223 protein-coding genes, 1 tRNA gene and 1 riboswitch (2 of these 225 cut by a window edge) are annotated in these 222,371 nt (G+C 64.5%); of the genes, 115 read left to right on the top strand and 109 right to left on the bottom strand.

What is annotated here, in order from left to right; genetic code table 11:
• Both GRI42_RS13215 and GRI42_RS13210 read right to left on the bottom strand, forming a co-directional pair.
• Positions 1-345, bottom strand: the 5' end (the start) of a protein-coding gene (locus tag GRI42_RS13215; RefSeq protein ID WP_160608931.1) for a S1/P1 nuclease. 549 nt of this gene lie to the left of the window's left edge; the window shows 345 of its 894 coding nt (coding positions 1-345); its start codon is at positions 343-345; its stop codon lies beyond the left edge, outside the window.
• Entirely contained in the window at positions 312-971 is a 660-nt protein-coding gene (locus tag GRI42_RS13210) for a glutathione S-transferase family protein (RefSeq protein ID WP_160608930.1), read from the bottom strand. The genes GRI42_RS13215 and GRI42_RS13210 overlap by 34 nt, the downstream gene beginning before the upstream one ends.
• A gap of 77 nt (positions 972-1,048) precedes the next feature.
• On the opposite strand from GRI42_RS13210, the gene GRI42_RS13205 reads away from it, so the two are divergent.
• The 3 genes from GRI42_RS13205 to GRI42_RS13195 all read left to right on the top strand — a co-directional run bounded on the left by GRI42_RS13205 (position 1,049) and on the right by GRI42_RS13195 (position 3,539).
• Positions 1,049-1,465: a VOC family protein gene (locus GRI42_RS13205; RefSeq protein WP_160608929.1), complete on the top strand. Its 417-nt coding sequence runs from the start codon at positions 1,049-1,051 to the stop codon at positions 1,463-1,465.
• Positions 1,466-1,762: 297 nt separating this feature from the next.
• Positions 1,763-2,587 carry a helix-turn-helix domain-containing protein gene (locus tag GRI42_RS13200; protein WP_160608928.1) on the top strand — a complete coding sequence of 275 codons (825 nt, stop codon included), beginning with the start codon at positions 1,763-1,765 and terminating at the stop codon, positions 2,585-2,587.
• Positions 2,588-2,618: 31 nt separating this feature from the next.
• Positions 2,619-3,539: a CPBP family intramembrane glutamic endopeptidase gene (locus GRI42_RS13195; RefSeq protein WP_160608927.1), complete on the top strand. Its 921-nt coding sequence runs from the start codon at positions 2,619-2,621 to the stop codon at positions 3,537-3,539.
• Positions 3,540-3,823: 284 nt separating this feature from the next.
• Here the strand turns inward: GRI42_RS13195 and GRI42_RS13190 are convergent, their stop codons facing one another.
• The 3 genes from GRI42_RS13190 to GRI42_RS13180 are packed head-to-tail and all read right to left on the bottom strand — an operon-like array spanning position 3,824 to position 6,969.
• Entirely contained in the window at positions 3,824-4,630 is an 807-nt protein-coding gene (locus tag GRI42_RS13190) for an SDR family oxidoreductase (protein WP_160608926.1), read from the bottom strand.
• Positions 4,631-4,644: 14 nt separating this feature from the next.
• Positions 4,645-5,784 carry an acyl-CoA dehydrogenase family protein gene (locus tag GRI42_RS13185; RefSeq protein ID WP_160608925.1) on the bottom strand — a complete coding sequence of 380 codons (1,140 nt, stop codon included), beginning with the start codon at positions 5,782-5,784 and terminating at the stop codon, positions 4,645-4,647.
• A 3-nt stretch (positions 5,785-5,787) separates the two neighbouring features.
• Positions 5,788-6,969, bottom strand: a complete 1,182-nt coding sequence (locus tag GRI42_RS13180) for an acyl-CoA dehydrogenase family protein (RefSeq protein ID WP_160608924.1) — start codon at positions 6,967-6,969, stop codon at positions 5,788-5,790.
• A gap of 180 nt (positions 6,970-7,149) precedes the next feature.
• Here GRI42_RS13180 and GRI42_RS13175 point away from each other — a divergent pair, with 180 nt between their 5' ends.
• From GRI42_RS13175 to GRI42_RS13140, 8 genes are all read left to right on the top strand, one after another.
• The gene (locus GRI42_RS13175; RefSeq protein WP_160608923.1) at positions 7,150-8,013 is read left to right on the top strand and encodes an SDR family NAD(P)-dependent oxidoreductase; all 864 of its coding nucleotides are present in this window, start codon (positions 7,150-7,152) and stop codon (positions 8,011-8,013) included.
• Positions 8,013-9,449 carry an MFS transporter gene (locus GRI42_RS13170; RefSeq protein WP_160608922.1) on the top strand — a complete coding sequence of 479 codons (1,437 nt, stop codon included), beginning with the start codon at positions 8,013-8,015 and terminating at the stop codon, positions 9,447-9,449. Before GRI42_RS13175 ends, GRI42_RS13170 begins: the two co-directional genes overlap by 1 nt.
• Positions 9,450-9,523: 74 nt before the next feature.
• Positions 9,524-10,858 (top strand): acyl-CoA dehydrogenase family protein, encoded by a 1,335-nt coding sequence (locus tag GRI42_RS13165; protein WP_160608921.1) that lies wholly within the window; start codon positions 9,524-9,526, stop codon positions 10,856-10,858.
• Positions 10,858-11,946, top strand: coding sequence for a Zn-dependent alcohol dehydrogenase (locus GRI42_RS13160; RefSeq protein ID WP_160608920.1), 1,089 nt, complete (start codon positions 10,858-10,860; stop codon positions 11,944-11,946). The genes GRI42_RS13165 and GRI42_RS13160 overlap by 1 nt, the downstream gene beginning before the upstream one ends.
• Complete coding sequence (locus GRI42_RS13155) at positions 11,946-13,025, top strand: phosphotransferase family protein (RefSeq protein WP_160608919.1); 1,080 nt, start codon at positions 11,946-11,948, stop codon at positions 13,023-13,025. Before GRI42_RS13160 ends, GRI42_RS13155 begins: the two co-directional genes overlap by 1 nt.
• A gap of 49 nt (positions 13,026-13,074) precedes the next feature.
• Positions 13,075-13,899, top strand: a complete 825-nt coding sequence (gene dapD, locus GRI42_RS13150) for a 2,3,4,5-tetrahydropyridine-2,6-dicarboxylate N-succinyltransferase (protein WP_160608918.1) — start codon at positions 13,075-13,077, stop codon at positions 13,897-13,899.
• Positions 13,900-13,978: 79 nt separating this feature from the next.
• On the top strand, positions 13,979-14,281 hold the full coding sequence (locus GRI42_RS13145) for a hypothetical protein (RefSeq protein ID WP_160608917.1): 303 nt from the start codon (positions 13,979-13,981) through the stop codon (positions 14,279-14,281).
• A 17-nt stretch (positions 14,282-14,298) separates the two neighbouring features.
• A complete protein-coding gene (locus GRI42_RS13140; protein WP_160608916.1) occupies positions 14,299-14,526 on the top strand; it encodes a hypervirulence associated TUDOR domain-containing protein in 228 nt (75 codons plus the stop codon).
• Between the two features lie 16 nt (positions 14,527-14,542).
• On the opposite strand, the gene GRI42_RS13135 is transcribed toward GRI42_RS13140, so the two are convergent.
• Positions 14,543-15,766 carry a dipeptidase gene (locus GRI42_RS13135; RefSeq protein ID WP_160609225.1) on the bottom strand — a complete coding sequence of 408 codons (1,224 nt, stop codon included), beginning with the start codon at positions 15,764-15,766 and terminating at the stop codon, positions 14,543-14,545.
• Positions 15,767-15,893: 127 nt separating this feature from the next.
• On the opposite strand from GRI42_RS13135, the gene GRI42_RS13130 reads away from it, so the two are divergent.
• Positions 15,894-16,184, top strand: a complete 291-nt coding sequence (locus GRI42_RS13130; protein WP_160608915.1) for a DUF427 domain-containing protein — start codon at positions 15,894-15,896, stop codon at positions 16,182-16,184.
• Positions 16,185-16,250: 66 nt separating this feature from the next.
• On the opposite strand, the gene GRI42_RS13125 is transcribed toward GRI42_RS13130, so the two are convergent.
• Positions 16,251-16,502 (bottom strand): SWIB/MDM2 domain-containing protein, encoded by a 252-nt coding sequence (locus tag GRI42_RS13125; RefSeq protein ID WP_160608914.1) that lies wholly within the window; start codon positions 16,500-16,502, stop codon positions 16,251-16,253.
• A gap of 35 nt (positions 16,503-16,537) precedes the next feature.
• Entirely contained in the window at positions 16,538-17,119 is a 582-nt protein-coding gene (locus GRI42_RS13120; protein ID WP_160608913.1) for a YbhB/YbcL family Raf kinase inhibitor-like protein, read from the bottom strand.
• Positions 17,120-17,356: 237 nt separating this feature from the next.
• Here GRI42_RS13120 and GRI42_RS13115 point away from each other — a divergent pair, with 237 nt between their 5' ends.
• Positions 17,357-18,772: a S41 family peptidase gene (locus GRI42_RS13115; RefSeq protein WP_160608912.1), complete on the top strand. Its 1,416-nt coding sequence runs from the start codon at positions 17,357-17,359 to the stop codon at positions 18,770-18,772.
• A gap of 10 nt (positions 18,773-18,782) precedes the next feature.
• Here GRI42_RS13115 and GRI42_RS13110 read toward each other — a convergent pair whose 3' ends face one another.
• The 4 genes from GRI42_RS13110 to GRI42_RS13095 all read right to left on the bottom strand — a co-directional run bounded on the left by GRI42_RS13110 (position 18,783) and on the right by GRI42_RS13095 (position 21,599).
• Positions 18,783-19,238 carry a DUF3429 domain-containing protein gene (locus tag GRI42_RS13110; RefSeq protein ID WP_234033954.1) on the bottom strand — a complete coding sequence of 152 codons (456 nt, stop codon included), beginning with the start codon at positions 19,236-19,238 and terminating at the stop codon, positions 18,783-18,785.
• Positions 19,239-19,278: 40 nt separating this feature from the next.
• Positions 19,279-19,701 (bottom strand): COG3650 family protein, encoded by a 423-nt coding sequence (locus tag GRI42_RS13105; RefSeq protein ID WP_325065337.1) that lies wholly within the window; start codon positions 19,699-19,701, stop codon positions 19,279-19,281.
• Complete coding sequence (locus GRI42_RS13100; RefSeq protein ID WP_160608910.1) at positions 19,698-20,621, bottom strand: alpha/beta hydrolase fold domain-containing protein; 924 nt, start codon at positions 20,619-20,621, stop codon at positions 19,698-19,700. Before GRI42_RS13100 ends, GRI42_RS13105 begins: the two co-directional genes overlap by 4 nt.
• A gap of 81 nt (positions 20,622-20,702) precedes the next feature.
• On the bottom strand, positions 20,703-21,599 hold the full coding sequence (locus GRI42_RS13095) for a hypothetical protein (protein WP_160608909.1): 897 nt from the start codon (positions 21,597-21,599) through the stop codon (positions 20,703-20,705).
• Positions 21,600-21,787: 188 nt separating this feature from the next.
• On the opposite strand from GRI42_RS13095, the gene GRI42_RS13090 reads away from it, so the two are divergent.
• Positions 21,788-22,333, top strand: a complete 546-nt coding sequence (locus GRI42_RS13090; protein WP_160608908.1) for a hypothetical protein — start codon at positions 21,788-21,790, stop codon at positions 22,331-22,333.
• Between the two features lie 3 nt (positions 22,334-22,336).
• Here the strand turns inward: GRI42_RS13090 and GRI42_RS13085 are convergent, their stop codons facing one another.
• From GRI42_RS13085 to GRI42_RS13040, 11 genes are all read right to left on the bottom strand, one after another.
• Positions 22,337-22,744: a hypothetical protein gene (locus tag GRI42_RS13085; protein ID WP_234033953.1), complete on the bottom strand. Its 408-nt coding sequence runs from the start codon at positions 22,742-22,744 to the stop codon at positions 22,337-22,339.
• A gap of 112 nt (positions 22,745-22,856) precedes the next feature.
• Entirely contained in the window at positions 22,857-23,435 is a 579-nt protein-coding gene (locus GRI42_RS13080; protein WP_160608906.1) for a fasciclin domain-containing protein, read from the bottom strand.
• A gap of 157 nt (positions 23,436-23,592) precedes the next feature.
• On the bottom strand, positions 23,593-23,937 hold the full coding sequence (locus GRI42_RS13075) for a hypothetical protein (RefSeq protein ID WP_160608905.1): 345 nt from the start codon (positions 23,935-23,937) through the stop codon (positions 23,593-23,595).
• Between the two features lie 34 nt (positions 23,938-23,971).
• Positions 23,972-24,316, bottom strand: coding sequence for an HPF/RaiA family ribosome-associated protein (locus tag GRI42_RS13070; protein WP_160608904.1), 345 nt, complete (start codon positions 24,314-24,316; stop codon positions 23,972-23,974).
• A 100-nt stretch (positions 24,317-24,416) separates the two neighbouring features.
• A complete protein-coding gene (locus tag GRI42_RS13065; RefSeq protein WP_160608903.1) occupies positions 24,417-24,821 on the bottom strand; it encodes a nuclear transport factor 2 family protein in 405 nt (134 codons plus the stop codon).
• Positions 24,811-25,428: a hypothetical protein gene (locus GRI42_RS13060; protein WP_160608902.1), complete on the bottom strand. Its 618-nt coding sequence runs from the start codon at positions 25,426-25,428 to the stop codon at positions 24,811-24,813. The genes GRI42_RS13065 and GRI42_RS13060 overlap by 11 nt, the downstream gene beginning before the upstream one ends.
• Before the next feature lie 12 nt (positions 25,429-25,440).
• Positions 25,441-25,896, bottom strand: a complete 456-nt coding sequence (locus GRI42_RS13055) for a RidA family protein (protein WP_160608901.1) — start codon at positions 25,894-25,896, stop codon at positions 25,441-25,443.
• Between the two features lie 3 nt (positions 25,897-25,899).
• Positions 25,900-26,373 (bottom strand): RidA family protein, encoded by a 474-nt coding sequence (locus tag GRI42_RS13050; protein WP_160608900.1) that lies wholly within the window; start codon positions 26,371-26,373, stop codon positions 25,900-25,902.
• Positions 26,374-26,670: 297 nt separating this feature from the next.
• Positions 26,671-26,904: a hypothetical protein gene (locus GRI42_RS13875; RefSeq protein ID WP_170289995.1), complete on the bottom strand. Its 234-nt coding sequence runs from the start codon at positions 26,902-26,904 to the stop codon at positions 26,671-26,673.
• A gap of 94 nt (positions 26,905-26,998) precedes the next feature.
• On the bottom strand, positions 26,999-27,211 hold the full coding sequence (locus GRI42_RS13045) for a cold-shock protein (RefSeq protein WP_160608899.1): 213 nt from the start codon (positions 27,209-27,211) through the stop codon (positions 26,999-27,001).
• Between the two features lie 207 nt (positions 27,212-27,418).
• The gene (locus GRI42_RS13040) at positions 27,419-27,703 is read right to left on the bottom strand and encodes a hypothetical protein (protein ID WP_160608898.1); all 285 of its coding nucleotides are present in this window, start codon (positions 27,701-27,703) and stop codon (positions 27,419-27,421) included.
• A gap of 75 nt (positions 27,704-27,778) precedes the next feature.
• On the opposite strand from GRI42_RS13040, the gene GRI42_RS13035 reads away from it, so the two are divergent.
• Both GRI42_RS13035 and GRI42_RS14105 read left to right on the top strand, forming a co-directional pair.
• Positions 27,779-28,237: a YaiI/YqxD family protein gene (locus GRI42_RS13035; RefSeq protein ID WP_160608897.1), complete on the top strand. Its 459-nt coding sequence runs from the start codon at positions 27,779-27,781 to the stop codon at positions 28,235-28,237.
• A 94-nt stretch (positions 28,238-28,331) separates the two neighbouring features.
• Entirely contained in the window at positions 28,332-28,463 is a 132-nt protein-coding gene (locus GRI42_RS14105; protein WP_267904394.1) for a hypothetical protein, read from the top strand.
• A 135-nt stretch (positions 28,464-28,598) separates the two neighbouring features.
• On the opposite strand, the gene GRI42_RS13030 is transcribed toward GRI42_RS14105, so the two are convergent.
• A complete protein-coding gene (locus GRI42_RS13030; protein WP_160608896.1) occupies positions 28,599-28,808 on the bottom strand; it encodes a cold-shock protein in 210 nt (69 codons plus the stop codon).
• An 882-nt stretch (positions 28,809-29,690) separates the two neighbouring features.
• Here GRI42_RS13030 and GRI42_RS13025 point away from each other — a divergent pair.
• Entirely contained in the window at positions 29,691-30,872 is a 1,182-nt protein-coding gene (locus GRI42_RS13025) for a DUF3644 domain-containing protein (RefSeq protein ID WP_160608895.1), read from the top strand.
• Between the two features lie 5 nt (positions 30,873-30,877).
• Here GRI42_RS13025 and thiC read toward each other — a convergent pair whose 3' ends face one another.
• Together thiC and GRI42_RS13015 are read right to left on the bottom strand one after the other, a co-directional pair.
• Positions 30,878-32,779, bottom strand: a complete 1,902-nt coding sequence (gene thiC, locus GRI42_RS13020) for a phosphomethylpyrimidine synthase ThiC (RefSeq protein WP_160608894.1) — start codon at positions 32,777-32,779, stop codon at positions 30,878-30,880.
• Between the two features lie 37 nt (positions 32,780-32,816).
• Positions 32,817-32,928, bottom strand: a riboswitch (TPP riboswitch).
• A 111-nt stretch (positions 32,929-33,039) separates the two neighbouring features.
• Positions 33,040-33,113 (bottom strand) — tRNA-Gln (locus GRI42_RS13015).
• Between the two features lie 179 nt (positions 33,114-33,292).
• Here GRI42_RS13015 and GRI42_RS13010 point away from each other — a divergent pair.
• The gene (locus tag GRI42_RS13010) at positions 33,293-34,528 is read left to right on the top strand and encodes a Ppx/GppA phosphatase family protein (protein ID WP_160608893.1); all 1,236 of its coding nucleotides are present in this window, start codon (positions 33,293-33,295) and stop codon (positions 34,526-34,528) included.
• A complete protein-coding gene (locus tag GRI42_RS13005) occupies positions 34,521-35,186 on the top strand; it encodes an RlmE family RNA methyltransferase (protein WP_160608892.1) in 666 nt (221 codons plus the stop codon). The genes GRI42_RS13010 and GRI42_RS13005 overlap by 8 nt, the downstream gene beginning before the upstream one ends.
• A 61-nt stretch (positions 35,187-35,247) precedes the next feature.
• Here GRI42_RS13005 and GRI42_RS13000 read toward each other — a convergent pair whose 3' ends face one another.
• Entirely contained in the window at positions 35,248-35,949 is a 702-nt protein-coding gene (locus GRI42_RS13000) for a c-type cytochrome (protein ID WP_160608891.1), read from the bottom strand.
• Between the two features lie 133 nt (positions 35,950-36,082).
• On the opposite strand from GRI42_RS13000, the gene GRI42_RS12995 reads away from it, so the two are divergent.
• Positions 36,083-36,976: a prephenate dehydratase gene (locus tag GRI42_RS12995; protein ID WP_160608890.1), complete on the top strand. Its 894-nt coding sequence runs from the start codon at positions 36,083-36,085 to the stop codon at positions 36,974-36,976.
• 58 nt (positions 36,977-37,034) lie between these two features.
• Here GRI42_RS12995 and GRI42_RS12990 read toward each other — a convergent pair whose 3' ends face one another.
• Both GRI42_RS12990 and GRI42_RS12985 read right to left on the bottom strand, forming a co-directional pair.
• The gene (locus tag GRI42_RS12990) at positions 37,035-37,484 is read right to left on the bottom strand and encodes a hypothetical protein (RefSeq protein ID WP_160608889.1); all 450 of its coding nucleotides are present in this window, start codon (positions 37,482-37,484) and stop codon (positions 37,035-37,037) included.
• Between the two features lie 205 nt (positions 37,485-37,689).
• Positions 37,690-38,697, bottom strand: coding sequence for an isoaspartyl peptidase/L-asparaginase family protein (locus GRI42_RS12985; RefSeq protein WP_160608888.1), 1,008 nt, complete (start codon positions 38,695-38,697; stop codon positions 37,690-37,692).
• A gap of 109 nt (positions 38,698-38,806) precedes the next feature.
• Between GRI42_RS12985 and GRI42_RS12980 the strand changes: the two genes are divergently transcribed.
• Both GRI42_RS12980 and GRI42_RS12975 read left to right on the top strand, forming a co-directional pair.
• Positions 38,807-40,048, top strand: a complete 1,242-nt coding sequence (locus tag GRI42_RS12980; protein ID WP_160608887.1) for a mechanosensitive ion channel — start codon at positions 38,807-38,809, stop codon at positions 40,046-40,048.
• Positions 40,049-40,146: 98 nt separating this feature from the next.
• Entirely contained in the window at positions 40,147-41,112 is a 966-nt protein-coding gene (locus GRI42_RS12975) for an SDR family NAD(P)-dependent oxidoreductase (protein WP_160608886.1), read from the top strand.
• Here the strand turns inward: GRI42_RS12975 and GRI42_RS12970 are convergent.
• The 3 genes from GRI42_RS12970 to bufA2 all read right to left on the bottom strand — a co-directional run bounded on the left by GRI42_RS12970 (position 41,106) and on the right by bufA2 (position 43,076).
• Complete coding sequence (locus GRI42_RS12970) at positions 41,106-41,858, bottom strand: HvfC/BufC family peptide modification chaperone (RefSeq protein WP_160608885.1); 753 nt, start codon at positions 41,856-41,858, stop codon at positions 41,106-41,108. The genes GRI42_RS12975 and GRI42_RS12970 overlap by 7 nt on opposite strands.
• Positions 41,855-42,682 carry an MNIO family bufferin maturase gene (gene bufB, locus GRI42_RS12965; protein ID WP_160608884.1) on the bottom strand — a complete coding sequence of 276 codons (828 nt, stop codon included), beginning with the start codon at positions 42,680-42,682 and terminating at the stop codon, positions 41,855-41,857. The genes GRI42_RS12970 and bufB overlap by 4 nt, the downstream gene beginning before the upstream one ends.
• 106 nt (positions 42,683-42,788) lie before the next feature.
• On the bottom strand, positions 42,789-43,076 hold the full coding sequence (gene bufA2 / locus GRI42_RS12960; protein WP_199800467.1) for a BufA2 family periplasmic bufferin-type metallophore: 288 nt from the start codon (positions 43,074-43,076) through the stop codon (positions 42,789-42,791).
• A 185-nt stretch (positions 43,077-43,261) separates the two neighbouring features.
• Here bufA2 and GRI42_RS12955 point away from each other — a divergent pair, with 185 nt between their 5' ends.
• From GRI42_RS12955 to GRI42_RS12940, 4 genes are read left to right on the top strand one after another with little or no spacing between them, the layout of a single operon-like run.
• On the top strand, positions 43,262-43,549 hold the full coding sequence (locus GRI42_RS12955; RefSeq protein ID WP_160608883.1) for a BufA1 family periplasmic bufferin-type metallophore: 288 nt from the start codon (positions 43,262-43,264) through the stop codon (positions 43,547-43,549).
• A 48-nt stretch (positions 43,550-43,597) separates the two neighbouring features.
• Positions 43,598-44,056 (top strand): DoxX family protein, encoded by a 459-nt coding sequence (locus tag GRI42_RS12950; RefSeq protein WP_160608882.1) that lies wholly within the window; start codon positions 43,598-43,600, stop codon positions 44,054-44,056.
• A gap of 25 nt (positions 44,057-44,081) precedes the next feature.
• Entirely contained in the window at positions 44,082-44,612 is a 531-nt protein-coding gene (locus tag GRI42_RS12945) for a sigma-70 family RNA polymerase sigma factor (protein ID WP_160608881.1), read from the top strand.
• Between the two features lie 2 nt (positions 44,613-44,614).
• Positions 44,615-45,256, top strand: a complete 642-nt coding sequence (locus GRI42_RS12940) for an NrsF family protein (protein ID WP_160608880.1) — start codon at positions 44,615-44,617, stop codon at positions 45,254-45,256.
• Positions 45,257-45,259: 3 nt separating this feature from the next.
• Here the strand turns inward: GRI42_RS12940 and GRI42_RS12935 are convergent, their stop codons facing one another.
• Positions 45,260-46,261: a zinc transporter ZntB gene (locus tag GRI42_RS12935; protein WP_160608879.1), complete on the bottom strand. Its 1,002-nt coding sequence runs from the start codon at positions 46,259-46,261 to the stop codon at positions 45,260-45,262.
• Positions 46,262-46,330: 69 nt separating this feature from the next.
• Between GRI42_RS12935 and ispG the strand changes: the two genes are divergently transcribed.
• The 7 genes from ispG to GRI42_RS12900 are packed head-to-tail and all read left to right on the top strand — an operon-like array spanning position 46,331 to position 52,434.
• A complete protein-coding gene (gene ispG / locus GRI42_RS12930; RefSeq protein WP_160608878.1) occupies positions 46,331-47,470 on the top strand; it encodes a flavodoxin-dependent (E)-4-hydroxy-3-methylbut-2-enyl-diphosphate synthase in 1,140 nt (379 codons plus the stop codon).
• Positions 47,467-48,222: a hypothetical protein gene (locus GRI42_RS12925; RefSeq protein WP_160608877.1), complete on the top strand. Its 756-nt coding sequence runs from the start codon at positions 47,467-47,469 to the stop codon at positions 48,220-48,222. Before ispG ends, GRI42_RS12925 begins: the two co-directional genes overlap by 4 nt.
• 24 nt (positions 48,223-48,246) lie before the next feature.
• Positions 48,247-48,792 (top strand): retropepsin-like aspartic protease family protein, encoded by a 546-nt coding sequence (locus tag GRI42_RS12920; protein WP_160608876.1) that lies wholly within the window; start codon positions 48,247-48,249, stop codon positions 48,790-48,792.
• A gap of 50 nt (positions 48,793-48,842) precedes the next feature.
• Positions 48,843-49,334 (top strand): thioredoxin family protein, encoded by a 492-nt coding sequence (locus tag GRI42_RS12915; RefSeq protein WP_160608875.1) that lies wholly within the window; start codon positions 48,843-48,845, stop codon positions 49,332-49,334.
• A 13-nt stretch (positions 49,335-49,347) separates the two neighbouring features.
• Positions 49,348-50,769, top strand: coding sequence for a hypothetical protein (locus tag GRI42_RS12910; protein ID WP_160608874.1), 1,422 nt, complete (start codon positions 49,348-49,350; stop codon positions 50,767-50,769).
• A gap of 40 nt (positions 50,770-50,809) precedes the next feature.
• Positions 50,810-51,730: a histone deacetylase family protein gene (locus GRI42_RS12905; RefSeq protein ID WP_199800466.1), complete on the top strand. Its 921-nt coding sequence runs from the start codon at positions 50,810-50,812 to the stop codon at positions 51,728-51,730.
• Entirely contained in the window at positions 51,727-52,434 is a 708-nt protein-coding gene (locus GRI42_RS12900; RefSeq protein WP_160608873.1) for a murein L,D-transpeptidase catalytic domain family protein, read from the top strand. The genes GRI42_RS12905 and GRI42_RS12900 overlap by 4 nt, the downstream gene beginning before the upstream one ends.
• An 18-nt stretch (positions 52,435-52,452) precedes the next feature.
• Here the strand turns inward: GRI42_RS12900 and GRI42_RS12895 are convergent, their stop codons facing one another.
• Positions 52,453-53,853 carry a L,D-transpeptidase family protein gene (locus GRI42_RS12895; protein WP_160608872.1) on the bottom strand — a complete coding sequence of 467 codons (1,401 nt, stop codon included), beginning with the start codon at positions 53,851-53,853 and terminating at the stop codon, positions 52,453-52,455.
• A 132-nt stretch (positions 53,854-53,985) separates the two neighbouring features.
• Here GRI42_RS12895 and GRI42_RS12890 point away from each other — a divergent pair, with 132 nt between their 5' ends.
• Positions 53,986-54,870 (top strand): DMT family transporter, encoded by an 885-nt coding sequence (locus GRI42_RS12890; RefSeq protein ID WP_160608871.1) that lies wholly within the window; start codon positions 53,986-53,988, stop codon positions 54,868-54,870.
• On the opposite strand, the gene GRI42_RS12885 is transcribed toward GRI42_RS12890, so the two are convergent.
• A complete protein-coding gene (locus tag GRI42_RS12885; RefSeq protein ID WP_160608870.1) occupies positions 54,867-55,034 on the bottom strand; it encodes a hypothetical protein in 168 nt (55 codons plus the stop codon). The genes GRI42_RS12890 and GRI42_RS12885 overlap by 4 nt on opposite strands.
• Before the next feature lie 229 nt (positions 55,035-55,263).
• Between GRI42_RS12885 and acnA the strand changes: the two genes are divergently transcribed.
• The 4 genes from acnA to GRI42_RS12865 all read left to right on the top strand — a co-directional run bounded on the left by acnA (position 55,264) and on the right by GRI42_RS12865 (position 59,497).
• On the top strand, positions 55,264-57,936 hold the full coding sequence (gene acnA / locus GRI42_RS12880; RefSeq protein ID WP_160608869.1) for an aconitate hydratase AcnA: 2,673 nt from the start codon (positions 55,264-55,266) through the stop codon (positions 57,934-57,936).
• Positions 57,933-58,355, top strand: a complete 423-nt coding sequence (locus tag GRI42_RS12875; protein WP_160608868.1) for a rhodanese-like domain-containing protein — start codon at positions 57,933-57,935, stop codon at positions 58,353-58,355. Before acnA ends, GRI42_RS12875 begins: the two co-directional genes overlap by 4 nt.
• Positions 58,356-58,361: 6 nt before the next feature.
• On the top strand, positions 58,362-59,078 hold the full coding sequence (locus GRI42_RS12870) for a prolyl hydroxylase family protein (protein ID WP_325065336.1): 717 nt from the start codon (positions 58,362-58,364) through the stop codon (positions 59,076-59,078).
• Between the two features lie 143 nt (positions 59,079-59,221).
• On the top strand, positions 59,222-59,497 hold the full coding sequence (locus GRI42_RS12865; protein WP_160608866.1) for a hypothetical protein: 276 nt from the start codon (positions 59,222-59,224) through the stop codon (positions 59,495-59,497).
• A 158-nt stretch (positions 59,498-59,655) separates the two neighbouring features.
• Here the strand turns inward: GRI42_RS12865 and GRI42_RS12860 are convergent, their stop codons facing one another.
• The 4 genes from GRI42_RS12860 to ruvA all read right to left on the bottom strand — a co-directional run bounded on the left by GRI42_RS12860 (position 59,656) and on the right by ruvA (position 63,321).
• A complete protein-coding gene (locus GRI42_RS12860; protein ID WP_160608865.1) occupies positions 59,656-60,774 on the bottom strand; it encodes an MYXO-CTERM sorting domain-containing protein in 1,119 nt (372 codons plus the stop codon).
• Positions 60,775-60,970: 196 nt separating this feature from the next.
• Positions 60,971-61,999 carry a Holliday junction branch migration DNA helicase RuvB gene (gene ruvB, locus GRI42_RS12855; RefSeq protein ID WP_160608864.1) on the bottom strand — a complete coding sequence of 343 codons (1,029 nt, stop codon included), beginning with the start codon at positions 61,997-61,999 and terminating at the stop codon, positions 60,971-60,973.
• Positions 62,000-62,191: 192 nt separating this feature from the next.
• Positions 62,192-62,707 carry a DsrE family protein gene (locus GRI42_RS12850; protein WP_170290019.1) on the bottom strand — a complete coding sequence of 172 codons (516 nt, stop codon included), beginning with the start codon at positions 62,705-62,707 and terminating at the stop codon, positions 62,192-62,194.
• Positions 62,708-62,718: 11 nt separating this feature from the next.
• Positions 62,719-63,321, bottom strand: coding sequence for a Holliday junction branch migration protein RuvA (gene ruvA, locus GRI42_RS12845; protein ID WP_160608863.1), 603 nt, complete (start codon positions 63,319-63,321; stop codon positions 62,719-62,721).
• Between the two features lie 116 nt (positions 63,322-63,437).
• On the opposite strand from ruvA, the gene aroC reads away from it, so the two are divergent.
• On the top strand, positions 63,438-64,508 hold the full coding sequence (aroC, locus tag GRI42_RS12840; RefSeq protein ID WP_160608862.1) for a chorismate synthase: 1,071 nt from the start codon (positions 63,438-63,440) through the stop codon (positions 64,506-64,508).
• A 1-nt stretch (position 64,509) separates the two neighbouring features.
• Here aroC and GRI42_RS12835 read toward each other — a convergent pair whose 3' ends face one another.
• The gene (locus tag GRI42_RS12835; RefSeq protein WP_160608861.1) at positions 64,510-65,292 is read right to left on the bottom strand and encodes an energy transducer TonB; all 783 of its coding nucleotides are present in this window, start codon (positions 65,290-65,292) and stop codon (positions 64,510-64,512) included.
• Between the two features lie 224 nt (positions 65,293-65,516).
• Here GRI42_RS12835 and ahpC point away from each other — a divergent pair, with 224 nt between their 5' ends.
• The 4 genes from ahpC to GRI42_RS12815 all read left to right on the top strand — a co-directional run bounded on the left by ahpC (position 65,517) and on the right by GRI42_RS12815 (position 70,943).
• Entirely contained in the window at positions 65,517-66,083 is a 567-nt protein-coding gene (ahpC, locus tag GRI42_RS12830; RefSeq protein WP_160608860.1) for an alkyl hydroperoxide reductase subunit C, read from the top strand.
• A gap of 147 nt (positions 66,084-66,230) precedes the next feature.
• Positions 66,231-67,820: an alkyl hydroperoxide reductase subunit F gene (gene ahpF / locus GRI42_RS12825; protein WP_160608859.1), complete on the top strand. Its 1,590-nt coding sequence runs from the start codon at positions 66,231-66,233 to the stop codon at positions 67,818-67,820.
• Between the two features lie 200 nt (positions 67,821-68,020).
• A complete protein-coding gene (gene katG, locus GRI42_RS12820) occupies positions 68,021-70,225 on the top strand; it encodes a catalase/peroxidase HPI (protein WP_160608858.1) in 2,205 nt (734 codons plus the stop codon).
• A gap of 103 nt (positions 70,226-70,328) precedes the next feature.
• Positions 70,329-70,943 carry a Pr6Pr family membrane protein gene (locus tag GRI42_RS12815; RefSeq protein ID WP_160608857.1) on the top strand — a complete coding sequence of 205 codons (615 nt, stop codon included), beginning with the start codon at positions 70,329-70,331 and terminating at the stop codon, positions 70,941-70,943.
• Here the strand turns inward: GRI42_RS12815 and GRI42_RS12810 are convergent.
• Genes GRI42_RS12810 through GRI42_RS12800 form a run of 3 tightly spaced genes read right to left on the bottom strand, consistent with a single transcriptional unit; the run spans position 70,927 to position 73,369 of the window.
• On the bottom strand, positions 70,927-71,487 hold the full coding sequence (locus tag GRI42_RS12810) for a Smr/MutS family protein (RefSeq protein ID WP_160608856.1): 561 nt from the start codon (positions 71,485-71,487) through the stop codon (positions 70,927-70,929). The two genes, GRI42_RS12815 and GRI42_RS12810, sit on opposite strands and share 17 nt — an antisense overlap.
• Positions 71,484-72,671 carry a murein transglycosylase A gene (gene mltA / locus GRI42_RS12805; protein ID WP_160608855.1) on the bottom strand — a complete coding sequence of 396 codons (1,188 nt, stop codon included), beginning with the start codon at positions 72,669-72,671 and terminating at the stop codon, positions 71,484-71,486. Before mltA ends, GRI42_RS12810 begins: the two co-directional genes overlap by 4 nt.
• 26 nt (positions 72,672-72,697) lie before the next feature.
• Positions 72,698-73,369: a Tim44/TimA family putative adaptor protein gene (locus GRI42_RS12800; protein WP_160608854.1), complete on the bottom strand. Its 672-nt coding sequence runs from the start codon at positions 73,367-73,369 to the stop codon at positions 72,698-72,700.
• Between the two features lie 266 nt (positions 73,370-73,635).
• Here GRI42_RS12800 and secB point away from each other — a divergent pair, with 266 nt between their 5' ends.
• From secB to trpS, 3 genes are read left to right on the top strand one after another with little or no spacing between them, the layout of a single operon-like run.
• The gene (secB, locus tag GRI42_RS12795) at positions 73,636-74,166 is read left to right on the top strand and encodes a protein-export chaperone SecB (RefSeq protein ID WP_160608853.1); all 531 of its coding nucleotides are present in this window, start codon (positions 73,636-73,638) and stop codon (positions 74,164-74,166) included.
• A gap of 28 nt (positions 74,167-74,194) precedes the next feature.
• Positions 74,195-75,763 (top strand): murein biosynthesis integral membrane protein MurJ, encoded by a 1,569-nt coding sequence (gene murJ, locus GRI42_RS12790; protein WP_160608852.1) that lies wholly within the window; start codon positions 74,195-74,197, stop codon positions 75,761-75,763.
• A 6-nt stretch (positions 75,764-75,769) separates the two neighbouring features.
• Complete coding sequence (trpS, locus tag GRI42_RS12785; RefSeq protein WP_160608851.1) at positions 75,770-76,786, top strand: tryptophan--tRNA ligase; 1,017 nt, start codon at positions 75,770-75,772, stop codon at positions 76,784-76,786.
• 1 nt (position 76,787) lies between these two features.
• Here the strand turns inward: trpS and GRI42_RS12780 are convergent, their stop codons facing one another.
• The 4 genes from GRI42_RS12780 to GRI42_RS12765 form a co-directional block, all read right to left on the bottom strand.
• On the bottom strand, positions 76,788-77,135 hold the full coding sequence (locus GRI42_RS12780) for a heavy metal-binding domain-containing protein (RefSeq protein WP_160608850.1): 348 nt from the start codon (positions 77,133-77,135) through the stop codon (positions 76,788-76,790).
• Between the two features lie 10 nt (positions 77,136-77,145).
• On the bottom strand, positions 77,146-77,397 hold the full coding sequence (locus GRI42_RS12775) for a hypothetical protein (RefSeq protein WP_160608849.1): 252 nt from the start codon (positions 77,395-77,397) through the stop codon (positions 77,146-77,148).
• Between the two features lie 60 nt (positions 77,398-77,457).
• The gene (locus tag GRI42_RS12770; protein WP_160608848.1) at positions 77,458-77,694 is read right to left on the bottom strand and encodes a DUF2312 domain-containing protein; all 237 of its coding nucleotides are present in this window, start codon (positions 77,692-77,694) and stop codon (positions 77,458-77,460) included.
• 83 nt (positions 77,695-77,777) lie between these two features.
• A complete protein-coding gene (locus GRI42_RS12765; protein ID WP_160609220.1) occupies positions 77,778-78,092 on the bottom strand; it encodes a DUF1244 domain-containing protein in 315 nt (104 codons plus the stop codon).
• A 46-nt stretch (positions 78,093-78,138) separates the two neighbouring features.
• Here GRI42_RS12765 and pyk point away from each other — a divergent pair, with 46 nt between their 5' ends.
• Entirely contained in the window at positions 78,139-79,626 is a 1,488-nt protein-coding gene (gene pyk, locus GRI42_RS12760) for a pyruvate kinase (protein ID WP_160608847.1), read from the top strand.
• Positions 79,627-79,641: 15 nt separating this feature from the next.
• Here pyk and GRI42_RS12755 read toward each other — a convergent pair whose 3' ends face one another.
• The 7 genes from GRI42_RS12755 to rpoB form a co-directional block, all read right to left on the bottom strand.
• The gene (locus GRI42_RS12755) at positions 79,642-80,277 is read right to left on the bottom strand and encodes a dioxygenase family protein (RefSeq protein ID WP_160608846.1); all 636 of its coding nucleotides are present in this window, start codon (positions 80,275-80,277) and stop codon (positions 79,642-79,644) included.
• 110 nt (positions 80,278-80,387) lie between these two features.
• Positions 80,388-81,734, bottom strand: coding sequence for a glutamate--tRNA ligase (gltX, locus tag GRI42_RS12750; protein ID WP_160608845.1), 1,347 nt, complete (start codon positions 81,732-81,734; stop codon positions 80,388-80,390).
• Positions 81,735-81,761: 27 nt separating this feature from the next.
• Positions 81,762-82,220, bottom strand: a complete 459-nt coding sequence (locus GRI42_RS12745) for a hypothetical protein (RefSeq protein ID WP_160608844.1) — start codon at positions 82,218-82,220, stop codon at positions 81,762-81,764.
• On the bottom strand, positions 82,217-84,559 hold the full coding sequence (locus GRI42_RS12740) for a putative bifunctional diguanylate cyclase/phosphodiesterase (RefSeq protein WP_160608843.1): 2,343 nt from the start codon (positions 84,557-84,559) through the stop codon (positions 82,217-82,219). The genes GRI42_RS12745 and GRI42_RS12740 overlap by 4 nt, the downstream gene beginning before the upstream one ends.
• Positions 84,560-84,667: 108 nt before the next feature.
• Entirely contained in the window at positions 84,668-85,429 is a 762-nt protein-coding gene (locus GRI42_RS12735) for a hypothetical protein (protein WP_160608842.1), read from the bottom strand.
• 95 nt (positions 85,430-85,524) lie between these two features.
• Positions 85,525-89,853: a DNA-directed RNA polymerase subunit beta' gene (rpoC, locus tag GRI42_RS12730; protein ID WP_160608841.1), complete on the bottom strand. Its 4,329-nt coding sequence runs from the start codon at positions 89,851-89,853 to the stop codon at positions 85,525-85,527.
• A 61-nt stretch (positions 89,854-89,914) separates the two neighbouring features.
• Complete coding sequence (gene rpoB / locus GRI42_RS12725; protein ID WP_160608840.1) at positions 89,915-94,096, bottom strand: DNA-directed RNA polymerase subunit beta; 4,182 nt, start codon at positions 94,094-94,096, stop codon at positions 89,915-89,917.
• 348 nt (positions 94,097-94,444) lie between these two features.
• Between rpoB and GRI42_RS12720 the strand changes: the two genes are divergently transcribed.
• Positions 94,445-95,509, top strand: a complete 1,065-nt coding sequence (locus GRI42_RS12720; RefSeq protein WP_160608839.1) for a metallophosphoesterase — start codon at positions 94,445-94,447, stop codon at positions 95,507-95,509.
• Positions 95,506-96,531, top strand: a complete 1,026-nt coding sequence (locus GRI42_RS12715) for a hypothetical protein (RefSeq protein ID WP_160608838.1) — start codon at positions 95,506-95,508, stop codon at positions 96,529-96,531. Before GRI42_RS12720 ends, GRI42_RS12715 begins: the two co-directional genes overlap by 4 nt.
• Before the next feature lie 10 nt (positions 96,532-96,541).
• Here the strand turns inward: GRI42_RS12715 and GRI42_RS12710 are convergent, their stop codons facing one another.
• Positions 96,542-97,225, bottom strand: coding sequence for a DUF4956 domain-containing protein (locus tag GRI42_RS12710; protein WP_160608837.1), 684 nt, complete (start codon positions 97,223-97,225; stop codon positions 96,542-96,544).
• A gap of 191 nt (positions 97,226-97,416) precedes the next feature.
• Between GRI42_RS12710 and GRI42_RS14100 the strand changes: the two genes are divergently transcribed.
• The 7 genes from GRI42_RS14100 (at position 97,417) to GRI42_RS12680 (ending at position 102,464) form a co-directional block, all read left to right on the top strand.
• Positions 97,417-97,545 carry a hypothetical protein gene (locus GRI42_RS14100; protein ID WP_267904393.1) on the top strand — a complete coding sequence of 43 codons (129 nt, stop codon included), beginning with the start codon at positions 97,417-97,419 and terminating at the stop codon, positions 97,543-97,545.
• 22 nt (positions 97,546-97,567) lie between these two features.
• Positions 97,568-98,107, top strand: coding sequence for a DUF2975 domain-containing protein (locus tag GRI42_RS12705; RefSeq protein ID WP_160608836.1), 540 nt, complete (start codon positions 97,568-97,570; stop codon positions 98,105-98,107).
• Positions 98,107-98,334, top strand: a complete 228-nt coding sequence (locus GRI42_RS12700; protein ID WP_160608835.1) for a helix-turn-helix domain-containing protein — start codon at positions 98,107-98,109, stop codon at positions 98,332-98,334. Before GRI42_RS12705 ends, GRI42_RS12700 begins: the two co-directional genes overlap by 1 nt.
• 91 nt (positions 98,335-98,425) lie before the next feature.
• A complete protein-coding gene (locus tag GRI42_RS12695) occupies positions 98,426-99,505 on the top strand; it encodes a type 1 glutamine amidotransferase domain-containing protein (RefSeq protein WP_160608834.1) in 1,080 nt (359 codons plus the stop codon).
• Positions 99,506-99,827: 322 nt separating this feature from the next.
• Positions 99,828-100,343, top strand: a complete 516-nt coding sequence (gene rplJ / locus GRI42_RS12690) for a 50S ribosomal protein L10 (RefSeq protein ID WP_160608833.1) — start codon at positions 99,828-99,830, stop codon at positions 100,341-100,343.
• An 81-nt stretch (positions 100,344-100,424) separates the two neighbouring features.
• Positions 100,425-100,802 (top strand): 50S ribosomal protein L7/L12, encoded by a 378-nt coding sequence (rplL, locus tag GRI42_RS12685; RefSeq protein ID WP_160608832.1) that lies wholly within the window; start codon positions 100,425-100,427, stop codon positions 100,800-100,802.
• Between the two features lie 186 nt (positions 100,803-100,988).
• Positions 100,989-102,464 carry a S41 family peptidase gene (locus tag GRI42_RS12680; RefSeq protein ID WP_160608831.1) on the top strand — a complete coding sequence of 492 codons (1,476 nt, stop codon included), beginning with the start codon at positions 100,989-100,991 and terminating at the stop codon, positions 102,462-102,464.
• A gap of 607 nt (positions 102,465-103,071) precedes the next feature.
• Here GRI42_RS12680 and GRI42_RS12675 read toward each other — a convergent pair.
• A complete protein-coding gene (locus tag GRI42_RS12675; RefSeq protein ID WP_160608830.1) occupies positions 103,072-103,614 on the bottom strand; it encodes an acyloxyacyl hydrolase in 543 nt (180 codons plus the stop codon).
• A gap of 140 nt (positions 103,615-103,754) precedes the next feature.
• Here GRI42_RS12675 and GRI42_RS12670 point away from each other — a divergent pair, with 140 nt between their 5' ends.
• The gene (locus tag GRI42_RS12670; protein WP_160608829.1) at positions 103,755-104,756 is read left to right on the top strand and encodes a transglutaminase-like cysteine peptidase; all 1,002 of its coding nucleotides are present in this window, start codon (positions 103,755-103,757) and stop codon (positions 104,754-104,756) included.
• 18 nt (positions 104,757-104,774) lie between these two features.
• Here GRI42_RS12670 and GRI42_RS12665 read toward each other — a convergent pair whose 3' ends face one another.
• The 7 genes from GRI42_RS12665 to GRI42_RS12635 all read right to left on the bottom strand — a co-directional run bounded on the left by GRI42_RS12665 (position 104,775) and on the right by GRI42_RS12635 (position 123,044).
• Entirely contained in the window at positions 104,775-106,040 is a 1,266-nt protein-coding gene (locus GRI42_RS12665; RefSeq protein WP_160608828.1) for an HlyD family type I secretion periplasmic adaptor subunit, read from the bottom strand.
• Positions 106,037-107,059: a cell wall hydrolase gene (locus GRI42_RS12660; protein WP_234033952.1), complete on the bottom strand. Its 1,023-nt coding sequence runs from the start codon at positions 107,057-107,059 to the stop codon at positions 106,037-106,039. The genes GRI42_RS12665 and GRI42_RS12660 overlap by 4 nt, the downstream gene beginning before the upstream one ends.
• Positions 107,056-109,200, bottom strand: a complete 2,145-nt coding sequence (locus GRI42_RS12655; RefSeq protein ID WP_160608827.1) for a type I secretion system permease/ATPase — start codon at positions 109,198-109,200, stop codon at positions 107,056-107,058. The genes GRI42_RS12660 and GRI42_RS12655 overlap by 4 nt, the downstream gene beginning before the upstream one ends.
• A 24-nt stretch (positions 109,201-109,224) precedes the next feature.
• The gene (locus tag GRI42_RS12650; RefSeq protein WP_234033951.1) at positions 109,225-110,625 is read right to left on the bottom strand and encodes a TolC family protein; all 1,401 of its coding nucleotides are present in this window, start codon (positions 110,623-110,625) and stop codon (positions 109,225-109,227) included.
• Between the two features lie 15 nt (positions 110,626-110,640).
• A complete protein-coding gene (locus GRI42_RS12645) occupies positions 110,641-111,342 on the bottom strand; it encodes an OmpA family protein (protein WP_234033950.1) in 702 nt (233 codons plus the stop codon).
• A gap of 34 nt (positions 111,343-111,376) precedes the next feature.
• Entirely contained in the window at positions 111,377-121,816 is a 10,440-nt protein-coding gene (locus tag GRI42_RS12640; protein WP_160608825.1) for a DUF5801 repeats-in-toxin domain-containing protein, read from the bottom strand.
• A gap of 376 nt (positions 121,817-122,192) precedes the next feature.
• Complete coding sequence (locus GRI42_RS12635; RefSeq protein ID WP_160608824.1) at positions 122,193-123,044, bottom strand: DUF2569 domain-containing protein; 852 nt, start codon at positions 123,042-123,044, stop codon at positions 122,193-122,195.
• Between the two features lie 360 nt (positions 123,045-123,404).
• On the opposite strand from GRI42_RS12635, the gene GRI42_RS12630 reads away from it, so the two are divergent.
• From GRI42_RS12630 to GRI42_RS12565, 14 genes are all read left to right on the top strand, one after another.
• Complete coding sequence (locus GRI42_RS12630) at positions 123,405-123,572, top strand: Flp family type IVb pilin (RefSeq protein ID WP_160608823.1); 168 nt, start codon at positions 123,405-123,407, stop codon at positions 123,570-123,572.
• Positions 123,573-123,659: 87 nt separating this feature from the next.
• Positions 123,660-124,583 carry a Flp pilus assembly protein CpaB gene (gene cpaB / locus GRI42_RS12625; protein WP_160608822.1) on the top strand — a complete coding sequence of 308 codons (924 nt, stop codon included), beginning with the start codon at positions 123,660-123,662 and terminating at the stop codon, positions 124,581-124,583.
• A complete protein-coding gene (locus GRI42_RS12620) occupies positions 124,573-126,066 on the top strand; it encodes a type II and III secretion system protein family protein (protein WP_325065335.1) in 1,494 nt (497 codons plus the stop codon). The genes cpaB and GRI42_RS12620 overlap by 11 nt, the downstream gene beginning before the upstream one ends.
• Positions 126,050-126,331, top strand: coding sequence for a hypothetical protein (locus GRI42_RS12615; RefSeq protein WP_160608821.1), 282 nt, complete (start codon positions 126,050-126,052; stop codon positions 126,329-126,331). The genes GRI42_RS12620 and GRI42_RS12615 overlap by 17 nt, the downstream gene beginning before the upstream one ends.
• Before the next feature lie 14 nt (positions 126,332-126,345).
• Entirely contained in the window at positions 126,346-128,013 is a 1,668-nt protein-coding gene (locus GRI42_RS12610) for a TadE/TadG family type IV pilus assembly protein (RefSeq protein WP_160608820.1), read from the top strand.
• Complete coding sequence (locus GRI42_RS12605) at positions 128,010-128,504, top strand: TadE/TadG family type IV pilus assembly protein (protein ID WP_160608819.1); 495 nt, start codon at positions 128,010-128,012, stop codon at positions 128,502-128,504. Before GRI42_RS12610 ends, GRI42_RS12605 begins: the two co-directional genes overlap by 4 nt.
• Complete coding sequence (locus GRI42_RS12600; RefSeq protein WP_234033949.1) at positions 128,501-129,091, top strand: TadE family protein; 591 nt, start codon at positions 128,501-128,503, stop codon at positions 129,089-129,091. Before GRI42_RS12605 ends, GRI42_RS12600 begins: the two co-directional genes overlap by 4 nt.
• A 7-nt stretch (positions 129,092-129,098) precedes the next feature.
• Positions 129,099-130,274: an AAA family ATPase gene (locus GRI42_RS12595; protein WP_160608818.1), complete on the top strand. Its 1,176-nt coding sequence runs from the start codon at positions 129,099-129,101 to the stop codon at positions 130,272-130,274.
• 1 nt (position 130,275) lies between these two features.
• Positions 130,276-131,667: a CpaF family protein gene (locus tag GRI42_RS12590; RefSeq protein ID WP_199800465.1), complete on the top strand. Its 1,392-nt coding sequence runs from the start codon at positions 130,276-130,278 to the stop codon at positions 131,665-131,667.
• The gene (locus tag GRI42_RS12585; protein ID WP_160608817.1) at positions 131,667-132,668 is read left to right on the top strand and encodes a type II secretion system F family protein; all 1,002 of its coding nucleotides are present in this window, start codon (positions 131,667-131,669) and stop codon (positions 132,666-132,668) included. The genes GRI42_RS12590 and GRI42_RS12585 overlap by 1 nt, the downstream gene beginning before the upstream one ends.
• Position 132,669: 1 nt before the next feature.
• A complete protein-coding gene (locus GRI42_RS12580) occupies positions 132,670-133,644 on the top strand; it encodes a type II secretion system F family protein (RefSeq protein ID WP_160608816.1) in 975 nt (324 codons plus the stop codon).
• 1 nt (position 133,645) lies between these two features.
• On the top strand, positions 133,646-134,479 hold the full coding sequence (locus GRI42_RS12575) for a hypothetical protein (protein WP_160608815.1): 834 nt from the start codon (positions 133,646-133,648) through the stop codon (positions 134,477-134,479).
• Positions 134,480-134,488: 9 nt separating this feature from the next.
• The gene (locus tag GRI42_RS12570; protein ID WP_160608814.1) at positions 134,489-134,953 is read left to right on the top strand and encodes an A24 family peptidase; all 465 of its coding nucleotides are present in this window, start codon (positions 134,489-134,491) and stop codon (positions 134,951-134,953) included.
• Positions 134,954-134,999: 46 nt separating this feature from the next.
• Positions 135,000-135,578, top strand: a complete 579-nt coding sequence (locus tag GRI42_RS12565; protein ID WP_160608813.1) for a hypothetical protein — start codon at positions 135,000-135,002, stop codon at positions 135,576-135,578.
• Positions 135,579-135,591: 13 nt separating this feature from the next.
• Here the strand turns inward: GRI42_RS12565 and GRI42_RS14180 are convergent, their stop codons facing one another.
• Positions 135,592-136,278, bottom strand: coding sequence for a helix-turn-helix domain-containing protein (locus GRI42_RS14180; protein WP_160608812.1), 687 nt, complete (start codon positions 136,276-136,278; stop codon positions 135,592-135,594).
• A gap of 137 nt (positions 136,279-136,415) precedes the next feature.
• Here GRI42_RS14180 and GRI42_RS12555 point away from each other — a divergent pair, with 137 nt between their 5' ends.
• From GRI42_RS12555 to groL, 3 genes are all read left to right on the top strand, one after another.
• Complete coding sequence (locus GRI42_RS12555; RefSeq protein ID WP_160608811.1) at positions 136,416-137,831, top strand: MATE family efflux transporter; 1,416 nt, start codon at positions 136,416-136,418, stop codon at positions 137,829-137,831.
• 150 nt (positions 137,832-137,981) lie between these two features.
• Positions 137,982-138,269 (top strand): co-chaperone GroES, encoded by a 288-nt coding sequence (groES, locus tag GRI42_RS12550; RefSeq protein ID WP_090477425.1) that lies wholly within the window; start codon positions 137,982-137,984, stop codon positions 138,267-138,269.
• A 53-nt stretch (positions 138,270-138,322) separates the two neighbouring features.
• Positions 138,323-139,969, top strand: coding sequence for a chaperonin GroEL (groL, locus tag GRI42_RS12545; protein ID WP_160608810.1), 1,647 nt, complete (start codon positions 138,323-138,325; stop codon positions 139,967-139,969).
• A 243-nt stretch (positions 139,970-140,212) separates the two neighbouring features.
• On the opposite strand, the gene GRI42_RS12540 is transcribed toward groL, so the two are convergent.
• Both GRI42_RS12540 and GRI42_RS12535 read right to left on the bottom strand, forming a co-directional pair.
• Positions 140,213-141,280 (bottom strand): helix-turn-helix transcriptional regulator, encoded by a 1,068-nt coding sequence (locus GRI42_RS12540; protein ID WP_160608809.1) that lies wholly within the window; start codon positions 141,278-141,280, stop codon positions 140,213-140,215.
• Between the two features lie 78 nt (positions 141,281-141,358).
• Positions 141,359-143,587 carry a DUF305 domain-containing protein gene (locus tag GRI42_RS12535; protein ID WP_160608808.1) on the bottom strand — a complete coding sequence of 743 codons (2,229 nt, stop codon included), beginning with the start codon at positions 143,585-143,587 and terminating at the stop codon, positions 141,359-141,361.
• Positions 143,588-143,812: 225 nt separating this feature from the next.
• Here GRI42_RS12535 and GRI42_RS12530 point away from each other — a divergent pair, with 225 nt between their 5' ends.
• On the top strand, positions 143,813-144,220 hold the full coding sequence (locus GRI42_RS12530; protein ID WP_160608807.1) for a baeRF12 domain-containing protein: 408 nt from the start codon (positions 143,813-143,815) through the stop codon (positions 144,218-144,220).
• A 125-nt stretch (positions 144,221-144,345) separates the two neighbouring features.
• Entirely contained in the window at positions 144,346-145,368 is a 1,023-nt protein-coding gene (locus GRI42_RS12525; protein WP_160608806.1) for a serine hydrolase, read from the top strand.
• Between the two features lie 103 nt (positions 145,369-145,471).
• Here GRI42_RS12525 and GRI42_RS12520 read toward each other — a convergent pair whose 3' ends face one another.
• Positions 145,472-145,723 (bottom strand): hypothetical protein, encoded by a 252-nt coding sequence (locus tag GRI42_RS12520; RefSeq protein ID WP_160608805.1) that lies wholly within the window; start codon positions 145,721-145,723, stop codon positions 145,472-145,474.
• Between the two features lie 253 nt (positions 145,724-145,976).
• Between GRI42_RS12520 and polA the strand changes: the two genes are divergently transcribed.
• From polA to GRI42_RS12505, 3 genes are read left to right on the top strand one after another with little or no spacing between them, the layout of a single operon-like run.
• Positions 145,977-148,811: a DNA polymerase I gene (gene polA / locus GRI42_RS12515; RefSeq protein WP_160608804.1), complete on the top strand. Its 2,835-nt coding sequence runs from the start codon at positions 145,977-145,979 to the stop codon at positions 148,809-148,811.
• Positions 148,812-148,816: 5 nt separating this feature from the next.
• The gene (locus tag GRI42_RS12510) at positions 148,817-150,118 is read left to right on the top strand and encodes a sensor histidine kinase (RefSeq protein ID WP_234034044.1); all 1,302 of its coding nucleotides are present in this window, start codon (positions 148,817-148,819) and stop codon (positions 150,116-150,118) included.
• Between the two features lie 12 nt (positions 150,119-150,130).
• Positions 150,131-151,210, top strand: coding sequence for a mechanosensitive ion channel family protein (locus GRI42_RS12505; RefSeq protein ID WP_160608802.1), 1,080 nt, complete (start codon positions 150,131-150,133; stop codon positions 151,208-151,210).
• Positions 151,211-151,229: 19 nt separating this feature from the next.
• Here the strand turns inward: GRI42_RS12505 and GRI42_RS12500 are convergent, their stop codons facing one another.
• Positions 151,230-153,539 (bottom strand): CDC48 family AAA ATPase, encoded by a 2,310-nt coding sequence (locus GRI42_RS12500; protein WP_160608801.1) that lies wholly within the window; start codon positions 153,537-153,539, stop codon positions 151,230-151,232.
• A 69-nt stretch (positions 153,540-153,608) separates the two neighbouring features.
• Here GRI42_RS12500 and GRI42_RS12495 point away from each other — a divergent pair, with 69 nt between their 5' ends.
• From GRI42_RS12495 to GRI42_RS12465, 7 genes are all read left to right on the top strand, one after another.
• Positions 153,609-153,812, top strand: a complete 204-nt coding sequence (locus tag GRI42_RS12495) for a hypothetical protein (RefSeq protein WP_160608800.1) — start codon at positions 153,609-153,611, stop codon at positions 153,810-153,812.
• A gap of 194 nt (positions 153,813-154,006) precedes the next feature.
• The gene (locus GRI42_RS12490; RefSeq protein ID WP_160608799.1) at positions 154,007-154,714 is read left to right on the top strand and encodes a CoA transferase subunit A; all 708 of its coding nucleotides are present in this window, start codon (positions 154,007-154,009) and stop codon (positions 154,712-154,714) included.
• Positions 154,711-155,235, top strand: coding sequence for a YybH family protein (locus tag GRI42_RS12485; protein ID WP_160608798.1), 525 nt, complete (start codon positions 154,711-154,713; stop codon positions 155,233-155,235). Before GRI42_RS12490 ends, GRI42_RS12485 begins: the two co-directional genes overlap by 4 nt.
• Positions 155,232-156,155: an HAD family acid phosphatase gene (locus GRI42_RS12480; RefSeq protein ID WP_160608797.1), complete on the top strand. Its 924-nt coding sequence runs from the start codon at positions 155,232-155,234 to the stop codon at positions 156,153-156,155. The genes GRI42_RS12485 and GRI42_RS12480 overlap by 4 nt, the downstream gene beginning before the upstream one ends.
• Position 156,156: 1 nt before the next feature.
• Positions 156,157-156,813, top strand: coding sequence for a CoA transferase subunit B (locus GRI42_RS12475; RefSeq protein ID WP_160608796.1), 657 nt, complete (start codon positions 156,157-156,159; stop codon positions 156,811-156,813).
• 71 nt (positions 156,814-156,884) lie between these two features.
• Positions 156,885-158,024 carry a nitronate monooxygenase gene (locus tag GRI42_RS12470; protein WP_160608795.1) on the top strand — a complete coding sequence of 380 codons (1,140 nt, stop codon included), beginning with the start codon at positions 156,885-156,887 and terminating at the stop codon, positions 158,022-158,024.
• Positions 158,025-158,061: 37 nt separating this feature from the next.
• On the top strand, positions 158,062-159,198 hold the full coding sequence (locus tag GRI42_RS12465; protein WP_160608794.1) for a CaiB/BaiF CoA transferase family protein: 1,137 nt from the start codon (positions 158,062-158,064) through the stop codon (positions 159,196-159,198).
• Between the two features lies 1 nt (position 159,199).
• Here GRI42_RS12465 and metK read toward each other — a convergent pair whose 3' ends face one another.
• From metK to hisS, 6 genes are all read right to left on the bottom strand, one after another.
• Positions 159,200-160,438 carry a methionine adenosyltransferase gene (metK, locus tag GRI42_RS12460; RefSeq protein WP_160608793.1) on the bottom strand — a complete coding sequence of 413 codons (1,239 nt, stop codon included), beginning with the start codon at positions 160,436-160,438 and terminating at the stop codon, positions 159,200-159,202.
• Between the two features lie 32 nt (positions 160,439-160,470).
• A complete protein-coding gene (lnt, locus tag GRI42_RS12455) occupies positions 160,471-162,066 on the bottom strand; it encodes an apolipoprotein N-acyltransferase (RefSeq protein WP_160608792.1) in 1,596 nt (531 codons plus the stop codon).
• 64 nt (positions 162,067-162,130) lie between these two features.
• Positions 162,131-162,754 carry a DUF4167 domain-containing protein gene (locus GRI42_RS12450; RefSeq protein ID WP_160608791.1) on the bottom strand — a complete coding sequence of 208 codons (624 nt, stop codon included), beginning with the start codon at positions 162,752-162,754 and terminating at the stop codon, positions 162,131-162,133.
• A 236-nt stretch (positions 162,755-162,990) separates the two neighbouring features.
• On the bottom strand, positions 162,991-163,815 hold the full coding sequence (gene prmC, locus GRI42_RS12445) for a peptide chain release factor N(5)-glutamine methyltransferase (RefSeq protein WP_160608790.1): 825 nt from the start codon (positions 163,813-163,815) through the stop codon (positions 162,991-162,993).
• Entirely contained in the window at positions 163,808-164,875 is a 1,068-nt protein-coding gene (gene prfA / locus GRI42_RS12440) for a peptide chain release factor 1 (RefSeq protein WP_160608789.1), read from the bottom strand. The genes prmC and prfA overlap by 8 nt, the downstream gene beginning before the upstream one ends.
• Before the next feature lie 2 nt (positions 164,876-164,877).
• Positions 164,878-166,113 (bottom strand): histidine--tRNA ligase, encoded by a 1,236-nt coding sequence (hisS, locus tag GRI42_RS12435; RefSeq protein WP_160608788.1) that lies wholly within the window; start codon positions 166,111-166,113, stop codon positions 164,878-164,880.
• A 117-nt stretch (positions 166,114-166,230) separates the two neighbouring features.
• Here hisS and ppa point away from each other — a divergent pair, with 117 nt between their 5' ends.
• Positions 166,231-166,764, top strand: coding sequence for an inorganic diphosphatase (ppa, locus tag GRI42_RS12430; RefSeq protein WP_160608787.1), 534 nt, complete (start codon positions 166,231-166,233; stop codon positions 166,762-166,764).
• Position 166,765: 1 nt separating this feature from the next.
• On the opposite strand, the gene GRI42_RS12425 is transcribed toward ppa, so the two are convergent.
• From GRI42_RS12425 to GRI42_RS12415, 3 genes are all read right to left on the bottom strand, one after another.
• Positions 166,766-168,154 (bottom strand): mechanosensitive ion channel family protein, encoded by a 1,389-nt coding sequence (locus GRI42_RS12425; protein ID WP_160608786.1) that lies wholly within the window; start codon positions 168,152-168,154, stop codon positions 166,766-166,768.
• The gene (locus GRI42_RS12420) at positions 168,151-169,497 is read right to left on the bottom strand and encodes a TldD/PmbA family protein (RefSeq protein WP_160608785.1); all 1,347 of its coding nucleotides are present in this window, start codon (positions 169,495-169,497) and stop codon (positions 168,151-168,153) included. The genes GRI42_RS12425 and GRI42_RS12420 overlap by 4 nt, the downstream gene beginning before the upstream one ends.
• Before the next feature lie 64 nt (positions 169,498-169,561).
• The gene (locus GRI42_RS12415; RefSeq protein ID WP_315899672.1) at positions 169,562-169,951 is read right to left on the bottom strand and encodes a hypothetical protein; all 390 of its coding nucleotides are present in this window, start codon (positions 169,949-169,951) and stop codon (positions 169,562-169,564) included.
• Between the two features lie 190 nt (positions 169,952-170,141).
• Between GRI42_RS12415 and lptB the strand changes: the two genes are divergently transcribed.
• The 7 genes from lptB to GRI42_RS12380 all read left to right on the top strand — a co-directional run bounded on the left by lptB (position 170,142) and on the right by GRI42_RS12380 (position 178,055).
• Positions 170,142-170,912 (top strand): LPS export ABC transporter ATP-binding protein, encoded by a 771-nt coding sequence (gene lptB, locus GRI42_RS12410; RefSeq protein ID WP_224832686.1) that lies wholly within the window; start codon positions 170,142-170,144, stop codon positions 170,910-170,912.
• Between the two features lie 26 nt (positions 170,913-170,938).
• Entirely contained in the window at positions 170,939-172,393 is a 1,455-nt protein-coding gene (rpoN, locus tag GRI42_RS12405; RefSeq protein ID WP_160608783.1) for an RNA polymerase factor sigma-54, read from the top strand.
• Between the two features lie 139 nt (positions 172,394-172,532).
• Positions 172,533-173,228 carry a response regulator transcription factor CtrA gene (gene ctrA, locus GRI42_RS12400; protein ID WP_160596098.1) on the top strand — a complete coding sequence of 232 codons (696 nt, stop codon included), beginning with the start codon at positions 172,533-172,535 and terminating at the stop codon, positions 173,226-173,228.
• A 189-nt stretch (positions 173,229-173,417) separates the two neighbouring features.
• Positions 173,418-175,214 carry an SLC13 family permease gene (locus tag GRI42_RS12395; protein ID WP_160608782.1) on the top strand — a complete coding sequence of 599 codons (1,797 nt, stop codon included), beginning with the start codon at positions 173,418-173,420 and terminating at the stop codon, positions 175,212-175,214.
• Between the two features lie 46 nt (positions 175,215-175,260).
• A complete protein-coding gene (trmB, locus tag GRI42_RS12390; protein WP_160608781.1) occupies positions 175,261-175,962 on the top strand; it encodes a tRNA (guanine(46)-N(7))-methyltransferase TrmB in 702 nt (233 codons plus the stop codon).
• Positions 175,963-176,022: 60 nt separating this feature from the next.
• The gene (locus GRI42_RS12385; RefSeq protein WP_160608780.1) at positions 176,023-177,396 is read left to right on the top strand and encodes an NAD-dependent succinate-semialdehyde dehydrogenase; all 1,374 of its coding nucleotides are present in this window, start codon (positions 176,023-176,025) and stop codon (positions 177,394-177,396) included.
• Positions 177,397-177,401: 5 nt separating this feature from the next.
• The gene (locus tag GRI42_RS12380; RefSeq protein WP_160608779.1) at positions 177,402-178,055 is read left to right on the top strand and encodes an SDR family NAD(P)-dependent oxidoreductase; all 654 of its coding nucleotides are present in this window, start codon (positions 177,402-177,404) and stop codon (positions 178,053-178,055) included.
• A 30-nt stretch (positions 178,056-178,085) separates the two neighbouring features.
• On the opposite strand, the gene GRI42_RS12375 is transcribed toward GRI42_RS12380, so the two are convergent.
• The 3 genes from GRI42_RS12375 to GRI42_RS12365 form a co-directional block, all read right to left on the bottom strand.
• On the bottom strand, positions 178,086-178,694 hold the full coding sequence (locus GRI42_RS12375; protein WP_160608778.1) for an outer membrane protein: 609 nt from the start codon (positions 178,692-178,694) through the stop codon (positions 178,086-178,088).
• 120 nt (positions 178,695-178,814) lie between these two features.
• Positions 178,815-179,975 carry an aminotransferase class V-fold PLP-dependent enzyme gene (locus tag GRI42_RS12370; RefSeq protein ID WP_325065334.1) on the bottom strand — a complete coding sequence of 387 codons (1,161 nt, stop codon included), beginning with the start codon at positions 179,973-179,975 and terminating at the stop codon, positions 178,815-178,817.
• Positions 179,956-182,220 (bottom strand): NADP-dependent malic enzyme, encoded by a 2,265-nt coding sequence (locus GRI42_RS12365; protein WP_160608776.1) that lies wholly within the window; start codon positions 182,218-182,220, stop codon positions 179,956-179,958. Before GRI42_RS12365 ends, GRI42_RS12370 begins: the two co-directional genes overlap by 20 nt.
• A gap of 113 nt (positions 182,221-182,333) precedes the next feature.
• On the opposite strand from GRI42_RS12365, the gene mutS reads away from it, so the two are divergent.
• The 3 genes from mutS to GRI42_RS12350 are packed head-to-tail and all read left to right on the top strand — an operon-like array spanning position 182,334 to position 185,776.
• A complete protein-coding gene (mutS, locus tag GRI42_RS12360; protein ID WP_160608775.1) occupies positions 182,334-184,958 on the top strand; it encodes a DNA mismatch repair protein MutS in 2,625 nt (874 codons plus the stop codon).
• Between the two features lie 26 nt (positions 184,959-184,984).
• A complete protein-coding gene (locus GRI42_RS12355; protein WP_160608774.1) occupies positions 184,985-185,329 on the top strand; it encodes a hypothetical protein in 345 nt (114 codons plus the stop codon).
• Positions 185,330-185,365: 36 nt separating this feature from the next.
• On the top strand, positions 185,366-185,776 hold the full coding sequence (locus tag GRI42_RS12350; protein ID WP_160608773.1) for a YidH family protein: 411 nt from the start codon (positions 185,366-185,368) through the stop codon (positions 185,774-185,776).
• Here the strand turns inward: GRI42_RS12350 and GRI42_RS12345 are convergent.
• From GRI42_RS12345 to gluQRS, 5 genes are all read right to left on the bottom strand, one after another.
• A complete protein-coding gene (locus GRI42_RS12345) occupies positions 185,773-186,114 on the bottom strand; it encodes a hypothetical protein (protein ID WP_160608772.1) in 342 nt (113 codons plus the stop codon). The genes GRI42_RS12350 and GRI42_RS12345 overlap by 4 nt on opposite strands.
• A 47-nt stretch (positions 186,115-186,161) precedes the next feature.
• Entirely contained in the window at positions 186,162-187,034 is an 873-nt protein-coding gene (locus GRI42_RS12340; protein WP_160608771.1) for a 3-hydroxyacyl-CoA dehydrogenase NAD-binding domain-containing protein, read from the bottom strand.
• A 71-nt stretch (positions 187,035-187,105) separates the two neighbouring features.
• A complete protein-coding gene (locus GRI42_RS12335; RefSeq protein WP_160608770.1) occupies positions 187,106-187,684 on the bottom strand; it encodes a cob(I)yrinic acid a,c-diamide adenosyltransferase in 579 nt (192 codons plus the stop codon).
• A gap of 13 nt (positions 187,685-187,697) precedes the next feature.
• Positions 187,698-187,928 carry an HIG1 domain-containing protein gene (locus GRI42_RS12330; RefSeq protein ID WP_160608769.1) on the bottom strand — a complete coding sequence of 77 codons (231 nt, stop codon included), beginning with the start codon at positions 187,926-187,928 and terminating at the stop codon, positions 187,698-187,700.
• A 9-nt stretch (positions 187,929-187,937) separates the two neighbouring features.
• The gene (gene gluQRS, locus GRI42_RS12325; RefSeq protein ID WP_160608768.1) at positions 187,938-188,768 is read right to left on the bottom strand and encodes a tRNA glutamyl-Q(34) synthetase GluQRS; all 831 of its coding nucleotides are present in this window, start codon (positions 188,766-188,768) and stop codon (positions 187,938-187,940) included.
• A 103-nt stretch (positions 188,769-188,871) separates the two neighbouring features.
• On the opposite strand from gluQRS, the gene GRI42_RS12320 reads away from it, so the two are divergent.
• From GRI42_RS12320 to GRI42_RS12310, 3 genes are all read left to right on the top strand, one after another.
• A complete protein-coding gene (locus tag GRI42_RS12320) occupies positions 188,872-189,480 on the top strand; it encodes an HNH endonuclease (RefSeq protein ID WP_160608767.1) in 609 nt (202 codons plus the stop codon).
• Positions 189,481-189,532: 52 nt separating this feature from the next.
• On the top strand, positions 189,533-190,051 hold the full coding sequence (locus tag GRI42_RS12315) for a GNAT family N-acetyltransferase (protein ID WP_160608766.1): 519 nt from the start codon (positions 189,533-189,535) through the stop codon (positions 190,049-190,051).
• Between the two features lie 131 nt (positions 190,052-190,182).
• Positions 190,183-190,458, top strand: coding sequence for a hypothetical protein (locus tag GRI42_RS12310; protein ID WP_160608765.1), 276 nt, complete (start codon positions 190,183-190,185; stop codon positions 190,456-190,458).
• 19 nt (positions 190,459-190,477) lie between these two features.
• Here the strand turns inward: GRI42_RS12310 and kynU are convergent, their stop codons facing one another.
• From kynU to dksA, 7 genes are all read right to left on the bottom strand, one after another.
• The gene (kynU, locus tag GRI42_RS12305; protein ID WP_160608764.1) at positions 190,478-191,695 is read right to left on the bottom strand and encodes a kynureninase; all 1,218 of its coding nucleotides are present in this window, start codon (positions 191,693-191,695) and stop codon (positions 190,478-190,480) included.
• Positions 191,688-192,335, bottom strand: a complete 648-nt coding sequence (gene kynB / locus GRI42_RS12300) for an arylformamidase (protein WP_160608763.1) — start codon at positions 192,333-192,335, stop codon at positions 191,688-191,690. Before kynB ends, kynU begins: the two co-directional genes overlap by 8 nt.
• Positions 192,332-193,123, bottom strand: coding sequence for a tryptophan 2,3-dioxygenase (locus GRI42_RS12295; protein ID WP_160608762.1), 792 nt, complete (start codon positions 193,121-193,123; stop codon positions 192,332-192,334). Before GRI42_RS12295 ends, kynB begins: the two co-directional genes overlap by 4 nt.
• A 62-nt stretch (positions 193,124-193,185) precedes the next feature.
• A complete protein-coding gene (locus GRI42_RS12290; RefSeq protein ID WP_234034042.1) occupies positions 193,186-193,557 on the bottom strand; it encodes a DUF4112 domain-containing protein in 372 nt (123 codons plus the stop codon).
• A 104-nt stretch (positions 193,558-193,661) separates the two neighbouring features.
• Positions 193,662-195,119 (bottom strand): ABC transporter substrate-binding protein, encoded by a 1,458-nt coding sequence (locus tag GRI42_RS12285; protein WP_160608760.1) that lies wholly within the window; start codon positions 195,117-195,119, stop codon positions 193,662-193,664.
• 39 nt (positions 195,120-195,158) lie between these two features.
• Positions 195,159-195,518 carry a PilZ domain-containing protein gene (locus tag GRI42_RS12280; RefSeq protein ID WP_160609213.1) on the bottom strand — a complete coding sequence of 120 codons (360 nt, stop codon included), beginning with the start codon at positions 195,516-195,518 and terminating at the stop codon, positions 195,159-195,161.
• A 123-nt stretch (positions 195,519-195,641) separates the two neighbouring features.
• Positions 195,642-196,100, bottom strand: a complete 459-nt coding sequence (gene dksA, locus GRI42_RS12275; protein WP_160608759.1) for an RNA polymerase-binding protein DksA — start codon at positions 196,098-196,100, stop codon at positions 195,642-195,644.
• A gap of 270 nt (positions 196,101-196,370) precedes the next feature.
• Here dksA and GRI42_RS12270 point away from each other — a divergent pair, with 270 nt between their 5' ends.
• A complete protein-coding gene (locus GRI42_RS12270; protein ID WP_160608758.1) occupies positions 196,371-196,703 on the top strand; it encodes a sel1 repeat family protein in 333 nt (110 codons plus the stop codon).
• A gap of 3 nt (positions 196,704-196,706) precedes the next feature.
• Here the strand turns inward: GRI42_RS12270 and GRI42_RS12265 are convergent, their stop codons facing one another.
• Genes GRI42_RS12265 through GRI42_RS12245 form a run of 5 tightly spaced genes read right to left on the bottom strand, consistent with a single transcriptional unit; the run spans position 196,707 to position 199,899 of the window.
• The gene (locus GRI42_RS12265) at positions 196,707-197,843 is read right to left on the bottom strand and encodes a GNAT family N-acetyltransferase (protein ID WP_160608757.1); all 1,137 of its coding nucleotides are present in this window, start codon (positions 197,841-197,843) and stop codon (positions 196,707-196,709) included.
• A complete protein-coding gene (locus tag GRI42_RS12260; RefSeq protein ID WP_160608756.1) occupies positions 197,840-198,613 on the bottom strand; it encodes a glycerophosphodiester phosphodiesterase family protein in 774 nt (257 codons plus the stop codon). The genes GRI42_RS12265 and GRI42_RS12260 overlap by 4 nt, the downstream gene beginning before the upstream one ends.
• Positions 198,585-199,043 (bottom strand): RidA family protein, encoded by a 459-nt coding sequence (locus GRI42_RS12255; protein WP_160608755.1) that lies wholly within the window; start codon positions 199,041-199,043, stop codon positions 198,585-198,587. Before GRI42_RS12255 ends, GRI42_RS12260 begins: the two co-directional genes overlap by 29 nt.
• Positions 199,040-199,669: an HAD family hydrolase gene (locus tag GRI42_RS12250; RefSeq protein ID WP_160608754.1), complete on the bottom strand. Its 630-nt coding sequence runs from the start codon at positions 199,667-199,669 to the stop codon at positions 199,040-199,042. Before GRI42_RS12250 ends, GRI42_RS12255 begins: the two co-directional genes overlap by 4 nt.
• Positions 199,666-199,899: a DUF3572 family protein gene (locus GRI42_RS12245; protein ID WP_160609212.1), complete on the bottom strand. Its 234-nt coding sequence runs from the start codon at positions 199,897-199,899 to the stop codon at positions 199,666-199,668. Before GRI42_RS12245 ends, GRI42_RS12250 begins: the two co-directional genes overlap by 4 nt.
• A gap of 114 nt (positions 199,900-200,013) precedes the next feature.
• Here GRI42_RS12245 and GRI42_RS12240 point away from each other — a divergent pair, with 114 nt between their 5' ends.
• The 4 genes from GRI42_RS12240 to GRI42_RS12225 all read left to right on the top strand — a co-directional run bounded on the left by GRI42_RS12240 (position 200,014) and on the right by GRI42_RS12225 (position 202,473).
• Positions 200,014-200,382, top strand: a complete 369-nt coding sequence (locus tag GRI42_RS12240) for a response regulator (protein ID WP_160608753.1) — start codon at positions 200,014-200,016, stop codon at positions 200,380-200,382.
• Between the two features lie 108 nt (positions 200,383-200,490).
• Entirely contained in the window at positions 200,491-200,733 is a 243-nt protein-coding gene (locus GRI42_RS12235) for an acyl carrier protein (protein ID WP_160608752.1), read from the top strand.
• Positions 200,733-201,983 (top strand): serine palmitoyltransferase, encoded by a 1,251-nt coding sequence (gene spt, locus GRI42_RS12230; protein ID WP_160608751.1) that lies wholly within the window; start codon positions 200,733-200,735, stop codon positions 201,981-201,983. Before GRI42_RS12235 ends, spt begins: the two co-directional genes overlap by 1 nt.
• 58 nt (positions 201,984-202,041) lie before the next feature.
• On the top strand, positions 202,042-202,473 hold the full coding sequence (locus tag GRI42_RS12225) for an OsmC family protein (RefSeq protein ID WP_160608750.1): 432 nt from the start codon (positions 202,042-202,044) through the stop codon (positions 202,471-202,473).
• Positions 202,474-202,525: 52 nt separating this feature from the next.
• Here GRI42_RS12225 and GRI42_RS12220 read toward each other — a convergent pair whose 3' ends face one another.
• A complete protein-coding gene (locus GRI42_RS12220; RefSeq protein WP_160608749.1) occupies positions 202,526-203,371 on the bottom strand; it encodes a sterol desaturase family protein in 846 nt (281 codons plus the stop codon).
• Positions 203,372-203,430: 59 nt separating this feature from the next.
• On the opposite strand from GRI42_RS12220, the gene GRI42_RS12215 reads away from it, so the two are divergent.
• Positions 203,431-204,108, top strand: coding sequence for a Crp/Fnr family transcriptional regulator (locus GRI42_RS12215; RefSeq protein WP_160608748.1), 678 nt, complete (start codon positions 203,431-203,433; stop codon positions 204,106-204,108).
• Here the strand turns inward: GRI42_RS12215 and GRI42_RS12210 are convergent.
• Entirely contained in the window at positions 204,105-204,746 is a 642-nt protein-coding gene (locus GRI42_RS12210) for a YqaA family protein (RefSeq protein ID WP_325065333.1), read from the bottom strand. The genes GRI42_RS12215 and GRI42_RS12210 overlap by 4 nt on opposite strands.
• A gap of 215 nt (positions 204,747-204,961) precedes the next feature.
• On the opposite strand from GRI42_RS12210, the gene GRI42_RS12205 reads away from it, so the two are divergent.
• The 3 genes from GRI42_RS12205 to GRI42_RS12195 all read left to right on the top strand — a co-directional run bounded on the left by GRI42_RS12205 (position 204,962) and on the right by GRI42_RS12195 (position 207,603).
• Complete coding sequence (locus GRI42_RS12205; protein WP_160608747.1) at positions 204,962-205,240, top strand: hypothetical protein; 279 nt, start codon at positions 204,962-204,964, stop codon at positions 205,238-205,240.
• 602 nt (positions 205,241-205,842) lie between these two features.
• On the top strand, positions 205,843-206,973 hold the full coding sequence (locus GRI42_RS12200; RefSeq protein ID WP_170290018.1) for an OmpA family protein: 1,131 nt from the start codon (positions 205,843-205,845) through the stop codon (positions 206,971-206,973).
• Positions 206,974-207,135: 162 nt separating this feature from the next.
• A complete protein-coding gene (locus tag GRI42_RS12195; RefSeq protein WP_234033947.1) occupies positions 207,136-207,603 on the top strand; it encodes a superoxide dismutase family protein in 468 nt (155 codons plus the stop codon).
• Between the two features lie 12 nt (positions 207,604-207,615).
• Here GRI42_RS12195 and GRI42_RS12190 read toward each other — a convergent pair whose 3' ends face one another.
• The 7 genes from GRI42_RS12190 to GRI42_RS14175 form a co-directional block, all read right to left on the bottom strand.
• Entirely contained in the window at positions 207,616-209,232 is a 1,617-nt protein-coding gene (locus GRI42_RS12190; protein ID WP_234033946.1) for an MFS transporter, read from the bottom strand.
• Between the two features lie 4 nt (positions 209,233-209,236).
• Positions 209,237-209,953, bottom strand: a complete 717-nt coding sequence (gene queC / locus GRI42_RS12185; protein WP_160608745.1) for a 7-cyano-7-deazaguanine synthase QueC — start codon at positions 209,951-209,953, stop codon at positions 209,237-209,239.
• Positions 209,954-209,993: 40 nt separating this feature from the next.
• Complete coding sequence (locus tag GRI42_RS12180) at positions 209,994-210,425, bottom strand: hypothetical protein (RefSeq protein ID WP_234033945.1); 432 nt, start codon at positions 210,423-210,425, stop codon at positions 209,994-209,996.
• A gap of 104 nt (positions 210,426-210,529) precedes the next feature.
• The gene (gene hslO / locus GRI42_RS12175; RefSeq protein WP_160608743.1) at positions 210,530-211,435 is read right to left on the bottom strand and encodes an Hsp33 family molecular chaperone HslO; all 906 of its coding nucleotides are present in this window, start codon (positions 211,433-211,435) and stop codon (positions 210,530-210,532) included.
• A 38-nt stretch (positions 211,436-211,473) separates the two neighbouring features.
• The gene (gene argF, locus GRI42_RS12170; protein ID WP_160608742.1) at positions 211,474-212,445 is read right to left on the bottom strand and encodes an ornithine carbamoyltransferase; all 972 of its coding nucleotides are present in this window, start codon (positions 212,443-212,445) and stop codon (positions 211,474-211,476) included.
• Entirely contained in the window at positions 212,445-213,635 is a 1,191-nt protein-coding gene (locus GRI42_RS12165) for an aspartate aminotransferase family protein (RefSeq protein ID WP_160608741.1), read from the bottom strand. Before GRI42_RS12165 ends, argF begins: the two co-directional genes overlap by 1 nt.
• A gap of 131 nt (positions 213,636-213,766) precedes the next feature.
• Complete coding sequence (locus tag GRI42_RS14175) at positions 213,767-214,543, bottom strand: cold-shock protein (protein WP_160608740.1); 777 nt, start codon at positions 214,541-214,543, stop codon at positions 213,767-213,769.
• Between the two features lie 258 nt (positions 214,544-214,801).
• Between GRI42_RS14175 and GRI42_RS12155 the strand changes: the two genes are divergently transcribed.
• Both GRI42_RS12155 and GRI42_RS12150 read left to right on the top strand, forming a co-directional pair.
• Positions 214,802-215,620, top strand: a complete 819-nt coding sequence (locus GRI42_RS12155; protein ID WP_160608739.1) for a TerC family protein — start codon at positions 214,802-214,804, stop codon at positions 215,618-215,620.
• Positions 215,617-216,057 carry a TIGR01244 family sulfur transferase gene (locus tag GRI42_RS12150; RefSeq protein ID WP_160608738.1) on the top strand — a complete coding sequence of 147 codons (441 nt, stop codon included), beginning with the start codon at positions 215,617-215,619 and terminating at the stop codon, positions 216,055-216,057. Before GRI42_RS12155 ends, GRI42_RS12150 begins: the two co-directional genes overlap by 4 nt.
• On the opposite strand, the gene GRI42_RS12145 is transcribed toward GRI42_RS12150, so the two are convergent.
• Positions 216,058-217,476, bottom strand: a complete 1,419-nt coding sequence (locus tag GRI42_RS12145) for an amidohydrolase (RefSeq protein ID WP_160608737.1) — start codon at positions 217,474-217,476, stop codon at positions 216,058-216,060. It abuts the gene before it with no gap.
• Positions 217,477-217,539: 63 nt separating this feature from the next.
• On the opposite strand from GRI42_RS12145, the gene GRI42_RS12140 reads away from it, so the two are divergent.
• The 4 genes from GRI42_RS12140 to GRI42_RS12125 are packed head-to-tail and all read left to right on the top strand — an operon-like array spanning position 217,540 to position 220,864.
• Complete coding sequence (locus GRI42_RS12140) at positions 217,540-217,944, top strand: hypothetical protein (protein ID WP_234033944.1); 405 nt, start codon at positions 217,540-217,542, stop codon at positions 217,942-217,944.
• Between the two features lie 6 nt (positions 217,945-217,950).
• Entirely contained in the window at positions 217,951-218,889 is a 939-nt protein-coding gene (locus GRI42_RS12135; RefSeq protein WP_160608736.1) for a sterol desaturase family protein, read from the top strand.
• 24 nt (positions 218,890-218,913) lie between these two features.
• Positions 218,914-220,500, top strand: a complete 1,587-nt coding sequence (locus GRI42_RS12130) for a GMC family oxidoreductase (RefSeq protein ID WP_160608735.1) — start codon at positions 218,914-218,916, stop codon at positions 220,498-220,500.
• Positions 220,493-220,864 (top strand): YkvA family protein, encoded by a 372-nt coding sequence (locus GRI42_RS12125; protein WP_160609207.1) that lies wholly within the window; start codon positions 220,493-220,495, stop codon positions 220,862-220,864. Before GRI42_RS12130 ends, GRI42_RS12125 begins: the two co-directional genes overlap by 8 nt.
• On the opposite strand, the gene GRI42_RS12120 is transcribed toward GRI42_RS12125, so the two are convergent.
• Together GRI42_RS12120 and GRI42_RS12115 are read right to left on the bottom strand one after the other, a co-directional pair.
• Positions 220,861-221,385 (bottom strand): GNAT family N-acetyltransferase, encoded by a 525-nt coding sequence (locus tag GRI42_RS12120; RefSeq protein WP_160608734.1) that lies wholly within the window; start codon positions 221,383-221,385, stop codon positions 220,861-220,863. The genes GRI42_RS12125 and GRI42_RS12120 overlap by 4 nt on opposite strands.
• A gap of 67 nt (positions 221,386-221,452) precedes the next feature.
• On the bottom strand, positions 221,453-222,371 hold the 3' portion of the coding sequence (locus GRI42_RS12115) for a TonB-dependent receptor plug domain-containing protein (RefSeq protein WP_160608733.1). 1,841 nt of this gene lie beyond the right edge of the window; the window shows 919 of its 2,760 coding nt (coding positions 1,842-2,760); the start codon falls outside the window, past its right edge; its stop codon occupies positions 221,453-221,455.

Genomic DNA, 222,371 nt, shown 5'->3' with positions numbered 1-222,371 from the left:
GCCGCCCGAGCAGTTGGAGCGCGGGTTGTAGGCCTCGCACACCGGGGCGGTGCGGTAATGCCAGGCGAAGGTATAGCCCCAGCGCCAGCCTTCGGACCGCAGGCAGTCGGGCCACACGCTCGCATCCTGCAAGTCTGCAAGGTCGCATTGCGGCACGCCCAGCTGCGGCGCGGCGCGCATCAGCCGCGCGATGCCGGCACGCGTTTCGGGGCGCACGTTTTCCAGCGCGATATCCGCCGTGGTACGGTGGGCATAGAAGCCCCACGCGCTCGCCTGGACTGGAAGCAGCGCCAGCAGCGCCGCCAGTGCGGTCAGGAAACGGTGTCGTATTGCTCGATGACCCATTCTTCGCTTTCCGAAGCTGCAATCCATGCCTGCATCCATTCGTGCTCCCACACCGCCTGCATATAGGCGGCGGCGAAACCCGGGACGGCGATCTGGTAGCTGATGAACCGTGACACCACGGGGGCGAAGAACACGTCCGCCGCACCGAAAGTGCCGAACAGGAACGGCCCGCCGCTGCCGAAGCGGCTGCGCGCTTCCGCCCACAGGCCGAGGATGCGCAGGATGTCCGCCGTGCATTCCTCGCTCGGCTCGAACCCGTCGAAGCGTTTGCGCACGTTCATCGGGCATTCGCTGCGCAGCGCCTGGAAGGATGAGTGCATTTCCGCGACCATCGAGCGCGCCATGCCGCGCGCGGTATCGTCCTTGGGCCAGAACCGGTCGCGCCCAACCTTGTCCGAGAGATATTCGAGGATCGCAAGGCTGTCCCACACCACCGTGTCGCCGTCCCACAGGATCGGCACCTTGCCGCTGGATGGCTGGATCTCGCCGCCCTTGCGCGTCGCTTCCCAGTTCTCGCCGAACAGCGGCACGACGATTTCCTCGAATGACAGGCCCGACTGCTTGGCAGCCAGCCAGCCGCGCAGCGACCAGCTCGAATAGTTCTTGTTGCCGATGATGACCTTCATGCGCCCACCTTTCGCAAGTGCCGGTAAAGGTTCATTTTGGCAGTGTCGAGCCTGAACGGACGTGCTAGATGCAAGGCATGAGCCTGCGCCCCTTCCATCTCGCCTTTCCCGTCCGCGATCTTGCCGAGGCACGCGCCTTCTACGGCGGCCTGATGGGCTGCCGCGAGGGCCGCAGCTCGGACGAATGGATCGATTTCGATTTCTACGGCCACCAGATCGTCGCCCATACCGGCGGCGAAAGCGGGGACCGGGCCAGCAATCCGGTCGACGGGCACGACGTGCCGGTGCCGCATTTCGGCGTGGTCCTGACGATGGAGGACTGGCAGGCACTGGCCGACCGGCTGACCGCCGCGGGCGTGAACTTCGCCATCGAGCCGACCATCCGCTTCAAGGGCCAGCCGGGGGAACAGGCGACGATGTTCTTCCGCGACCCCAGCGGCAATGCGCTGGAGATGAAGGCCTTCGCCAGCGACGACATGATCTTCGCGACCTGAGGCAGGATTGCGCGCGGTTTCGGGCAAGCAGACTGTCCGCTAACGACCCAATTTCGTTCGTTCGTGCCCCACCCCAGGGTTGTTGAAAGCTGCCATCTATTCAAGTGAAGCGCCAACGGAAGGTTTGTCGTGGCTTGCAGGCCTGGAAGAGATCAGTCCGACAGACCTCCAAGGTTCAAGTGAGGCCGCATTTGCAGGAAAAGAAACTATAGGCCCGAAAGTTATGCAAGCGACCCGAGAACCCTGTTCGAATTCGCAAGGTTTGCCTTCTTGCTGCTTACGCCCAATATACAACCGATGACATCTGCAGCGTGCTCCTCGAACCCGTCGCATTCGGCCGGCTCGTTCGGGCCGATCGAGCGAGCTGCAAACCGGCTGGTCGGGGCAGCGTTTTCGCCGCATCGGCACGATACGTACACCATCGCTGTGACTATGGCTGGGGTACAGGCGTTCAATTATCGCGGGGAGATACGGTATTCGTTGCCGGGCCAGGTGCTGGTTCTCCATCCCGACGAATTGCATGATGGGCACTGCCATGATGAGGCCGGATTTAGCTATCGAGCGGCCTATGTTCCCCCCACTCATGTCCAGGCAGTGCTTGGAGGTGCGGAACTGCCATTTGTCGTTGATGGCGTCTCGCCGAATCCTGCCTTGGTCGCGGCAGCCTACAACATGGTCATCGACTGCGCAGGCGTCGAGGATCCCGGAGCTTATGAAGACGCGCTCTACGATCTGTCGGAAGCCATGAACCAAGAGACTGGCAAGGTTACAGCCGCCAGGATCGCCAACCGAACCGCCGTGATGCGCGCGCGCGAATTTCTCGACACAGCCGTCGTTGACGGTGTGCAACTGGAGGAACTTGAACAGGTTTCGGGCTGCGACCGGTGGCAGCTTTCGCGTGATTTCCGGGCATTGCTTGGCACCAGCCCCTATCGCTATCTGCAGTACCGGCGGATCGATCTCGCCAAGCGCCTCTTGCGTGAAGGCGCGACGCTGGCCGATGCTGCGCATGGCGCTGGCTTTGCGGATCAGAGCCATTTTGGCCGCACATTCCGCAAGGCAGTTGGCCTCACGCCAAAAGAGTGGCTTCGTTCAGACTTGTTCCGCACGATCGTTCTATAGTGATCCTCCGCGGGCAGGTAGCTCAGGCGGCATGACCCAGATGATCTTTTCCGACGAGCCGGCCAAGGGCTGGATACCGCCGATTATCGCTGCTCCCTTTATCTGCATTTTCCTGGTGGCCATCAGCCTCCTGCCGACCGATTTCCTGCTCGAAGGCCTCGGCTTCACCGACGCGAAAGGTTCACCGAAGGGGACCATGGGGCTGTTCCTAATCCTGGCTTCGTTCATCTTCATGGGGCTGGCGATCTTCGCCTGGGTGCGCTGGGTCGAAAAGAGAAGCCTCGCAAGTATCGGCCTTCGCGGAGAGCAACCGTTCAGGAAGTTCCTGGTCGGGCTCGCACTGGGCATTGCCTTCATGGGCGGGATCGTGGCTGCGATAGCATTCGCTGGCGGATACCGTGTAGCTGACCTGTTTCCGGCCTTCGCCAGCCCGGCGGCGCTCGGCTGGATCGTCCTCTTGCTCGCCGGCTTTACCCTGCAAGCGAGCATCGAGGAGATCGCCTTTCGCGGCTGGTTGTTTTCGACCATCATGCGGCGCTGGAATGCGCCTGCCGCCTACATATTGACGGCCGCGGCCTTCACCTTCCTTCACTTCTCGCCCGGGAAGCCCCTGTTGCCGCTGGCCATGACCTTCGTCTTTTCGATTTTCGCCTGCGCTTGGGTGCAGCGCTCGAATTCGGTCTGGGGTGTGATGGGCTGGCACGTCGGCTGGAACTGGTTCGGAGGCACCGCTTTTGATGTGCCGATCACGGGTCTGGAGACCGGTCTGCCCGCACTGGTGGTGGAATTGGTGCCTGTCGGGCCGTCCTGGCTCAATGGTGGGGGGGAAGGACCGGAAGGGAGTGTGTTTACGGTTGCCCTGCTGATTGTGGCGAGCCTCTGCATGCTTCTGGTCACAAAACAGCGCGAACGAAGTGCAATCGACCCACCACGTTCGGCAGACCAACCGTAGCCGCCAGGCTCCGCGAGACCCGGGGAGCGAAAGGCCGGTAAAACTACCGTGAAGCGACAGCGTAACATGCCAAAGGACGTCAGTGTTCTGACTGAATTGGCCCGCTGAAGTTTTGCGGAATCCTGCTGTCGGCAGCTTTAGTCGCTTCCTCGCCAGAACCTGACAGTCCGCACCCCACCCCATACCGGACGCTCGTTTCACCGGAGCCGAAACGAAAAAAGCCCCGCTTTTCGGCGGGGCTTTCTCGTAGCCGGGCCTTGGCCCGAGACTACCTTTGATGGCGCTTACCGGCCGCCTGCCGGGTCGGCGAAGTGCGTCGGCAGGTGGGCGTTCACGATGCCGCCGTCGACCGCGATGGTCTCGCCGACCGTGTAGTCGCCTGCGCGGCTGGCGAGGTAGACCGCGCTGCCGCCCATGTCGAACTTGTCGCCCACGCGCTTGTTCGGGATGCCCTTGGCGCTTTCATCCGCCATGTCGCGCGCGACCTTGTTCATGTTCGAGGGGAAGGCGCCCGGCGCGATGCCGGTGACGTAGACATGGTCCTTGACCAGCCGCGCCGCCATGCGCCGCGTCAGGTGGATCAGCGCCGCCTTCGAGGCCTGGTAGGAATAGGTTTCCCACGGATTGATGCGCAGGCCGTCGACGCTGGCGATGTTGATCACCTTGCCCGGCTTTGCCTGGCTGGCATTGGCGGTCAGCAGCCCGTGCAGCCTCTGCGTGAGGAAGAAGGGCGTCTTGACGTTGAGGTCCATGACCTTGTCCCAGCCTTCCTCGGGGAAGTCGAGGTAGTCCGCGCCCCATGCCGCGCCCGCATTGTTGACGAGGATGTCGAGATGGTCCTCGCGCGACGATATCTCGGCCACCAGTTCGTCGATGCCCTCGAGCGTCGAGATGTCGCCCTGGATCGGCACGACCTTGTCGCCCAGTTCCGCGGCCGTCTCGTGCAGTTCGCCGCCCTTGCGCGCGGTGATGTAGACCCGCTCGCACCCGGCGGCGAGGAAGCCTTCCACGATCATCCGCCCGATGCCGCGGCTGCCGCCGGTGACAAGGGCGTTACGGCCCTTGAGGCTGAACATATCTTCGAGTGTCATGTCGTCTCTCCAGCTCAGTAGCCGCTCATGTCCGCCACGCGGCTCGCGTGGTAGTACATGTCGCCGAGGAATTCCTGCAGCGCACGGTCGCGCTTCATGTAGAGGCCGATGTCGTATTCGTCGGTCATGCCGATGCCGCCGTGCATCTGCACGCCTTCACGCACCGCGAGGCCTGCGGCCTTGGCGACCTTGGCCTTGGCGACCGAGGCCATGAGGTCGGCCTTCTCGCTGCCGCCGTCGAGCAGCTGGGCTGCCTTCATGGTGACCGCACGGGCAATCTCGACTTCGGAATAGAGATGCGCGGCACGGTGCTGCAGCGCCTGGAATTCGCCGATCAGCTTGCCGAACTGCTTGCGCTGCTTGAGGTAGTCGACGGTCATGTCCATCGCGCCGCGGGCCACGCCCACACCTTCTGCGGCAGCGCCGATCCGGCCTGCGGTCAGCATGGCATTGAGCACTTCGCGCCCACCGTCGACTTCGCCGATCACGGCATCGCCGTCGAGCTCCACGCCTTCGAACTTCGTGTGCGAGGCCATCGAGCTGTCGACGAGGCGGACCGCGTCGTGGCTCATGTTCGCTGCATCCTTTGGCACGGCGAACAGGGTGATGCCGTCCGCATCGTCATCGGCGCCCGAAGTGCGCGCGGCGACCACCAGCATGTCCGCGCTGGCGCCGTGGAGGACGAAGTCCTTCTGGCCGGTCAGGCGGAAGCCGTTGCCCGATTTCTCGGCGCGGGTCTTGATGCGTTCGGGACGGTGCTTGGCACCTTCGTCAATCGCAACCGAATAGACGAGGTCGCCCGACACGAGGCCGGGAAGCCAGCGCTGGCGCGCGGCATCGTCGGCGTGCTTCAGCGCGGTCGCTGCCAGCACCGAGCTGGCGAGGAAGGGCGAAGGGGTCAGGTTGCGCCCGATTTCCTCGAGCACGATGCCCGCTTCGTAGCTGCCCATGCCGAGGCCGCCGTCATCCTCGCTGACGAGCATGCCGGTGAAGCCCATTTCGGCGAACTGCTTCCACAGGCCGTGGCCGAAGCCGTCCTTGCAATTGCGGTCGCGCCAGTGGCGCAGCTGCTTGGCGATGGCGCCTTCCTCGGCCATGAACTGGCTGGCGGTTTCGGCCAGCATCGCCTGGTCGTCGTCATGATAAAGAGGCATGGATCAGGCTCCCGGCAGGTCGAGGATACGCTTCGAGATGACGTTGAGCATGACTTCGCTCGTGCCGCCCTCGATCGAATTGGCCTTCGTGCGAAGCCAGTTGCGCGACGGCTTGCCGCCGCCGGTGTCCTCGCTCTCCCATTCGAGAGCGCGGCTGCCGCCGACCGACATCATGAGCTCGTGGCGCTGCTTGTTCAGCTCGGTGCCGACGTATTTCATCATGTTCGGCTGGGCGGGATGGCCCTTGCCCGACTTCATTTCGTCGAGGAACTTCTCGCCCATCGCGCTGTAGGCCAGCGCATCGACGTCGAACATGGCGATCTGCGCGCGCAGCACGGGGTCGAGTTCGCCCGCCATGCGCTTCATCGCCGCGCCGATGGCGCTGGTGCGATCGCCGCCGCCGGCGCCCGAGATCATCTCGCGTTCGTGGCCGAGCAGGTACTTTGCTACGTCCCAGCCGCGGTTGATCTGGCCGACATAGCCGGGGATGTCCTCGCCATAGGACTTGGGCACCTTCACATCGTCCATGAAGGTTTCGCAGAACGGGCTGTTGCCCGAGATCAGCTTGATCGGCTTGGTCGAGACGCCTTCGCTCGCCATGTCGAACAGCATGAAGGTGATGCCCTGGTACTTGTTCTCCTTGTCCGTGCGGACGAGGCAGAAGATCCAGTCGGCTTCATCGGCATAGGAGGTCCAGATCTTCTGGCCGTTGACCACCCAGTGGTCGCCCTTGTCCTCGCCGAAGGTCTGCATCGACACGAGGTCGGAGCCGCTGCCCGGTTCCGAATAGCCCTGGCACCAGCGGATCTTGCCGGCGGCGATTTCATTGAGGAAGCGCTGCTTCTGGCCTTCGGTGCCGAAATGGAGCAGCGCCGGGCCGAGCATCCAGATGCCGAAGCTCGAAAGCGGGGGGCGCGCGCCGATGCGCGACATTTCCTGGCGCAGGATCTTGCCCTCGGCCGGCGTCAGGCCGGCACCGCCATAGGCCTTGGGCCATTCGGGAACGGTGTAGCCCTTGTCGCGGCAGGCCTCGAACCAGGCCTTCTGCGCATCGTTCTTGAAGGTGGCATTGCGGCCGCCCCAGTAGACGTCGGCCTCGTCCCGGACGGGCTCGCGCATTTCGGGGGGGCAATTGGCTTCCAGCCATGCGCGCACGTCGGCGCGGAATGCATCCGGATCGGACATCGGGGGGCTCCTCTCTTCAATCTCTCGGGTCTTGCGACTTGACGTTTACGTTAGGGTGATTCGGCCTCGCGCCGCAAGGCCCATCGCGGCGGAGCGCCATGCCGTAGCGTCAGGCGGATTACGTTGACGGCAGGTGCCGTGCGCCTAAGCTGAAAGCCTCGGATTCGAGGGAGAGAAAGCATGGCCGACACCAACCGATTCTCGGGCCGGACCGTCATCATTACCGGTGCCGCATCGGGCATAGGCGCCGAAGCGACGCGCCTTTTCGCGAGCGAGGGCGCAACCGTTTTCGCCAGCGATATCGACGATGAAGGCGGACGCGCCCTGGAGGCCGCGACCGACGGCGATGTACGCTACCGGCACTGTGACGTGTGCGACCCTGCATCGATCAAGGCGCTGATGGACGGCGCCGCGGCAGAGACTGGCGGCATTGATGTCGTGTTCAACAATGCCGGCGCGGGCGGCGCGCGTGCAGCGATCGACGAGATCGAGCCCGACGAGTGGGACTTGACCTTCCACCTCCTCCTGCGCTCGGTCGCCTTCGGCATCCGCTATGCCGTCCCGCACATGAAGGGCCGCAAGGGCGCCAGCATCGTCAACGTGTCCAGCGTGGCGGCCGTAGGCCCGGGCTATTCGCCGACTGCCTATGCCGTCGCCAAGGCAGGCGTGCTGCACCTCACCAAGTGCGCGGCCACAGATCTTGCGCAGCACGGCATCCGCGTGAACGCGGTGCAGCCCGGCTTCATCAACACCAACATCTTCACGGCAACGCTGGGGATCGAGGGCGATTTGCGCCGACAGGCCAATGCGGCGATCGCGCAGATGTCGTCCAACGCCCAGCCGGTCGCGCGCGGCGGCCAGCCCCGCGATATCGCCGAGGCGGTCGCCTTCATGGCGAGCGATGCGGCCGGCTTCATGACCGGCGCATCGATGATCGTCGATGGGGGCATCACGCTGGGCCCGCGGCATAGCTGGGATCCCGAAGAGCCCGGCCTCTTCGCTGCACTCGAGGCGATGGCGGAACAGGCGCAAGCAAACGCCTGATGCCATTCGTTACCGGCCCCCTGCCCCAGCGGCTCAAGCTGATCCACGGCTTCGGATCGGTCGCCTTCGGGGTGAAGGATTCGGGCTTCAGCTTCTTCCTGCTGCTCTATTACAACCAGGTCCTGGGCATGGATGCCGGCATGGTCAGCCTTGCGCTGGTGCTGGCGCTGCTGGTCGATGCTGTGGTCGACCCGGTGCTCGGCGCGCTGTCGGACCGGACCTACACCCGCTGGGGCCGCCGCCTGCCGTGGCTCTATGCCGCGCCGATCCCGCTGGCGATCGTCTGGGTCATGCTGTGGTCCCCGCCGACGGGCGAGGCGCCGAGCTGGTGGGGCCTATTCGGCATCGCCGTGGTGGTGCGCATCCTCCTGTCGGCATGCGAGGTGCCGTCGGTCAGCCTCGTCCCCGAAATAACCTCCGACTACGACGACCGCACGACGCTGTTCCGCTACCGCTTCCTATCGGGCTGGACCGGCGGCCTGCTGATGATGGTCATGGCCTATTACGTCTTCATGCCGACACCCGAAGCGCTGCTGCAGCGTGACGGCTACATGATCTACGGCATATTCGGCGCGGCACTGATCGTCATTTCCGTCGTCGGATCGGCCTGGGGACAGCACCAACTCGTCGCCCACCTGCCCGAGGTCAAACCCACTCCGCTCACCTTCCGCGGCATTTTCGGCGAGATCATCGAGGCGTTTTCCGAACGCGCCTTCCTCATCTGGGGTCTCGGCGCGCTGGCGGCCTATGTCAGCCAGGGGATGACCTTCTCGATCTCAAACTACGTCAACCTGTTCGTGTGGCAGTTCAACGGGCTGGCGCTGAAGCTCTACCCGATCGTGCTGTTCTTCTCGGTCATCGTCATGTTCTTCGTCGTCGGGCCGCTGCACCGCCGTTACGGCAAGCCGAAGAGCGCCGCGTGGAGCGCGATTGCCGCCATGGTCGTGGGCCTTACGCCCTACGCCCTGTTCCTTGCCGGTGCCTGGCCGCAGCCGGGCGGCACTGCATCGACCGCCCTGTTCTATCTCTTCCTCTTCTTCGCCAACATGCTGGGCGTTGTCACCATGATCTCGGCCACCTCGATGATCGCCGAGATCGTCGAAGCGTTCGAGGAACGGCAGGGCCGCCGGGCCGAAGGCGCATTCTATGCGGGTAACTGGTTCGTCCAGAAATGCGCCACCGGCGTCGGCATTTTCCTGACCGGCCAGATCGTCGCTGCAGCGGGCCTCGCATCGGATGCGAAGCAGGGCAGCGTGCCGGCCCCGGTGCTGGAGCACATCATCCTGTATTACGGCGGGGCGGCCGTCGTGCTCGCCCTGTTCTCGGCCTACTGGCTCGGCCGCTTCCCGATCGGGCGCGAGGAACACGAGGCGCGCGTGCGCGCGCTCGACCTTGCCGCACGCGGCGATATCGACGGCGGCACCATGGTACCCTGATTTCCCCCTTGGCGAGGCTGAAAAGCTCTGCCAGTTTCATCACGCAACGGATTTTTCGAAGAGAGGATTACACGATGGATTTCGAACCCACCGAGAGGCAAACCTACTGGCGCGACCGGGTTAGGAACTTCATCGAGGCCAATGTCCGCCCCGCCGTCGCGACCTACAAGGCGCAGGATGCCGAGGGCGAGCGCTGGAAGGTCATCCAGGTGGTCGAGGACCTCAAGGCCAAGGCCAAGGCCGAAGGCATCTGGAACCTGTTCATGCCGCCGCGCAACGACAGCCACCACCACGTGGACGACACGTTCGAATTCGAAGGCCCGGGCCTCACCAACCTCGAATATGCGCTCTGCGCCGAGGAAATGGGACGCATCGGTTTCGCCTCCGAAGTGTTCAACTGCTCCGCCCCCGACACGGGCAACATGGAAGTGTTCCACCGCTACGGCACGCGCGAGCAGAAGGAGCAGTGGCTCACCCCGCTGATGAACGGCGAAATCCGTTCGGCCTTCCTCATGACCGAACCCTTCACCGCTTCGTCCGATGCGACCAACATCGAATGCCGGATCGAGCGTGACGGCGACGAATATGTCATCAACGGCCGCAAGTGGTGGTCTTCGGGCGTGGGCGATCCGCGCTGCAAGGTCGCCATCGTCATGGGCAAGACCGATTTCTCGGCCGGCCGCCATGCCGCCCAGTCGATGATCCTCATGCCGATGGACGCGCCGGGCGTGACCATTCTGCGCCACCTGCCCGTGTTCGGCTATGACGATGCGCCGCACGGCCACATGGAAGTGGAACTCAAGGACGTGCGCGTCCCTGTCACCAACATGCTGCTGGGCGAAGGCCGCGGCTTCGAGATCGCGCAGGGCCGCCTCGGGCCGGGCCGTATCCACCACTGCATGCGAACCATCGGCGTCGCCGAGGAAGCGCTCCACAAGATGTGCCAGCGCCTCCAGGAGCGCGAGGCCTTCGGCAAGCCGATCTACAAGCACTCGGTCTGGGAAGAGCGCGTCGCGCGTGCCCGCATCGACATCGACATGACCCGCCTGCTCTGCCTCAAGGCGGCCGACATGATGGACAAGGTCGGCAACAAGGCGGCCAAGCAGGAAATCGCCATGATCAAGGTGCAGGCGCCCAACATGGCCCTGAAGATCATCGACGATGCCATCCAGGCCCATGGCGGCGGCGGCGTGTCGGACGATTACGGCCTTGCCAATGCCTATGCCCACCAGCGCACGCTGCGCCTGGCCGACGGTCCGGACGAAGTCCACGCCCGCTCGATCGCGCGCATGGAATTCGCCAAGCACCTGCCCAAGGCGGGCCCCACCGCCAACGCCCTGCGCGACGGCAAGGCTCCGTCGATGGGCAATGACAACCTCAGCTCGGGCGACATGGGAGTGGCGCGCTGATGGCGAAGGCTGCAATCCTCGAAGCCGTGGGCGGTCTGACGATCGGCGAGGTGGAACTCGCCGATCCCGGCCCGCACGAGGTGCTGATCGACACCAAGGCCTGCGGCCTGTGCCATTCGGACCTGCACTTCATCGAAGGCTCCTACCCGCACCCGCTCCCGGCCATTCCCGGGCACGAGGCGGCAGGCGTGGTCCGGGCGGTCGGCAGCGAGGTGAAGACCGTGAAGCCGGGCGACCACGTGGTCTCCTGCCTCTCGGCCTTCTGCGGCCACTGCGAATTCTGCGTCACGGGCCGCATGGCACTGTGCATGGGTGCCGACACGCGCCGTGCACAGGACCAGGCCCCGCGCATCATGCGCGCTGACGGCAGCGGCCCGGTTGCGCAGATGCTCAACCTGTCCGCCTTCTGCGAGCAGATGCTGATCCACGAGCACGCCTGCGTCGCGATCGACAAGGACATGCCGCTGGACCGTGCCGCCGTGATCGGCTGCGCGGTGACGACAGGGGCGGGGACAATCTTCAACGCCTGCTCGGTCGTACCGGGTGAAACCGTGGCCGTCGTCGGCTGCGGCGGCGTGGGTCTTGCGGCCATCAATGCGGCCAAGATTGCGGGCGCCGGCAAGGTCATCGCGCTCGACCCGATCGCCGAAAAGCGCGAACTGGCCATGGTTCTCGGCGCAACCCATGCCTTCGACGCCATGTCGGCCGATGCAGTCGATCAGGTGATGAAGCTGACCGGCGGCGGCGTGCATCACGCGATCGAGGCGGTCGGGCGGCAGGCATCCGCCGACCTCGCAGTCAAGCTGCTGCGCCGCGGCGGTACGGCCACGATCCTCGGCATGATGCCGCTGGACTGCAAGGTCGGCCTCGGCGCGATGGATCTCCTGTCGGGCAAGAAGCTGCAGGGCGCGATCATGGGCATGAACCACTTCCCGGTGGACCTGCCGCGCCTTGTCGATTTCTACATGCGCGGCCTGCTCGATCTCGACACGATCATCGCCGAGCGTATCCCGCTCGAGAAAATCAACGAGGGTTTCGAGAAGATGAAGGCCGGGCATTCGGCCCGCAGCGTGGTGGTGTTCGACTGATGGCGACGGGTTCGGAAATCGATTTCGACAAGGAAATGGTCGGCACCATCGAGGTGCCCGAACGCGACCGGCTCGACCTCGACGCGCTGACCGCGTGGTTCGAGGCGAACGTGTCCGACTTCGAAGGGCCGATCAGCTATTCCAAGTTCAAGGGTGGCCAGTCGAACCCGACCTACCGGATCGATACCCCGGGACGCTCCTACGTCCTCAGGCGCCAGCCGTTCGGCAAGCTGCTGCCGAGCGCGCACGCAGTGGACCGCGAATACAAGGCCATGCACGCGCTCGGGCCGACCGGCTTCCCCGTGCCGAAGACCTACGGCCTGTGCGAGGATCCCGAAGTGCTGGGCTCCAAGTTCTTCGTCATGGGCCTCGCCGACGGGCGATCCCTGTGGAACGGTTCGCTTCCCGGCGTCGACCCGTCGGCCAGGCGCGAAATCTACAATGCCATGATCGACACCATGGCCGACCTGCACCTCCAGAAGCCGGAGGAAATCGGCCTCGGCGACTATGGCAAGCCGACCGACTATTGCGCGCGCCAGATCGCCCGCTGGTCCAAGCAGTACAAGCTGTCGGAAACCGAACACATGGCGAAGATGGAGCGGCTGATCGAATGGCTGCCGCAGACCATCCCGCCGCAGCACGAGAGCAGCGTGGTCCACGGCGACTACCGCCTCGACAACATGATCTTCGAGAAGGACGCGAACCGCGTCCTCGCCGTGCTCGACTGGGAGCTTTCGACGCTGGGCGATCCGATCGCCGATTTCAGCTATCTCATGCTCAACTGGCACAATCCGGCTGACGGGCGTGCGGGCCTGCTGGGCCTCGACCTTGGCGAACTCGGCATTCCCACGCAGGAAGAGGCGGTGGACCGCTATGTCGCGCGCACCGGCTATCCGGTGCCGCCGATGGACTGGTACTTCGCCTACAACCTCTTCCGGCTCGCCGGCATCATGCAGGGCATCAAGAAGCGCGTCATCGACGGCACGGCATCTTCTGCCCATGCCAAGGCGATGAGCGAACGCGTCGGCCCGCTGGTCGACCGCGCCTACGAATTCGCCCAAGCGGCAGGGATGGACTAGCGCGGCAAGGCTGCTAACGACCGCTCCGCATATTCTTACGGAGACCAGCATGAGCGCCGAGCTAGAAACCGCCATCGAAGCCGCGTGGGAAGACCGCGCCAACGTCACGCCGCAGAGCGCGGACGTGCGCGCTGCGGTCGAGGCTGCCCTCAAGCTGCTCGACAGCGGCGAAGGCCGCGTGGCCCAGCCCGACGGCAAGGGCGGCTGGCAGGTCAACCAGTGGCTCAAGAAGGCGGTGCTGCTGTCCTTCCGCCTTAACGACAACCGCGTGATGGAAGGCGGCAGCGCCGGCCATCCCGCCTTCGACAAGGTGCCGAGCAAGTTCGCCGGCTGGGACGATGCGCGTTTCCGCGCGGCAGGCTTCCGCGTGGTGCCGGGCGCTATCGCCCGCGAAGGCGCCTATATCGCGCCCGGCTGCGTGCTGATGCCGAGCTTCGTTAACATCGGCGCCTATGTCGGCAAGGGCACGATGGTCGACACCTGGGCCAGCATCGGCAGCTGCGCGCAGATCGGCGAGAACTGCCATATCTCCGCAGGCGCAGGGATCGGCGGCGTGCTCGAACCGATGCAGGCGAACCCGACCATCATCGGCGACAATTGCTTCATCGGCGCGCGCAGTGAAATCGTGGAAGGCGTGATCGTGGGCGAAGGCTGCGTGGTCGCCATGGGCGTCTTCATCACCCAGTCGACCAAGATCGTCTACCGCGACACCGGCGAAGTCATCCGCGGCCACATCCCGCCCTATTCGGTGGTCGTGCCCGGTTCCATGCCCGGCAAGGACGGCGGCCCCGGCCTCGCCTGCGCGGTGATCGTGAAGACCGTCGATGCCCAGACCCGCGAGAAAACCGGCATCAACGAGCTGCTGCGCGACTGAGCGGGCGCGGAACATTCGTCACATCCGACCGTAGAAACCCCTGAATCCCGCGCGGTCGCGGAGAACAGGGAGTATTCACGTGCACAAGGAAGGTGACGAAGTCCATATCGACGATGTGGAAGCCAGCGGCGGCTCCAAGGAAGGTGTCGTGCGCTACGTGCTCGCAGGCGGGCTGATCCTGGCCATCATCCTGATGTCGGTCGTCTGGATCGTTCCGGCGATGACGCAGGGCGATGTCGAGGAAGAAGCCACCGTCAGCGGCGAGATTTCCTCGATGGAAGAGGAAGGCGACAGCACCGACAGCATCCTCGGCACCGACGAGGAACAGGTTGGCGACGACAATGTTACGCAAGAGGACGGGATCGAAGTTATTGAAAACTAAGATGCCGAGGTGACCTCATGAGCAATTCGAACAGTTTCCGCACCGACCAGTACGTTCAGTGGAACTGGGGTAGCGGGACGGCCAAGGGCCAGATCAAGGAACGGTTCGAACGCGAGGTCACCCGCACCCTCAAGGGCTCCGAAGTCACGCGCGACGGGAGCGAGGACAACCCCGCCTACCTCATCAGGCAGGAAGACGGCGACGAAGTGCTGAAGCTGGGCTCGGAACTGCAGGCGCAGAACTGACCAGGCCAGCCCCGCTTCACTCCGCGTCGCGCGGCTTGCCCACCGGATATTCGATCGGCGCCATGTCGCGGCGGCTGGCGGCGAAAGCCTCTGCCTCGCGCATGGCGCGCATCATGTTGCGGCTCGAAATCTTTTCGAGGTCGGCCTGCGAATACCCGCGCTTCGCCAGTTCGACGAACAGCGCCGGATAGCCGGCGACGTCCTCCATCCCCACCGGGCCGGTCGGCATGCCGTCATAGTCACCGCCAATGCCGATGTGATCGATGCCTGCAACCTTTCGGATGTGGTCGATGTGGTCGGCCATGTCGGCCACGGTCGAAACCGGCGGGCGGTTGGTGGCGTCCCATTTCGCCAGCCCCGCTTCGACATTGTCGGGCAGGCCCGGGAACAGGGCCTTCAGCCGCGCTTCTTCGGCAGAACGGTTGGCCGAGTGGTTGCGCAGTTCCTCGTTGATGAACCAAGGCAGCGCGACCACCATCAGGACGCCGCCGTTTTCCGGCAGGCGCGCAAGCACGCTGTCGGGCACGTTGCGCAAATGGCCATTGATGGCGCGGGCGCCCGAATGGCTGAAGATGACCGGCGCGCCCGACACGTCCAGCGCATCGTGCATCGCGGCTTCGCTCACGTGGCTGAGGTCGACCAGCATCCCCATGCGCTGCATCTCGCGCACCACGTCCTTGCCGAAGGTGTTGAGCCCGTCATGGCGCGGCGCATCGGTCGCGCTGTCCGCCCAGTCGAGCGTCGTCGAGTGCGTGAGTGTCATGTACCGCGCGCCGAGGTCGTACATCTGGCGTAGCACGGCGAGGCTGTTGCCGATCGAATGGCCGCCTTCCATGCCCATGAGCGAGGCGATCTTGCCCTCTGCCATGGCCTTTTCGACATCGTCGGCGGTCAGCGCGAGCGCGAGCTTGTCCGGGTTGCGGGCAATCAGGCGCTTCGTCACGTCGATCTGCTCGATGGTCGCCTGCACGGCCTCGGGCTCGGGCAGTGCGGCACTGACATAGACCGACCAGAACTGCGCACCGACATCGCCCTTTTCCAGCCGGACGAGGTCGGTGTGCATGGCCGCCCGGTCGCCGTCCTGCGTGTCGAGCGTGTCGACGAAATCGAAATCGTTGATGAGATTGTCGAACCGCCCGCGCAGCTGGATCGGCACGTCATTGTGCCCGTCCCACACCGGCGCCGCCTCGAGCGCGGCGGCTGCCACCTGTTCCGGGGTCTCTTTCGCCGCTGCCGGCATGGCGAGGACGGCGGTAGTGGCAAGCAGTGCGGCGGCGATGCGGTTCACGCTAATTCTCCCTTTCGGAACGCAACGGGTTCTCGATGGCTCTATTACCCATGGAACAGGGTTTGGAAAGGACTGGGCGATGACTGTGGTGGCAAGCTGGAACGGCGAGGAAATCGCGCGCAGCGACGATACGGTGGTGGTCGAGGGGAACCACTATTTCCCGGCTTCCGACGTGGCGCGCAGTGCCCTGGTGCCGAGCGAGCGGACCAGCGTGTGCCCGTGGAAGGGCACGGCGCAGTACCATTCGGTCAATGCGGGCGGCGCGATCAACCCGGACGCAGCGTGGTATTACCCCGACCCCAAGGAAGCGGCGGCCGAAATCAAGGACCGCATCGCCTTCTGGAAGGGCGTCGAGGTGCACGAGGAATAGCGCGCAAAGAAAAGCGGCGCCGCGAACTGGTCGCGACGCCGCCGGTATTCTCAGACCTTCGAGCGATCAGCTCATGTGCTTGGAAACGGCACCGGTCATCTTGAACATCGAGATCTGGTCCTTGCCGATCACCGCGCCGAGCTTGGCGTCGGGATTGATCATGCGCTTGTCCTTCGAGTCCTGCAGGTTGTTCGCCTTGATGTGGTCCCACACCTTCGACGTCACCTGGGCGCGGGTCATCGGACCCTTGCCGACGACGGCTTCGAGTTCCGGCGTCAGGTTCACCGGCTTTTGCAGTGCGTTGTTCTTGCCAGCCATTTCAGGTTCCTTTCACTTGGCTATGCTTGGTATTATCAGATGTCGAATTCATCCTCGGCATCCCATTCCTCGACCTCGTGACCTTCGAACCGGGCACTGAGGATCGCGAGTGCGGTGACATGGTTTTCCATGTTCCTGACCAGATCTGCATGCGTGGCGCCGGGCATCAGCGTCAGCGGCAGGTCCAGTGCGAAAAGCTGGAAGGCGTAACGATGCTCCACCCCCACAGGCGGGTCGGGCAGCAGCCATTCCGAATTGCCGCGAGCATTCTTGCCGGTGCGCGGCGGCACCTCGCCTTCGAAGAGCGCGCCCTTCTGCCCGGGCAGGCCCCAGACGAGCCAGTGCACGTCGCCGCGTTCCACGTCCTCGACCACCAGCACGAGTTCCTGCGTGCCGGGAGGCGGTGCGGTCCATTCGAGCGGCGGTGCGACGGCATCGTCCTCGCAAGCCGTGAAGCTGGGGTCGAGTTCGCCGCCATGGCGGAAAGCCGGGCTGGACAGGGTGAAGCCGCCGCGGCCGAGAGCTTTCTCCTCGGCCACCAAAGCAGCGGTCAGTCCGGCCTTTACTTCGCCGTTGCCGATCGCCTGCTGGATCCATGCGGGCACGCCCGTACTCACAACCTCAACTCCGTCTTCTACTGCCAAATTCGCATATCGAGGACAAAGACTAGGCACACCGACGGAGCAAAGGCCACTACACAGGCGCTAATTTGCACTGTTTTCAGGCGAAAACGCCCCTGTTTTCCCCCGAAAGACGATAACTCGCGCGGCGGTCTTGCTCAGCAGGGGTTAATTGCGCAGTTTGCAGTTGCAAATACGGACCGAATTCGGGTCGTTCTGGGAGGAATTTTTCGCATGTCCATGGGTCGCGCCATCATCTCTTCGGTACTTGCCGTCTCGCTTGCCGCATGCGGCGGCGGGGACAGCCCCAGCGGTGGCGGCGGTACGCCGACCCCGCCGCCTTCCGGAGGCGGTACGGACACCTGCTCGCTATCGGCCCGGCAGGACTGGGTCCGCGGCGTACTCAACGAATGGTACCTGTTCCCAGACCTGCTCGACACCAGCGTCAACAAGGCGAACTATTCGGACGTCCAGAGCTATATCGACGCGCTGGTTGCGCCGGCCCGTGCGCAGAACAAGGACCGCTTCTTCACCTACCTGACCTCGATCAAGGAAGAGAACGACCTGATCAACAACGGTTCGAACGCCGGCTTCGGTATCCGCCTGATCTACGACACCGGCGCGAACCGGGTCTACGTCGCGGAATCCTTCGAAACCGGTCCGGCCTTCCCCGCAGGCTTCGATCGCGGGACGGAGATCATCTCGATCAACGGCCAGTCGGTCGCATCCCTGATGGCATCCGGCGGACCGTCGGCAGTCAGTCAGGCGCTGGGGCCGTCCGACCCGGGCGTGACGCGGACCTTCGTCATCCGCAATGGCTCCGTCGAACAGACCGTATCGGTTACCAAGACCGAATATGCGCTCGACCCGATCTCGGACCGCTACGGCGTCCAGATCCTCAACGACGGCACGGGCGAGGTCGGCTACGTCAACCTGCGCACCTTTATCGTGTCCGATGCCGGCCCGCAGCTGCGCGCCGCATTCCAGCAGTTCCGCGATCGAGGCATCACCAAGGTCATCCTCGACCTTCGCTACAATGGCGGCGGCCTCGTCTCGGTGGCCGAGCTCCTCGGCGACCTCATGGCCGACGGGCGCGAGGGCCAGGTGTTCTCGCGCACGGTGCTGCGCGATTCCAAGTCGTCGGAGAATTCGACCGCCCTGTTCCAGAACCAGGCCGAACAGATTGCCGCGACCAAGATCGCCGTCATCGGCCGCGCGGGCACTGCTTCGGCGAGCGAACTGGTCACCAACTCGTTCATTCCCTACCTCGGCGGAAATCTCGCGCTGATCGGCACCAACACCTACGGCAAGCCGGTCGGACAGTATGCGTTCGACCGTTCGGCCTGCGATGACCGCCTGCGCGCTGTGACGTTCAAGACCGTCAACTCGGCCGGCAATGGCGAATACTTCAGCGGCCTTGCCGGGGTGATGGACGCCACCTGCCGCGCGGACGACGGTATCTTCAAATCCTTCAGCGACCCGAGCGAGGCTTCGATCAGCGTGGCGCTCGACTTCCTTGCAGGCCGCAGCTGTACGGCGATCGCCGGTAGCGGTTCGGATCCGTCGGTCCAGTCGGTCGGCACGCGAAAGGAACTGCTGCAGCCGGCCTGGCCGACTGCCGCACAGCGCGACGTGCCGGGTATCTTCTGATCGCGCCTGACTAGGTCAGGGCGATGGCTATGGTCATCGCCCCCAGCCCCACCGACAGCGGGACACGCAGCGCCATCCACCAGCGCGGTGCAAGCGAACCGAGGCGCGCATCGACGCCGAGGCTGATCAGCAGGGCTGCGCCGAGCATGACCAGCGAGGGTTCCGGCCAGCGCCCGCCGAATGCCCATGGCAGGAAGCAGGCGAGCGCCACCAGGCTCGGCGTGACAGCGGCGATCCACAGCCAGCCCAGCGCCCTGCGCCGTTCGGCGGCCGGCGCGCCTGCGGCAATGCCCCACCACAAACCTCCGAGGAAGCTGAGGATGAGGGCCGCGTAGATTGCCGCGATACGCAGCGCCGGTTCGCGCCATTCGGGCGGGCCGAACAGCAGCGCGAACAGGCAGGCCGCCTGAGGCAAGAGGCCCGACAGGCCGAGCACCCGTGCAAGACCGGGAATCTCTCTCATCATTACCCTCCGCTGCGAACGAACCTTCGCGCCTTAAACCGCGTCAGGGTGTTTCAGGTCCCGAATAGGGCTGGAGGTCCGTCCACGCGCAGCCCGTGCGCTGCTCTTCGCCAAGCAGGAGCGTGACGGTGAAGGGATAGGTCCGGTCGCTCATCCCGTCAGAACATTCGCCCGGCGTCACGGTCGCATCGAACCGCTGCCCGTCCGCCATGCCGGAAAAGGCCACCCCGTTGAGGCCCGCAAACCGGCTGGTCGGGAACCGCAGCCCGTCGATGTTCTCCGGCGTCTTGTAGACGGCTTCGCCATTGGCGAGCTCCGCGCTCCAGAACGGTTCGGTGCCGGTCAGGTATACCGTCTCGCTCGCGGCAATGCCGTCGAATGCCTCGGTCTGCACCGGATTGCCCTGCTCCGCCCCGTTGCAGGCGCCGAGCAGGAGGAACGGCATCAGGGTCGCTGCGAGTTTCACAGGGCATCCTTCACATGGACATGGCGCAGGAAGGCCGCCGTCTCGTCCAGCGCGGCACGCCCTTCGGGGATCGGCAACAGCATCCAGACGTGCTGCATCCGCTCCGCCTCGCGGTAGACTGCCGGCGGCTCGCCCAGCGAGCCCAGCTTTTCGCGCAAGCGCCGCGCATCGGAGACGAGGATATCGGAGGTCCCGGCAAATACGGCCACAGGCGGCAGGCCGGAGAGATCGCCGAACAGCGGGCTCAGCCGTGGATCGTCGAGCGGCAGGCCGCCCGCATAGCGCACCCCGCAGGCTTCCAGCCCCGAGGGTGCCAGCATCTTGTCGCGCGGCTCGATGGCATCCATCCCCTCGCCCGACGCGGTAGCGTCCAGCCAAGGGGAGAATAGGACAAGGCTGCCGGGCAATGGCCGGCCGTCCCGCTTGAGGTCCTGCACCAGCGCCAGCGCCATGCCCCCGCCGGCACTGTCGCCTCCGACAGCAATGTTTTCGGCGCCCAATTCCCCCGCCAGCTCGTCATAGAGGGCGCGCATGGCGGGCAGCGTGGTGGTCACCGTCACTTCGGGGGCCAGCGGGTAGATCGGCACGCTGGCCGAAGCGCCGAGCCGGTCGCAGAGCGAGGCAATGGCCTCCCAGTGCAGCGCGGCGATATCCATGACGTAACCGCCCCCGTGAAAATAGAGCAGGTGCGGCGCATGCGGCTTCGCTCCGCCCAGGGGCGTCAGCGTCACCAGCGGGTAGCTGCGCGAAGTGTCCTCCTCGATGCGGAACCGCTTTTGCCACTTGGCAGCGGGGCGCGGCGATTTCGCCTGGCGCATCTTGGCAAGGCGCTCGTCCATGCGGTCGAGCTGGGAAAAGAACCGCTTGATGCCGAGCAGCGGCAAGGCAAGTTCGGCAAGGCGTGCACGCAGGCTGATCATCTCTCATCCTCTCCCCGCAATCGAGAAGCGGACGCTAGCGCAGCGTGGTCATGCTTTCCAAGTGTGTTTGCAGGTTCCGCCTCAGCGGCCGAAGAGGCGCGCTACGAAGCCGCGCTTCACCGGCTCGTCCTCTTGCCCGGTTTCGGCGACCTTGCGGCGCAGGTCAGCGCCGGTGAATTCCTTTACGTCCTCGACAGTGCGGCGGGCGATGAAATTGGCTGGGATGATCTCCGCCAGCCCGGTGGCTTCCTCGCTCTCGCGGTCCGCTGCCGGGTTGCGGGCACCGATACCGTGCACGCAGACGACATCGGGCCGCAGGTCGACCATCCCTGCAATCACCGGGATCCCGCCGGGAAGCCCGTGGATGGCGCATTCGCTGGCAACCGCCTGCTGGAACAGCAGAGCCCGCCACCAGCAGGCGACCACGTATTCGACATAGCGCCGCGGCGCGCTGCCGGGCGCATCGTCGCGGAAGAAATGGCGCTGCTTGTGAAACAGGAGGCGCGTGTTGAGGAGGTCCAGTCCCTCGCAATCGAGGTAGACTTCGATATCCTCGTCATGGCCGGCCCATGCGGGGCCATCCTCGCGCCGTGTTTCAGCGATGAGGCCCGGCACATCGGCGGCCGAGAACGCATAGCCCTCGTCCGAATAGAGGCCGAGCATCATGTAGGGCCGGTGCATCTGGCCCTTCTCGAAGGTGCTGTCCGCATCGTTCGCGATGGCAAGGGTCACGCCGGTAATCGGCTCGCCTTCGTGCAGCGCGATGGCCTCGACCAGTTCGGACCAGCCGGACAGCGACACGTGTTCCGGCGTGATCGCGAGGCATTCGCGCGCAAGGTCCGTATCGAGACCAGCAAGGGCCTGCGCGAGCAAATCGTGCGCCTTGTCGAGATCGCCCGCCTCGAACAGGTCGCGCAGACCGTCTTCCCAGCGTGCCTCACCGTCCGCGGCCGCGAACAGGCGCTCCAGTTCATGCATATCCTACCCCATCGTCCTCGCGAATGCCGCGGCTCTCCTAGCTGCGGAACATCACCATGGCGTTAACTCTAGGCAGGAACCTTTGCGCGCCGCTTACCGTGCGTCCTAAACAAGCGATGAAGCCGCGATCCGGTTAACCACGCAGAACGCGGAGGGAACCTCGCCACGGGCTTTTTCGTTCAACCGGCATGAAGTTCGCACCGCACATCATCGGAGCCTTCCTTCTGGTCGCCGTGGCAGGGGCCGTCAGCGGCGCAGCGATCGGCGACGCACCGATCCTGAAGCGCGAGACGCAGGACAGCCTGCCCGAAGCGCAGCCGTTTTCGGCGATCGACCAGGCCGCGCATTCGACCAAGCGCCCGCCCGACCAATACGCTCTCGAGACGCCCGAAGGCACGGTAGAGGTCGCCGAACTCTCGCTGCGCGGTCGCCTGCGCAACACGGCGCATGCCCATTGGTGGCGCGAAAGCGGCGAGGCCAGCGGGCCGGCTGCGGACTACGCTATCGAATATGGCGAGGAGGATCTTGTACGCCTCGCCCGCGAGGAAGCGCTGATCGCGTTTACCAGCCAACCGGAACCCCAGCCGCGGCCATCGTCCACGCGGGCCGAAGCGCCCATGACGCTCGCGGAGCGCCCGGCTCCCCCGCCCGCGCCCCGTCCGGCAGAGCAGGAAACGATCGGCAATGCCAAGACCATCGACGTCGCCGCCGCGCTCGCCGCGCAGGGGCGATAGGCGCTACTCGACCGGTCGCCCTTTCCAGGCGAACAGCAGGTAGGCGACCCCCAGCACGAGCAAGGCCGGCGCCATGTGCTGCGCGATCCACACGACCCGGAACCACACATCGTCCTGCGTGGAGAGAAACAGCGCGATGAAATGGCTGTGGTCCACGTTGGGCACGTTCCTTAGCGAACTGAGCGCGTGGTCACGGATATGCGCCTGTTGCACCAGCATGGCGGTGAGGAGGCCCATCCCGACGAGGTAGAAGGCGAAGGCCGCCACTCTCATCGCGAGCGCGGCGCGGTGGAGGAAGGTCCACACCGCCACGATCATGGCGAAATTGATGGTAATCACCATGCCGAGAAGCGCCGCGTAAATGGTGTGGACGCCCTCGATCACGTCGAAGAGTTCGCTCTCGTTCATCATGCCCCCCGTGGACTGCCCCGCTATCATGCCACAGGCTTTCCGCCGGACAAGGCCGGACGCAAAAAAGGGCGGCCCGCGAGGGACCGCCCTTCGTCATTGGAAAGCCCGATACTTACTGCGGCATCAGCACGGTATCGATCACGTGGATTACGCCGTTCGATGCTGCGACATCGGTCGCGGTTACGGTCGAGGTGCCGCCGGCCGCGTCGGTCAGGACGACGTTGCCGTCGACCACCTTGGCAGTCAGCGTGCCGCCATTGACGGTGGTGATCGTGTAGCCGGCCTCGCCCGCATCCTCGATCGCCTTGGTCAGCGTGGCGGCGTCAACATTGCCCTGCACCACGTGGTAGGTGAGGATGCTGCCGAGCGTTTCGGTGTCGTTCGTGGTCAGCTCGGTCAGCGTGGCTTCGGGGATCTTGCCGAAGGCGTCGTTGGTCGGAGCGAAGACGGTGTAGGGGCCGTCGCCCGACAGCGTTTCGCCGAGATTGGCCGCGGTAACGGCGCTCACCAGCGTCGAGAAATCGGGGTTGCCCTGCGCCACTTCGACGATCGTGCCGGCGGCGGCGGTCTCGTTGGCCATCTGGTCGGCCATCGCAGTGTCTTCGGCCGGTGAGGTTTCCTCGACGGGATCGCTGCAGGCGGCAATCGCGAGCGATGCGGCAGAGGCGAGCGCAATGGTCAGCTTTTTCATGTTCGTACCCTTTTATGCGTGTGAAATCAGCACATTCGCAGCCGGCCCACCCGGCTGGTGCTTCAAGATACGAACGCCCCGCCTGTTTGGATGTTTCGCGATTTCACAAAATCGTGACGAAGCGGGATTCGCTCGCGGCAGGGCGTGGTCCAGTGGCTCAAGCCGTCGAATAGCGGCCTTTTCCGAGCAGGATCGCAAGGAAGGCGAGCATGAACAGCGCGTCTCCTGCAAGGATCCAGCCGACGGCGGGCGGCTGCACGCCAGATGCGACCTCCGGCCCCATCAGCGCCACGACGCCAAGCTTGCCGAGCACGCCTGCCCACAGGACCGGCCTGAACCGCTCCACATCGCGCGATACGACGGCGTAAACGATGCCGAAGCACAGCACGAGCAGGCCGACCACCCGCGTTTCAACGGGCGCTCCGGGGCCGAACAGCGATCCGGCCCCGATCACGATATTGTAGAGTGCTGCCACGACCAGCAGCGGCTTTGCCCAGTTCATCCCTCGATCTCCCCCCTCGATCGATTGCTCTCGCCTACATCACCTTTTCAGGTCGCGGATCATGGCCATGGCGGTTGCTCTTGCCGAAATGCCGGTCGAGCCGCTGGGCCAGCGTCGTTGCTGCCTTGCGCGCCGCATCGTCCACCGTGGATGCACCCTCGGTCACGCCGATCGGGCGACCGCCGCGCGGGCGTGCCTCGATCGTGCACGCCTTGTCGTCATGGCCGTGCTTGTGCGCGTTTTCATCGTGGACGTGAATTTCTATCCGTGTGAGCCGTTCCTCGAACCGCGCCAACTTGTCCCGCACCTTGGTCTCGATGCGTTCGGCGACGTTTGCCGTGCCCATGACGCTGCTGTCGGAATTGAACTGGACCTGCATGGTGCGTGCTCCTCTCGGTTGTGGTTCTCTTACTCCGACATGGGGTGCGACGGGGCAATGTCAAAGCGATTTCGCCCCTTCTCCGAACCGCTTCGCCGGATCAGCGTCCGAGAGCCTTGTCGGCCAGGATCGTGTCCATGTACTCGCGCACCTCCATGATCCTTCCATCACGCATCCGGAAGACGAAGCAGTAGTCGTTGTCATAGCGCCCGCCGTCGACGGTTGCGGCATTGCCCTTGGCTATCACCGCCACGCGGTCGCCGTCGGCAAGGATCAGTTCGGCAGTGGTCAGATAGGGGCCGTCGATCCGCGCGAACAGCGGTCCGACAAGGTCCCGCTGGACCGCCTCCAGCCCCTTCAGGTGCTTCGACCAGGCGGAAGAGCCCATCACGCGCCACTCGATGTCCGGCGCGAACAGGGCGGTGAAATGGGTTGGATCGCCCTTGGCAAGTCCGTCGTAGGCCTTTGTGACAAGGGCACGGTTGCGTTCGGTTTCATCGCTCATCGCTCTCTCCTTGCGTAAATGTCGCTTCCGGCCCGCCCTCGCCTTCCAGCCCCAGCCGGCGCCCCCAGTCGATCCGCGCCAGCAGGACCAGCGCGCCCAGCATCGCCACCTGCAGCGCGATGCCGAGCGGGCTGGACAGCTCCTCTCGCAGCACCTCGCCCATGCTGGTGGAGCGGATGCCCTGCGCGGTCAGGCCGTAGACGGTATAGGACACCACGCGACCTGCAAAGAACGCCGCCGTGAAGGGCAGCAGCTTCAGCCGCGCCAGTCCGGCCGCCTCGAACAGCTGCGCCGAGGGCACCGGCGACAGCGCGAAGAGGCCGAGCGCCAGGAGACTGTTCCGACGCCGCCGTTCCAGCGCCTGCCGCGCGGCGGCAAGGTTGGCGTGGGTCTTCGCCGACAGGTACCGCGTCCCCAAGGCCCGCGTCGCGTGGGCAAGCAGGAACCGTCCGCTCGCCGCCGCCAGCGCCGCGAGGCCCACGAGCGGGGCCAGCGCCATGTCGCTGTTGAAGGCATAGAGCGCGATGATCGACCAGGTCGGCGGCCCGAAGGCGGGCAACAGGTTCACACCGAGCACGAGGGCGAAGAAGAGGAGATATTCTTCCATCGCCCGACCTTATCACTCCTCCGCAGTCTCTTGCGGGTTCCACGCCCAGCATTCCATCTCCACTCGCGCGCCCAGCGCCAGGCCGTTCACGCCCATGGCGGAGCGCGTGGGATAGCGCCCCTTCTCGAAATAGGTCGCGTAGATCGCATTGAAGGCGGGCCATTCGCTCATGTCGGCCAGCATCACCGTGCACTTGAACAGGTCCGCATAGCCCAGGCCATGCGCCTCCAGCGTCTTGCCGATGCGCGCGAACATGGCGCGCGTTTCGGCCTCGATCCCGCCGGGCACGACCGCGCGGCCCGTCTCGTCCGCGCCGATGTCGCCGGACAGGTAGAGCACATCGCCCACCTGCACCGCGCTGGAGAAGGGATAGGGCAGTTCCGAAGGCGTGAAGACCGGCGGCGCGGCGTCCTGCGCCAGCGCGGGCGTTGCCAAGGCTGCGAGCGCGAATGCGATGAGGCTGCGCATGGCTCAGTCCTCCCCGCCTTGCGGCAGCCGCGCGGTCACCTTGACCTCGACCAATGCCGTCGGTTCGTAGAGCGCACTGATGCCGATCGCCGTCCACGCCGGGAATGGCGCCTTGATGTAGCGGTTCTTCACCTCGGCAAAGGCGTTGATCTGGCCCGCAAGGTCGGTGTGGAAGGTCTCGATCTCGATCACGTCGTCCCAGCTCGCCCCTGCCCGTTCCAGCGTGCGGCCGATAGCGTCGAACACGCGCACGAAGCTCGGCTCCATGCCATCGTCGCCCTCCACCGGCACCGCGACCACGCCCGACAGGATCACCGTGTCGCCGTGGATGACCGCATCGGAATAGCCGACCGCCTCGTGGAAGGCGCGCGCCTCGTCGCTTTCGGGCATCAGCGTGCGCTTCGCCTCCTGCGCCTGCGCGCAAGTTGCCATTACGAGCGCGGCGAGCGCCCCTGCTAATGCTGTAGTTCGTGTCACCGGCACCTCCCCTGTGGTCGCGACCGCAAGGAGACTGACGCGGCAGGCGAAACTGTCAAGCGCGGGCGGAACAGGTGGAACAGGGCCCAGGGACGAAAAGCCCCGCAACGTCACTGTCGGGTGGCCAGTGTCACTGCCTCTCGGCAATGTGTCGCGATACGAGGGCGTGACGCGTCGCCTTGCGTCGCGGCAAATGTCACCGGCGGAGTGCGAAAGCTGTGAGCCTTCCGGGTCCGGTTGGGGGATAGATGCGCTCATTTCGGCAGAACAGCGCAGATCCTGGAAGTGTAGGAAAGCCTAGTCCGCGCCGGCTTCCGCAGTGGCGGCGGCGCGGGCGGAGGCGCGGGCGGCGGCCTTTTCGCTTTCCAGCTTTTCGCGGCGCCTGGTCACGGCTCGAGCCTGGTCGGCAAGCGCCTGGAACGTGGCCTGTGCACGCAGCGCGCGGTCACGAACGTTGTCCAGCGTGGCGTCTTGCGCCTCTACGGCGGATTCCCGGGCGCGGGCGGAATAGAACTCGTAGCTCTGGCTCATTGGCGGCCTTCCTCGGTCGGATCAGGTAGGGAACGGGGTGTTTCTCCCGCGCAACGTGTCGCAGTGGCGCGCGGGAGAAACCTCGGCAGGGCGGTTAGTCCGCGGCGGAAAGGTTGACGGCGCTTTCCTTGCCGTTGCGGCCGGCCTCGACCTCGTAATTGAGGCGCTGTTCCTTATCGAGCGTCGTCATGCCGGCAGCCTGGACGGCGCTGATGTGGACGAAGCTGTCGCTCGAACCGTCGTCGGGCTGGATGAAGCCATAGCCCTTGTCGGTGTTGAAGAATTTGACTGTGCCAGTCTTGCTCATGATGGGTTCCTTTCAAGAACGCATGTGGTTGCCCCGCCGCGACATGCGGCGTGGTCGTGCATCAAATCGTCCGAAGAAAGGAAGTCGTCGTCTGGTTTTCGCCGGGGCCAGCCAATCGCAAGAGAGGTGGCAAGCGGCGTCGTCAAAAGCCGAAGTCCGTCGCAAATTTCGACGTCAGCGAGGGCGCAGTAGCACGGCTGGGGCCGATCACCTAACGCTATCGGTTTCGCGCGCCAGCAGCGGGTGGACATAGCGGCGGCGGCGCGAGGAGGCCTTGCGGCTGGCCGCGACCTCCATCGCCTGGTCCCACATCAGCGCAAAGCGCGGCGCCCGCGCGCGCAGGCGATAGGCAGCCTGCCGGCTCATCCCCACCGCCCGCGCACACGGCGCGACCTTGCCCGAACGCTCGAGCAGCTTGAGGAAGTCGGCAGCCTTCTCGCCCGTCCAGCGGGTGTTGTCGGGCTTCTGGCGAGCGGGAGGTTGCGGCGTCATCCGGCGAGGTTAGGCACGGATGGAGGGGTGTAGGAAAGTTTTCCCGGCCCATGCTTTTGGGCTAGCGATCGCAGCATGACCACGCCCATCATACTCGTCGATGCCGATGCCTGCCCGGTGAAGGAGGAGGTCTACCGCGTGGCGGAACGCCACAAGGCCCATGTCCGCGTGGTAAGCAACAGCCCCTTCCGCGTACCGGTGAGCGAGCGGGTGAAGCGCGTGGTGGTCTCGGACGGGTTCGACGCGGCCGACGACTGGATCGCGCAGAACGCAGGGCCGCGCAGCGTGGTGATCACCGCCGACATATTGCTGGCCGAACGCTGCCTCAAGGCGGGCGCAACCGTCCTGCGTCACGACGGCAAGCCTTTCGACGCCGCCAGCATCGGCAGCGCCATTGCGACCCGCGCCATCATGGAAGACCTGCGCGCCGGGATGGACGGCGTGGGAAGCGGCCCGCCGCCGTTCAGCAAGGCGGACCGGTCGAACTTCCTGCAGGCGCTGGACCGGGTGCTGGTGAGGATGGGGCGGGGGTGAGGCCACAAAGGTAAGGTCGGGAACGGTTTCGCTATCTATTCTCTGCAATAGGCCCATACCGCAGCGGGGCATTCCGCCCCGATTGGAAAAGACCATGGCCAAGGGCCAGCAGAAGAAAAGCCGCGAGAACCGCAAACCCAAGAAGGAAAAAGTCAAGACAAACGCCTCCAACCCCAGCATCAAGCCCGGCGCGATCAAGGGGCTGGAGAATATGCGTAACTCCTGAGGAACTAGCCCCCCGCGCCTCCATCGACCGGCGCCGGATTGACCCGGATCGAGCGCCTTCCCGGCCTCCCGTGGCGATCATCTGCGGAAGAGGGCACCCCGGATCGTATCGACCCGGGGTGTCTCCTGCATCTGGTCAGGAAAGCTGGCGCAGGTGGACGGCAACCGTTTCGCCATCGTCCTTTGTCCAGGTTTCATATCCGAAATACGTTTCGCATCGCGGTTCTCCAGCTTGCTGCTGAACGTCGACCCGGCGAAACGACAGCGGTTTGCCGCCGGCATTGGGCTGTACCGTGCCTTGCTGTGTTTCGCTGTCGAAGGTCTCGACTTTTCCATAGTGGATCATGGGATTGTTTCTTTCCGAAAAGCGCAGGCAGCCAGGAATGACCGCTAATGCGCGGGCTAAATGGCGAGAGCTGGCGGGGGAGCGGTTCCCGTGGAAACGGGAAGAGGACCGTCGGAAACGACAGGTAGCTATCCCTTAGATGGGGAGTGCGGCTTCTCAAACAAGGAAAGAAGCGCGTTTGGGCGCTGCGGCTAGCGGGGATGCGCGCGATGCGGTGAAGTAGGACGCCCGTCCTCAAGCAGCGGAGCGATAGGGTGCCAAGGACGCGCAAGGCGGGCATCGGCTATCACGAGATCGTCGCTGGCCACACCACGCCGAGCGAACTCAGGGCGCTGGTGGAGAAGCTAGTCCCCGCGGGTTAGTGGTCAGGTATGCTGCCCCCCGAACTCTGCTAGCTCGTGGAGAACTCCCTAACCACCTCATAAGACTAAAATAATTGTGCTACTGAGTTGGTATGGCCGACATAAAGCGAGTGTGGAATCAGAATGAAACTCCCGTGATCATTCGACGCGCGAAACCGGGCCAGAAACATCGATTGCGCCTCCCATACAGTAGTACCAACCGTGATTGGCTTCGTGATGACAGGCGAGATCGACCAGTTTGGTTGGCAGACGGAAAATATTGGGAAATCCCGAAAGCTTGGTTCAACGACTTCGTAGAACGGTGCCTCAAACGCTACGGCGAAGTTTGGATAATTCAGCCTTTTCGAGAGAGCGAGAAGTGCGCGCCAGCATGCATGAATGCCAAAGGACATGAATGTCAGTGCTCATGTATGGGAGCGAACCACGGCGCAGGGAACGACGGATCATGGTTTGAAGTCTCCGAAGCTTTTGCGGTCCGCTGGAATCGGGAAGAATTGGCAGCGAGGCTTTTGGTAGCGACATGAAGACAGCATCACTTACCGAACACGAGAAGCGCATTGCCAAGAAGTTGCTTGGAGACGGCAACACCTATCAAGACGTCCAACAGCTAATAAACACGGGCAGAACACCAACCATCAATCCAGGGCGTCTCGCTGGCTGGAAAGATTGGGACATCGAACCCGCTACTGAAGTCGAAATAAAGCGTTATAAATACGAAAAATCGCTTGTTGATCTAAAGAGCGGTTTATCTCCGATAGACGACGAGAGATTGTTTCGCGCAAGGGAAGCGATGGTTGCGGCTGTCGAGATTTTCAACAGTCCGACGATGCTATTCAAGGTCCAGATCTTTCCTGTGCTGAGTCAGATCTCTTGGACTTACTTACTCCACGAATACTACGACCGTAGAGGCGTCGAGATTACCGACGCCAATGGCAATTCCCTACTCCTCAGTCAGATGTTGAACAGGGATGATTGCCCGCTCGAAAGCGACGTCAAAAAGAACCTCACAGCGGTGAAAACGCTGCGCGATAATGTCGAACACAAGATTTTGTCCTCTATTGGGAGGTCATACTGGCCGCTCTTTCAGGCTAATTGCCTGAATTTCGATCAGACAATTAGAAAGCTATTTGGCGAAAATTCCGGCCTCCGAGATAGCCTATCGATTGCGCTGCAATTCTCGAAAATGGACGTTGACCAGCTCAGCGAACTCCAAACTTACGACCTAACTCCGCAGATCGAGGCTATTGATCAATTAATTGCTGAGGCGGCTGGGATCACCGGGAATGAGGGGGCCAACTACCAATTCAAGGTTAGCTACCATTTCGAGAAAGCGACTAAGGGCGACTCGCACATCGTTTTTTCGCAGAACAATCCTGAGGGCAAATCGAAGAAGAATGTTTTGACCCAAAAGGTGGTTGGTGATGAGCTTTGGCCTTTCAGAGTCAAAGATGTGATCGCAAGGGTTCGTGAAGACGGAAACCCCGCCTTCAATTCACACCATCACCAGCTAGCGTGGAAGAAATTTGGCGCTCGGCCGCGTGGCAAAGCCAAGAACCCCGCCGACTGCAAAAAGGATTTCTGCCACTATCATACGGCACACCAAGACTACACCTACTCACAGAAATGGGTAGATCTGCTGGTGGAAGTCGCTTCTAACCCGAGCGAGTTTGAAGCTTTGAAGCGGTACAAGCCGAAGGCCTAGCCAAATTACCCCTCCGGCAAATACAATTTCTCGCCCTTCTCGCGGTAGACCTCGCTCATCTCCTCCATGCCCTTCTCCGCTTCCTCGGCCTCTTGCGGAGAGGTCTCGCGCTTGATGTTCTCGCTCGCCAGGTAGCTGTCCGAGTTCTGCTTCGCGGCGAAGTCGCGCACTTCCTGCGTGATCTTCATCGAGCAGAATTTCGGGCCGCACATCGAGCAGAAGTGGGCCGTCTTGGCGCCTTCTGCGGGGAGGGTCTGGTCGTGGTATTGCTCGGCGGTGTCGGGGTCGAGGCTGAGGTTGAACTGGTCGCGCCAGCGAAATTCGAAGCGGGCCTTGCTCAATGCGTCGTCGCGGACCTTGGCGGCCGGGTGACCCTTGGCAAGGTCGGCAGCGTGGGCGGCGAGCTTGTAGGTCACCACGCCCACCTTCACATCGTCGCGGTCGGGCAGGCCGAGGTGTTCCTTGGGCGTGACGTAACAGAGCATGGCGGTGCCGTACCACCCGATCTGCGCCGCGCCGATGCCGCTGGTGATGTGGTCGTACCCCGGCGCAATATCGGTGACGAGCGGGCCGAGCGTGTAGAAGGGCGCTTCGCCGCACGCCTCCAGCTGCTTGTCCATGTTCTCCTTGATCTTGTGCATCGGCACGTGGCCGGGACCTTCGATCATCACCTGCACGTCCTGTTCCCAGGCGCGCTTGGTGAGCTCGCCAAGCGTGTAGAGCTCGGCGAACTGGGCTTCGTCATTGGCGTCGGCGATACTGCCGGGGCGCAGGCCATCACCCAGCGAGTAGGCGATGTCATAAGCCTTCATGATCTCGGTGATCTCGTCGAAGCGCTCGTAGAGGAAGCTCTCCTTGTGATGCGCGAGGCACCACTTCGCCATGATCGAGCCGCCGCGCGACACGATGCCGGTGACGCGTTTCGCGGTCATCGGGACATAGGGCAGGCGGACCCCTGCGTGGATGGTGAAATAGTCGACGCCCTGTTCGGCCTGTTCGATCAGCGTGTCGCGGAAGATTTCCCAGGTCAGGTCCTCGGCAATGCCCCCGACCTTTTCCAGCGCCTGGTAGATCGGCACAGTGCCGATGGGGACGGGCGAGTTGCGGATGATCCATTCGCGCGTGTCGTGGATGTTGCGGCCTGTCGAAAGGTCCATGACCGTGTCCGCGCCCCAGCGGATCGACCAGACCATCTTGTCGACCTCGCTCGCCACGTCGGATGCCACGGCTGAGTTGCCGATATTGGCGTTGATCTTGACGAGGAAGTTGCGCCCGATCGCCATCGGCTCGGTTTCGGGGTGGTTGATGTTGTTGGGGATGATCGCGCGGCCCCGCGCCACCTCGTCCCGCACAAATTCGGGGGTGACGTAGTCGGGCAGCGATGCGCCCCAGGGCTGGCCGTCGTTGCGGGCGGTGAGGCGCGCGGCCTCGTCCCGCAGCATTTCCCGGCCGAGGTTCTCGCGCTCGGCGACGTATTCCATCTCGGGCGTGATGATGCCGCGGCGGGCGTAGTGCATCTGGCTGACGTTCATGCCGGGCTTCGCGCGCAGCACCTTCTTCGCCACGTTCGGGAATGCGGGCACGCCGCCCGAACGGTCGGGCCCAAGCTGGCCATTATCTTCGGGCTTCACTTCGCGCGCGTCGTATTCCTCGACATCGCCGCGGGCGAGGATCCACTCGCGGCGCTTCTGCTCCAGCCCCTTGCGGATATCGATCTGCGCATCGGGATCGGTGTAGGGGCCGGAGGTGTCGTAGACGCGCACGCTGGGCTCGCCGCCCTCGAGATCGATCTCGCGCATGGCCACGCGCACGCCGCTGCCGCTCTTGGCGCCGACATGGACCTTGCGGCTGCCGCGGATCGGGCCGGTGGTGACGCCGATGTCGAATTTGCTGTTGATGTCGGCCATGCGAAGTCTCTCCAGAAGGCGGACGGAGAGCGGAGTTCTGGCGACGACCAGCCCACTCCCTCCGCCGATGCTAATCGGTTCAGGTTCGACGGGTCGGGCGGTGCTTAATCCGCCCCTCTCAGCGAAAGCTCGCTCCCCGGGGATGAAGGGGGCTTAGCCGAGCCGGCGCGGGGAATCCAGCGCCTATGGTGCCTCAGCGACGGCGCGGGCCGTAGAGGCAGCACCGGGCTGGACAGATCGCGATGGCAATGTGGGAGAAGTGGATGCCCCGTGAGGATTCGAACCTCAATTGACGGAGTCAGAGTCCGTAGTCTTACCATTAGACGACGGGGCATCAGCATCGCCGGTCGGGGCGCCGAGAATCGCGCACCGCTCCGGGAGAGGGGGCGCACTTAGTTTCGCTGGCGCGCCCGGTCAACCCTTCTGCTTGCCCGAAACGTCATGTGGCGCTAGCGTCGGCGGCAAGTCCCCGTGCGCGTTGGTTCGTGCGGGAGGATAGAAAGAAGACACCCCATGGCGGATCATTCTCCGCCGGACAGTAAAAGGGGGCCTGGTAAGAACAGGGGCGGCACGTCCGGCAAGGTAGCCGATTTCCGCTACAAGCGCCCCTCCCGGCCCGATAGCAAGCCCGGCAGAAAGCCGGCCCCGCGCCCTGCGAAACCGCGCGCGGCGGACAAGCAGGCCAACCCGATCGACAACAACCGGCAGGCAGCGCCCGCGGAACGCGGTTTCCAGCGGCGGCAGGCCTATGCCGCGCTCGACCTCGGCACCAACAACTGCCGCCTCCTGATAGCCCGCCCCTCGGGCGAGAATTTCACGGTCATCGACGCCTTCAGCCGCGTGGTGCGCCTCGGCGAGGGGCTGGCCGCCAGCGGCCGCCTGTCGGACGCGGCGATGGAGCGTACGCTGGCCGCGCTGCACGTCTGCGCCGAAAAGCTGCGCCGCCGCCACGTCCACCTCGCCCGCTCGGTCGCGACCGAAGCCTGTCGCCGCGCCTCCAACGGCGAGGAGTTCATCGAACGCGTGCGGCAGGAAACGGGCATCGTGCTCGACATCATTTCCGCGCAGGAAGAGGCGCGCCTCGCCGTACTGGGCTGCCACATCCTGCTCGAAGACGGTCCCGGCCCGGCAGTGATCTTCGACATCGGCGGTGGTTCGACCGAACTGGTGCTGGTGGAGCCGAGCGGCGCGGTCCCGCGCATCCTCGACTGGATGAGCGTGCCCTGGGGCGTCGTCTCGCTCACCGACACGGTGACCGGATCGGACGAGAGCCTCGAAACCCGGCTCGACCGCTACACGCGCATGCGCCGCACCGTGGGCGACAGTTTCAAGCCCTTTGCCAAGCGCATCGCCGAACACGCGCGGGGCAAGCACCCGATCCGCCTGCTGGGCACCAGCGGGACGGTGACCACGCTGGCCAGCCTGCACCTCGAACTGCCGCAATACGACCGGCGCGCGGTCGACGGGCTGATCCTCGAATCGAAGGCCATGCGCGATATCTCCACGCGCCTGTCCCGCATGAGCGGGGCGGAACGGCAGGAATTGCCCTGCATCGGGGATGACCGCGCGAACCTGGTGGTGGCGGGCTGCGCCATCCTCGAATCGATCCTCGACATCTGGCCCTCGCAGACGCTGGGCGTGGCCGACCGCGGGATCCGCGAAGGCATCCTGCGCAGCCTGATGGCCGCCGATGCCGATGGCGAGCGCAGCCGCGCCGCGCTGCAAAGGATGAGGGAACAGGATGTCTAGGTCGGGCAAGGATCGCGACACGCGGGTTCGCACCGCCAAGAAGCGCACCGCGTCGTCGACGCGCTGGCTGCAGCGGCAGCTGAACGACCCTTACGTGAAGCAGGCCAAGGCCGAGGGGTATCGCAGCCGCGCGGCCTACAAGCTGATCGAGCTGGACGAGAAATTCGGCCTGCTGAAAGGCGTCGAACGCGTGGTCGACCTCGGCATTGCGCCGGGCGGCTGGAGCCAGGTGGTGCGCAAACTGCGGCCCAAGGCGCAGGTGGTCGGCATCGACCTCCTCGAGGTCGAACCGATCGAGGGCGTGACGATCTTCCAGATGGATTTCATGGACGACGATGCGCCGCGCGTGCTCGAAGAGGCGCTGGGCGGCAAAGCGGACCTCGTGATGAGCGACATGGCCGCCAACACCGTGGGCCACAAGCAGACCGACCATCTGCGCACCATGGGCCTGGTCGAGGCGGGCGCTTGGTTCGCAGTAGAGAACCTCGACAAGGGCGGAACCTTCCTGGCCAAGGTGCTGGCCGGCGGGACCGATGCGGACCTGCTCGCCCTGCTCAAGAAGCACTTCAAGACGGTCAAGCACGCCAAGCCGCCCGCCAGCCGCAAGGGCTCGAGCGAGTGGTACGTCATCGCCCAGGGTTTCAAGGGCGAGGCCTGAGGGCAAAGAAAAACCCCGCCGAAGCGGGGCCTTTCGTCAAATTTGCCTGAAGCCGTTAGGCTCAGTCGACCTTGGTCGCGCCGCCGGTGTCGGTGGCCGCATTGCCCGCAGCGACGGGCTGGTCCGCGCTCATCGCGCCGGCAGCTTCCGCGCCGTCGACCGGTGCGCCTTCGACCGGACCTTCGCCCGCGCCGGGTGCGTCAGCCGCGGCTTCTTCTGCCGGAGCGGCCGGGGCCGGATAGTCGGGGCCGCCGCCGTTCGCCTTCATGTAGGCGATGACATTGGCACGGTCTTCCGGCTTCGAAAGACCGGCAAAGCTCATCTTGGTGCCGTTGGCGAAACCGCGCGGGTTGGCGAGCCATGCGTCCATTGCCGCATAGTCCCAGGTGCCGCCCTTGTCCTTCAGCGCCGAGCTGTAAGCGAAACCGGCAGCATGTGCGCCGATCGGGGTGCCGAGCACGCCCCACAGGTTCGGGCCGATGCCGTTGGCGCCGCCCTGGTTGATCGTGTGGCAGGCACTGCACTTGGCGAAGACGGCTTCGCCGGCAGTCGCGTCGGCAGCAGCGAGCAGCGTGCCGAGATCGGGACCGGAATCGGCGCCGCCTTCTTCTTCTTCACCTTCGATGAAGAAGCCGAAATCCTTGCCTTCGGGATAGTCATGGCTGTCGGCATGGAAGTACATGCCCGAAGCGATCGATGCCCCGAGGGCCACGATGCCGGAGAAGAGTACCCAGCCGGCGGTGGTGTTGAAACGGTCGTCCATTGCGTGAGAACCTGCGAGAATCCGTGTGGTCTATGGTTGCGCGCCGCTCTAGTGCCGTGCGCGCCTTCGTGCAAGTCCGCCCTGTGCAATAGCGCTTGCGATGGGTGCAAGTGGTGCCTAGCAGCGGCTTCCCATGCGTAATTTCGCCAAGCCCGCCCTCGCCATGGTCGATTCCATGCGCGCCGCCGCCGCCGGGGAACCCGCGCGCGCCATCGCTTTCGGCGGTGCGCCCGGTTCCAATTCGCACCAGGCGGCGATGCAGTTCGCGCCCGAAGCGCTGCCCCTGCCCTGTTTCAGCTTCGAGGATGCGCTCGACGCAGTGAAGAGCGGCGCGGCCGGCTGCGCGATGATCCCGATCGAGAACAGCCAGCACGGCCGCGTGGCGGATATCCACTTCCTGCTGCCTGAAAGCGGGCTGGCGATCGTGGCCGAACATTTCATGCGCATCACCCATGCGCTGATGGCGGTCGGCGACGGCCCGTTCGAAGCGGCCTACAGCCATCCGCAGGCGCTCGGCCAGTCGCGCGAATTCCTGCGCGCGCGCGGCATCACCGGCATGAGCTATGCCGATACGGCGGGCGCTGCGGCCTATGTGGCGGAAACCGGCGAGGCAAACATCGCAGCAATCGCCCCGCCGCTTGCCGCCGATCTCTACGGCCTCAAGATCGTGGAAGACGCGGTCGAGGACGCGCATGACAACACCACGCGCTTCGTCGTGCTGGCGAAGGAACCGCTCGCACCGGGCGCGCTGGCCGGTGTCGATGCCATGACGACCTTCATCTTCGAGGTGAAGAATATCCCCGCCGCACTTTACAAGGCGCTGGGCTGCTTTGCCACGAACGGCGTCAACATGACCAAGCTGGAAAGCTACCAGAAGGGCGCAAGCTTCGCGGCGACCATGTTCTTCGCCGATATCGAAGGCGCGCCGGGCGATGCGCGGGTCGATACGGCGCTTGAGGAACTGGCGTTCCAGACCAACGAGGTCCGCCTGCTCGGCAGCTATCCGCGCGCCCGCAAGCGCGGGTAGGCGCAGGGCAAGAGAAGACGGGCCGCAGGGCGACCCGCCTTCTCCCGGGGGGCAATCGTCAGTCGCGCCAGACGAGGCGCTTGATCAGCACATCGCCCAGCACGGTGCGGTATTTCGCGCGGTCGCCGCTTTCGGCCTGAAGCTGCTGGATGTTGCGCTGCATGAAGGCGCGCATCTGCTTGTTGCGCGCTTCGAATTCCTCGTTGCTTTCGAAATCGTCGAAGCGGGTGAGGAGCCACATGTCGGGTTCACCCTGGCGCGCGTGGGTGTTCGACCAGATCTCGTAGCTTTCGATCCAGCCCTGCGAGACAGCATAGTCCATGCGCTTGCGCCATTCGCCTGCCAGCCAGTTGGCATATTGGAGGCCCCCGCCGTCCTCGAGGCTGATGCCGGTGACCTCGATCCATTCCGCGCCCTTGAGCGGGTACTGGTCCTGCGCCACGGCAGCCTGCGGCATGGCGACAAGCAGCGCGCCCGCGGCGAGCACGGCTTTGGTAAGTGATTTCATGGTTATGACTCCTAGGTGACGAGTTGAACGACCCGTGACTTCGGCGTCAGGACCTTATGCGGCCCGTTGTGATGGATTTTCGTCCCCCAACGCTGGCGGCAGGCTGCGCCTTGCCGTCCCGAGAGTCAAAAGACCGGCGCAAACGCCTGAAAAGCATGGCCAATCGCGTCTTTCGCGACCAGTCGACTCCCCTCGCGACTCGGAGCTATTCGTCGCCGTAGATGGCGACTTCGTTGATGCCTGCGCTGGTGGCGCGGCCGCGGTACATGCCGGCGGTGTTGAAGCTGAAGACAGCCTCGCCCGACGGAGAGACGACGATCACGCCGCCATCGCCGCCCAGCGCCTTGACGTCGTCCATGACCGCGTCGCTGGCAGCCTGCGCGCTTTGATCCTCGTATTCCATGAGTGCGCAGATCGAACGGGCGACGCCCACGCGGATGAAGAATTCACCCCAGCCGGTCGCCGACACGGCGCAGGCGCGGTCGTCGGCATAGGTGCCGGCCCCGATGATTGGCGCATCGCCCACGCGGCCCCAGCGCTTGCCCGTCATGCCGCCGGTGGAGGTGCCTGCAGCCATGTTGCCGTGCTTATCGAGCGCCACTGCGCCGACCGTGCCGAATTTGACGTCCACATCGAGCGCGGACAGCTGTTTCGCCTTCATCCGCTCCAGCGCCTTCAGGCGGAACTCGGTATCGAAATAGCTCGGCGGGACCAGCTCGATGCCCTGTTCGGCAGCGAAAGTTTCCGCGCCCTTGCCCGACAGCATCACGTGCGGGCTGTCGGTCATCACCTTGCGCGCGAGCAGGATGGGGTTGCGCACGGTGGTGACGCCTGCGACCGCGCCGGCATCGCGCGTACGGCCGTCCATGATCGAGGCATCGAGTTCGTGCGTCGCGTCCCAGGTATAGACCGCGCCCTTGCCCGCGTTGAAACGCGGCTCGTCTTCCATGATCAGGATCGCCGCCTCGATCGCGTCGAGCGCGCTGCCGCCTTCGGCCAGCACCTTCGCGCCAGCATCGAGCGCGGCCTGCAAGGCAGCGCGGTGCGCGGCGTCTTCTTCTGGCGTCATGCTGTCGCGCGCGATGGTGCCGGCCCCGCCATGGATGGCGAGCGACCACCCGGCCTGCGCATGGTCCTGCGCCGAGACGGGGTGCGAAACGGCGAGCGCGAAGCCCGAAGCCGCGATAGCGAAGCGGGTGAAAAATCCTCTCATGCGAGCGTGATAGCAGCCAAAGTTATCCACTCCAGTCTTTCGTGGATTTTTGGATATTTCCGACAGCGTGATAGGCCATGCCGTAGGGGAACCAATGGGGAGAGGTTTCATGCAAATCGGTAGATATCGCTTCGACCAAGAGGTGGCGATGAGCGTCATCGAAAAAGTCGGACTTGCACTTATCGTCCTGCTCATAACCTGGGCTGCGGCGAAAGCGGCCAAGTGGGCATTCGCCAAGCTGGTCGACAACATATCCTTCTTCCAGCGCGGCACCGGCAGCGGTTCTTCGCTGGGGGCATCGCTCGGCAAGATCGTTTCGCTGCTGATCTGGCTGTTCGGCCTGCTGGTAATCCTGCAGGTACTGGGCCTCGGCGCAGTGGCAGGGCCGGTCGACAGCCTGCTCGAAAACGTCGTCGCCTTCATCCCGAATCTGGTGGGTGCAGGGCTGATTTTCTTCATCGGCCTGATGGTGGCGCGGATCGTGCGCGACCTTATCGTCACCACGCTGCAGACGGTCGATTTCGACAAATGGGCCAATCGCGGCGGTGTCGACAATGTCACCGGCAACACCGCGATCAGCAACACGATCGCGACCATCGTCTATGCGGTGATCGTGATCTTCGTGGCGATCATGGCGCTCGATGCACTCAATATCGAGAGCATCTCGCGGCCGGCCAGCTCCATGCTGCAGCTAATCTTCAACGCCATCCCGAACATCATCGCGGCCGCGGTGCTGCTGGGCATCGGCTACCTGATCAGCAAGTTCGTGGTGCAGGTGCTGAAGGAAGTCCTGCCCGGCCTCGGGGTCGACAGGGCGCTGGCAGAAAGCGGCATGATGGGCGAAAATGCCCGCGCATCCACCATCATCGCCCGCGTCGTGCAGGTTGCCATCATCCTGTTCTTCGCCATCGCGGCGACCAGGCTGCTGGGCTTTCCCGAGCTGACCGCGATCCTCGATGCCGTGCTCGAACTGGGCGGCAAGGTGATCTTCGGCGCGGTGGTGATCGCTTTCGGCTTCTTCATCGCCAACCTGCTGGCCCGGCTCATCTCGGGCGACGGGGAGAACGCGACCGCAGCGACCATCGTGCGCTGGGCGACGATCATCCTGTTCGTCTTCATGGGCCTACAGTTCACCGGCATCGGCGGGATGATCCCGGCCAATGCGCTGACCATCCTAATCGCGGGCGTCGCGGTTGCAGGCGCGCTCGCCTTCGGCCTCGGTGGACGCGACTGGGCGGCGCGCAAGCTCGACCAGATGGACAGCGACCTTGCAGGTGCCGCAGGCGCTGCTCCGAAGCCCAAGAAACGCAAGGCGGGCACGGCCAACGACCCGCTGCCGCCGGGCGCATAACGAGACCCCAAGGGGACGCAAAGAGGGGGCGCGGGACGATAAGGTCTCGCGCCCTCTTTCCTTTGTGCTAAGCCGCTTCCCGCCCAAGAGGAGACAGGATGATGAGCAAGTTCGGTTACGAAAGCACGGCGGACGAAGTCCTCGAAGGCAAGGACCTGACCGGCAGGACGGTGCTGATCACCGGCGCCTATTCCGGCCTCGGACGCGAAACCGCACGGGCGATGGGCGCGAAGGGCGCGCATCTGATCCTGTCGGGCCGCGACGAAGGCAAGCTGGCCGAGGCCGCATCGGAAATTTCGCAGGAAACCGGCGCCAGCGTGGAAACGCTGGTCTGCGACCTCGCCTCGCTCGACAGTGTGCGTGCAGCAGCAAGAGAGGCGAACGAGCGGTTCGACAAGATCGACCTCCTGATCAACAACGCAGGGGTCATGGCCTGCGACGAGGCCAAAACTGCCGACGGGTTCGAGATGCAGTTCGGCACCAACCACCTCGGGCATTTCGTGCTGACCAACCACCTCGTCCCGCTGCTCGAACAGGGCGAGCGTCCGCGCATCGTCAACCTGTCGAGCCGCGGTCATCACATCGCGCCGGTCGATTTCGACGATCCCAATTTCGAGCGCCGCGAATACGAGAAATGGCAGAGCTACGGCCAGTCGAAGACCGCCAACGTGCTCTTCGCCGTGGGCCTCGAAGACCGGCTCGCCGACAAGGGCATCCATGCCTATTCGCTGCATCCGGGCGGCATCATGACCAATCTCAGCCGCCACATGACCGACCAGGACATGGCCGATCTGGTCGAGCGGATCCGCAAGAATGCGGAAGCATCGGGCCAGACGCCCGAGCCGTTCAAGTCCATTCCGCAAGGCGCGGCGACGACATGCTGGGCAGCCACAGCGGAAGAGCTGGAAGGCGCAGGCGGCCTCTATTGCGAGAACTGCCACGTTGCCGACCAGGACGACGAAAGCCCCAGCGGCGGCGTGCGCAGCTATGCCATCGACAAGGGCAATGCCGATCGCCTGTGGGCGATGAGCGAGGAAATGGTGGGCGAAACCTTCGCTTACTGAGCGAGGGCTTCGACCAGCCCTTCTGCCAGCCAGCGTGCGAGCATGGCCCCGGCGGCGGCCGGCGCCTCTTTCTCGCCCAGAAGGCCGGACAACAGCTCGCAGGCTTCGGCGAAGCTTGCGCCCTGCATCATGGCGGACAGCGCCTCGCCTTCGGGCAGGGGCACCTGCTGGAAGACAGGCCGTTCGCCCTCGCGCCAGACGATGCAGCAGGCCGCCTCTTCCGGAAGGTGCGTTTCCCCCTCGGACCAGAGAAGTTTCACATCGTGGCGGAGCGTGCGTAGCGCGAGGCCGGGCACGAAGCGCAGCCGCAATCCGGCCCAGTCGGCATCGCCGTAGCTCGCCGTCGCCTCAGCGAACCCTGCTCCGTCGAGCGCAGCGGCATCGCGCGCGACGAAGGCGCGGTGCATTGCCCATTCCAGCCAGGCCAGTTCGGCAACTTCGGGGTCCTGTACGAACAGCTGGGCGCAAGTCGCATCGAACCCCTCGCCTGCAAAATCGAGGGTCCAGCTGGCCGGAGGATGGGTAATCAGGTGATGGGCGGCAGCACGCTCGAAACTGTCCTCGCCGACCAGTCGCGCGGTGCGCTCGAAGGTTGAACGAAGCGCCTCGACCAGCGCGGAGCGGTAGTTGTTGCGATAGACCGCAAGCCCCGCCGCGTGGCGCGGAGTCCAGCCTGCCGGAAGCGGCAGGTCCTCGTCGAGGATACGCGCCAGCATCGCGTCCTGCGCCTCGGCAAGCGCGCTCATGCCGCGATCCGCTGCGCGGCCAGTGCGCGGGCGTGGTCGAGTTCGGCAAGCAGGTCTGCCAGCGGCGGAATCTTGTCGTCGCGCTCGATCATGGTGGCGACCGGACCGGTGCGGGCGATGGTTTCCGCATAAAGCGCCCACACCTCGCCGCAGACTGCGCGGTCGTGGGTGTCGATGACGATCTCGCCCAGCGTGTGTCCGGCAAGGTGGATCTGCCGCACGCGATCGAGCGGCAGGCCGGCGATGTAGTCCTGCGCCGAGAAGCCACGGTTCTGCGCGCTGACATGGACGTTGTTGACGTCGAGCAGCAGGTAGCACCCGGTACGCCGCGCCATTTCGGAGAGGAACTCCCATTCCGCCATCTCGTCCTGCGGAAAGGCGAGATAGCTCGACGGGTTCTCGAACAACATTACGCGGCCGAGCGCAGTCTGCGCACGGTCGATATTCTCGCACACCACCTCCAGCGCCTCGCGCGTGATCGGCATGGGCAGGAGGTCGTGCGAATTGTGCGCGCTGTTGCGCGTCCAGCACAAATGGTCGGACACCCAGAGCGGCTCGATCCGGTCGGCCAGCGCTTTCAGCTTCGCAAGGTAATCATGGTCCAGCCCGTAGGCCGAGCCGATCGACAGCGACACGCCGTGGAGGATCACCGGATGCTTCGCACGTACCTGTTCGAGGATGCGCAGCGGCTTGCCGCCTTCCACCATGTAGTTTTCCGAAATCACCTCGACGAAATCGACCGGCACGTCGCCTTCGAGGAAGTCCGCATAATGCGTCCGCCTGAGACCGAGGCCGAAGCCGTGGAAGGGAGCGATACTCGTCATGGGTGTCTCCGGCAGCATGGGAAAAGGCGACCCGGTGAGGGGCGTCGGGGGACACGAAGGGGGAGGATCCCCCGCAAGCCGGGCCGCCCGCTTGGGGCAGTGAGGATCAGCCGATGTCGCCGATCGTCCCGCCCTTGGTCAGGCACTGGCCCGCCTTCATCGCCTTGAAGCCGTGGCCCTTGCATTCGTTCTGGCCCTTGCATGCGTTCTCGCTGGTGGCGCAGTCGGCCTGCCCCTTGCAGCTGTGCACGCCGTAGCAGTGGACGGTATCTTCGGCGGCGATCGCGGCGCCGCTGCTGCCGGCAGGGGCAGGCGCGGCAAACGCGCTCATCGAAGAAAGGGCAAAGGCCGCGGCGGCGGCTGCAGTGGCGGTCTTGCGGGTAGCGAGGTTCATGGCATCCATTCCTTGTGATCTGATGCGTGCGTCGGTGCACCCGGCATCCTTCGCGCCCGGCAAGCGGGCGGTTACAGGCAATTTTTTCGCGATCCGGCGTAACCGCCCCGCCTCTCGCCCCGAATGACCTGCCAGTTGCGGCGCCCCCGCCCCGACACAGCATTCGAGAACAAGAAAGACTTGCCATGCACAATCAATCAATCGCCCGCCTTGCGGGTCTTGCCCTGACCGCCGGCATCGCCGCCACGCTCGCCGCCAGCCCCGCCGCTGCGCAGAAGAAGCCCGCGATGGAGAAGTGCTACGGCGTCGCCAAGGCAGGCGAGAACGACTGCGCCGCCGGTCCCGGCACCAGCTGCGCGGGCACGTCCACCCGTGACTGGCAGGGCGATGCCTGGAAGCTGGTCAAGAAGGGCAGCTGCGAAACCATCTCCACGCCCAAGGGCAAGGGTTCGCTCACGCCTGTAAAGCGCTGAGCCACGCGTCCCTCCCGCCTGCCCGGCCAGCCCATGACGAGGTGAGACATGCAGCGAGTACTGACCCCCTACGACCGCTTGGCCGTCTGGCTCGCATCGCGTGGGCCGGAAAGCCTGGCACTGCTTCTCACCCGCGTGGCGCTGGCCGGGATTTTCTGGCGATCGGGCCGCACCAAGGTGGAGGACGGCTCGGCGCTGACTGTCAGCGATAATGCCGTCTTCCTGTTCGAATACGAATATACCGGCCTGCCCCTGCCCGCCGACATCGCGGCGCCGCTGGCCACCTACGCCGAGCACTTGTTCCCCGCCCTCCTGGTCGTCGGATTGTTCACGCGCTTTGCCGCGTTGTCGCTGCTGGGAATGACGCTGGTGATCCAGTTTTTCGTCTATCCGGAGGCCTGGTGGAGTACGCATGTCGCCTGGGTCGCCATGGCGGCGATCCTCGTCTCGCGCGGCGGCGGGACGCTGTCGCTCGATGCGCTGCTCGCCTCGCGGCGGGCGGCGTGATAGCCATGAGCATAGAGGGGCAGCGATGATCGCCGACGAAGCCAGCATGGCGCACATGATGGCGGCCGCGCAAAGGGGCGACCGCGAGATGTACCGCGTCCTCCTGGGCGAAGTGCAGCTGTGGCTGGCGCGCTATTTCAGGAAACGCGTGCCGCCCGCGCAGCTCGATGACTTGGTGCAGGAGGTGATGATGGCCGTCCATGCCAAGCGCGCCACCTGGGACCCCACCCGCGCCTTCTACCCCTGGCTCGCCGCCATCGCGCGCTATCGCTGGGTCGATCACCTGCGCAAGGTCTACCGCAGTGCGGAAGACGAGCTGGGCGACCATGACGCCGCCGAAGACAGCGAGGAAGAGGCAGTGATGGCCCGCATAAGCCTGGAACGGTTGTTCGTGCACCTGCCCGACCGGCAGGTCGAGGTTATCGAACTGGTCAAGATAGAGGGGCTTTCTATCGCGGAAGCCGCAGAACGGACCGGGCAGAGCGAAAGCCTGGTCAAGGTGAACATCCATCGCGGGCTGAAGAAGCTGTCCGCGCTCGTAGAAAAGGCCGAATAACAATGAACCGGGTCCCCAATCCGCTTATCGACGAACTGGCGGACGATCTCGCCCCCGTCGCCCCGATCCGCCCCTGGCACGGCGCGCTGCTGGTCGCGCTGTCCGCGCTTGCCACCGTGGTGCTGGTCGAACTGGTCGACGGGCTGTGGCGCGGCATCGCCACTGGCGCTGCGTCGAGCATCTTCTTCATCGCCAACGGCATGCTGGGCCTGCTTGCCGTGGCAGCGGCGGGCGCGGTCGTTTCCATGGCGAGCCCGCGCGTCGGCAACCGCCATGAAGGCGCGCGCTGGTCGGCGGCCATGCTGGGCCTGCTCCCCCTGACCGCACTGCTGGCGCTGGGTGGCGGCGGCCTCTACGCGGCGGTGTCGAGCGATCCCTACGGCTTCGAGTGCTTCCTTGCAGGCGCGGGCTTCGGCCTGGTGACGGCGACAGCGTTGGTCCTGTGGCTGCGCCGCGGCGCGCCTGTCTCGCTGGGTGCGGCAGGTCTGTTCACCGGCATTGCGGCAGGCGCCATCGGCAGCTTCGCTTACGGCCTTGCCTGCCCCATCGACAGCATCGACCATCTCGGCATCTGGCATGTCGCGCCGGTTGCGCTGATGGGTCTCGCCGGCAGGATCGCCGTGCCCCCTCTGGTGCGCTGGTAGCGCCTAGAGCCAGCGCAGGCGGCGGAAGACCACGATCAGCGTAACGAAAACCGCAAGGCAAGCGGTCACCACTACCCAGAACGCCTCGGGATTATCGGCTCCCGGCATACCGCCGACATTGATGCCGAGCAGGCCGGTCAGGAACGACAGTGGCAGGAAGATGCCTGCCACAATGGTCAGCATGTAAGTCGCGTGTTCGCTGCTGGCGAGGCTGCGGGCGCGCAGTTCGTCCTGCAGCACGACAGCGCTTTCCTTGCTGATGTCGATATCGTCGAGATAGCGCCGCAGGCGCGCGATGCTTTCGGCGATCTCGCGGCGGTCCTCTTCCTCGAACCAGTCGGGCGAATCGCGGCTGATCTGTTCCAGCGCCTCGTGCTGCGGGGCCATGTGGCGCTTGAGGCTGAGGCAGTTGCGCCGGATGGTGGAGATGCGCTTCAGCATCCCTTCGGGGTCCTTTTCCGGGTCCTCTTCCTCGAGATCGTCCAGCACTTGGTTCATGTCGACGATCGACTGGCTCATCCGGGTGATGAGCAGTTCCGCAAGCAGCGTGATGGTACCACCTGCGTCGAGCGGGCCGTCACCGCGGTCGAGCATGCCCATGACCTCGCGCGGGGTCTGCATCGGCGCGCGGCGCAGGGTAATGAGGCGCTGGCCGTCACTCCACAGCTGCATCGAGATCATGTCTTCCGGCTCTGCGCCGGGATTGAAGTTGATGCCCCTCAGCGTCGCCACCAGCGTATCGTCCTCGCGAAAGGCGCGCGGCCGGGTCTGGTCGCTGGTCAGCAGCTCTGCAGTGGGTTCGGGCATGCAGAGCTCGTTTTCGAGCCACAGGCGCGTGCCTGCAAAATCGCGGCGAAGGTGCAGCCACAGCACTTCGTCCGGCGACTGTGGCGTCCATCCCTGCGCCTCGTCCCAGCCGATCGGCCGGGCCCCGCCCTTGCCGTCCATCACGCGCCCGAACAACAGCGGGGCCTGGGTCGAGATTTCGTCGGTCGCTTCGCTCATGCGCGTCTCATGCCCCAAGTCGTGCGGCCTGTCATTGCCCCTTCATCGAAGCGCCTCTATATCGCCCCCATGTCATCCGTACGTCCCTGGCGCACTATCGAGCGCCGCCAGTCCCGCCAGATCATGGTCGGCAATGTCCCTGTCGGGGGCGATGCGCCGATTACCGTGCAGACCATGACCAATACGCCCACCGAAGACGTGGGGGCGACGATCGACCAGATCCGCCGCTGCGAGGATGTGGGCGCCGACATCATTCGCGTGTCCTGCCCGACCGAGGAAGCGACCGCGAATTTCGACAAGATCACCAAGGCAGCGAATGTCCCGATCGTTGCGGACATCCACTTCCACTACAAGCGCGCGCTCGAAGCGGCCGACAAGGGCGCGGCCTGCCTGCGCATCAACCCGGGCAATATCGGCTCGTCCGAACGGGTTGCCGAAGTCGTGCGCGCCGCGAAGGCGAACGGCTGCGCGATCCGCATCGGCGTGAACGCGGGCAGCCTCGAGAAGGACCTGCTGGAAAAATACGGCGAGCCCTGCCCCGAAGCGCTGATCGAAAGCGCGCTTGACCACATCAAGCTGCTGCAGGACCACGATTTCCACGAATACAAGGTCGCGGTGAAGGCGTCCGACGTGTTCCTTGCGGTCGCGGCCTATCACGGCCTTGCCGAAGCGGTGGACTGCCCGCTGCATCTCGGCATCACCGAAGCGGGCGGACTCATCGGCGGGACGGTCAAGTCCTCCATCGGTATCGGCAGCCTGCTGTGGGCGGGCATCGGCGACACGATCCGCGTGTCGCTGTCGGCCGAGCCGGAGCAGGAAGTGAAAGTCGGCTTCGAAATGCTGAAGGCGCTCGGCCTCAGGACTCGCGGCGTGCGCGTCGTCTCCTGCCCCAGCTGTTCGCGCCAGGGTTTCGACGTCATCCGCACGGTCGAGGCGCTGGAAAAGCGGCTCGAACACATCAAGACGCCGATGAGCCTCTCGGTCCTCGGCTGCGTGGTCAACGGTCCGGGCGAAGCGCGCGAGACCGACATCGGGCTGACCGGCGGCGGCAATGGCAAGCACATGGTCTATCTCTCGGGCGTGAAGGATCACCACATCGAGAACGAGGACATGCTCGACCACATCGTCCGGCTGGTGGAGGAAAAGGCTGCCGCCATCGAGGCCGGTGACGCGGTCGCTTTCGATCCGCACGCGGTCGCCGCCGAGTGATCAAGGCATTCGCGAACCGCCTCGCTGATGTCCTGCGCGACAGCGGCCGCATCTGGCTGCTTGCGCCGATCATCCCCCTCATCGCGATCGTGCCGGAATTCATCCAGCACGTGGCCGAGATCAACCTGGACATGTTCGACGATATCGAGAGCGCGCGTGCAGTATCGAACGGCGAGACGCGCTGGGCCTTCGGCTATGCCAAGCTCGCCGGCTATTTGATCGCCATCCTCGCCGCGATCCGCTTCTGGGCCGCGCGGCGCGAAGGTTTGCCCTGGTGGTCGATGAAGGGCATCGCGTGGAAGGTCTTCGGGATCGCCTTGGTCGCCAATATCGTGGTGGGGCTGGCCAGCACGGGCCTCGAAATCGGCACTGCGCACTATGGCGAAACGACCGTCCAGGCGATCTCGATCGCCTTCAGCATCATTACTCTACCGATCTTCGTCATGCTGATCGCAGGACTGGTCGGGGACCGGTCTACAACCCTTGCCTCCGTCTATCGCTCTGGCTGGGGCGCAGCGCTGCGGATCGTGATCTTCTCGGCCATCGTCCTCGTCCCGCTGATGTGGCTGCACTCGCAGAACCACGTCTGGGCAATGGGCGCGGACAAGGCTCTGGTCTGGGCGCTGATGGTCTTCGACAGTCTCGTCGTCGGCCTGTTGGCAGGCGCATGGGGCACCGCGATCCACCACGGTTATCGCCCGCTGTCCGAACCGCTCGACAAGGGCGACGACGCGGGCTTTACGGCGGTTTAATCCCTTCCCGTTAGGTTTGCGGCCATGATCAGGCCGCTGCTCTTCATCGTTGCCGCCATTTCGGGCCTCGCCGCGTTCGCCGTGCGCGACCACCCGGGCGTGGCCGCCGAGGAGCCGGGAGAGGTGAAACGCTTCAACTCCTCGCCCAACCCGTGGTCGAGCGATGCGGTGATCGAGGCCCAGCAGGGCGGTGAATGGTACGGCGAAGTCCGCCTCGAACGCGCGGGCGACGGCCACTATTATTCCAGCGCGAGCGTGGGCGCGGCAAAGTTCAACGTCATCGTCGACACCGGCGCATCGGTCGTGGCGCTGACCGGGGACGATGCCCGCGCGGCTGGTCTGAGCTGGGAACAGCACGAGGTCGCCGTCGTCGGCCGCGGTGCGAGCGGCGATGTCCACGGCGTCATCCGGCGCATCCCCGAAATCGATGTCGGCGGCATCACTGCCCGCAATGTCGAGGCGATCATCATTCCCGAAGGACTGGACGTCTCGCTGCTCGGCCAGAGCTACCTAGCCCATGTCCGCAGCGTGGAAATCCGCGGCGGGCAGATGGTGCTGTCCAACATGTGATTGCGAAGGCGGGGCTTTCGGCCCGGCATGACGCTCGCTAAGAACCGGTGATGCACCGCACACCGCTCCTCCTGCTCGCCAGCCTCTCGCTCGCTGCCTGCGCCACCGTTCCCGAAGCTGCCGCGCCGGCCCATCCCGAGGCACGGCCCTACGCTGTGACGAAGAACCCGATGGGCGAAGTCGATGCAGCGCTTGCCCGCGCGTCCGAGCGGGGCACGCGCCTGCTGCTGGTGATGGGCGGGAACTGGTGCCACGACAGCCGCGCGCTGGCAGGCTGGCTGGAAACACCGCGGTTCGCCGAACTGGTCGAGCGCAGGTACGAACTCGTCTACGTCAACGTCGGCCTTCCCCAGACGGGCGACGGGCACAATCTCGACATCGCGCAACGCTTCGGCTTGGATGAACTGCCCGGCACGCCGAACTTGCTGGTCGTCACCGCCGACGGCACACTGGTCAATGCGGACACGGCAACGACGTGGCGCAATGCTGCGAGTCGCAGCGAGGATGCAATCTACGAGGAACTGGTCGGCCTCGCCGGATAGGAGATACGGCGCAATGGCTCTCGAAGCGGATTACCTGGTCATCGGGGCGGGCGCGACCGCGCTCTCCTTCGTCGACACGCTGCTCGAACAGGACGAAGAGGCGACGGTAGTGATGATCGACCGCCATTCGGCGCCCGGCGGGCACTGGAACGATGCCTATTCCTTCGTCGCGCTGCACCAGCCAAGCTCGTCCTACGGGGTAAACCGTGTGCCGCTGGGGCAGGACCGGATCGACGAGGCCGGTCCCAACAAGGGCTTTTTCGAACTGGCGAGCGGGGCCGAAGTCCTGGCCTATTTCCAATCCGTCATGCGCGATCACCTGCTCCCCACGGGCCGGGTGCAGTATTTCCCGAACAGCGAATATGACGGCGAGCGGGGCTTCCGGAACATCTTCTCGGGCGAGGAGACTCAGGTGACGGTCAACCGCAAGCTGGTCGACACGACCTATTTCGAAACCTCCGTCCCCTCGACCCACAAGCGCGCCTTCACGGTCGCCGACGGCGTACGCGTCGTCGTGCCCGGCGCGTTGCCGGACCTGTGGAAGAGCGGGCCGCTGCCGCCGCATTACTGCATCCTCGGCGCAGGCAAGACCGCGATGGACACGGGCATCTGGCTGCTGGAGGCGGGCATTCCGGCCGACAGCATTACCTGGGTGAAACCGCGCGAAAGCTGGCTGATCAACCGCGCTACCGTGCAACCGGGCGAACAGTTCTTCGACAGCACCATCGGGGGACAGATCAGCATCATGAAGGCCGCCGCCGCTGCCACTAGCGGCGCGGAGATCTTCCACCAGCTGGAACGCGACGGCGTGATGCTGCGCATCGACCGCGACGTGGAGCCGGAGATGTTCCACTACGCCACGATCTCGCAGGGCGAGGTCGACCGGCTGCGCGGCATCGGCAACGTTGTGCGCATGGGCCGCGTCGAAGCGGTCGAGCCTGGGCGCATGGTGCTCCAGGGCGGCGAGGTCGCGATGCCCGAAGGCACGCTCTACATCGACTGCACTGCTTCGGCCGTCCGGCCAAAGCCCGTCGCGCCGCAATGGCAGGGCGACCGCATCGTGCTGCAATTGCTGCATGTCCCGCTGGTAACGCTCAATTCCGCAGTCAGCGCCTTCATCGAGGCGAATTTCGACACCGACGAGGAGAAGAACGCGCTCTGCCGCCCGGTGTCCTTCATCGACAATATCGACGGCTATTCCGGCATCATCCTCGGCACCGGCATCAACCGCTTCACCTGGGCGCAGAACCCCAAGGTATCGGAATTCCTCGCTGCATCGCGTCTCGATCCCTCGGCCCCGACGATCCGCCAGCTGCGCGAAACAGCGCCCGAGCGGCTCAGCATCATTGCCGAAATGCAGGGGGCGGTGATGGCGGCCATGCCGAACCTCCAGAAGCTGGCGGCGAAGGCTGCCGCAGAGGCGCAGGCAGGCTAGAGGGCGCCCCATCCTCCACGTCGTCCACCACGTCGATTACATGGCGCCCGCGCCCGCTCGCGGGACCTTCCGCTTCGACAAGTACCGGGCGGTCATACAGATGCTGCGCGAAAGCGGCGAGCCGATAACCGAACACGCGCCCCCGTCCTGCCCGCGCCAGTGGCTGGAGGCGGTCCATTGCCCCGCTTACGTTGAGGAAGTGCTGAGCGCCGCGGTCCCGCCAGAGAAGGAGCGCCGCATCGGCTTTCCCGTCACCCCGCATATCGCCAGCCGCGTAACGCATACCAATGGCGGCACCTGGCTCGCAGCGCAGCTTGCCTTCGAGTATGGCTATGCAGCCAATTCCGCTGCCGGTAGCCACCACGCGCTGCACGATACCGGCGCGGGTTACTGCGTGTTCAACGACCTTGCCGTCTGCGCCAACCGCCTGATTGCACAAGGCGATGCGGGCCGCGTGCTGGTGGTCGATCTCGACGTGCACCAGGGCGACGGGACCGCCAGCCTGACGGCAGGGCGCGACGACATTTTCACCCTGTCGCTCCACGCGGAAAAGAACTTCCCCCTGCGCAAGGCGCGCTCCAGCCTCGACGTGCCGCTGGCCGACGGGACGGACGACGACGGCTATCTGGAGGCGCTGGAACGCCAGCTGCCGCAGGTCCTCGACAGCTTCGCGCCGGATATCGTGTTGTACCAAGCCGGTGTGGACGTCCATGCGGACGACCGGCTGGGCCGGCTGGCCCTGAGCGATGAAGGTATCGCGGCTCGCGACCGCTTCGTCGTGAACGCGGTGCGCGGGCGTGGACTCCCGCTCGCAAGTACGCTTGGTGGCGGATACGGGACCGATCCGCTGGAAGTCGCACGGCGGCACGCGCGTTCCATGCTCACCTGCGCGCAGGCGAATGTCGCATTCGACCATTCATTTTCGCGCAGCACGTCCTATGTTATAAGCCAGAAACCATGAAGCGTCGCGATCTCATCAAGGGTACCATTGCAGCCGCAACCGCTGCCGCGCTGCCCGCGCGCGTCTTTGCGCAGGTCAATCCGACCTCCTCGCGCGACCGCAAGCTCATCGAGATCGCCCGCCGCCAGCTGGACCGCGTGGGCGCGGATATCTGGAAGAAGGATATCGTCGGCATTGCCGATTTCGGCCTCCATTCGGCCAAGGAACGATTCCACTTCGTCGATCTTGACAACGAACGGGTGGAAAGCTTCTTCGTCACTCACGGCACGGGTTCCGACGGCGAACACGACGGCTGGCTGAAGCGTTATTCCAACATCGAAGGGAGCGAAGCGACCAGCCGCGGCGCTTACATGACGCGCAGCTGGTATCGCGGGCGCTACGGCACCTCGATCAGGCTGGACGGGCTGGACCCGACCAATTCCAACGCACTGCCCCGCGCCATCGTGATGCATCCGGCCGAATATGCGCGGCCCGAACATATCTCGCGCTACGGGCGGCTCGGCCGGTCGAACGGGTGTTTCGCGCTCGGCCCCGACCAGTTCGACAAGGTGCTGCTGAAGCTGAGCGGCGGACGCCTGCTGTTTGCCGAAAGCCTCGGTCTCGAAGCGGACGGCAGCCAGCTGCCTCCACCGATGGCGCAGATGGACCTGCTCCTGCGGCCGGGTGGCGGCACGTTCGAGCGCACCAATCCCGGCCTCTTCTAGGCCCTATCCCCTAACCGCTCAGGTCTGCATGTCGTCGACGATCTCGACGACTTCCTCGCTCGTCTCGCGGGCGCGGTTCGACTGGCGCGGCGCATCGAGTGCGGCCAGCACGGGCGCATCGCGGTCGTAGATGTCGCCGAAGGTCTTCATCACCCCGTCGACGTCGCTCGCCATGGTGAAATAGGTGATGTAGACCGGCCACTGCTTGTCCATCGCATAGCGCGTGTATTCGCCGCTGGCGGTGATTTCGGACACTTCCTGCTGGATCAGCGGCAGGTCTTCCTTGCTCTTGGCATTGCCAAGCATCGACATGGTCATGGCCAGTTCGCGCGCACCCTGCACGCGGATGCAGCCGTGGCTGAGCGCGCGGTTGTCCTGCGCGAACAGATTGCGGTTGGGCGTATCGTGCAGGAAGATCGCGTGCGGATTGGGCATGTCGAGCTTCATCAGGCCGAGCGCGTTCTGCGGCCCCGGCTGCTGAACCACGGTGACCCAGCCATTGGCGCCCTTGGTCGCCTTGTATCCGGCAGCCTTGGCCCAGCCGGGATTGCCCAGCACCTTCGCGCCCAGGCCTTCGCCCTTCACGATCGACTGCGGAACGGTCCAGGTCGGGTTGTAGATGACTGCTTCGACCATTTCGGCCAGCTGCGGGGTCGCGGTGCGGCCCGGCTTGCCGACGATGGTGCGGTAGCTCTTGATGATGCGCCCGTTCACGGTCAGCCGCAGCTTGTATTCGGGCACGTTGGTCAAGAGGTACTGCTTGCCGAGGTCCTGCGGCAGCCAGCGCCAGCGGTCCATGTTGGCGCGGATCAGCTTGCGCTTGGCAGGATCCTTGGCCGATGCCAGTTCGGTGCGCAGCTTGTCGTAATCGGGATGCACGGGATCGAGCGAATCGAGCGTACCGGCGATGTCGCCGCTCGCCAGCGCGTCTTCCAGCAGCTTCCAGGTCGGCAGGCGGTCCGCATCGGGATCGATGACGAACCACTGGCGGCGCGATTCCATCGGCGTGCGCCCGTCGCGCAAATCCTCGACCAGCCAGACGAAGATCTCGCTCGCCATGCGGTTCACCTCGCCGCCCGGCCCCTTGACGGTCAGCAGTTCGCTGAGCTCGTCGGCGCGGTAATCGGCCGGGTTCAGCCCTTCGGCGGCAACGGTCGGGATATAGGCGAGCAGCGCCTCGACCTGTTCGACGCTCCAGATGCCTTCGAGCGAGGGGACTTCCTGTACGACTTCGCCGCTTTCCATGCGGATATCGCCGAAGGCTTCATCGACGCTCTGCTGCTTTGCCGGGGCGGGCTTGGCCGGCTGCGCCTTGGAGGCAGGCAGGAGGCTTTCGGGCGCGCTGTTCTGCGCCTGCGCAGTGCCTGCGAGAAGAATGGCGCCAGCCGCGCCGGAAAGAAGAAGAGTCTTGATAGTCATTCAGCCCACCGGATGCCGTCCGTTTCGGATCGACCTTCATTAGCAATTGTTTGGCCCTTTATCCACGTGTGCGGCTTGCACAAGGATGAACCGGCGTGACCTTCTCGCCTGCCCGTAATATGCCCGCCCGGCATGAGCGCGCAGGACAACTCGATCCGCCCGGTACTGGCGGCAACGCTGGGAATCGCGCTGTTCGCGGCGATGGATGCCGTGATGAAGGGCGGCGCGCTGGCGATCGGGGCCTACAGCGCCTTCCTGCTGCGCTGCATGATGGGCAGCGTGCTGCTGGCACCGATTTGGTGGTGGCGCACAAGGGTCTTCCCGAGGGGCCGCGTGCTACGCATCCATCTGGTGCGCGGCACGGTCATTGCCTTCATGGGGTGGAGCTTCTTCGCCTCGTTGGTCTACCTGCCGCTCGCCGAAGCCATTGCCATCAGCTTCGTCGCGCCGCTGATCGCGCTTTATCTCGCGCGGCTGCTGCTGGGGGAGGTCATCCGCCCGCGCGCTGTTGCCGGGACGGTCCTTGGCCTTGTCGGCGTGATCGTGATCGTGGCGGGCCGCATCGGGCGCGAACGGCTGGACGGGGATGCCGCCTTCGGCATCGCTCTGGTACTGGTATCCGCCGTCCTGTTCGCCTGGAATCTCATCCTCCAGCGGCAACAGGCGCTGGTGTCCTCGCCGCTCGAGGCGAGCACCTTCCAGAACGGTACGGTGACGCTGGTGCTCGGCGTCGGCGCGCCCTTCCTGCTGGTCCTGCCAGACCGCGAGACGGTCATGCTGCTCGGCCTTGCCGCCGTGCTGGCGATCCTCGCCGCCATGCTCTTCATCTGGGCCTACGCCCGCAGCGAGACGCAGCGGTTGGTGCCGATCGAATACACCGGCTTCCTGTGGGCCTCGCTGTTCGGCTGGCTGTTCTTTGCCGAACCGATCCGCCCCCTGACCGTGGCAGGGGCAGTGCTGATCGTCATCGGCTGCTGGATCGCGACCCGCCGCCGGACCGAACAGACCGCGCTTTAGCGGACAGCGGCGATCAGCGTATCGGGCTGTTCGCTCGCCTGCGCGGTGTTTCCGGCGCATGTGAAGGCGGCGCTGAAACAGCCGATCACGCCAAGCGCGGCTGCAGTTACGGCGATACGAAGGGTGCGGCGCGAACGGGTGTGCGCCTGCGACTGGGCAGTCATGTCATGCTCCTCTGGCGGGCCGCGCCTCGACTGGACTGGCCATCCGGCGCCGTTGCCCCAATTTTGCCTTAATAAGCCATGAAGCGGCAGTTTTGTTCCCGATGAGACGTTTTGCCTAGGCGGCGGCCCTTGATTTTTCGCCCGTCTCGGCGCAGGTGCGCGGCACATTGTGCCCGCCCGCCCGCACAGGCGCGAAAGGCCCCATTCTAGATCAAGGACGAATGCGCGCATGACCCAGGTCGGCAAGGATACGCTCGGAACCCGCTCCACCCTCACCGTCAACGGCAAGGACTATGCCTATTACTCCTTCGCCAAGGCGGAAAAGACGATCGGCGACGTGTCGAAACTGCCGTTCAGCCTGAAGGTGCTGCTGGAGAACATGCTGCGCTTCGAAGACGGCGGCTTCACCGTGTCGACCGACGATGCGCAGGCGATCGCCGACTGGCAGAAGAACCCCGCCACCGGCAAGGAAATCCAGTACCGCCCGGCGCGCGTGCTGCTGCAGGACTTCACCGGCGTGCCCTGCGTGGTCGACCTTGCCGCGATGCGCGATGCGATCAGCAAGCTCGGCGGCGATACCGCCAAGATCAACCCGCAGGTTCCCGTGAACCTCGTGATCGACCACTCGGTCATGGTCGACGAATTCGGCCACCCCAAGGCGTTCGAGAAGAACGTGGAACTCGAATACGCCCGTAATGCGGAGCGTTACGACTTCCTCAAGTGGGGCTCGAAGAGCTTCCAGAACTTCACCGCCGTCCCCCCGGGCACCGGCATCTGCCACCAGGTGAACCTCGAATATCTCGGCAAGGGCGTGTGGTCCTCCGCTGGCGAAGACGGCCAGCTGGTCGCCTATCCAGACACCTGCGTCGGCACCGACAGCCACACCACCATGATCAACGGCCTCGGCGTGCTGGGCTGGGGCGTCGGCGGGATCGAAGCCGAAGCTGCAATGCTCGGCCAGCCGGTGTCGATGCTGATCCCCGAAGTCGTCGGCTTCAAGCTGACCGGCGCGATGGCCGAAGGCGTCACCGCCACCGACCTGGTGCTGACCTGCGTACAGATGCTGCGCGAAGTCGGCGTGGTCGGCCGCTTCGTCGAATTCTACGGCGAAGGCGTCGCCAACCTCACCCTCGCCGACCGCGCGACGATCGCCAACATGGCGCCCGAATACGGCGCGACCTGCGGCTTCTTCGGCATTGACGACAAGACGCTCGAATACATGCGCCTGACCGGCCGCGACGAAGACACCATCGCTCTCGTCGAAGCCTATTCGAAGGAACAGGGCATGTGGTTCACGCCCGAGAACGAGCCGGTCTTCACCAAGACCCTCGAACTCGACGTGTCGAAGGTCGTCCCCAGCCTTGCAGGCCCCAAGCGTCCGCAGGACCGCGTCGCGCTGCCGCAGGTGGACGAGCTGTTCAACACCGACCTCGAGAAGGTCTACAAGAAGGCCGCTCCGGCTCGCGTCGGCGTCGAGGGCAAGGACCACGACATCGGTGACGGCGATGTGGTCATCGCGGCCATCACCAGCTGCACCAACACTTCCAACCCCGACGTGCTGATCGCCGCCGGCCTCGTCGCCAAGAAGGCGAACGAGCGCGGTCTCAAGCCCAAGCCGTGGGTCAAGACCAGCCTCGCACCGGGCTCGCAGGTCGTCACCGACTATCTCGAGAAGAGCGGCCTGCAGGACGATCTCGACGCGCTGGGCTTCGACCTTGTCGGCTATGGCTGCACCACCTGCATCGGCAACTCGGGCCCGCTGGCCCCGCCGATTTCGAAGGCGATCAACGGCAACGACATCGTCGCTGCCAGCGTCCTGTCGGGTAACCGCAACTTCGAAGGCCGCGTGTCGCCCGACGTGCGCGCCAACTTCCTCGCCAGCCCGCCGCTGGTCGTCGCCTACGCATTGAAGGGCACGGTGACCGAGGACATCACGCAGACCCCGATCGGCCAGGACCAGGACGGCAATGACGTGATGCTGGCCGACATCTGGCCGTCGAACGAGGAAGTGCGCGCACACCGCATCGCCAATATCGACCGCAACATGTTCGAAACCCGCTATGCCGACGTCTACAAGGGCGACGAGCACTGGCAGGCGATCAAGGTCGAGGCGTCGGACACCTATCGCTGGAACCCGGTCAGCACCTACGTTGCCAGCCCGCCCTATTTCGAAGGCATGGGCATGGAGCCGGCACCGGTCACCGACATCGAAGGTGCAAAGCCGCTCGCCATCCTCGGCGATTCGGTCACCACCGACCACATCTCGCCCGCCGGTTCGATCAAGGAAGACAGCCCGGCAGGCGAATACCTCAAGAGCCACCAGGTCTCGAAGGCGGACTTCAACTCCTACGGCTCGCGCCGCGGCAACCACGAAGTCATGATGCGCGGCACCTTCGCCAACATCCGCATCAAGAACGAGATGGTCCCGGGCGTCGAAGGCGGCGTGACCACCTACAATGGCGAGCAGATGGCAATCTACGACGCCGCGATGAAGCACAAGGCCGACGGCACGCCGCTGGTCGTCGTCGCGGGCAAGGAATACGGCACCGGCTCCAGCCGCGACTGGGCGGCCAAGGGCACGATCCTGCTGGGCGTTCGCGCGGTCATCGTCGAAAGCTTCGAGCGTATCCACCGCTCGAACCTCGTCGGCATGGGCGTGCTGCCGGTCCAGTTCAAGGACGGCGAGACGCGCAACAGCCTCGGCCTCACGGCGACTGACAGCTTCACGATCCGCGGCCTTGCCGACCTGACGCCGGGCCAGGACCTGGAAGTCGAAGTCACCCGCGAAGACGGCTCGACCTTCACCTTCACTGCGCTCTGCCGCATCGATACGGCCAACGAGATGGAGTATTACCGCAACGGCGGCATCCTCCACTACGTGCTGCGCAAGCTGGCCGCATGATGCTGCGGTCGCTCCTTGCCCTTGCGGCGGCGGGCCTGCTCGCCGCCTGCTCGGCAGGTGCGACCACCGCGGACGACGATGTCGCCGCGCCGCACCTTGCCGGCGCGCTGACCATCGAGGCCAAGGCACTCGCCACGCGCATCGAGGCTGGCGAGCAGATCCAGCTGATCGACGTGCGCACGCCGGAAGAATTCGCCGAAGGCCACCTGGAGGGCGCGATCAACGTCCCGCTCGACAGCTTCAACCCCGCTACCCTGCCCGATACGGGCGGGGCCGAGCGAGTGCTCTATTGTCGTTCCGCGCGCCGTTCTGCCGAGGCAGCAGAGAAGCTGGCCGATGCGACCGGACGCGATGCGGTGCACCTCGAAGGCGGCATCCTCGCCTGGGAAAAGGCGGGCCTTCCGGTCGAGCGTGACTGAGGCGGCGTGACGCTGCTCGGCCGCCTGGCGGGACTGCTGCGCCCACGCCCGGTCGACCCCATGGCCGACCCGCAAATCCTTTCCGCCATCGGCTCCAGCGTCCGCGAGCGGCTGCTTGCCGACCCGCGCGCGCAGGAGCGTGGCCGCTCCAAGGCCGATCTATTCCTGCTGCCCGGCTTCCTCGCGCCTGCAGAGTGCGAACGGCTGATCGCCACCATCGAAAGTCGCATCCAGCCCTCAAAGCTGTTCAACGAGCGCAAGGTGCCAAACGCGCGCACCAGCTCGACACATTTCTTCGCGCAGGAAGCGCCGGAAACGCTCGCGCTCGGGCACAAGATCGACGAAGTCACCGGCATTGCGCGCAGCCACGCGGAAACCATCCAGGGCCAGCGTTACCGCGTGGGCGAAGAATACCGCCACCACCGCGACTATTTCCGCGAGGAACGCGACCACTGGCAGAACGAGCGGCGGCGCGGCGGGCAGCGTAGCTGGACCGCGATGGTCTACCTCAACGCGGTGGAAGCAGGCGGGGAGACCGAATTTCCTGAACTCGGCCTAACCGTCAGGCCCGAACCCGGCCTGCTCATTGCATGGGACAATATGGACCGCAGCGGGCGCCCCAACCGGAATACGCGCCATGCCGCACTGCCTGTCATCAGCGGGGAGAAATACGTGATCACGCAGTGGTACCGGCAGGAAGAATGGAGTCGCAATTACCGCTGAAGAACCGGCCTGCCGGACTACGACCTGTCCAGCCTGTTCGACGAGCGTCTTTGCCATCCGGTCATGCTATGTGCATAATACTGTTCTATATCCATGAATGTTGAGACAGATTTGGCCGTCCGATAGGCCCGGAAGGAAGAGACATGAAGAAGACCGCAATCGCCCTCGCCGTAACCCTGCTGATGGCGCCTGCCGCCTACGCCCAGGATGCAGAGCCTGCTGCTGGCGACACGGCTGCAACCACTGCCGCAGACGACGGTGAAGAGCGCGTCATTTGCAAGCGCACCTCGATCGTCGGATCGAAGTTCAAGAAGAAGATGTGCGGCACCAAGGCCGATTGGGACCGCATGGCCCAGAACAGCAAGGATGCTACGCGCGAATTCCAGACGCGCGGCCGGGGTGTCGAACCGGGCAACTGATCAACCCCGTCAACAATTGAAGAGGGCGCCGCCTCCGGGCTGGCGCCCTTTTTCGTGGCCGCTGCAAATATCCCCTGACCAAGAAAATGCCCGCCGCGGCACGTGTGCCGGGCGGGCCAGAGGCGGAGCCGGCCGAACCGGCTCTGCGGTGTTCGAATTCAGGCCTTCGCGCCTTTCGCGCCGCGTACCTGGCGCAGGCGTCGCCGGCCAAGGATCGCGGCCGCGCCCAGACCGAACAGCGCCATCATCGGCGGTGCCGGCACTTCCGTTCCGCTGCTCGTGCTCGACGGCGGCGGGGGAGGCGGCGGGGGAGGCGGCGGGGGCGGGGGCGGCGGCGGCGGAGGCGGAGGCGGCGGCGGGCCGCCAGTCGTCGTGCCACCGGATGTCGAAGTGCTGGTACTCGTGCTGGTCGAGGAACTCGTGCTTGAGCTCAAGTCGCCGCTGGTCGAGGTCGAGCTGGTGATGTCGCCCGAAGTCGACGAGGACGTCGAACTGGAGGTCGAGGTCGAGCTGCTCACATCGCCCGAGGTCGAGGACGAGGTCGACGTCGAGCTCGACACGTCGCCCGAGGTCGAGCTGGACGTGGAGCTGGTGACATCACCCGAGCTGGACGAGGTGGTGGTCGAGGACACTTCGCCCGTCGAGCTGGAAACGCTGCCCGTGCTGGTCGAGGTGGACGTCGAGCTGGAGGTGCTGACCTCGCCCGTGGAGGTGCTGATGCCGCCGGTCGACGTGCTGGTCGAGCTGCCACCGGTGCTGGTGCTCGACGTAGTGGTTATGTTGATCGGGGGCAGGTCGCCGCCCGTGGTGGTGGTCGAATTGACGACAACGCTTCCGCCGCTCGATCCGCCGCCGAAGAAGCCGCCGAAGAAACCGCCGCCGAAGCCGCCGCCGTATCCGCCTCCATAGCCGCCCTGGATCGAGCGCGAGCCGCCGCCACCCGACGGCGGGGCCGCCTGCGGCAGCGGGGGTAGCGGCACGGGGGTCATCACCACGCGCTGCACCGGCGGGCAGACGTTGTTGGGATCATAGGCCGCTTCGGGCGAATCGGCGGGAACGCATTCGAGCACACGCTGCGGAATGGTGCGCGCGGCGCGGACCGGAGGCTTGGCCCGCTTGATCGGGACCGGCTTGGCCTTGGCCTGCTTGATGCTCTTGGATTTGTAGCTCGGCGCATCGGTGATCGGGCGTTCGGCCACGTGGACCGCGCCACCAACGACGAGCGCACCGCCGGCGGCGGTGGCTGACAATTTGGCAAGCGCTGCTTTGACCGACATATGATGCACTTCCTGCTGCGCGGGGGACTACCCCGCATCGATCGGAAAAGCCGGATTTTCGCGAATCCCCCGACCGACGAATTTACACGTCCTTATGAGGCCACAAAACTAAATTTTCCTGACCCGCGCGAGCGTTGCGCAAGGCCTGTCCCGCTATGGGACCGGAAAATCGCGGGATGTTACCGGGCGATTCAGCCTATTTGTCGAACATGTCCGACTGCCCCGCGGCGCGCGGCGCGCTCATGCCGAGATGCTGCCAGCCGCCATCGTTGAGCATCCGCCCGCGCGCGGTGCGTGCGATCAGCCCCAGCTGGATGAGATAGGGCTCGATCACTTCTTCCACCGTGTCGCGCGGTTCGCTGAGGCCCGCTGCCAGCGTCTCCACGCCCACCGGACCGCCCTTGTAGGTGGTCGCGATCATGGTGAGGTAGCGCCGGTCCATCGCATCGAGACCAAGGCTGTCGACCTCGAGCCGGGTCAGCGCCTCGTCGGCCACCCGGGTAGTCACCACCGCTTCGCCCAGCACGCTGGCAAAATCGCGCACACGGCGCATCAGGCGGCCTGCGACACGCGGGGTGCCGCGCGAACGGCGGGCGATCTCGCGCGCCCCGCCCTCGTCGATGCCCATGCCGAGCAGGCCTGCACCGCGGGTCACGACCTTCAGCAGCTCATCCTCGGTGTAGAAATTGAGCCGCACCGGGATGCCGAAACGGTCGCGCAGCGGCGTGGTGAGCAGCCCCTGCCGCGTGGTCGCGCCTACAAGGGTGAAGGGCGGCAAATCGATCCGCACGCTCCGCGCGCTAGGCCCCTCGCCGATGATGATGTCGAGCGCGCGGTCCTCCATCGCGGGATAGAGCACTTCCTCGACCACCGGATTAAGCCGGTGGATCTCGTCGATGAAGAGGACGTCGTTGGGTTCAAGGTTGGTGAGCAGCGCGGCCAGATCACCCGCCTTGGCGATCACCGGCCCGCTGGTGGCACGGAAACCGACGCCGAGTTCCTTCGACACGATCTGCGCCAGCGTGGTCTTGCCGAGGCCCGGAGGGCCGAAGAACAGCACATGGTCCATCGCCTCGCCGCGGTTCTTCGCCGCCTCGATGAAGACGCGAAGGTTCTCGCGCGCCGCCTTCTGCCCGACGAATTCGGACAGGCTCTTGGGCCGCAGCGCCGCGTCCGGGTCTTCCGGCTGCCGCTCGGGCGAATGGAGGGGAACGGGTTCGGTCATAGGGGCATTACCGGGCTCGATAAACGTATGCAGTGGCTGCGCGGGTCAATTTCGGGGCCTACAAAGCCCCAGTAACCTGTAGGTTCGCGATTGAGACACCTCTCTGAACGCCCGAACCACCAGCCCAGAAAGGCTACGAGCAAGATCGTCAGTGACATGGCGAGGAACGCTCTCTTGCTCACTGAATCACTCTCAAAACGGGTTCACCGTATAGCCGCGTTGCTGCAGCAATGCGTGGGCGGTCATGGCGGAGAGCGCCATTTCGACGCCCGGCAGCAGGTCCTCCTGCTTCACGCCATAGGCCGCCGCGCTCTGGCCGCAGACGATGAAGCGCACGCCTTCGCCCAGCATGACCTGCACCATGTCGGCAGAGGTGTTTTCGGGCTTGGCGAGCAAATCCATCACTGCCTTGCCGTGGACGACCACGGCGATGCGGATGTTGTCTTCCGGCACGCCGTGGGCGACGTGCATGTTGATGAAGCGCGCCGCGCTTTCGAAGCCCCGGTTGACCATGCCCTCGTCCGCCGGCTTTGCCACGTCGAAAGCGATGGCGAACTCGGTATCGGCGGGCACCTGCCCGATCCCTGCGACCGGCGCGTGCGGGCCGAATTGCGGGAAGACCGGGCCCGGCTTGAAGGCGCTCATGTCCTGGGCTGAAGCGCCGGTCGCCATCAGCGCGACTGCCACCATTGCTATCGTGATACGCATGGTCATTCCCCTTATCCCGCTGCCCGCTTCAACGCGATGCGGATGAGGTCGCCCTCGCTCGCGCCTTCGCCCAGTTCGCCTTGCGCGGCAGCTACTGCCCGCGCCGCGACGGCGGGCTTGAAACCCAGGTTCTCGAGCGCGCTCACCGCATCGGCGCTGGCTCCGCCCGCCGGAGTTACGGCCATCGCCGCGCCGCCGCCCGAGGAAGGCAGCGCGCCCGCCTTGTCCTTCAGCTCGTTGACGATGCGCCCCGCCAGTTTCGGGCCCACGCCGTTCGCGCGGGCGACCGTTGCGGCATCGCCGCTGGCGCAGGCTTGCTGCACCTCTGCGGTCGAGAGCGCGGACAGGATAGCCAGCGCCACCTTGCTGCCCACGCCCTGAACCTGGGTGAGCAGGCGGAACCAGTCGCGCTCCGCCGCTTCGGCGAAACCGAGCAGCCGCATGTCATTCTCGCTCACCTGAAGGTCGGTGTAGAGCGTGCAGGCCTCGCCCTTCTCGCCCAGCGCTGCGAGCGTCTTGGTCGAACAATGGACGAGATAGCCGACGCCGGCGACGTCGATCACCGCCCAGTCGGCACCGGTATCGTCGAGCAGGCCCTTGAGCTTCGCAATCATAAGTCTCTTTCCGCGCTACGCTTCGCTGCATGAGCGCGTTTTGTTCTTGCCCCCCAAGAAGGATTTGGTCCAGCACGAATGGACACGCGCCCACAGTTGCGACAGGAAGGCTCACCATGAGCTGGAACACTTTCGGACGCGTGCTTCGCTTCACCACCTGGGGGGAAAGCCATGGCCCCGCCATCGGCGCGATCGTCGACGGGTGCCCGCCGGGCATCGCGCTGGCCGAAGGCGACCTCCAGCCCTTCCTCGATGCGAGGAAGCCCGGGCAAAACAAGTTCACCACGCAGCGCAAGGAGGCGGACGAGGTCCGCATCCTGTCGGGCGTGTTCGAGGGAAAGACAACCGGCACGCCGATCAGCCTGCTGATCGAGAACACCGACCAGCGATCGAAGGACTATTCCGAGATCGCGAACACCTATCGCCCCGGCCATGCCGACTATGCCTATGACGCGAAATACGGCTTTCGCGACTATCGCGGCGGCGGGCGGTCCAGCGCGCGCGAGACGGCGATGCGCGTGGCGGCAGGCGCGGTGGCGCGAAAGGTCATCCCCGAAGTCAAGATCATCGCTTACGTCGCCGAAATCGGCGGCGACCGGATCGATCCGGCGAATTTCGACGCTGCCGAGATCGGCCGCAATCCCTTCTGGTGCCCGGATGCAGCCGCCGCCAAGCGCTGGGAAGCGCTGGTCGACGAGACACGGAAGGCCGGATCATCTCTCGGCGCGGTGGTCGAATGCGTCGCCACCGGCGTTCCGGCGGGCTGGGGCGCGCCGATCTATGCCAAGCTCGACAGCGACCTTGCCGCAGGGATGATGAGCATCAATGCGGCCAAGGGCGTGGAAATCGGCGACGGCTTCGAGGCAGCGCGCCTGACCGGCGAACAGAACGCCGATGCGATGTCACCGGGCGAAAACGGCCCAGAATTCGCGGCCAACCATGCAGGCGGCATCGCGGGCGGTATCTCCACCGGCCAACCGGTGGTCTGCCGCGTCGCTTTCAAGCCGACCAGTTCGATCCTCACCCCCGTCGCCAGTATCGACCGGCAGGGCGAGGCGACACAGGTGCGCACCAAGGGCCGCCACGACCCTTGCGTCGGTATTCGCGGGACACCGGTGGTGGAAGCGATGGTGGCGCTGGTGCTGGCGGACCACAAGCTGCTCCACCGCGGACAGACGGGTCGCTGAACTAGGGCTTCTTGCCTCCGGGCGGGGGCTTGAAATGCGCGTTCAGGATGATCCGTTCGCCATAGATGCGCGTACCGTTGCGCTCGCGCAGTTGCAGGCGATAGACGCCCTCTGCCTGCAAGGCCGCCTCACCGAAGCCGTACTGGGCAGGCGCTTCTCCAAGCAGGCGGCAATCACGCACCCGGTCGCGGCGGATGATCTCGCAATCGAGGCGGGCGACGCCTGCAATCCGTTCGGACTTTGCCGCGTCGGGATAGTAGCGATGCAACCGCTCGAACCGCATCGACGGGGCCCAGCTCAGCCGGACCAGCCGCTTCGGCGCGGCCGCCTCGCCGCCACCGCCCTTGCCGTTGCCTATGCCCGACCCCGTGCCCGTTCCGATGCCGCCCAGCCCGGTTCCACCCGGCCCGGTTATGGCGGAAGGCGGTACAAGGGCGAGATCAGGCCGCTCGACAGCGACCATGACCGGTTCCGGTTCCGTCAGGACGATCGGGGCCAACGGCAGGCTGCGCGCTACTTCGGGGGCAGGTGCGCCGCCCGCAATGTCCGGCTCTGCCGCAGGCGGATCGGGCACCGGCGGCGGCGGTTCGGGCGCAGCTTTGGGTAGCTGGATCACCGGGAGCGGCTGCGGCGGTTCGGGCACTGCGGCACGCATCTGGAGGGCTATCAGCAGGAGCGCGAATTGCGAGATCGTCAGGCCGGCCGCAATGCCGGCGCTGCGCCAGTCGAGGCGCCTGTTTCCTGCCGCGGAGCGCGGGGATCGGTCTGCGAGGACAGCTCCCATCCCCTTCACCTAGCACGATAATCGGGATTTCGCGAACCGGCTTGTGACGCCCCTCTCTTGCGCCAGACGCAACGAAGTCGCGCGACAGTTGCACTTATCGAAAGTTCCAATCGATTGATTGATTATTTCGATGCTCGCAATCGCACAAAATCGCTTTTGTGCATCGCAGCGAACCCTATCTGGAAAGCACGAATTCCAACCCGAACATACGGAGAATAACAACCATGGGTATCATCGGAAGCCAGATCAAACCGTTCAAGGCCACCGCCTTCCAGGCCGGCAAGGACTTCTACGACGTCACCGACGAAGATGTGCGCGGCAAGTGGGCCGTGTTCTTCTTCTATCCGGCCGACTTCACCTTCGTCTGCCCGACCGAGCTCGAAGACCTCGGCGAGCATTACGAAATGCTCCAGAAGCTGGACGTCGAAGTCTACGGCGTGTCGACCGACACCCACTTCAGCCACAAGGCATGGCACGACACCTCGGAAAAGATCGGCAAGCTGAATTTCCCGTTCCTGGGCGACCAGAACCACGAGCTGGCCAAGAACTTCGACGTGCTGCGTGAAGGCGTCGGCCTGGCCGATCGCGCCACCTTCGTCGTCGATCCGGACGGCGTGATCCAGCTGGTCGAGCAGACCTGCGAAGGCGTCGGCCGCAATGCCAACGAACTGGTCCGCAAGATCCGCGCCGCCCAGTACGTGCGCAACAATCCCGGCCAGGTCTGCCCGGCAGCTTGGGAAGAAGGCAGCGAAACGCTGGCTCCCTCGCTCGACCTCGTCGGCAAGATTTAAGCGCGACAAGACCGGCGGCGCCCATCTTCTCCGGGTGCCGCCCAAGAGCCCGAGCCTGACTGGACTCGGGTCGCTGGAAGGCCCGGGGCACTTGCCTCCCCCCCGCCCCGGGCCTTTTCCCATCCTCCCATCCCTTCGGAGATTTCCATGCTCGACACCGCGATGAAGCAGCAGCTCTCGACCTATCTCGCCAATCTGCGCGAGCCGATCGAACTCGTCGCCTCGCTGGGCGATGACGCCAAGTCCGCGCAGACGCGCGAACTGTTGGAGGAAATCGCCGCGCTGCACGAACTCGTCAGCGCGAGCTTCGACGGGACCGACGCGCGCAAGCCCAGCTTTGTCATCCGGCGCGCCAGCGATGCGGAAAAGTGGGTGCGCTTCGCGGGCCTGCCGATGGGCCACGAGTTCACCAGCCTCGTCCTCGCCCTGCTGTGGGCCGGCGGACACCCGCCCAAGGTCGATGCCGACCTCATCGAACAGGTCCGCGGCCTCGAAGGCGATTACAATTTCGAGATGTATTTCTCGCTATCCTGCCACAACTGCCCCGACGTGGTGCAGGCGCTGACGCTGATGGCGCTGGAAAACCCGCGCATAACCGCCACGCTGATCGAAGGCGGCACGCACAAGGACGAGGTCGAGGCACGGGAAATCATGGCGGTGCCCGCGACCTTTCTCAACGGCGAGCCCTTCTACAACGGCAAGATGGAATTGGCCGAGATCCTCGCCAAGCTCGACACGGGCAGCGAGGAGAAGGCGGCAGAAAAGCTGTCGGCCAAGGGCCCGTTCGAAGTGCTCGTCATCGGCGGCGGTCCGGCAGGCGCGGCGACTGCAATCTACACTGCGCGCAAGGGCTTTCGCACCGGTATCGCGGCGGAACGCTTCGGCGGGCAGCTGCACGACACGCTCGGCATCGAGAACCTCCCCGGCACGCCCTATACCGAAGGGCCGAAGCTGGCTGGCGAATTGAAGCGCCACGTGGGCGAATATGACATCGACCTGATGGATCTCGCCAAGGCCGTGAAGCTCGTCCCCTCCACCAAGGAAGGCGGTCTGCACACAGTCGAGCTTGGCAATGGCGCAAGCCTAAAGGCCCGCAGCCTGATCCTTGCGACGGGTGCCCGCTGGCGCAATCTCGGCGTGCCGGGCGAGGCGGAATACCGCAACAAGGGTGTCGCCTATTGCCCGCACTGCGACGGTCCGCTGTTCAAGGGCAAGCGCATCGCGGTGATCGGCGGCGGCAATTCGGGAGTCGAGGCGGCCATCGACCTCGCCAAGATCGTCGACCACGTCACGCTGATCGAATATGACGAGAAGCTGCGCGCCGACGAAGTGCTGCAGGCCAAGCTACGCAGCCTCCCCAATGTCGAGATCGTCACCAGCGGCCAGACGACCGAGATCACCGGCGAGAACGGCAAGGTGAACGGCCTCGTCCTCAAGGACCGCAAGTCGGGTTCGGAACGCCGCGTCGCGCTGGAAGGCGTGTTCGTCCAGATCGGCCTCGTGCCGAACACCGAATGGCTGCAGGACTCGGGCCTCGAGCTGACCAAGTTCGGCGAGATCGTCACCGACGAGGAAGGCCGCACCAATGTGCCCGGCATCTTCGGCGCAGGCGATGTGACCGACGTGCCTTACAAGCAGATCGTCGTCGCCATGGGCGAAGGTTCGAAAGCGGGCCTGTCCGCCTTCGATTACCTGATCCGCACCGAGCCGGTCGAGGACATCGCCCAGGCCGCCTGAAATTGACCCAGATCAGTCACGAAAGCGTCGTCATTCCAGCGGGATGGCGGCGCTTTTCGCATCTGGGGCACGCTTCGCCGCTCAATCGCTTATGGCAATCAATTTGAACCGTTTAATCGATTGGACGAATTAACGGGCGGCGTTCATCGTCTTCCGGTTCTCGGGCGGGAGACCGAGTCTTTTTCGAAGGAGAGAGTTCAATGGACGCCAAGACCGGAGATATCAGCGGTTGTCCTTTCCACGGCAGCGCCGGCACGCGCTCGCTGTTCGGCCGTACCAACCGCGACTGGTGGCCCGACCAGCTCGACCTTGAAATCCTGACCGAAGGCGGCCGCGCGGCCGACCCGATGGGAGAGGATTTCGACTATTGCGAAGCCTTCAACGCGCTCGACTACAACGCGCTCAAGAAGGATCTCACCGACCTGATGACCGACAGCCAGCCCTGGTGGCCGGCAGACTATGGTCACTATGGCCCCTTCTTCATCCGCATGGCCTGGCACGCAGCCGGTACCTATCGCACGGGCGATGGCCGTGGCGGCGGCGGCAGCGGCCAACAGCGCTTTGCTCCGCTCAACAGCTGGCCGGACAACGGCAACCTCGACAAGGCTCGCCGCCTGCTGTGGCCGATCAAGCAGAAGTACGGCAAGCACATCAGCTGGGCCGACCTGTTCATCCTCACCGGCAACGTCGCCATTGAATCGATGGGTGGCCCCGTCTTCGGCTTCGGCGGCGGCCGCAAGGACGTGTTCGATCCGGAAACCGTCTACTGGGGCACGGAAGAACAGTGGGTCGACACCGGGGCGGAAACCCGCATCCTGCCCGACGAGGGCAAGGCGCTGGAAAACCCGCTGGCAGCGATCCAGATGGGCCTCATCTACGTCAATCCCGAAGGTCCGGGCGGCAATCCCAACGACTGGGAAGGCATGGCACGCGACATGAAGGAAACCTTCGCGCGCATGGCCATGAACGACGAGGAAACCGTCGCGCTGACCGCCGGTGGCCACGCCTTCGGCAAGGCCCACGGCGCAAAGCCTTCGGACACCTTCTCGGGCGCGCCGGAAGGCGAAACCCTGCACCGCATGGGCTTCGGCTGGCTGACCGATCCGGAAGAAATCGAGAAGGGTCACATCACCACCTCGGGTATCGAAGGCGCCTGGACGCCTAACCCGACGCAGTGGGGTGGCGACTACTTCCGCCTGCTGTTCAAGTACGATTACGAGCTCGTCCAGAGCCCGGCCGGTGCGAACCAGTGGCAGCCGATCAATCCCGATCCGGAAGACATGGCACCCGATGCGCGGGACCCGAGCAAGAAGGTTCCGACCATGATGACCACCGCCGACATGGCGCTGAAGCGTGACCCGGACTATCGCAAGATTTCCGAACGCTTCCGCGACGACCAGGCGGCGCTGGACGATGCCTTCGCCCGCGCATGGTTCAAGCTGTGCCACCGCGACATGGGTCCCAAGGTCCGTTACCTCGGCCCCGAAGTGCCCACCGAAGACCTGATCTGGCAGGACCCCGTCCCCGCCGGCAAGCAGGCCTCGGACAGCGCGGTTGCCGACTTCAAGGCCAAGGTCCTCGCCAGCGGCCTGTCGGTTGCCGAACTGGTCAAGGCGGCCTGGGCTTCGGCCTCGACCTACCGCAATTCGGACCACCGCGGCGGCGCCAATGGTGCCCGTATCCGCCTCTCGCCGATGAAGGACTGGAAGGCGAACGAGCCCGACAAGCTCGCCAAGGTCCTGGCCAAGCTCGACGAGCTGCGCGGCGACCTCTCGATGGCCGACGCCATCGTGATCGCCGGTTCGGCTGCAGTCGAGAAAGCAGCCAAGGATGCAGGCTTCGACGTCTCTGTCCCGGTTACCACCGGTCGCGGCGATGCAAGCCAGGAGCAGACCGATGCCGAGAGCTTCGAGCCGCTTGAGCCCTTCGCCGACGGCTTCCGCAACTACCTCAAGACCAAGGCTTCGGTGAAGACCGAGGACATGCTGGTCGACAAGGCACACCTGCTCGGTCTCTCCATCCCCGAGATGACCGTGCTGGTCGGCGGGTTGCGCGCAATGGGCGCGGTCTATGGCGACAAACCGCTGGGCGTGCTCACCGACACGCCGGGCAAGCTCGACAATTCCTTCTTCGTGAACCTGCTCGAGATGGGCACGGTGTGGGAAGTGGTCGACGAGAGCGGTGACGAGGAATTCGTCGGTCGCTGCCGGATCAAGGGCGCAGAGAAGTGGCGCGCCACGCGCACCGACCTCGTCTTCGGTTCGAACTCGCGCCTGCGCGCCGTGGCCGAAGTCTATGCCGAGAATGGCAACGAGGAAAAGTTCGTGCGCGACTTTGTCAAGGCCTGGACCAAGGTCATGGACGCGGACCGCTTCGACCTCAGCTACGCCAAGTACCACAAATAACGGGTCATACCCGAGCCCACTGGGCCGCAGAAGAAGCCCCCGGCAGCGATGTCGGGGGCTTTTTCGTGCTTTACTGCGCGTCGGCACAGGTTAGGCCGGGCGCATGAGCATCGTATTTTCTGGCCGGGTCCGTGTCCTTGCCGCGATCATTTCGCTGGCGGCCTTTATCGGGCTTGGCGTGCAATCGACGCTGAACCTCGAGCGGGACGGAAGCCCGCTGGTATCCTTCGCATTGCTGCTGCGCTTCTTCACGATCTGGAGCAATCTGGCAGCGGCGGTGCTGTTCGCATGGATCGCAGCGAAGGGCTCGATCCACCGTGCCGTGCCCTTCGCCCTGGCGACCGCGCTCACGATCGTGGCCATCGTCTATCATGCACTGCTGGCGGCGGACCATCATCCGGTCGGCCTCGACTGGTATACGAACCAGATGCACCACACGGTCATCCCCGCCGCGACGGTCGGCTGGTGGCTGGCCTTCACCCGTCCGGTCGACAACGGCTGGAAAGACCTGCCGCTGGTGATGATCGCGCCGGTGGCCTACACCGTTTTCGCGCTCGTTTACGGAGAGATGAGCGGTTTCTACGCCTACTTCTTCCTCGACGTACTGCAGTACGGATACGGGCGGGTTTTCGCGAATATCGCGGGCCTGGCCCTCGTGTTCATGATGTTCGGCGCGCTGCTTCTTGCATTGCGCCGTCTCGTCAGCGCTCGCGCCTGAGCACGATGTAGAGCGCGCCCTCTCCGCCGTGGCGCTGGTGCGCGCGGCGGACGGCGGCAATCGCCGAATGATGGCTGGAGGCTGCCAGCCAGTCGAGCACCTTGGCCCTGATCGCCCCGCGCCGCTCCGCCCGGTCGGCCGGCGCGACGGGTCGCGGCTTTCCGGTGATCAGCAATACGATGCGCGCGCCCATGGCGCGGGCCTGCGCGATCCCGCTCATCAGGCGGTCGTAGGCCGCATCGAGCCCGTGGTCGTGCAGGTCGAGCGTCACGTCGGGCTGGATGGACCCCGATTTGAGCCTGCGGTCCCAATGGGAATCGAGCGAATTGGTCTGGGGCGGCGGCGGAGGTGGTGGCGCCGCCTGCTTCGGCGGCGCTACCGCTTTGCGGGCCCTCGGCAAGGGCTTGGGCGGAGCAGGCGCAGGCACGGCGGCCGGTGCAGGCGTCACTGGCCGCCGTGCCTGCGGGTGAAGCGGATCGACCGTCGCGGCGACCTTTTCCCACGCCGCCGCTTCTTCTGCCGTCAGGCCACGCGGCGCAGTCACGGTGTGAGACGCGCGAGCGTTCCCTTGGGCAGGAGGATATAGGCCTTGCCGCGTCCGCTCATGCCTCCGGCAATCTCGCGCGCATCGGCGCCGTTGCCCCAGAAAGTGTCGAAGCGGTTGGCGCCCTTGATCGCGCCGCCCGTGTCCTGCGCCACCCAAAGGCCATCGGCCACGTCCCGGTCGAGGTCGAGCCAGACGGGCGCGCCATAGGGGACGAACTTCGGGTCCACCGCCACGCTGTCGCGGCCGCGCACCGGCACTTCGAGAGAACCGAGCGGGCCATCGGTTGTCAGTTCGCGGAAGAAGATCCAGCTCTTGTTGAGGTTCATCAGCGTCTCGCCCTCTGCAGGGTTGTCGCGGATATACTGGATGATGCCCTGCATCGAACCGGGATACTGACCCGGCCCGTCGCCGATCAGTCCGCGTTCGCGCATGACCGAACCGACGCCGACATATTCGCGCCCGTTCTGCCCGGCATAGCCGATGCGCATGACGCTGCCGTCCGGCTGGCGCAGCAGGCCCGAGCCCTGGATCTGGAGGAAGAAGAACTCGACCGGATCGGCGGCCCAGGCAATTACCGGCACCTTGCCTTCGAGCGCGCCTGCGACGATCTCGGCCCGCTCGAAATAGGGCACGAACTTGCCGCTCTCGTCGTAGCGGCCTAGCGGGGGCCGGCCTGTCCGTTCGGCTTCGGGAGTGTCATCGGGCCATGCGCGCACGAGGTCGGTCGGCATGGCATATACCGGCACGTCGTATCCCGGCGCGCGGGTGCGACTGCCGAGGATTTCCGGCTCGAAATAGCCGGTTGCGAAGGCCTTGCCCTCGCCCACGACGGCGGTTTCGAACTGGCTGGTGAAGAACAGGCGCGGCTCGCTCGACCAGTTGGTCGCGGCAAGGCACGGGCCCTGCCAGTCGAGCCGGCTGGTCAGGCCGCTCGCATCGTCGCGGAACAGGATCTTGTCGCACGAGGCGCGGAAGGCCGACAGGGCGGCAGCGGCATCCTGCGAGCCGATCGGCAGGCTGGCGATGTCGGGACCGGCGGTCAGGCCTGCCGACAGGGCATTGTCGGCCAGCGTCGCAGGCGGCGGCGGGACCACGCCCGTGTCCATCGGCGGCCTTGCATCGGGAACCACGGCACAGGCGGACAGCAGCAAAGCCGCCCCTGCTATGAGCGCGCTTCGCATCCATCCGTCTCCTGTGCTGGCGGTGATCAGTCCTGGTCGGTTTCGTCGAGGACCCAGTTCGGGTCCATCGCGTCGACATGGCGGCGGAAGGTCCAGATGTCCCGGCTTTCGACGGCATCGTCGAGCGAGCCTGCCACCACGGTGCCATCCTTGTCGCGGGTCACGGCCGCGATATCGGCGACAAAGCGCACAGCAATACGCGCGTCCTTGCCCGCGAGTTCGGCCGAATGGACGGTCGCGTCCTCGATCCGGATCAGGCGGTTGTCGAGCGTTTCGCCGGCAGCCTCGCGCGCGTCGATGGCGGCAGCGAAGCTGGCGTAGACATCGTCGTCGGTCAGTTCGCGCAGGGTTTCGCGGTCGCCCTTCCAGAAGGCTTCGAGGATCATGGCGTAAGCCGCCTTCGCCCCTTCGAGGAACGACAGCAGGTCGAACCGCGAATCGGAGGCGGCAATCGCGCGGATCGCGGTTTCGTTTGCGCTGGTGGCATTGTCCACGCTGCGCAGCGTCACGGTCGGGCGGGCGGCGGGAATCGCATCGGCACTGCCTGCGACCGGCGGCGGAGGCGCGTTCTGTTCGCGCGGGCCATAGCTGCGGCGGATCGGGTCCTCTTCCTGCTCTGACCGCTGGCCGAGCACCGAATAGAGGCGCAGGCCGAGAAAGGCGGCGATGGCGGCAAGGATGACGATCTCGTAGATCACTGGCGAAATTCCGTTCTGGTCGACTTGGCAAATCTGCGGGGGGAGGCAGGTTACCGGCCCTGTCTCCCTACTGCCCTAGATAGGGACCAATTACAAACGCACAATGGGCGCTGCCGGGTCCAGACACCCCCATCACGCACCGGACCGTCGCCTTCCTCGCGCATTGCCCCGCGCCCTGCACGGTGCTAGGCGCGCGCCCTGAAATGCGGGGCGCGTGCGCGTCCGGTGACCGATCCCGAATTGCCAGTCTAGAGAAAGCTTGCCCGATGGCCGATGAAAACGACGTACTGACCGATCTCAATGCGGACCCTGCAGCCGGTGCCAACGGCGCGGACAACCGCCCCACGGTCGGCGTCCTCAACCAGTATGTGAAGGACCTCTCGGTCGAGAACCCGAATGCGCCGGCTGCCTACCAGTGGTCGGAACAGCCGCGCATCGACGTGCAGGTCAACATTGCGGCAAACAAGATCACCGACGAAGTGCACGAAGTCGAACTGAAGATGACCGTGCGCGCCGATGCGGACCAGGGCGCGATGTACATCGTCGAGCTGGCCTATTGCGGCCTCGTCGGCATCCGCAACGTTCCCGAAGAACACGCGCACGCTTTCCTGTTCGCGGAAACGCCGCGCCTGCTCTTCCCCTTCGCCCGCGGCATCATTGCCGAAGCCGTACGCGACCTCGGTTACCCGCCGCTGATGCTTGATCCGATGGATTTCGGCACGCTCTACCAGCAGCAGCTGCAGGCCCGCGCCGCGCAGCAGGCGCAGGGCACCCCGGCTCCGACCGGGAACGCCTGAGGCGAGGAGCTCTGATGGAGGCTCGCCCATGAGCCTGCTCAAGCACGTCGGCACGATCGGCTCGCTCACCATGGTGAGCCGCATCGCCGGAATGGCGCGCGAGATGATCTTCTCGCGCGTCCTCGGCGCAAATGCCGTGACCGATGCCTGGTTCCAGGCCTTCATCATCCCCAACGTCTTCCGCCGCCTGTTCGCGGAAGGCGCTTTTTCGGCCGCCTTCGTGCCGATGTTTTCCAAGCGGCTCCACGGCGAAGGCGGGCTGGAAGAAGCGCGCAGCTTTTCCGCCGACGTGCTCAGCGTCTTCCTGCCGGTGCTGATCGCGCTGTGCATCGTCTTCGAACTGGCGATGCCCGGCGTCATCTGGCTGCTGGCGGACAAGCCGATCAATCCGGGCGAATTCGACCTTGCGGTCGATTTTGCGCGGATCATGTTCCCCTACATCGTGCTGGTCAGCCTGGTGACTCTGTTCACCGGCATGCTCAATTCGGTCTCGCGCTTCGCGCCCGGCGCCAGCTTCCCGATCATCCTCAACATCGTGCTGATCGCCGCCTTGCTGACAGGCGAAAGGTGGATGGAGGAGGGCGCGAGCCTGGAGCAGGTCACCTATGGCATCGCCTGGGCGGTGACCGCAGGCGGCGTGATCCAGCTGCTCTGGCTGCTTTACTGGGTGCGGGTCGAAGGCTTCCGGCCCAAGCTCCTGTGGCCGCGCATCACGCCCGAGGTGAAGCGCCTGTCGATCATCGCCCTGCCCGCCGCGATCGGCGGCGGCGCCTATCAGATCAACACGCTGGTCCAGCTCTACTTCCTCAACCAGCTCGAAAGCGGGTCGGTGAGCTACATGAACTATGCCGACCGGCTGAACCAGCTGCCGCTCGGCATCATCGGCATTGCCCTGTCGACCGCCATCCTGCCGACGCTTTCCAAGTTCGTGGGCGGCAACAACAAGGAAGGCGCGGACCGCATCCAGTCGGACGCGATCGAGCTGTCGATGCTGCTGACCATTCCTGCAGCCGTAGCGATGGCGATCTGCGCGACCCCGTTCATCACCATGATCTTCCAGGGTGGCCGCTTCGACCTTGCCGATGCGGCAGTCACGGGCGAGGTACTGGCCGCGCTTGTCCTCGGCCTGCCCGCCTATGTGCTGGTCAAGGTGCTGGTGCCCAATTTCTACGCGCGGTCCGACACCAAGACACCGGTCTATGCCGCCTTCATCTCGCTGGCGGTCTTCGTCGGGTTCAACATCGCCTTCCTGCAGCGGTTCGGCGTGGTCGGCGTCGCCTATGCCAGCGTCATCGGTGCCTGGATCAACGTTGGCTATCTCTACATCGTCCTGCTGAAGCGCGGGTATTACGCCATCCCGCTGTCGCTGGTCGGGCGTGTCGCTCGCCAGCTGGTCGCAGCCGCAGCCATGGGCGCAGCCTTGTGGTTCGCGCGCGATTTGCTAACCGGCTGGTATTCGGCCGGCCTGTTCGAACGGCTGGGTGCACTTATCGTCCTCGTCGCATGTTCGGCGGTGGTCTATTTCGGGGTGGCGTTCGCAGTCGGCGCCATCGACCGGCAGCGCATCGCTGCCCTCACCAGGAAGAAAGCTTCGTAACCCGTCATGCGCGTTGTTTCCGGCATCCAGCCCACCGGCAATCTCCACCTCGGCAATTACCTGGGGGCGATCCGCAACTGGGTGCGCATGCAGGACGAGATGGAAGAAGGCTCGCAGTGCCTGTTCTTCCTCGCCGACCTGCACGCGATCTCGATGCCGCACGATCCTGTCGAACTGCGCAAGGGCACACTGGAAATGGCCGCCGCGCTGGTCGCGTGCGGGATCGATCCGCAGCGCAGCGTGCTGTTCAACCAGGCACAGGTCCCGCAGCACGCGGAACTGCAGTGGCTGCTGGGCGGCACGGCCCGCATGGGCTGGCTCAATCGCATGACGCAGTGGAAGGACAAGGCGGGCAAGAACCGCGAAGGCCAGTCGGTCGCGCTGTTCACCTACCCCGTGCTGCAGGCCGCCGACGTGCTGCTTTACCAGGCCACCCACGTGCCGGTGGGCGAGGACCAGAAGCAGCATCTCGAACTGGCGCGCGACATCGCGCAGAAGTTCAACAACGACTTCGCTTCCGAGGAAGCGCCGGTCTTCACCCTGCCCGAACCGATCGTGCCGCCGCAGGCTGCGCGCATCATGAGCCTGCGCAATGGCGCGGCCAAGATGAGCAAGTCGGACCCTTCCGACATGAGCCGCATCAACCTCGCCGACGATCCGGACGATGTCATGAAAAAGATCAAGAAAGCCAAGACCGATCCCGAGCCCTTGCCGAGCGAGGTAGAGGGGCTGGAAGACCGCCCCGAGGCGCTGAACCTCGTGACGATCTACGCCGCGCTGACCGACGGCAGCGTCGAAGGCGTGCTGAAGGACTTCGGCGGCGAAGGCTTCGGCAAGTTCAAGCCTGCGCTTGGCGAACTGCTGGTGGAAACGCTGCGCCCGATCTCGGCGCGGTTCACCGAGCTGCTCGAAGACCGCGAGGCACTGGACGCGATCCTCGCACGCGGCGCGGCGCAGGCACGCGAGATCGCCGTGCCCACGCTCGATGCGACCTACGAGGCGCTCGGCCTCGTGCGGGGGTAGGTCAGACCTTCACCGCAGTGCCGCTGGCGCTGACCATCAGCATCGATCCGGTGTCGCCGATCACCTCGTAATCGAGGTCGATGCCGACCACCGCATTGCCGCCGCGCGTGGCCGCTTCGGCCTGCAGTTCCTCGATCGCCTGATTGCGCGCATCGGCAAGGATGCGTTCGTAGCTGCCCGAACGCCCGCCGACGATGTCGCGGATATTGGCGAACAGGTCGCGGAAGATGTTCGCACCCACGATCACCTCGCCGGTGACGATGCCCATGTATTCTTGGATCGGCCTGCCTTCGATCGTGGGGGTGGTGGTGACGATGACGCCGCGCGCGTCTTTCCAGGGTCCTGCCATGCCTGCTCTCCTACTTGCGCTTCGGGAAGGATGCGCGAAGGAAGGTCGCAAGGAAACCCAGCATCGCGCCGAGCTGCCATGCGGGAATCGCCTCGCCGAAGATCAGCGTGGTCAGCCGGTCGAAAACCTGCGGGAAAATGAGCCCGCCAGCCCAGCCCGCCGCGGCCCCGAACAGCATCGCCACCAGCGATACAATGGCAATAAATACGGGCCCCAACAGGACCAGTCCGACCAGTCCTGCACCGCGATTTACTTCCGACATGCCGCTCTCCTTGTTGATTTGCTGTATTACTACACCAATACGCAAGGAAAGTCAAGCAAATCAACCCATTCCGAGCGCGGCCTTGTAGGTATCGAGGATCGTTTCCTGCTCGCTGCGCTCGTCCGGCTTCATTTTGCGAAGCTTGATGATCTGGCGCATGATCTTGGTGTCGTAGCCCACTGCCTTGGATTCGGCGTAGACGTCGCGAATATCGTCGGCGATGCCCTTCTTCTCTTCTTCGAGGCGTTCGATGCGCTCGATGAGAAGGCGCAGGCGGTCGTCGGTGGCTTCGGCCATGTGAAGGTAACTCCGGTGATCTTGAGAATCGGTTGGCCGGTGCGAATAGCCACCCAGCCGCGCGGGGTGAAGGCGGCGACTCGCTACTCCACGCGATTTTTCGCGATACTGGCTTCCATGCGCTCCAGCTGCTCGGGCGTGGCAGGAGACTGGCGGGTCGCCTTCCACTCGTCCTGCGGCATTCCGTGCACCAGTTCGCGCGCCTGCGCCTTGTCGCCTTCGTAACCGGCATCGATGATCCAGTCGGCAAGGCAGTTGCGGCAGAAACCGGCCAGTCCCATCAGGTCGATGTTCTGGGCATCATGGCGGTGCTGCAGGTGCCGGACCAGCCGCCGGAAAGCTGCTGCCGCTACGTCATCGGGCAGTCGGTCGAGCGGGTCGGGTGCATTCGTAACCATGTCATCGTCCTTGAAATGTCTCACCGCCCTGCCATAGCGCTGGTTCATGGCAAAGCCCGACAAAGAGCGCGAAGGCGCACCCAAGCTCGATCCCCGTGGCCGCAAGGTCAAGATTCTCGCGACCGTGGGCCCGGCCAGCCGATCTCCCGAAATGCTCGCCCGCCTGTTCAAGGCCGGGGTCGATGCCTTCCGCGTCAACATGAGCCATGGCGAGCACGAGACCCATGCCGAGACGATCGCCGCGATCCGCGCGCTGGAAAAGCAGTTCCACCGCCCCATCGCGATCCTTGCCGATCTGCAGGGTCCGAAGCTGCGCGTGGGCAAGTTCAAGGACGGCAAGGCGGTCATCCGCCATTCGGGCCACTTCACGCTCGACCGCAATCCCGAGCCGGGTGATGAGACCCGCGTCGAATTGCCGCATCCCGAGCTGTTCGGCCTGCTCGAAAAGGGCCAGCGCCTGCTGATCAACGACGGCAAGATCCGCCTACGCGTGATCCGTGCCGACGAGAACGAAATCCTCTGTTCGGCAGAGGTCGGCGGCGTCATTTCCGACCGCAAGGGCGTCAACGTACCCGATGCCGAAGTGCCGATCCCCGCACTGACCGACAAGGACCGCAAGGACCTGGCCTTTGCCATGCAGCAGGGCGTCGACTGGATCGGCCTCAGCTTCGTGCAGCGTCCCGAAGACCTTGCCGAAGCGCGCAAGCTGATGGGCGGCTATGGTGCGCTGTGCGCCAAGATCGAAAAGCCGATGGCGGTCCGCCGGCTCGACGAGATCATCGAACTGTCCGACGGCATCATGGTCGCCCGCGGCGATCTCGGCGTGGAGCTGGAGCCGCAGGAAGTCCCGCCGCTGCAAAAGCAGATCGTCAACAAGGCGCGCACCGCCGGCAAGCCGGTGATCGTCGCCACCCAGATGCTCGAAAGCATGATCGAGAGCCCCGCGCCGACCCGCGCCGAGGTCTCCGACGTCGCCAATGCCGTCTATGACGGAGCTGACGCGGTCATGCTGTCGGCCGAAACCGCCGCCGGCGACTGGCCGGAGGAAGCCGTCACCATCATGCACCGCATCGCCCACCAGGTCGAACGGGACGAGGCTTACCTGCCGCGCGTGCGCTTCCTCGACACGCCGCCGGACAAGACCACTGCCGACGCGCTGGCCCATGCCTGCATGACCGTGGCCGACACCGTCTCGATCGCCGCGATCACCGTCTTCACCGGATCGGGCAGCACCGCCCGCCGCGTGGCGCGCGAACGCCCGAGCGTGCCGATGCTGGTCCTCACGCCCAGCATGAAGACCGCCCGCCGTCTTGCCCTGCTGTGGGGCGCGCACGCCGTGGCCACCAAGGACATCGGCAGCTTCGAAGAGATGATCGCCAAGGGCAAGCGCATGGCACTGCGCCATGGCTTTGCCGGGGCGGGCAGCAAGCTGGTCGCACTCGCAGGCGTACCCTTCGGCACGCCCGGCTCCACCAATCTCATGCACGTCGTCACCGTCAGCGGCGACGAGCTGGAGAAATACCAAGGCAGGTGATCGTCCGCGGCTGTCTCAGCCGTAAGGCAGTCTCACATCCCAGCGCAGCGCTTCGACACCGCCCGCATCGAGCGAGTCCGCGGCGCGTGCGACGAGGAGCGATTCGTCCGCGATATCCTCGATCGCGTTCTCTTTCTCGCCCGGGAAATACATCTGCGTGGTCAGGCGCGCCTGCCGGCTCTTGATATCGAAATGGATGTGGCGGGGCCGCGGGGTGCCGCCGAAGGCATAGATGCCGGGGCGGATGGTGCGAAAACGGTAGCGCCCTTGCGCATCGGTCACCAGCACGGCCGAACCCTGGAAATAGGGGTCGAGCGGCAGTTCCTCGCGCTGGTCGCCGCCGTGCATGTACCGACCCACCGCATTGGCCTGCCACAGGTCCAGCGTCACGCCCGCAAGCGGCGAGCCGTCATGGTTGGTCACCACACCGAAGACATCGAGGAGGTCGCCCTGCGCCGTGCCATGGACGCCCTGCACATGGGTCAGGTCGGAATCCTGGTCGAGCGGCCTTGCGGTCGGATAGAAGGGGCCGAGCTGCTGCGGCGGGGTCGATTTGCCGAGGACTTCGAGCAGGTCCTGTCCGGCTACGGGTGCCGCGATGGTGGCAGCGCCCCCTGCGACGATGAAATTACGGCGTGAAAATGCAGGCATAGTCTCCCTCCCTAGAAGAGCTGCGCACCCTGCGACCGTAATTGGCTTGTTATCGGCTCACGCTAGAGCGCTCGCGCTTCCGGAACAAGCCCGCTCGAACTGCAGCAGGCCTAAGCGGCCGCCCGCACCAGCCGCGCACGCGCCTCTACCTCGCCGATCAGCGGCAGGAGTTCCGCCATGTCCGGGCCGTGGTCCATGCCGGTCAGTGCCTGCCGCAGCGGCAGGAACAGCGGCTTGCCCTTGCGCCCCGTCGCCTCCTTCAACGCGTTGGTGAGCGCGTGCCAGGGATCGTCGCCCCACGCGAGCCGGCGCGCAGCTTCTGCAAGGTAAGCGCGGTCGTCTTCGGCAAACTCCGGCTGCTCGATCGGGCCGGTCACGAGCCGCCACCAGTCGGCCGCCTCGTGCACGTGCGACAGGTTCGGACGGATGGCATGCCAGCCGGCCTCGTCCATGCCTTCGGGCAGGCGATGCTCGACGGATGTGAAATCCATCTGGTGCACCAGCGCGGCATTGATCCGCTCCAGTTCCGCATCGTCGAATTTCGCAGGTGCCCGACCGAAGGTGGACAGGTCGAAGCTGTCGACCAGCGCGCTGCGCTCGGCGATCGGTTCGACCGGCTGGCTTGTCCCGAGACGGGCGAGCAGCGCCACCAGCGCCTGCGGTTCGATGCCTTTCTCGCGGAAGGCATCGCAGCCCAGCGAGCCGAGGCGTTTCGACAGCTTCCCCTCGCGCCCGACCAGCAATGCCTCATGCGCGAAACGCGGCATTTTTGCTGCAGCATATTGTGCAGCAATAAGCGCGGTAAACATCTGAATTTGAACGGCAGTATTGCTGACGTGGTCTTCGCCGCGCAGCACGTCGGTAACGCCCATGTCGAGATCGTCGACCGCGCTCGGCAGCATGTAGAGCCAGCTGCCGTCGGCGCGGCGGATGACCGGATCGGAAAGCTGGGCAGCGTCAAATTTCTGCGCCCCGCGCACGCCGTCGTCCCAGGTGATCGGTTCGTCATGGTCGAGCTTGAAGCGCCAGTGCGGGGCGACGCCTTCCGCTTCCTTCGCCGCACGTTCGTCCTGCGTGAGCTTGAGCGCGCCGCGGTCGTAGATCGGCGGCAGGCCGCGACCCAGCTGGATCTTGCGCTTCAGTTCGAGTTCCTGCGCGGTCTCGTAGGCGGGATAGACCCGGCCTGCGGCCTTCAGCGCCTCGAACGCAGCCTCGTACTTGGCAAGGCGCAGCGACTGGCGCTCCTCGCCATCGGGCTCGAGGCCGAGCCAGGCGAGATCGGCGCGGATCGCCTCGACATACTCCTCGCGGCTGCGCTCCGCATCGGTGTCGTCGATGCGCAGCATGAAGCGCCCGCCGGCCTTTCGCGCGAGCATCCAGTTGTGGAGCGCGGTGCGGATATTGCCGACATGGAGACGCCCGGTCGGAGACGGCGCGAAACGCGTGATGGTGGTCATGGCCGCGCCGATAGCGCAGCGCGCAGCCTATTGCGAGAAGAGCGTGACCGAATGTCCGCCGCCGCGCAGTTCCACCGCATTGGCGGGAGTGCGCCGGACCTCCTCTGCCGCATCGATGGCAACCGCCAGCGCGCGATGCTGCGGCGATACGGCGGGCAGGCACGTCACCGTCCCGCCGCCGGGCGCAGGTTGCGGCCCGTAGGCAGGATCGCGCCGTGTTTCGACGCGCCCGTCTTCGAGGCTGTAGGTCCAGGCAAAGCCGAGGCAGCGCGGCTCGTAGCCGATCGTCTCCTCCGTGATCGAAAGCGCGATGCCGAAGTCGGTCTCCAGCGGCTCTCCGTCGATCCCGGCGACGCGGTATTCGCCCACGATGCTTGCCGGGACGACCCATTCTTCGACCGCTGCGGGCGAAGGTTCTGTAGCCGGCTCTTCGGCGGTCGGCGCACATGCGGCAAGCAATGCCGCCAGCAGTAGCGCCGCCCTCACGCGGCCTGGCCTCCGCGGCGCTTGAGGGCTGCCTTGCGGGCAGCGCGGTAGTCGATCACCGCCTTATCGACCGGCGGGGTGATCTTCGCCCCGTGCTCCGGGTCTTCCTGCGCCAGCGTTTCGGCCAGCATCGGCTTGCAGATGAGGAAACCCTGCGCTTCCTTCACCCCGAGCTTGCGCAGCAGGTCGAGCTGCTCGCGGTCCTCGATCCCTTCGGCGGTCGTCTCCATGTCCATCGCCTCGGCAAGGCGCGTGATGGTCGAGATGATCGCCTGGCTGCCGAGATCATGCGTCACGTCGCGCACGAAGGCGCGGTCGATCTTGATCCGGTTGAACGGGAAACGGCGCAGGTAGGCGAGCGAGGAATAGCCGGTCCCAAAATCGTCGAGCGCGATGCGCACGCCCAGCTCGCGCAGGGCCAGCAGCGTCTCGCGATTGGCATCGCTGGTATCCATCAGCACGTGTTCGGTGATTTCCAGTTCGACCCGTTCGGTCGGGAAATCGGTGGCGCGCAGGGCCTGCGACACGGCGGCGACCAGTTTCGCATCGGCGACCTGCGTGGTCGACAGGTTGATTGCGATGCGGAAATCGCCGTCCCAGCCGACCGTCTCTTCCAATGCTCGGCGGATGACCCATTCGCCGATTGACGTGATCAGGCCGGTATCCTCTGCCACCGGCAGGAAATCCGCCGGTCCCAGCACGCCGCGGGTTGGGTGGTACCAGCGCAGCAGCGCCTCGTAGCCCGTGGTCTGGCCGGTATCGAGTTCGATGATCGGCTGGAAATGCAGCCGCATCTGGTCGCGCGCCAGCGCCTCGCGCAGGTCCGCCTCGATATCGCGCCGCTCGCGCGCTTCCTGGTCGAGACGCGGCTCGAACAGCGCCAGATTGTCGCGCCCCTTGTTCTTGGCCGCATAGAGCGCAAGGTCCGCGCGGCGCATCAGTTCCTCGGCGTCGCAATCACCTTCGAGGCAGCGCGCCACTCCCACGCTGGTGGAGACGCGATAGCTGTGCCCGTCGATCTCGTAGGGTGCGCGCACGACCGAGAGGAAGCGGTGCGCCCGCTCGATCAGCAGGCCGTCGCCTGCGCGCGTTTCGATCAGCACGGCAAATTCGTCCCCGCCGAGCCGGGCGACGAGATCCTGCTGGCGAACCTCGCCTGCAAGCCTCTCGCCCACCTCGCGCAGCAGGCGGTCGCCGATAAGGTGGCCGCGCGTGTCGTTGATCGCCTTGAAATCGTCAAGATCGAGATAAAACAGCGCGATGTTCGCCCCGCGCGACCGGCTGTCGCCCAGCAGTTCGCGCAGCCGCTCGTTGAAGAGGTAGCGGTTGGCGAGGTTCGTGAGGTTGTCGTAGTGCGCCATGAAGGTGACGCGCTGTTCGATCAGCCGCGCCGACGTGACGTCGCGGGCAATCCCGCTCATCGTGCCGTCCATCCGCGGACGGCCCGACAATTGCCAGAAGCGCCGTTCCCCCTCGACCGCGATGGTCACCGGCAGGTCGCGGAAGGCCCGCTGTTCGACGAGGAAGCGCGAGAGCCCTTCCCGCTCCTCTCCCGGTTCGACGAGATCGAGCAGCGACATGCCTTCGAGCGCTTCCGCTTCAAGGCCGAGCACCTTGGCAAAGCGTTCGCTGGTTTCGCGCAGGCGCGCATCGCTATCGACGATCCATAGCCAGTCGGTCGACTGCTCTTCGTAATCATGGAGCAGCATGGCAACCGTCGCGGCGGCATCCTTGCGTTCGATATCGGCCACCACGGCGGCCTCGAAGGCTGCATCCATGCGCCCGACCGCGCGCCACAAGGTTAGGCCGTACACTACAAGCAGCGCCGCCACCGGCGCCGCCGCGATGCCGATGGCAAGCCATGAAGCAGTGAGGAGCCCGCCCAGCAGCATGACGATATGGACATAGCCAGCCTGCGGGGCGGCGCGGTGGATCAGCAGCACCCCGACCATCATCGCGGTACCGACGACCGCCAGCGTCGCGATTTCCAGCCCCTGCGCAATCAGGGCAAGGAGTACGAAACCGACCGCCCAGACCACGCTTGAGGCCATCATCGCCGCGGTCACGCGGCGGTAATCGCGGCGCAACGAGGCGGCATCGCCGATCTCGGGATCGAGCGAGGCAAAATAGAAGGCCCTGAGGCAGAAGAGGCCGATGGCCACACCCGCCCAGGTCAGGATCGGCACCTGCATCTTCGCTTCGTCGAAAGCGATGACGAGCACGAAAATGGAGGCGATGGCCGAAAGGGTCGCGAGCGTATTGCCCGCGGTCACTGCCCGCAAGCGCCGCACCAGCAGCAGGCGACGCACCTCTTCGCTATTCGCGCTCGGTCTTCCCATGCGGCCCCCGGTTGTGCGCAGGATCGCGCGCATCCTGCTCAAGTGTAACCGAATTTCCGGTCCGCTGTATAGCTTTCTGCTCCGGATCGGGGGATTGTCAGCTGCTTGTCAGCGGCGCTGCAACACTACCTCGTGTCCCTTGCCCGACAGGATGGCGCGGGTTTTGCCGTCTGCGCGCACCGTATCTACCATATCCATCGCCTGCCAGAGCGCGGGCAATTCCTCGGGGAAACCGATGTCGCAGACCGTTTCCGGCGACTTGTGGTCCATGAGGTCGAATCGCGCGCCGTCGATCATGTAGCGGACCGACTGGCCGGCACAGCCGGGTTCCCACCAGACCTGATCGAAATTCGCTTCCAGCGGGATCGGCTCCGCAAGGGATTTGCCGTCGAGGCCGACGAGATCCCACGATCCGCGAAGGTTCACCGCGCGCGCAGCGACCTGTGCGGGGTCGGGAATGCGTTCGAGCTGGACCGTCCCGCCCGGACCCGACAGCCAGAGCCCGCCCCGCACCGGCCGGATGATCGTCGCCTTGTCGATAGCGGCGACGATCGCCTCCTCGCCCGGCGCATAGCTGCGCGCGCACATGGCAGGCGGTTCGACATAGTCCCATTCGCCGGTCTCGATGCCCTCGCCCGCGCGGTCGAAAGACCAGTCGTCGTAGATGCACTGCGACTGGAAATGGATGCGGTTGCCCGAAAAGGTGATCGTCGGCTGGTAGCCTTCGATGCCGATGAGCGGGGTCTCTTCATTGACGAAGGTGACGACATAATCGCCGTCAATGGCAGGCCCAGCGCTGGCCGGTGCATCTTCCGGTGCGGGCGAACAAGCCAGGAGGCCAAGGGCGGCAAGGACAGCAGCTACTCGCATCGGACACTCCCCGAACTATCCGGAGCGCGGATAGAAAAAGGCCCCGGAAGCGATGACTTCCGGGGCCTTTTCAATTTGTTGCGATGAACGGGGGCTTATTCGCCGTCCTTCGCCTCTTCGTTGAGGTAATCGCCCGCATCGGCATCGGTGCCGTGGGTTTCACCTTCCATCACCGCCAGCGGATCATCGCCAATCGCAGCTTCGGGGCCCTGGGCGAGTTCCGCCGCGTGCTCTTCTTCTGCGGTATTGGCAGCGATGATCGCTTCCTGAGCCTTCTTCCACGAGGCGCGCAGGGCGGCATCGCGGCTGGAGGCGGTGACGCGCATGCGGTTCATGCCCGCGCCGGTACCGGCGGGGATGAGACGGCCGACGATCACGTTTTCCTTCAGTCCGATCAGCGTGTCCTTCTTGCCCTCGACAGCGGCCTGCGTGAGTACGCGGGTTGTTTCCTGGAACGAGGCGGCAGAGATGAACGAGCGGGTCTGCAGCGAGGCCTTGGTGATGCCGAGGAGGATCGGGGTACCCTGTGCGGGTTCCTTGTTCTTCGGCAGCTTGGCGTTGGTCTCGTTGAGTTCCTCGAGGTCGACCTGTTCGCCCGGCAGCAGCGTGGTGTCGCCGCCATCGGTGATCTCGACCTTCTGCAGCATCTGGCGAACGATCACCTCGATGTGCTTGTCGTTGATCTTCACGCCCTGGAGTCGGTAGACTTCCTGGATCTCGTTCACGAGGTATTCGGCCAGCGCCTCGACCCCGAGGACATCGAGGATGTCGTGCGGGTTCGGCGAGCCCGAGATCAGCGTGTCGCCCTTCTTGACGAAGTCGCCTTCCTGGACGTCGATGACCTTGGTCTTGGGGATGAGGTATTCAACCGCATCACCTTCCTCGGGCACGATCGCGATCTTGCGCTTGGCCTTGTATTCGCGGACGAATTCGATCTTGCCGGAAATCTTGGCGATGATCGCATTGTCCTTCGGCACGCGGGCCTCGAACAGTTCGGCGACGCGCGGCAGACCACCGGTGATGTCGCGGGTCTTGGCAGCTTCACGCGAGGCACGGGCGAGGATGTCACCGGCCTGCACCTGTGCACCGTCCTCGACCGAGAGCGCGGTGCCGGGCGCCAGCATGTAGCGCGCGGCCTCGTTCTCGTCGCCGGCTTCGTTGAAGAGGGTAAGCCGCGGACGCAGGTCTTCCTTCTTCGCACGGCCGCTGGTGCGGATCTCGGTGACGACGCGCTGGGCGATACCGGTGGCATCGTCGACGCGTTCTTCCATCGAGGTACCGTCGATGAGGTCCTGGAACTTCACCACACCCGAGGTTTCGGTGATGATCGGCAGCGAGAACGGATCCCATTCCGCCAGGCGATCGCCTTCCTTCACCTTCGCGCCATCCTTGTGCATCAGCACGGTACCGTAAGGCACCTTGTGGATTTCGCGCTCGCGGCCTTCGGCGTCGATCACGGCCAGTTCGCCGTTGCGGGCGAGCGACAGGATACGACCCTTCTTGTCGGTGATGGTCGGCATGTCGCGATAGACGACCTTACCGTCAGACACCGCTTCGAGGTGCGAAGTTTCGTTGAGCTGTGCAGCACCGCCGATGTGGAAGGTACGCATGGTCAGCTGGGTGCCCGGTTCACCGATCGACTGGGCGGCGATGACGCCGACAGCTTCACCGATGTTGACCGGCGTACCGCGGGCAAGGTCACGTCCGTAGCAGGTCGCGCAAACGCCCTGCTTGGCTTCGCAGACCAGCGGCGAACGGATCTTGGCGACCTGCGTTTCGGCCTCCTCGATCGCCTTCACCAGCGGTTCGTCGACCAGCGTGCCGGCCTTGGCGATGACTTCGTCGGTCGATGCGTTGACGATGTCTTCGGCCAGCGTACGGCCGAGGATACGTTCGCCGATCGATGCGATCACGCTACCGCCCTGGACGATGGCGCGCATTTCGAGCGCGTTGTCGGTCTTGCAGTCCTCTTCGACGATGACGCAGTCCTGCGACACGTCGACCAGACGGCGGGTCAGGTAACCCGAGTTCGCCGTCTTGAGCGCCGTATCCGCGAGACCCTTACGGGCTCCGTGGGTCGAGTTGAAGTACTCGAGGACGTTGAGGCCTTCCTTGAAGTTCGAGATAATCGGGTTCTCGATGATCTCGCCCGACGGCTTGGCCATCAGGCCGCGCATACCGGCCAGCTGCTTCATCTGGGCCGGGCTACCACGGGCGCCGGAGTGGCTCATCATGTAGATCGAGTTGATCTGCGCTTCCTTGCCGTCCTTGTCGATCGGCTGCGACTTGATCTCTTCCATCATGGCATCGGCCACCTTGTCGCCGCACTGGCTCCAGGCGTCGATGACCTTGTTGTACTTTTCCTGCTGGGTGATGAGACCGTCCTGGTACTGCTGCTCGTAATCGGCAACCAGCGCCTTGGTCGCTTCCACCAGTTCCACCTTGGCATCGGGGATGATCATGTCGTCCTTGCCGAAGGAGATGCCGGCCTTGAACGCGTGGCGGAAGCCCAGCGCCATGATGGCGTCGGCGAACAGCACGGTGTCCTTCTGGCCGGTGTGACGGTAGACCTCGTCGATCACGTCGGCGATGTCCTTCTTCGTCAGCAGGCGGTTGACGATGTCGAAGGGAACCTTGTGGTTCTTCGGCAGGCACTCGCCGATCAGCATGCGGCCCGGGGTGGTGACGAAACGCTTCATCGAAACGTTGCCGTCCTCGTCCGCCTGGGGCACGCGGGCCATGATCTTCGAGTGCAGCGTGACCGACTTGATCTCCAGCGCCTGGTGCACTTCCGCCATGTCCGAGAACAGGGGCAGCTTCTCGACCTTGTTACCGTCGCTGTCTTCAGTGAACTCGGGCTTCTTCTCCTGCCGTTCCATCGACAGGTAGTAGAGACCCAGCACCATGTCCTGCGAAGGCACGATGATCGGCTTGCCGTTGGCGGGCGAGAGGATGTTGTTGGTCGACATCATCAGGACGCGCGCTTCCAGCTGGGCCTCGAGGCTCAGCGGGACGTGCACGGCCATCTGGTCGCCGTCGAAGTCGGCGTTGAACGCGGCGCAGACCAGCGGGTGGAGCTGGATCGCCTTGCCCTCGATCAGCACGGGCTCGAAAGCCTGGATGCCGAGACGGTGGAGCGTCGGTGCGCGGTTCAGGAGGACCGGGTGTTCGCGGATGACTTCATCCAGGATGTCCCAGACTTCCTTGCGTTCCTTCTCGACCCACTTCTTCGCCTGCTTGAGGGTCATCGAAAGACCCTTGGCGTCGAGACGGGCGTAGATGAACGGCTTGAACAGCTCGAGCGCCATCTTCTTGGGCAGGCCGCACTGGTGCAGCTTGAGTTCCGGACCGGTCACGATGACCGAACGACCCGAATAGTCGACGCGCTTACCCAGAAGGTTCTGGCGGAAGCGGCCCTGCTTGCCCTTGAGCATGTCGGACAGCGACTTGAGCGGACGCTTGTTGGCGCCGGTGATCACGCGGCCGCGGCGGCCGTTGTCGAACAGCGCGTCGACGGCTTCCTGCAGCATGCGCTTTTCGTTGCGGACGATGATGTCCGGCGCGCGCAGCTCCATGAGGCGCTTCAGGCGGTTGTTACGGTTGATCACGCGGCGGTAGAGGTCGTTCAAATCCGACGTCGCGAAGCGGCCACCGTCCAGCGGGACGAGCGGGCGCAGTTCCGGCGGAATGACCGGCACGACTTCGAGGATCATCCACTCGGGACGGTTGCCCGATTCGATGAAGCTTTCGACGACCTTCAAACGCTTGATGATCTTGGCGGGCTTGAGCTTCGACTTGGTGGTCGCCAGCTCTTCCAGCAGGTCCTCTTTCTCCTGTTCGAGATCGAGGTCCATCAGCATCATCTTGACGGCTTCTGCGCCGATGCTGGCCGAGAAGGCGTCTTCACCGTACTCGTCCTGCGCTTCGAGCAGCTCGTCTTCGGTCAGCAGCTGGAACTTGTCCAGCGGCGTGAGACCCGGTTCGACGACGATGTAGCTTTCGAAATACAGCACGCGCTCGAGCTGCTTGAGCTGCATGTCGAGCAGCAGGCCGATGCGCGAGGGCAGCGACTTCAGGAACCAGATGTGCGCGACCGGCGCGGCCAGTTCGATGTGGCCCATGCGCTCGCGGCGGACCTTGGTCACGGTCACTTCGACGCCGCACTTTTCGCAGACGACGCCCTTGTACTTCATGCGCTTGTACTTGCCGCAAAGGCATTCGTAGTCCTTCACCGGACCGAAGATGCGCGCGCAGAACAGGCCGTCACGTTCCGGCTTGAACGTGCGGTAGTTGATCGTTTCCGGCTTCTTGATTTCGCCGAAGGACCACGAGCGGATGCGCTCGGGGCTGGCGATGCCGATCTGGATCTCGTCGAAAGTCTCGGGCTTCGCGAGCTGGTTGGTGAATTTGGTCAGTTCGTTCATGACTTAAATCCCTGTCGGGTTAATTCTTTCGGGCGGAAGCGGTGGGGAGCGAAACGCCCCCCTATTCCGCCGCGATCGCGAGGCCGTCGTCGTCTTCGTCGTCGGTAAGCGACTTGAGTTCGACGTTGAGACCCAGGCTGCGCATTTCCTTGACGAGCACGTTGAAACTCTCGGGAATACCAGCCTCGAAGGTATCGTCGCCCTTGACGATGGCTTCGTAGACCTTGGTACGGCCGATCACGTCGTCCGACTTCACGGTGAGGATTTCCTGCAGCGTGTAGGCTGCACCGTAGGCCTGGAGTGCCCAGACCTCCATTTCCCCGAAGCGCTGGCCGCCGAACTGGGCCTTACCGCCCAGCGGCTGCTGGGTGACGAGGCTGTAGGGGCCGATCGAACGTGCGTGGATCTTGTCGTCGACCAGGTGGTGGAGCTTGAGCATGTAGATGATGCCCACGGTCACCTTGCGGTCGAACGCTTCGCCGGTGCGGCCGTCGTAGAGGACGGACTGGCCGTCCGCATCGAGGCCGGCCTTTTCCAGTTCCACGGTCACGTCGCCTTCGCGGGCGCCGTCGAACACCGGGGTGCCCATCGGAACGCCGTAGCGCAGGTTGCTTGCCAGTTCGACGATCTCTTCGGTCGAACGGCTGTCGATCGCCTCGACATACTGTTCGCCGTAGACCTCCTTGAGGCGGTCGATCACGGCTGCCGGCGGCTTGGCCTTGGCGTAATCTTCCTCTGCATTCGGGTTGGCAGCCTTCCATTCGTCGAGCTGCTGGCCGATCTGCATGCCCAGGTTGCGGGCCGCCATGCCGAGGTGCGTTTCGAAGATCTGACCGACGTTCATGCGCGAAGGCACGCCCAGCGGGTTCAGCACGATGTCGACCGGCGTACCGTCTTCGAGGAACGGCATGTCCTCGACCGGCAGGATGCGCGAGATGACACCCTTGTTACCGTGACGGCCGGCCATCTTGTCGCCCGGCTGAAGCTTGCGCTTCACGGCAACGAAGACCTTGACCATCTTCAGCACGCCCGGAGCCAGTTCGTCGCCGCGTTCGAGCTTTTCCTTACGGTCTTCGAACTTCTCGTCGATGAACTTGACGCTCTCGTCGTACTGCGACTTCACCGCTTCGAGCTGGGCCTGGCGGTTGTCGTCGGCGACCGCGAACTTGAACCATTCGTGGCGGTCGACGCTTTCCAGCAGTTCCTCGGTGATTTCCGAACCCTTCTTGACGCCCTTGGGGGCGGCGGAAGCGGTCTGGCCGAGCAGCATGTCGCGCAGGCGGTTGTAGGTCGCACGGTTGAGGATCGCGCGTTCGTCCTGCGCGTCCTTGCGCAGGCGCTCGATTTCCTCGTTCTGGATCGCGCGGGTACGGTCGTCGATCTCGATACCGTGACGGTTGAAGACGCGGACTTCCACGACCGTACCGGCAACGCCCGGCGGCAAGCGGAGCGAGGTGTCGCGCACGTCGCTGGCCTTTTCACCGAAGATGGCGCGCAGGAGCTTTTCTTCCGGCGTCATCGGGCTTTCGCCCTTCGGCGTGATCTTGCCGCACAGGATATCGCCCGGGTGCACTTCTGCACCGATGTAGACGATGCCCGCCTCGTCGAGGTTGCGCAGCGCTTCCTCGCCGACGTTCGGGATGTCGCGGGTGATGTCTTCCGGTCCGAGCTTGGTGTCGCGCGCCATGACTTCGAATTCCTCGATGTGGATCGAGGTGAAGACGTCGTCTTTCACGATACGCTCGGAGATGAGGATGGAGTCCTCGTAGTTGTAGCCGTTCCAGGGCATGAAGGCGACGAGGCTGTTGCGGCCCAGTGCCAGTTCGCCGAGGTCGGTCGAAGGACCGTCGGCGATCACGTCGCCGGCTTCGACCGTCTCACCGACCTTCACCAGCGGACGCTGGTTGATGCAGGTGTTCTGGTTCGAACGCTGGAACTTCTGCAGCGTGTAGATGTCCACGCCCGACTGGCCGGGTTCGACATCGCCGATCGCACGGATCACGATACGCGTCGCGTCGACCTGGTCGACCACGCCGCCACGCTTGGCGGTGATGGCCGCGCCGGAATCGCGGGCGACGGTTTCTTCCATGCCGGTGCCGACCCAGGGCGCTTCCGCCTTCACGAGCGGAACGGCCTGGCGCTGCATGTTGGCGCCCATCAGTGCGCGGTTGGCGTCGTCGTTTTCCAGGAACGGAATGAGCGATGCACCGACCGAGACGAGCTGCTTGGGGCTGACGTCCATCAGCGTGATGGTTTCACGCGGGGCCATCAGGTTGTCGCCGGCCTGGCGGGCCGAGACGAGCTCTTCCACGAAGCCGCCGTTAGCGTCGAGTTCGGCCGAAGCCTGTGCGACGGTGTGCTTCTGCTCTTCCATGGCGGACAGGTAGATCACCTCGTCGGTGACCTTGTTGTCCTTCACCACGCGGTATGGCGTCTCGATGAAGCCGTATTTGTTGACGCGCGCGAAGGTCGAGAGCGAGTTGATCAGACCGATGTTCGGGCCTTCCGGCGTTTCGATCGGGCAGATGCGGCCATAGTGCGTCGGGTGGACGTCGCGGACTTCGAAGCCGGCGCGCTCACGGGTAAGACCGCCCGGGCCAAGTGCCGAAACGCGGCGCTTGTGGGTGACTTCCGACAGCGGGTTGGTCTGGTCCATGAACTGCGACAGCTGCGAGGAGCCGAAGAACTCGCGCACGGCGGCAACGGCCGGCTTCGCATTGATCAGGTCGTTCGGCATGACGGTCGACACGTCGACCGAGCTCATGCGTTCCTTCACCGCGCGTTCCATGCGCAGCAGGCCGACGCGGTACTGGTTTTCGAGCAGTTCGCCGACCGAACGGACACGGCGGTTGCCGAGGTTGTCGATGTCGTCGACTTCGCCCTTGCCGTCCTTGAGGTCGACCAGTTCCTTGACCACGGCGAGGATGTCTTCCTTGCGCAGCGTGGTGACGGTGTCTTCGGCATCGAGGTCGAGACGCATGTTGAGCTTGACGCGGCCGACGGCCGACAGGTCGTAACGCTCGGCGTCGAAGAACAGGCCCTCGAACAGCGCTTCGGCGGTTTCCTTGGTCGGCGGTTCGCCCGGGCGCATGACCTTGTAGATGGCCTCGAGGCCTTCGTCGCGGTTCTCCGCCTTGTCGACCTTCATCGTGTTGCGGATCCAGGGACCCGTGTTGATGTGGTCGATGTCGAGCAGGACAAGGCTGTCGACGCCCGCATTGTCGAGCGCTTCCAGGTTCTCGGCCGAAACTTCGTCACCGGCTTCGATGTAGATGCGGCCCGTGCTCTCGTCGATCATGTCGGCCGAGGCATAGCGGCCGAAGATTTCCTCGGTCGGCAGCAGCAGGGTTTCGAGACCGTCCTTGGCAGCCTTGTTGGCAGCACGCGGGCTGATCTTCTGGCCGGCGGGGAAGACTTCCTCGCCGGTCTTGGCGTCCACCAGCGGGAAGGCCGGCTTACGACCGCGCCAGTTTTCGGCGACGAACGGGATTTCCCAGCCGTCCTTGGCACGCTTCCAGGTGACGGTGTCGTAGAAATGGGCGAGGATGTCCTCGGCGTCGAGGCCGAGCGCATAGAGCAGCGCGGTGACCGGCAGCTTGCGCTTGCGGTCGATACGCACGTTGACCACGTCCTTGGCGTCGAACTCGAAGTCGAGCCACGAACCGCGGTAGGGAATGATGCGGGCAGCGAACAGCAGCTTGCCCGAGGAGTGGGTCTTGCCGCGGTCATGGTCGAACAGCACACCCGGCGAACGGTGCATCTGCGAGACGATGACGCGCTCGGTACCGTTGATGACGAAGGTGCCATTGTCCGTCATGAGCGGCATGTCGCCCATGTAGACGTCCTGCTCCTTGATATCGAGGACCGAGCGGGTTTCGGTTTCCTGGTCCACCTCGAACACGATCAGGCGAAGGGTGACCTTCATCGGGGCGGCGTAGGTGATGCCGCGCTGGCGGCATTCGACGATGTCGTACTTCGGCGCTTCGAGCTCGTAATGCACGAAGTCGAGCTCGGCGGTGCCGGCGAAGTCGCGGATCGGGAAGACCGAACGCAGCGTCTTTTCGAGGCCCGAGACGTAGCCCGTCTCCTTGTTCGAGCGCAGGAACTGCTCGTAGCTTTCACGCTGCACCTCGATGAGGTTGGGCATGTCGACGACTTCGTGGATGTCGCCGAAAATCTTGCGGATGCGCCGCTTAGCGGTGCCCGACGACGTGTTGCGGGGTGCCTTCGCCTTGGTAGCCATAAAGGAGCTCGTGCCTCTTTTCGTGTGCTTGCAGCCCCGCGCGGACAGGACTGCCAATCAGATGTCTCATGCGCGTGAGAACCGTATCGCGAGACGCAAAAAGGCCGCAGCGATGACACGCCCGTGGGGGCGGCGGCTGCAGCTCGTTAAAAAGCGTCGCGATATGGAAACGCCGCTTCCATCCTGTGTCCGAAACCCGCGCATGAATCGGACTCGCTCGAAGCGTGCGGTCGAGGGGCATTTAGGAAGGCGCAGGGGCTTTGTCAAACGCCCTGCGACGTAACGACAGGCAGGCCTCGCAGGTCGCAAAAATATGCTATGGGCAGGGCTTCGCAAGGGGGAGGACGCATGCTGCGACTGCTGGTCCTGCTGGCAAGCCTGCTGCTCGCGCCATTCGCGCTGGCAGCGCAGGACGCCGCGCCTGCTCCGCCTGCCCGTATCGTGGCGGTGGGCGACCTTCACGGCGATTACGAGGCATGGGAGGAGATCGCCCGCGCTGCAGGCATCGTCGATGTGAAGGGCGGCTGGTCGGGCGGCGGGACGACGCTGGTCCAGATGGGCGACATCACCGACCGCGGACCGGATTCGCTCAGGATTATCCGCCAGCTGCAACGGCTGGCCGGAGAAGCGCCTGCGGCCGGCGGGCAGGTCATCGTCCTCCTCGGCAATCACGAGGCAATGAACGTCACGGGCGACCTGCGCTACGTCCATCCCGGCGAATACGAGGCGTTCCGCGACCGCCGCTCGCGCTCGGTGAGGCTGGATGTCTGGGCCACCCAGCGCGACCGGCTGGCCGAGCTTTACCGGGCGGAGAAACCCGACCTGCCGATCGACGAGATCAAGCGGCGCTGGCTGGCCGAGACGCCGCTCGGCATGATCGAGCACCGGCGCAGCTGGCGCGCCGGGGGCGAGCTGGGCCTCTGGGCCGCGACCCTGCCTGCCGTGGTGCAATTGGGGCCGACCCTCTTCGCGCATGGCGGCATCAGCGCAGAGCGGTCGGCAGAGGATGTCGCGGCGATCAACCGCCGCCACCAGGCCGCGCTCGCCCCCGGGGACGAGGTCGACAGGAGCGTGCTCGATGATCCGCTCGGCCCCTTGTGGTATCGCGGCAACGTCGTCCGCGAGGCCGATGACACCGAGCCCCAGTCCGCCAGGCTATCGCGCGAAGAAGAGCTGGCAGCGGTCCTCGCCCGTTATGGCGCACAGCGGCTGGTTGTCGCCCATACGCCCTCGCGAGACGGCATCGCGGACGACCTCGGCGGCAGGTTGCTGCGCATCGATACCGGCATTTCGCGCCACTACGGCGGCCCCGCCTCCTACCTCGAAATCGCAGGCGATCGCATCACTGCCCACCAGCGAGAAACCGACGGCTCGTGGACCAGCCGGATATTGTCCGAAGGAGCGCCCCGATGAAACGTCTCGCCCTCGCCTTCGCCTTTGCCTGCATTGCCCCACCTGCCATCGCACAGGGCGAGGCCACCCCGCTCTTCGCCTCCGACGAAATCCTCGAGCTCACGCTCGACGGACCTATCCGCGAGATCGTCGCGCGGGGCGAGAAATCGACCGATCCCCACCCCGCCACCTTGTCGGCCTCTGGCGAGAGCCATGCCATCCAGCTGTCCGCCCGCGGCAATTCGCGGCGCCTGAAGGAACTGTGCCGCTTCCCGCCATTGAGGGTACGTTTCGATGCCAAGCCGGACGAGTCCTCGCTGTTCCACCGGCAGGGCAGCATCAAGCTCGTCACCCATTGCCGCGACAGCGAGAGCGCCGAACAGACCATGCTGCGCGAATATGCCGCCTACCGGCTCTACAACGTCCTGACGCCGGAAAGCTTCAGGGTCCGGCTGGTCCGCGTCAGCTACCGCGACGGCGAGAGCGAATATGCGCGCCGGCTGGCCTTCTTCATCGAGGACGGGGACGATGCGGCCCGGCGGCTGGGCCTGAAGGAACTGGACGTGGGCGACACCCCGCTCGCACAGGTCGACCGCGAGGATGCCGCCCGCTACGCGCTGTTCCAGTACATGATCGGAAATACCGACTGGGCGATGGTACTCGGCCCGACGAAGACCGATTGCTGCCACAACTCGCGCCTGTTCGGAGCGAGCAAGGAGGCCCGCAGCGCGTTGGTGCCCGTGCCCTATGATTTCGACAATTCGGGGCTGGTGGATGCAGGTTATGCCGTACCCAATCCGGAGCTCGGCACCTATTCGGTGCGCACTCGCGTCTATCGCGGTTTCTGTTCGTTCAACGACCTCGTTCCTGCGGCAGCGGCACGGATGCGCGCCTTGCGAAGCCAGTTCGAAGCGAGCCTAGCTGCAACGCCCGAAGCCGATGCGGGGACCGTGGCAGCCATGACGAAATACCTCGCGAGCTTCTATGAGGACATCGAGGACGAGGAAACGATCGGCAAGAAGCTGCTGAAGAAGTGCCGCTGAGGGCGGGCGTTCAGCCCACCTCGCTGCCTTCGCCCGACTGGTCGTGGCGGTCGGTGTCCGCATCCTTGCCGCCGGCAGAGGCCTCGGGCGAACGCAGGTAGCGGTGGGTGCCGTCCTTGGCCCCGTAATCCGCCATCCAGAGCAGCGCGAAGGCGTAGTTGAACATCACGGTCATCACGAGCGCGATTTCCAGCGCGCCGATACCGGCGGCCAGCCCGATGCCGATGGCGAGGAGGATGTAGATCGCATCGCCCGAACTCTTGAGCGTGTTGCGGAAGCGCACGCCGCCCACGATGCCCGCAAGCGAAAACGCCAGCGCCAGCGAGTTGTGGACCATGACCACGATCGCGGTCACGGCGATGGGCAGGACGATCATCGTCTCGACCAGCGCCTGGTCGTATTCCGCACGGTTGCGGCTGGCCATGTAGGTCCAGGTGACCGGGATCGTCGTCAGCATCGCCCCGGCCACGGCGACGAACAGCCAGAGGATCGAACTGCCGAGGTTGGCGACCTTTTCCGCCCCGATCTGCACCCCGCCGAGCGGATCGCCGGAGGTCGCGCTGAGCAGCGTCTGCGCGCCGCCGATGGGCAGGAAATGTGACAGCGACGGATCGAGCGCCACCACCCCCAGCACCGCGCCGGTCACGACGAGGTAGAACACCGTCAGCCTGACGAACAGCATCCGGAAAACCATGAAGACCAGCCCTCCCCCTGCGCCCCTTATAGAGGGAAGCGGGGCGGCTGCCAAACCCTGCGCTTGGGGCCTGCCCAAGGCCCATTTATCGCCTCTCGCTAAGCCACATATTGTTTTTCGATATTATTGATTGACAATAAGTGCGGATCGGATTATTGATTATCGATATTGAGATGCAAGGAGATCGATAAATGTCCCGTTTCCAGTCCCACTTTGCCGCGGCGCTTGCCGCCATCGTCATCACCCTCGTTTCGGTCCAGACGGTCGTGACCGTGCCGTCCGCCCAGATGGCGGTGGTTTCCACGCCGCTGATCGCCTGACCCGGTAGAGAAAGGACCAGCCATGGCCCGCATCATTCCCAACGACCCGCTGCTCGCGATCGGCCGGATCATCATCCTGATCGGCCAGGCCATCATGGGCTTTGCCGCCGCTGTCCTCGTGGTCGGCATCCCGCTGGTGGTCTTCCTGCGCGACAAGGCGACCGTCGAAGTCCGCGCCGAACTCGGCAATCCCGACTTCGTCTTCCCCACGCTCGCCGTAGTGCTGGTCATGCTGCTCGCCATGGCGATCGTCGTGATGGCCTTCCTATTCCTCGACCGAATGCGGCGCATCGTCGACACGGTCGGCGAAGGCGATCCGTTCAAGCCGGAGAACGCCCAGCGCCTCACCTCCATGGCGTGGCTGATGCTCGGCATCCAGGTGCTCGCCATCCCGGCGGCAGGAGCCGGCCTCTACATCTCGAAGCTGATGGAAGAGACCGACGCCACAATGGACATGTCATTCGACCTCAGCGGCGTCATCATGGTCGTCACCCTATTCATCCTCGCCCGCGTCTTCCGCAAGGGAACCGAAATGCGCGCCGACCTGGAAGGGACCGTGTGATGGGCGCCGCTTCAGAAGGAACCGCAATCATGGTCAAGCTCGACGACCTGCTCCACGACCGCCGCATGACGCTCACCGAACTGGCGGAACGCGTCGGCCTCACCCTCGCCAATCTGTCGATCCTCAAGACCGGCAAGGCCAAGGCGATCCGCTTCTCCACGCTTGAAGCGATCTGCCGCGAACTCGACTGCCAGCCTGGCGACTTGCTCGCCTACCGGCAGGACTAAGCCACCCCCGAACCCGACACAGGAAACAGCAAGGCCCGGCGCCCCAGCGGCGCCGGCAGCTGTCTTGCGCCCTACCGAAAAGGATTTTCCGATGACCCTACGCCTTTCCGCCGCGATTGCCTGCGCCCTCGTTTCCCTTGCCGCCCCCGGACAGGCCGCCGCCCGGCAGCCGGACGAAGCCGCTTCCCCGGCAGAACTGCCCCAGCGCGTTCTGCTCGTCGTCAGCAGCCATGGCCGCAGCGCGGGCACGGAGAAGGGGCAGGTCCAGCCCGGTTTCGAGATGGACGAACTGGCGCAGGCCTGGCTGGTCCTGAAAGCGAACGGCCTTGCCGCCGATATCGCCAGCCCCGCGGGAGGCGCTGTCGAACCCGACGGCTACGATCCTGCCAAGTCCTACAATGCCGCCTTCCTCGCCGATGTGGAGGCGAGCGCGAAGCTCGGGCAGACCCTGCGGCTCGATCCGGCGATGGGCGGCCAATACGGCGCCGTCATGGTGATCGGCGGCAAGGGCGCGATGTTCGACCTTCCTTTCTCGCAGGTGCTGCAGGGGCTGCTCGCCGAGACCGAAAGCCGCGGCGGCGTGGTGGCGGCGGTCTGTCACGGCCCCGCGGTCTTCGCCCGCATGCTCCGCGACGACGGAACCCCGTGGGCGGAAGGGCGCAGGCTGGCGGGCTTCACCGACGAAGAAGAGGCCCTGTTCGGCAAGCGCTGGGTCAAGCATTTCCCCTTCCTGCTCGAAAGCGAGCTGCGCTCGGTCGGCGCGCGCTTCGGCGAGGCACCGATGATGCTGCCCCATGTCGAGGTCGACGGCAGGGTGGTCACCGGCCAGAACCCGTTTTCGGTCGGCGCGGCAAGCGATGCGCTGGTGCGAGCCATGGGCAAGACCCCCGTGGCCCGCGAAGCGTGGTCGGACGAGCGCAGCGTCATGCTGGTCGCCCGCGCGATCGCTGGCGACGAGGCACCGCTTGCGGCAGCGCTCGCGGCAAAGGACCCGCGCCTCGATGTGCCGCTGGTGGCGATCTGGGGCTATTACCGCTCGATCGAGGCGGGCGAAGGCCGGGCGATGCTGGCATCGGCGCTGCGGATCATGGAACTGGCCCAGCCGCATTTCCCCGAACCCCAGCTGGCGGAGGCCATTGCAGGCGTCAGGGCACGTCTTTCCGCCATGTGAGACCAATGCGGGCGGCCTCGCGAATACTTGACTCGCAGCCGGGAAACGCTAAAGGCCGCCCCGCTCGGTAAGGCCGCAAGGCACTGCCGATCATCCGTCCGAGACAGTTGGTGGCCGGGATCTGCCCGACCTTAATTTCCAGCCTAGACGGGGAACAGAGATTTTCCGGCGGTGCGCCCGATCATGGGTAAGCCGTTGTTTCGCGCCAATTGGCGCACTCCTTCCCCCTCAACGGACTCGCCCGTGTTGCAGTTTGCAGCATGGACAAACGTAGCCGATTTCGCCGGTCCATTCCGGCGGGGTCATAGTGAAGGAGTATGGCATGGATCGTTCGCAGAAAGCCGATTCGGTCGCCCAGCTCAGCGAAGTCTTCAACCAGGCTGGCGTGGTCGTCGTGACCCGCAACCTGGGCCTTTCGGTCGCCCAGTCGACCGAACTGCGCACGAAGATGCGTGAAGCCGGTGCGTCCTACAAGGTTGCGAAGAACCGTCTCGCCAAGCTCGCGCTGAAGGACACCGACTACGCAGGTCTCGAAGAGTACCTGTCGGGTCCGACCGCCCTCGGTTATTCCGAGGATCCGGTCGCTGCGGCCAAGGCCGTGGTGGACTTCGCCAAGACCACCGACAAGCTTGAAATCGTCGGTGGATCGATGGGCGCGACCGTGCTCGACGAAGCAGGGGTCAAGGCACTCGCCTCGATGCCGAGCCTCGACGAGCTGCGTGGCAAGATCGTGGGCCTCGTCAACGCGCCGGCAACCAAGGTTGTCCAGCTCGTCAACGCACCCGCAAGCAAGCTCGCTCGTGTCTTCGGCGCATATGCCGCCACGGAAGCCGCGTAAGAGCTGGTTCTCGCTTAGAACACATATTCATCGGGGCAGAGCCTATCCGGCACCCCGGCCTATTATTTGGAGTGAAACATCATGGCCGATATCGCCAAGCTTGTTGAAGAACTGTCGAAGCTGACCGTCATGGAAGCCGCTGAGCTTGCCAAGGCGCTCGAAGAAGAGTGGGGCGTTAGCGCCGCCGCTGCTGTTGCCGTTGCCGCACCTGCTGGTGGTGGCGACGCTGGCGCCGCTGCTGAAGAGAAGGACGAATTCGACGTCATTCTCACCGGCGACGGTGGCAAGAAGATCCAGGTCATCAAGGAAGTCCGTGCCATCACCGGCCTGGGCCTGACCGAAGCCAAGGCTCTCGTCGAAGGCGCCCCGAAGGCGCTCAAGGAAGGCGTGAACAAGGCCGAAGCCGAAGAAGTGAAGGCCAAGATCGAAGCAGCCGGCGGCACCGTCGAACTGAAGTAAGCTTTTCGCTTACGCTTCGAACAGCTTACGCTGATCACACGAAGGGCGGTGCCGAATGGCGCCGCCCTTTTCGTATGTGCCGGGCAAATGTCCGCTATCGACCCGAAAGGAGACACAGATCTCCATGTCGTGGAATGTGGTCCATCCTCACGTTGACCAGTATGCGGACCTTGATAGGCGTAAACTATGCTTCATGGTTTGATCCGCTCGTTTATTCCGTTGTTCCTTCTCGGGATTATTGCACCGGTCTCTGCACAGACTGCCGATGGCTGCAGCAACTGCTATACAGCGCAGGAAGCCAGAGAAGATCTGCAGGTGCTTTTCACCAAGCTCCAGCAGGAACACGTCAATCTTTTTGCCCGGCGCAGCAAGGCTGAATACGAAGCCCATCTGCAGCAGTTGCTGGCGCGCATAGATGGGCCCATCAAAAGGTCGGAATTCCATCTCATGCTGCATGAGGCGATGGCATTCGGGAACATTGGACACTCGAAAACCGAAGCAGCTCTGGCCGATGTATTTGGCCATATCGGAAACGACGGGAAAATCATCCCACTCTCGATCGCTTATCGGGGCGACACGATGATTACCGACAATTGGACGGGGACCAGCGATGCATTGCCACCTGGGTCGCGGATCACGGCGCTTGCGGGCATTCCGGTTGAGGAGTTCGAGAACAAGGTAAGAAAGATCGTATCCGCCGATACCGTCCGCTTGCTGCGTACCCAAGTCGAAATGGGGATGCCTGCTTACCTGTACTTGCTTTTCGGACCGGTCGCTTATCTTGATGTCGATTACATCGCACCTGATGGCAAAGCTGTTTCGCATCGTATCAACCCCGTGACTTTTAGTGAGATGTACGCGCTTCAGGATGCCCGCGCATTGCCGCGACCCGAGCGAAAAGCTAGCGCACGCATCCACCGCGACCTCGGGGATGGCATCTTCTACCTCCAGCCGGGGCCGTTCTCGGCCACCCAAGCCGAGCGCGGCGAGGATGGCGATGTCTACATGATCGAACCGTTCCGCGCCTTCGTCAGCGAAGCCTTTGCGGCAATGGCCGAAAGCGGCGCGCAAGACCTTATCATGGACCTTCGCGACAACGGCGGCGGCGATGCCAGCTTTTCCGATCTCATCATTGCCCGGCTGATCGACAACCCTTATCGCTTTGCATCACGCTACGAGGTGAGGGCAGGCCCAAACACCAAGGCCGTGTGGTCTGATCGACCTCGTGATGACGAGACACTCGCTGGCCGTATAGCGGCGGCATTGACGGATGCGGAAGACGGTGAGGTAGTGTCCATCGAACTACCTGAAACACAACCCATTGCCGACAATGCATTCGGAGGCCGAGTGTGGGTGATGGTGAACCGGCATAGCTATTCCAATGCGGCCGTAATTGCTGCACTCATGCAGGATCTGGGTATCGCGACGATCGTGGGCGAAGAAACGGCCGATGTTCCGACGACGTATGGAGCCGTCGAGAGCTTCAACCTGCCTCATTCAGGTGCAAGCATTATCTATCCGAAGGCTTACATGGTGCGTCCATCGGGGTCAGAAGAGACAAGGGGGGTGGTGCCCGACTTCCTCATCGCTCCCACTCCCATTGGCCAAAGCGAGGATTGGATGCTGCAGATCGCAAAAAGACAAATCCTCATGTCGCGTTGACAAGGCTGGCTGTTTTGGAAGTTCGCAGTCCACCCCACTTTGTGACTGATTTGCATGGCGTGAGGCCTGCTAGAATCGGACCGTCTGCAAACGCTGCGGGTGACTATCTATCGGCACGCCCCAAAAGGCGCCCAAGCGCGGTTTCTGCGCCTCGAAACAGGGCACGGAAACATAGATAGATCACGCTGGCGATTGCCATAGGGACTACCACGGAGTCGAATTGAAGCTGGCCTCGGCTCCAAAACACTTCACCCCAAAATGGCCCAGAAAACAAAAGATGGAGAGCAACAGCGAGAGCCACGCTTCGCGTTTCTGCTAAGAGCGAAGGAACCGAAGCTCTCTGAAGCAAATGCGCAAGAGCAATGGCTGCGACACAGACTGTCACGGCACACGCAATGGTGAAGGCTAGCCAGGCGAAGGGACTAGCAGCAAACTCCGATCCTGGGCGAAGGACATGGTCAGCAAAATCGAAGGCAGTGGAGATTCCTACAAGGAGGCAAAACCAAGACCAATGCGAGCGCCAGTTGATCATTACGATGCCGCATTAGATCACTCCCGCCAAGCCCACAACACAAGGCGTCCGCTTCCCACCCAAAAGCAGCCATTCTCAAATCCGGTAATTCACCCGCAAGCCCATCATGTCGATGCCGGGGTTCTGCTCGGAATTGAACAGCCGGGCATTGCTGATGTGGACCCAGCTGGCCTCGATCGACCATCGCTGGTCCAGGCGCGTGCCGATGGCCAGTTCGGGCTCGAACAGCACGCGGCTGCCAAGGTCGGTGCGATAACCCGTTTCCGGATCGACGCGCAGCGCGGGTGCATCGTGAAGCACCAGGCCGACGCCGGGACGCAGGTAGATCCCGCCGATTTCCGCCTGCCAGCTGACGCCGAGCCCAACGAAGTTCGTATCGCCTGTGGTGTTCACAGATGCGAAAACATAGGGCTGCGGCCCGCCCAGTGCGCCGAGCGCCTCGATCTCGTCGAATCGGTAGCCCGCCTGGACGTCCATGCCGCCTTCGCCTGTGTCGAAGGTAAAGGGCGTGTCGACGCCGTGGGCATAGGCGCCGCTGTAGATTTCGCCCGCGGATGCACTGGCGGGAAGCAGCACGGCAGTCAGGGTCAGGGGTAGCCAGAGGCGGCAGGCACGCATCGCGCGATCCTCGCTGGAATTGGGGGGAAGGTCGCTCCTAATCTCCCCACGCTTTCGCGCCGATGAAGCGCCAAAGCGTTTCCTCGCCGTTAACCAGAGCGCGAAACCTCGTCTTGACCGCGACCCACTAGCAGGGGGGCATGGTCGACGCACCAATCTCCCTGCGCCGCGGTAAGCACGGCATTCCCCTCGCCCTGGCGGGTGCGGCCCTCGCAGCCATGCTGCCGGCCAGCGCCTCTGCGGCGAGCGCGGAAGTGCTGATGCGGGCCGCGCCGGGCCTTGCGCAGGCAGAGGATTGCGCGGCCAGTACAGGCACCGCTTCGGTGCCCGCCGACCTTGCCCCTGCCGCGCAGAGCAAGGCCGCCGCCATCCTCGGCGGATCGAGCGCGCTCGACGCGATCCGCGCCCAGCAGGAAGGCGTCAAGGAAGACCACCCGCTGTTTGCAGGCGTTCCGGCCAAGCCGCTGGAACCTGCGGCAGCACCCTCGCCCGCACGCAGCGCCGGTTGCAGCGTGGCCAGCCCCTTCGCCGCGCGGCCCGTCTTCGATCCCGTGAAGCCGCTGTCCTTCGTGCCGCGCCCGCAAGCGCAGCCTGCGCTGGCACCGGCCCCCGGCCCTCGCCGCGCCGATGCCAATCTCGTCCTCGGCAGCAAGATGGTGCCGGTGGGGCATACCAGTTTCGACGGGGCCTTTGCCCGCGTCAGCCGCGCGCGCAGCAATCTTGGCCCGACGCTGGCCGCGATCGGCACCGCCAAGACCGACAAGTCGACGCTCGTCGCCTCGATCAACCGCTGGGTCAATCGCAGCATCCGCCACGCGGAGGACCGCGACCTGTACGGCCGCGCAGACTACTGGGCCGACGCTGCCACCACGCTGCGCCTCGGCAAGGGCGACTGCGAGGATTTCGCGCTGCTCAAGATGGAATTGCTCGCCGCCGCCGGTGTCGCGCGCGAGGACATGATGCTCACGCTTGCCCGCGATCTCATCCGTCGGCGCGACCATGCCGTGCTGCTGGTCAAGACCGATCACGGCATGATGATGCTCGACAATGTCGGCGATGCCCCGCTCGATGCGCGCTCCGACCACGGCTATCGCCCGGTCATGAGCCTGGGCGCGAAACAGAGCTGGCTACACGGCTATTGAGCCGCGCCCCGGCACTTATCAGCGTTCGGTCATTGCCCTGTCGAAAGCGCGGTTCACCGGCTTGAAGAGATAGGACAGCACGCTGCGGCGGGCGGTCATGATCTCCACGTCGCAGACCATGCCGGGCACGATCGGCAGACGGACCCCGCCCTTCTCGATGAAAGCGCGATCGGTCTCGATGACCACTGCGTAGTAGGCCTCGCGCTCGACCTCGTCGAAGATACTGTCGGCGCTGACCTGCGCCACGCGGCCCTTGATCCCGCCGTAGATCGAAAAGTCGTAGGCGGTGACCTTCACGTTCGCCGCGTCGCCGACCTTCACGAAAGCGCGGTCGGCAGGCGAGATGCGCGCCTCGATCAGCAGCTTGTCGCCCACTGGCACGATCTGCATGATCTGCTCGCCTGCATTGACGAAGCCGCCCTGCGTGCTGACCTGCAGATCGTTGACCACGCCATCCGCAGGCGCGCGCAATTCGTTGCGGTCGCGGCGTGCGGATGCACCGCGGATACTTTCCTGGTTCACCGCGATCCGCGTGGCGATCTCGCTCCGCTCGGCCAGCGCCTGCTGGCGGAAATCGGCGCGCGCCTGGCTGAGATCGGCCTGCGCCTGCATGATCGAGGCCGAAGCGCGGCCCGCTGCCTGGCGGGCGGCGGCAAGGCGGCCCTGCAGGTCGACGACTTCGCGCTGGGCCTGCAGCAGGTCGGTCTGCGGGACGATGTTCTTGGCCGCCAGCGGGCGGAGCATGTCCACCTGCTCGCGCGCGAGGCGCAGGCTGCTCTCGAGGCTGCTGGCAGTCGCTTCGGCTTCCGAAAGGTCGCGGCGACGCTGCTCGACCGCGGAAGCGAGCGAAGTCTCCCGCGCCTGGGCGGTCGCACGGCGGGCCTGCGCAAGGCGCGCTTCCTCGGCGCAGGCACTGCCAGCCTCGCAGCCGATGCTGCCGCCGGACGCTTCCTGGTCGAGCCGCTGGGCACGAACGGCCAGCCGCTGGTTCTCGGTTTCAAGCTCGCCGAGCGCTGCGGAAGATTGCGTGTCGTCGAGGCGGACCAGCAGGTCGCCCTTCTTCACGCTCTGCCCGTTGCGCACGAGAATCTCGGCAATCACGGAAGGTTCGGCCGGTTGCACCAATTGTGCCTTGCTCGACGGGATCACCTTGCCCGTGCCGCGCGTGATCTGGTCGACCTGTGCGAAAGCGGCCCAGACGAACAGCAGCGCCATGCCGAGAGCGGCGGTGACGATCAGGCGCTGGGCGGCAGGCATTGTCCGCCAGCGTGCGGCGAGCGTCATTGTTTCATCTCCGTGGAACCATCGGTTGCGACCGCGCCGGCCTCGCCCTGTCCTGCCAGGGTCGAACGGTAACCGGCGCTCAGTTCGACGGGGTCGGGGATCGTCAGGCGCCAAGTCTTGGTCGTGTCGATGCGCCCGCCGACGTCGGCAGCAGCGTGGCGGTCCTTGACGTCGGGGACAACAGTCAGGCCCGGCGTGTATCCGGTATCGATCACCATCTCTTCCCCGCCCTCGGCCTCGGCGAGGAGGAAGCGCGTGTAATCGACCTGCGGCAGCACTTCGCGTCCGCCCCAGCCGCGATAGAAGCTGGCGGACATGCCCGGCGAGCCCGGGAAGCGATAGAAGATGTGGCGGCCGATCTGCGTGATCTTGCCGAGGGTATAGGCCCATTTCGGCACCACGTAATCGGCATGGTAGTGCGTCGCGGTGCCGACGTCGGGCATGACGTATCCGGCCAGCGCATCCTTAGCGAGGGCCTGCGCGCGCTTCCACAGATTGGCCTGCGGGCGGCGCAGCAGCGCTCCGTCGCAAGTGAAGCTGAACTGGCACACTCGCTGGTTGTAGCCTTGGTAGACCACGCCGCAGACCGTGTTCGGATAGGCGGGATGGCGCACGCGGTTGAGCACGACCTGCGCGACGGCGCGCTGGCCCGATTCCGGTTCGAGCGCGGCTTCGTAGTAGATCGCCTGCGCCAAGCATTCGCGCGCAGTGCCGAAATAGGCGGACGAGAGAGGGATGCCGCTAAACCGGCCGGTCTTCTCCAGTCGCAGGCCGCTGAGCGGAATGGCGAGGTTGCGGCTGCGCGCACTGTCCACGTCTTCCACCGCGAGTTCGGCGATATCCTGGCTGCCGGTGGTCATGGCGACCAGTCCTGCCTGCATTTCGGGATCGAGCCGCGCCATTGCCCGCGCCGCTTCCTGCGGGGCGAGCAGCGAGGAGGTGCCGACCAGCAGGCTGGCCAGCGCCAGCATCATCAGCGCGCCGAAGCGGCGGACGCGGGTGACGGCAGCGGCGCTCATGACACCACTCCGCGCGGCGCGCCGGCCTTGGCCAGCACTTCCTTGATCGGGCCGTCAGCAGCAACGCGGCCGCGGTCGAGCACGATCAGGCGGTCGCAAATGGCGAACAGCGCCGGGCGATGCGTCGCGATGACGAGCGTCTGTTCAGGCTTTAGAGCAGTCGACAGGCGCTCGACGAACATCTTTTCGGTCTCGCTGTCCATCGCGCCGGTCGGCTCGTCGAGGAACAGGAGTTCACGCGGCTCGACCATTGCGCGGGTCAGCGCGAGGAAGCTGCGCTGCCCGCCCGAAAGCTGGCGGCCGTCCTCGCCCACCGGACGATCGAAACCGCCGGCATCGCGCGACAGGTAGGCGTCGGCCCCGGTGGCGCGCATGGCAGCCAGCAGGTCTTCTTCCGAAATGCCCAGCCGGCCGAGCGTGAGATTGTCGCGCACGGAACCGGAGAACAACGCAGCATCCTGCCCGACGAAGCCGAGCGCCTCGCGCAGCTGCTGCGGGCGGTACTGGTGGACGTCGATGCCATTGACCAGCATCGCACCACCGGTCGGGCGGTAGAGGCCGCACAGCAGACGCCCCAGCGTCGACTTGCCCGATGCGACACGGCCGACGAGCGCCACGCGCTCACCCGGCTCGATGGTCAGGTTGAGGCCCGAGAGCGCCGGCTGCATGTTCTCGCCATAGGCGAACTCGGCGTCGTGGAATTCGATCTTCGGGCGGGCGATCGCGGTCGGGGCGACGCTGGCGCCCTCGCGCCGTTCGTCACCGCCTTCGAACAGGCGCTCGATACTGCCGAGCGTTTCCTGCGCCTGCCGCCCGCGGGTCAGCAGGAAGGCGATCTGGCCGGCCGGAGCGAGCGAGCGCGAGGCTAGCATCACGATGGCGATGATCGCACCCATGGTGATGTCACCGGCCGCGAAGAGATAATAGCCGCCGATGATCAGCGAGACGGTCGAGACCTGCTGGAAAACCTGCGCCAGCCCCACGGCGAGCGAGTTGATCGAGCGCAGGCGAAGCTGCGAATGGCCGCCGATTTCGGCCAGCTGGTGCCAGCGCGACAGCATCCCACCTTCGCCGCCCATGGCCTTCAGCGTTTCGGCGCCGGTCAGCGATTCGACCAGCAGGGTCTGCTGGAGGCCGTAATCGGCCTGCGCATCCTGCGAGGCTTCGACGACCTTCTTCTGGAGCACGTAACCGGCCACCATCATCGCCAGGATGATCGTCAGCGGCACCAGCGCCAGCCAGCCGGCAATGATGGCGATGACCGCCACGAACACCACCAGGAAGGCGACGTCCACCAGCAGGACGACCGAGGTCGAGGCGAAGAAATCGCGCACCACGGCATATTCGGACACGCGCGCGGCAAGCGAGCCGGTGTGGCCCTTGCGCTCTGCCAGCGGCACGGCGAGCAGGCGCGAGAAGATCTTCTGGCTCAGCTTGAGATCGAGCCGCTGGGCGATCTCGTCGACGATCGAGGTGCGCGCGCGGCGCAGCGCGAATTCCAGCGTGAATGCCAGCAGCACGCCGATGCCCAGCACCCAGAGCGTCTCCTGGGCCTGGTTGGGGATCACCCGGTCGTAGACGTTCATGGTGAAGATCGGCAGCGCGATCGCCAGCAGGTTGATCAGCAGCGAACCGAGGATGACCGGCAGGAAGGCACGGCGTTCGCGGCGCAGTTCACCCCAGAACCAGTGCTGGCGCGCCTTGGCATGCCACGGCGCCTCGTTGGCGCGCATCTTGTCGGGATCGCCGTAGATGGAAATGAGCGTGCCGGTATAGGCCTGCTCGACATCGCCGCGCGGTTCCCACAGTTCGTTGCCGCTTTCGGGATGCCACAGCAGTAGCTCCTCGTCCTGCGCATCGAGCAGCAGGGCGACGCCGCGATTGGCCAGCGTGATGATCGCCGGCAGGTCGCCTGCGCCATTGGGCAGGCGGCGACGCGGCACCACGTCATAGTTGAGGCCCGCAAGCTCCAGCGCTGCCGGAGCCTGGTGGACGGGAAGCAGCCCTTCTGCATTGCGCGGCAATTGCGCAAGCAGGCCGCGCGCAAAGGGCAGGCCGTACCGGCGCGCCCCTTCCGCGATGCACTCGACGAGCGGGTCCAGGACCCGCCCGTCGATCTGGTCTGCACTTGTCTGTTCCATGCCCGTCACGAGCCTCTACGCGTTTCAGTCTCCGTCAACGCGCCTTTGCAGTTCGGCTTCGACCGGCGGTCCGTAATCGAACCGCTCGCGTTCCCGCTCGTTGGCACCGGCTCCCGGTGCAATGCTCAGCGCGTCCAGAAACTGGTTTGTAGCAGCAAGTGTCTGGTACTGGGCGAACAATTGGGAGAAGCGTGCCGTTTCGAGACGAACCTGGGTGTTAAACCTAGTATTCTGGGCATCGAGAACATCGAGCAACGAACGGCGTCCGATGTTGAACTGGCTGCGGTAGGACAGCAGCAGATCGTCGCTCACCTGGCTCTGCCGGGCAAGCTGTTCGGTGATGCGACGCTGCGTGTCGAGTTGCTGCCAGGCGAGCCTGACATCCTCTTCCGCGGCGCGCTGGCGGTCATGCAGCGCATAGCGTGCAAGGCTGGCCTGGCGGACCGTTTCCTGCAGGCGGGCCTGGTTGATGCCGCCGGTGAACACGTCCCAGCGCAGCACTACGCGGGCCTGCACGTCGTTGGTCTCGCCGGCAAACCCGTCGATATCCTCGCCCACGCGGCCGCGGGCTTCGATACCTATCGTGGGCCACAGATCGCCCTCGGCCGATTTGACCACGGCATTCGCCGCATCGACATCGGCCTGCGCCTCGCGGACAAGCGGGTTGTTGAGCCGTGCCATGCCGACAGCACTCGGGAGATCCGGCGGCATCGCGCTGGCAAGGTTCGGCGGCAGGGTCGCTGCCGACAGGTCCAGGCCGGTCAGGCGGCGCAGCGAGATATAGGCATTCTCGAGTTCGAGATTGGCTTCTTCGCTGCGGACCAGGGCGGACTGGAGCCGTTCCTCGGCCTGCTGTTGGTCGGCGATGGAGATCGAGCCTTCATCGACGCCGCGCGACAGGTCGCCCACCAGAGACTGGTGGAAGGCCGCATTGTCGCGAGCTGCTGCCACGACGCGCTGCTGGAGCAGGACGTCGAGATACTGGCGCGCGATCTGGAGCGCGATGAACTCTGAGCGTTCGAGCACGCGGAGCGAGGCGCCATCGACGCGGGCAGCCTGACGCAGCAATTCGCCGCGACGGCGACCGAAGTCGAAGACCGTCCATTCGCCGGTGATGCCGGCTTCGAGCGGATAGAGCTCGTCATCGGCGATACCCAGCGTGCGGCGCGTATTGTTCTCGAGCCGGCGGATACCCGCGCTGGCTTCGATATTGACGCGCGGCATGTAGAGGCCCTGCGCCTGGCGGCGTTCGAACTCGATCGCCTCCTTGTTGTACTGCGCCTGCAGGATTTCCGGGTTGGACTGCATGGCGATGGTGATCGCCTCTTGCATGCTAACCGGATCGGCGGCCTCTTGGGCCATTGCTGCCGGAGCCGCACCTGCAAGCAGGAGCGCTGCGGTCATTGCCAGGGTTGTCGTACGCATTTCTCGTCCCCCCTCTTATTCGCTGACCTGGATTTCGACGCGGCGGTTCTGCAACTCGCGCACGCCATCGGCAGTCGGCACCCGGGGCGTTTCTTCACCCTTGGCGTCGGTGGAGATGCTGGCCGCGGGGATACCGCGACTGGACATCAGGTTCGCAACCGCTTCGGCGCGCCGCTGAGACAGGCCCTGGTTGTAGGCGTTGCTGCCCGCGCGGTCGGTGTGGCCGATCACGGTAAAGCTGCGCCAGTTACAGGCGGGTGCGTTCTGCACGACGTATTCGACGGTCTGGATCGCGTCGTCCTGCGGCGTGGCGGAATCGAACTCGAAGAAGATCAGGCCCGGTGCCTCGACAGCGCACTGTGCCGGCGGCGGCGCGACCGGAGCCGGCTCTACCCGCGTCTGCGGCATGCGCTGCATCATCGCATAGGCCATGTTGCAGCGGGATAGGCTGGTTTCGTCCCGCGTGTTGGACTTGAGGAAGCCGAGCGCGATACCGCACTGCGCCTTTGCCTCGCTTGCCCAGATGTAGCGGGGGTCATTGGCCGAAACCACCGAGGCATCCTTCGTCAGCGCAAGCGCCGCGTCGTACCGTCGCTGGACTTCGGGCCGCAGCTGGCCCTTCTCCATCGCCATCAAGTCATCCTGCGCAAAAGCCGCGGTAGGGCATAGACCCACCGCAGCTCCTGCCAGCGTGAACACCGCTGTTATTTTCTTCATTGCAAGTTCCCCTGTTGCAAGGTTTCTTGGATCCTCATGCTGCCGCCCCCGCTTGGGCTGCAGCTTCATCGAGATTGTCGACCGTCATTCCGCTGGCCAGCGACTGGGCCAGGCCCGGGTGGACCATGGCATCGAGCAGGCCTTCGGCAGCGAAGTGGCTGTGATTGCCGCCACCCTCGCCCGTCGTGCGGATGTCGAACTGGGCCACCAGCGCATCCACTCCGGCTTCCGCCACCACGTCCGAGATCGCATCGCCCAGCGTGCTGGCCAGCGCCGCATCGCCGAGGAAGTCGGCAGCCGGAGCCTTCGTGCCGGGCAGGTCCGCAGTCATCTGCAGCAGCGCTTCCATCGAGCTGTCGACTGCGCCGCCGGTCGCGAACGCCGTGTCCGAAACTTCGCCCGTGGTGCCGTCGGCCCAGGTGAAGGCGGACTTGCCGAAGACGGTCACATCGCCGTCGGCAGCGACCGACTGGATGCCGTCGGACACGAGGTCGATGGACACGATGCCCATATCGGAGAGCGAAACGAATTCGCCATCGTCGGACACGCCGTCGAGATCGGCGTCGATCCACACTCCAAATTTACCATAAGCATCGTCGGAAGCGTCGAGCTTTCCGCTACCGTCGCTGTCGTACTTGGCAGCGATGGCTTCGAGATCGGTCATCGTGCTGGTGCCGAAGACGAACTCCGATGCCCCGCTGACCGCGCCGTCGCCGTTCATGTCGTAGGCGAGGATGGCGCTGCCGGCAGCAATCCAGGCGGTCTGCGCCTTCACGCTGTCGCCATTGTAATCGTAAGCAACGCCCGAAGCCTTGGAGACGAAGCTGTTGCCGCCGCCATCGAGGTCGAGGACCACCGGAGTGACAGCCGGGTTCAGCGTGATGTTGAGCACGCCCGAGGTGACCGTGTCGCCGTCATTGTCCGTTATCGAAATCGGCACCGAGAAGGGCACCGGTTCGTCGGAGAAGGAGAACGCGCCGAAATCGCCGATCTTGTATGGCTGGCCGCCAATATTGGCGAAGACCAGGCTGTTGTAGCCATCGTCCGTGAAGGCCGCGATGCGGGTGTTCGAAGCGACACCGACAACCGTGACTTGGCCACTGGGCAGGAAGTCGACAGTGAAGCTGCGCCCCCCCACATTGTAGCTGCCGTCAGCAGTAATCTGCAGGCTGGCGTTATTGTAGCTGATCACGATGCTGGTGATGTCGTCGGCCTGACCATCGCCAACGATGTTGTTGCCATCGGTGCCGGTCGACGCGTTATCGTCGAATGCGGTGACAAGGACCGAACTGGTCGGGTTGGAGCTACCGGTGATCTGCGTGAACAAAGCAGAGCCCCCGTTTGCCAAGTAGTGGCCGCTGAAAGTATGGGTAGCGCCACCCGCATCCTCGTAATCTGCGCTGCTCGAAGGTGAGCCAGCCAGGTCGATTACGTAATCGATGCGAAGAGCTTCTCCGGTCTTCACCGAGTTGCCGTCGCTCACGCCGCCTTCGTTGGCATTCGTGTTCACAGAGCCTGCGTTCACACCATTTTCGATCGGCGTTAGCAGCAGATCCTGGCTTCCGGTCGTGCCCGGTAAATTGAACCCTGCCCACGAGCCGTTTCCGCCGACGAAATTGTATCCGTCGCTGTTGAAGTCGATGTCCGTGACAGCATCGAGCGGCAGCGAGAGGTCGAGGACATAGTTGTCGTCGGAACCATCGGGATCGAGCGTGATCGTAAAGACCTCGGTCGTCGTGCCGGCCTTGACCGCGGTAAGGACCGTGCCGTCGGCAGAGATCGAATAGCTCAGCTGGGCCAGGCCCGAAGTCAGGTTCTGGCTTTCCAGCGAAGCGATCGTCGCCGCAGTGAAGATAACCCGGCCACCGTCGGCACCGTAGTTGTTGTCGACATTGCCGTCGCCGGTGTCGAGCGAAGCCTGGTACGTGCCGCCCGCATTGGTTGCCGAAAGGATCGCAGCGTTCGTCGCGACCGGGCTGTCATCGTCGACGAAGATGATAAGGTCGCCGATTGCGGTAACGGTGTCACCGTCCGCATCGGTTGCCTGGACCAGCGGACCAAAGTCGATACCGATAGTGTCCTCAAAATTGTTCTGCGGGTGATCCAGCGGACCGACGAGGTCGAACTGCCAGTCACCGTTCGTCGCAAGGAAGAAGGTGAAGACCGGCGAGCCGTCGGCGGTTGCAGTGATCGAGTTGGCGCTCACGAGGAATGCCAGCGGATCGCCGCCCGAGGTTAGGTTGAGGCTGGTCAGGTAGGCCTGGGCTCCTGCGACATCGAAGCCGTAGGTCTGAGGGCCATCAGCACCTGCATTGAACAGGCCCGCAGCGCTGCCGCTGGCCGTGTCCGTATAGGTGCCTGCGCCATTGTCGGCATCCGACGGACCGCCTTCGATCCCGCCCGGAAGGGCGTCTTCATCGACAATGCCTGTGATCAGCACGTCATTCGCTGTCGGCGTATCATCGTCGACATTGATAGTCAGCGTGCCATTAGCCGTATCGAGATCGCCGTCGGTCACGCGGTAGTTCAGCGTGATGCTCAGGTCGTTCTCGTCACCGCCCGCTGCGTGCAGGATGTTGGCATTCTGTGTGACGGTGTAAGCGCCGCTTGCGGTGTCGAGCGTCACAGTGACTACCGTTACCCAAGAACCACCCTGGTCCTGCTGGACCAGGAGCGAGCCGTTCGGGCCAGCAACATACTGGAAGCCATCAGGCGCACCGGTCGTCAGGAAGGCGATAGAGCCGCCGTCATTCCCGAAGTTATGCGACAAAGTTCCGCTGGTGCGGTTCGTGTCTGGATCGACGTCGCCGATACCGCCGGGGTTGCCGCCCGCTTCGGTGTCGTCGTCCAGTTGAACCGGCTGCATCGTTCCGGTCGACGGATTATCGTCAAAGAACCGCAGGTCGCTACCGATTTGGATCGTTGCGGTGTCGGTATCGCCATCACCATCGGTCCCGGTCGCCGTGAGCGTGATTAGATCATCCGAGGCCAAGAAGGTCGGCTCGTTCGGATCCAGCGGGTTCGGGTGCACCACTGCACGAATCTGGTCGAGCGTCACGGTGCCGCCGGCATCAACGGTCAAAGTAAACACCGGGTCTCCGGTGGCGGCGTCGAGTGCGCTGGTACCTTCCCGACCTACGACTACGCCGCTTTCGAGGAACAGATAGACACTGTTCCCGGTAAGGGAATCGACCAAGCCGCTATCAGCGCCACTGGCCGAGATGCCGAGGGCGTAGCTTTCGCCGCCACCCACAGAACCCGGGCCGTCGGCACCGAAGTCGAAGGTAAAGACGTCGCCGAATTCCGCGCTGGCGTCGGTTGCGAGGAAACTCTCGTCAACCGTCAGTAGCGGGATCGCACCGGTCACGGTCACGTCCGGGCCGTGGTCGGCAAAGCGGATGTTGCCGCCGAGGTCGAGCGTCACGGTCTCGCTGGCCTTGTCGCCGTCGCCATCTTCGATGGTGGCGGTGCCGCGCAGCGTCACAAGGCCCGTGCCGAGGATCTCGAATTGGGCGTCATAGTTGCTCGACGAGCCGGGCAGATCGTGATCGATCTCCTCGTACTGCGTCAGCGTGACGATGCCGGTGTCTTCGGCAACCTCGATGGTAAAGACGAGGAGGCCGTTGGCGCGGCCTTCGACCACGGCGCCGTTCATGGCGATGACCACTGCAACGCCGTCGCTGGTCAGGCCCGAGGGGTTGCCCGAGACGAGCAGGTCGTAGGACCAGTCGACCGAACCCGCGCCGTCTGCGCCGTAGCTTGAGCTGGCGATCGAGAACGCGTCACCGAAGTCGGCCGAGGAGGTGTCGACCCCTTCGCCGCCGATCGTATCGACATCGAAGGTCGTCAGCAGAACAGTGTCGTTGTCGACCACGGCTGCATCGATGCTCGGGCCATCGTCGCGGAAGCTGAAGGCGCCGCCGATATTGGCCGTGGCATTAACGGTGTCGCCGTCGCCGTCGGTGACGGTTGCGGTCAGCGTGACGAGATCGTCGGCAAGGCCGCCGGTGGCATCGTCGGGATCGGTGTCGTCGGCGTGCACCACGGCGCGCAGCTGGGTCAGCGTCACGGTGCCGTCGCTGGCAACCGCGATCGTGAAGACCAGGTCGTCGCTGGTCGCGGTGCGACCTTCGATGGTCGTACCGTTCATCGACACTTCGACCGCTTCGCCGGTGGCAGTGTCCACCAGGCTGGTCGTGGAGCCGGTCAGGCCGAGGACGTAGCCGCCCACGCTGCCCGGTCCGTCTGCATTGTAGTCGGGCGTGAACAGGCCGGAGAAGTCGGCATCGGCCGGAACGCCGAGATCGGTTTCATCGACTTCGATCGAGTCCGCAGCAGGTGCTGCAGCTTCGAGCGTCGGGCGGTCGTCGGACACGCGCACCAGCACGCTGCCGGTGGCGGTGTCGCCATCGATGTCGGTTGCGATCACGGAGATCGAGCCGAGCAGACTGTTGTCATCAATCAGCGGGTTCGGGTGGCCGAGGTAATTGTCCTCGAGCGTTGCCGTGACCGTCGCGTCATTGCCCGAGACCGAAAGTTCGAGCGTGATGACGAGGCGGCCACCGTCGGAACCGGTGATCGTGTTGTCGTCGACACGCACCCAGGTGAGCCCGCCGAGCAGGCCCGACGTATCGCCGAAGACGAAGCTGGCAAAAGCGTCCGAACCTTCGGTGAAGCTCAGGACGTGGAAGGCGGAATCCGGGCCTGCCGGCGTGCTGCCGTCGGCCAGGTTCTGGTCGTCCACGGTGACCGAGCCGGGCTGCGGAGCCTGCGGCAGGGCGCCGTCCTCGATGCGGATCGGCTGGGTGGCGGTGGAGATGTCGCCGTCACCGTCGGTCAGCGTGTAGCTGAAGTCGGCCACGATATCGCCGCCGCTCTGGTCGAGGCCGGTGTTCGGGTCGAACGTCCAGTTCCCGTCCATGTCGATGGTGTAGGTGCCGTTGGCAGTGATGACCGTGGCATCGGTGCCGTCCTGCGGGACCGCGACGGTCTGCGCGCCGACAGTGATGGAGGTAACGGTTGCACCGTCGGCCCCTTCGGTGTCGTTGGCCATGACGTCGCCGCCGATGGTGCCGACTGCATCTTCCGCCACGCTCTGCAGCGTCTCGTCGCGCGCGGTCGGGACATCGTCGACGATCGAGACCGAGATGGTGCCCGTGCCGATGAGGTTGCCGAGCGTGTCGCGCACTTCGTAATCGAAGGTTTCGAAGCCGGTGACGGTGTTGGTGCTGTTGTTGCCGCCCTGGTCGGGGACCAGCGTGTCGCCGTCCACCGCGCTGGTCAGCGTGTAGGTGTATTCACCCGTGTTGCTGTCGAGCGTGAGCGTGCCGTAGCTGCCGGTCGCCGGGTCGAGCAGGGTGTAGACCAGCGTGCCCGATGCGCCGCTGACCGTGATCTGGCCATTGGCGTCGACTTCGCTCGGATCGCTGTTGTTGCCGCCATTACCGTCGGCCAGCTCGCCCGAACCGGTCGGCAGGCCCTTTTCATTGACGATGGCGTCATTGTCGAAGACCTGGCCCGCCACGTTGTCGATATCGATCGTCAGCGTCGCGGTGGCTTCATCGCCGTCGCCGTCACGGATGGTGTAAGTGAAGACGTCCGCCACATCGGCATTGATCGAATCCACCTTGGATTCGTAAGTGTAGGCACCCGTGGTCGCATTGAGCGTGAGCGTGCCCAGCGTGGTCACGATGACCAGGTTCCCGTCGACGTCGACGGTGGTCTGGGTGATTGTGTCGTTGACGCTGCTGATGGAAACGATGCCGCCGCCAGCCGCATACCCGTCCGCACCGGCCGCATCGAGGCCGAAGCCGTCGCTGTCGGTCAGCACGTTGCCGGCGGTCGAGCCGCCTTCGCTCACGTCGTTGGCATTGTCGTAGGCAGAGGGCGCATCATCGTCGAACACGATGCCGAGATTGGTCGTCGTCTGGTCGCCGTCACTGTCGGTGACAGTGAAGTCGATCGAGACCGAGGCGTCGTTCTCGTCGCTACCGGCTGCGTGCAGGACGTTCTGCAGCAGGGTGACGGTGTATGCGCCGGTCGCGCTGTCGGTGATTTCCACGGTGAAGACCGCGCCGCGGGCGCTGCTGGCAGTCAGCGTGTTGCCGCTGATCGAATAGGTCACCGTCTCGGTGCCGAGCGAGGCCGAGGCGCCTTCCAGCGCCGGATCGAAAGCGATTGCTGCGGGCGTGTCGTTGCCGACGTTGAAGAACAGCGTGCCGGTGAAGCTGGCTTCGCTGGTGTCGGCCGGGTCGTCGCCATTGTTGGCGTCGAGATCGCCGGTGGTCGACGCGGCATTGCCGCCGGCCAGGCCGTCATCGTCGACGCTCGCGGTGCGCTGACCACCCTGCGGCTCGGAATCCGGCTTCAGCGTGACTTCCACCGTCGCGGTCGAGGTGTCGCCGTCATTGTCGGTGATGGTGTAGGTGAAGCTGTCGGTCAGATTGCCGTTGCTGCCTGCGCCCGGTGCGGGCGTGTAGGTGAACAGGCCGGTCGCCGGATCGTAGGTGACGGTGCCCTGGGCAGCCTGCGTGGTCACTTGCACGCTGGCGACATCGGCGGTGTCGACGCCGTCGGCACCGAACACGTCGTTGTCGAGCGCGTCGATGGTGAATGCCTGGTTCTCCGCCGCCTGGACGACGCCGTCGTCATTGGCAGTGGGAACATCGTCGACCACTTCGATGTCGAGCACGGAGCTCGCGCTCGAACCGTCGCTGTCGGTAGCTACCACGTCGAAGGCGTCGAACAGCGAATCCTGCGAGTCCGCGATCGGGTGATCGAGAGTGTTCTGGCTGAGCTCGTATTCCCAGGTCACGGTCAGCGAAACCGTATCGCCATCCGCATCGGTAACCGGCGTAACGCCGGTGATGCGCAGTGTGCCATAATCGCCGGTGAGGACCACCGGATAGGTGACGCCTGCACCGAACACGGCAGTGCCGCCGATGGTCAGGGTCTCGAGCCCGTCCTGCGCGTCGACCGAGAAGGTGCCGTTCGTGACGAGGCTTTCCTTGGTCGTGTCCGAACCGTCGGCAAGGTCGTCTTCGTCGACGAGGCCTTCCGGAGCCGTCAGCGACAGGTCGTTGATGACGACCGGATCGTCCGCGCCGTTGATGGTGATCGTCAGCGTGGTGACGCTTTCGTCGGTGTCGCCGTCGGTCAGCGTATAAGTGAAGACTTCGGTCAGGCTCTCGGTCTCGTCGAGGCCCTGGACAGTCTCGTTCGTGTTATCGAGTTCGTAGCTGTAGCTGCCATCCGGGTTCAGCGTCAGCGTGCCGTAGAGGCCCTGCAGGGGGGTGCCCGGCGTGCCGTCTGTCGCGCCGAAATCGACGTCGGTGACAGTTGCGCCGTCAGCGCCCTGCGTGTCGCCGCCATTGTCGCCATTGGCTTCCGCATCGGTGATGACATTGCCGCTGGCGAGCAGCGGGCCGTCTTCGGTAACGCTATCGGTATCCGGACGCGCGGTGGGCACATCGTCGACGATGGCGATCTCGAGGTCGCCGCTGATCGAATCGCCGTCCTGGTCGGTCACGACGATCGCGAAGCTGTCGGACGTGGTGTCGCCGTTGGTATTGGTGGTCAGCTCGTAGGTGTAGCCAACCGTGCCGTTGCCGATCGAAGTGATGGTCAGCGTGCCGAAGCTGCCGGAGTAGGTCTGGCCAGCGACCAGCGGAGCGCCGTCGATGGTCAGGACCGCCGGGCCGTCGGGCGCGGTGAAGGTGAAGGTGCCACTGGTGAATTCGCTGTTGCTCGCGGCATCCGAACCGGCAGCAAGGCCGGCCTCGTCAACCTGCGTCGTCTCGCCGCCGGCAACCGGCAGGTCGAGGGTGACGGGGCTGTCGGCGATCGAGATGACCAGGGTCGCGGTGGAGGTATCGCCGTCGTCATCGGTGATGACGTAGTCGAAGCTGTCCTCCACGCCGCCCGGCGTGCCCGCGTCGCGGGTGTAGCTGTAAGTGCCGTCGGCAGCGATAGTCAGGGTACCGTAGAGGCCCTGGATCGTCTCGCCCGCCACGCCGCTGTCGCTCGCGCTCGAATAGGAGGTGACATCGGCGCTATCCGCGCCCTGCACGTCGTTCGACAGCACGTTGCCGCCGACCGGACCATAGGTGCCGGCGGCGAGCGCATTCGCATCGTCACTGGCGGTGGGCGCATCGTCGATGATGGCGATGACCAGCGTGGTGGAGGCGGTGTCGCCGTCGCTGTCGATCACCGTCAGGGTGAAGCTTTCGCTGTCGGGATCCGACAGCGTGTTGTCCTTCAGCTCGTAGCTGTAGCTGTAAGCGCCGTTGTTCACCGAGATGGTGAGCACGCCGGCAGCAGTAGTTACCGTACCGCCGCCAGTGACATTGACGCCGTTCACGACGAACGAGGACACCGTGTCATTGCCGGTGCTGATTGCGATCACGCCCGAGGCGGTTTCACCGGTGCTGGCTTCGTTCGAACCGGCCGGCTCGCCATCACGGGCAGCTAGGGCGGCTTCTTCGACGTCGTCGTCGCCTTCGACCGAAATCTGCGGGGTCGAATCGTCGGACAGGGTGATGGTGACGGTCGCGGTGGACACGTCGCCGTCGCCATCGGTGATGGCATAATCGAAGGTGACCGTGCCGGTTTCGCCGGCAGCGGGCGTGTAGGTGAAGGTGCCGTCGCCATTGTAGGCAAGGCTGCCGCCACCGCTCAGCGTTCCGTCGACAGCGGCAACGCCGGTTGCCAGGTCGACGCCGTCGGCGCCGGGCGTGTCGTTGGCAATCACGTTCACCGAAACCGGTGCGTTCTCGCTGCCCTGGGTCGCGCTGTCGTCGAGCGCGGTCGGGGTGTCGTCGACGATGGTGATGACGAGGTCGTCGGCTGCCACGTCGCCGTCGAGATCGGTGATGACGATCGGGAAGGTGACCGTGGTCGTGTCGGCGTCGCCGGTGTTGTCGGTCAACTCGTAGACATAGGTGATCGTGCCTGCGCCTGTCACCGGGTCATAGGTGTAGCCTGTGACCGTCAGCGTGCCCGTTTCGTCCGAGAAGACGACCTGCGGCAGGCTACCAGGGGTGATGACCGTACCGCCGAGCGTGACGCTGCCGACACCGTCGGGCGAATTGAAGGTGATCGTGCCGGTCGCGGTTTCGTCGTCGCCGTCGAAGTCCGAACCCTCCGGCTCGTCAGTACGCGTACCGGTGTTCGGCGGAAGCTGGCCTTCCTCGACCACGGTCTCGTCCGCTCCGTCGGGCACATCGGTGATCGCATCGGGCGCATCACCGATGTTGATCGTCAGCGTGGCGGTGCTGGTGCTGCCGTCGGCATCGACGATCGTATAGGTGAACTGCTCCGACACGCCGCCGGGCGTGTTTACGAAGCGAGTGTATTCGTAGGTGCCGTCCGCATTCAGCGTCAGCTCGCCATAGGTGCCGACCAGGGTCGCACCGGGCGCAGCGCTGCCGCCGGCATTGGCGAAGCCGTCGACCGCGCCGCTGGCGGCATAGTTGTCGGCGCCCGATTCGTCGTTGACGAGCACGCTGCCCGAAATCGTCGCGTGGCTGCCGCCCGGGACCGAGCCCGTGTCGTCCTGCGCGATCGGCGCATCGTCGATGACGATGATCTGCAGCGTTGCGGTCGCGGTATCGCCGTCGGTGTCGGTAACCGTCATCGAATACGAACCGTCGACGGTCTCGCCCACGAGGTTGTCGTTCAGCGTGAAGCTGAAGCCGATCTGGCCGCCGGCAAAATCGATGCTGGTGATCGTCAGGACGCCGTACTGGCCCACGAAGGTCTGGCCGACCGCGGTGATGGCTACGCCGTTGATCGCAACCGAGCCCACGCCGTCGGGCGCGTTGAAGACGATGGTGCCGGCGGCGGTTTCGCCGTTGGTCTCGCTCAGCGTGCCTTCGCTTTCATCGACACCGTTGATCGTGCGTTCGGGCAGGCCCGATTCGGCAACGGTCGCGATGGCGTTGATCACGCCTGCCGGATTGTCCGGCGTTTCGATGATGATGTCCGGATCCTGATCCGGCGCATTCGGGATGATCTCGCGCTCTTCGGGCTGCGGGAACTGCAGCTCGGTATAGGGCAGCAGGTCGCCGAGGTCGTAGGCGGCCTGGATGGCACCCGGATCGACTTCGAAATTGCCGCCCGAGCTCTGCGGGTTGCCGGCAGCGGGCTGCGGCTCGTTACCGGTCAGCAGGGCTGCAAGGTTGGCGGCAGGAACCGTGACGCCGTCGACCACGATCTGCGGGACGATGATGGCGCCTTCGGGAATGATGATGCGCGTACCGTCGTCGAGGACGAGGACGAGGTCGCGGCCGGACGCAGTCAGGTTTTCGAGCGATGCTCCGTCGGGCAGGACCACGACGCCGTTTTCATCGGGCGTGAGCACGATATCGCCGCGCGCACTGCGCTGGGCTGGGGCACGTTCGACACGCGGGGTGTCGCCGGTGTCCTGGCTGTCCTGTGCGCCGGTGAATTCACCATTCTGCTCGAAACTGTCCATCGTATCGGTCCTTCCTGCAGCCGGGAGGAGGAGCGAATTCCCCTCCTATGACGCGGAAGCTGCCGGGAACGATACGGGCTGCGAATCTTCGGGGTACCACCCCCCAAGGATTGTTCGAGCGAGATCAGGGCAGGTGCCCGTCCAGCAATTTCCGCGGCCCGACTTTTCGTCCTCACAGTGGCGAATCGAGCCACCCGCGGGACGTGTCGTTGCATTAGGTGAAACAGGTCACACCCAATCTTTCAATGTTGTTAACCAGTTGATGGATAGCAAAAAAACGCCATTTCGGGCCGGAATCGGCCGAAAATCTGCTTCAACACATTGAATTTTCTAGAAACTTGTTGACTGTCCGAAATCGGGACCGCAGGTCAGTGAGTCAGGCTTTAGAGACTTCTGACGACACCCGGTGACGGAAGGTAACGTTCACACGTTCCGAGAGAATCAGGTAGGGCAGCCAGATGGCCACGCTAATGAGGACGGTGTGCACATTGGTGGTCAGGAGGCGAGACAAGGGTTCACCGATGGACGCCGGCAGCTCTAGCCCCCCTGCAATCCGAGCGAGCATGAGCTTGCTCAAAAGGTCCAGTATCCACACGTACCCCAACATACGCGGAAACAGCGGAACCGTACGTAAGGCCATTACAAAACACACCATGTAAAAAAAATTCATGGCAGCGACTTCCAAGCTCATCGCAATAAATAGCGAGAAAGCCCACTCCGGCGCGTTCTGATTCAAGGCGGGCATGATCACCAGGAATTCGCCTGTCCTTATGGCTACCCCAAAGACCATGCCAACCACCAATGAGGTGAGAAATCCCGTCGGCCCGAAGCTGGGATGCGCTTGTGCTTCGCTACGATCGAGCTCCCGCCAATTTCCGAACAAAGCGAGACGATATTCCGGTTGGTCCCGATTATGCAGGAATGCAGCACGACCGATCATGAAGCCTGCGATAGGTGCCAGCGCGATGAAGATATAGGGTAGCACCAGCTGCACCATGTCGAAGGCACCATGCACCGGCACCATCAGGCGGCTTACCTTATAGGTGAGCAGACTTGCCATCAGCGCCAGCCAGGCGAAGGCGAGCAACCCAAGGTGGTTTTCGATCCAGGTGGTCAGCGCAACGCTGCGCAGGTGGAGATCATCCTTCCAGCGCGCGAACCAGGCGGCCAGAACGGGAAACGGCGAAACCGTTAATTTCCCCCCGGCATTCGCTGGCCTGCGAATCATTTCAAACTCCTTGCCGAATCAGCAATTTCCCGATTCGAGCAGTGCGATAAAGCCGCAACTCGTACCGCCTGTTAACTAGCAGAATTAACTTTTCCCCGAATTATCTTGCTGAGAATCCGAGAAATTGTTAAATCATTGCACCAAAGTTGACCGTAACGGCTGTTTGCGGGAACTTGCAATTGCTCCGAGGGAGCCAGCGTGAAACGGATCGGCGCATGCCGATTAAACAATAAAAGGTCGCGCCGGTTCCAACACCTTACCCCCTCGGGCGGGCCATCCGGAAATAGATGCCGGGGCCCTGTTTAGAAATGGACACGTCGCTCTCCTGGCGAAATGTCATTCAAGACTTGGGGTAATATCATGTTCAAGAACTTTCTTCGCAATGAATCGGGCGCTTCGGCTGCCGAATACGCTCTGATCCTCGCCATCGTCGGCCTCGGCATCGTTGGTGCAACCGTGTTCCTCGGCGGCGAAATCGCTGGCGCGATCAACACCGCCGGCACCACGATTCAGAATAACGGCGTTTAAGCGACACTGGAGGACCCCGCCGGATTTCCGGCGGGGTCTTTCTCGCTTTGGGCACATAATGCCCGCAATCAATCAGGGGGGTAAGCCATGCAGGGCAGGAATCTGCTGATCGCCGGCATTGCCGTGTTTCTCGGCCTAGTCGCCGTCTATCTCGCGAATGCTTATTTTTCCGGCATGGAAGAACAACAAGAGGAGATTGCTGAGCAGCAGCAACTTGCCCGCATTGTCGTCGCTTCCCAGCCCCTCGCCTTTGGCCAGCAGCTGACAGACACGAATGTGCGATTGGTCAACTGGCCCAGCGATTCGGTGCCCCAAGGCGCCTATACGTCTCTTGAGCAGGCGATGATGGGTGGCCGAGTGGCGCTGCGCCCGATCGTACCCGGCGAACCGGTCCTTGCCTCCAAGGTCAGTGGCGACAATGGTCGCGCAACCCTGGCATCCAACCTTCCAGAAGACATGCGCGCCGTGTCGATCCCGATCAACGACGTATCCGGCGTGGGCGGTTTCGTCCGTCCGGGCGACGTGGTCGACGTGATCCTGACCCGCCAGATCCCCGGTGAAGGTGCGCAGCCGACCGACAAGATGACCACCGTTGCGCTCGAGAACGTCCTCGTCCTCGGCATCGACCAGGTGGCCGACGAGAACAACACCGAACCGATCGTGAGCAAGACCGCCACGCTGCAGACCGACATTTACGGCGCGCAGAAACTGGCGCTCGCCCGCGAGATCGGCGTGCTCAGCCTGGCGCTGCGCAATGTCGAGAACCAGGAAGTTGGCGCTACGGAAACCGTAGTTGCTAACGATCTGGGAGGCGCCGGACGCTATGTGTACCGCCGCATGGGGGGCGCTGCCCCGGCAGTGGCGGGTCCTTCCTATTCGCCGGCCCCGCGCGGAGCTAGTTCTGCTCCGCAACAGGCCAGTGCCCCGGCACGCCCGCGCGGTCCGACCATGAGCGTCGTGCGCGGCACCGAAGCAGAAACCTATTCCGTGGAGGCTCTCCGTGGTTACTAAGAAAGCAGCCCTGGCGGCATTCGCACTGACCACCGCGCTTTCCGCGGCGGCCCTTCCCATCCCGGCCCTGGCCCAGACGCAGTATTCGGGTGCTTCCATGCACGCCGGTACGGTCGAAATCCCGGTCAACAAGAGCCAGGTCGTCACGGCCGACGTGCCGATCGACCGCGCGATGATCGGCAACGATGAAGTGGCCGACATCCTGCCCGTCTCGGACCGTTCGGTCTACGTGCTGGGCAAGAAGATCGGCACCACTTCGCTGACGCTTTACGACCGGTCGAACCAGGTCATCGCAGTGATGGACATCGCCGTGGGCCCCGACGTGCTGAGCCTGCGCGAACAGATTTCGGACCTTCTCCCCGGCGAGGCAGTGGATGCCCGCATGTCGGGTGAAGCGATCGTCCTGTCGGGTTCGGTCAGCGATGCCGGCGTTGCCGACCGCGCCGTCCAGCTGGCCAAGGCCTATGCTGGCGGCACGGACAACGTGCTCAACTTGATGACGCTCAACGGCAGCCAGCAGGTCATGCTGGAGGTGCGCTTTGCCGAAGTGTCGCGCAGCATCGGCAAAGAACTGGGCGTGCGCACGCTTTTTTCCTCAAATGGCGGAAGGCTATCAGGCCTAACTGGACTGGGGTCGCAGCTTATCGCGACACCAGAGGATGCGCTTCCAAGCAGCAATTACGGAAACCGCAGCCTCGGGCAGGATGAACTCTTTGGGACGTTCGGCGTGCTGACGCGCTCCTTCACGGACATTCTCGGTCTGAATGTGGACATCGCGATCGACGCGCTTGAAGAAAAAGGTCTTGCCAAGACTTTGGCTGAACCGACTCTTGTCGCACTCTCGGGTCAGAGGGCATCTTTCCTGGCCGGCGGCGAATTCCCTATCCCGGTCCTTCAAAGCGGCGGTGGTGGCGGTCAAGGCGGCCAGAACGGCATCACGGTCGAGTTCAAGTCCTTCGGCGTCAGCCTCGGCTTCACTCCGACAGTCCTGTCGAACAAGGTCATCAACCTGGTCGTGGAACCGGAAGTCAGCTCGATCGACGAAAACGCGTCCATCCAGCTTAACGGCATCCGCATTCCGGGCCTCCAGACCCGCCGGGCCAGCACCGTGCTGGAACTGCGCGACGGCGAAAGCTTCGCCATTGCCGGGCTGCTGCAGCGCGATTTCCAGACGACGGTCAACCAGATCCCGATCCTCGGCTCGATCCCGATCATCGGATCGCTGTTCCGTTCGACCGGCTTCCAGAAGGGCGAGACGGAACTGCTGATCATCGTCACGCCGCGCCTCGTCGCGCCGATCCGGCCCGAACAGGTGCAGTTGCCGACCGACCGCGTGAAGGACCCGATCCAGGCGGACGTGCTGCTCAACGGCAATGCGCACCGCGTGAACGACCTGCCGCCGATCCAGGGTGGAACCCCGGCGAACACGCAGCAGGGCACCGAAACCACCGCGCAGGAGGGCGCCGATGACTATGAATTCTAAGTTCATTCGCACCCTTGCTCTGGCAGGCGGCACGCTGGCAGTGGCCGGCTGCGCCACCGGCAGCGGCGAGGATTTCATGGCCGACACCACCTGGGGCGAGGCGAACCGCCGGACCATGGCAGCGCAGGTGATCGACCCCAATCCGGTCTATGAAGACCCGATCCCGCCGACTTCGGCCGACAACGCTGTCGACGCGATCGATCGCCTTCGCAACGACCAGGTCAAACAGCCCGAGCGCGTTTCCACCACGGAAGAGCCGGACTGATAGGACATGAAACGATGGCCCGCGCACTTCATCATCTGAGGCGGTTCCACAAGGACCAGAGCGGCGCAGTCGCTGCTACCTATGCGCTGGCCCTCATCCCGCTCGTCGCCATGGCGGGCCTGGGCTTCGACTACGCCCGCATGGCGGGGATGGACTCCGAGCTGCAGAACGGCGCAGACCAGGCAGCCCTTGCCGCCGCGACCCAGCTCGACGGTCGCGTTGGTGCCTGCGCCAGGGCTGGCAATGCCGCTATCGGACTGGTTTCGAATACCACATTGCTGGCCGACGGAAATGATGCGTTGACGGTCGGCACAGCCGTGGGTGTTTCCGCTGACCAGTGTTCTGCATTCCCGGCGATCCGCTTTTTCTCCGAATATACCGACCGGAACAACTTTACCCTCGCCACAGGCGATGACGATGCGAACTATGTCGAGGTAACTCTCGACGGGCGCGAGGTAACGTATTCGCTCGTTGCCGTCACCGGCGTCGCCAACGCGGACGGGATCGCTCTTGCAGTCGCGGGCCTTGGCTCTGCGATTTGCAAGGTCCCTCCGGTGATGATGTGCAATCCCAACGAAAGCAACGACCCGGAATTCACCATTGCGAATTATGTCGGCAAGGGCATTCGCCTCGTCGCGAACGTAAACGGGCAGAATGGTGCCGGAGAGGACCCCGACGAACCGGTAGGAAGCTACGGTCCGGGCGTATTCGGTTATCTCGAGACCAATGCAGGCAATGGTGCAGTCGCAACGGCACAGACACTGGGTCGCGAAAACTTCCCGGGCGATTGTGTCTCCATGGACGGTGCCGACGTGAAGCCGGGCCAGCAGGTTAGCGTGCTTGATGCCCTGAATGTTCGCTTCGGAATTTACGCGAACGGCCTCAACAATGCCTGCGGCACGGGTAATACTTTCTGCCCGCCGTCGGCGAACAGCCGGATCGACCTGGTGCGTGAAGTGGCGCCTGGCGGCAGCGGTGGATCGTGCGCCATCGGCCCTGGCGGCTTCGAGGTTGGCCCGCGACCCTATCGTCCCGTCGATGCGGTCAACAATATCGACCCCTCAAATACGCAACCGATGGGCTATCCGCGAGACAAGTGCCATGCGCTAAGCTTGGCAGGCAACTGCTCAGGAAATGGGAGTGCCCGCATCGGCGATGGCAACTGGGACCGTGCAGCCTACTATGCGACCAATGGTCTTGGCGCGATGCCCACGACCTGGTCGAACTATGGCTATGCCGAGCTGTCGGGCCGATCGACGCCCACCCGCTATCAGCAATATCGCTATGATTACGATCAGCGTGTTTCCAATCTCAACAGGCGGACATTCCAGCACACGCGGACTTCTCCGCCGATCAAAACGATAGACTACGAGCATCAGGGCACGCCTTTTTGCCAGGCCCCCGGGATCGCGCCCGCGAGCACCCCAGACCGTCGCATCCTGAGCATCGCTGTGATCAATTGTACGGCTGAAGAAGTCGGCGCCAGCACGACGGACGCCGATATCCTGAAGTTTGTAGATGTGTTCCTGGTCGAACCGGTCGCGCGGCGCGTCGGTCCGGACGGGACGCGCTTCACGAACAATTCCGACGTCTATGTCGAGGTGATCGGCGCGACGACTGTCGGGGGCGGCGGAACATCAGGGCAGGAGGTCCGCAAGGACGTCCCGTATCTCATCGAATGAAGGCCCTGCGCATCTTTGCCATCCGCGACGACGGTGCCGCAGCGGCGGAAATGGCGCTCATGCTGCCATTGCTCTTGGTCATGCTCTTCGGCGGATTCGAGGCCGGCCACTACTTCTATACGGAACAGAAGATCGTGCAGGCGGTCCGCGAAGGCGCCCGTTATGCAGGTCGCAGGCCATTTGCCGATTTTCCCTGCTCCGGAGCGGCCAGCGCGGCAGCAGTCTCCGCAGTCAAGACCGTGACGCGCACCGGAACCCTGAATGGCACGACGCCCCGGATTTCCAACTGGGACGCAAACCTGATCACGGTTACCCACACTTGCGACGCCTCATACGCCTCGCAAGGGATTTTCAAGGGCAATGCGGGCGGAGCGCCCGTTGTTACGGTCACAGCCGCCGCGACATATCCCTCGCTCTTTGGCGCCCTGGGTCTGATCGATGGCACCTACCAGGTGCGTTCGTCGGCGCAGGCAGTGGTGAACGGCATATGATGAGCTCACTTCATCTCCTGAAACGATATGGACGCGAGAACGCAGCAGCCTCTGCCGCAGAGTTCGCCTTGGTTCTGCCCGTCATGCTGCTCTTCCTTATCGGCATAATCGACGTCGGCTACTACATCTGGCAGGTCAATCGGGCAGAAAAGGCCGTCCAGATCGGTGCCCGATGGGCAGTCGCTACGGACATGGTTCCGGCAACTTTGCGCGACTACAGTTTCGCGGTTTCGGGCGGCATCCCCCAGGGCACCGTCGTTCCAGCAGGATCGTTTCCCAAGGTTACCTGCACTTCATCAAGCTGCACTGCCTGGGGTCACAACCAAGCCGCGTTCGATTCTATTCTGGACCGGATGCAGGAAATAAAATCGGGCATCGCAGCCAACAACCTTATCGTCGAATACGAATGGTCAGGCCTTGGTTACGCCGGGGACCCCAACGGTCCGGACGTCGCTCCTATCGTCACGGTGAGGCTGACTGGCATGACCCATACGCCGATTACATCGCTGATTTTCGGCACCCTAAACCTTCCCACCTTCGCTTATTCCCTGACCGCGGAAGACAGCGCTGGAAGTTTCTCGAATTGAGCTTGCAATGACCGATTTCTCAGACACCTACCATACGGATACCGGAATGACGCTACCTGATGGGGTGCACGTGTTTGCACGCGAGGAGGCGCTTGGGAACATCGCTATCCTCGACAGCGCACTAACCCTGCACAACACCGGACTAGCTGAGGACTTCCCGGCCGCCGCCATCGAGCATGCAACCATCGCTGTCGTGGAAATCGATTCCAACAATCCTTCGTCCCTGGCACGCCTGGAAAGACTTCGTGCCCTGAGGCCCAATCTTCCGGTGATCGCAGGGCTGCAGGCCGCACCGGTTGCGACTGTGCGCTCTCTTTTGCGCAAGGGCGTATCCGACGTGCTCGAACTTCCATTTTCGAGTGAAGAACTCGTTGCTGCGATTATCGATGTAGCGCGCATCAGCGAAACGCCGGCAGCCCCTGTCGAACTTGCGCCCGTCATCGCGGTCATCGGTGCCGCTGGTGGAGTCGGCGCAACGACAGTTGCTACCCAGCTTGCCCCGTTGATGCCCGAGCACCTGGGCGACAACGCCCGTGCTGCCCTGATCGACCTGTCATTGCAGAGCGGAGACGCGTCAGCCTATCTCGACAAACAGGCCAAGCTCACAATTCATCACCTTTTCGGTGCAGTCGGCAGGATAGATGATGAACTGATCCGCTCGGTCGCGATGAAATGTGATGACGGTTTCGATCTCATCGCCGCGCCGGACGAAATAGAGCCGATTGAAAGTGCACCAGCCGAGGCCGTCTCACAGGTTTTGCGTGAAACTAGAAAGCGCTACGACCTTGTAATCCTCGACATGCCATCGACGATCGCAAACTGGGCAATGCCTGTCCTGCTCTCCGCTGATGTCGTGGTGCTCGTAGGCCTAGGCAAACTCTCCGCCCTGCGTCACGTCAAGCGCAAGCTGTCGCTTCTCCAGATGCTTGGCCGTCCACGCGATTCAATCGCCATCGTGTTGAACCGCTGTGAATCCGGATTGTTCAAACGAGCAGATGCCTCCCAGATGGAGGAGTTGCTTCACCATCCGGTCGAACAGATGCTTGAGGATGATCCCTCTCTCCTCGAGGAAGCTCAGCTACAAGGTTATGCAGTTTCGCACCTTCAGAAGCGCGCGAAACTTTCGAAACAATTTGCGGAATTGGCAGCAGCACTCGGCGACAAGATCGAGAAGGACAGCTGACATGTGGAAGATCAAACTAGACGATAGCCAGAACCAGGATCACGATCCTGCAACCACGTCCGAGCCCATCTCGACCGAAGAGGAGCAACGCATTCTTTTCGGCCGGAAGGACGAGAAGACCGAAAAGATGCTGCAGCTCAAGCTGTCGATCCATCGCAATCTGCTGGACCGGCTCAACCTTGCCCTGCTCGACCAGGCGCCAATTGAGCAAATCAAGTCTCAAATCGCGGCCATGCTGCCCGAACTGCTCGCCGATTTCGACGAGCCGCTGAACCGCGAGGAACGCGACCAGCTCGTCCAGGAACTGGTCGACGAACTCATGGGCCTCGGTCCGCTCGAGCCGCTGCTGGCGGACGACACCATCACCGATATTCTCGTCAACGGCGCAGAAACGGTATTCGTCGAAAAGCGCGGCCAGCTCGAACGGGTGGCCACGCGCTTCCAGGATGAAAAGCATTTGATGCGCGTCATCCAGAAAATCGTCAGCGCGGTCGGACGACGGGTCGATGAAAGTTCGCCCTTCGTCGACGCACGCCTTGCAGACGGTTCGCGCGTCAACGCCATCGTCGCGCCGCTTGCCCTTGATGGATCGCTCCTTTCCATCCGTAAGTTCGCCAAGAAGCCGATCAGCATCGCCAAGATGATCGACCTGGGCAGCGTGCCAGAGCAGATGGCCCCGGTGCTTGAGGCAATCGTGCGCTCGCGCCGCAACGTGCTGATCTCCGGCGGTACCGGTTCGGGTAAGACGACCCTGCTCAATGCGATGTCGTCCTATATCGACGAGGGAGAGCGTATCGTTACGATCGAGGACTCGGCGGAACTCCAGCTCCAGCAAACCCATGTGGCCCGCCTCGAAACGCGACCGGCGAACATCGAAGGCCGCGGCGAGGTAACGCAACGCGACCTGGTGAAGAATGCCCTGCGAATGCGTCCCGACCGCATCATCGTCGGCGAAGTCCGTGCCGGCGAGGCTTTCGACATGCTGCAGGCCATGAACACGGGCCACGACGGGTCGATGACCACTGTCCACGCCAACACGCCGCGCGACGCGCTGAGTCGTGTGGAACAGATGATCGGCATGAGCGGCATCGATATTACTTCCAAGTCTTCGCGCGCGCAGATCGCTTCGGCCATCAACGTAGTGGTCCAGGTCGGCCGCCTTTCCGACGGTCGCCGCAAGATCAAGAGCCTGTCCGAGCTGACCGGGATGGAAGGCGAGACGATCACCATGCAGGAGATCTTCCGCTTCAAGATGACCGGCCGCGGGGAAGACGGCAGCGTGCTCGGTCACTTCGAGGCGACTGGCATCAGGCCCAAGTTCCTCGCCGACGCGGAAGCGCACGGAATCCACCTTTCGGCGGATCTGTTCCGTCCAGACATGAAGATCGGCTGATGGCTACAGAAATTGTCCGCATCGTATTCTTGCTCGCAATCTTCGCAGCTGCCTTCCTATTATTCCAAACTATTGGAAGAGTAGTCGCATCAAAGCGAGCTCATTCTGCGGCAGCAAACCGTCGAATGACAATGATCCAAAGCGGAACCAACCGCGAGGAACTCTACAGCGAGTTATTGAAGAACCGTCCTCGAGAACACGAAGGCTTACCGTCATTGATCCGAAATGCGGTCGTCTCTTTCGAACACAATGTCTATACATCCGGTGTTAGTTGGAGTGTCTCGCAGGTCGTCGTGGCGATGTTGGTCGGCGCGGCCATACTATTTGTCATCGCCTTGGCAATTGCATTGGGTACTGGTGCCGAATTGGGATTCGGCGCTGTCCAGGTGTGTTTGATCTTCGCAATTGCTGCTGGAATTATGCTCCCTTATCTTGTCCTCAAGCGGATGGCGGCGGGTAGACGAAAGAAAATTGAGAGCCAATTTCCCGTTGCATTAGACATCTTCGTCCGAGCCCTTCGTTCCGGCCATCCTGTCGCTTCCGCAATCGATTTGCTCACGCAAGAAATGGAAGATCCCATCGGATCTGAGTTCGGATTGGTGAGCGACGAGGTCACCTATGGTGCGGATCTCACGATGGCTCTCGATGCAATGGCCGAGCGTTGGCAACTCGAAGACATGCGAATGTTTGTCATCTCGCTCTCTGTCCAAGGGGAAACCGGAGGCAACCTTGCGGAAATTCTCGAGAACTTGGCAAACGTAATTCGTGAGCGCGCGGCCCTCTATCTCAAAGTCCGTGCTCTAAGTTCCGAAGGTCGCATGACTGCTTGGATGCTTTCGGTATTGCCCGTCTTCGCCTTTGTAATGACGTTCCTCGCGGCGCCATCATTCTATTTGGACGTAGCGGACGACCCAATTTTCATCTGGGGCTGGGCGTTTCTGGTGACCCTATACATCGTCGGCGTCATAGTCATGCGCAAGATGATCAACCTCAAGGTGTGACATGTTAGAGATTGCAGCCTCAAGCACCGCTTTCCGCATTCTTGCCCTAGCGATTGTTTTTGCTCTGGTTACCGGCGCAATCCTTATCGTCGTAAATGGAGTTGAGGCTCGGAGGCGCGCTAGCCGCCAGATTGCTCGGCTTGATGCAGCGACTTCGGCCACCTCCCAGGTCGACTTGCTTAGAGATCAGCGCAAGGATCGATGGGCCAAAATCGCCGATACTATCGAGAAGTCCGGCATAAGTCTGTCTGACAAAAAAAACTTAAAGCTAGAACAACAACTTCGGATGGCTGGCTATCGCAACAAAGGTGCGGTGAGAACATTTACTATTGCAAAAATATTATTGGTTTTCGCACTGCCTGGAATTTATTTACTTCTCTCGTTTTTCAGCGCTGAACCGCCATCGGTTTTAAAGCTTTATTTTGTCAGCTCGATACTAGCTGTAGTTGGCCTGTATTTGCCAAACCTGTATGTGCGCGCCAAGGCCGACCGGCGCAAAGAACAGATTATCAATGGCTTCCCTGACGCGCTTGATCTCATTCTGGTCTGTGTCGAAGCTGGTTTGGGCCTAGAGGCAGCCCTCGACAAAGTGGGCCGCGAGATGAGTGGGTCACATACATTAATAGCAGAGCTTTTGGTCGAGACGACACTCTTGATGCGCGCAGGCGCGTCCAGAGAACTAGCCTTGCGTCAGCTCGCCAACAATTCAGGCGTGCAAGAAATTCGTTCCTTTTCGACGCTCCTGATCCAGTCGGACAAATTAGGCACCAGCATAGCTGACACGCTTCGGATTTATGCTGGTGAAATGAGAGAATCTCGGCGCCTCCGTGCCGAAGAAAAAGCCCACCGTATTCCGGTACTCGTATCAATCCCTCTAGTGGCATGCATGCTACCGGTGATGATTGGCGTATTGGCGCTGCCGGCAATTATCGGGTTCGTCCGTGAACTTGGCCCCGCGATGGCAGGAGGAGGATAAAATGAAGAGAATCCCTACAACCCTTGCAGCCCTGGCGGTGGTAATGCCGCTGTCCGGTTGCCAGAACTTCCTCAGCGCTTTCGATCTCGGCAAGCATTCGCGGGCGAGCCAGCCGGTCTTCGGCGAAGCGGATCTCGAGGAAGGACGCCGGTTGCTGGCCGAAGGCCAGATCGGCAACGCCCTGCCCGCCTTGCAGCGCGCCGCACTCAATCGCGAAACCGCGCCTGAAGCTGCCAATGCCCTTGGCGTGGCCTATGCCCGCCTCGGCCGCGGCGATCTCGCCGAACGCTATTTCCGTGCTGCCGTCACCCTGGCACCGGAAGAGACCAAGTTCGCTGCCAATCTCGACCGCTTCTATGCTAGCGACCTCGGGCAGGACCTGCGCACGCTCTACGCCCAGCGCGAGGAGGCTCGCAAAGCCTACACCGAATTCGCCAAGTCCGACGAGGCCGTGCGCCCCGATATCCCGGCCGAACAGGAACGCGTGGTCGTCAGCGGAGGGCAGGAACGCCGCATCACCTTGGCTCGCGGCGCGACGTCTTCGCGGATCGCGCTCGGTGCGCCCCAGCCTCTCGCCGCGCCCGAGCGCGTGCGTGTCTCGGTGGCCGAAGTGGCCGACGCACCCGCCAAGCCTGCCGTGCGGGTGAGTGTGAACGGCCAGCAGATGCGCCCCAGCGCTTCTGCCCGTCCGGCCGAAATCCGTGTCGGTGCCACCTCCGGCTATCCCATGCGGGTGCGCATCGGAAAAGAGGCGCGTGTGTCCGCCACGCCTGCCAAGGGCTATCCGGTGCGGGTCAGCCTTAATGCGCCCAAGGTCGAGCAAGAAAAGAAATAACCGCTCGAAATGGCCATCGCCTCCTTGTCCTTCGGGGTTCTCGCGGCGCTTTCGACCATCGGTGCCCTCATCGATGTGCTTAAGCGCAAACTGCCCAATTACCTGTCGCTTGCGATTGCCATTGCCGGTCTCGGCTTTGCCTTCGCTGCGGTAGGATGGGTCGGCCTTGGCCTGCATTTCGCCCATGTCGTCGTCGCCTTCCTGATCGGCTACGGGCTATTCGCCGGCGGCATGTTCGGGGCAGGCGATGGCAAGTTCTATGCCGGCGTGGCGGCCTTCTTCCCGATCCAGCTTGCGCCGGCCCTTGCCCTTGTCATCCTTCTGATGGGCGGTGTGATGGCCATCTTCTGGCTCCTCGCCCGGAAATTCAGTCCAAAGCTGCGGGCACGCAAGGACGATTTTGCCAAAATGCCCTACGGTCTCGCGATCGCGATTGGCGCGGTGGCGCTTTCCACCGTGCGCCTGGCGGTCTGAGATGGGACGCGCTCCTCCTCCACCGTACCGGACCAAGGTCATGCAAATGGGGGTCATCGCCGCGACCGTAGCAGTGACATTCCTCGTCGTGTTCCTTGCCTTCGCCTCGGCTGCGGCAGTCCGCCCGCAGGACCCGTCACGCGATATCCTGCGCGTCGCGCTCGAACCTGCCCCTGCCGAAAGCGTAGTCGAGTTCGGCCACGCAGCGCAGCGCGCCGACACGGGCGAACAGGCGGCCAAGCTTGCCGAAGTTGCCCCGCAGGCGCCCGGCGCACCGGAGCCGTCGCGCATGGGTCCCGCGCCGCGCGGATCTTCCGACAGGAACATCCTCGCGCTCGATTTCTCGCTCAAACCCAACTTCAATCCCGGGCCCGACGGCATGCGGGTGACCAAGGCGCTGGCGCGGGAAAAGGGCCCGCAGACCGAGCTGCCGATCATCCTGGTCGATGCGACCCGTATCGAGATCGGGCGCGCAGAGCTCCTGTCCGCGCTCGAACGGCTCGGGCTGGCGATGGACGATGCAAAGCTTCCGCAGGGCGACCGCCTGTCGCTCGATGCCGTCCGCCGAGCAGGACTGGACCTGCGCTACGACGCGATAAGGGACCGGCTCGTATTGATGGACTGAGCCGGGCGCCGGCCTAATCGCCGTCGCCCCAGTCGATCGAGACATCGACCCTGGCTTCATCGACACCGGCCGCCTCGGCGATACGCTTTTTCGCATCGCGCACGATTTCGGCCAGCGAGCCCTGCACGATCTCGTCCGGTTCGCCGAGGTCCGGCGTGCCGTAGACCAGTTCCAGCTCGCTCACGCCCAGCTCGTCGGCGAGGCGCTGCATGGTCTTGTGCCGCGGCCGCACCTGGTCGCTTTCCCACTTCCACAAGGTCGGCTTGCTGACCCCGACGGCGGCGGCGAGCCCCCGCATGGTCATGCCCCTTCGATTGCGCAGGTGGCGGATGCGTCCCCCCAGCGTAGCGTGGTCGACGCCGTGCGTTTCATCCGGGTCGGACGCCGCCTCATTGGCCGCGTCCAGCTGTTCGGGTGTGAGCGGCGTCGAAAAGCTGCAGCCATAGAGCTGGTCATCGAACCAGACGACTTTCGCCACCGTGGGCCCGACCTTGGGCAGCACCACTTCGAGCGGGGCATCGAAAGCAAGCGTCGCCTGCGTCTTCACCAGCATCCCGCTGTGCGACAAATTCATGATTTCCGCGTCGAAGGCGCGGCCCGACTGGCCAACGCCGGTATTGAGACGGAGCACGAGGCGGGGTTTCCGGCGCCGCCGGTCGGCCTCGTCTGCGGAGGTTTCCTCGGTCCTCGTCTCGTTCACCTATTCGTCCCAGTCGCGTGCGATGCTGCGTCATCACGAAATGCAGTGTGGCAAAGCGGTGCCAGTTTGTCACCGTGTAAGGGTCAGAAACAGGCGCGGGATTGGTAAGTGTCCCCGGCTGGCCTATCGAGCGGGCCATGCGCAGTGATCGCCCGCTTGCGCCCACGCCCGCGGGCGGTGACGGCTGGCGCGAGGAAATCGCCGCGACCTTCCGGCTGGCCTGGCCGCTGGCGCTCGCCAACCTGCTGCAGATGCTGGTCCATGCGGTCGACGTGATATTCGTCGCACGGCTGGGCGAGCGCGAACTGGCAGCCTCCGCTCTCGGTATCGCCTTGTTCGGCCTGACGATGTGGGCCTTCACCGGTCTGGTCGGGATGGTTGCAGCTCTCATCGCCGAGGAACTGGGTCGGCGCCGTCATTCGGTCCGCGAGGTTCGCCGCTCGGTGCGCATGGCCATGTGGCTCTCGGTCGTCGCAGCGCTCGTCGGGATGGCGATCTGCTGGCAGGGCGAGGCGCTGATGCGGCTGACCGGCCAGGACGACGCGCTGTCCGAGCGGGCAGGCGACTTCCTGGTCATCATCATGTTCGCCATGTGGCCGATGATCGCCTCGAGCGTCCTGCGCAATTTCGTTTCCGCGCTCGGCCGCCCGGTATTCGCCACTGCCATCACGGGCGTCGCGCTGGTCGCCAGCGTGGTGTTCAACTACGCCTTCGTGTTCGGCAATCTCGGTGCCCCGGCGCTCGGCCTCGAAGGCTCGGCACTGGCGAGCGTGCTGACCTCGTTCGTCCAGCTTGCCAGCTACCTTGTCGCCATCCGCCTCGACCGGCGCCTGCGTCGCTACCGCATCCTCGGCAACTGGTGGCGGCCCGAATGGCCGAGAATGCGCGAATTGGTGATCCTGGGCACGCCGGTGATGATCATCATCATCGCCGAAGCCGGCCTGTTCAGCGGTGCCGCACTGCTGATGGGCCGGATCGGACCGGCCGAGTTGGCAGGCCACACGATTGCCCTGCAGATTGCGGCGCTTGCCTTCCAGATACCCTTCGGCCTCGGTCAGGCTGCGACCATCCGGGTCGGCTACCACTATGGCGCGCGCGACCGTGCGGCGATGGGCCGGGCCGGCTGGGTCGGCATTGCCATGGGCGGTGCCTTCATGTGCATCACCGCAATCCTGATGCTCGTCGCGCCGATGCTGCTCCTGCGCATCTATATCGATCCAACCCTCGCCGCGAACGCCGCCATGGTCGTGTTTGCCGTGCGTTACATGAAGGTGGCCGCGGCGTTCCAGCTGTTCGACGGCGTCCAGGCTGTTGCGGCAGGCGCCCTGCGCGGCCTGCAGGACACCCGTGTACCCATGCTGATCGCGGTCTTCAGCTACTGGGTGCCCGGCTTCGGCACGGCAATCTGGCTCGGCTTCTATACCCCGCTGGAGGGAACCGGAGTGTGGATCGGTCTGGCCATCGGACTGGTTTTCTCGGCCGGACTGCTGACCTGGCGCTGGGCGAGGCGCGAGACACTCGGCCTCACGGCAGAGCCGCACCACGCCTTCTAGGAACGCGCACGCCTCGGCAGGCACCGCGCAAATTTTTTGGCCCCGACCCCGTTGACTCCGCGCCGGGGCGCTACCAAATGCGCACCCGCTGGCACTCTCCGGGTGGGAGTGCCAATCCAGACATTCACTCTCAGTAGAAAGGTCATCAATATGGCATTTCGTCCGCTGCACGACCGTGTGCTCGTGCGTCGCATCGAAGCAGAAGAAAAGACCGCCGGCGGGATCATCATTCCCGACAGCGCCAAGGAAAAGCCGAGCGAAGGCGAAGTCGTGGCCGTGGGCAACGGCTCGAAGGCCGAAGACGGCACCGTCACTCCGCTGGACGTGAAGGCCGGCGACCGCGTGCTGTTCGGCAAGTGGTCGGGCACCGAGGTCAAGCTCGACGGCGAAGACCTGCTGATCATGAAGGAAAGCGACATCATGGGGATCATCGGCTGAGCCCGATCCGCATCGCTTCCAGACACTAGAAACGAATTTCAGGAGAAACACCAATGGCAGCCAAGGACGTAAAGTTCGGCCGCGACGCGCGCGAAGGCATCCTGCGCGGCGTCGACATCCTCGCCAATGCCGTCAAGGTCACGCTGGGCCCCAAGGGCCGCAACGTCGTGATCGACAAGAGCTTCGGCGCACCCCGCATCACCAAGGACGGCGTCAGCGTCGCCAAGGAAATCGAACTGAAGGACAAGTTCGAGAACATGGGCGCGCAGATGATCAAGGAAGTCGCATCGAAGGCGAACGACGCCGCCGGTGACGGCACCACCACCGCGACCGTTCTGGCCCAGTCGATCGTGACCGAAGGCATGAAGTCGGTCGCCGCTGGCATGAACCCGATGGACCTGAAGCGCGGCATCGACCTCGCCGTCACCAAGGTCGTCGAAGACCTCAAGGCGCGTTCGAAGGCCGTCTCGGGCTCGAATGAAATCGCGCAGGTCGGCATCATTTCGGCCAATGGCGACAAGGAAGTCGGCGAGAAGATCGCCGAAGCCATGGAAAAGGTCGGCAAGGAAGGCGTGATCACCGTCGACGAAAGCAAGGGTCTCGAATTCGAGCTCGAAACCGTAGAAGGCATGCAGTTCGACCGCGGCTACCTGTCGCCCTATTTCATCACCAACCCGGAAAAGATGACGGTCGAACTCGAAAATCCGTACATCCTGATCCACGAAAAGAAGCTGTCGAACCTGCAGGCGATGCTGCCGGTGCTCGAAGCGGCTGTCCAGTCGGGCCGTCCGCTTCTGATCATCGCCGAAGACATCGAAGGCGAAGCGCTGGCGACGCTGGTGGTCAACAAGCTGCGTGGCGGCCTCAAGGTTGCAGCCGTCAAGGCTCCGGGCTTCGGCGATCGCCGCAAGGCCATGCTGCAGGATATCGCGATCCTCACCAAGGGCGAGATGATCAGCGAAGACCTCGGCATCAAGCTCGAGAACGTCACGCTCGGCATGCTTGGCCAGGCCAAGCGCGTCACCATCGACAAGGACAACACCACGATCGTCGATGGTGCCGGTGATGAAGCCGACATCAAGGCGCGCGTCTCGGAAATCCGCACGCAGATCGACAACACCTCGTCGGATTACGACCGTGAGAAGCTGCAGGAACGCCTTGCCAAGCTCGCTGGCGGTGTGGCCGTGATCAAGGTCGGCGGTGCCACCGAAGTCGAAGTGAAGGAGCGCAAGGACCGCGTCGACGACGCGCTGCACGCAACCCGCGCAGCCGTTGAAGAGGGAATCGTCCCGGGCGGCGGTACCGCCCTGCTCTACGCCACCAAGGCTCTCGACGGCCTCGAAGGCGCGAACGACGACCAGACCCGCGGCGTGGACATCGTCCGCCGTGCGCTGCAGGCACCGGTTCGCCAGATCGCGACCAACGCCGGCCATGACGGCGCGGTTGTCGCCGGCAAGCTGGTCGACGCCAATGACGAAACGCTCGGCTTCAACGCCGCGACCGACACCTACGAAAACCTCGTGGCTGCCGGCGTCATCGACCCGACCAAGGTCGTTCGCACCGCTCTGCAGGACGCAGCCTCGGTTGCCGGCCTGCTGATCACGACCGAAGCCGCGATCGTCGACAAGCCGGAAGACAAGCCGGCTGGCGGCATGCCCGACATGGGCGGCATGGGCGGTATGGGCGGCATGGGCTTCTAAGCCCGGCACCACAGCCGAAAGAAAAGAGGCCCGGCGGAGCGATCCGCCGGGCCTTTTTCGTCGGTTGAACCAATTGTGCGGCTGTAAAACGCCAAAAAAGACCCGGCGAGCATGGGCCCGCCGGGTGCAAAGTCGAGAAAGCTTGTTGTCTAACAGGCTCCCTTCAGGTCGCAAGTCGCTGATAAGCGACATGACTTGCCGGAAGAATAACGCAAACGCGCTATATTATTGTATTTGGGAAGACTAATATCGCGGCAGGGCAGCTATTCGCCGGACGATGTCGACCTGACGCGAACAGCCCATCTTCGCCGCGACAGAGCGCACCTGCAGGCGCACGGTATGGATGCTGGTGTTCCGGAGGTCGGCAATCTCGCCGATCAAATGCCCGTCGCAAAGCAATGTAGCGACCTGGCTTTCTGAAGGGGACAAGCCATAGATCCGCTGCAGGTCGGCCGACAGGTCGGGCGCTGTCGCGGGCATGATCTCGAGCAGGATAGTGCCGTCCATTTGCGGCAAGGCGATTGCCTCATCCGGCGGCGCGTCGGGCCGGGTGAGGCGAAGGCCGGACATTCCCGCGCCGGGCTGCACCGCTATCGCCGAAAGCGCATCCTTGAAGGGCTGGCGCATCCGGATTGCGGGCGGGCGAACGAAGCCTTCGTGGAGTTCCAGCACCTGTCCGGCCTTCAGCAGCGCGCGGCCAGCTGCATTGGCTTCGACCAGCCTGCCTGCTGAAGTGAGAGTCATCATCGGCCGCCCGAAGCTGTCGGCAAGGCCGCGGTGGCGCTGGGCCGAACTTTCGAGCGCGACGATCTTTCCGCGCGCGGCAAACAGCTGTGCCAGGGCAGGTGCAAACCGTCCAAGCGCGGCCTTCTCCTCCTCCGAGAATCTCGCCTGGCCAATCCCCCGCTGGAAGGTCACTGCCCCCTTGCCGCCAGCGAGTTCGAACGGAACGCCGAGCGCACGGAAGGTGTCGTCCCCCATCGGGCGGATGAAGTCCTGGTAGAGCAGGCTGTTTTCGAATTCGCGCCCGCCGATCAGCCGCTCGAGGTCGAGCACCTGTTGCGGCCGCCAGTTCGACAGCATCGCGCCGACACAGGGGTCATGCTCGAGATATGCGCTGCCGTAGAGCGCGATCTGCTCCGCAGACCACCAGCCGTTATCGATCGCGAAATCGCTGAGGCCGCCCTCCAGTCCGAAGCCGCCGAAGAAGGACCGCGCACCGATGCTCTGCGCGAGTTCGCCGACGACGTCGGCGAATGCCTCGGCATCGTATATCGCCTCGACGAGACGAGCGGTTGCGACCCAGCCCAAGATCGGCTCCCTGAATTACGGCGGCGAGTTCTGCTCTCGCCTCGATTGACGAATGACTCCTGCGTCCGGCGGCTCCGGTCAGCCGCCCTTGCGGCTGGCTTCCACCGCCGCAATGACATCTGCCGGCCAGGTCACTTCGGTCTGCGTCTGCGGATTGAAGACGCCGCCCGTGTACTGCGCCGCTTCGGCTGCTGCGATTTCCTCGGCAGTGAGGAATTCGCTGGGCTCGAGCGCGAAGACGTCGAGGCCGCGGCTGATTTCGGTCGCGTAGATACGGCCGTTGTACCAGTAGGCCGACCAGTAGCCGCCGGTGATCAGCTGGTCCTTGTCGATCGGGCCACGGTCGAAATAGGCGATCTCGACCGGGTTGGTCGCATCGGTGAAGTCGATCACCGAAATGCCGCCCTGGTACCATGCCTGCACGAAGATATCGCGGCCCGGGACCGGGATGATCGAACCGTTGTGCGCGACGCAGTTCTCCTTGTCGCTCTGCGGAGCGGGAAGCTTGAAGACGCCGCGATATTCGAGCTTGTCGCCATTGAGCGCATAGAAGGCGTCGGCACCCCAGGTCACGGGATCGCCCGCTTGGCAACGCGGTCGACCGCCGCCGCCCCATTCGTCGGTGAACAGCACCTTGGTGCCGTCATTGTTGAAGGTGGCCGAGTGCCAGTAGGCGAAGCCCTTGTCGGTCACATCGGCGATACGCGTCGGCTTCAGCGGGTTCGAGATGTCGAGCACGATGCCATTGCCCGAGCAGGCCCCGGCAGCGATCTTCTTCGACGGGAAGACCGTGATGTCGTGGCACTGGTTCGTGACATTGGTGTCCTGCGTGCCTTCGCCATGGTCGCCGCCGCGCCAAAGGCCGGCGATCTGGCCGTCCTTGGCAAACACGCGCGGGCTGTCGACGATACGGGCCGCCGCGGGATTGGCGACCGGGATCTCGATGACGTCGATGCTGAAGAGCGCGGTCTCGTCACCGGCGGTGTTGAAACAGCCCGCCATTTCCTTCTCGTCGCGCACATAGGACGTGCCCGAATTGTAGACGACGATGGTCTTGTCGTCGGCCGTGACGATCGAGTGGGTGTGGCTGCCACGGCAGGTCTGCACCTGGCCGACCTGGCGCGGGCGGGTGATGTCGGAGATGTCGAAGATGCGCAGGCCGCGGAAGCGCTCCTCGCTCACCTTGCCATTGACGCCCTGCAGGCCGCAATCGACGCGCGCGCGGCTGTCCTGCACGCTCATCACGAGCAGGTCGCCGACGATCGAGACGTCGCCCTGCCCGCCCGGGCAGACGACCGAGCTGACCAGCTGCGGCACGCCGTCTTCGCCAAGACGATAGGCGTTGAAGCCGTGATAGTTGCCGGCCACCATCAGGTCGCCGGAAAAGGCCATGTCGGTATTGGCGAAGTCGAGCAGCGAACCACGCTTGCCGAAGCGCGGCTTTTCTTCCTCGCCGTCCTCGTCCTCGCTCGCAGCCTTCTTGGCCGGTTTGGCCTTGCCGCCCTTCTCGTCCTTCTCGTCCTTGTCCTTCTCGATGCGCGGCTGGAGTCCGGCGGGGTTGGCAGGATCGAAAAAGCCGGTGGGCTTGGGCTGCGCAACGACCAGGCGCAGGCCGGAAATCGCCTCGCCAGCGTTGCGGAAACCGGCGGCCAGCGTGGCGCGCGGGTCGGTCGAGAGTTCGGCGAGCACGGCGTTCATGCGCTCGATCTCGGCCTGCTGGTCGCTGACGACCTCGTTCGTGAATTCGAACATCACCGGTTCGTAAGCGCTGCCGGGGGCATCGTGCAGGGCCTCGACCATGTCGAGTGCGCCCTGGTGGTGTGCGACCATGAGCATCAGGAACTGGCGGTCGAATTCGGTCCCGCGAGCGGCAGCAAGCGCCATCATCTGTTCGCCGCTGGCCATGCCTTTCATGCCGCCGTGACCGGCGTGACCCATATGCGCCGAATGGGGCATGGAGACCGCTTCCCCGCGCGCTTCCAACCACTCGCGCATGAATTTCATCTCGTCCTTCTGGCCCGCCTCGATACGGTCGGCGGTCTTCAGGATTGCGTCGTTATTAGTGCGCTCTTTCACCAGGGCAGCCATGTCGACGGCCTGCTGGTGGTGGACGATCATGCCCTGCATGAAGGCGACGTCGGCGGGAGAATAGGACGTGTCCGAAAGCGCCACGGCTTCGGTCTTGTCGATGATGCGCGGCGCTTCGCCCGGCGCACCGGGCAGCACGATGGGCACTTCCTGCGCCAGCACCGCGTGGGAAGAGGAAAGCAACAGGCCAGCAGCCGTTACGCGGATAATCGATTTCATGTCAGTCCCCCGGGGCAACCCAAACCTTGGCGGGGCACATAGTTGTCATGGATCAAAGCCGGTCAAGCCGGAAAGCGATAGGCTCAAGTCGTTGGCCCGTGATGGTTGGCAATTCGTCGAACCACGAGAGGCAGGGCGAGCGCGCAGCGCGCCGGATTGGCGGACCGGATCGCTCCCTCGTCCGTTGACAGGATGAGACATCGAACGAGCCAGAGGAGATATCCCATGAAAGTGCCGCACAAGGCCCACGTCGCCATCGTCGACGGGGAAAGCTTCACCGTGATGCGCAATACGGGCAAGCCCTTCGAGCCCCGGCTTTCGGACGCAGAGAAGCCGGATCTCAGCCCGAGCAATTTCAGCGCCGGCGTGCGTCATCAGGATCCAATCGGCCGCCAGCTTGGCCGCACCGACCTCGAAGAGCTTGCCCACGGTGCCGCGGCAGCCGAATGGCTGAATGCCAAGGCGATTTCCGGCGAGATCACGGACGTGCTGATCATCGCCGATCCCAAGACACTGGGCGAAATGCGCAAGCACTACCATTCCGAACTGCAAAGCAGGCTGGTGGGCGAGATCGACAAGACCGTGACCGGCCAAAGCACCGACCGCATCGAGAAGGTGATTGCGTCCGCGTAACGCGTCTTGACGCCGATAAACAAGCATCGAGCGTGCTTGCGACACATTCTGTCGCGGGCGCGCTTGATTTGCTCGATTCCGTTACGTTAAGCAGGCCCTAACCAAACTGTGCTATACGTAACGGTATGCGAATGAAGAACCTCGGCAAGACAATCCTGGCGGCGACGCTGGCCTTCGCAGCCCCGACCACGCTTAGCGCGCAGGACAATTCCTACCTCAAGCAGTTCGATACGGCGCTCGGCACGGAACTGCGCGCGCCGCAAAGCTTCGAGGCCATTTACGACAATGCGTTCGAGCAGCGGCTGGCCGAACTGGCCGACGGTTCGAACGGCCGGATCGGCGTTGCCGCCATCGATTTGACGAGCGGCCAGATGGTAACCGTCCTTGGCGACCAGCGCTTCCCCATGGCGAGCACCAGCAAGATTGCCGTGGCCGCGACCTTCCTCGAAGGTGTCGAGAAGGGCAAGTGGAGCCTCACCAGCGAATTCCCGCTCCTGTTGCCGCGCAAGTCGGCCCGCTTCTCCAGCAAGGTCGCCCCGGTCTACGAGGGTGAATACATGAAGGCGATCGACCTGATCGAAATCATGATCACCCGCTCGAGTAACCCCGCCACGGACGCACTGCTGCGGGTTGTCGGCGGGCCGGATGCGGTGAACGACTGGGTGCGCCGCCAGGGCATCAGGGATTTCAGCATCGACCGCGATATCGCCACCCTGGTACGTGACGACGGCGAATACGACCCTGCGCAGCACATCGACAAGCGCGACAGCGCCACGCCCAAGGCGATGCTCGACCTGCTGAGCGGCCTTTACCAAGGCAAGTTCCTGAAGCCTGAAAGCCGCCGCGTGCTACTCGGCGCCATGAGCCGTACGCGCACGGGCAAGCGCCGCATCCCCGCGCTGATGCCGGAAAGCGTGCGGGTCAGCCACAAGACCGGCTCGCTCAACAATACCTCGAGCGATGTCGGCATTCTCGAGACGCCGGACGGCCGCGCCGTGGCGGTTGCCATCTATGTCACGGGACAGGGTTCGCGTCTCAATCGCGAAGCCAAGATCGCGCAGATCGCGCGGGCCATCCACGATGGCTATTCGGCGCAGACCAACAATCCCAAGCGGGTGTGGACCAACGCCGATTTCGGCGGGAAGTAAGCGCAGCTTTCCCCGCAAGTCTGTCTGTCACCCAAACGAAAAGGGCGGTGCCTTGCGGCACCGCCCTTCGTGTTTCGTCGGATGAACCGGCGAAGCGGGCTGATTAGTCAGCCTGAGCTTCGGCTTCGGTTTCGCCTTCGACCGAAGCTTCGACTTCAGCAGCAGCTTCGTCGGCTTCAGCAGCAACTTCTTCACCAGCTGCTTCGACGGCTTCGCCAGCAGCTTCCATGTTTGCTTCTGCGTCAGCAGCAGCAGCTTCGGTGGTGGCTTCAGCAGCGTCTTCGGTGGCTTCCGAGCAAGCGGCGAGCGAGAGAGCAGCGGCCGAAGCGGCAGCAACGAGAGCGATCTTGCGCATAAGATAAATCCTTAAACAGCGAGTTTGGGTGCGAATTCGGCGATGATCCGCCTCCTCCGCGCAAGACCCTTTCGAGGCCTTACGAGGCCCTAAATAATGGCCGGATTGTGGCGCTGCAAGCGATTTCGCCACATTCATGCCCAAATTCGCCTCATTTGCCCCCAAATCGCCCGATTTCCGCCATTTGTCGGCCACATTTTTTCGAGGCCTTTCCGCTCCCCAAGACCCTCAACCGCTGCTAGGCAGCGCCATGATGGCCGATAAAAAGCACCTCTATCTCGTCGACGGGTCCGCCTACATTTTCCGCGCCTATCACAGGCTGCCGCCCCTCACTGATCCCGAAGGCACACCGGTCGGCGCGGTTTACGGCTACACCACCATGCTGTGGAAGCTGGCGGAGGATCTCGACAAGGCGGAAGGCCCGACGCACCTCGCGGTGATTCTCGACAAGTCGAGCCATTCCTTCCGCAACGAGATCTACGACCAGTACAAGGCCAACCGGCCCGCTCCGCCCGAAGACCTCGTGCCCCAGTTCCCGCTGATCCGCGATGCGACGCGCGCCTTCTCGCTGCCCTGCATCGAGGAGCCCGATGTCGAGGCCGACGACATGATCGCCTCCTATGCCCGGGCCGCGCAGGCACAGGGCTGGGACGTGACCATCGTGTCTTCCGACAAGGACCTGATGCAGCTCGTCGGCGAGAAGGACGGCGCGCGCATCGACATGCTCGACACGATGAAGAGCGCGCGCATCTACATCGAGGAGGTCGAGGAAAAGTTCGGCGTCCCGCCGGAAAAGGTGGGCGACGTGCTCGCCCTGATGGGCGATTCGGTCGACAATATCCCGGGCATCTTCGGCGTCGGGCCCAAGACCGCAAGCAAGCTCATTGCCGAGCATGGCGACCTGACAGCTGCGCTCGATTCGGCAGAGGACATGAAGAAGTCCAAGCTCAAGGAGCGGCTGCTGGAACACCGCGCGGACGCGGAACTCAGCCGCATTCTCGTGACGCTCAAGGAGGACTGCCCCCTGCCCGTCGCGCTCGAGGACATGAAGCTCGACGGCGTGCCGCCCGGCCCGCTTGCCCAGTTCCTCGAAAAGCACGGCTTCACCAGCCTGCTGCGCCGCCTCGATGCCGGTGCCGGGAGCCCCGGCAGGCCCACCGAGCTCAATCCCGCCAAGCAGGAAAACGCCAGCGCTCCCGCCAATGCCGAGGGTAGCCGGCAGCCGCTACCCGAGATGCCGAAGGTCGACCGGAGCGCCTATGAATGCGTCCAGTCGATAGAGCGCCTCGAGCACTGGATCGAGCGCGCCAGGGCCGCACGGCTGGTCGCCATAGATACCGAGACGAGTGCGCTCGACAGCATGGCGGCGGACCTCGTCGGCATCAGCCTTGCGCTCGGCCCGAACGATGCCTGCTACATTCCGCTCGCCCACGGCGGGACCGACATGTTCGCCGAAAAGCCCGACCAGGTGTCGCTGGATGCCGCGCTTTCCGCGCTGCGCCCGCTGCTGGCCTCCGATGCGGTGATCAAGGTCCTGCACAACGGCAAATACGACCTCAACGTCCTTTCTCGCTACGACGTCGAGGTCGCGCCGGTCGAGGATACGATGGTCATCAGCTTCGACCTCGATGCGGGGCGCGGCCTCGACGGGATCGGCGGCGGCCACGGCATGGACGAGCTTGCCGAACGGCACCTCGGCCACACCTGCATCGCGTTCAAGGAGGTGTGCGGCACCGGCAAGAAGGCCATCCCCTTCGGCGAGGTCCCGCTCGACAAGGCGACCGAATATGCCGCCGAGGACGCCGACGTCACATGGCGGCTCTACCAGCACCTGAAGCGGCGCCTGCCGGATGAAGGCGGTGCGGCCATTTACGAGCGTGTCGACCGGCCGCTGGTGCCCGTAGTCGCCCGGATGGAACAGCGCGGCATCGAGGTCGACCGGGCGCGGCTGGCCAAGCTGTCGGAAGAATTCGCGACCGAGACCGGACGGCTGGAAAAGGAGATCCACGCGCTTGCCGGCGCAGAATTCACCGTCGGCAGCCCCAAGCAATTGGGCGACGTGCTGTTCGACACGCTCGGCTACAAGGGCGGCAAGAAGGGCAAGAGCGGCCAGTATTCGACCGACCAGTCGGTGCTCGAACGCCTGTCGGGCGAAGGCGCGGAAATCGCCGACAAGGTGCTGGAATGGCGCCAGCTCAGCAAGTTGAAGTCGACCTATACCGACGCGTTGCAGGACGCGATCAATCCGAAAACCGGCCGGGTCCATACGAGCTACAGCCTCGTGGGCGCGCAGACCGGGCGCCTTTCCTCGACCGACCCTAACCTGCAGAACATCCCCATCCGCACCGAAATCGGCCGCCAGATCCGCGAGGCATTCGTTGCCGAAGAAGGCAATGTCCTGCTCGCCGCCGACTATTCGCAGATCGAGCTGCGGCTGGCCGCGCACATGGCCGATGTCGGCCCGCTCAAGGACGCCTTCGCCAATGGCGAGGACATCCACGCGCGCACGGCGACCGAGATGTTCGGCGAAGTGACGCGCGATACCCGCGCCCGGGCCAAGACGATCAACTTCGCCATTCTCTACGGCATTTCGCGCTGGGGCCTTGCCGGCCGTCTCAAGGTCGAGCCGGACGAGGCGCAGGCCATGATCGACACCTATTTCCAGCGCTTCCCAGGCATCCAGCGCTACATCCTCGAAACGCTCGAGCGGGTGCGCGAGCGCGGCTATTCGGAGACACTGTTCGGCCGCAAGACATGGTTTCCGCGCATCTCGTCCAAGAACCAGGCCGAACGGCAGGGCAGCGAGCGCGCGGCGATCAACGCGCCCATCCAGGGCACCAGCGCCGACATCATCAAGCGCGCCATGGTCCGCATGGACGAAGCCCTTGTAAACGCAGGGCTCGACAAGGTGCGTATGCTGCTCCAAGTGCACGACGAACTCGTTTTCGAACTGCCCGAAGGGGACGTCGAACGCGCTTCGAAGGTGATCGAGGAGGTCATGGCCGGTGCGGCCGGCCCCGCGGTCAGCCTCGATGTCCCGCTCGGCGTCGAAATCGGGACCGGCAAGAGCTGGGGGGCCGCGCATTGAAGGAGATGATCGCCGCTGTGCGCACGACGCGCCGATGGCCCAATGCGGCGATGTCGCTCGTCATCTTCGCGTTGATGATCGCGGTCGTCTACCTCGTCTACCAGACACTCTCCAGTGAACGGGACGAGCGAGAACAGTCGCGCCTGACTGCCAGCGTGCTTGCCGAATTGCAGCAGGTCGAAGTCGCCGCGCTCAATGCGGAAACCGGCCAGCGCGGCTATCTCATCACGCTCGACCGGCGTTACCTCGCATCCTACGAGGAAGGCAGCGAACAGATCGAACCGACGCTGCGCCGCCTGCGTGCACTGCTCAAGGGGCAGACCACGGTCAGGCAGGAAGAGCTGCTCGACCAGATCGATGCCCTGGCACGCGCCAAGTTCGCCGAGATGGAACGCAGCGTGCTGCTGGTGCAGGACGGCCGCCTGCTCGATGCGCGTCGTGCGGTCCTGTCCGACGAAGGGCAGGAAGCGATGGAACGGCTGCGCCGTGCGATCGAGGAAATGCGCCTGATCGAACGCGACATCCTGGCCGCACAGGCTGCGGAAACCGCCCGGTTGGAGGCACGCATCCTGCCGCTGCTCGGCGGTCTCATCGTCCTTATCCTGATCGCCATCCTGCTGGGCGCGAGGCTGGTATCGCGGGCCGCCCGGGCCGAAGCGGAGGCCGCACAGGCCGCTGCCGTGGTCGAGGCACGCGACCGCGCCGACCTGCTTGCGCGCGAACTCAACCACCGCGTGAAGAACCTCTTCGCGGTGGTCCTCGCCATCGTCCAGATGAGCGCGCGCGACAAACCGGAAGCAAAGCCTGTCACGGACAGCATTTCTGAGCGTATTCGCGCGCTCCTGACCGCGCACGAAGTAAGTCAGGGTGCGCTGGAGACACAGGTCGCTTCGCTCGAGGCGCTGGTCGACACCTCGCTCGCACCCTACCGCTCGTCTTCGCAAACGGCGACCATCGGCGGCCCCGAAGTACTTGTCCCAGCCAAGCGGATCACGCCGCTCGGCCTCGTGTTCCATGAGCTGACCACCAATGCCGTGAAATACGGTGCCTGGGCGAACGGCGGGACCATCGACGTATCCTGGGAACGCAAGGACGATCGCGTCGTGCTGGTGTGGAAGGAAAGCGGCGTCCCTCTCGACGGAGAGCCCGAGCGGCAGGGCTTCGGCAGCCTGCTGATGAACTCCGCCGCGCGCCAGTTCGGCGGATCGGTCACGCGGGATTTCACGCCCGACGGGCTCGTCGTGACTATCGACCTGCCTGCCGACGAAGGCCCCGCTTCGCTTGCAACCGATAACGCCAATCCGTAGTCGCCGCTGCCGATGCTAGAACGCTACGATCCCCGCAACTGGCCGATTTCCTACGAAGGCCTGATTGAAACCGCAGTCGCGCTGGGCAGCTCGATCGTCCTCGCGCTGATCGTCCATTACGTCGCCTTCGCCCTGCTGCGGCGGTTCACCAGCGCCTCGGAAAGCCAGATCGACGACGTGATCGTCCAGCGCGTGCGCAAGCCGCTGCGCTGGGCCATGATCGGGTTTGCCATCTCGATTGCAGCTGAAAACGACCACCTCGTCGGTGACGGCTGGGACGTTCTGGCAAAATTCCTCCAGCCCTTCGTTCTGGGCTGGGTCGCCTATGCCGTGGTCAAGGGTTTCGCAGCCGGATACGAACGCCAGGTAGAACTGGCAGGCGACGAGGTGGCGACCCGTTCGCTGCGCACGCGCATCGCGATCCTGTCGCGCACCGCGACCTTCGCCATCGTCATCATCACCGTCTCGCTGATCATGCTGAGCATTCCGGGTGTCGCCAAGGTCGGCACCACCATGCTTGCATCGGCCGGTCTTGCCGCACTGGCCATCGGTGCTGCCGCCCAACCGGCGCTGAAGTCTCTGATCGCAGGCCTCCAGATGGCGCTGACCCAGCCGCTCCGCATCGGGGACCTCGTCAAGGTGGACGGCCAGGCCGGGCGCGTGGAAGAGATCCGCATGAGCTTCGTGACAGTGCGGACCTGGGACGAACGCGTGCTGGTGGTGCCGACCGCACGCTTCCTCGACAACACGTTCGAGAACTGGTCACGGGTAAGCGAGAAGCTGACCGGCCCGGTCATGCTCCATCTCGACCCGGCAAGCGAGGTCGAGCCGATCCGCGAGGAGTTCGAAGCCTTCGTAAAAGCGCACCCCCTGTGGGACGGCCGCAATCTCGCGCTAGTCATGACCGAAGCCTATCCGGAAAGCATCGAGCTGCGCCTGTCGATGAGCGCAGAGACTATCGGCGATCTCTTCAACCTGCGCTGCGCGGTGCGCGAACACATGGTGAAGTGGCTGCGCGAAAACCAGCCGGATGCGCTTATCCGCCACCGCCTCGAAGTCGAAGCGGCCAACGCGCGGGCGAAAGAGGTCTGACCCTTCCGCCCGCTGCGGCTCAGTGTTTCTGGTCGCGCGTGCTTTCGACCATGCCTTCGTGAATGAAGCCGATTGGCTGGATTTCGGCCGCGCGCTTCTTCAGTTCGCCGCGCATCTTCTGGTATTCGGCTTCCATCTGCGAGGTCACGGTCGCGCGGCTGTCCTTCAAGGCTTCCTCGAAGTCGACTGCCGCCACTTCCTGCACATCCCCGCCTGCCCGCTGCAATGCGTTGAGGCCTGCCCGGCGCACCACGTCTTCGAGGTCGGCGCCGGTGAAGCGTTCGGTCTTGCCCGCCACGTCGGCCAGCGAAACATCGGCGGCCAGCGGCATGTTTTCGGTGTGGATGCCGAGGATCTGCTCGCGTCCGGCCCTGTCGGGCGTACCGACATAGACCAATTCGTCGAAACGGCCGGGTCGCAGCAGCGCTGGATCGACCAGCGTGGGCCGATTGGTCGCGCCGATGACGACGACCGACTGGAGTTCCTCCAGCCCGTCCATCTCGGCAAGGATCGTGTTGACGACGCGGCCGGTGACCTGCGGTTCGCCCTGACCGCTGCCGCGCGCCGGGACGAGGCTGTCGATCTCGTCGATGAAGACGACGCAGGGCGCGACCGCGCGGGCGCGCTTGAACATGCGGGCGATCTGTTGCTCGCTCTCGCCGTACCATTTCGACAGGAGGTCCGAACTCTTCATCGAGATGAAATTCGCCTCCGCCTCCTTTGCGACGGCCTTGGCCAGCAGCGTCTTGCCGGTACCGGGCGGGCCATAGAGCAGGAAGCCCTTGGCCGGACGGATACCCAGCCGGTGGAATGCGTCGGGGTTCTTGAGCGGTAGTTCGATGCCTTCTTTCAGCTTTTCGATCGCATCGCCCACGCCGCCGATGTCGGACCAGCCGACATTGGGCACCTGGACCATTACTTCGCGCATGGCGGAAGGCTGGATGCGCTTGAGCGCGGAAAGAAAGTCCTCGCGACTGACGAAGAGCTCGTCGAGCACTTCGGGCGGGACCGTGCGCTCGTCGAGATCGAGCTTGGGCATGATCCGGCGCACCGCGTCGATCGCGGCCTCGCGCGACAGGGCAGCGATATCCGCACCGACGAAGCCGTAGGTTGCCTTGGCGAGCTCGTTGAGATCCACCTTGTCGCCCAGCGGCATGCCGCGGGTGTGGATGCCCAGAATCTCGCGCCGGCCCTTTTCGTCGGGCACGCCGATGACGATTTCGCGGTCGAAACGGCCCGGACGGCGCAAGGCCTCGTCGATGGCGTCGGGGCGATTGGTCGCCGCGATCACCACGAGGTTCGAGCGCGCTTCCAGCCCGTCCATCAGCGTGAGCAGCTGGGCTACGAGGCGCTTTTCCGCCTCGCCCGGCACGCGGTCGCGCTTGGGCGCAATGGAATCGATCTCGTCGATGAAGACGATGGCAGGCGAGGACTTGCTCGCCTCATCGAACACCTGGCGCAGGGCCTTCTCGCTCTCGCCATAGCCCGAGCCCATGATTTCCGGGCCGTTGATGGCGAAGAAATTGGCGTCGCTCTCATTGGCTACCGCCTGCGCGAGGCGCGTCTTGCCGGTCCCGGGTGGGCCGTGGAGCAGCACGCCCTTGGGCGGATCGACGCCGAGGCGGGTGAACAGCTCGGGATAGCGCAGCGGAAGTTCGACCATCTCGCGCAGCGCCTGGATGGTGTCGCCCATGCCGCCAACGTCGTCGTAATTGACGACGGCGCGGGCATCGCGCGGCTCCTCGAACTCGGCGCGCAGCTCGACCTCGGTATTCTCGTCGATGTGGACAATACCCTTGGGGCTGGTCGACACGACCGAGAGACGGATTTGGGTCAGCGCATAGGCCGGTGCATTGAACATCCCGCGCACGTTGGGCGGAAGGTTCTGTACCGGCTGCTGGCCGGTGGTGGCGACGAGGTCGCCGGCCATGATCGGCTTACGGAAGAAGTTGCGCTTGAGCGCCTGCGCCGGACCTTGCAGACGCATTTCGCGGGTAGCGGGTGCGAAGACCACGCGGGTGGCGGGCCGTGATTCGGCAGCCACGACCTTCACGTGCTCGCCCGAGCCGACCTCGGCATTGCCGCGCTGGAGGCCGTCGAGGCGGATGACGTCGAGCGTCTGGTCCTCGTCGTAAGCGGCCATGGCAATCGCTACTGTGTCGCGCTTGCCGGTGATCTGGACGGTATCGCCTTCGGTGATGCCCAGCGCCTGGAACGCCGAACGCGGCATGCGGGCTATCCCCTGGCCGCTTTCCTCCTGGCGGGCAGCGGCGACCTGGAGCCGCACCGTCTTGTCTTCCACGGCAGTCGCAGCGTCGGCATCGGCCATCTGGGTAGTCTCCCTTCCGTCAACTCGTTTCCGGTTGCCCCCCAGATGGGGTCACCGTGCAAGGTTGCAATGAGCGAGAGGCTCAAGGGGTCCGGAGAAAAGCCCCGTGCAGGCAAGAAAAAAGCCCGGCTGGAAATCCAGCCGGGCTTGGAAAGTCTTGGGAGAGGATGCCTGAAAGGCAGGCCCACATATGCTTATCGGACACATTTTGTGCAAGTGCGAAAAGCACATGGTTTGTTGCACGAGGCGCAACATATGGAGCCAAATAATTGAATTAACGAAGGCTGACTTCAGGGGCCTTTTCGCATCTGCAGCGCAAATGCCTATCCATACCCCCTAAGTTCTAAAAAGAATGGCACATTATGCTGCAATGGCAAATGCGATGCTTCTCTTACACGCCCGCGCCATTCTTCAGGGGTGACAGGCGACCGGTCCAAGGCTAGCAGCCATGCCGTAACGGAGGATTGATGAACAAGCTTTATCCCGACGCCGCCAGCGCCCTCGAGGGCATCCTGAAAGACGACATGCTCATCGCCAGCGGGGGCTTCGGCCTGTGCGGCATTCCCGAACGCCTGCTGGAAGCGATCCGCGAAAGCGGGGTGAAGGGCCTGACCTTCGCCAGCAACAACGCCGGCATCGACAACGAGGGCATCGGGATGCTGCTGCGCACGCAGCAGGTGAAGAAAATGATCTCTTCCTATGTCGGCGAGAACAAGGAGTTCGAGCGCCAGTTCCTCTCCGGCGAACTGGAAGTCGAGTTCTGTCCCCAGGGCACGCTCGCCGAACGCATGCGCGCCGGCGGCGCGGGCATCCCTGGTTTCTACACCAAGACCGGCGTCGGCACGCAGGTCGCCGAAGGCAAGGAAACCAAGGTTTTCGACGGCGAGGAATACATCCTTGAGCGCGGCATCTTCGCCGACCTCGCCATCGTGAAGGCTTGGAAGGCCGACGAGACCGGCAACCTCGTCTTCCGCAAGACCGCGCGCAACTTCAACCTGCCGGCAGCGACCTGCGGCAAGGTCTGCGTCGTCGAGGTGGAAGAAGTGGTGCCGGCCGGCAGCCTCGATCCCGACTGCATCCACCTGCCGGGCGTCTACGTCCAGCGCATGATCGTCGGTGCGCCCTATGACAAGAAGATCGAATTCGTGACCACGCGCCCGCGGGAAACCGCATGAGGGCGCTTGCCGCAGCCCTGCTGCTGGCGGTTCCGGCGGCAGCATCCGCCGGGCATCACGGGGAGAGCACGATGAGCGAGAACATAGAAGACAAGGCTGCCATCAACGCGGCGGTGGACGCGGTTTACGCCGTCATTTCCGGCCCCGTGGGCCAGCCGCGCGACTGGGATGCGATGCGCGCCTTGTTCCTGCCCGACGCGAAGATGACCGCCTTGCGGGTCGACGGCTTCTGGAGCGGATCGGTCGAGGACTATATCGAACGCAGCGGCCCGTTCCTAATCGATCGCGGTTTCACCGAAAGCGCGCTGGTCAACCGGATCGAGGTCTATGGTGACATCGCCCACGCCTGGTCCTCCTATGCCGGGACCTGGACCAACGAGGATGGCAGCGCCGGTTCGGTGCGAGGCATCAACTCGTTCCAGCTGATGCGCCAGGACGACGGGCGCTGGCTGGTGCAGTCAATCTACTGGCAGGCGGAAACGCCCGGCAACCCGCTTCCCGCAGACATGGAAGGCAAATGATGAAGCTCCGCCTCGCAATCGCCGCCTCGACGATGCTGCTGGGGGCCTGCGCCACGACCGGCGCCGCGCCCGAAGCTCCTGTCACCAGTAAGCCCGCCGTCACTCTCGAAAGTGATGCGCCCGACACGATGCGCTGGCTCTACGGATCGGGCGAAGCTGCGGCCGTTTCCATCCAGAGCTGGCGGATGCTGGCAGACTACGCGACCGCCCGCGCCCGCGAACGCCGCATTCCGCAAGCCGTGCCGATGGGTATCGACGGCGGCGTCTCCGCACCGTCGTGCATGGACGGGGACCGGGTCAAGCCGCTCGCGGTGGTCTTCGACGTGGACGAGACCGTGCTGCTCAACCAGGGCTACGAATACTGGCTGGCACAGGGCAATCGCTACACCAGCGAAAGCTGGCGCAAGTGGGAAGAAAGCGCCGCATCGCTCGCGCGCCCCGTGCCCGGTGCCGTCACCGGTATGCGCCGCCTGCGCGAGGCGGGCATCACGCCGGTCTTCAACACCAACCGCCAGCACAGCCCCGAAGGCGCGGCGCGTGCGATCGAGGTCGCGGGGCTCGGCAAGGCGGTCCACCTCGACACGCTGTACCTGCGCGGCGACGATGGCGGTGGTGGTGGGAAGGACGGTCGCCGCAAGATGATCGCAGCCAAGTACTGCGTCATCGCGCTGGCAGGCGACAACCTCGGCGACTTCGCCGACGTCTTCAACGAGGAAGGCCGTGTGCCTGCCGCGCGCCGCCAGCTGGCCGCACGCGGCGACTATGCGCAGCTGTGGGGCAACGGGTGGTTCGCCCTGCCCAACCCCGTCTACGGCGATTCCATCAAGGGCACGATCGGCGAGGTCTTTGCCGAAGACCAGCGCTGGAACCCCGATACCGCGCGATCCAACGCGCCTGCAATCATGAGCGAAGGCAATTGAGATGAGCGACACGGCAGAAAAGACCGGCTGGGACCGCAACCAGATGGCCGCCCGCGCGGCGCGCGAGCTGAAGGACGGCTATTACGTGAACCTCGGCATCGGCATCCCGACGCTGGTGGCAAACCACATCCCCGAAGGCATGCACGTCACGCTGCAGAGCGAGAACGGCATGCTGGGCATCGGCCCCTTTCCCTATGAAGGGGAGGAAGACGCCGACCTCATCAATGCCGGCAAGCAGACCATCAGCGAACTGGCGCATTCGGCCTATTTCGACAGCGCCGCCAGCTTCGCCATGATCCGTGGCGGGCACATCGACCTGACCGTGCTGGGCGCGATGGAAGTGGCCGCAAATGGCGACATCGCCAACTGGATGATCCCGGGCAAAATGATCAAGGGCATGGGCGGCGCGATGGACCTCGTCGCCGGCGTGAAGAAGATCATCGTCGTGATGGAACACACCGCAAAAGACGGCAGCCCCAAGTTCATTCCCGAATGCACGCTGCCGCTGACGGGCCGCAACGTGGTCGACATGATCATCACCGATCTGGCCGTGTTCCAGCGGCCCGACCACGACAGCCCGTTCCGTCTCATCGAGATGGCACCGGGCATCACGGCCGACGAGATCGCCGCCAAAACCACGGCAAATTACGTTTCCTAACGCAACGGGTATTGCCAGCCTCCGATTCGCCCCGCACGATGCTGTGAGGGAGTAATCGAGGGGAGAATGCGATGCCGATGAACCGCGTCTGCGAACTGACCGGGGCTGAGTTCCCGCTGTTCGCTTTCAGCCATTGCCGCGATGTTGTCGCTGCAGTGAGCAAGGCCGGCGGGTTCGGCGTGCTGGGCGCCACGCGGTTCAGTCCCGACCAGCTCGAAGAAGAGCTCGCCTGGATCGATGCCCATGTCGACGGCGCGCCCTACGGCGTCGACGTCCTCGTGCCGGAGATCGTCGATCCGCGCGTACGCGACCTTGGTGACAACCAGTCCCGCGCGGCAGCAATCGACCCTGCTTACCAGGGCTTCGTGAACGAGGTGCTCGGTCATTACGGCATCGCGCCCGAGGACGAGATGCCGATCCTGCGCGAACGCATGGGAATTACCCCTGAAAACGGGCTCGCCTTGATGGAGGTCGCCTTCCGCCATCCCATCAGGCTGATCGCGAATGCGCTCGGCATCGCGCCGCCCGCGATGATCGAGGAAGGCAAGAAGCGCGGCGTGCCTGTGGCGGCTCTCGTCGGGGCGAAGGAACATGCGATCCGCCAAGCCGAGGCCGGCGTCGACATCATCGTCGCGCAGGGCACGGAAGCCGGCGGTCATTGCGGCGAGGTTTCCACCCTCGTCCTGATCCCCGAGGTCGTGCGCGAGCTCAGGCGGGCCGGGCACGACATCCCCGTGCTGGCAGCAGGCGGCATCATGACCGGCGGGCAGATGGCCGGAATGATGGCAGCCGGGGCGCAAGGCGCATGGACCGGCTCGATCTGGCTTGCCACGCCCGAGGCGGAAACTTCCGAGGCCTTCCGCGCGCGGATGATCGCCGCGCGCAGCCGCGATACCGTCCGTTCCAAAAGCCGCACCGGCAAGCCCGCACGCCAGTTGAAGACCGCATGGCATGATGCGTGGGATTCGGCAGACGGCCCCGGGACCCTGCCGATGCCGCTGATGGGAATGGTTTCGGAGCCCGCCTTCGCCCGCATCGAGCGGGAAGCGGCGGCGGGCAACCGGCAGGCGCATGAATTGGTGAGCTATTTCGTCGGCCAGGGCGTCGGGCTGGTCGAACAGGTCCGTTCCAGCCGCCAGGTCGTGCAGGACTTCCGCGAGGAATTCCTCGAAGCCGTAGGCAGCCTTGCCGCATCGGTCGGCATGGAGTGACTTGACCGCCGCGCGCGCGCCAAGCACTGCGCATCGCATGTGGCTCGATACACCGCGCAATCCCAAGGCCCCGCTTGCCGGCCTGAAAGTGCTTGAACTCGCCCGCGTGCTCGCCGGGCCATGGGCGGGACAGATCCTCGCCGATCTCGGCGCGGATGTCATCAAGGTGGAAAGCCCGGAAGGCGACGGGACCCGTCTGTGGGGACCGCCGTGGGTCGAACACAAGGGCGAGCGTTCGGCCGCCTATTACCACGCGACCAATCGCGGCAAGCGCAGCATCGTCGCCGATTTCAAGGACCCCGGCGACCTTGCCCGGGTGCGCGAACTGGCCGCGAATGCGGACGTGGTGCTCGAGAATTTCAAGACCGGGACGCTGGCGAAATTCGGGCTCGACTACGAAACACTGGCCAAGACAAACGCGGGCCTCGTCTGCTGCTCGATCACCGGCTTCGGTCAGACCGGCCCCCGCGCGCACGAGGCGGGGTATGATTTCGTCATCCAGGGCATGAGCGGCTTCATGGCTTTGACCGGGGAACCGCAGGGCCAGCCGATGAAAATGGGTGTGTCCATATCGGACCTCACCTGCGGCCTCTATTCGGTCATCGGGATCCAGGCGGCCCTCGCCATGCGCGAGCGCACGGGACGCGGGCAACTCGTCGACATGGCGCTGCTCGATTGCTCGGTCGGCCTGCTCGCCAGCCAGGCGCTTCATTACCTCACCACCGGTTCCAATCCCCCGCGCATGGGGAACGAACACGCTCAGGTCAGCGCCTACGGCGTCTTCCCGGTGGCCGATGGCGAGGTGGTGCTGGCGCCAGCGAATGACGGACTGTTCCGCCGCCTGCTGAAGCTGCTGGGCCGGGACGACCTACTGAGCGATGAACGCTTTTCCTCGAACGAGGCGCGCCTTGCCAACCGCGGCGAACTGGACGCGCTGATCGCTGGCGAAACGGCCAAGTGGCAGAAGGAAGACCTCCTCGCCAGATGCGGCGAAGCCGGGATTCCTGCAGGGCCGATCAATCCGGTCGATCAGGTCTTCGCCGACCGGCAGGTGCAGGCACGCGGGATGCGCGTCGATCTAGACGGAGTGCCGGGCGTGCGCAGCCCCTTCACCTTCTCGGACGCCGAACTCGCGCTCGACCGGCCGAGCCCGCGCAAGGGTGGCGACGGCTAGCTCAGGCCAGCGCGGCCTTCAACTCGTCCACCAGATCTGTGCGTTCCCACGGGAAGGCATCGCCGTCCGCCTGCCGGCCGAAATGGCCATAGGCAGCGGTCTGGCGGTAGATCGGCTTGTTGAGCCCGAGGTGCGTGCGGATACCGCGCGGCGTCAGGCCGCCCAGCTTCTCGATGTTCGAGATGGCGGTTTCGAGCTTCTCGTCGGTGACGCCTGCGGCACTGGTACCGTGCGTGTCGACATAGAGCGACAGCGGCTTCGACACGCCGATCGCATAGGACAGCTGGATCGTGCAGCGCTTCGCCAGTCCTGCCGCCACGATGTTCTTGGCGAGGTAGCGGGTGACGTAGGCAGCCGAACGGTCGACCTTGGTCGGGTCCTTGCCGCTGAAGGCGCCGCCGCCGTGCGGAGCCGCGCCGCCATAGGTATCGACGATGATCTTGCGGCCCGTAAGACCGGCATCGCCGTCGGGTCCACCGATCTCGAACGCACCGGTGGGGTTGATATGCCATTCGGTCGCATCGGTCAGCCAGCCGGCGGGCAGCACGTCGGCGACGACCTGCTTCACATATGCCTTGAGCTCGGCTTCCTTTTCGCCCTCGTGGTAGCCCTTTCCATGCTGGGTCGAGACGACGACCGCGGTGCATTCAACCGGCTTGCCGTTTTCATAGCGCAGAGTGACCTGGCTCTTCGCATCGGGTTCGAGGAAGGGTGCTGCGCCGCTCTTGCGGTCGGCGGCCAGCCGTTCGAGGATCTTGTGGCTGTAGTCCAGCGTGGCGGGCATGAAATCGGGGGTCTCGTCGCAGGCGAAGCCGAACATGATGCCCTGGTCGCCCGCGCCCTCGTCCTTGTTGCCGCTCGCATCGACGCCCTGCGCGATGTGGTCCGACTGGCCGTGCAGATGGTTCTCGAACTGGAGCGTCTGCCAGTGGAATCCTTCCTGCTCGTAGCCGATTTCGCGCACGGTCCGGCGAACCGCCTGTTCGATTTCGTCCTTCGCGCCAGGAGCCCAGCCACCATTGTCGGCCCAGGCGGGATTGTGCTTGTCGTACATCGGCGCGCAGCGGATCTCGCCGGACAGAATGACGCGCTGCGTCGTGGTCATGGTCTCGCAGGCAACGCGCGATTCCGGGTCCTTCGCCAGCATCAGGTCGACGATGGCATCGCTGATCTGGTCGGAAACCTTGTCCGGGTGGCCTTCCGAAACGCTTTCGGAGGTAAACAGGTAATTGGCGCGCATTGAGACCCCGGATTCTGGATATAAAGAAATCTTTATGTGTCTTGCGACAGGTAACGACCCTTGGCGCGCATGGCAACAAGCGATCCGCCGAGCAGAGCAATCGCCCAGATCAGCGTGAGCAAGTGACCTAACCGGGAGAAAGGCGTCGGCGCAGCTGCGGGAGGGACATAGCCATCGATACGGTCGGCTTCTGCGCGTTCAATGTGATCGCGCACCACGCCGCGCGCATCGATCACCGCGCTGATGCCGGTCGTGGTCGAGCGGAGCACCGGCAGCCCCTCCTCGATTGCGCGCATCCGCGCCTGCGCAAGATGCTGGGGCGGCCCCCAGCTGCCGAACCAGCCGTCGTTGGAAGGGTTGAAGATGTAATCGGGACGCTCGCCCCGATCCGCCACTTCGCCGCTGAAGACGATCTCGTAGCAGATCTGCATGCCCGCCTTGCCATAGGGGCCAAGGTCGATGGTCTGCGGCCCTGGTCCCGGAATGAAGTCGATCGTGCCGGCCACCAGCCGCGAAAGGCCGAGCGGCTCGAGAATGTCACGCATGGGGAGATATTCGCCGTAGGGCACGAGGTGCGCCTTGGCGTAGCGCGGGCCCAGCGTGCCGTCCGCCTCGATGGGCGTGATGGTGTTGTAGGCACCGGTTGCACGCCGGTAGCCATCGACCTCGCCGATCTCGAGATCGGTGGCGCCGGTCAGCAACAGCGAGCCCTCGCCGATCGCCTGCCCAATGCGGAATCGCGCGAAGACCGGGTCGCCGGCGGCGGTCATGCGGTCATAGTAGCGCTGCGGATAGCCTTCGCGCAGGTAGTCCGGCACACCGCTCTCGGGCCACAGGACGAGCCGCCTCTCGACATCGCGCTGCGGCACGCTGAGGCTGGCGATCGTGAGGAACTGGGCCTCGAACTTCGACGGATCGTCGATATCCTCCTGCTTCAGGTCGGGCTGGACGAGCGTGAGCGACAGCGTGCCTTCACGCCCTTGGCCGGCTGGCAGGAACATGGCGAAGGTGAGGACGGTGAGTGTACCGCCAAGCACGGCCCACCGCCGGCCAGTGACCATCCATGTCAGCAATCCGCTCAGCGCCACGGCAATGCCCGAAAGGGCGTAGGTCCCCGTGAAAGGCAGCACGATCGCCGCGCCTGGCGTGCTCCAACCACCAAGCAGGGCGAGCGAGAAGGGTCCCCAGGCGTAGCCGGTGAACATCCAGCTCTTGAACCATTCGCCCGAGATCCAGAACGCGCCGAAAGCGAGCGCAAAGGCGACCATGCCCCCGCGCCGCGCGAGCAACCATGCCCCGAGCGAGGCAAGGCCCGGCCAGACAGCGAGATAGAGACACAGGAGCGGCACGGCGAGCCACCCAAGCCAGGCCGGCATTTCCGCCTGGAAGGTGAAGGCAGTCGCGATCCAGTTGTTGGTCAGCGTGAAATGCGAAAGGCCGAACAGCCAGCCCGCGAGGAACGCCCCGCGCGCCGTGTCCCGCTCGATCAGCAGCTTCACGAAAAGCGCCATGCCGGCCAGTGCCAGCGGCCAGAGATGCAGCGGCGGATAGCCGAGCGCGGCAACCAGCCCGAGCACGAAGGCGCTGCGGAACGGGTAGCGGGTGAGCAAGCCGGTAAGACTGTCCATCGCCGCGCCTGTTACGAACAAGCGCGGCGATGGCAAGCGAAAGCGTCAGCCGGTCGCGGAGCGATCAGCCGACGGCGCTTTCGGCGTCTTCGCTCTTGCGGCGACGGCGGCGCGGAGCCGGGCTCTCGTCGCTGTCGTCATCGTTGGAGCCGAAGGCCGGCGGCAGGACCGCCACGTCGATTTCACCCTCGACGCCCGGTTCACCCTCGACGGCGCGCGGCGCCTTCTTGGGGCCGCGGCGCTTCTTGGGCTTATCTTCGCCTTCGACGTCATTGTCCCGGTCATCGCGGCCGTCGTCATTGCCGTCGCGCTGCTTGCGCCCGCGGCCGCCCTGCTGGTCGTCGTCGCGGCGCGAACGCTGGCGGCGGTTGCCGCGGCGGTCGTCGCCCTCGTCTTCGCCATCATCCTCGTCGTCGGAGGAGCGGTCGTCGCGCTTGCCCTTGGACTCTTCCTGGCGCGCCTTGTTGTCGGCGATCACGCGGAAGTAGTGGTCGGCGAACTGCAGGTAGTATTCGGCCTGCACGCGGTCGCCATTGTGCTGGGCGTCCTGGGCAAGCTTCTTGTACTTGTCGAGCAGCTGGGGCGCATTGCCCCTGGCGCGGCTGTCGATCCGGTTGGCCGAGTTTGCCCCGCCCTGGTTCCGGTTGTTGCCGCGACCGCGACGACGGTTATTGCGATTGTTGTTCAAGGATATTCGTCCTCATCACTGGCGCGGCGCGGATCCTGTGATCCGCATACAGCCGCGTATCCCCTTGCGCAGGACGCGACCTATGGCGACCTGCGTGCCCCTGTTCGTGCATGGTATGCGGGGCTTTCGCCTCGCACCAAAACTGCAATGTCGGAGCTGGAACCGGTGGGACGAAGTCCTTCGCACACCACTGGCCTGTGGCCAGAGGTAAAGCGTCGAATCGCCTTTGCCAAGCCTTATCTGAGAATCAGTGCCCGGGGCCGTCCGGCAAGGTCGTGGCGCAAGGTCACATCGAAGCCCGAGTCGCGGGCGATGACAGACACGCTATCCGCTTGAGTCGCGCCGATTTCGAGGACGGTGACACCGCCCGGAATTAAGAGCTTGCCAAGCTCCGGGATGATTACGCGATAGTCGTCAAGCCCTTCCGGCCCGGCGAAAAGAGCGGAGGCCGGCTCGTAATCGCGCACATCGGGTTCGAGCGCGGCATCGTTCTCCACATAGGGCGGGTTCGACACGACGAGGTCGAACTGGCCGAGCCCGTCGATCCAGCCCTCTTGCGTCCAGTCGCGCTCCACGAAGCGGGTGCGCGCGCCAAGTCCCAGCCGCTCCGCATTGTCGCGCGCCACGGCAAGGGCGCCGGAAGAACGGTCGGTCGCGACCCCTTCCGCCTTGCAGTGGGACAGGATGGCGAGCAGCAGCGCGCCCGTCCCCGTGCCCAGGTCGAGCACGCGCGCGGCATCTGGTTTCAACTCCAGCGCCGCCTCGACCAGCACCTCGCTATCCCCGCGCGGCACCAGCGTGTCCGAAGTCACGCGCAGCGGCAGGCCGAAGAATTCCTGCTCGCCAGTGATGTGTGCGATCGGCTCGCGCGCGGCACGGCGTTCCACGAGTTCGGCAAAAGTGGGTGCAGGTGCCTCGCGCATCATGGTGATCAGCATCCGCGAGCGCGATATGCCCAGCGCGTGCGCCATCAGCAATTCCGCATCGAGACGCGCGGTATCGCTGGTCGCGGACAGCCTTTCCGCAGCAGTGCGGATTGCATCCGCGACCGTGTCAGTCATTCATCGCGGCGAGCCGCTTGGCCTCGTCCTCGGCGATCAGCGCGTCCACCAGTTCGCCAAGACCCGGTCCGGCGATGATCTGGGGCAGCTTCTGCAAGGTCAGCCCGATGCGGTGATCGGTCACGCGGCCTTGCGGGTAATTATAGGTGCGGATGCGTTCGGAGCGGTCCCCGCTGCCGACCATAGCCTTGCGCGCCTCGGCCTCGGCGCCCTGTGTCGCCTCGCGCTGCGCATCGTAGAGGCGGGTGCGCAGAACCTGCATCGCCTTCTCGCGGTTCTTGTGCTGGCTGCGCCCGTCCTGGCAGGTAACGACCGTATTGGTCGGGAGGTGCGTGATGCGCACCGCACTGTCGGTGGTGTTGACGTGCTGGCCGCCTGCGCCGCTGGCACGGTAGACGTCGATCTTGAGATCGCCCGGATCGATCTGGACATCGACCTCGTCCGGCTCGGGCAGCACGGCGACCGTCGCGGCGGAGGTATGGATGCGCCCGCCGCTCTCCGTCTCGGGCACGCGCTGGACGCGGTGCACGCCGCTTTCGAACTTCAGCTTGGCGAACACGCCCGTGCCGGTGACGTTGGCGACGATTTCCTTGAAACCGCCGACTTCGGACGCGCTCATGCTGACCGGCTCGACCTTCCAGCCCTGCTCGGCGGCATAGCGTTCGTACATGCGGTAGAGATCGCCGGCGAACAGCGCCGCCTCGTCCCCGCCGGTGCCTGCGCGGATTTCCAGCATGGCCGGCTTGTTGTCGGCACTGTCGCGCGGCAACATGGCAATGGCGAGCTGGCGCTCCGCCTCCGGCAGGCGCTTGCGCAAGGCTGCAAGCTCTTCCTCGGCCATCGCCTTCATCTCGGGATCGGCGAGCATTTCCTCGAGGCTCTCGATCTCCTCGCGTGCGGCTTTCACCTCGGCAGCGATCTTCGCCACGGGTTCGAGCTCAGCGTAGTCGCGGCTCGCCTGGACGAAGGCATCGCCTTCCAGCTGGCCCGAGGCCATACGCGCTTCGAGTTCGGCGAAGCGGTTGGCAATCTGGTCAAGGCGTTCGGCGGGAACCTGCATGGTCAGTCGAGCAGCTTCTCGATGGCACTGCGCGCATGGTCGTCCGCCTTGATGCGCACGTGTTCCACGCCGTCGCGAAGATCGAAGGCGACGATCTTGTCGGCCCCTGCCTTCACCGCCTTGTCGAAGCGCTTGCGCGGGCTTCCGCTCGCCATCAGTTCGGCAGAATGGCCGCCGGCCCTGATCTTGCCGATGGCCGCGATCGCGCGCTGGATGAGATCGTCATTCTCGACCACCACGATGACGTCCGCATTGGGTTCGCCCTTGTCGCCGACCAGCATCGCCAGGCGCTCGATCCCCGCAGCCCAGCCGACCGCAGGCGTGGGCGCTCCGCCGAGGCTCTCCATCAGCCCGTCATAGCGTCCGCCGCCGAGGATGGTGCTCTGGCTGCCGAGCTTGCCGGCTGCCTCGCTGCCTTCGTCGGGAATGAATTCGAAGGCGGTGTGGCGATAATAATCGAGGCCGCGCACGAGGCTTTCCGCGCGCGTCCACTTAACCCCTGCCGCATCGAGACCCGCGGTGACGGCATCGAAGAAAGCGCGAGCATCGTCCGACAAGTACGCGTCGATCTTCGGCGCATCGGCCACGAACCGCCTGTCGCGCGGGTCCTTGCTGTCGAGGATGCGCAGCGGATTCTTTTCGAGCCGCTCCTGCGAATCTTCGCTCAGTTCGTCCTTCACGGCGCGGAAATGCTCGACCAGCGCGCCGCGCCAGGCTTCGCGGCTGTCGCCGTCGCCCAGCGTGTTGAGGTGGAGCGTCACGCCCTCGATCCCCAGTTCGCGAATGATCTGGTCGGCCATGGCGAGCAATTCGACATCGGCCTGCGGTTCGGCCGCACCGAGGATTTCGGCATCGATCTGGTGGAACTGGCGATAACGGCCCTTCTGCGGGCGCTCGTAACGGAACAGCGGGCCATGCGTGGCAACTTTGAGCGGCGCATGCTGCTGCCACCCGTTCGACAGATAGGCACGCGCGATGCCGGCGGTGAATTCGGGGCGCAGGGTGAGCGATTCCCCGCCGCGGTCATCGAAGGAATACATCTCCTTCGAGACCACGTCGGTCGTCTCACCGATGGCGCGGCTGAACACCTCGGTCTTCTCGAACACGGGCATTTCGACCCGGCGGAAGCGGTAGAGCTTGCGCACGCGCTCGAAGGTTTCGACGACGAAAGCGAATGCTTCCGCATCGGGACCGAAGATATCCTGCGTGCCGCGAATGGCCTGTGGTGTTTTCGACATGGGCGCCGCGATTAGGACTATCGTCCCCCTTCCGCAATCCTTCGCAAGGCGCTAGGGCGCGCCGCGAAGTCTTTCTGGGGAGAGGGGCGAACCTAAACTTAGTTAGAAGAGTAGCGCATGCGCATCGACAAGATCCCCGTTGGCGACAATCCGCCCGAGAGCCTCAACGTCATCATCGAAGTGCCCACCGGCGGCGAACCGGTGAAGTACGAATTCGACAAGGAAAGCGGCGCGCTGTTCGTCGACCGCATCCTGCACACGCCGATGCGCTACCCGGCGAACTACGGCTTCGTGCCCCACACGCTGTCGCCCGATGGCGACCCGCTGGACGCGCTGGTCATCTCGCGCTCGCCCTTCATCGCGGGCTGCGTCGTTCGTGCCCGCCCGATCGGCGTGCTCAACCTCGAAGACGAGCATGGCGGCGATGAAAAGCTGATCTGCGTGCCGGTCGACACGACGTTCCCCTATTACTCGGACGTCGGCGAGACGAAGGACCTTCCGTCCATCATCTTCCAGCAGATCGAGCACTTCTTCACCCACTACAAGGACCTGGAAGCCGAAAAGTGGGTCCGTGTCGGCGCTTGGGGCGATGCCGCAGAAGCGCGCAAGATCGTGATCGAAGCGATCGAGCGTTACGAAGCGGGCAAGTAACTCATTCCACCGGGCGTGAGCGGTCGAGCAGGTCCTTGTCCTGCTCGCCGCCCGCCTGGCGGCGTTCCTGTTCGACCATCTCGACGATCTCGTCGACCGGACGAACGTCCTCTTCGGGCGGCGCGGAACTGACCTGCCCCACTTTCTTCGCCGCCTGCTGTTCCTTCTCGCTCGTGCCTTCCGCACGGTTCTCGAACGGGAGTGTCGCCGAACGCGGGTCGAACCGCAGGCGATAGATCGGCTCCGGCAAGCCAAAGCCCGCATCTTCCAGCGCGTCCTTCACCGCCGGGATCGCCTGGCTCTGCGCCTTCCACCAGTCGGTCTTGGTCTGGTCGATCCAGCCGAGGAAGCGGATCACCACGTTCGAATCGCCCACTTCGATAATCCGCGCTTCGGCAGGCGGGTCGTCGAGCACGAAGTCGAGCGCCGCCAGCGTATCGCGACCGAGCTGCCGCGCCGCGCGGGCATCGTCGTCCGCATCCACGCCGAGGTCGAATTCGAAGCGCCGGTTCGGGTTGCGGGTGAAATTGGTGATGACCGCCTTGAACACCTGGCTGTTGGGGATGCGCAAATGATTGCCGTCGAGCGTCATGAGGATCGTCGCGCGGCTGGTCAGGCGGATAACGCGGCCTTCCAGCTGGTCGATCTGCACCCAGTCGTTGGCGCGAAAGGGCTGACGTAAGGACAGCATCAGCGAGGCGACGTAGTTCTCGATCGTATCGCGCAGCGCAAAGCCGAGCGCGAGGCCGATGACGCCGGCCCCGCCCAGCACCGCGCCGAGCAGCGCGCCCGCCCCGACCATATCGAGCGCCACCACGAGGCCGCCCACGATGAAAACAAAGCGGATGGCGCTGGCGATGAGTTCGGCAAGGAAGCTGTTGGGCGTGATTTTATGCCACAGCACGCCCAGCCCGGCGATGATGTAGCCGACCAGGGAGATCACGCCCCAAACGGCCAGCGCCAGCGCAATCAGCGGCAGCATCGCGACGAAGCCGGACCAGCGGTCGGCCAGGCTCAACAGACCTTCGCCCTGCGTGGAGATGGACAGGTCGCGCTGCAAGTCGTTCTCTACCGTCACTACGCCCGACACGCGCCCTGCGATCGCTTCGGCGCGGGCGATGTCTTCCTGACGCGGGACCGTGCCGCCGAGCGAGACGACGCCCTGGCTGACCGATACCTCGACCTCCGAAAAGGCCGGGAGTTCTGCAAAGATGCCGCGAATCCGCTCTGCAATTCTGTCGTCCGCGCCCTCGTCGATCGTATCGTCGATCTGCTGGACAGGCGCCTCGACAGGGGCGGCGGCCTCGCTGCCTTCCTGCGAAAGCTCGGGCAGGATCGCACTCGCTGGCGTCGCCGAAAGCAGCACGAGCGAGGCGAGGAGCGCCCTCATTCGCCGGCCACCGTCATGCCGTCGATGCGGATTGTCGGCACGTTGATCGCGCGGTCCATTTCGAGATCGTTTGCCGGGATCATTGCACGGAACATGTCGAGCAAATTGCCGGCGATGGTGATTTCGGCAACCGGCCCGGCAATCTCGCCATTGCGGATGCGGAAGCCCGTTGCGCCGCGACTGTAATCGCCCGTCACCATGTTCACTCCTTGCCCGAAGAGTCCGGTGACATAAAGTCCGTCCGCTATATCGGCCATGAGTTCGGCTGGCGTGACGCTGCCCGCCTCGAGGTGCCCGTTGGCAAGGCTGACACCGGGAGCCCCGCCGCTCGACCGGGCAGCATGACCCGTCAGGCCAAGCCCCAATTGCCGGGCCGAGGCGACATTGGTCAGCCAGCCGGTGATGCGTCCGCATTCGACCAGATTGCGCGGCGTGCAGGCGACACCCTCGCCGTCGAAAGGACGAGAGCGCAGGCCCCGCGCGCGAAGCGGGTCCTCGACGATCCGGATCGCGCTGTCGAACAATGCCTCGTCCTCGCGCCCGAGGAGGAAGCTAGATTTGCGCGCGATGGCCGGTCCGCTCATCGCACCGGCGAGGTGGCCGAGCAGGCCTGCACCGATACGCGGATCGAAGACCACCGGCATCGGCCCGCTGGGCAGCGATCCGGGACCGACCTTCGCCACGGCCCGCTCGCCCGCCTCTCGCCCGATTTCGGCAGCGGATGGCAGGTCGGCGAAATGCCGCGCGCTACGAGTGGCGTAATCGGTCTGCATCGTGCTGCCTTCGCCCGCGATGACATTGGCCGAAAGCGAGAAGCCGCTACCCGAATACCCGCGCGAGAACCCTTCCGACGTGACCAGCGCGACCAGTGAACGGCCACTACTCGCGCCCCCGCCATTGCTGTTCGTCACGCCTTCGACGGCGCGCGCGGCATCTTCCACCGCCAGCGCCATCTCACGCAGCTTTTCGGGGCCGGGTTCGCTATCGTCGGAAAGGTCGAGGTCGGGCACTTCGCCGGTCATCAACGCGTCGGCCCCGGCAAGCCCGGCATAGGCGTCTTCCGGCGCGTGTCGCGCCATCTCGACCGCACGTTCGGCCAGCGCGCGAAGGCCCTCGGGCGCGAAATCGCTGGTGTGGATCGAGGCGGAGCGCTTGCCGACGAAGACGCGCAGGCCGATCTCCTCGCCTTCGGACCGTTCCACCTCTTCCAGCACGCCCAGCCTGACGCTGACGCTTTCGGAGGAATCGGCACGCGCCACGGCATCGGCAGCATCGGCGCCCATCCTTCGGGCGAGCGCGACGAGGTCCTGGCAGCGCGCGAGCGCGGTGTCGGTATCGATCATGTAATTGTAACTCCGCTGGACCTGTTCGGGGTCCGGCTAGAGCGCGGGAGGCGTCCCCGCAAGGTCAGCCGAAAGCGGCGTAGGCGAGCTTGAACAGGCCGGTCAGGACCATCGGCAGGCCGATGGCGAGGCTCCACAGGAGCACGAGGTCGCGGCGGAACGCGCCGAGCAGTTCCGAACCGTGTGCTTCTTCGTCTGTGAGATCGGCCCAGCGCTTCTCGAACCAGCGGCAGGCGGGAATGATAAGCGCGACGAGGATCGCCAGCGCGAAATAGGGGGCGGTGGAAGACACGCCTTCCTTCATGGCGTGAACCGTGAAGAAGATGTGGAGACCGGTGTAGACGATTAGCGCGATCGCGACATTGTCGCTCATCGATTTGCGCAGGTCCCTGCGGTGGACGTGGGGTTCGGCCCCCGACACCGCGCTGTCCTCGATCGCCTTGCCCATCGGCATTCTCCCCGTTCTCTCTCCGACTCGCATTGTTTCAAAATTGCGGCAGGCTGGCAAGCTTGGCGCGAGACATTGCGCGGGACTGTTCCAATGTAGTCCATGCAGGAATCCTGCCAGTTCGTCGAAAGAGGCGTTCTCGGGGGTTTCCAGCAAGTCCTGCCATGCTATGGCGCGGCCCATGGCAGATGTCAGCATGAGCCCTGAAAACGAAGCGGTGCACGATGCCGCCCCGCCCATCCCGCAGGGTGGGCTGGAAGTCATTTCGATCGCCAAGAGCTACGACAAGCGCGCCGTCCTTACGGATATTTCGCTGACCGTGGGCAAGGGCGAAGTGCTCGGCCTGCTGGGCCCGAACGGCGCCGGCAAGACGACCTGCTTCTATTCGATCATGGGTCTGGTGCGCCCCGATGCAGGCCGCATCCTGATGGACGGCGAGGACGTGACCAAGCTGCCGATGTACCGGCGCGCGATCCTCGGCCTGGGGTACCTGCCACAGGAAACCAGCATTTTCCGCGGCATGACGGTGGAGCAGAACATCAACTGCGTGCTCGAGATGGTCGAGCCTGATGCCGACACGCGCGAGAAGGAACTCGACCGCCTGCTCGATGAATTCGGCCTGCAGCGGCTACGCACCAGCCCGGCCATGGCGCTGTCGGGCGGTGAGCGCCGCCGCGCCGAAATTGCCCGCGCACTGGCCGCCAAGCCTTCGATCATGCTGCTCGACGAACCCTTCGCCGGGATCGACCCGCTGTCGATCAGCGATATCCGCGACCTCGTGAAGGACTTGAAGACCCGCGGGATCGGCGTCCTCATCACCGACCACAACGTGCGCGAGACGCTGGAAATCGTCGACCGCGCCTGCATCATCTACGGCGGGCAGGTGCTGTTCGCCGGCACGCCCGAAGCGCTGGTGGCGGACGAAAACGTCAAGCGCCTCTATCTCGGCGAGAACTTCACGCTGTGACGACGGCGCGCGCCCGGAGCTGACCCATGGCGCTTGGTCCGAGGCTAGACCTCCGGCAAACCCAATCGCTGGTCATGACGCCGCAGCTGCAGCAGGCGATCAAGCTGCTGGCGCTGTCCAATCTGGAAATCGAAAGCTTCGTGGCCGAAGCGCTGGAGAGCAATCCGCTGCTTGAAATCGGCGAGACCCGCCGCGAGGCGGGCGAGGCGGATGCGCCCGAGCCAGCCGGCGAACACGACAGCGCTCCCGGCCCCGATGGCGAAGGGGCGCTCGATATCGCCCAGCACGCACTCGATCCCGATGCGGCGCCCGGCGACATGGGCGACTGGGCGCGCGCAGGCACAAGCGGTGCCGGCGAAGGCGACTTGCCCGATTTCGAGAACCGCAGCTCGGACGGCCCGACGCTGGCCGAACACCTGCTCGACCAGGTCGGCGCGCAGGCGCATGACGGGCGCGAGGCGCTGATCGCGACGCGGATCGTCCACGAGCTGGACGAGGCGGGCTATCTCCACACCGAATTGCGCCACCTCGCCGAGGAGCTCGGCACCTCGCTGGCCGAGGTCGAGCGCGGCCTCATGCTGGTCCAGTCGCTCGACCCCACTGGCATCGGCGCGCGCAGCGTGGCCGAATGCCTCGCGCTGCAGGCGAAGGAAGCCGACCGCTACGATCCCTGCATGGCACGGATGATCGACAACCTGGAACTGCTCGCGCGCGGCGAAATCGCGCGCCTCAAGCGCTTGTGCGATGTCGACGACGAGGACTTCGCCGACATGCTGGCCGAATTGCGCAGCTACGATCCCAAGCCCGGTTGCCGTTATGGCGGGACGGCGGAAGCGGCGGTGGTGCCGGACGTGCTCGTCAGTCCGAGCGGCAAGACCGGCTGGACGATCCGCATCAACGAGGCGAGCCTGCCTCGCCTGGTCGTCAATCGGGAATACTACGTGGAACTGGAAGCCGGGGCTCGGGACAAGGCTTCGCGCAAATGGCTTAACGATCAGCTGGGCGAAGCCGACTGGCTGATCCGCGCACTTGACCAGCGCCAGAAGACCATCCTCAAGACCGCGAGCGAGATCGTGAAGCGGCAGGAAGGCTTCTTCCGCGAAGGCGTTTCGGCCATGCGACCGCTGACTTTGCGCGAAGTGGCCGAAGCCATCGAGATGCACGAAAGCACGGTCAGCCGCGTCACCAGCAACAAGTACCTGCACTGCCCGCGCGGCACGTTCGAGATGAAGTACTTCTTCTCCAGCGGGGTGGCCGCCGCCGACGGCGAAGGCGCTTCGTCCGAAGCGATCAAGGCCCGCATCCGCGCCCTGTGCGATGGCGAAGATCCCAAGAAGGTCCTGTCCGACCAGGCCCTCGCCGACCTCCTCAACAAGGAGGGGTTCGACCTCGCCCGGCGCACCGTCGCCAAGTACCGCGAGGCCATCGGTATCGGGTCGAGCGCGGAACGGCGCCGACAGAAGAAGCTGAAATCATTGTGAGTCTCTTCTGCAACACCGAAAAATCTTAACGCACTTTACCTCACGTTAACCTTTTCCGTTCAGACCTGCTGTGGTTAACAACGGGCAACACCTCTTGACGGGGCGTTACCGCGAACTGGGGCAACGGGGGACCAGACCCATGCGTGTACTGCTGATCGAAGACGAGCCGACAACCGCCAAGGCGATCGAGCTCATGCTTACGACCGAAGGGTTCAACGTCTATTCGACCGACCTGGGCGAAGAGGGTTTGGATCTCGGCAAGCTCTATGATTACGACATCATCCTGCTCGACCTGAACCTGCCGGACATGCACGGCTACGACGTGCTCAAGAAGCTGCGCGTCGCCAAGGTGCAGACGCCGGTTCTCATCCTCTCGGGCATTGCCGAGATGGACAGCAAGATCCGCAGCTTCGGTTTCGGCGCCGACGATTACGTCACCAAGCCGTTCCACCGCGAGGAACTGATCGCCCGCATCCACGCCGTGGTACGCCGTTCGAAGGGCCACAGCCAGTCGATCATCCGCACCGGCAAGCTGGCCGTGAACCTCGATGCGAAGACCGTCGAAGTCGACGGTGCCCGCGTCCACCTGACCGGCAAGGAATACGCCATGCTGGAGCTGCTCTCGCTCCGTAAGGGCACCACGCTGACCAAGGAAATGTTCCTCAACCACCTCTACGGCGGCATGGACGAACCCGAACTCAAGATCATCGACGTCTTCATCTGCAAGCTGCGCAAGAAGCTCAGCCATGCATGCGGCGGCGACAATTACATCGAAACCGTATGGGGCCGCGGCTACGTGCTGCGCGACCCGAACGAAGAGGCGGAAGCCGCCTGACCTGATTACTCCTGGACGGGACAGCGAGACGCCCGCAGGCCACCGGCTTGCGGGCGTTTTGCGTGGTGCCGTGCCCCTGCGCTGCGCACCATGGATTGGCTATCCGGCTCGATTGCCCATCTTGCTTGGAACCCGCCACGCGATCTGCGAATTTGAGCGCCTGCAAACCAGACAATTCGATCGGGCCCTATGTCGTTTCTCTCGGACTATTCGGCCCAGATAGGGCTCCTGCTGCTGGCCGCGACATTTGCCGCCTTCGTGCTCGAGCGCAGGCCTCCGGTCGTCATCGCCGTCGTATCGGCGGTGCTGATGCTGCCGCTCGGCTATCTCTCGCCCAAGCAGATGCTGGAGACCTTCTCCAATTCCGCGCCGATCACGATCGCGGCGATGTTCATCCTGTCGGGCGCGCTGCTGCGGACCGGTTCGCTGGAGGCGATATCGGGCTGGGTCGTGCGGCGCACCTTGCGCAAGCCCCGGCTGGCAGTGGGCGAGATCGGGGTCGGCACGCTCGCCGCTTCGGCCTTCATGAACAACACGCCGGTGGTCATCGTCATGATCCCGGTGGTCAAACGCCTCGCCCGCGCGTTGAAAATCTCGGCCACGCGCCTGCTGATTCCGCTGTCCTACCTGACCATTCTTGGCGGCACGATGACGCTGATCGGGACCTCTACGAACCTGCTGGTCGACGGCGTTGCGCAGGAACAGGGACAGGCTGCCTTCGGGATCTTCGAGATATCGGCGGTGGGCGCGGTCGCCGTACTGGCAGGCCTTGCCGTACTGCTGGTGTTCGGACCCTTCCTCCTGCCCGACCGCGGGCCGCGGGTAGGCGACGAGGAACGCGAGGACGACCTCTACCTCACGCACCTGATCCTGAACCCAGTGAGCCGCTATGTCGGCCAGCGCATCAAGGATGCCGCCTTCTCGCGCCGTCCTGGGCTCAAGGTGCAGGCGATCATGCGCGGCGGCAAACCGGTGCGCAAGGACGCGGGCGATGCAGTCCTTGCAGCGGGCGACCAGCTCGTCGTGGCCGGAAGCCCGGAAGAAATCGCCTCCCTTGCCGAGGCGCGCGATTTCCGCACCGGCCTCGTCGGCGTCGGCGGAGGTGTCGCGACCGCCGCGCCCGACCGGCCGCGCGACCTGCGGATCGTCGAGGCGATGGTCGCTGCGTCGCATCCCGTAGTCGGGCAGCGGCTGGCCGAAATACCCATGCTGTCGCGCCTCAAAGTTCGCGTGCTCGGCCTCTCGCGGCCGCGCCATCTTGCCGGGCCTTCGCTGGCCGAGGTCCGCGTGCGGCCGGGCGACCGCCTGCTTATCGCGAGCGGCACGGAGGCGCTGCAATCGCTCCAGGACAATATCCAGCTAGCGGGCGTGGGCGAGACCGCTGTCCGGCCCTTCCGCCGCAACAAGGCGCCCATCGCCATCGCCACTCTTGCCGCCGTGGTCGTCGGGGCAGCTCTCTTCGGCCTGCCGATCGACGCGCTGGCGGTCGCCGGCGTGGCTGTTGCTCTGGCGACGCGATGCATCGAGCCGACCGACGCGTGGGCGAGCCTCGATGGCAATACGCTGGTGCTGATCTTCGCGATGCTCGCCTTCGGCAAGGGCCTCGACAATGCCGGCACGATCGAGCTCATCGTGCAAGCTATCCAGCCGTTCATGGGCGCAAGTTCCCCCTTCCTGCTGATCCTGCTGGTCTATGCCGTGACCAGCGTGATGACCGAGGCAGTGACCAACAATGCCATCGCGGTCATCATGACCCCGATCGCCATCGGCCTTGCGCAGGCGGCAGGGATCGATCCGCGCCCGCTGATCGTGGCAGTGATGTTCGGCGCCAGCGCGAGCTTCGCCACACCCATCGGCTACCAGACCAACACCCTCGTCTACGGCGCGGCCAATTACCGCTTCGGGGATTTCGTGAAGATCGGCGTGCCGATGAATATCGGCGTGGGGCTGGCCACCTCGGTCGCCATCTGGATGCTCTTCGCCTGAGCGCACACGCTGGACCGCAGCGTCCGGCACGGCTAACGGGCGCGCCATGTCTGCACACAAGGAAGGCGATCCGACCACGTTGAACCGGCTCTACGGGCGTAGCCAGGGCAAGCCCCTGCGTGCGGCCCAGCAGGAGCTTGTCGACAAGCTGTTGCCGCAGATCGCGGTGCCCGAAGAAGGGCCGGTCACCGCCGAGCGCCTGTTCGGCTTCGATCGCCCGCTCCATTTCGAAATCGGCTTCGGCGCAGGCGAGCACCTCGCCTACCGCGCCGACCTGCTGCCCGACCACGGCTTCATCGGCGCAGAGCCCTTCCTCAACGGGGTGGCGCAGGCGCTGACGCATGTGCGCGACGGCGGCCTGGCCAATGTCCGCATCCAGCACGGCGATGCGCTCCAGGCGCTTGCCCGTGTGCCCGACGGCGGGCTGACAATGCTCTACCTCCTCCATCCCGACCCTTGGCCCAAGGCCAAGCACGCCAAGCGCCGGATGATGAACGACGGGCCGGTGCGGATGATCGCCGACAAGCTGAAGCCCGGCGGTGAATTCCGCTTCGGCACCGACCACCCGATTTACCTGCGCCATGCGCTGATGGTGATGCGCCGCTTCACCGACGAGTTCGAATGGCTGGTCGATGGCCGGCAGAGCTGGGAAAACCGCCCGTCGGGCTGGTGCGAGACGCGCTACGAGCACAAGGCGCGCAACACCTACGGCCACGAGGTCTGGTATTTTCGCTTCCGCCGCAGATAGGACCGGAACGCCTGGCGGGGGCGGCCATTGGTGGAGCATACCCTGCACAGGAGCGCGTTCTTGATTACCACCACCAACCCCGCCACCGGCGAAACCATCGCCGAATACGAAACGCTCGATGCGAACGGTATCGATGCGAAGCTGGAGGCGGCAACGCGGGCCTATCGCGACTGGCGCACCAGCCCCGTGGAGCTTCGGACAAAGCTACTTGCGCGGCTGTCGGACCGCTATCTCGAACGCAAGGAAGAGCTCGCAAGGCTCGCGGTGACCGAGATGGGCAAGCCGATTACGCAGGCGCGCTCCGAAGTCGAAAAATGCGCCAGCCTGTTCGCCTACCTGGCCGAACACGGGCCGCCGATGCTGGAATCCGAATTCTGGGAACTTGGCGATGGCGGCAGGGCCGAAGGGCGGTGGCTGCCACAGGGGCCGGTGCTGGCCGTCATGCCGTGGAACTTTCCGTATTGGCAGGTGGTCCGCTTCCTCGCCCCCACCATCCTTGCCGGTAACGTCGGCGTCCTCAAACACGCCAGCATCGTGCAGGGCGTCGCGCACAAGATGGAAGAACTGGTGCTGGAAGCCGGCGGGCCCGAAGGCCTGTTCCAGAACCTGTGCGTCTCGTCCGACCCGATTGCCGATGTCATCGCCGACACCCGCATCGTCGCCGCCACGCTCACGGGAAGCGAGGGCGCGGGCAGCGCGGTCGCCGCGCAGGCGGGCAAGCACCTGAAGAAGGTCGTGCTGGAACTCGGCGGATCTGACCCCTTCATCGTCATGCCGTCCGCCGACATCGACAAGGCAGTGGAGGACGCGGTTTTCGCGCGCATCCAGAACAACGGCCAGTCCTGCATCTGCGGCAAGCGGACCATCGTCCATGCCGATATCCATGACGCCTTTGCCGACAAGTTTATCGCTGCACTGAAGGCAATCGAGCCGGGCGATCCGATGGACGACGACACGAAACTCGGCCCGCTTTCGAGCGAAGGGCAGCGCGACACCGTGCTCGAACAGGTCGAGAAGGCGAAGCAGGAAGGCTGCACGCTCCTGTTCGGCGCGAAGAAACTCGATCGCCCCGGGGCGTGGATGACCGCTGGCCTGCTCACCGACGTGCCGCTCGCCAGCGAGACCGGTACGGACGAGATATTCGGACCCGTGGGCCAGATCTACCAGGCCAAGGACATCGAAGAGGCGATCACCATCGCCAATGCCATCCCCTTCGGCCTCGGCTCTGCTGTCTGGACCAGCGACGAGGAAGAGCGCGAAATCTTCGCCAACCGCATCGAGGCGGGCATGACGACCTTCAACGCGGTCAACGGATCGAAGATCGAGGCGCCCTTCGGCGGCATCAAGAAATCGGGCTTCGGGCGCGAATTGTCGCACCACGGCCTGCATGAATTCATGAACCTCAAAACGCTGGTCTACCCGGCAGAAGGATAATCCGCATGAGCAAGACCATCCTCATCGTCGGCGCATCGCGCGGCATCGGCCTCGGCCTCGCGCGCGAATTCAAGGCGCGCGGCTGGAACGTGATCGCGACCGAACGCTCGCACAGCGACGAACTTCATGCCCTTGGCGGTGTTCGGATCGAGACGATGGACGTGACCGATCCTGCCAGTTTCGAAGGCTTCGACACCCCGCTCGACGCGCTGATCGTAAATGCGGGCATCACCGGCGCACGCCACCAGTCGGCCGAGCAGGCAACGGGCGAGGAAGTGGCAGAGGTCATGATGACCAACGCCTTCGGCCCGGTGCGGCTGGCCAAGACGTTGTTGCCCCGCGTGGCGGATGGCGGGACAATCGCCTTCATGACCTCGCTGATGGGCTCGATCAAGGACAGTTCGGGCGGATATGAACTCTACCGCACCAGCAAGTGCGCGCTCAACATGCTGGCCAAGGGCGTGGCGGAGCAGGATGCCGGACCGCGCAACATCGCGACGCTGGCGCTCCATCCCGGCTGGGTCCAGACCGACATGGGCGGGCCCAATGCGCCGACCAGCGTCGATGAAAGCGTGAAAGGCCTTGCCGATGTAGTCGAGAGCGCGGGTGGAGGAGAGTTTCGCTACGTCGACTACACCGGCAAGGACCTGCCGTTCTAGCGCCTCACGGGCGCCAGAAGATTTGCCCGGTCAGAACCGGAAACCGACACCTGCAACCAGCTGGTCGGTCGTGGCATCGCCCTGGTCGAGATCGGCCAGGTCGTTGTACTTCGAACGGCGGTATTCGACCTTCGCTTCCAGCGCGCCGGGCAGCTGGAACTGCAGGCCCGCGCCGTAGCGGAAGCCGTCGGCGTTCTCGTCGAGATCCGACAGCGAACCGCTTTCGGTAAAGGCCTTGGTGTCGAGCGCGGTGTAACCGGCCTTGCCGTAAGCCGCGATGCCAGGCGTGATGGCGAAGCCGGCGCGCGCGCCGACATAATACTGCCCGTTGGCTTCAAGACCTTCACGCGCACCGCCGAAGCTGTCCGGGAAGCTGGTCGAACCGTCGCTGGTCGACAGCTCGCCCTCGAGGCCGACGAAGGCGCTGCCGAGGCTGAGGTCGTAGCCGGCCGTGATGCCGTAGACGGCGCTGTCGGCGCTGGCGGTGGCACTGCCGTCGGCTGCATCCACGTCGAGGCCCTGGTAGCCGCCGATCACGCCGATATGGAGTCCGCCCGGAGCGGCGTTCTGGTCCTGCGCCATGGCCGGCGCGGCTGCGAAGCCTGCACCGATGGCGGCGAGCGCGATGATTTTCTTCATGTTCTGGGTATTCCTTGTTCTGCTTTCCCCGTTGGGGCGCGGCCTTTGCGCAAGGCCGCCTTGCGCGCGGCTTAACCGCGCGGCCGGCTTGCAGATCCGCTCGACGAGCCGTGCGGGAAGCTAGGCGAGAACCTGCCGGAGCGTGTCCAGCAACGCCGCCGAATCCGCCTCGTCATTGTAGAGATGCGGAGTGACGCGCAGCGACTGGCCGCGGGCCGAAACGAACACCTGCGCTTCCGCCAGTTTCTCTGGCAGCCCCGCTGGCAGGCCGCCGGGGAATTCGAGCCCGAGGAAATGCGCCGCACGCGTGCCGAGCGGCGCTGCGCCCAGGCCGAGTGTTGCCGCCTCGTCGGCGATCGCCTGTGTCTTCGCGGCAAGTGTCTCGGCGATCGCGTCGACCCCGTGACCGGTCAGGAAATCGAGCGCTGCGCCCGCCCCCATCAGCAGCGGGGCATTGGACTTCTCGCCCATGTCGAAACGCCGCGCACCGGGCTGGAAATCCTCGCGGTAGTCGACCAGCCGGGCAAAATCCTCCGAGCCCGCGCGGTTGATCCAATTGTGCTCGATCGGCTCGCCCCCGTGGTGCTTCGGATCGACGTAGAGCATGCCGATGCCATAAGGGCCCATCAGCCACTTGTAGCAGGCAGCAACCGCGAAATCGGGCTTCACCGCCGGGAAATCGAGCGGCATTGCGCCCAGCGACTGGGTCAGGTCCAGCACCAGCGCGGCGCCGACTTCGCGGCACCGTTCGCCGACCCTCACCAAGTCGACCACGCGCCCGTCGGCCCAGTGGCAGTTCGGCACAGCAACGATAGCGGTATCCTCGCCGATCGCGTCGAGCACGGCGCCGGTCCAGCAATCCTGCGACGGGCGCTGCACCGCAATCACCTCGCCGCCTTCGCGCTTGGCCTTTTCCTGCCAGGGATAGACATTGGAAGGAAACTGGTCGCCCAGCGTTACCACCTTGCGGCCCGGCCCCAGCGAGAGGTTGTTCGCCGCGACGGATATCGCATAGCTCACGGACGGCACCACGGCGATGCAATCGGCATCGACCCCGGCCAGTCCCGCCGCCTTGGACCGGAAATCCTCGACCACGCGGAAGAAGTCTGGCGGGCGGAAATCCCACGGCTGTTCCTTCAGCCTCGCGCCTTCCACCATCGCCGCGCTGACCGCCTGCGAGAGCGGCGCCATATAGGCGCAGCTGAGGTAGTGGACCTCGCGCGGGATCGAGAACAGGTGGCGCTGCGAACCGATCATGGCGTCAGCCCAGCACGCCCGCACTCGCCAGCACTGCCAGCGTCAGGATATCGGGCGCAATCGAGGTCATCGGCGCGATCTGCACCGGCTTTTCCATCCCGATCATCATCGGGCCGACCGTCGTCTCGCCGCCGAGTTCGCGCAGCAGCTTGGCCGACAGGTTCGCCGATTGCAGGCCGGGCATGATCAGCACGTTGGCCGGACCCGACAGGCGGCTGAAGGGATAGAGCGTCATGACCTTGGGGTTGAGCGCGGCATCGGGCGCCATTTCGCCCTCGTACTCGAAGTTCACGTTCGGATCTGCATCGAGCAGCGCCACCGCATCGCGGATATTTGCCAGCCACTGGCCCGACGGATTGCCGAAGGTGGAATAGGACATGAAGGCGACGCGCGGTTCGTGCCCCATGCGGCGCGCGACGGCAGCTGTCTCGCGCGCGATGTGGGCCAGCTGTTCGGCGCTCGGCCGCTCGTTGATGGTCGTGTCGGCAAGGAAGGTCGTCTGGTTCTTGCCGATCATCATGTGGATGCCGAAGGGCACTGCGCCGGGCTTTGCATCGAGGACACGGCCAACCTCGCGCGCGGTCTGCGCGAAGGTGCGGGTAAGGCCCGAGATCATCCCGTCGCCATGGCCCAGCGCCACCAGCAGAGCAGCAAAGACGTTGCGCTCCTGGTTGACCATGCGGCCCACGTCGCGCTCGGTATAACCGCGGCGTTGCATGCGCTTGTAGAGATAGTCGACCATGGCCGGGACCTTGTCCGACACAGCCGAGTTCTCGATGATCCAGTCGTCCGGATCCTCCACCGCCAGTTCGACCAGCTTCTCGCGCACCTTCTCCGTGCGACCGACGAGGATCGGTTCGCCATAGCCGAAATCGCGGAACTGGATCGCGGCGCGCAGCGCGACTTCTTCTTCCGCTTCGGCAAAGACCATGCGCTTGGGATTGGCCTTGGCGAGTTCGTAGATATTGGTCAGCGCGGCCGTGGTGGGGTTGAGGCGCGCCTTCAGCTTGTGGCGGTATTCCTCCATGTTCTCGATCGGGGCCTGCGCGACGCCCGAATCCATCGCCGCCTGCGCGACCGCGCTGGAGACGACTTCCATGAGACGCGGATCGAAGGGCGCGGGAATGATGTATTCCTCGCCGAACTGGTGGGTCACGCCGTAGGCGGCGGCCACCTCCTCGGGCACGCGTTCGCGCGCCAGTTCCGCGATGGCCCGGGCAGCTGCAATCTTCATTTCCTCGTTGATCGCGGTCGCCTGCACGTCGAGCGCGCCGCGAAAGATGAAGGGGAAGCCCAGCACGTTGTTGACCTGGTTGGGATAGTCGCTGCGCCCGGTGGCGATGATCGCATCGGGGCGGACCGCCTTGGCGTCCTCGGGCATGATTTCCGGCACCGGATTGGCCATGGCGAAGATGATCGGCTTGTCCGCCATCCTCGCGACCCATTCGGGCTTCAGTGCGCCAGCTGCCGACAGGCCGAGGAAGACGTCGGCACCTTCGAGCGCTTCTTCGAGGCTGCGGGCCTCGGTTTCGACCGCATGCGCGCTCTTCCACTGGTCGACGCCATCGCGCCCCGGGTAGATCGGGCCCGAACGGTCGCACACGATCACGTTCTCGTGGCGCACGCCGACCGACTTGATCAGCGCGGTGCAGGCGAGCGCCGAGGCCCCCGCCCCGTTGACCACCATCTTCACGTCCTCGAGCTTGCGGCCGGTCAGGTGGCAGGCGTTGATGAGTCCGGCGGCGGAAATGATCGCGGTGCCGTGCTGGTCGTCATGCATGACCGGGATGTTCATGCGTTCGCGCAACGCCTGCTCGATGATGAAGCATTCGGGCGCGGCGATGTCTTCGAGGTTGATGCCGCCGAAGCTCGGCTCCATCAGCGCGACCGCCTCGATAAACTTGTCGGGATCTTCGGTGTCGAGTTCGAGATCGATGGAATCGACATCGGCGAAGCGCTTGAACAGGACGGCCTTGCCTTCCATCACCGGCTTCGAAGCCAGTGCGCCCAGATTGCCGAGGCCGAGAATGGCGGTGCCGTTGGAGATCACCGCGACGAGGTTCGAGCGCGCGGTGTATTTCGCGGCATCCTGCGGATTGGCTGCAATCGCTTCCACCGGCGCGGCGACGCCTGGCGAATAGGCAAGCGACAGGTCGCGCTGGCTCGCCATCGGCTTCGATGCGATGATCTCGATCTTACCGGGACGGATGGTCTCGTGGTAGAACAGCGCCTCGCGCGTGGTGAATGCGGTCGGTTTCTCGTCGTCCATGTGCGTCCTTGTCTCTATCCGGCCCCGCCCTAAGGGCATTTTCTGAGAAGTCATAGGGGAAAGGCGCCTTCCGCCGACTCCCGAATCGCCAAGCCCCTCGCTAGGCCGGTCCCATGTCCGGCAAGCCTACCCCGATGATGCAGCAATATCTCGCGCTGAAACGCGAGGCCGGCAATGCGCTGCTGTTCTACCGTATGGGCGACTTCTTCGAGCTGTTTTTCGAGGATGCGAAAGTGGCCTCGGGCGTGCTCGATATCGCGCTTACCAGCCGGGGCGAACACGCGGGCGAGCCTGTGCCCATGTGCGGCGTGCCCGTGCATGCGGCGGAAGGCTATCTCGCCCGCCTGATCAAGGCGGGTTGCCGCGTTGCCATCGCCGAACAGACCGAAACGCCCGACGAGGCCAAGGAGCGGGCGAAGCGCGAAGGCACACCGACGTCGAAGGCGCTGGTTGCACGCGATATCGTGCGCTTCGTCACCGCCGGCACGCTGACCGAGGAGGCGCTGCTCGAGCCGCGCCGGGCCAACCTGCTGGTCGCCATCGCGCCGGTACGTGACGGCGTGGGCCTTGCTTCCTGCGACATCTCGACCGGGCGGATGGAACTGGAAGAATGTGCGCCGCAAGCGCTCGACGCGGCACTGGCGCGGCTCGGGGCAAGCGAAATCGTCGCGCCCGATGATTGGGAGGGTGCGCCTGCCGAGGTCATTCCCCGCCCGCGCCCTGATTTCCGCAGCGAGGAAGGCGAAGCGCGTCTGAAGGCGGTCCACGGCGTCGCAACGCTCGACGGGCTCGGGGATTTCACACGGCCCATGCTGGCGGCTGCGGGCGGGCTGGTCGCCTATCTCGACCATGCCGGGCGCGGCACGCTGCCGTTCCTCCTGCCTCCCGTCGCCCGCGGCAGCGGCGCGCATCTCGCCATGGACGCAGCGACTCGCGCCAGCCTCGAAATCCTCGAAGCGCAAGGCGGCGGACGGGCAGGCTCGCTCATCGCCTGTGTCGATCGCTGTTCGACCGGGGCAGGTGCAAGGCAGCTGGCCGAAGACCTTTCCGCCCCGCTCGCCGACCGGGGTGCGATCGAGGAGCGGCTGGCCGCGGTCCAGCATTTCCACACCGATCCCCTGCTTCGCGCCGACCTGCGCGCAGTGTTACGACAGGCGCCCGATATCGGCCGTGCGCTGGGCCGCCTCGTCGCCGGGCGCGGCAGCCCGCGGGATCTCGGCCAGATCCGCGACGGCCTGTCCGAAGCGCGGCGCATTCGGGACATGCTGGCCGCAAGCCCCGACCTGCCCCCTCTGCTCCACCGGATGACGGGCGCCCTCGGCGGCCATGCAGCCCTGGTCGACCACCTCGCCCGCGCGCTCGTACCCTCCCCGCCGACCGAGCGTAGCCACGGCGGCTTCATTGCGGCCGGCTATGACCACTCGCTCGACGCGCTGCGGGAAGCTTCGGGCAATGCCCGCAAGGCCATCGCCGCACTGGAAGCGAAATACCGCGACGAGACCGGGACGCCCTCGCTCAAGATCAAGCACAACAAGGTGCTCGGCTATTTCATCGAGGTGCCTGCCAAGCACGGCGACAAGCTGATGGCAGCCGACAGCGGCTTCACTCATCGCCAGACCATGGCAGGCGCGGTGCGGTTCAATTCGGTCGGCCTGCACGAGGAGGCGACCCGTATCGCCGAAGCAGGCGGCCACGCACTCGCTACCGAAGACGCGCATTTCGAGGTGCTGCTCGGCGAAGTCGTGGCTGCGCGCGAGGCTATCGCAGCCACTGCTGCCGCGCTTGCCCGCGTCGATGTGTCCGCGGCGCTCGCCGAACGGGCAGTGGAAGGCGACTGGTCGCGGCCCGAAATGCTCGACGTGCCCTGCCTCGAAGTGACCGGCGGGCGTCACCCGGTCGTGGAGCAGGCATTGGCCAAGGCGGGCGAGCGTTTCGTCGCCAACGATTGCGCCTTGGGACCGGATGACCGCCTGTGGCTAATCGGCGGCCCGAACATGGGCGGCAAGTCGACTTTCCTGCGCCAGAACGCGCTGGTCCTGCTGCTGGCCCAAGCTGGCAGCTTCGTACCTGCCACCTCGGCGCGGATCGGCCTTGCCGATCGCCTGTTCAGCCGCGTGGGGGCATCGGACAACCTCGCACGCGGACGTTCCACCTTCATGGTCGAAATGGTGGAAACCGCCGCCATCCTGTCGCAGGCGACCGAGCGCAGCTTCGTCATTCTCGATGAAGTGGGGCGCGGCACGTCGACCTATGACGGCATGGCGCTGGCGTGGGCGGTGGTGGAGGCCGTGCACGAGCAGCTGAAGTGTCGCTGCCTGTTCGCAACGCACTACCACGAGCTGGCCCGCCTTGCCGACACCTGCGATGCGCTATCGCTCCACCACGTGCGGGCGCGCGAGTGGAAGGGCGAGCTCGTCCTGCTCCACGAGCTCGCGAAGGGGGCGGCGGATCGCAGCTACGGTCTGTCGGTCGCCAAATTGGCTGGCGTGCCTGCGCCGGTCATCCGGCGGGCCAAGGCGGTGCTCGACAAGCTGGAAAAGGGCCGTCTGGAAACCGGTGGACTTGCTGCCGGACTTGGCGATTTGCCGCTTTTCGCTGCCAGCCTCGAAGCGCCGGAAGCGGCGGACGACGGCTTGCGCAAGATGCTCGAAGCGCTCGACGTCGACACGCTAAGCCCGCGCGAGGCGCTGGAAAAACTCTACGAACTCAAGGCCGAGGCCGGGTCAACGAAGGTTTAACCGCGCTGCGCCTATAGTTGCGCGTCATGGAAACCAGCCTGTTTACCACCCAGCGCAAGAAGCTCGTGATGATCGGCCTGTTCCTCCTCGCCGTCATGGCGATGGTGGGCCGCGAAGAAGACCCGGGCATGTTGCAGAGCCTTGCCGACCAGTCGGCCGAAGCCACTGCGCGCCCCGTAGTCGCTGCGCCAGCCGCAGCCCCGGCGCAGGCCCAAGTGCAACCGCGTCAGCAGGCCTCGCCCGAACTCGACAGCTGGTATTCCGAAGCCGGGAGCCTCGATGCGCCCGCCGAAACGACGCCGGAAGACCAGAGCTGGCTGGTCAACGATACCGAGCCGCTGGTCTCGACCGACCCGATCGCCGCCCAGTAATCCGGAACGCCTGCCTTTCTCGCTCGCTTCTACGGCATGTCCCAGGACGATCCGCCCGACAGACCCGACAAGAGCACCCAGTGGGCTGAACTGCGCACCGACCTTGCCGAAGACCGCAACATCATGGCGATGGAGCGGACTTTTGCGGGCTGGATACGCACATCCTTCGCCGCCATCGGCATCGGCCTAGGGTTCAAGGCCGTGTTCGGCGCGTTCGACCCGCCGTGGCTGGCAAAGGCCATCGCTACGGTCTTCATCCTTGCAGGGGGCTGGCTTGCCATTACCGCCCAGAAGCGCGCCTGCCGCACACTGGAACGGCTCGACGCGCACCAGTTCGAGGCCATTTCAACCCCGAACTTCCGCGCGCTCGCCTATTCGGTCGCCGCAGGCTCGCTCGTGCTGACTGCGGGCCTCTGGATCCTCAACGACGGAAATCTCGGCGGCTAGCTGTCGTCCTCTTCGAACTCGGCGTCATGGCCTTCGCCGTACTTGCCGGCATTGTCGTCCATGTTGGGCTCGCCGCGAAAGGCGCCCATATCGATCCGGCCCGAACTTTCCATGTCGCGCATGTGATCGACGGTGTCCTGCGTGGAATCGCCCATCAGGCCCGAGGAGTTGGGGCCCTTTTCACTCTCGGTAGGCGAATGCGTTTCCGAGGTCAGTGAACGGGCCTGCTCGGCCACTTCCTGCGCCTGCGAGCGGTGATCGTCCTGCTCGTCGTTATGCGTTTCGGGGGCGAGGCCCGACTGGCGCATTTCCTGGGTCTGTACCTTGGTATCGGTCATGCAAAATCTCCTTTGCATGACCAACGGGCAGGCGGCCTGCGCGGTTCCTAGCGCGTGGGGGTCGGGGCCTCGCCCGAGTAGTCGTAGAAGCCGCGACCGGTCTTGCGGCCAAGCCAGCCGGCCTCGACATATTTCACCAGCAGCGGCGCGGGACGGTACTTGCTGTCACGCGTGGTCCGATACAGCACCATCAGGATGTCGAGGCAGGTGTCGAGCCCGACGAAATCGGCCAGCTGGAGCGGGCCCATCGGGTGGTTGAGACCGAGCCTGCAGCCCTTGTCGATGTCCTCGAGACCGGCCGTCGACTGGCCGAGGACGAAGATCGCCTCGTTGATCATCGGCAGCAGGATGCGGTTCACGACGAAGCCGGGTTCGTCCTGCGACAGCACGACTTCCTTGCCCAGCGCCTCGGCAAATGCCTTGGTGCGAGCGGTCGTTTCCTCGCTGGTGGCGAGGCCGGGAATGACCTCAATCAGGCCCATCACCGGGACGGGGTTGAAGAAATGCAGGCCGATAAAGCGCGCCGGATCGGGCGAGTAATTCGCCATGCGCGTGATCGGGATGGAACTGGTGTTCGATGCCATGATCGCACCGGCGCCCAGCTTTTCGCCCGCCTTCTCGAAAATGGCCTTCTTGATTTCTTCCTTCTCGGTCGCCGCCTCGATGATCATCTCGGCTTCGTCCATGCGGGCATAGTCGCCCACCGGGGCGATGCGCGACAGCGCCGCCTCGGCATCGGCCATTTCGATCTTGCCGCGGCCGACCAGCTTGCCGAGCGCCTTGTCGATGCCCGCGTGCGCTTTCGTCGCGACTTCGAGGCTTACATCGGCCAGCAGCACCTGCATGCCGTGCTGGGCAATGGTCTGCGCGATGCCCGAGCCCATCTGGCCCGCACCGATGATCGCGATCGTCTTGGTCACTTGGAAATTCCTTCGCACGTGCAGCAAAGCGCGCGGTCTAGCGAAGGTGTCGGGGGCTGGCTAGCGGCCAGTTAGCGGTTTTGGCCCGGAATCCACTTCACGTCCGCCCTGCCCCCGTCATTGGCCAGCCGCGCAAGGACGAAGAGATAGTCGGACAGGCGGTTGATATAGGCGAGCGCCTGCGGGTTGACCGGCTCTGCGGCAGCCATGGCGGCCATCGCCCGCTCGGCACGGCGGGCGGATGCGCGTGCGACATGGAGGCGCGCCGCGGCTTCGCTTCCGCCGGGAAGTACGAAGCTGGTCAGCGGCTCGAGCTGTTCGTTCGCCTCGTCGATGGCCTGTTCGAGCCAGGCGACCTGGCTGGCAACGACGCGCAGGACCATTTCGGACGGCGCGAAATCCTCGCCCTCGCCCGCAGGCGTGGCAAGGTCGGCGCCAAGGTCGAACATGTCGTTCTGGATGCGGTAAAGCGTATCGCCCGGCCCGCTGCCCGCCAGCACCACCGCCGCAAGGCCGAGGGCGGAATTCGCCTCGTCCACCGCGCCGATCGCTTCCATGCGCGGAGCATGCTTGGCAAGGCGCGAACCGTCGACGAGGCCGGTGGTCCCGTCGTCGCCCGTGCGGGTATAGATCTTGTTGAGCTTTACCACCCCCACAGCCCGCCTAGCTGGCGACTGCGAGCATGATCGCGATGATGATGATCGCCACCGCCTGCCACTTCACGCGCGCCATCATGGCGCGGTTCTGCTTAAGCTGCATTTCGGTCGCATCGACCTGTTCGCCGCTCTCGAGGTCGATCTTGGTGCTTTGCAGGAAAGCAACCACGCCGCGCACGAGTGAAACGACGACCATGACCATGGCCGCGATGAGCAGGATGACGAAGAAGGTGTTCATGGGCACTACCTAGGCATTGGCGAGGGAAATTCCAGCCGGAAACTCTCCAGCGCGCAGGCGCGCGGCAAGTTCCCGTCCGTCCTCGCCGTCCTTGCGCCTCTGGGCGAGGCTGGGGGAGTTGCGGCGCTTGGCCAGCTTCTGCCCGGTCTCGTCCAGCAGGATGGGATGGTGATGGTATTCGGGCACCGGCAGACCCAGCAATTCCTGCAGGACGCGGTGGATATGAGTCATGGCGAACAGGTCCTGCCCGCGCGTCACCAGCGTCACGCCGTCGGCGGCATCGTCCAGCGTGGCTGCTAGGTGGTAGCTGGCCGGCGCATCCTTCCTGACCAGCACGACATCGCCGAAGACCCGCGGATCCGCGACCATCACGCCGTTGGTTTCGTCTTCCCAGATGACCTCGCCCACCCGCGCCAGCGCCTTGTCGACGTCCAGCCGCAGCGAGACGGGCTTTTCGGGATCGAAGTTCTGCCCCTTGCAGGTACCGGGATAGATGGCCCCCTCCGGCCCCAGGCGCGGTTCGAGCGCGGCGATTTCTGCGCGCGTGCAGGTGCAGGGATACAGCAGGCCTTCGTGGAAGAGGAACTGCGCCACCTCCTCGTAATTGACGAGGCGGGTGGACTGGGCGGGCACTTCCTCCCACTCCAGCCCGAGCCAGGCGAGGTCCTCGCGGAATTCGTCGGGCTTTTCGGGAAGCGAGCGCACGCCGTCGATATCCTCGATCCGCAGGAGGAATTTCCCGCCGCGTTCCCTGGCAATGTCGTGTGCCACCACCGCCGAATAGGCGTGCCCCAGGTGGAGCGAACCATTGGGACTGGGGGCGAAGCGCGTGACTACCAAATGACCGGACTCGCTGGATAAGCCTGTGGAAAGCCTGTCTGTAACAGTCTTGACCCGTATCTGTGCAAGTGCATTCTCACAGCCATCGGGGAGGAACGCCGAAGTGTTCAGGGCCGAACTGCTTGAACGGGCCGCCAGGTTCCGAAGTACGGACGGGGATCCGACGCGCAATCTGCAGTCGTGTCCGTCACTCGTCCTGAACGCCGATTACACCCCGCTTTCCTATTACCCGCTCAGCCTCTGGCCATGGCAGACCGCGATCAAGGCCATCTTCCTCGACCGGGTGGACGTCATCGCCACCTACGACCGCGAGGTCCACTCCCCCAATCTCGACATGAAGATCCCCAGCGTGATCGCGCTGAAGCAGTACGTGAAGCCGAGCGAATTCCCCGCCTTCACCCGCTTCAACCTGTTCCTGCGCGACCGGTTTTCCTGCCAGTTCTGCGGGGACATGAACCATCTCACCTTCGACCATGTCATTCCGCGCCGGCTGGGCGGCAAGACGACGTGGGAGAACATCGCCACCGCCTGCGCGCCCTGCAACATGAAAAAGGGCGGCCGCACGCCGAAGCAGGCGGGCATGCAGCTCTACAACGAACCCATCCGTCCGACGCACTGGCAGCTGCAGCAGCATGGCAAGATGTTTCCGCCAAACTACCTTCACGAGACCTGGCGCGACTGGCTCTACTGGGACATCGAGCTGGAAGAGTGAGGGAGCGGACATTCGCTTGACCGCCGCGGCATGCGGCAGTTAGCCCGCATCAATGACAGCCATCTCGATCCTGCCGGTCCAGCTTGACGAGGTTTCTGCCCTGGCCGCGATCGGGCGCCGGACCTTCGAGCAGACTTTCGCAGCCGGAAACAATCCCAACGATTTCGCCATCTACCTCGACCGGGCGTTTTCCCAGGAGCAGCTCGAGCAGGAACTGCGCAATCCGGACTCCCACTTCTATTTCGCGCGGTTCGGGGACGAGATCGGCGGATACCTCAAGACCAACACGGGAAATGCCCAGACCGAAGAGTTGGAAGGCAGGACCTTGGAGATCGAGCGCATCTACGTCGATGAAGCAATGCAGGGGGCGGGCGTCGGCAAGGCGCTTTTCCAGCATGCCGTCGGGCAGGCCGAAGCGATGGCAGCCGATGCCGTGTGGCTCGGCGTGTGGGAGGAAAACCCCAAGGCGATCGAGTTCTATTCGCGGCAGGGCTTCACGGCTTTCGGCGAACACGAATTCACGATCGGGAACGATGTGCAGCGCGATATCCTGATGCGCCGCACGCTCTAGTCAATACCGCGTCCAAGCATCACCGCGGGAGCCGCCCACAATTACTGCGGCCTGATTATTCGCTTGTCCAAGAAAAGCGCGTGAATTATTCAAGCGCTGGCGCCAATCTTGGCGCAAGGAATTGAACGATCATGAAAATTACTAGTGTCGCTTTCCTCCTGCCGCTGGCGGCAGTGCTGGGCGGCTGCGTTTCGACGGCCATCGAGCAGGCGGGCACGGAACTTGCCGACATCTGCGAAGCGAGAGGACCGGACATGCGCATCGAATCGCCCAAAGCGGAATCGCGCGGCGGGATGTTCGGCAATGTCGTGGTGACCGGCAATTGCGTTGCGCCCGAAGATGAAGGCTACGCCGAAGCCATGACGATCGAGGAATATCGCGCCAGCCTCGGCAAGACTCCGAAGTAAGCGCGCACGGTCCAGCCTGTCAGGTAACGGCCGCTCGTTCGCGGAACACGCTGCGCTGCCACTCGCCGGTCTCGATCACTTCGGCGAGGTGCCTCACGGCCTCGGCCATGTCTTCGAAACGCAAATAGGCAGGCGCGAACCCGAAACGCAGGATGTCGGGATCGCGGAAGTCGCCGATCACGCCGCGCGCGATCAGCGCCTGGCAGATGGCGTAGGCATCGCCGTGGCGGAAAGAGAGCTGGCTACCGCGCTGCACGGGATCTGCAGGGCTGACGAGTTCCAGCTCGACATCCGCTTCGGAAAGGCATTGGCGGAAAAATTCCGACAGCTTCTGCGACTTGGCATAAAGCCGCTCCACCCCGATTTCGGCGATGAGATCGACGCCCACTTCCAGCGCGGCGAGGCCAAGGATGCCGGGCGTGCCGCACAGCAGGCGATCGACGCCTGCAGCAGGCGTGTAGTCGTCGCTGAACTCGAACGGTTTCGCGTGCCCCATCCAGCCACTCAGCGGCTGCGCGATGGCCTCGTGATGCCGCTGAGCCACGAAGGCATAGGCCGGTGCTCCCGGACCTCCGTTCAGGTACTTGTATCCGCAGCCGACCGCGAAATCGGCCTCGCAGGCGGTGAGGTCCACCGGTAGCGCGCCGCCCGAATGCGACAGGTCCCACAGCACCAGCGCACCTGCCTCATGCGCCGCGCGCGTAAGCGCTTCCATGTCGAACAGTTGGCCAGTCTTGTAATGCGCATGCGTAAGCATGAGCAGCGCGACATTATCGTCGAGCGCCCCTGCCAATTCCTCGCGGGCGACCAGCCTACGCTGCGCCAACCCCTGCTTTTCGAGGCCTTCGATCATGTAGACGTCGGTCGGGAAATTGCCCGGCTCGCTCAGCACGGTCTTGCGCCCCGGCCGCATGGCAAGCGCGGCGGAGATGAGCTTGTAGAGGTTTACCGAGACGCTGTCGCAGGCGATGACCTCGTGCGGCTGCGCGCCGATGAGCGGGGCGATCTTCGCCCCGACGCGCTGCGGCAAGTGAATCCAGTCCGCGCTGTTCCAGCTGCGGATGAGGTCGCGCCCCCACTCGCCCCGAACGACCTGTTCCAAACGCGCCGGCGTGGCCTTGGGCAGGCAACCGAGGGAATTGCCGTCGAGGTAGATGACGCCCTCGGGCACGTCGAAACGGTGGCGGAAACTTGCCTGCGGGTCCGCCGCGTCGAGACTGCGTGCGCGCTCAAGCATCGCGAAGTTCCCTGAGGATTGCGCGGGTGAGGCCGGCATCCCCGCCGCCCACCTTGAGCGGCAGGGCAATAAGCTCGTAGCGGCCCTCAGCGACATCATCGAGCACGAGACCTTCGAGAATGCGCATGTCGTTTCTCGCCACGGCCTTGTGGGCATCCATGGTCTTGGAATCCTGCGGATCGACACTGGGTGCGTCGGTACCGACCAGCTTCACACTCTGCAGCGCGAGCCACTCGATCGTCTCGGCAGCGATGGGCTTCCAGTCGCTGCGCCATTCGTCATGCGGGAAGGCTTCCCAAGTGCGGAACAGCACCCTGTCGGCGCTGCCGAGGTGCGGCAGGTCGGCGACGTCGATCTCTCCGGAAACGCCGCGTGCATCCACCACCAAGCATTCGCCGATGAAGGGATCGAGTTCCATCCCGGCTGCGTCCAATCCGGCGGCATCATAGTGCAGCGGCGCGTCGGCATGGGTGCCCGAATGCGTGCTCATGACTATCCGGCCGACATTGACGGGCGAGCCGTCCTCCATCCGCCATGTGCGCTCGAACCCGAAGGCGGTATCGCCCGGCCAGACGGGCAGTCCGGGGCGCAGCACCTGGCTGATATCCCAGATCCGCCGCGAGCTGCGCCAGGAACTCATATCGCGGTCCTCACGCTCAGCAGCTCGGGGAAGAAGGCCTGCTGCAAGACGCCGGCGAGGTAGGGCACGCCGGGCGTACCGCCGGTGCCGGTCTTGAAGCCGATGATCCGTTCCACGGTCTTCAAATGGCCGAAGCGCCAGCGCTGGAAGTGATACTCCAGATCGACCAGCTTTTCCGCCAGCTCGTAGAGGTCCCAGTGCGCCTTCGGGTCGCGGTAGATTTCGGCCCACGCCGCCTCGACCCCGGGCGAATGCGTCCACGGCTCCCAGACATCGCGCTCCAGGACCTCGGCAGGAATGGCGAAGCCGCGCCGCGCGAGCAGGGCGACCGTTTCGGCGTAGATGCTCTTGCGACCAAGCTCGGCGCGCAGCTGCCCCGCCACCTCCGGCGTGGTCTCGTGCATCCTCACCATCGCCGGCTTCCGGCCGCCGAGGAGGAATTCCATCATCCGGTACTGCGCGCTCTGGAACCCGCTGGAAGAGCCGAGGTGCGGGCGGATCGTCGAATAGTCGTGCGGCGTCATCGTGCTCAGCACGTCCCAGCTCTGGATCAGCTGTCCCTGTGCGCGGGCGACGCGGGCGAGCATCTTGAAGGACGGACGCAGCCGGTCCTCGCGAATGCAGTCGCGCGCGGCGAACAATTCGTGCAGGCAGAGCTTGAGCCACAACTCGCTCGCCTGGTGGACGATGATGAACAGCATCTCGTCATGCGCATCCGACGAGGGGTGCTGCGCCGCCAGAATGCGGTCGAGATCGAGATAGGAGGAATAGGTCACGTCCTGCGTCATGCGCGCAGCCTTATGGCCGCAGGAACCGCCGCGCAATGGCCGCGCCCCCGACGCAGGCAAAACTACTGGTCGATGACGCGCGTCTCGGGGTGGTGGCGGTCAAGATGCTTCTTGATCGTCTTCAGGTTCTTGGTGTTCGACCGGTAGAGCACGTCGAACGCATCGCCCAGCAGCGGCACGGCGCCCACTGCCGTATCGAAGCCGATGCGGCCCATCATGTGCCACAGCTTCCACTTCGGAATGCCGAGGTTGCGCGCTTCCCACACGATATAGCTGCCCATGGCGGCAGTAATGATGTCGCCCAGCACCGGCACGAGGCCGATGATCGTGTCGAGCCCGATCCGGTAGTTCGTGCCCGGGATGACCATGCTGCGCTCGAGGATCATCTCCAGCGCTTCCACCCGGCGGCGGATGGATTGGGGGTCGTTGCCCATGGGCAGTTCGATGCCGAATGCCTGCGCAGAAGCGCGGTCGGCACGGGGCTCCTCGCGACCGGAATAGATATCGATCGGGGTCAGGCGATTGTCGTCCATGCCCTTTAGATGGGCGCGAGGGTCAGCGGGAACAAGGGATGGAAGCCCCAGGGGTTCTCCGAAAAGCCTTCGACTTCCGAACGGGTCTGGGTCCAGCGGATCGGCGCGCCGAGCGGGATGTAGAGGTTCGTCGCCGCCAGCGTGCTCTCGGCCTCGAGCAAATAGGAGGCTTCCTCCTCGGCATTGGCGGCGTCGGTGGCGAGCGAGACAAGAAAATCGACATCTTCGGAACAGATGCGCGGCGAGATGCTACAATTGAACTGGTTGAGGAACCAGCGCGGCCCCGCATAGCGCGCAACGCGGTCGCGCAGGACCATGTCGGCACGCGATTCAGCAGCGGCGCGTTCGAGCACGATCCCGACCGCCAAGAGATCCTTGGCAAGGCTGGCGAACAAGAGGTCCGAACCGGGCCCTTCGGGTAGTGCGAGGGAGACGCTCGGCGCGCTGCCGTTCGAGGCGCGCCAGCCGGCTGCCCGCTGTGCCGCGCGCGTCCTGCGCTGGTCGAGCGACAGGCCTTCCCAGCGGTCCGGCGAGGGAGCAACGCCGGGCAGGTCCGCCGGGACGATCCGTGCAGAAGCGCTCCAGCCGCCGATGCCGAGCGCGCTGGCGATGGCATTGCGGTCGATGGCCAAGGCAATCGCTTCCCGGTTCGCCGCATCCGCAAGGAAGCCGCGCTGCTGCCTGACGTCGAGGCCGAACAAACCGATCGCCGAATCGAGCCTCACCGTCGCGCGCGAAAACGTGCTCGTCGAGGCGCGCGGGAGGTCCTGTATCCGCCCGCCAAGGATGAGGTCGTAGCGGTTCTGCTGGAAGCCTTGTGCCGCCTGTTCGGCAGGCACGGTCTGGAAGCGGATCGCGCGCATTCCTTCGCCCCACTCGGGCTGCGAGGGCTGGCCGCGCAATTCGGGCGCCATCGCTTCGAGCAGCCAGGCATCGCCGTCGCGCGCCGCGCTCATCGGGCCGGTTCGGGCCGCTTCTGCCGAAATGCCGAGTTCCGGCTGGGCCAGCACCTGCAGCAGGCCGGGCATGGGGCTCTTCAGGCGGATTTCCACCACGCGCCCGGTCATGGCCCTGATCTCGGCGACCTTCTGCAGGTCGAGGCCGAGACTGGTGCCATCCAGCCGCGCGATCGTTCGCCGCAGCGAATCGCGTACCGTGGCTGCCGTCAGGCGCTCGCCATTCGGCAGGTCGAATTCAGTAATCCGGAAGATGTAGCTTTCGCCGTCATCGGTGACGATCCAGCGTTCGGCGATCCCGGGAACAACCTCGCCGGCGGCATTCAACCGGACGAGGCCCTGCTGGGTCGAAGCCCGTACCAGCTGTGCGGCCGGACCGATGCGCAGGCCTTGCTCGAAAGCATCTTCGGGTTGTCCGATGAAAGCGACGTCGAGCACACCGTCATCCTCGCGCCCCGAACAGGCGGCAAGGACCAGCACGGCAAGGGTGAGAACGACGCGGCGCATTGCGCTGGGTTAGCAGCGCACCGCCGTCGTGCAAGGCAATCAGAGCTTGCGGAGCTGCGAAGGGTCGCGCTGGTAAAAGCCGATCGGCCGCGTATGGCGCGGCGCGACACTTTCCGAGACGGCCATCACCGCACGGGCGGCCTTGGCGTCGATCTCTTCCTCGAAGGCGATGCCGAAGCGGTTGCCCTGCGTCCACGCGACGACGCCGCGCACCGGCTTGGTGTTGCGCAGTTCGACCGTAACGCGGTCCCCGCGGGACAGGGGCAGCAGCCCTTCCGCCATCATGCCGCCGTCCGACAAATTGCGCACCTTGACCCTGACCGCCTCGCCAGCCGGACCGGCGTGCAGGGTTGCAGTCAGGAAGAGACTGTCACGGTTCAGGTTTCGCGTGTCTATCATCGACAAGGGAGTGGGCTCCGAACAGCTTTGCGCGCCGACCCGAAAACCGGGTGCGCTGCCGCCGAAACTAGCGATTTACCGATGAAGAAATGGTTACCCGCGCAGCAAGATTTCCGAGGGAAATCAATCGTCGCGCGAGATCTTTTCCTTGCGTTCGTGCGCGGTCTGCGCCTCGACAGTCATCGTTGCCACCGGACGGGCGATGAGACGGCGCAGGCCGATCGGATCGCCGGTGACCTCGCAATAGCCGTATTCGCCCTGGTCGATGCGGCGCAGCGCAGCGTCGATCTTGGCGATGAGCTTGCGCTGGCGGTCGCGGGTGCGCAGTTCGATGCCCCAGTCGGTTTCCGACGATGCGCGGTCGTTGAGATCGGGTTCGCGGATCGGGCCGTCCTGCAGGTGCTGGAGAGTGAGACCGGCCGCGTCGTGGATCGACTTCTTCCAGTCGAGCAGGAGCATACGGAAGTAATCGAGCTGCTGGTCGCTCATATATTCTTCGTCGTCGGACGGAACATAGTCCGGAGCGACAGCCGCCTTTGCCTTGGCGAGCTTGTCGGAAACACTCGAAGCCGAAGTGGCCATTGACCTCGTAATCCTTCTACCCATCGGAACGGATGCCGCGTCGCCCTGCTGGTCCGGATCTTTCCGGTACCTCGCCGCCTGTTCGATGGCGCGGCCTATAGGTCGCACGACTTTCCGGCACAAGGCGCAATCCCAATCCTTTCACCGACCTGTGACAAATGGACCGCATTGGCGGCGAGGTAACGAAAACCGCGTTAACCTTTTATTGACCATAACAGGCGAGGACTGTCCTCACCCGGCGGGGGGCCGGGCCAATGGGGGAAGTTCGAAATGACCGTACTGACGAGCATCGAAGGGGGCGCCGGCCGCATCGACCAGACCGGTGAAGGCGAAGCGACCATCGCGGAATATCTGGGTGCCTTTGCCAAGGGTAGCATCGACGCGCTCTACGACCTGGGCGTTGCCTTCTCGACCGGCAGCCACGGCGTGGCCTGCGACATGATCGAGGCGCACAAGTGGTTCAACATCGCCGCATCCAAGGGTCACGAGGAAGCTGCCTGGTGCCGCGCCGATATTTCGGACGAAATGACCGCCCGCGAAATTTCCGAAGCCCAGCGTCGTGCTCGCCAGTGGCTGTGCGAAGGCGAACGCCGCGTCGCCTGACCCCTACCCGCCGCGCCTGAAAGGGGTGCGGCGCGCGAGGTAGTTGCGATCGGCCGCCACTCCGGCGCGTTCGCGTGTCAGGAAATCGGCCACTGCCTCGCGAAAACCCGGATCGGCGATCCAGTGCGCCGATACCGTTTCGACAGGTTCATATCCGCGGGCCAGCTTGTGCCCGCCCTGCGCTCCGGCTTCGACCCGGTCGAGGCCGAGTTCGATGGCGACATCGATGGCCTGGTAATAGCACAGCTCGAAATGCAGGAAACGCACGTCCTTCGTGCAGCCCCAGTAGCGCCCGTAGAGCGCATCCCCCCCGATGAAACTGAGCGCGCCGGCAATCGGCAGCCCGTCTTCCAGCGCAAGGACGAGCAGCAGCTTCTCGCCCATCCGCTTGTGGAACAGGTCGAAGGCCTCCCGCGTCAAATAGGGCCGGCCCCATTTGCGCGCGCCGGTGTCCTGGTAGAAGACCCAGAAGGCGTCCCAGTGTTCGGGCCGGATATCCTCGCCCCGCAGCTTCACGATTTCCAGCCCTTCCTGCGCCGCTGCCCGCTCCTTGCGCAAATCCTTGCGCTTGCGCGAGGTGAGCGTGGCGAGGAAATCGTCGAATCCTGCAAACCCGCGATTGTGCCAGTGGAACTGCAGGTCCTTGCGGACCAGCCAGCCGGCCTTTTCGAACAGGGCGACCTGCGCCGGTTCGATGAAGGTCGCATGCGCGCTCGAAAAGCCGTTCTGCAGGCACAATTGCTCGGCTGCTTTCAGCATGGGTGCGGCAAGGCTCTCGTCCGACAGCAGCAGGCGCGGGCCCGTCGCCGGCGTGAAGGGCGCGGCAATCTGGAGCTTGGGGTAATACTGCCCCCCTGCCCGCTCGTAGGCATCGCCCCAGGCATGGTCGAAGACATATTCGCCCTGGCTATGGCTCTTCAGATAGGCAGGCATGGCAGCGAGCGGCGGGCCGCCCGCCGAGGATATGACCAGCGGCGCGCTCTGCCAGCCGGTACCGGGTCCGACACTGCCCGAATCCTCCAGCGCGGTGAGGAATTCGTGCGATACGAAAGGATTGTCACCGGCGAGCGCGTTCCAGGCATCGCGGTCGATCGCGCCGACCGATCCCGCCACCCTTGCCGCCAGGTCGCCCTCGCTCACGCCAGCCCCGCTCCTTCCGCGATCAGGGCATCGGCATGGGCTTGGCCGACCGCGCGGCTCTCGGGCGAGTTCACTGTCCAGGTGAGGACCGGCATCCCGCGCGCCTTCAGTGCCGCGACCATCGGGTTCGGCAAGGCTGCGACGTGGTAGGCGATGAATTCGGGGCGCGCCGCCCACAGCGCGAGATGGCGACTGGCCGCCGACTGGGTGTAACCGCGCTCGTCCTCGCGCATGACGAGGCCGCGCACCGTTTGCGGGTTATGCCTGGCGAACCAGCGCGAGACGCGCGGATCGAAGCTCATCACACCGTGGAGTCCGGCATAGCCTTCCAGCGCATCGGCCACCCGCCGACAGGTTAGCTCGACATCATAGCCGCGCCGCGACTTGATCTCGATCAGCAGCGGCACCCGGCCCGCGACCATCGCCAGCAGCTCGGGCAGGTCCATCGGCCGGTCCTCGCTTTCGAGATAGGCCAGCTCGCGCCATTCTTCGCGGGTCAGCGCTTCCGTCTTCTCCGGTCGCCCGACCAGCCGGGCGAAATCCCAGTCATGGAAGACCATCGGCCAGTCGTCGGCGCTGCGCTGGATATCGCATTCGAGCCCGAGGCCCGCTTCCACCGCGGCGCGGAAGGCGCTCGGCCCGTTTTCTATCCGGCCCGGCCCGTGAAGGCCGCGATGGGCATAGGTCCATGTCCGCAGCCACCCGACCCGCTCGGGGTCGGGTGCCGGAACGACCAGCCGGTCAATGAGGGCGAAGGGCGACAATCGCATCGACCTCGACCGCGGCATCGAGCGGGAGGACCGGCACGCCGACCGCGCTGCGCGCGTGCTTGCCGGCATCGCCGAACACCTCGGCCATCAAATCGCTGCAGCCGTTCACGACCTTGGGCTGGTCGGTGAAATCGGGCGTGCTGGCAACGAAGCCGCCCAGCTTGACCACCTGTTCCACTTGTTCGAGCAGCCCGGCTGCCTTGAGCTGGGCAAGGATCATCAGTCCGCAGGCGCGCGCGGCCTGCTGGCCGGTTTCGAGCGAGACGTCCGCGCCCAGCTTGCCGGTGACGAGCTGGCCGTCGACGAAGGGCAGCTGGCCCGAAAGGAAGGCCATGTTCCCGGTGACGACCACTGCCTGGTAGCTGGCGACCGGTGCCGCGGCCTGCGGCAGGATGATGCCCAGTTCGGCCAGTTTCGCTTCGATGCTCATGCTTCTTCCCTCTCCAGTTCGCCCATCAGCCAGGGCAGCGCCTCTTCCCAGCAGTCGATGCGGGCATCGGCATGGCCGGAGGTGTGGGCGCAGTCGATATGCGGGGCAAGCATCGGCTCGCCGCACAGGTGTAGCGTCGTGATCGACCCGATCGTCTCGCGCGCGGAGCGGTGGTGCTGCGCAAGGTCGTCGATGAAGATCGCCTTGGTCGGATTGTATTCGTCAAGGATGCGCTGCAGCGCCGGGCCCTTGGGGCCCTGGTTGGTGAAGACCCGCGCGGCAAGGCCGTGATCGGCCAGCTGCTCGGTCCGCATCTGCTGGCGCTTGTCGACAAGGTTGGTCAGCACCACCACGTCGGCTTTCTCGCCCAGCGTGTTGATGCCCTCGATCGCACCGGGAATGGGCGACTGGCGGTGCATTTCGGTATCGAAGAAGCGGCCCAGCATGTGCCAGATTTCTTCCGGCGCGAGATATTCGCCGTTTTCCTGCCAGCGCAGCGCCTTGGAAAAATCATTCGTGCCCATGTGGAAGTCGACGCCCTGCGTTTCGTCCAGCCAGTCGCGGAAGGGCGACACCATGTAGAGCAGGACTTCGTCGCAATCGGTGATGATCAGCGGGCGGCTCATTGTGACAGGCTCCTGTGGGCAGCGACCAGCGCTTCGGGCGTGGTGCCCAGCGCATCGGCTGCCGAGATAAGGTCGGGTTCGTGATTTGCGAGGAATTCGAGCACGGCGGCCTGCACTTCGCGTTCGGCGATGCCGTGGCGAAGGCGTTCGGGCGTCAGGCCGGTCAGCGACAACAGGCGCTCTGCCCGGCGCTCGTCGACCAGCGCCCAGCCCAGCGCTTCCAGCGCCAGCACTTCCGGCGCGCGCGTTTCGTCAGCTTTGTCCGATGCAGGAATTGTCAGCCCTTTCGCTTGTCCCTATGCCGCCTGCCGGTACTTGCGCCATTCGCAGGAGACGGCAGGCCCGTGGCAAGAAGAATCCTCGTTGTCGAGGACAACGATCTCAATCGTAAGTTGTTCTGTGACGTGCTCAAGGCAAACGGGCACGAAGTCGTTCCCGTGGCCGACGGCAACAACGTGCTGGCGACGGCGCGCAAGTTCTCGCCCGACCTCGTCATCATGGACATCCAGCTGCCCGGGGTGAGCGGGGTCGACCTGATCGCCGAAATCAAGCGCGACGGCGAACTGGCGAAAGTGCCCGTGCTGGCCGTGACCGCCTATGCAGGCAAGGGCGACGAGGAGCGGATTCGCGGTGCCGGGGCAGAGGATTACCTCGCCAAGCCGGTGTCGATCGGCCCCTTCATGGCCGCCGTGCGCCGCCTGGTCGGCGAATAGGAACGCGCCGCCGCGCTTGACAAAACCCTGCGGAAACCGCTTTGCCGCGCCAATGGTCATGAACCGCAACAGCTGCGGCTCGCCACGCATTACAAGGACAGGACCTTCATGGACCGAGCGGAAGTCGACGCGAAGATTCGCGAGATCGCCGAACCCTTCAACAAGAAGGGAGTCAACATCACCGAAGACACGAGCTTCCAGAACGACCTGGAGTTCGACAGCCTGACGGTCATGGATTTCGTTGCCGAGATCGAGGACGAGTTCGACATCATCATCTCGATGAACCAGCAGGCCGAGATCGAAACCTACGGCCAGCTCGTCGATGCCGTGAACAAGATGCAGGCCGACTGATGAGCGAGGGCATCTCCCAGCCGGACCAGCCGATTGAGCGCGAGGGCGAAGGCAAGGACCTGTTCTCCAAGTTCGACGACATCATCGCCATGCGCCAAGGCCTGCTCGACAGCGGTGTCGAGGATCCCTTCAACCTGGTGATGGAAAAGGTCCTCTCGCCGACCCGCGCGATCTGCAACGGGCGCGAGACGATCCTGCTCGGCACCTACAATTACATGGGCATGACCTTCGACCCCGACGTGGTCGAGGCGGGCAAACAGGCGCTGACCGATTTCGGTGCGGGCACCACCGGCAGCCGCGTGCTCAATGGCACCTACCAAGGTCACAAGGACGTCGAGGAAGCGCTCAAGGACTTCTACGACATGGACCACGCGATGGTCTTCTCGACCGGCTACCAGGCCAATCTCGGGATCATCAGCACCATTGCGGGCAAGGGCGACTACATCGTCCTCGACATCGACAGCCATGCCAGCATCTGGGACGGCTGCGCGATGGGCAATGCCGAAGTCGTGCCCTTCAAGCACAATGACATCGAAGCGATGGAAAAGCGCCTCAAGCGCATTCCCGAAGGCGCCGGCAAGCTGGTCATCCTCGAAGGCGTCTACTCGATGCTGGGCGATGTCGCGCCGCTGAAGGAAATGGTCGCGGTCGCCAAGAAATATGGCGCCATGGTGCTGGTCGACGAAGCGCACTCGATGGGCTTCATCGGCGAACACGGGCGCGGCGTGTGCGAAGCGGCCGGCGTGATCGACGATTGCGATTTCATCATCGGCACTTTCTCCAAGAGCGTGGGCACGGTGGGCGGCTTCTGCGTCTCCAACCATCCCAAGTTCGAGATCATGCGCCTGGTGTGCCGCCCCTATGTCTTCACCGCTTCGCTCCCGCCGAGCGTGGTGGCGACCGCCTGCACCTCGATCCGCAAGCTGATGCACGGATCGAACAAGCGCGCGCATCTCTGGGAAAATTCCAAGGCGCTGCACAAGGGCCTGAAGGACCTGGGCTTCCAGCTCGGGACCGAGGAACCGCAAAGCGCGATCATCGCGGTGATCATGCCCGACCTCCAGCAGGGCGCGGCCATGTGGGAAGCGCTGATCAAGAACGGGCTTTACGTGAACCTCGCGCGTCCGCCGGCAACGCCTGCCAACATGACGCTGCTGCGCTGCTCGCTGTGTGCCGAACACAGCGAGGAAGAGGTCGGTCAGATCCTCGATATCTTCGAGAAGTCGGGCAAGGCCGTCGGCATCATCTGACCAGCCGGGAACGGCAGGTCCGGCCATCCGTCTCATCGGTGCAAAGGAGATTGAACCGATGAAGACGACCAATAGCGGCAGCGCGACCTACGAAGGCCTCGGCAAGGACGGCAAAGGCCATGTCTCGACCGGCTCGGGCGCGCTGTCGGACCAGCCCTACGGCTTCAACACGCGCTTCGAGGATGCAGCCGGGACAAACCCGGAAGAGCTGGTGGCCGCAGCCCATGCCAGCTGCTTCACCATGGCGCTCTCGTTCAAGCTGGCCGAAGCCGGCTTCAGCGACGGCAAGGTCGAAACCGAAGCGAAGGTGACGCTGGAAAAGCTCGACGGCGGCTTCACCGTGACCCGCTCGGCCCTGTCCACGAAGGGATCGGTCCCGGGCATGGACCAGGCGAAGTTCGAGGAACTGGCCGCCGATGCCAAGGCGAACTGCCCGATCTCGCGCCTGCTGAACTGCGAGATCACGCTGGAAACCGCCTTCGAAGGCTAAAGGGAAATGGAAAGACCGGCCGGAGGGTCGCGAAAACCGGCCGGCCTTTCCGTCAGGCGACCTTTGCGGTCGTCCCCTCTCCAACCGGTTCGTCCATCACCTTGTTCTCCGGGAAGATCGGCCACAGCAATTGCTGGCCGAGCGTGGCGGGTGCGAGATTCTCGACCCCGTAGCTTACCGGGAAGGTGCGGGTGATCTTGGCCGTGCCGAACAGCACGTCCCAGAAGAACAGCAGGTTTCCGTAATTGCCCTTGTAGTGGACCGCCGGATCGTCCGCATGGCGGCCGTGATGGGCGTGGTGCGTCGCGGGCGTCGAAATGGTGCGCTCCACCACCCACATGACGGGCGACAGCCATTTCTTCGCATAAAGTGGCTCGTCCCAGGCGACGTCCGAATGCGCGCCGGTGATGACCAGCAGCTTCACCACGATGTAGCCCGCATAGACCCAGCCGAGGCCGAGCCAGATCAGCACGCCCGACATCCAGAGGCTGGGCATCATGGCGTAGTAGATGATGTTGTTCCGGTAGACGAGCCGCACGCTCATGTAGCGCGCGTTGTGATGCGCGCGGTGGAGATTGTAGAGCCACGGCGTCGAATGGCTCGCGCGGTGCCACCAGTATTGGAGCATGTCGTCGAGCACGAGGAACAGCGCGATCGCGGCGAAGATGTTGAGGCCCGACAGGGCGCCGGCATATTGCGGCGCGACCATGTCGGCGATCTTGCCCGCCAGCAGCAGCACGGTCGGTTGGGTCACGGCGAGCAGCATGGTCATGCTGATGGCCTCGACGATCCCGTCGTCGCGCGACTGCTCTTCTTTCGAGAACAGGTTGGAGCGCCACAGCTCCAGCAGCGCGAAACCGAGATAGATCGCCACGATGGCGATGGTCGATGCAGGCATGTGTCCTCTCCCCGGACAAACTTGTCGATTCGCTGTCTAGCGTTTACCGAGGCGCAAGAATGTCCAATATTTTACATTCTCGCACGACTCGGCGCTCGCTGGTGACACCCATGCTGTTCACCGCGCTCGATCCGTCGCTCCAGGCGCATTTGCGCAGTGGCGGCGTGGACCGGGAATTCGCCGACGGGCAGCTTATCCAGCAGCGCGGGACGCAGGCCGACGGCTTCTGGCTGATCGAGGAAGGCTCGGTCATGGTCGGCCAGTTCCTGCCCGATGGCGAGTTCCGTGCTGTGGCCCTGCTGGGGCCAGGCGATTCCTATGGCGAGCTGGCGGTGTTCTCCGGCCGCCCGCGCATCGTCGATGCCGTGTCGCGCGGGACCAGCCGCATCCGCTTCATCGCGGCGCGCCGGTTCCTCGATGCGCTGGGCAATTACCCGGCATCGAGCAAGGCCCTGCTCGGCGCATTGTCGGCGCAGCTCCAGGACGTACTCGCAATCCTTGCCAGCGTGCGGCGCGGGACCAACCCTGCCCGCCTTGCCGAACTGCTTGCCAACATGGCGGGAGAGGACGGGACAGTGGCGATCACCCAGCAGGAGCTGGCCGACCTCCTCGGCGTGACACGGGCGACCGCCCATGCGGCCCTGCGCGAGTTGCAGGCGAAGCGGCTGGTGGAACGCGGCTACGGCCGCATCAGGGTGCCCGACCGCGAGCGGCTCGCCGCCTATGCGCTGGCCTAGACGCCCGCCTCGATAGCCGGAGCGTTGGCGCAGACGTCGTCGCTGCCTTCATCGCTGCTGCCGAACTGGGCGAGCACCAGCACGCCGCCTACCACCAGCACGACGAACAGCGTGGTCAGCAGGCCGAGGTACTTGTCGATCAACCGCTTGATCGGCGCACCGAAGACGCGGAACAGGATGCCGACCGTCATGAAGATGAGCGCTCGGGCGAACAAGCTCGACAGCACGAAAGTGACGAGGTTCATGCCCACGAAGCCGGCAGTGATCGTCAGCAGCTTGAACGGGACAGGCGTGGCGCCGGCGATCAGGATCGCCTCGAAGTCGTATTCGCGTAAATGGCAGGCGGCGACCGGGAAGGCTTCGCTGAGGCCGAGACTGGAGATCAGCCACACGCCGACCGTGTCGTAAAGGCCCCAGCCGATCGCATAGCCGAGCAGCGCGCCCGCAACCGACGACAGCGTCGCGACAGCAGCGAACTTCACCGCCTTCTTCGGTTCGGCGAGGCACATGAGGCCCAAGAGCGGGTGCGGCGGGATCGGGAAGAAGGAGGATTCGATGAAGCAGAAAAATGCCAGCCACCACACCGCATGCGGGTGCGCGGCCTTGTCCATCGTCCAGTTGTAGAGGCTGCGCAGCACTGGTGTGACCCTTCCCGTTCGAAGCGCGGCAATTAGGCGAGCCTCGCTGCGTAGGCAAGCGCTTCGCGATAACCTATTTGGTTCTTCTTGGTTGACATCGTAACGCTATTTGGCTAGACAAATGGAACATCGCGATAGTGTGATTCGAACGGGCGGGGCCTCACGGGCCACCGCCCTTTTTCGTGTCCGGCGTCGCTTTTTCACCGGAGGAGCGCATGGCGAAGAAGAACTGGGAGAGGATTTTCATCAACGCGCTGGCCGAAACCTCGAACGTGAAGGCAGCCTGCGAACTGGCCGGCGTTAGCCAGAGCCTGGTCTACAAGACCCGCCGCGAGAAAGCCGAATTCGCCCGCCAGTGGTATGCGGCGCTCGCAGAGGGATACGACAATGTGGAAATGGAGCTGCTCTCCCGCCTGCGCGAAGGGCGGCTCGAGGACTTCGATGAGGACGGCAACAAGCGCAAGTTCGACATCGGCACCGCCTTCCGCGCCTGATCGCGCACCGCGACACGGTGGCCAGCAGGCGACTGTTTGTGATGGAACGCCGCAGCTACGAAAAAAGAAGAACTTGATTCAGTAATTTGGGATTAGATGGTCTTGCATCGCAGTGCCCAAGGAGGCTCAAGTTGACGTCGCCCCGATGGGTTACTGCCGTATGACCAAAGGCTGCTTGAACTTGTCATTCACCTTGGACGAGGCCGCTAGCGGCATGCAGGACCGCCCGACGCGACGTTCCTAAGCGACAAAAGCGCCTCCCCGTCGCTTTGTCTACACCAGCAATTGGACCGGCCGTATATTTAAGCCGGGGCCACCCCAACAGGAAGCGACATCGACGCCGAGGCTCGTACTGCCATCGGCGAGGTTGTAGCCATTTTGCGACAGTTCGGCCTATTCGTCTGATTTGTCGGAACTAGTTTCGGGCGGTCACGTTAAAGCCGCGTGCTGGACGGGGAAACCCGCCGGACAGCCCAATAATCTGACGGGAATCGCGACATTCTTGCAACAGTTCCCGTTCAATGGCCGCTTGCCACCTTGCTGAGGGAAAGTTAGATAAGTTTCACTCGGTGGCTTAAATTCGCAAAAAGGGGAAATAAATAATGCGGAATTTCGTCCTAGGAATGGCGATGGCCTCTACGGCCCTTGCATCGCCTGCCCTCGCACGAGATAACTCGTGGTACATCGGCGCCGAATTCGGCCCGATGCTCGCGGAAGATCTCGATCTCGCAATTCGTGATGCCGATGGCAATGAAACCGGCATCGTCAGCGTCGACACCGACTACGGTTTCGATGGCGGCGGCTATGTCGGCTACGACTTCGGTGCGTTCCGCCTCGAAGCCGAAGCCAGCTATCGCGACGCCAACCTCGACACCCTCACCGTTCCCGCAAGCGGCATCGCTTTCGGCACCGGCGGTGTTGCAGCTGCAGGCGACTACGAAGGTACCGGTGGTATCAACGCGCTGAGCTTCATGCTCAACGGCCTGTTCGACTTCGGCTCGGATGACGGCCTCCAGTTCTATGCTGGTGCCGGTATCGGTGTCGCTCGTACGAGCGTCGAAGCCCGCATCAACGACGCTGGCAGCCCGTCGATCGACGACTCCAGCACCGACCTTGCATGGCAGCTCATCGCCGGCATCAACGCTCCGCTGAGCGACAGTGTCGACGTCGGCCTGCGTTATCGCATGTTCACCGCTGAAGACGTTGAAGTCGTCGACCTTGGCGGTCGTTCGCTCGACGAAAAGTGGCGCACGCACTCGCTCATGGGCACGCTGACCTACAACTTCGGTGCTCCGACTCCGCCGCCGCCGCCGCCGCCGCCGCCGCCGCCGCCTCCCCCGCCGCCGCCGCCGCCGCCGCCGCCGCCGCCGCCGGCTCCGGTGTGCCAGCAGGGCCCGTACATCGTCTTCTTCAACTGGGACGAGTCGGACATCACTCCGGAAGCAGCGACGATCCTCGACAACGCGGTTTCGGCTTACGCCAACTGCGGCATGGCTTCGGTCATGCTCGCTGGCCACACCGACACCTCGGGTTCGGCCCAGTACAACATGGGCCTGGCAGAGCGTCGTAACTCGTCGGTTCGCGACTACCTGACCGCCCGCGGCATCCCCGATGGCCGGATCAGCAGCGAAGCCTTCGGCGAAACGCAGCTTCGCGTTCCGACCGCAGACGGCGTCCGCGAACTCCAGAACCGTCGTGTGGAAGTCACCTACGGTCCGGGTTCGGGCATGTAATTCTACCCTTCAAGGTAGAAACAGGATTAGGGGCCGGAGCAATCCGGCCCCTTTTTCGTTGGGCCTTGCAGAAGCACGAAACTTGCGAGGATCGATCACATGATAGCGAAGAAACTAGCCACTCCCGCCCTGCTTGCTCTCGCTCTTTGCGGATGCAGCACGTTGAGCGACTTGCCGACCGACCGCGTTGGCCAGGCGAGCCTAACGCTCGCAAACGGCGTTCCGGCAGGCACGGCGCAGCTCCTGTCGAACGGCACCACGGTGAGCATTGCAATTGCCGTTACCGGTATCGAACCGGGCCCTCACGGCTTCCACCTCCATACGACTGGCAAGTGCGAAGCACCGGGCTTCACCAGCGCCGGCGGACATCTAAACCCGGCAGGTCGCCAGCACGGCAGCGAGAACCCTTCCGGCAAGCATCTGGGGGACCTGCCCAACCTTGTTGTCGGGGCCAACGGCACCGCTACTGCCGAGTTCGATCTCGCCGGAACGCGCGACCAGGTCCTCGCCGATATCTTCGACGCAGACGGTACGGCAGTGATGATCCATGCAGGCGCAGACGACTATCGCAGCGATCCTGCCGGCGATGCCGGTTCGCGGATCGCGTGCGGGGTATTGCGCCCCGCCTGATCGCCTACTGTCCTAGACGTTTTCCCCCGCAGCCCGGGCGCGCTCCACTACGCTCGCCCCGGCTGCAGGTACGAGCTTCATGGCGGCAATCAGCAACACCAGTCCGATCGGAACGGCTACCAGCGTGGAGAGTACGCCGAACGACAGGTCGTCAGCATTGGTGGCCGAGACATATCCGGCCATGAACGGACCAAGCCCAAGGCCCACCAGCGTCGTCGACAGGAAGAAGGTCGCCGTCGCAAGACCGCGCATTCGCGGCAGGACCAGCGCCTGGCTGCTCGCAGCGGCTGCACCGAGTGCCGACGCCGAGAACATGTTGGCGAAGAAGCTGGCGATATAGAAAGTGACGAGCGCGTCGGTCGTGTAGGCGATGAGGAGCGGCGGGATCGGTGCCACCAGACCGAACATCACCACGTAGAGACGCCCTTCGGGTCGACGCTCCAGCAAGAAGTCGGCAAGGCGTCCGCCGAGGATCACGCCGAGGAAACCTGCCACTGCGGCAGGCGCACCGAGGAACCAGCCGAGGTCGGACTTGGCCGCACCCAGCGCGCGCTCTGCGTAAGGAGCACCCCAGTAGGACCCAGCATAGGACATGAAGGCGACCATGCCGTAACCGAGGATGACGGTCAGGAAGGCCGGCGATCCCCAGGTCAGCCTGAAAGTGGGCAAGTCGCGCGCCTTGAGGCCCATCGCCCAGCTGAATACGGCATAATAACCGATGCCGAGGAACAGCCACTGGTCCGATACGATGCCGGGCAGCAATGCGGCACTAGCAGGCGCGATCTGGGTCATCACCCATGCGAGGACCGCAAAGCCCAAGAGACCGGCAAGGTTGACCATTAGCGCCGAGGTACCGCGCATGGCCGCGCCGAGAATCGTGAACGGCGGGATGACCTGGAAGAGTTCGCGCAGGAAGCCGCGAAACGGCTCGGGATCTTCCGGCGTCGGCAGGCCATCGATCTCGCCGCGCACGGGTTCGCGCAGGCTGAGGACCCAGATGGCGAGCAGCAGGCCGGGAATGCCGACCGCGAGGAATGCGGCCTGCCAGCCTACAAGGCCCAGCGGGCCGCCGCCGGGATATGCCTCGTTCCAGGCCTCGACCACCATCGCGCCGATCAGCAGCGAGATGCCGCCGCCGACATACAGGCCCGACGAATAGATCGCGAGGGCAGTGGCGCGCAGGCGCGCAGGGAACCAGTCCGATATGAGCGAATAGGCAGAGGGGCTGGCGGTCGCTTCCCCGACCCCCACGCCAATACGGGCAACCGTCAGGCCTGCCGCGGTCTTCGCAAAGCCCGACAGTGCAGTCATGGCCGACCACAGCGTCAGGCCGATGGCCATCAACCGGACGCGCTTCCAGCTATCCGCCAGCTTGCCGAGGGGGATGCCGAAGAGCGCGTAGAAAACCGCGAATGCGGTACCGTAGAGAAATCCCAGATAGTCGTCGCCGACACCGAGGTCGGCCTTGATATCGTTGGCGAGGATCGAGAGAATCTGCCGGTCGATGAAGTTGAGCATGTAGACCACGACCAGCACGCCCAGTGCATACCAGCTATAGGCCGGGACCTTCGCGTCTGGTTGAGCCGATGTCTGTGTAGCTGTCTCGTTGCTCGCATCAGTCTGGCTCAATCTCTCACTCCCTCAATTCCGGCGCATCGGCCCTGTAAGCGGTCGTATCGACAAGACCCGCCTCGGCAAAGCCCTTTCGGCGCAGGCGGCACGAGTCGCATGCTCCGCACGCCTGTCCGTCGGGGCTTGGGTCGTAGCATGACCAGCTCCAGGACGGATCGAGACCGAGGCGGTAGCATTCGCGCGCAATGTCCGCCTTGGTCATATGCTGGAGCGGAGCGTGGATGTTGAAGGGCTTGCCCTCGACGCCCTGCTTGGTGCCGAGCCGTGCCGTTTCGGCAAAGCTGGCAATGAATTCGGGGCGGCAATCGGGATAGCCCGAGTAATCCAGGGCATTGACGCCGATGAAGATGTCGCTCGAGCCGACGCTTTCCGCAAACGCCGTCGTCAACGCCAGGAAGACGAGATTGCGCGCGGGGACATAAGTGACGGGAATGTCGTCACCGACACCGGTTTTCGGCACATCGATTTCGTCGGTCAGGGCCGACCCGCCGAACTTCCTGAGATCGAGGGGCAGTTCAACATGACGCTCTACGCCGAGACGCTCGGCAATAGCCCGGGCCGATTCAAGTTCGCGGCTGTGCCTTTGGCCATAATCGATGGTGAGTGCATGGACGGCAAAGCCGGCCTCCTGGGCCAGCGCGGCCGTGACCATGGAATCGAGGCCACCCGACAGGAGCAGGACGGCCACAGGTTTCGGCTGGGTGTCAGTTGCAGGCATGAGAGGGGCAGCTAACGGAGAGCCGCCGCCTCGGCAATGCTCACTTGCAGGTGTCGGTCCGACGGGCTTCGGCCGAGAACTGGAACGGGCGACCGTCGACAATCCCCTGGCTGTCGATCTGGACCAGGCCGGACCCTTCCTTGCGGATGTTCGTGCGTCCGTAGCCATTGCCAGGACAAGTATACTGGACCGTCACCTCGTCCTTGCCATCTTCGACGACGAAGCGGTTGCACCCGCTCTCCGTATGGCGGAGCTGGATGAACTCGCGCCCGCTGCGCACGCACAGCTTGCGGCTGGGACTGCCGTCGCGGAAACGCACTTCCCATGCACCGCTATCGAGCGAGGCGAGCATGGCGAGCGAGGCCTGCGCCAGCGAAGGTGCAGCCAGGCCAAGCGCCGGCAGGGCGACAATCGCGCCCAGGACAGCCATGCGTTTACGGGCCTTGAAAGGTCCCATGATCCACCTCGTCATCGTGCTAGCGAGCCGATTCGCTAGCATCAGTCTATGAACAATTCGCGCTGAACAGTTGTAGAACAGCGACATTCGGTTGTCGGTTCCGCCTCGACAGGCAGGATTTACGCCTCGATCGGGAACTTGCGCGAACAGAATGCGCAGTCGACCATGATGATCCCGGCATCGTCGCGCATTTCGGCGCGGTCCGCTTCGGGAAACTTCGCAAGTACCATTTCGTAATGCTCTTTCGAGCAGCGACAACCGCGGGTTACTTCGTGTCCCGCGATGATGCGTACTTCGTCTTCTTCATGGAACAGGCGCCAGACGATCGCCTCGAGCGAAAGCGTCTCGTCGAGCAGTTCGTCATGGCGGAGCGAGCCGCCCATGACAGCCACATGCTCCCATTCCGGATGGTCGAGCCGCGCGTGCAGGCGCTCGCGCCCTTCCTCGCCGTCGGGCAGGTGCTGCAGGAGCATACCTGCAGCTAGACTGCCGTCCTTGCCCGACCTGACGGCCGTGCGGATCAGCGTCGGCACCTGCTCGGACTGGAAGAAATAGCTCTGGCAGGCATCGGCCAGCGAATCGCCCTCGAGCGGAACGATGCCCTGGTACCGGCCGCGCCCGTCGGCCATGTCGAAGGTGATCGCGAGATAGCCCTTGCCGAACAGGGCGAAGAGCGACGGGTTAGCGCCCAGTTCCGCCAGCTTCGCCTCGTCGAAGTCGACATAGCCGCGAAGCGCGCCCGCCTTGTAGTCGCAGACCAGCAGCCGGACCGCGCCGGCCTCGGTCTGCGCCTGCATCGTCACTTGCGAAGCATCGTCCTTGAGCAGTCCGCCGATCAGCGTTGCCAGCACCAGCGCTTCGGCCAGCAAATGGGTGACGGGGGCAGGATAGTCGTGCGCACCGAGGATTTCGTCGAGCGTACGATCAAGGCGCACGACCCTGCCGCGCGCATTGCGCGAGGGGATGGCGAAAGCGAGCGTGCGACCGGCGAAGGTCTCTTCGGGTGAAGCGGGAATCTGCGTCATGGGCGCCATATGGGGCGGCATGCCCCGATTAACAGGGGTCAGTCACCTGCGGCGAGCAGGCCGAAGCACCACAGCAGGACGGATTTCTGTGCGTGGATCCGGTTCTCGGCCTCGTCGAAGACGACCGATTGCGGGCTTTCGAAGACGTCCTCGGTGACTTCCTCGCCGATATGCGCAGGCAAGCAGTGGAGAAATTTCGCATCCTGCGCGGCGAGTTCCATCAGGCGCTTGTCGACCTGGAACGGCGCCATCGCCGCCAGCTTGTTGTGCGCGTGCTGCTGGCCCATCGATACCCAGGTATCGGTGACGATGATATCGGCGCCCCGCGCAGCTTCTTGCGCCTCCTTCGTCAGCAGGACATTGGCACCGCCTGCGCGCGCCATCTCCACGAACTCGGCTTCCGGCTCGTAGCCCTGCGGCGTGCCTACGCGCACGTTGAACTTGAAGATACCGGCCGCTTCCAGGATCGAATGCAGCACGTTGTTGCCATCGCCCAGCCATGCGAGCTCCAGCCCCGGCAGTGCCTTGCCGTGTTCCACCATGGTCAGCAGGTCGGCGACGATCTGGCAGGGATGCGACCGGTCGGTCAGCCCGTTGATCACTGGCACGTGGGCATAGTGCGCCAGTTCCTCGGCCTTGGCGTGATCATCGGTGCGGATCATGATCGCATCGACCATCCGGCTGAGCACCCGGGCAGTATCGGCGATGCTTTCGCCGCGACCCAACTGGCTGGTGCCGGAATCGAGGATCAGCGCCGATCCGCCGAGCTGGCGCATAGCGATATCGAAGCTGACCCGCGTGCGGGTCGAGCTCTTCTCGAAGATCATGCCGAGGACATGGCCCGCGAGCGGCGCGTCAGCGTCGGGCTTGCCCTTGGGCCAGCCCGCCCGCGCCGCCTTGCGGTCCTGCGCGTCAGCAAGCATAGCGGCAATCGCATCCCCGCCCGCGTCCGACAGGTCGAGGAAATTCCTCACTGCCGGCCCCAGGTCGAGTGCGCTGCCGCCTGCCATCAGGCGTCTTCCGGCTCGAAGCTCGCCGCGCCTGCGGAAAGCTTCTCGATGAATTCGTCGAATTCCGCATCGCCTGCCACCAGCGGGGGCAGGACGCGCAGCGTGTTGTCGCCCGCTGCCACCGTCAGCAGCTGGTGGTTGTCGCGCAGGTGGACGAAGAAGGGACGGCTTTCCACCTTCATCTTGAGGCCGAGCATCAGGCCCTTGCCGCGCACGAGCTCGAACAGGTCGGGATAATTGCCGATGAACTGTTCGAGACGGGCGCGCAGGCGTTCGCCCTTTTCGGTGACTTCGGCAAGGAATTCGTCATTCGCGACGGCATCCATGACCGCCATGCCGGCAGCCATCGCAAGCGGGTTGCCGCCATAGGTCGAACCATGCGTGCCGAAGCCCATGCCGCGCGCAGCCTTCTCGGTTGCGAGGCAGGCGCCCAGCGGGAAGCCGCCACCGATGCCCTTGGCGGTCGCCATGATGTCGGGCTCGATGCCGTAATGTTCGTAGCCGTAGAGCTTGCCGGTGCGGGCGACGCCGCACTGCACCTCGTCGAGGACCAGCATCAGGTCGTGCTCGTCGCACAGCGCGCGCAGGCCCTGCATGAACTCGTCCGAGGCGGGGCGGATGCCGCCTTCGCCCTGGATCGGTTCGACGAGGAAACCGGCGGTCTTGTCGCTCATCAGCGCCTTGGCGCTGTCGAGATCGTCGAACTCGGCATATTTGAAGCCGGCCAGCATGGGGTAGAACCCCTTGTGCATCTTCTCCTGGTTGGACGCGCTGATGGTCGCCATCGTGCGGCCGTGGAAGGCGTTGGAGAAGGTGATCAGTTCGAAGCGGTCGGAATTGCCGTTTTCGTGCTGGTGATAGGCGCGCGCGGTCTTGATCGCGGCCTCGACCGCTTCCGCGCCCGAATTGGTGAAGAACACGGTGTCCGCGAAGGTGGCGTCGACCAGGCGCTGGGCCAGCGCTTCGCCCTGCGGGCTGCCGTAAAGGTTGGAGACGTGCATCAGCTTTTCGGCCTGGCGCTGGATGGCGCCGATCAGGCCGGCATGGCTGTGGCCGAGCAGATTTACCGCGATGCCGCTGGCGAAGTCGAGGTAGCGGGTGCCGTCCTCGTCGATCAGGTGGCAATGGTCGCCTTCAACGGGGCGCACGCCGCAACGGGGATAGACGGGCATCAACGGGGTAATCGACATGGGGCCTCCGGCACTCACGAAATTGAAACGACAAATGGCGGCCCCATCAGGGAACCGCCATCTGCGTGTTGATCGACGATCTATTGCCTCGCTCGCCGCGGGTCAAACCGGGCGGGAGGATTCCGGCGGAATTATTCCGCCGGGACGAGATTGACCGCCGAGTACTTGCCGCGTCGGTCGACCTCGAGATCGAACTCGTAGCGTTCGCCCTCGTTGATGGCGGACAGGCCCGAACGCTCGACCGCGCTGATGTGCACGAATGCATCCGGCTGGCCATCGTCGCGGGTCAGGAAGCCGAAGCCCTTCATCGAATTGAAGAACTTGACAGTGCCCGTCGCCTTTTCGCCGGTCAGCTCGCGGCGCGGTGCGGCGCTGCGCTGCTCGACTTCGATGACGTCACCAACGACCTGGAGATCCTGCGCCGACACCTTGCCGCCGCGATCCACCAGGTTGAATTCCAGTTCCTGGCCTTCGGCAAGGCCTTCGAGGCCTGCACGTTCGACAGCACTGATGTGGACGAAAATGTCTTCGCCGCCGGTTTCCTGCTGGATGAAGCCGAAGCCCTTCTGTGCGTTGAAGAACTTCACCGTACCCTTGCCGGTACCGACGACCTGGGCGGGCATGCGATTGCCGCCGCCACCGCCACCGCCGCCGCGCGGGCCGCCGCCGAAGCCGCCGCCGCCACGGTTGCCGCCGCCGAAGCCGCCACGGTCACCGCCGCCGAAACCACCGCGGTCACCGCCGCCGTAGCCGCCGCGGTCACGGTCGCCACCGAATCGGTCGCCGCCGCCGAAGCCGCCGCCCTGCTGTTCGAAGCCACCCGGGGGGCCACCGAACGGATCGTAATTGTCTTCACCGAAACCGTCCCGCTTGTCCCGTCCGCGGCGCCGCCCTCTGTCGTAACCCATAACCCTCGAAATACCTTGTGCTCAGCCCGGTAGTCAGTGCGCCGGCACGAGGGCTGAAAGACGTGCCGAGCGCGGGCGGGCACGTGCGAAAACGCGCGAGACCTACCCCTCATGACCCTACGCATAGCGCGAAAGATCGCGACACGCGAATGTTTTAGCATTTGAGGCCCTTGTCACGCACGATTGTGACATTTCCGCATGGCGCATTGCAGCAGCGTTTCGCTTGCATCGGACCCGTTCCTTCGCCATCGGGCCCGAATGGATATCATAGCCCTGTTGAGCGATCCGTCTGCCTGGCTCGCCCTGCTCACGCTGATCGCGCTCGAAGTCGTCCTCGGGGTCGACAACCTCATCTTCATCGCGATCCTGTCGAACAAGCTGCCCGAACACCAGCAGCAGCGGGCCCGAAGGATCGGCCTGGCGCTGGCGCTGATCATGCGCATCGGCCTCCTCATGCTGATCGGCTGGCTGGTCACGCTGCAGACGCCGCTGTTCGACCTCGGTATCGTGGGCACGCCCAACGACTACGGCGAGCCGAGTTTCGAAACGGCGTTTTCGGGCCGTGACCTGATCCTGCTGGCGGGCGGCTTCTTCCTGCTCTGGAAGGCCACCAAGGAAATCCACCACTCGATGGAGCCGGAAGACGATTCCGGCGACCTGCTCGACAAGACGCCGGGGACCGGTGCTGCCGTGAAGGCGACATTCGGCGCGGTGATCGCGCAGATCGTGGCCATCGACCTCGTCTTCTCGGTCGATTCGATCCTGACTGCAGTCGGCATGACCGACGACATCCCGATCATGGTCACGGCCGTGGTCATCACCGTCGGCATCATGATGGTCGCCGCCGACCCGCTCGCACGCTTCATCGAGAAAAACCCGACATTGGTGATGCTGGCGCTGGCCTTCCTCGTGATGATCGGCCTTGTGCTGATCGCCGACGGCTTCGGCTTCCACGTGCCCAAGGGCTACATCTACGCCGCGATGGGCTTCTCGGTCGGTGTCGAAATCCTCAACATCGTCCAGCGCCGACGCCGCACGCGGCTTGCGGCGGCCGCCAGCGAAGGGGGCGCGGCATGAGCGATTTTCGCAAGGTCACCGATAGCTTCTACGCCAGCCCGCAGATCCAGCCGGGCGACGTCGCCGCCGCGAAAGCACTCGGCATCACGCTGATCGTCAACAATCGCCCCGAAGGCGAAGAACCCGGCCAGCCCGATGGCGCCGCAATCGAGACTGCCGCTGCTGAGGCAGGCATCGGCTATCTCGCCATACCGATCACACCCGGCGGCTTCGGTCCGGCCGAGGTCGAGGCACTGCAAGCCGCGCTCGACGGAAATGACGGCCCGATCCTCGGCTTCTGCCGGTCGGGCACGCGTTCGACCTTTCTTTGGTCGCTCGCCCAGGCTGCTGCGGGCCGCGATCCGTCGGAGATCGCAGCTCTTGCCATGGGGGCCGGTTACGACGTCACGCCGCTCGGCCCGACGATCGAGGCGCTGGCCGCCCGCGCGCGGGGCTGATTACTTGCGATAGTCGAGCGGCGGGGCGCGGTCGCCCACGAGCGAGACATATTCGTAATCCTCGCCCCGCGATTCGACGAATTCGGCCCGCGCGGCCTCGCGCAGCTGCGGATTGGTGTAGAGTTCCGCAGCCATCAGCGTGAGCGCCTTTGCGGCAAGTTCCGCCCCCTTGTGCCCGATCGAGTGGCCGCTTGCAGCGACCGCCTGCCAGCTATGCGCGCTGGTGCCCGGGACCCAGGTCGCCGTACGCACTCCGACCGTGGGCGTGGCCCAGGACACGTCGCCCACGTCGGTCGAGCCATAGCCCAGCGTCTTTTCGTAGGGCTGGACTTTGGCCGCTTCCTCGAGCGGCTTGGCATTGTCGCCGAAGCTGGCCGAAATCTTCTCCGCCCACGACCGCTCTTCAGCCGTATACTCGATACCGCCGAGGCTGCGCAGCTTCGCGTCCATGACCCGCGCGAGCGTCTCGTTCACCAGCAGCGGGTTGTTGCCGTGGATGATTTCCCAGTCGACATCGGTGCCCGTCCCCATCGCCGCGCCCTTCGCAGCGGCTTCGAGGCGGGTCCACAGGGCGCGTACCTCCTCGGCATCGGAATGGCGGACGTAATAGAACACTTCCGCGAAATCGGGGATCACGTTCGGGGCCGCGCCGCCTTCCGTGATGACGTAGTGGATGCGCGTGTCCATGCTGGTGTGCTCGCGCATCATGTTGACCATCATGTTCATCGCCTCGACCCCGTCGAGCGCGCTGCGCCCGCGTTCGGGCGCGCCGGCCGCGTGGGCAGAGACGCCGCGGAAGCGGAACTTGGCCGAGCGGTTGGCAAGGCTGGTGCGGGCAGCCGCGCTGTTCTCGTCGTCGGCGTGCCAGTGCAGCGCGATGTCGACATCCTCGAACAGTCCGGCGCGGGTCATATAGACCTTGCCCGAGCCGCCTTCTTCGGCAGGCGTGCCGTACAGCCGGATGCGACCGGGCGTGCCGGTTCTCTCCAGCCAGCGCTTGACCGCGATCGCCGCCGTCAGCGAGCCCGCCCCGAACAGATTGTGCCCGCAAGCATGGCCGGCGCCCAGCTCCGACAGCTCTCGCGTTGGCGCAGAGGTCTGGCTGATGCCCGGCAGCGCGTCATATTCGGCCAGGATGGCGATGACCGGACCGCCCTTGCCCCATTCGGCCATGAAGGCGGTGGGGATGTCGGCAACGCCCGCCTCGACCTTGAAACCTTCGCTCAGCAGCTCGTCCTGCAGCAACCCGCTCGAGCGCGCTTCGAGATAGCCGAGTTCCGACCAGTCCCAGATCTGCTGGGCGACACGGGCGGTACGATCGCCCTGCGCGTCCACTTCGGCAAGCGGGTCGGCGGTCTGGGCGGCGAGCGGAGCGGCAAGCATGGCGCTGGCGGCTGCAATGAGAGCGATTCTGTTCATGGGCATCCTTTCCTCGGCTTGCTGCTTGCCGCAAACTTGGCGTCATGCCAATCCGTGCTTCCCATGGATTTGCCTCCTGCCCTGCTCCAGTTTCTCGGCTCGCTCGTCGCCATCCTCGCGCTGGCCGCGATTGCACGGGCGATGAAGCTCGGCCCCGAGCGGACGCTCAAGTCGCGCGAAGAGGCCTTGGAAGCGGCGGAGGAAGCGGTCAGCGGCTTCGGTACCGTCGCTCTCGCGCTCGATGCCGATGGTCGCGGCGCGCTACTGCGCGATGCACAGGGCCGCGTCCTCCTGCTGCGACCGCACGGCACGCATTTTGCGGGCCGCGTCCTCACAGCCGCCGCCAGGGCCCGCCTCGAAGGCGATGCGCTGGTGATCGACACGGCAGAAAAGCGCTATGGCGCTGCGCGGCTGCGCGTCGATGATGCGGATGCTTGGATGCAGGCGATCAAGGCGATAGAAGGCTGATCCGCCATGCCCGATTTCTCTCCCACCGAACTTGCCGTACCCGGTTTCGTGGCCCTCGTCCTGATCGAGATGATCTGGGCCCGCCGCCGCAACCCGCGCGCCTATGAACCGAAAGACACGCTGACCAGCCTCGCTTTCGGCCTCGGCAGCACGGTTTCCGGCCTGCTGTTCGGCGGCGCCTTCCTCGCGCTGTTCCTGTGGGCGTGGCAGTTCCGCCTGTTCGACGTGCCCTGGAGCTGGTGGGCCTTTGCCCTGTGCTTCGTGCTCGACGACCTCGCCTATTACTGGGTGCACCGGTTCGGCCACCGGGTGCGCTGGTTCTGGGCGAGCCATGTGAACCACCATTCGAGCCAGCACTACAACCTCAGCACCGCACTGCGACAGACGTGGACCGGCTTCCTGACGCTGGGCTTTGCGTTCAAGCTGCCGCTAGTGCTTATCGGCTTCCATCCCGGGATGATCGCCATCTGCGCCGGCTTCAACCTGATCTACCAGTTCTGGATCCACACCGAGGCGATCGGGCGGATGCCGCGCTGGTTCGAGGCGGTGATGAACACGCCCAGCCACCACCGTGTCCACCACGCCACCAACCCGCGCTATCTCGACCGCAATTATGCCGGCGTCTTCATCGTCTGGGACAGGATGTTCGGCACGTTCGAAGCGGAAGTGGACAATGAGAAAATCCGCTACGGCATCGTCAAGCAGCTCGGCAGCTTCAACCTGCTGTGGGCCGTGTTCCACGAATGGATCGGCATCGTGCAGGACATGTGGCGCGCGCCCTGGGGCAGCAAGCTCGGCTACCTGCTTCGCGAACCCGGCTGGACCCATGACGGGAGCCGCGAAACCTCCGACATGATCCGTCAGCGCTGGCAGGAGCGGCAGGGCGAGCAGACAAAATCGGTTTCAACCGAAAACCCGATTGCGGGCGAGGCCGAGCCTGCCTAACCTCTCGAATCGAGAGGAGTACCCATGGACGAATTCGACTTAGTGGTTGTCGGTGGCGGCAGCGGCGGGAGCGCGGTTGCAGGCCGCCTTGCAGAAGCAGGCAAGAGCGTGTGCCTGCTCGAGGCTGGCGGGCGGAACGACGGCTTCAGGGTGACTATCCCGGGCATGCTCGCCTTCAGCACCGACAAGATCAATTACCGCTTCGAGACCGTCCCCCAGAAGGGCCTCAACGGCCGCATCGGCTACCAGCCGCGCGGCAAGGGGCTTGGCGGATCCTCTGCCATCAATGCCATGGTCTACATCCGCGGCCACCGCTGGGATTACGACAATTGGGCGAGCCTCGGCTGCACCGGCTGGGCCTATGACGACGTGCTGCCCTATTTCAAACGCGCCGAGCAGAACGAACGCGGCGAGAATGTCTATCATGGTGCCGACGGGCCGCTGTTCGTGTCGGACCAGAAGACCCCCAATCCCGGCAGCCTCGCTTTCATCGAGGCAGCGAGCGAACTGCAGCTTCCGCGCAATGCCGACTTCAACGGCGAGAAGCAGGAAGGCTTCGGCCTTTACCAGGTCACGCAGAAGGACGGGGAGCGCTGGTCCGCAGCGCGCGCCTATGTCGAGCCGCTGCGCAACAGCAGGAACCTCGACGTGCGCATCGGCGTGACCGTCCAGAAGCTGGAGCTCGAGAACGGGCGCGTCACCGGCGTGACCTATTCGGTCGGCAAACGCAGCCGCACCGTGAAGGCCCGCGGCGGCGTGGTGCTGAGCGCCGGCGCATTCAATTCGCCGCAGATCCTGATGCTGTCGGGCATCGGCCCGGCCGCGCATCTGAAAGAGCACGGGATCGACGTTGTGCTCGACAAGGCTGCGGTGGGCTCGGACCTGCAGGACCATCTCGATTACGTGTCGAGCTGGGAAAGCCCCAACCAGGACCTGCTGGGCGACAGCCTCAAGGGCACGATCCGCATGGCCAAGGGGCTGATCGAACACCGCCGTCACAAGACCGGTCCGTGGACCTCGCCCTATGCCGAGGCAGGCGGCTTCTGGACCGTCATGCCCGACGCACCGGCGCCCGACATCCAGTGGCATTTCGTGCCGGCCATGCTGGAAGACCACGGCCGCACCAAGGTGAAGGGTCACGGCTTCTCGCTCCATGCCTGTATCCTCAGGCCCGAGAGCCGCGGGACTGTCAGGCTGGGCAGCCGCAATGCCGCCGACGCGCCGGTGATCGATCCCAATTTCCTGGGCGAAGAACGCGACCTGGCCACCTTGCGCGAAGGCGTGCGCCTGTCGCACCGCATCGCGGGATCACCTTCGCTACAGGCGTTCGAGCCGCGCGACCGCTACCCGATCGATATCGACGACGATGCACAGTTGGACGAGCTGATCCGCAACCGCGCCGACACGGTCTACCATCCCGTCGGCACCTGCCGCATGGGCGCAGACGAGGAAGCGGTGGTCGATCCGGCCCTCAAGGCGCGCGGTATCGACGGGCTGTGGATCGCAGATGCCTCGATCATGCCGCGCCTCGTCTCGGGCAACACCAATGCGCCGAGCATCATGATCGGCGAACGCTGCGCCGATTTCGTGAAGGCGGCGCTGGCTGCCTAGCCTGCGCGACTGGGCGAAGGCGCTCAAGCGGGACACGCTCGCACTGTGGCTGGCGGCGCGCGACCATCGCACGCCGCTGGCCGCCAAGCTGCTCGCCGGAGGAGTAGCCGCCTACGCGCTGAGCCCGATCGACCTGATCCCCGACTTCATCCCGGTGCTGGGCCTGCTCGACGACCTGCTGGTCGTCCCGATCGGCATCTGGCTCGTGCTGAAGCTCATTCCCGCCCCGCTGATGGAAGAGTTGCGCGAACGTGCGGGAAAGCTGGCGGAACGGCCCAATTCCATGGTCGGGCTGCTGCTCGTCCTAACGATATGGTTCGCGCTGGCAGCAGCCGCTGGCCTGTACCTGATCCGCGAGGTCTAGAGCGCCTTCGCCATCGTGGCGAGCGGGACGGGTACGGCGCCATTGGTGTCGTACCACTCGCTCTCCACGACATAACCGCAGCGTTCGTAAAACGGCTTGCCCGCCATGGTCGCGGCCATCTCGATCTCGCGGAAGCCTTCCGCGCGCGCGGCCGCCTCGCCCGCTTCGAGGATCATTCGACCCACGCCTTTGCGGGTGTGGTCGGGATGGGTGTACATCGCCCTGATCCGGGCGCGTTCGGTCGCCGGGTCGAGCAGGCGCGGATCGCGGCCTGCCGAATGGTTGCCGCCGTATAGCGTGGCCCGGCGCGACCAGCCGCCGCACCCGGCCAGCGCATCGCCCTCCTCGACGCAGAAATAGGTGCCGTCCTCGATCAGCACGCGGTCGAGGCCCATGCCCGCCTTGGAAGCCTGCACCTGTTCGGGCGTCAGGTAGCCTTGCTGCAATTCCTCGATCGAACGCGCCATGAGGTTGCTGATCGCATCGATATCGTCGAGCGTAGCGAGCCGGATCGTCAGCATGGCAAACTCCAATTGAAAAGGGGCGACCTCGCGGCCGCCCCTCTCCTCTCCCCAGACTGTTATGCGCTTACCACTGGAAGCGGGCGCGCACGTAGTAGCTGCCGCCGTTGAAGCCGAACGGCGAACGCTCCCCGTACTTGGCCCCGACGATGCCCGAATACGGGTTCTCGATCGGGTAATTGTCGAACACGTTCTGCGCGCCGACTGCCAATTCGAGGCCATCGAACGCTTCGTAGGCCAGTTCGGCATCGAAGGTCAGCTCGGCATTGGCATCGATCGGCAGCGTTTCGTCTTCGAGGTGGGCCTCGTAGTAGCTGCCGAAGTAGTTGGCCCGGACGAAGCCGCGGAAACGGCCCTGTTCGTGGGTGACGTTGAGGAAGCCCTTCCACTTGGGCAGGCCTTCTTCTAGCTGGCGGACACGGGTCGCCGAGATGGTCTGGCCAACGTCGGTGACTTCGGTCTCGGTGTAGTTGATTGCCAGCGTGGCACGCGTGGTGCCGCCCTCGATCGGATAGAACCGGGCGTTGGCAACGAAGTCGAGACCCTGCGTGCGGGTGTCGAAGTCGTTGTTGAAGAAGGTGAAGGCCACCAGGTCTTCAAAGCCGGTGAAGTCGTTCCGGTCGATCACGCCTGCCGCGTCGAGCTGCGTGAGCAGTTCGGCCGGGGTCGGCGTGAAGGTTGCCGTGCAATTGTTGGCCACGTTCTCGCGATCGGCCAGGTAGCAAAGCGCTGCCGGGAAATCGATCGTCGAGGAACGCGAGATGCGGTCCTTCAGCTTGATGTTGAAGTAGTCGAGCGTGACCGAGAAATCGCCCATGTCACCCGCGATACCCAGCGTGAAGCTGTCGGCCTTTTCGGGCCCGAGGGTCGGGCGGTCGAGGCCGAGACCGCCATTGGCGACGGTATCCGCGATGTAGTCCGAAGCGATCAGGCCCGCGGGGCTGAAGAGCGGGAAGGTGCCTTCATCCTGCAGCTGGCCGTTCGAG

Source organism: Qipengyuania gaetbuli, from assembly GCF_009827315.1.
GTDB lineage: Bacteria > Pseudomonadota > Alphaproteobacteria > Sphingomonadales > Sphingomonadaceae > Qipengyuania > Qipengyuania gaetbuli.
The sequence above is the reverse complement of the archived record's forward strand: the minus strand, read 5'-3'. Positions and strand labels throughout refer to the sequence as shown.

Excerpts from the sequence above, each read along its gene's own strand:
- GRI42_RS13210 (WP_160608930.1), bottom strand. The coding sequence starts at position 971 with ATGAAGGTCATCATCGGCAACAAGAACTATTCGAGCTGGTCGCTGCGC.
- GRI42_RS13205 (WP_160608929.1), top strand. The coding sequence starts at position 1,049 with ATGAGCCTGCGCCCCTTCCATCTCGCCTTTCCCGTCCGCGATCTTGCC.
- GRI42_RS13200 (WP_160608928.1), top strand. The coding sequence starts at position 1,763 with ATGACATCTGCAGCGTGCTCCTCGAACCCGTCGCATTCGGCCGGCTCG.
- GRI42_RS13195 (WP_160608927.1), top strand. The coding sequence starts at position 2,619 with ATGACCCAGATGATCTTTTCCGACGAGCCGGCCAAGGGCTGGATACCG.
- GRI42_RS13190 (WP_160608926.1), bottom strand. The coding sequence starts at position 4,630 with ATGACACTCGAAGATATGTTCAGCCTCAAGGGCCGTAACGCCCTTGTC.
- GRI42_RS13185 (WP_160608925.1), bottom strand. The coding sequence starts at position 5,784 with ATGCCTCTTTATCATGACGACGACCAGGCGATGCTGGCCGAAACCGCC.
- GRI42_RS13180 (WP_160608924.1), bottom strand. The coding sequence starts at position 6,969 with ATGTCCGATCCGGATGCATTCCGCGCCGACGTGCGCGCATGGCTGGAA.
- GRI42_RS13175 (WP_160608923.1), top strand. The coding sequence starts at position 7,150 with ATGGCCGACACCAACCGATTCTCGGGCCGGACCGTCATCATTACCGGT.
- GRI42_RS13170 (WP_160608922.1), top strand. The coding sequence starts at position 8,013 with ATGCCATTCGTTACCGGCCCCCTGCCCCAGCGGCTCAAGCTGATCCAC.
- GRI42_RS13165 (WP_160608921.1), top strand. The coding sequence starts at position 9,524 with ATGGATTTCGAACCCACCGAGAGGCAAACCTACTGGCGCGACCGGGTT.
- GRI42_RS13160 (WP_160608920.1), top strand. The coding sequence starts at position 10,858 with ATGGCGAAGGCTGCAATCCTCGAAGCCGTGGGCGGTCTGACGATCGGC.
- GRI42_RS13155 (WP_160608919.1), top strand. The coding sequence starts at position 11,946 with ATGGCGACGGGTTCGGAAATCGATTTCGACAAGGAAATGGTCGGCACC.
- dapD (WP_160608918.1), top strand. The coding sequence starts at position 13,075 with ATGAGCGCCGAGCTAGAAACCGCCATCGAAGCCGCGTGGGAAGACCGC.
- GRI42_RS13140 (WP_160608916.1), top strand. The coding sequence starts at position 14,299 with ATGAGCAATTCGAACAGTTTCCGCACCGACCAGTACGTTCAGTGGAAC.
- GRI42_RS13135 (WP_160609225.1), bottom strand. The coding sequence starts at position 15,766 with ATGCCGGCAGCGGCGAAAGAGACCCCGGAACAGGTGGCAGCCGCCGCG.
- GRI42_RS13130 (WP_160608915.1), top strand. The coding sequence starts at position 15,894 with ATGACTGTGGTGGCAAGCTGGAACGGCGAGGAAATCGCGCGCAGCGAC.
- GRI42_RS13125 (WP_160608914.1), bottom strand. The coding sequence starts at position 16,502 with ATGGCTGGCAAGAACAACGCACTGCAAAAGCCGGTGAACCTGACGCCG.
- GRI42_RS13115 (WP_160608912.1), top strand. The coding sequence starts at position 17,357 with ATGTCCATGGGTCGCGCCATCATCTCTTCGGTACTTGCCGTCTCGCTT.
- GRI42_RS13110 (WP_234033954.1), bottom strand. The coding sequence starts at position 19,238 with ATGATGAGAGAGATTCCCGGTCTTGCACGGGTGCTCGGCCTGTCGGGC.
- GRI42_RS13100 (WP_160608910.1), bottom strand. The coding sequence starts at position 20,621 with ATGATCAGCCTGCGTGCACGCCTTGCCGAACTTGCCTTGCCGCTGCTC.
- GRI42_RS13095 (WP_160608909.1), bottom strand. The coding sequence starts at position 21,599 with ATGCATGAACTGGAGCGCCTGTTCGCGGCCGCGGACGGTGAGGCACGC.
- GRI42_RS13090 (WP_160608908.1), top strand. The coding sequence starts at position 21,788 with ATGAAGTTCGCACCGCACATCATCGGAGCCTTCCTTCTGGTCGCCGTG.
- GRI42_RS13085 (WP_234033953.1), bottom strand. The coding sequence starts at position 22,744 with ATGATGAACGAGAGCGAACTCTTCGACGTGATCGAGGGCGTCCACACC.
- GRI42_RS13080 (WP_160608906.1), bottom strand. The coding sequence starts at position 23,435 with ATGAAAAAGCTGACCATTGCGCTCGCCTCTGCCGCATCGCTCGCGATT.
- GRI42_RS13075 (WP_160608905.1), bottom strand. The coding sequence starts at position 23,937 with ATGAACTGGGCAAAGCCGCTGCTGGTCGTGGCAGCACTCTACAATATC.
- GRI42_RS13070 (WP_160608904.1), bottom strand. The coding sequence starts at position 24,316 with ATGCAGGTCCAGTTCAATTCCGACAGCAGCGTCATGGGCACGGCAAAC.
- GRI42_RS13065 (WP_160608903.1), bottom strand. The coding sequence starts at position 24,821 with ATGAGCGATGAAACCGAACGCAACCGTGCCCTTGTCACAAAGGCCTAC.
- GRI42_RS13060 (WP_160608902.1), bottom strand. The coding sequence starts at position 25,428 with ATGGAAGAATATCTCCTCTTCTTCGCCCTCGTGCTCGGTGTGAACCTG.
- GRI42_RS13055 (WP_160608901.1), bottom strand. The coding sequence starts at position 25,896 with ATGCGCAGCCTCATCGCATTCGCGCTCGCAGCCTTGGCAACGCCCGCG.
- GRI42_RS13875 (WP_170289995.1), bottom strand. The coding sequence starts at position 26,904 with ATGAGCCAGAGCTACGAGTTCTATTCCGCCCGCGCCCGGGAATCCGCC.
- GRI42_RS13045 (WP_160608899.1), bottom strand. The coding sequence starts at position 27,211 with ATGAGCAAGACTGGCACAGTCAAATTCTTCAACACCGACAAGGGCTAT.
- GRI42_RS13040 (WP_160608898.1), bottom strand. The coding sequence starts at position 27,703 with ATGACGCCGCAACCTCCCGCTCGCCAGAAGCCCGACAACACCCGCTGG.
- GRI42_RS13035 (WP_160608897.1), top strand. The coding sequence starts at position 27,779 with ATGACCACGCCCATCATACTCGTCGATGCCGATGCCTGCCCGGTGAAG.
- GRI42_RS14105 (WP_267904394.1), top strand. The coding sequence starts at position 28,332 with ATGGCCAAGGGCCAGCAGAAGAAAAGCCGCGAGAACCGCAAACCCAAG.
- GRI42_RS13030 (WP_160608896.1), bottom strand. The coding sequence starts at position 28,808 with ATGATCCACTATGGAAAAGTCGAGACCTTCGACAGCGAAACACAGCAA.
- GRI42_RS13025 (WP_160608895.1), top strand. The coding sequence starts at position 29,691 with ATGAAGACAGCATCACTTACCGAACACGAGAAGCGCATTGCCAAGAAG.
- thiC (WP_160608894.1), bottom strand. The coding sequence starts at position 32,779 with ATGGCCGACATCAACAGCAAATTCGACATCGGCGTCACCACCGGCCCG.
- GRI42_RS13010 (WP_160608893.1), top strand. The coding sequence starts at position 33,293 with ATGGCGGATCATTCTCCGCCGGACAGTAAAAGGGGGCCTGGTAAGAAC.
- GRI42_RS13005 (WP_160608892.1), top strand. The coding sequence starts at position 34,521 with ATGTCTAGGTCGGGCAAGGATCGCGACACGCGGGTTCGCACCGCCAAG.
- GRI42_RS13000 (WP_160608891.1), bottom strand. The coding sequence starts at position 35,949 with ATGGACGACCGTTTCAACACCACCGCCGGCTGGGTACTCTTCTCCGGC.
- GRI42_RS12995 (WP_160608890.1), top strand. The coding sequence starts at position 36,083 with ATGCGTAATTTCGCCAAGCCCGCCCTCGCCATGGTCGATTCCATGCGC.
- GRI42_RS12990 (WP_160608889.1), bottom strand. The coding sequence starts at position 37,484 with ATGAAATCACTTACCAAAGCCGTGCTCGCCGCGGGCGCGCTGCTTGTC.
- GRI42_RS12985 (WP_160608888.1), bottom strand. The coding sequence starts at position 38,697 with ATGAGAGGATTTTTCACCCGCTTCGCTATCGCGGCTTCGGGCTTCGCG.
- GRI42_RS12980 (WP_160608887.1), top strand. The coding sequence starts at position 38,807 with ATGCAAATCGGTAGATATCGCTTCGACCAAGAGGTGGCGATGAGCGTC.
- GRI42_RS12975 (WP_160608886.1), top strand. The coding sequence starts at position 40,147 with ATGATGAGCAAGTTCGGTTACGAAAGCACGGCGGACGAAGTCCTCGAA.
- GRI42_RS12970 (WP_160608885.1), bottom strand. The coding sequence starts at position 41,858 with ATGAGCGCGCTTGCCGAGGCGCAGGACGCGATGCTGGCGCGTATCCTC.
- bufB (WP_160608884.1), bottom strand. The coding sequence starts at position 42,682 with ATGACGAGTATCGCTCCCTTCCACGGCTTCGGCCTCGGTCTCAGGCGG.
- bufA2 (WP_199800467.1), bottom strand. The coding sequence starts at position 43,076 with ATGAACCTCGCTACCCGCAAGACCGCCACTGCAGCCGCCGCCGCGGCC.
- GRI42_RS12955 (WP_160608883.1), top strand. The coding sequence starts at position 43,262 with ATGCACAATCAATCAATCGCCCGCCTTGCGGGTCTTGCCCTGACCGCC.
- GRI42_RS12950 (WP_160608882.1), top strand. The coding sequence starts at position 43,598 with ATGCAGCGAGTACTGACCCCCTACGACCGCTTGGCCGTCTGGCTCGCA.
- GRI42_RS12945 (WP_160608881.1), top strand. The coding sequence starts at position 44,082 with ATGATCGCCGACGAAGCCAGCATGGCGCACATGATGGCGGCCGCGCAA.
- GRI42_RS12940 (WP_160608880.1), top strand. The coding sequence starts at position 44,615 with ATGAACCGGGTCCCCAATCCGCTTATCGACGAACTGGCGGACGATCTC.
- GRI42_RS12935 (WP_160608879.1), bottom strand. The coding sequence starts at position 46,261 with ATGAGCGAAGCGACCGACGAAATCTCGACCCAGGCCCCGCTGTTGTTC.
- ispG (WP_160608878.1), top strand. The coding sequence starts at position 46,331 with ATGTCATCCGTACGTCCCTGGCGCACTATCGAGCGCCGCCAGTCCCGC.
- GRI42_RS12920 (WP_160608876.1), top strand. The coding sequence starts at position 48,247 with ATGATCAGGCCGCTGCTCTTCATCGTTGCCGCCATTTCGGGCCTCGCC.
- GRI42_RS12915 (WP_160608875.1), top strand. The coding sequence starts at position 48,843 with ATGCACCGCACACCGCTCCTCCTGCTCGCCAGCCTCTCGCTCGCTGCC.
- GRI42_RS12910 (WP_160608874.1), top strand. The coding sequence starts at position 49,348 with ATGGCTCTCGAAGCGGATTACCTGGTCATCGGGGCGGGCGCGACCGCG.
- GRI42_RS12905 (WP_199800466.1), top strand. The coding sequence starts at position 50,810 with ATGGCGCCCGCGCCCGCTCGCGGGACCTTCCGCTTCGACAAGTACCGG.
- GRI42_RS12900 (WP_160608873.1), top strand. The coding sequence starts at position 51,727 with ATGAAGCGTCGCGATCTCATCAAGGGTACCATTGCAGCCGCAACCGCT.
- GRI42_RS12895 (WP_160608872.1), bottom strand. The coding sequence starts at position 53,853 with ATGACTATCAAGACTCTTCTTCTTTCCGGCGCGGCTGGCGCCATTCTT.
- GRI42_RS12890 (WP_160608871.1), top strand. The coding sequence starts at position 53,986 with ATGAGCGCGCAGGACAACTCGATCCGCCCGGTACTGGCGGCAACGCTG.
- GRI42_RS12885 (WP_160608870.1), bottom strand. The coding sequence starts at position 55,034 with ATGACTGCCCAGTCGCAGGCGCACACCCGTTCGCGCCGCACCCTTCGT.
- acnA (WP_160608869.1), top strand. The coding sequence starts at position 55,264 with ATGACCCAGGTCGGCAAGGATACGCTCGGAACCCGCTCCACCCTCACC.
- GRI42_RS12875 (WP_160608868.1), top strand. The coding sequence starts at position 57,933 with ATGATGCTGCGGTCGCTCCTTGCCCTTGCGGCGGCGGGCCTGCTCGCC.
- GRI42_RS12865 (WP_160608866.1), top strand. The coding sequence starts at position 59,222 with ATGAAGAAGACCGCAATCGCCCTCGCCGTAACCCTGCTGATGGCGCCT.
- GRI42_RS12860 (WP_160608865.1), bottom strand. The coding sequence starts at position 60,774 with ATGTCGGTCAAAGCAGCGCTTGCCAAATTGTCAGCCACCGCCGCCGGC.
- ruvB (WP_160608864.1), bottom strand. The coding sequence starts at position 61,999 with ATGACCGAACCCGTTCCCCTCCATTCGCCCGAGCGGCAGCCGGAAGAC.
- GRI42_RS12850 (WP_170290019.1), bottom strand. The coding sequence starts at position 62,707 with ATGCGTATCACGATAGCAATGGTGGCAGTCGCGCTGATGGCGACCGGC.
- ruvA (WP_160608863.1), bottom strand. The coding sequence starts at position 63,321 with ATGATTGCGAAGCTCAAGGGCCTGCTCGACGATACCGGTGCCGACTGG.
- aroC (WP_160608862.1), top strand. The coding sequence starts at position 63,438 with ATGAGCTGGAACACTTTCGGACGCGTGCTTCGCTTCACCACCTGGGGG.
- GRI42_RS12835 (WP_160608861.1), bottom strand. The coding sequence starts at position 65,292 with ATGGGAGCTGTCCTCGCAGACCGATCCCCGCGCTCCGCGGCAGGAAAC.
- ahpC (WP_160608860.1), top strand. The coding sequence starts at position 65,517 with ATGGGTATCATCGGAAGCCAGATCAAACCGTTCAAGGCCACCGCCTTC.
- ahpF (WP_160608859.1), top strand. The coding sequence starts at position 66,231 with ATGCTCGACACCGCGATGAAGCAGCAGCTCTCGACCTATCTCGCCAAT.
- katG (WP_160608858.1), top strand. The coding sequence starts at position 68,021 with ATGGACGCCAAGACCGGAGATATCAGCGGTTGTCCTTTCCACGGCAGC.
- GRI42_RS12815 (WP_160608857.1), top strand. The coding sequence starts at position 70,329 with ATGAGCATCGTATTTTCTGGCCGGGTCCGTGTCCTTGCCGCGATCATT.
- mltA (WP_160608855.1), bottom strand. The coding sequence starts at position 72,671 with ATGCGAAGCGCGCTCATAGCAGGGGCGGCTTTGCTGCTGTCCGCCTGT.
- secB (WP_160608853.1), top strand. The coding sequence starts at position 73,636 with ATGGCCGATGAAAACGACGTACTGACCGATCTCAATGCGGACCCTGCA.
- murJ (WP_160608852.1), top strand. The coding sequence starts at position 74,195 with ATGAGCCTGCTCAAGCACGTCGGCACGATCGGCTCGCTCACCATGGTG.
- trpS (WP_160608851.1), top strand. The coding sequence starts at position 75,770 with ATGCGCGTTGTTTCCGGCATCCAGCCCACCGGCAATCTCCACCTCGGC.
- GRI42_RS12780 (WP_160608850.1), bottom strand. The coding sequence starts at position 77,135 with ATGGCAGGACCCTGGAAAGACGCGCGCGGCGTCATCGTCACCACCACC.
- GRI42_RS12775 (WP_160608849.1), bottom strand. The coding sequence starts at position 77,397 with ATGTCGGAAGTAAATCGCGGTGCAGGACTGGTCGGACTGGTCCTGTTG.
- GRI42_RS12770 (WP_160608848.1), bottom strand. The coding sequence starts at position 77,694 with ATGGCCGAAGCCACCGACGACCGCCTGCGCCTTCTCATCGAGCGCATC.
- GRI42_RS12765 (WP_160609220.1), bottom strand. The coding sequence starts at position 78,092 with ATGGTTACGAATGCACCCGACCCGCTCGACCGACTGCCCGATGACGTA.
- pyk (WP_160608847.1), top strand. The coding sequence starts at position 78,139 with ATGGCAAAGCCCGACAAAGAGCGCGAAGGCGCACCCAAGCTCGATCCC.
- GRI42_RS12755 (WP_160608846.1), bottom strand. The coding sequence starts at position 80,277 with ATGCCTGCATTTTCACGCCGTAATTTCATCGTCGCAGGGGGCGCTGCC.
- gltX (WP_160608845.1), bottom strand. The coding sequence starts at position 81,734 with ATGACCACCATCACGCGTTTCGCGCCGTCTCCGACCGGGCGTCTCCAT.
- GRI42_RS12740 (WP_160608843.1), bottom strand. The coding sequence starts at position 84,559 with ATGGGAAGACCGAGCGCGAATAGCGAAGAGGTGCGTCGCCTGCTGCTG.
- GRI42_RS12735 (WP_160608842.1), bottom strand. The coding sequence starts at position 85,429 with ATGCGAGTAGCTGCTGTCCTTGCCGCCCTTGGCCTCCTGGCTTGTTCG.
- rpoC (WP_160608841.1), bottom strand. The coding sequence starts at position 89,853 with ATGAACGAACTGACCAAATTCACCAACCAGCTCGCGAAGCCCGAGACT.
- rpoB (WP_160608840.1), bottom strand. The coding sequence starts at position 94,096 with ATGGCTACCAAGGCGAAGGCACCCCGCAACACGTCGTCGGGCACCGCT.
- GRI42_RS12720 (WP_160608839.1), top strand. The coding sequence starts at position 94,445 with ATGCTGCGACTGCTGGTCCTGCTGGCAAGCCTGCTGCTCGCGCCATTC.
- GRI42_RS12715 (WP_160608838.1), top strand. The coding sequence starts at position 95,506 with ATGAAACGTCTCGCCCTCGCCTTCGCCTTTGCCTGCATTGCCCCACCT.
- GRI42_RS12710 (WP_160608837.1), bottom strand. The coding sequence starts at position 97,225 with ATGGTTTTCCGGATGCTGTTCGTCAGGCTGACGGTGTTCTACCTCGTC.
- GRI42_RS14100 (WP_267904393.1), top strand. The coding sequence starts at position 97,417 with ATGTCCCGTTTCCAGTCCCACTTTGCCGCGGCGCTTGCCGCCATCGTC.
- GRI42_RS12705 (WP_160608836.1), top strand. The coding sequence starts at position 97,568 with ATGGCCCGCATCATTCCCAACGACCCGCTGCTCGCGATCGGCCGGATC.
- GRI42_RS12700 (WP_160608835.1), top strand. The coding sequence starts at position 98,107 with ATGGGCGCCGCTTCAGAAGGAACCGCAATCATGGTCAAGCTCGACGAC.
- GRI42_RS12695 (WP_160608834.1), top strand. The coding sequence starts at position 98,426 with ATGACCCTACGCCTTTCCGCCGCGATTGCCTGCGCCCTCGTTTCCCTT.
- rplJ (WP_160608833.1), top strand. The coding sequence starts at position 99,828 with ATGGATCGTTCGCAGAAAGCCGATTCGGTCGCCCAGCTCAGCGAAGTC.
- rplL (WP_160608832.1), top strand. The coding sequence starts at position 100,425 with ATGGCCGATATCGCCAAGCTTGTTGAAGAACTGTCGAAGCTGACCGTC.
- GRI42_RS12680 (WP_160608831.1), top strand. The coding sequence starts at position 100,989 with ATGCTTCATGGTTTGATCCGCTCGTTTATTCCGTTGTTCCTTCTCGGG.
- GRI42_RS12675 (WP_160608830.1), bottom strand. The coding sequence starts at position 103,614 with ATGCGTGCCTGCCGCCTCTGGCTACCCCTGACCCTGACTGCCGTGCTG.
- GRI42_RS12670 (WP_160608829.1), top strand. The coding sequence starts at position 103,755 with ATGGTCGACGCACCAATCTCCCTGCGCCGCGGTAAGCACGGCATTCCC.
- GRI42_RS12665 (WP_160608828.1), bottom strand. The coding sequence starts at position 106,040 with ATGACGCTCGCCGCACGCTGGCGGACAATGCCTGCCGCCCAGCGCCTG.
- GRI42_RS12660 (WP_234033952.1), bottom strand. The coding sequence starts at position 107,059 with ATGAGCGCCGCTGCCGTCACCCGCGTCCGCCGCTTCGGCGCGCTGATG.
- GRI42_RS12655 (WP_160608827.1), bottom strand. The coding sequence starts at position 109,200 with ATGGAACAGACAAGTGCAGACCAGATCGACGGGCGGGTCCTGGACCCG.
- GRI42_RS12650 (WP_234033951.1), bottom strand. The coding sequence starts at position 110,625 with ATGCGTACGACAACCCTGGCAATGACCGCAGCGCTCCTGCTTGCAGGT.
- GRI42_RS12645 (WP_234033950.1), bottom strand. The coding sequence starts at position 111,342 with ATGAAGAAAATAACAGCGGTGTTCACGCTGGCAGGAGCTGCGGTGGGT.
- GRI42_RS12640 (WP_160608825.1), bottom strand. The coding sequence starts at position 121,816 with ATGGACAGTTTCGAGCAGAATGGTGAATTCACCGGCGCACAGGACAGC.
- GRI42_RS12635 (WP_160608824.1), bottom strand. The coding sequence starts at position 123,044 with ATGATTCGCAGGCCAGCGAATGCCGGGGGGAAATTAACGGTTTCGCCG.
- GRI42_RS12630 (WP_160608823.1), top strand. The coding sequence starts at position 123,405 with ATGTTCAAGAACTTTCTTCGCAATGAATCGGGCGCTTCGGCTGCCGAA.
- cpaB (WP_160608822.1), top strand. The coding sequence starts at position 123,660 with ATGCAGGGCAGGAATCTGCTGATCGCCGGCATTGCCGTGTTTCTCGGC.
- GRI42_RS12615 (WP_160608821.1), top strand. The coding sequence starts at position 126,050 with ATGACTATGAATTCTAAGTTCATTCGCACCCTTGCTCTGGCAGGCGGC.
- GRI42_RS12610 (WP_160608820.1), top strand. The coding sequence starts at position 126,346 with ATGGCCCGCGCACTTCATCATCTGAGGCGGTTCCACAAGGACCAGAGC.
- GRI42_RS12605 (WP_160608819.1), top strand. The coding sequence starts at position 128,010 with ATGAAGGCCCTGCGCATCTTTGCCATCCGCGACGACGGTGCCGCAGCG.
- GRI42_RS12600 (WP_234033949.1), top strand. The coding sequence starts at position 128,501 with ATGATGAGCTCACTTCATCTCCTGAAACGATATGGACGCGAGAACGCA.
- GRI42_RS12595 (WP_160608818.1), top strand. The coding sequence starts at position 129,099 with ATGACCGATTTCTCAGACACCTACCATACGGATACCGGAATGACGCTA.
- GRI42_RS12590 (WP_199800465.1), top strand. The coding sequence starts at position 130,276 with ATGTGGAAGATCAAACTAGACGATAGCCAGAACCAGGATCACGATCCT.
- GRI42_RS12585 (WP_160608817.1), top strand. The coding sequence starts at position 131,667 with ATGGCTACAGAAATTGTCCGCATCGTATTCTTGCTCGCAATCTTCGCA.
- GRI42_RS12580 (WP_160608816.1), top strand. The coding sequence starts at position 132,670 with ATGTTAGAGATTGCAGCCTCAAGCACCGCTTTCCGCATTCTTGCCCTA.
- GRI42_RS12575 (WP_160608815.1), top strand. The coding sequence starts at position 133,646 with ATGAAGAGAATCCCTACAACCCTTGCAGCCCTGGCGGTGGTAATGCCG.
- GRI42_RS12570 (WP_160608814.1), top strand. The coding sequence starts at position 134,489 with ATGGCCATCGCCTCCTTGTCCTTCGGGGTTCTCGCGGCGCTTTCGACC.
- GRI42_RS12565 (WP_160608813.1), top strand. The coding sequence starts at position 135,000 with ATGGGGGTCATCGCCGCGACCGTAGCAGTGACATTCCTCGTCGTGTTC.
- GRI42_RS12555 (WP_160608811.1), top strand. The coding sequence starts at position 136,416 with ATGCGCAGTGATCGCCCGCTTGCGCCCACGCCCGCGGGCGGTGACGGC.
- groES (WP_090477425.1), top strand. The coding sequence starts at position 137,982 with ATGGCATTTCGTCCGCTGCACGACCGTGTGCTCGTGCGTCGCATCGAA.
- groL (WP_160608810.1), top strand. The coding sequence starts at position 138,323 with ATGGCAGCCAAGGACGTAAAGTTCGGCCGCGACGCGCGCGAAGGCATC.
- GRI42_RS12535 (WP_160608808.1), bottom strand. The coding sequence starts at position 143,587 with ATGAAATCGATTATCCGCGTAACGGCTGCTGGCCTGTTGCTTTCCTCT.
- GRI42_RS12530 (WP_160608807.1), top strand. The coding sequence starts at position 143,813 with ATGAAAGTGCCGCACAAGGCCCACGTCGCCATCGTCGACGGGGAAAGC.
- GRI42_RS12525 (WP_160608806.1), top strand. The coding sequence starts at position 144,346 with ATGCGAATGAAGAACCTCGGCAAGACAATCCTGGCGGCGACGCTGGCC.
- GRI42_RS12520 (WP_160608805.1), bottom strand. The coding sequence starts at position 145,723 with ATGCGCAAGATCGCTCTCGTTGCTGCCGCTTCGGCCGCTGCTCTCTCG.
- polA (WP_160608804.1), top strand. The coding sequence starts at position 145,977 with ATGGCCGATAAAAAGCACCTCTATCTCGTCGACGGGTCCGCCTACATT.
- GRI42_RS12510 (WP_234034044.1), top strand. The coding sequence starts at position 148,817 with ATGATCGCCGCTGTGCGCACGACGCGCCGATGGCCCAATGCGGCGATG.
- GRI42_RS12505 (WP_160608802.1), top strand. The coding sequence starts at position 150,131 with ATGCTAGAACGCTACGATCCCCGCAACTGGCCGATTTCCTACGAAGGC.
- GRI42_RS12500 (WP_160608801.1), bottom strand. The coding sequence starts at position 153,539 with ATGGCCGATGCCGACGCTGCGACTGCCGTGGAAGACAAGACGGTGCGG.
- GRI42_RS12495 (WP_160608800.1), top strand. The coding sequence starts at position 153,609 with ATGAGCGAGAGGCTCAAGGGGTCCGGAGAAAAGCCCCGTGCAGGCAAG.
- GRI42_RS12490 (WP_160608799.1), top strand. The coding sequence starts at position 154,007 with ATGAACAAGCTTTATCCCGACGCCGCCAGCGCCCTCGAGGGCATCCTG.
- GRI42_RS12485 (WP_160608798.1), top strand. The coding sequence starts at position 154,711 with ATGAGGGCGCTTGCCGCAGCCCTGCTGCTGGCGGTTCCGGCGGCAGCA.
- GRI42_RS12480 (WP_160608797.1), top strand. The coding sequence starts at position 155,232 with ATGATGAAGCTCCGCCTCGCAATCGCCGCCTCGACGATGCTGCTGGGG.
- GRI42_RS12475 (WP_160608796.1), top strand. The coding sequence starts at position 156,157 with ATGAGCGACACGGCAGAAAAGACCGGCTGGGACCGCAACCAGATGGCC.
- GRI42_RS12470 (WP_160608795.1), top strand. The coding sequence starts at position 156,885 with ATGCCGATGAACCGCGTCTGCGAACTGACCGGGGCTGAGTTCCCGCTG.
- GRI42_RS12465 (WP_160608794.1), top strand. The coding sequence starts at position 158,062 with ATGTGGCTCGATACACCGCGCAATCCCAAGGCCCCGCTTGCCGGCCTG.
- metK (WP_160608793.1), bottom strand. The coding sequence starts at position 160,438 with ATGCGCGCCAATTACCTGTTTACCTCCGAAAGCGTTTCGGAAGGCCAC.
- lnt (WP_160608792.1), bottom strand. The coding sequence starts at position 162,066 with ATGGACAGTCTTACCGGCTTGCTCACCCGCTACCCGTTCCGCAGCGCC.
- prmC (WP_160608790.1), bottom strand. The coding sequence starts at position 163,815 with ATGACTGACACGGTCGCGGATGCAATCCGCACTGCTGCGGAAAGGCTG.
- prfA (WP_160608789.1), bottom strand. The coding sequence starts at position 164,875 with ATGCAGGTTCCCGCCGAACGCCTTGACCAGATTGCCAACCGCTTCGCC.
- hisS (WP_160608788.1), bottom strand. The coding sequence starts at position 166,113 with ATGTCGAAAACACCACAGGCCATTCGCGGCACGCAGGATATCTTCGGT.
- ppa (WP_160608787.1), top strand. The coding sequence starts at position 166,231 with ATGCGCATCGACAAGATCCCCGTTGGCGACAATCCGCCCGAGAGCCTC.
- GRI42_RS12425 (WP_160608786.1), bottom strand. The coding sequence starts at position 168,154 with ATGAGGGCGCTCCTCGCCTCGCTCGTGCTGCTTTCGGCGACGCCAGCG.
- GRI42_RS12420 (WP_160608785.1), bottom strand. The coding sequence starts at position 169,497 with ATGATCGATACCGACACCGCGCTCGCGCGCTGCCAGGACCTCGTCGCG.
- GRI42_RS12415 (WP_315899672.1), bottom strand. The coding sequence starts at position 169,951 with ATGCCGATGGGCAAGGCGATCGAGGACAGCGCGGTGTCGGGGGCCGAA.
- lptB (WP_224832686.1), top strand. The coding sequence starts at position 170,142 with ATGAGCCCTGAAAACGAAGCGGTGCACGATGCCGCCCCGCCCATCCCG.
- rpoN (WP_160608783.1), top strand. The coding sequence starts at position 170,939 with ATGGCGCTTGGTCCGAGGCTAGACCTCCGGCAAACCCAATCGCTGGTC.
- ctrA (WP_160596098.1), top strand. The coding sequence starts at position 172,533 with ATGCGTGTACTGCTGATCGAAGACGAGCCGACAACCGCCAAGGCGATC.
- GRI42_RS12395 (WP_160608782.1), top strand. The coding sequence starts at position 173,418 with ATGTCGTTTCTCTCGGACTATTCGGCCCAGATAGGGCTCCTGCTGCTG.
- trmB (WP_160608781.1), top strand. The coding sequence starts at position 175,261 with ATGTCTGCACACAAGGAAGGCGATCCGACCACGTTGAACCGGCTCTAC.
- GRI42_RS12380 (WP_160608779.1), top strand. The coding sequence starts at position 177,402 with ATGAGCAAGACCATCCTCATCGTCGGCGCATCGCGCGGCATCGGCCTC.
- GRI42_RS12375 (WP_160608778.1), bottom strand. The coding sequence starts at position 178,694 with ATGAAGAAAATCATCGCGCTCGCCGCCATCGGTGCAGGCTTCGCAGCC.
- GRI42_RS12365 (WP_160608776.1), bottom strand. The coding sequence starts at position 182,220 with ATGGACGACGAGAAACCGACCGCATTCACCACGCGCGAGGCGCTGTTC.
- mutS (WP_160608775.1), top strand. The coding sequence starts at position 182,334 with ATGTCCGGCAAGCCTACCCCGATGATGCAGCAATATCTCGCGCTGAAA.
- GRI42_RS12355 (WP_160608774.1), top strand. The coding sequence starts at position 184,985 with ATGGAAACCAGCCTGTTTACCACCCAGCGCAAGAAGCTCGTGATGATC.
- GRI42_RS12350 (WP_160608773.1), top strand. The coding sequence starts at position 185,366 with ATGTCCCAGGACGATCCGCCCGACAGACCCGACAAGAGCACCCAGTGG.
- GRI42_RS12345 (WP_160608772.1), bottom strand. The coding sequence starts at position 186,114 with ATGACCGATACCAAGGTACAGACCCAGGAAATGCGCCAGTCGGGCCTC.
- GRI42_RS12330 (WP_160608769.1), bottom strand. The coding sequence starts at position 187,928 with ATGAACACCTTCTTCGTCATCCTGCTCATCGCGGCCATGGTCATGGTC.
- GRI42_RS12315 (WP_160608766.1), top strand. The coding sequence starts at position 189,533 with ATGACAGCCATCTCGATCCTGCCGGTCCAGCTTGACGAGGTTTCTGCC.
- GRI42_RS12310 (WP_160608765.1), top strand. The coding sequence starts at position 190,183 with ATGAAAATTACTAGTGTCGCTTTCCTCCTGCCGCTGGCGGCAGTGCTG.
- kynU (WP_160608764.1), bottom strand. The coding sequence starts at position 191,695 with ATGCTTGAGCGCGCACGCAGTCTCGACGCGGCGGACCCGCAGGCAAGT.
- kynB (WP_160608763.1), bottom strand. The coding sequence starts at position 192,335 with ATGAGTTCCTGGCGCAGCTCGCGGCGGATCTGGGATATCAGCCAGGTG.
- GRI42_RS12295 (WP_160608762.1), bottom strand. The coding sequence starts at position 193,123 with ATGACGCAGGACGTGACCTATTCCTCCTATCTCGATCTCGACCGCATT.
- GRI42_RS12290 (WP_234034042.1), bottom strand. The coding sequence starts at position 193,557 with ATGGGCAACGACCCCCAATCCATCCGCCGCCGGGTGGAAGCGCTGGAG.
- GRI42_RS12285 (WP_160608760.1), bottom strand. The coding sequence starts at position 195,119 with ATGCGCCGCGTCGTTCTCACCCTTGCCGTGCTGGTCCTTGCCGCCTGT.
- GRI42_RS12280 (WP_160609213.1), bottom strand. The coding sequence starts at position 195,518 with ATGATAGACACGCGAAACCTGAACCGTGACAGTCTCTTCCTGACTGCA.
- dksA (WP_160608759.1), bottom strand. The coding sequence starts at position 196,100 with ATGGCCACTTCGGCTTCGAGTGTTTCCGACAAGCTCGCCAAGGCAAAG.
- GRI42_RS12270 (WP_160608758.1), top strand. The coding sequence starts at position 196,371 with ATGACCGTACTGACGAGCATCGAAGGGGGCGCCGGCCGCATCGACCAG.
- GRI42_RS12260 (WP_160608756.1), bottom strand. The coding sequence starts at position 198,613 with ATGCGATTGTCGCCCTTCGCCCTCATTGACCGGCTGGTCGTTCCGGCA.
- GRI42_RS12255 (WP_160608755.1), bottom strand. The coding sequence starts at position 199,043 with ATGAGCATCGAAGCGAAACTGGCCGAACTGGGCATCATCCTGCCGCAG.
- GRI42_RS12250 (WP_160608754.1), bottom strand. The coding sequence starts at position 199,669 with ATGAGCCGCCCGCTGATCATCACCGATTGCGACGAAGTCCTGCTCTAC.
- GRI42_RS12235 (WP_160608752.1), top strand. The coding sequence starts at position 200,491 with ATGGACCGAGCGGAAGTCGACGCGAAGATTCGCGAGATCGCCGAACCC.
- spt (WP_160608751.1), top strand. The coding sequence starts at position 200,733 with ATGAGCGAGGGCATCTCCCAGCCGGACCAGCCGATTGAGCGCGAGGGC.
- GRI42_RS12225 (WP_160608750.1), top strand. The coding sequence starts at position 202,042 with ATGAAGACGACCAATAGCGGCAGCGCGACCTACGAAGGCCTCGGCAAG.
- GRI42_RS12220 (WP_160608749.1), bottom strand. The coding sequence starts at position 203,371 with ATGCCTGCATCGACCATCGCCATCGTGGCGATCTATCTCGGTTTCGCG.
- GRI42_RS12215 (WP_160608748.1), top strand. The coding sequence starts at position 203,431 with ATGTCCAATATTTTACATTCTCGCACGACTCGGCGCTCGCTGGTGACA.
- GRI42_RS12205 (WP_160608747.1), top strand. The coding sequence starts at position 204,962 with ATGGCGAAGAAGAACTGGGAGAGGATTTTCATCAACGCGCTGGCCGAA.
- GRI42_RS12200 (WP_170290018.1), top strand. The coding sequence starts at position 205,843 with ATGCGGAATTTCGTCCTAGGAATGGCGATGGCCTCTACGGCCCTTGCA.
- queC (WP_160608745.1), bottom strand. The coding sequence starts at position 209,953 with ATGCCTGCAACTGACACCCAGCCGAAACCTGTGGCCGTCCTGCTCCTG.
- GRI42_RS12180 (WP_234033945.1), bottom strand. The coding sequence starts at position 210,425 with ATGACGAGGTGGATCATGGGACCTTTCAAGGCCCGTAAACGCATGGCT.
- hslO (WP_160608743.1), bottom strand. The coding sequence starts at position 211,435 with ATGACGCAGATTCCCGCTTCACCCGAAGAGACCTTCGCCGGTCGCACG.
- argF (WP_160608742.1), bottom strand. The coding sequence starts at position 212,445 with ATGGCAGGCGGCAGCGCACTCGACCTGGGGCCGGCAGTGAGGAATTTC.
- GRI42_RS12165 (WP_160608741.1), bottom strand. The coding sequence starts at position 213,635 with ATGTCGATTACCCCGTTGATGCCCGTCTATCCCCGTTGCGGCGTGCGC.
- GRI42_RS14175 (WP_160608740.1), bottom strand. The coding sequence starts at position 214,543 with ATGGGTTACGACAGAGGGCGGCGCCGCGGACGGGACAAGCGGGACGGT.
- GRI42_RS12155 (WP_160608739.1), top strand. The coding sequence starts at position 214,802 with ATGGATATCATAGCCCTGTTGAGCGATCCGTCTGCCTGGCTCGCCCTG.
- GRI42_RS12150 (WP_160608738.1), top strand. The coding sequence starts at position 215,617 with ATGAGCGATTTTCGCAAGGTCACCGATAGCTTCTACGCCAGCCCGCAG.
- GRI42_RS12145 (WP_160608737.1), bottom strand. The coding sequence starts at position 217,476 with ATGAACAGAATCGCTCTCATTGCAGCCGCCAGCGCCATGCTTGCCGCT.
- GRI42_RS12140 (WP_234033944.1), top strand. The coding sequence starts at position 217,540 with ATGGATTTGCCTCCTGCCCTGCTCCAGTTTCTCGGCTCGCTCGTCGCC.
- GRI42_RS12135 (WP_160608736.1), top strand. The coding sequence starts at position 217,951 with ATGCCCGATTTCTCTCCCACCGAACTTGCCGTACCCGGTTTCGTGGCC.
- GRI42_RS12130 (WP_160608735.1), top strand. The coding sequence starts at position 218,914 with ATGGACGAATTCGACTTAGTGGTTGTCGGTGGCGGCAGCGGCGGGAGC.
- GRI42_RS12120 (WP_160608734.1), bottom strand. The coding sequence starts at position 221,385 with ATGCTGACGATCCGGCTCGCTACGCTCGACGATATCGATGCGATCAGC.